General features: G+C 64.3%; 193 protein-coding genes, 2 pseudogenes and 1 riboswitch (1 of these 196 cut by a window edge). Of the genes and pseudogenes, 85 read left to right on the forward strand and 110 right to left on the reverse strand.

What is annotated here, in order from left to right; all coding sequences use genetic code 11:
• The 15 genes from C7401_RS46245 to C7401_RS00070 form a co-directional block, all read right to left on the reverse strand.
• On the reverse strand, positions 1–140 hold a 140-nt coding region (locus C7401_RS46245; protein ID WP_181565457.1), incomplete at its 3' end, for a hypothetical protein.
• Between the two features lie 4 nt (positions 141–144).
• Positions 145–774, reverse strand: coding sequence for a HutD/Ves family protein (locus C7401_RS00005; RefSeq protein WP_112169025.1), 630 nt, complete (start codon positions 772–774; stop codon positions 145–147).
• Positions 771–1,538: an amino acid ABC transporter ATP-binding protein gene (locus tag C7401_RS00010; RefSeq protein WP_112169027.1), complete on the reverse strand. Its 768-nt coding sequence runs from the start codon at positions 1,536–1,538 to the stop codon at positions 771–773. Before C7401_RS00010 ends, C7401_RS00005 begins: the two co-directional genes overlap by 4 nt.
• Positions 1,535–2,203, reverse strand: a complete 669-nt coding sequence (locus C7401_RS00015; RefSeq protein ID WP_112169029.1) for an amino acid ABC transporter permease — start codon at positions 2,201–2,203, stop codon at positions 1,535–1,537. Before C7401_RS00015 ends, C7401_RS00010 begins: the two co-directional genes overlap by 4 nt.
• Before the next feature lie 17 nt (positions 2,204–2,220).
• Positions 2,221–2,976: a transporter substrate-binding domain-containing protein gene (locus C7401_RS00020; RefSeq protein ID WP_112169031.1), complete on the reverse strand. Its 756-nt coding sequence runs from the start codon at positions 2,974–2,976 to the stop codon at positions 2,221–2,223.
• A 76-nt stretch (positions 2,977–3,052) separates the two neighbouring features.
• Complete coding sequence (locus tag C7401_RS00025; protein WP_112169033.1) at positions 3,053–3,802, reverse strand: IclR family transcriptional regulator; 750 nt, start codon at positions 3,800–3,802, stop codon at positions 3,053–3,055.
• A gap of 156 nt (positions 3,803–3,958) precedes the next feature.
• Positions 3,959–4,579, reverse strand: coding sequence for a DAK2 domain-containing protein (locus C7401_RS00030; RefSeq protein WP_112169036.1), 621 nt, complete (start codon positions 4,577–4,579; stop codon positions 3,959–3,961).
• Complete coding sequence (locus tag C7401_RS00035; RefSeq protein ID WP_112169757.1) at positions 4,576–5,604, reverse strand: dihydroxyacetone kinase subunit DhaK; 1,029 nt, start codon at positions 5,602–5,604, stop codon at positions 4,576–4,578. The genes C7401_RS00030 and C7401_RS00035 overlap by 4 nt, the downstream gene beginning before the upstream one ends.
• Before the next feature lie 61 nt (positions 5,605–5,665).
• Positions 5,666–6,667, reverse strand: a complete 1,002-nt coding sequence (locus tag C7401_RS00040) for an ABC transporter permease (protein WP_112169038.1) — start codon at positions 6,665–6,667, stop codon at positions 5,666–5,668.
• On the reverse strand, positions 6,664–8,214 hold the full coding sequence (locus C7401_RS00045) for a sugar ABC transporter ATP-binding protein (RefSeq protein WP_112169040.1): 1,551 nt from the start codon (positions 8,212–8,214) through the stop codon (positions 6,664–6,666). Before C7401_RS00045 ends, C7401_RS00040 begins: the two co-directional genes overlap by 4 nt.
• A 60-nt stretch (positions 8,215–8,274) precedes the next feature.
• The gene (locus C7401_RS00050) at positions 8,275–9,399 is read right to left on the reverse strand and encodes a sugar ABC transporter substrate-binding protein (RefSeq protein ID WP_112169042.1); all 1,125 of its coding nucleotides are present in this window, start codon (positions 9,397–9,399) and stop codon (positions 8,275–8,277) included.
• Positions 9,400–9,526: 127 nt separating this feature from the next.
• Positions 9,527–10,189, reverse strand: a complete 663-nt coding sequence (locus C7401_RS00055) for a class II aldolase/adducin family protein (RefSeq protein ID WP_112169044.1) — start codon at positions 10,187–10,189, stop codon at positions 9,527–9,529.
• A complete protein-coding gene (gene mtnA, locus C7401_RS00060) occupies positions 10,186–11,262 on the reverse strand; it encodes an S-methyl-5-thioribose-1-phosphate isomerase (RefSeq protein WP_112169046.1) in 1,077 nt (358 codons plus the stop codon). Before mtnA ends, C7401_RS00055 begins: the two co-directional genes overlap by 4 nt.
• Positions 11,263–11,335: 73 nt before the next feature.
• A complete protein-coding gene (gene mtnK / locus C7401_RS00065; RefSeq protein WP_112169048.1) occupies positions 11,336–12,601 on the reverse strand; it encodes an S-methyl-5-thioribose kinase in 1,266 nt (421 codons plus the stop codon).
• Between the two features lie 38 nt (positions 12,602–12,639).
• On the reverse strand, positions 12,640–13,329 hold the full coding sequence (locus C7401_RS00070; RefSeq protein ID WP_224045167.1) for a GntR family transcriptional regulator: 690 nt from the start codon (positions 13,327–13,329) through the stop codon (positions 12,640–12,642).
• A gap of 334 nt (positions 13,330–13,663) precedes the next feature.
• Here C7401_RS00070 and C7401_RS00075 point away from each other — a divergent pair, with 334 nt between their 5' ends.
• Positions 13,664–14,137 carry a carboxypeptidase regulatory-like domain-containing protein gene (locus C7401_RS00075; RefSeq protein WP_112169052.1) on the forward strand — a complete coding sequence of 158 codons (474 nt, stop codon included), beginning with the start codon at positions 13,664–13,666 and terminating at the stop codon, positions 14,135–14,137.
• Positions 14,138–14,158: 21 nt separating this feature from the next.
• On the opposite strand, the gene C7401_RS00080 is transcribed toward C7401_RS00075, so the two are convergent.
• The 9 genes from C7401_RS00080 to C7401_RS00120 all read right to left on the reverse strand — a co-directional run bounded on the left by C7401_RS00080 (position 14,159) and on the right by C7401_RS00120 (position 23,838).
• Positions 14,159–15,373 (reverse strand): MFS transporter, encoded by a 1,215-nt coding sequence (locus C7401_RS00080; protein WP_224045166.1) that lies wholly within the window; start codon positions 15,371–15,373, stop codon positions 14,159–14,161.
• A gap of 47 nt (positions 15,374–15,420) precedes the next feature.
• Positions 15,421–16,083, reverse strand: coding sequence for an EthD domain-containing protein (locus C7401_RS00085; RefSeq protein ID WP_181565459.1), 663 nt, complete (start codon positions 16,081–16,083; stop codon positions 15,421–15,423).
• Positions 16,084–16,169: 86 nt separating this feature from the next.
• Positions 16,170–16,922, reverse strand: a complete 753-nt coding sequence (locus tag C7401_RS00090) for an SDR family NAD(P)-dependent oxidoreductase (RefSeq protein ID WP_112169056.1) — start codon at positions 16,920–16,922, stop codon at positions 16,170–16,172.
• A gap of 67 nt (positions 16,923–16,989) precedes the next feature.
• Positions 16,990–17,673, reverse strand: coding sequence for a hypothetical protein (locus tag C7401_RS00095; protein WP_112169058.1), 684 nt, complete (start codon positions 17,671–17,673; stop codon positions 16,990–16,992).
• Positions 17,674–17,706: 33 nt separating this feature from the next.
• Positions 17,707–18,381 carry a flavin reductase family protein gene (locus C7401_RS00100; protein ID WP_181565460.1) on the reverse strand — a complete coding sequence of 225 codons (675 nt, stop codon included), beginning with the start codon at positions 18,379–18,381 and terminating at the stop codon, positions 17,707–17,709.
• Positions 18,382–18,473: 92 nt separating this feature from the next.
• The gene (locus C7401_RS00105; RefSeq protein ID WP_112169063.1) at positions 18,474–19,637 is read right to left on the reverse strand and encodes a porin; all 1,164 of its coding nucleotides are present in this window, start codon (positions 19,635–19,637) and stop codon (positions 18,474–18,476) included.
• A gap of 55 nt (positions 19,638–19,692) precedes the next feature.
• Positions 19,693–21,042: an MFS transporter gene (locus tag C7401_RS00110; protein WP_112169065.1), complete on the reverse strand. Its 1,350-nt coding sequence runs from the start codon at positions 21,040–21,042 to the stop codon at positions 19,693–19,695.
• A gap of 187 nt (positions 21,043–21,229) precedes the next feature.
• Entirely contained in the window at positions 21,230–21,991 is a 762-nt protein-coding gene (locus C7401_RS00115) for an SDR family NAD(P)-dependent oxidoreductase (protein ID WP_112169067.1), read from the reverse strand.
• 95 nt (positions 21,992–22,086) lie between these two features.
• Positions 22,087–23,838, reverse strand: a complete 1,752-nt coding sequence (locus C7401_RS00120; protein WP_112169069.1) for an FAD-dependent oxidoreductase — start codon at positions 23,836–23,838, stop codon at positions 22,087–22,089.
• Positions 23,839–23,999: 161 nt separating this feature from the next.
• On the opposite strand from C7401_RS00120, the gene C7401_RS00125 reads away from it, so the two are divergent.
• The 10 genes from C7401_RS00125 (at position 24,000) to C7401_RS00170 (ending at position 34,997) form a co-directional block, all read left to right on the forward strand.
• Positions 24,000–24,800, forward strand: a complete 801-nt coding sequence (locus tag C7401_RS00125) for an IclR family transcriptional regulator (protein WP_112169071.1) — start codon at positions 24,000–24,002, stop codon at positions 24,798–24,800.
• Between the two features lie 340 nt (positions 24,801–25,140).
• The gene (locus tag C7401_RS00130; protein WP_112169073.1) at positions 25,141–27,513 is read left to right on the forward strand and encodes a bifunctional salicylyl-CoA 5-hydroxylase/oxidoreductase; all 2,373 of its coding nucleotides are present in this window, start codon (positions 25,141–25,143) and stop codon (positions 27,511–27,513) included.
• Between the two features lie 2 nt (positions 27,514–27,515).
• Complete coding sequence (locus tag C7401_RS00135; RefSeq protein ID WP_112169075.1) at positions 27,516–28,304, forward strand: SDR family NAD(P)-dependent oxidoreductase; 789 nt, start codon at positions 27,516–27,518, stop codon at positions 28,302–28,304.
• Positions 28,301–28,864, forward strand: coding sequence for a MarR family winged helix-turn-helix transcriptional regulator (locus tag C7401_RS00140; RefSeq protein ID WP_112169078.1), 564 nt, complete (start codon positions 28,301–28,303; stop codon positions 28,862–28,864). The genes C7401_RS00135 and C7401_RS00140 overlap by 4 nt, the downstream gene beginning before the upstream one ends.
• Positions 28,865–28,907: 43 nt before the next feature.
• Positions 28,908–29,762, forward strand: a complete 855-nt coding sequence (locus C7401_RS00145; protein WP_112169080.1) for an enoyl-CoA hydratase family protein — start codon at positions 28,908–28,910, stop codon at positions 29,760–29,762.
• A gap of 1 nt (position 29,763) precedes the next feature.
• Positions 29,764–30,951, forward strand: a complete 1,188-nt coding sequence (locus C7401_RS00150; protein WP_112169082.1) for an acyl-CoA dehydrogenase family protein — start codon at positions 29,764–29,766, stop codon at positions 30,949–30,951.
• Positions 30,952–30,989: 38 nt separating this feature from the next.
• Positions 30,990–31,406, forward strand: coding sequence for a RidA family protein (locus C7401_RS00155; RefSeq protein ID WP_112169084.1), 417 nt, complete (start codon positions 30,990–30,992; stop codon positions 31,404–31,406).
• Between the two features lie 52 nt (positions 31,407–31,458).
• Positions 31,459–33,096: an AMP-binding protein gene (locus tag C7401_RS00160; protein WP_112169086.1), complete on the forward strand. Its 1,638-nt coding sequence runs from the start codon at positions 31,459–31,461 to the stop codon at positions 33,094–33,096.
• Positions 33,097–33,486: 390 nt separating this feature from the next.
• Entirely contained in the window at positions 33,487–33,765 is a 279-nt protein-coding gene (locus tag C7401_RS00165; RefSeq protein WP_112169088.1) for a helix-turn-helix domain-containing protein, read from the forward strand.
• Positions 33,762–34,997, forward strand: coding sequence for a type II toxin-antitoxin system HipA family toxin (locus C7401_RS00170; RefSeq protein WP_112169090.1), 1,236 nt, complete (start codon positions 33,762–33,764; stop codon positions 34,995–34,997). The genes C7401_RS00165 and C7401_RS00170 overlap by 4 nt, the downstream gene beginning before the upstream one ends.
• 38 nt (positions 34,998–35,035) lie before the next feature.
• Here C7401_RS00170 and C7401_RS00175 read toward each other — a convergent pair whose 3' ends face one another.
• Positions 35,036–37,708 carry an ATP-dependent Clp protease ATP-binding subunit gene (locus C7401_RS00175; RefSeq protein ID WP_112169092.1) on the reverse strand — a complete coding sequence of 891 codons (2,673 nt, stop codon included), beginning with the start codon at positions 37,706–37,708 and terminating at the stop codon, positions 35,036–35,038.
• Between the two features lie 198 nt (positions 37,709–37,906).
• Positions 37,907–39,004, reverse strand: a complete 1,098-nt coding sequence (ydiK, locus tag C7401_RS00180; RefSeq protein WP_112169094.1) for an AI-2E family transporter YdiK — start codon at positions 39,002–39,004, stop codon at positions 37,907–37,909.
• Positions 39,005–39,316: 312 nt separating this feature from the next.
• On the opposite strand from ydiK, the gene surE reads away from it, so the two are divergent.
• Positions 39,317–40,105, forward strand: coding sequence for a 5'/3'-nucleotidase SurE (gene surE / locus C7401_RS00185; protein ID WP_112169096.1), 789 nt, complete (start codon positions 39,317–39,319; stop codon positions 40,103–40,105).
• A 3-nt stretch (positions 40,106–40,108) separates the two neighbouring features.
• Here surE and C7401_RS00190 read toward each other — a convergent pair whose 3' ends face one another.
• Both C7401_RS00190 and C7401_RS00195 read right to left on the reverse strand, forming a co-directional pair.
• Positions 40,109–40,561, reverse strand: a complete 453-nt coding sequence (locus tag C7401_RS00190; protein ID WP_208948896.1) for an acyl-CoA thioesterase — start codon at positions 40,559–40,561, stop codon at positions 40,109–40,111.
• A 17-nt stretch (positions 40,562–40,578) separates the two neighbouring features.
• Positions 40,579–41,169, reverse strand: coding sequence for a BPSL1445 family SYLF domain-containing lipoprotein (locus tag C7401_RS00195; protein ID WP_112169100.1), 591 nt, complete (start codon positions 41,167–41,169; stop codon positions 40,579–40,581).
• Between the two features lie 407 nt (positions 41,170–41,576).
• On the opposite strand from C7401_RS00195, the gene C7401_RS00200 reads away from it, so the two are divergent.
• The 3 genes from C7401_RS00200 (at position 41,577) to C7401_RS00210 (ending at position 46,155) form a co-directional block, all read left to right on the forward strand.
• Positions 41,577–42,053: a hypothetical protein gene (locus C7401_RS00200; protein WP_112169102.1), complete on the forward strand. Its 477-nt coding sequence runs from the start codon at positions 41,577–41,579 to the stop codon at positions 42,051–42,053.
• A 110-nt stretch (positions 42,054–42,163) separates the two neighbouring features.
• Complete coding sequence (locus tag C7401_RS00205) at positions 42,164–42,826, forward strand: response regulator (protein WP_112169104.1); 663 nt, start codon at positions 42,164–42,166, stop codon at positions 42,824–42,826.
• Positions 42,826–46,155: an ATP-binding protein gene (locus C7401_RS00210; RefSeq protein ID WP_112169106.1), complete on the forward strand. Its 3,330-nt coding sequence runs from the start codon at positions 42,826–42,828 to the stop codon at positions 46,153–46,155. Before C7401_RS00205 ends, C7401_RS00210 begins: the two co-directional genes overlap by 1 nt.
• Positions 46,156–46,170: 15 nt before the next feature.
• Here the strand turns inward: C7401_RS00210 and C7401_RS00215 are convergent, their stop codons facing one another.
• Positions 46,171–46,473, reverse strand: coding sequence for a hypothetical protein (locus C7401_RS00215; protein ID WP_112169108.1), 303 nt, complete (start codon positions 46,471–46,473; stop codon positions 46,171–46,173).
• A 209-nt stretch (positions 46,474–46,682) separates the two neighbouring features.
• Here C7401_RS00215 and C7401_RS00220 point away from each other — a divergent pair, with 209 nt between their 5' ends.
• The 4 genes from C7401_RS00220 to C7401_RS00235 all read left to right on the forward strand — a co-directional run bounded on the left by C7401_RS00220 (position 46,683) and on the right by C7401_RS00235 (position 51,699).
• On the forward strand, positions 46,683–47,048 hold the full coding sequence (locus tag C7401_RS00220; RefSeq protein WP_112169110.1) for a DUF2946 domain-containing protein: 366 nt from the start codon (positions 46,683–46,685) through the stop codon (positions 47,046–47,048).
• A gap of 200 nt (positions 47,049–47,248) precedes the next feature.
• Positions 47,249–49,654 (forward strand): TonB-dependent receptor, encoded by a 2,406-nt coding sequence (locus C7401_RS00225; protein WP_112169112.1) that lies wholly within the window; start codon positions 47,249–47,251, stop codon positions 49,652–49,654.
• An 80-nt stretch (positions 49,655–49,734) separates the two neighbouring features.
• A complete protein-coding gene (locus C7401_RS00230; protein WP_112169759.1) occupies positions 49,735–51,264 on the forward strand; it encodes a PepSY-associated TM helix domain-containing protein in 1,530 nt (509 codons plus the stop codon).
• A 99-nt stretch (positions 51,265–51,363) separates the two neighbouring features.
• A complete protein-coding gene (locus C7401_RS00235; RefSeq protein ID WP_112169114.1) occupies positions 51,364–51,699 on the forward strand; it encodes a hypothetical protein in 336 nt (111 codons plus the stop codon).
• A gap of 78 nt (positions 51,700–51,777) precedes the next feature.
• Here C7401_RS00235 and C7401_RS00240 read toward each other — a convergent pair whose 3' ends face one another.
• Complete coding sequence (locus C7401_RS00240; RefSeq protein WP_112169116.1) at positions 51,778–52,488, reverse strand: SDR family NAD(P)-dependent oxidoreductase; 711 nt, start codon at positions 52,486–52,488, stop codon at positions 51,778–51,780.
• 91 nt (positions 52,489–52,579) lie between these two features.
• Positions 52,580–53,491: a sterol desaturase family protein gene (locus C7401_RS00245; RefSeq protein ID WP_112169118.1), complete on the reverse strand. Its 912-nt coding sequence runs from the start codon at positions 53,489–53,491 to the stop codon at positions 52,580–52,582.
• 344 nt (positions 53,492–53,835) lie between these two features.
• Between C7401_RS00245 and C7401_RS00250 the strand changes: the two genes are divergently transcribed.
• The 5 genes from C7401_RS00250 (at position 53,836) to C7401_RS00270 (ending at position 58,340) form a co-directional block, all read left to right on the forward strand.
• Positions 53,836–54,813, forward strand: coding sequence for a hypothetical protein (locus C7401_RS00250; protein WP_112169120.1), 978 nt, complete (start codon positions 53,836–53,838; stop codon positions 54,811–54,813).
• Between the two features lie 150 nt (positions 54,814–54,963).
• A complete protein-coding gene (locus tag C7401_RS00255; protein WP_112169122.1) occupies positions 54,964–55,272 on the forward strand; it encodes an EF-hand domain-containing protein in 309 nt (102 codons plus the stop codon).
• A 16-nt stretch (positions 55,273–55,288) separates the two neighbouring features.
• Positions 55,289–56,002 carry a response regulator gene (locus C7401_RS00260; RefSeq protein ID WP_112169124.1) on the forward strand — a complete coding sequence of 238 codons (714 nt, stop codon included), beginning with the start codon at positions 55,289–55,291 and terminating at the stop codon, positions 56,000–56,002.
• The gene (locus tag C7401_RS00265) at positions 56,002–57,381 is read left to right on the forward strand and encodes an ATP-binding protein (RefSeq protein ID WP_112169760.1); all 1,380 of its coding nucleotides are present in this window, start codon (positions 56,002–56,004) and stop codon (positions 57,379–57,381) included. The genes C7401_RS00260 and C7401_RS00265 overlap by 1 nt, the downstream gene beginning before the upstream one ends.
• A gap of 188 nt (positions 57,382–57,569) precedes the next feature.
• Complete coding sequence (locus tag C7401_RS00270; protein ID WP_112169126.1) at positions 57,570–58,340, forward strand: DUF4410 domain-containing protein; 771 nt, start codon at positions 57,570–57,572, stop codon at positions 58,338–58,340.
• Between the two features lie 77 nt (positions 58,341–58,417).
• Here the strand turns inward: C7401_RS00270 and dld are convergent, their stop codons facing one another.
• The 5 genes from dld to C7401_RS00295 all read right to left on the reverse strand — a co-directional run bounded on the left by dld (position 58,418) and on the right by C7401_RS00295 (position 65,791).
• Positions 58,418–60,166: a D-lactate dehydrogenase gene (gene dld / locus C7401_RS00275; protein ID WP_112169128.1), complete on the reverse strand. Its 1,749-nt coding sequence runs from the start codon at positions 60,164–60,166 to the stop codon at positions 58,418–58,420.
• Between the two features lie 135 nt (positions 60,167–60,301).
• Complete coding sequence (locus tag C7401_RS00280; protein ID WP_112169130.1) at positions 60,302–61,201, reverse strand: LysR family transcriptional regulator; 900 nt, start codon at positions 61,199–61,201, stop codon at positions 60,302–60,304.
• Between the two features lie 148 nt (positions 61,202–61,349).
• Positions 61,350–62,894, reverse strand: a complete 1,545-nt coding sequence (gene hpnR, locus C7401_RS00285; protein WP_112169132.1) for a hopanoid C-3 methylase HpnR — start codon at positions 62,892–62,894, stop codon at positions 61,350–61,352.
• Between the two features lie 351 nt (positions 62,895–63,245).
• Positions 63,246–64,736, reverse strand: coding sequence for a GntP family permease (locus C7401_RS00290; RefSeq protein ID WP_112169134.1), 1,491 nt, complete (start codon positions 64,734–64,736; stop codon positions 63,246–63,248).
• Complete coding sequence (locus C7401_RS00295) at positions 64,733–65,791, reverse strand: patatin-like phospholipase family protein (RefSeq protein WP_112169761.1); 1,059 nt, start codon at positions 65,789–65,791, stop codon at positions 64,733–64,735. The genes C7401_RS00290 and C7401_RS00295 overlap by 4 nt, the downstream gene beginning before the upstream one ends.
• 148 nt (positions 65,792–65,939) lie before the next feature.
• Between C7401_RS00295 and C7401_RS45430 the strand changes: the two are divergent.
• Positions 65,940–66,623: pseudogene (locus tag C7401_RS45430) on the forward strand (uracil-DNA glycosylase family protein); the annotation flags it as partial.
• Between the two features lie 30 nt (positions 66,624–66,653).
• A complete protein-coding gene (locus tag C7401_RS45435; RefSeq protein WP_258396806.1) occupies positions 66,654–67,022 on the forward strand; it encodes a DUF488 domain-containing protein in 369 nt (122 codons plus the stop codon).
• A 73-nt stretch (positions 67,023–67,095) separates the two neighbouring features.
• Here the strand turns inward: C7401_RS45435 and C7401_RS00305 are convergent, their stop codons facing one another.
• The gene (locus C7401_RS00305) at positions 67,096–68,418 is read right to left on the reverse strand and encodes a TIGR00366 family protein (protein WP_112169139.1); all 1,323 of its coding nucleotides are present in this window, start codon (positions 68,416–68,418) and stop codon (positions 67,096–67,098) included.
• A 365-nt stretch (positions 68,419–68,783) separates the two neighbouring features.
• Between C7401_RS00305 and C7401_RS44770 the strand changes: the two genes are divergently transcribed.
• Positions 68,784–69,479 (forward strand): SH3 domain-containing protein, encoded by a 696-nt coding sequence (locus tag C7401_RS44770; protein ID WP_258396779.1) that lies wholly within the window; start codon positions 68,784–68,786, stop codon positions 69,477–69,479.
• Positions 69,480–69,504: 25 nt separating this feature from the next.
• Here the strand turns inward: C7401_RS44770 and C7401_RS00315 are convergent, their stop codons facing one another.
• The 8 genes from C7401_RS00315 to C7401_RS00345 form a co-directional block, all read right to left on the reverse strand.
• Positions 69,505–70,494 (reverse strand): hypothetical protein, encoded by a 990-nt coding sequence (locus C7401_RS00315; RefSeq protein ID WP_112169762.1) that lies wholly within the window; start codon positions 70,492–70,494, stop codon positions 69,505–69,507.
• A 192-nt stretch (positions 70,495–70,686) separates the two neighbouring features.
• Positions 70,687–70,848 (reverse strand): hypothetical protein, encoded by a 162-nt coding sequence (locus C7401_RS44775; RefSeq protein WP_181565462.1) that lies wholly within the window; start codon positions 70,846–70,848, stop codon positions 70,687–70,689.
• Positions 70,849–71,017: 169 nt separating this feature from the next.
• Positions 71,018–71,230, reverse strand: a complete 213-nt coding sequence (locus C7401_RS00320) for a hypothetical protein (protein WP_112169141.1) — start codon at positions 71,228–71,230, stop codon at positions 71,018–71,020.
• A 151-nt stretch (positions 71,231–71,381) separates the two neighbouring features.
• Complete coding sequence (locus tag C7401_RS00325) at positions 71,382–71,813, reverse strand: Hsp20/alpha crystallin family protein (RefSeq protein WP_112169143.1); 432 nt, start codon at positions 71,811–71,813, stop codon at positions 71,382–71,384.
• Between the two features lie 260 nt (positions 71,814–72,073).
• The gene (gene phbB / locus C7401_RS00330) at positions 72,074–72,820 is read right to left on the reverse strand and encodes an acetoacetyl-CoA reductase (RefSeq protein ID WP_112169145.1); all 747 of its coding nucleotides are present in this window, start codon (positions 72,818–72,820) and stop codon (positions 72,074–72,076) included.
• The gene (locus C7401_RS00335) at positions 72,810–73,346 is read right to left on the reverse strand and encodes a hypothetical protein (RefSeq protein ID WP_112169147.1); all 537 of its coding nucleotides are present in this window, start codon (positions 73,344–73,346) and stop codon (positions 72,810–72,812) included. The genes phbB and C7401_RS00335 overlap by 11 nt, the downstream gene beginning before the upstream one ends.
• 523 nt (positions 73,347–73,869) lie before the next feature.
• Positions 73,870–74,331 carry a universal stress protein gene (locus tag C7401_RS00340; RefSeq protein WP_112169149.1) on the reverse strand — a complete coding sequence of 154 codons (462 nt, stop codon included), beginning with the start codon at positions 74,329–74,331 and terminating at the stop codon, positions 73,870–73,872.
• 243 nt (positions 74,332–74,574) lie between these two features.
• Entirely contained in the window at positions 74,575–75,561 is a 987-nt protein-coding gene (locus C7401_RS00345; protein ID WP_112169151.1) for a zinc-dependent alcohol dehydrogenase family protein, read from the reverse strand.
• A gap of 324 nt (positions 75,562–75,885) precedes the next feature.
• Here C7401_RS00345 and C7401_RS00350 point away from each other — a divergent pair, with 324 nt between their 5' ends.
• A complete protein-coding gene (locus C7401_RS00350; protein WP_112169153.1) occupies positions 75,886–78,321 on the forward strand; it encodes a phosphoketolase family protein in 2,436 nt (811 codons plus the stop codon).
• Between the two features lie 80 nt (positions 78,322–78,401).
• Here the strand turns inward: C7401_RS00350 and C7401_RS00355 are convergent, their stop codons facing one another.
• Positions 78,402–79,373 (reverse strand): acetyltransferase, encoded by a 972-nt coding sequence (locus C7401_RS00355; RefSeq protein ID WP_112169154.1) that lies wholly within the window; start codon positions 79,371–79,373, stop codon positions 78,402–78,404.
• 207 nt (positions 79,374–79,580) lie between these two features.
• Here C7401_RS00355 and C7401_RS00360 point away from each other — a divergent pair, with 207 nt between their 5' ends.
• Positions 79,581–81,239, forward strand: coding sequence for a bifunctional aminoglycoside phosphotransferase/ATP-binding protein (locus tag C7401_RS00360; protein ID WP_112169156.1), 1,659 nt, complete (start codon positions 79,581–79,583; stop codon positions 81,237–81,239).
• Positions 81,240–81,294: 55 nt separating this feature from the next.
• On the opposite strand, the gene C7401_RS00365 is transcribed toward C7401_RS00360, so the two are convergent.
• Positions 81,295–81,711, reverse strand: coding sequence for a transposase (locus C7401_RS00365; RefSeq protein WP_112169158.1), 417 nt, complete (start codon positions 81,709–81,711; stop codon positions 81,295–81,297).
• Positions 81,712–81,888: 177 nt separating this feature from the next.
• Here C7401_RS00365 and C7401_RS00370 point away from each other — a divergent pair, with 177 nt between their 5' ends.
• Together C7401_RS00370 and C7401_RS00375 are read left to right on the forward strand one after the other, a co-directional pair.
• Positions 81,889–82,734 (forward strand): DUF72 domain-containing protein, encoded by an 846-nt coding sequence (locus C7401_RS00370; protein ID WP_112169160.1) that lies wholly within the window; start codon positions 81,889–81,891, stop codon positions 82,732–82,734.
• A 211-nt stretch (positions 82,735–82,945) separates the two neighbouring features.
• Positions 82,946–84,253, forward strand: a complete 1,308-nt coding sequence (locus C7401_RS00375) for a cation:proton antiporter (protein ID WP_112169162.1) — start codon at positions 82,946–82,948, stop codon at positions 84,251–84,253.
• Between the two features lie 15 nt (positions 84,254–84,268).
• Here the strand turns inward: C7401_RS00375 and C7401_RS00380 are convergent, their stop codons facing one another.
• The gene (locus C7401_RS00380; RefSeq protein WP_112169164.1) at positions 84,269–84,910 is read right to left on the reverse strand and encodes a TetR/AcrR family transcriptional regulator; all 642 of its coding nucleotides are present in this window, start codon (positions 84,908–84,910) and stop codon (positions 84,269–84,271) included.
• 149 nt (positions 84,911–85,059) lie between these two features.
• Positions 85,060–86,595, reverse strand: a complete 1,536-nt coding sequence (locus C7401_RS00385) for an RNA polymerase factor sigma-54 (protein ID WP_112169763.1) — start codon at positions 86,593–86,595, stop codon at positions 85,060–85,062.
• A 361-nt stretch (positions 86,596–86,956) separates the two neighbouring features.
• Here C7401_RS00385 and C7401_RS00390 point away from each other — a divergent pair, with 361 nt between their 5' ends.
• Positions 86,957–87,316, forward strand: coding sequence for a BON domain-containing protein (locus C7401_RS00390; RefSeq protein ID WP_112169166.1), 360 nt, complete (start codon positions 86,957–86,959; stop codon positions 87,314–87,316).
• A gap of 17 nt (positions 87,317–87,333) precedes the next feature.
• Here the strand turns inward: C7401_RS00390 and C7401_RS00395 are convergent, their stop codons facing one another.
• On the reverse strand, positions 87,334–88,386 hold the full coding sequence (locus C7401_RS00395) for an aldo/keto reductase (RefSeq protein ID WP_112169168.1): 1,053 nt from the start codon (positions 88,384–88,386) through the stop codon (positions 87,334–87,336).
• A gap of 261 nt (positions 88,387–88,647) precedes the next feature.
• Between C7401_RS00395 and C7401_RS00400 the strand changes: the two genes are divergently transcribed.
• Positions 88,648–93,177 (forward strand): DEAD/DEAH box helicase, encoded by a 4,530-nt coding sequence (locus tag C7401_RS00400; RefSeq protein WP_112169170.1) that lies wholly within the window; start codon positions 88,648–88,650, stop codon positions 93,175–93,177.
• Positions 93,178–93,238: 61 nt separating this feature from the next.
• Here the strand turns inward: C7401_RS00400 and C7401_RS00405 are convergent, their stop codons facing one another.
• The gene (locus C7401_RS00405; protein ID WP_112169172.1) at positions 93,239–95,815 is read right to left on the reverse strand and encodes a heavy metal translocating P-type ATPase; all 2,577 of its coding nucleotides are present in this window, start codon (positions 95,813–95,815) and stop codon (positions 93,239–93,241) included.
• An 82-nt stretch (positions 95,816–95,897) separates the two neighbouring features.
• Here C7401_RS00405 and C7401_RS00410 point away from each other — a divergent pair, with 82 nt between their 5' ends.
• Positions 95,898–96,383, forward strand: coding sequence for a Cd(II)/Pb(II)-responsive transcriptional regulator (locus C7401_RS00410; RefSeq protein WP_112169174.1), 486 nt, complete (start codon positions 95,898–95,900; stop codon positions 96,381–96,383).
• 68 nt (positions 96,384–96,451) lie between these two features.
• On the opposite strand, the gene C7401_RS00415 is transcribed toward C7401_RS00410, so the two are convergent.
• Entirely contained in the window at positions 96,452–97,912 is a 1,461-nt protein-coding gene (locus C7401_RS00415) for a M20 family metallopeptidase (protein ID WP_112169176.1), read from the reverse strand.
• Between the two features lie 167 nt (positions 97,913–98,079).
• Between C7401_RS00415 and C7401_RS00420 the strand changes: the two genes are divergently transcribed.
• Positions 98,080–98,391, forward strand: a complete 312-nt coding sequence (locus C7401_RS00420) for a superinfection immunity protein (RefSeq protein ID WP_112169178.1) — start codon at positions 98,080–98,082, stop codon at positions 98,389–98,391.
• Between the two features lie 181 nt (positions 98,392–98,572).
• Positions 98,573–99,205 carry a LysE family translocator gene (locus C7401_RS00425; RefSeq protein WP_112169180.1) on the forward strand — a complete coding sequence of 211 codons (633 nt, stop codon included), beginning with the start codon at positions 98,573–98,575 and terminating at the stop codon, positions 99,203–99,205.
• A gap of 57 nt (positions 99,206–99,262) precedes the next feature.
• Here C7401_RS00425 and C7401_RS00430 read toward each other — a convergent pair whose 3' ends face one another.
• The 7 genes from C7401_RS00430 to C7401_RS00460 all read right to left on the reverse strand — a co-directional run bounded on the left by C7401_RS00430 (position 99,263) and on the right by C7401_RS00460 (position 106,918).
• The gene (locus tag C7401_RS00430) at positions 99,263–99,550 is read right to left on the reverse strand and encodes a YodC family protein (protein ID WP_112169764.1); all 288 of its coding nucleotides are present in this window, start codon (positions 99,548–99,550) and stop codon (positions 99,263–99,265) included.
• A gap of 612 nt (positions 99,551–100,162) precedes the next feature.
• A complete protein-coding gene (locus C7401_RS00435; protein ID WP_112169182.1) occupies positions 100,163–100,729 on the reverse strand; it encodes a carboxymuconolactone decarboxylase family protein in 567 nt (188 codons plus the stop codon).
• Positions 100,730–100,829: 100 nt separating this feature from the next.
• A complete protein-coding gene (locus C7401_RS00440; RefSeq protein ID WP_112169184.1) occupies positions 100,830–102,206 on the reverse strand; it encodes an aspartate aminotransferase family protein in 1,377 nt (458 codons plus the stop codon).
• Between the two features lie 28 nt (positions 102,207–102,234).
• Entirely contained in the window at positions 102,235–103,299 is a 1,065-nt protein-coding gene (locus C7401_RS00445; protein ID WP_112169186.1) for a C45 family autoproteolytic acyltransferase/hydrolase, read from the reverse strand.
• Between the two features lie 209 nt (positions 103,300–103,508).
• Positions 103,509–104,369, reverse strand: a complete 861-nt coding sequence (locus tag C7401_RS00450; protein ID WP_112169188.1) for a MurR/RpiR family transcriptional regulator — start codon at positions 104,367–104,369, stop codon at positions 103,509–103,511.
• 158 nt (positions 104,370–104,527) lie between these two features.
• Positions 104,528–105,454, reverse strand: a complete 927-nt coding sequence (locus C7401_RS00455; RefSeq protein WP_224045086.1) for a LysR family transcriptional regulator — start codon at positions 105,452–105,454, stop codon at positions 104,528–104,530.
• A gap of 75 nt (positions 105,455–105,529) precedes the next feature.
• On the reverse strand, positions 105,530–106,918 hold the full coding sequence (locus C7401_RS00460; protein ID WP_112169192.1) for an MFS transporter: 1,389 nt from the start codon (positions 106,916–106,918) through the stop codon (positions 105,530–105,532).
• Between the two features lie 353 nt (positions 106,919–107,271).
• On the opposite strand from C7401_RS00460, the gene C7401_RS00465 reads away from it, so the two are divergent.
• Complete coding sequence (locus C7401_RS00465) at positions 107,272–108,228, forward strand: hydroxyacid dehydrogenase (protein WP_181565463.1); 957 nt, start codon at positions 107,272–107,274, stop codon at positions 108,226–108,228.
• A gap of 9 nt (positions 108,229–108,237) precedes the next feature.
• Positions 108,238–108,930 (forward strand): RraA family protein, encoded by a 693-nt coding sequence (locus C7401_RS00470; RefSeq protein WP_112169196.1) that lies wholly within the window; start codon positions 108,238–108,240, stop codon positions 108,928–108,930.
• A gap of 264 nt (positions 108,931–109,194) precedes the next feature.
• Here the strand turns inward: C7401_RS00470 and C7401_RS00475 are convergent, their stop codons facing one another.
• Complete coding sequence (locus C7401_RS00475; protein ID WP_112169198.1) at positions 109,195–109,647, reverse strand: Lrp/AsnC family transcriptional regulator; 453 nt, start codon at positions 109,645–109,647, stop codon at positions 109,195–109,197.
• A 119-nt stretch (positions 109,648–109,766) separates the two neighbouring features.
• Between C7401_RS00475 and C7401_RS00480 the strand changes: the two genes are divergently transcribed.
• On the forward strand, positions 109,767–110,393 hold the full coding sequence (locus C7401_RS00480) for a LysE family translocator (RefSeq protein WP_112169200.1): 627 nt from the start codon (positions 109,767–109,769) through the stop codon (positions 110,391–110,393).
• Positions 110,394–110,449: 56 nt separating this feature from the next.
• Here the strand turns inward: C7401_RS00480 and C7401_RS00485 are convergent, their stop codons facing one another.
• From C7401_RS00485 to C7401_RS00505, 6 genes are all read right to left on the reverse strand, one after another.
• On the reverse strand, positions 110,450–110,629 hold the full coding sequence (locus C7401_RS00485) for a hypothetical protein (protein WP_112169202.1): 180 nt from the start codon (positions 110,627–110,629) through the stop codon (positions 110,450–110,452).
• Between the two features lie 10 nt (positions 110,630–110,639).
• Positions 110,640–110,807 (reverse strand): hypothetical protein, encoded by a 168-nt coding sequence (locus tag C7401_RS44780; protein WP_208948902.1) that lies wholly within the window; start codon positions 110,805–110,807, stop codon positions 110,640–110,642.
• Positions 110,808–110,953: 146 nt separating this feature from the next.
• Positions 110,954–112,129 carry a hybrid sensor histidine kinase/response regulator gene (locus tag C7401_RS00490; protein WP_112169204.1) on the reverse strand — a complete coding sequence of 392 codons (1,176 nt, stop codon included), beginning with the start codon at positions 112,127–112,129 and terminating at the stop codon, positions 110,954–110,956.
• A 5-nt stretch (positions 112,130–112,134) separates the two neighbouring features.
• The gene (locus C7401_RS00495) at positions 112,135–114,792 is read right to left on the reverse strand and encodes a hybrid sensor histidine kinase/response regulator (protein WP_112169206.1); all 2,658 of its coding nucleotides are present in this window, start codon (positions 114,790–114,792) and stop codon (positions 112,135–112,137) included.
• 1 nt (position 114,793) lies between these two features.
• Positions 114,794–119,788, reverse strand: a complete 4,995-nt coding sequence (locus C7401_RS00500) for an AAA family ATPase (RefSeq protein WP_112169208.1) — start codon at positions 119,786–119,788, stop codon at positions 114,794–114,796.
• A gap of 37 nt (positions 119,789–119,825) precedes the next feature.
• Positions 119,826–120,509, reverse strand: coding sequence for a response regulator transcription factor (locus tag C7401_RS00505; RefSeq protein WP_112169211.1), 684 nt, complete (start codon positions 120,507–120,509; stop codon positions 119,826–119,828).
• A 344-nt stretch (positions 120,510–120,853) separates the two neighbouring features.
• On the opposite strand from C7401_RS00505, the gene C7401_RS00510 reads away from it, so the two are divergent.
• Positions 120,854–122,386 carry an ATP-binding protein gene (locus C7401_RS00510; protein ID WP_112169213.1) on the forward strand — a complete coding sequence of 511 codons (1,533 nt, stop codon included), beginning with the start codon at positions 120,854–120,856 and terminating at the stop codon, positions 122,384–122,386.
• Here the strand turns inward: C7401_RS00510 and C7401_RS00515 are convergent.
• The 9 genes from C7401_RS00515 to C7401_RS00555 all read right to left on the reverse strand — a co-directional run bounded on the left by C7401_RS00515 (position 122,359) and on the right by C7401_RS00555 (position 132,115).
• Entirely contained in the window at positions 122,359–123,189 is an 831-nt protein-coding gene (locus C7401_RS00515) for an MBL fold metallo-hydrolase (protein WP_258396781.1), read from the reverse strand. The genes C7401_RS00510 and C7401_RS00515 overlap by 28 nt on opposite strands.
• Before the next feature lie 93 nt (positions 123,190–123,282).
• On the reverse strand, positions 123,283–124,272 hold the full coding sequence (locus C7401_RS00520; RefSeq protein WP_112169217.1) for a zinc-dependent alcohol dehydrogenase family protein: 990 nt from the start codon (positions 124,270–124,272) through the stop codon (positions 123,283–123,285).
• A gap of 176 nt (positions 124,273–124,448) precedes the next feature.
• Complete coding sequence (locus C7401_RS00525; RefSeq protein ID WP_112169219.1) at positions 124,449–125,390, reverse strand: LysR family transcriptional regulator; 942 nt, start codon at positions 125,388–125,390, stop codon at positions 124,449–124,451.
• Positions 125,391–125,461: 71 nt separating this feature from the next.
• Positions 125,462–125,797 (reverse strand): hypothetical protein, encoded by a 336-nt coding sequence (locus C7401_RS44785; RefSeq protein ID WP_181565464.1) that lies wholly within the window; start codon positions 125,795–125,797, stop codon positions 125,462–125,464.
• Positions 125,798–125,839: 42 nt separating this feature from the next.
• A riboswitch (SAM-I-IV-variant riboswitch) is annotated at positions 125,840–125,943 on the reverse strand.
• Between the two features lie 179 nt (positions 125,944–126,122).
• On the reverse strand, positions 126,123–126,452 hold the full coding sequence (locus C7401_RS00535) for a hypothetical protein (protein WP_112169221.1): 330 nt from the start codon (positions 126,450–126,452) through the stop codon (positions 126,123–126,125).
• Positions 126,453–126,585: 133 nt separating this feature from the next.
• Positions 126,586–127,815 carry an aminotransferase-like domain-containing protein gene (locus tag C7401_RS00540; RefSeq protein WP_112169223.1) on the reverse strand — a complete coding sequence of 410 codons (1,230 nt, stop codon included), beginning with the start codon at positions 127,813–127,815 and terminating at the stop codon, positions 126,586–126,588.
• 128 nt (positions 127,816–127,943) lie between these two features.
• Complete coding sequence (locus C7401_RS00545; protein WP_112169225.1) at positions 127,944–129,116, reverse strand: NAD(P)/FAD-dependent oxidoreductase; 1,173 nt, start codon at positions 129,114–129,116, stop codon at positions 127,944–127,946.
• Between the two features lie 126 nt (positions 129,117–129,242).
• On the reverse strand, positions 129,243–130,742 hold the full coding sequence (amaB, locus tag C7401_RS00550; RefSeq protein WP_112169227.1) for an L-piperidine-6-carboxylate dehydrogenase: 1,500 nt from the start codon (positions 130,740–130,742) through the stop codon (positions 129,243–129,245).
• Between the two features lie 275 nt (positions 130,743–131,017).
• Positions 131,018–132,115, reverse strand: a complete 1,098-nt coding sequence (locus tag C7401_RS00555; RefSeq protein WP_258396808.1) for a branched-chain amino acid ABC transporter substrate-binding protein — start codon at positions 132,113–132,115, stop codon at positions 131,018–131,020.
• A 535-nt stretch (positions 132,116–132,650) separates the two neighbouring features.
• Between C7401_RS00555 and C7401_RS00560 the strand changes: the two genes are divergently transcribed.
• Positions 132,651–133,283, forward strand: a complete 633-nt coding sequence (locus C7401_RS00560; protein ID WP_112169231.1) for a helix-turn-helix domain-containing protein — start codon at positions 132,651–132,653, stop codon at positions 133,281–133,283.
• A gap of 10 nt (positions 133,284–133,293) precedes the next feature.
• Here the strand turns inward: C7401_RS00560 and C7401_RS00565 are convergent, their stop codons facing one another.
• Positions 133,294–134,319, reverse strand: coding sequence for a DUF1338 domain-containing protein (locus C7401_RS00565; RefSeq protein WP_112169233.1), 1,026 nt, complete (start codon positions 134,317–134,319; stop codon positions 133,294–133,296).
• A gap of 166 nt (positions 134,320–134,485) precedes the next feature.
• Between C7401_RS00565 and C7401_RS00570 the strand changes: the two genes are divergently transcribed.
• The 3 genes from C7401_RS00570 (at position 134,486) to C7401_RS00580 (ending at position 137,982) form a co-directional block, all read left to right on the forward strand.
• Entirely contained in the window at positions 134,486–135,430 is a 945-nt protein-coding gene (locus C7401_RS00570; protein WP_112169765.1) for a LysR substrate-binding domain-containing protein, read from the forward strand.
• Between the two features lie 71 nt (positions 135,431–135,501).
• A complete protein-coding gene (locus C7401_RS00575; RefSeq protein WP_112169235.1) occupies positions 135,502–136,743 on the forward strand; it encodes an NAD(P)/FAD-dependent oxidoreductase in 1,242 nt (413 codons plus the stop codon).
• 159 nt (positions 136,744–136,902) lie between these two features.
• The gene (locus C7401_RS00580) at positions 136,903–137,982 is read left to right on the forward strand and encodes an asparaginase (RefSeq protein ID WP_112169237.1); all 1,080 of its coding nucleotides are present in this window, start codon (positions 136,903–136,905) and stop codon (positions 137,980–137,982) included.
• A gap of 48 nt (positions 137,983–138,030) precedes the next feature.
• Here the strand turns inward: C7401_RS00580 and C7401_RS00585 are convergent, their stop codons facing one another.
• Together C7401_RS00585 and gltA are read right to left on the reverse strand one after the other, a co-directional pair.
• Positions 138,031–140,310, reverse strand: coding sequence for an amylo-alpha-1,6-glucosidase (locus C7401_RS00585; protein ID WP_112169239.1), 2,280 nt, complete (start codon positions 140,308–140,310; stop codon positions 138,031–138,033).
• Between the two features lie 228 nt (positions 140,311–140,538).
• Complete coding sequence (gene gltA / locus C7401_RS00590; protein ID WP_112169241.1) at positions 140,539–141,840, reverse strand: citrate synthase; 1,302 nt, start codon at positions 141,838–141,840, stop codon at positions 140,539–140,541.
• A gap of 368 nt (positions 141,841–142,208) precedes the next feature.
• On the opposite strand from gltA, the gene C7401_RS00595 reads away from it, so the two are divergent.
• Positions 142,209–142,610, forward strand: coding sequence for a hypothetical protein (locus C7401_RS00595; protein WP_112169243.1), 402 nt, complete (start codon positions 142,209–142,211; stop codon positions 142,608–142,610).
• Between the two features lie 120 nt (positions 142,611–142,730).
• On the opposite strand, the gene C7401_RS00600 is transcribed toward C7401_RS00595, so the two are convergent.
• From C7401_RS00600 to C7401_RS00610, 3 genes are all read right to left on the reverse strand, one after another.
• Positions 142,731–143,516 (reverse strand): alpha/beta fold hydrolase, encoded by a 786-nt coding sequence (locus C7401_RS00600; RefSeq protein WP_112169245.1) that lies wholly within the window; start codon positions 143,514–143,516, stop codon positions 142,731–142,733.
• 222 nt (positions 143,517–143,738) lie between these two features.
• Positions 143,739–144,794 (reverse strand): rod shape-determining protein, encoded by a 1,056-nt coding sequence (locus C7401_RS00605; RefSeq protein ID WP_112169766.1) that lies wholly within the window; start codon positions 144,792–144,794, stop codon positions 143,739–143,741.
• A gap of 366 nt (positions 144,795–145,160) precedes the next feature.
• Positions 145,161–145,820 carry an alpha/beta hydrolase gene (locus C7401_RS00610; protein ID WP_112169247.1) on the reverse strand — a complete coding sequence of 220 codons (660 nt, stop codon included), beginning with the start codon at positions 145,818–145,820 and terminating at the stop codon, positions 145,161–145,163.
• 288 nt (positions 145,821–146,108) lie between these two features.
• Between C7401_RS00610 and C7401_RS00615 the strand changes: the two genes are divergently transcribed.
• A complete protein-coding gene (locus C7401_RS00615; RefSeq protein ID WP_112169250.1) occupies positions 146,109–147,677 on the forward strand; it encodes a DHA2 family efflux MFS transporter permease subunit in 1,569 nt (522 codons plus the stop codon).
• A 12-nt stretch (positions 147,678–147,689) separates the two neighbouring features.
• Here C7401_RS00615 and C7401_RS00620 read toward each other — a convergent pair whose 3' ends face one another.
• Positions 147,690–148,934 carry an NAD(P)/FAD-dependent oxidoreductase gene (locus C7401_RS00620; protein ID WP_112169252.1) on the reverse strand — a complete coding sequence of 415 codons (1,245 nt, stop codon included), beginning with the start codon at positions 148,932–148,934 and terminating at the stop codon, positions 147,690–147,692.
• Between the two features lie 31 nt (positions 148,935–148,965).
• Entirely contained in the window at positions 148,966–149,763 is a 798-nt protein-coding gene (locus C7401_RS00625) for an ABC transporter substrate-binding protein (RefSeq protein WP_112169254.1), read from the reverse strand.
• 159 nt (positions 149,764–149,922) lie between these two features.
• On the opposite strand from C7401_RS00625, the gene C7401_RS00630 reads away from it, so the two are divergent.
• The 4 genes from C7401_RS00630 (at position 149,923) to C7401_RS00645 (ending at position 153,172) form a co-directional block, all read left to right on the forward strand.
• A complete protein-coding gene (locus tag C7401_RS00630; protein WP_112169256.1) occupies positions 149,923–150,894 on the forward strand; it encodes an ornithine cyclodeaminase family protein in 972 nt (323 codons plus the stop codon).
• A 106-nt stretch (positions 150,895–151,000) separates the two neighbouring features.
• Positions 151,001–151,612: a helix-turn-helix transcriptional regulator gene (locus tag C7401_RS00635; RefSeq protein ID WP_220092799.1), complete on the forward strand. Its 612-nt coding sequence runs from the start codon at positions 151,001–151,003 to the stop codon at positions 151,610–151,612.
• A gap of 125 nt (positions 151,613–151,737) precedes the next feature.
• On the forward strand, positions 151,738–152,652 hold the full coding sequence (locus C7401_RS00640) for a glutaminase (RefSeq protein ID WP_112169260.1): 915 nt from the start codon (positions 151,738–151,740) through the stop codon (positions 152,650–152,652).
• Between the two features lie 16 nt (positions 152,653–152,668).
• Positions 152,669–153,172 (forward strand): GNAT family N-acetyltransferase, encoded by a 504-nt coding sequence (locus C7401_RS00645; protein ID WP_112169262.1) that lies wholly within the window; start codon positions 152,669–152,671, stop codon positions 153,170–153,172.
• A gap of 45 nt (positions 153,173–153,217) precedes the next feature.
• On the opposite strand, the gene C7401_RS00650 is transcribed toward C7401_RS00645, so the two are convergent.
• The 4 genes from C7401_RS00650 to C7401_RS00665 form a co-directional block, all read right to left on the reverse strand.
• A complete protein-coding gene (locus C7401_RS00650) occupies positions 153,218–153,637 on the reverse strand; it encodes a type II toxin-antitoxin system HicB family antitoxin (protein ID WP_112169264.1) in 420 nt (139 codons plus the stop codon).
• A gap of 58 nt (positions 153,638–153,695) precedes the next feature.
• On the reverse strand, positions 153,696–153,875 hold the full coding sequence (locus C7401_RS00655; RefSeq protein WP_112169266.1) for a type II toxin-antitoxin system HicA family toxin: 180 nt from the start codon (positions 153,873–153,875) through the stop codon (positions 153,696–153,698).
• A gap of 116 nt (positions 153,876–153,991) precedes the next feature.
• A complete protein-coding gene (yfcF, locus tag C7401_RS00660; protein ID WP_112169268.1) occupies positions 153,992–154,636 on the reverse strand; it encodes a glutathione transferase in 645 nt (214 codons plus the stop codon).
• Between the two features lie 115 nt (positions 154,637–154,751).
• Complete coding sequence (locus tag C7401_RS00665; protein ID WP_112169270.1) at positions 154,752–156,293, reverse strand: amidase; 1,542 nt, start codon at positions 156,291–156,293, stop codon at positions 154,752–154,754.
• Between the two features lie 466 nt (positions 156,294–156,759).
• Between C7401_RS00665 and C7401_RS00670 the strand changes: the two genes are divergently transcribed.
• Complete coding sequence (locus C7401_RS00670) at positions 156,760–157,896, forward strand: esterase/lipase family protein (protein WP_444980873.1); 1,137 nt, start codon at positions 156,760–156,762, stop codon at positions 157,894–157,896.
• An 8-nt stretch (positions 157,897–157,904) separates the two neighbouring features.
• A complete protein-coding gene (locus C7401_RS00675) occupies positions 157,905–158,894 on the forward strand; it encodes a lipase secretion chaperone (RefSeq protein WP_112169272.1) in 990 nt (329 codons plus the stop codon).
• Between the two features lie 9 nt (positions 158,895–158,903).
• Here the strand turns inward: C7401_RS00675 and C7401_RS00680 are convergent, their stop codons facing one another.
• Entirely contained in the window at positions 158,904–161,003 is a 2,100-nt protein-coding gene (locus C7401_RS00680; RefSeq protein ID WP_220092794.1) for an esterase/lipase family protein, read from the reverse strand.
• Between the two features lie 770 nt (positions 161,004–161,773).
• Between C7401_RS00680 and C7401_RS00685 the strand changes: the two genes are divergently transcribed.
• Positions 161,774–163,069, forward strand: a complete 1,296-nt coding sequence (locus tag C7401_RS00685) for an NAD(P)-binding domain-containing protein (RefSeq protein WP_112169274.1) — start codon at positions 161,774–161,776, stop codon at positions 163,067–163,069.
• A gap of 33 nt (positions 163,070–163,102) precedes the next feature.
• On the opposite strand, the gene C7401_RS00690 is transcribed toward C7401_RS00685, so the two are convergent.
• The 5 genes from C7401_RS00690 to C7401_RS00710 form a co-directional block, all read right to left on the reverse strand.
• Positions 163,103–163,798 (reverse strand): dienelactone hydrolase family protein, encoded by a 696-nt coding sequence (locus tag C7401_RS00690; protein ID WP_112169276.1) that lies wholly within the window; start codon positions 163,796–163,798, stop codon positions 163,103–163,105.
• A 74-nt stretch (positions 163,799–163,872) separates the two neighbouring features.
• Positions 163,873–164,295, reverse strand: coding sequence for a DUF3331 domain-containing protein (locus C7401_RS46060; protein WP_112169278.1), 423 nt, complete (start codon positions 164,293–164,295; stop codon positions 163,873–163,875).
• Between the two features lie 330 nt (positions 164,296–164,625).
• On the reverse strand, positions 164,626–165,462 hold the full coding sequence (locus C7401_RS00700) for an alpha/beta fold hydrolase (protein ID WP_112169280.1): 837 nt from the start codon (positions 165,460–165,462) through the stop codon (positions 164,626–164,628).
• A 174-nt stretch (positions 165,463–165,636) separates the two neighbouring features.
• Positions 165,637–166,278, reverse strand: coding sequence for an HD domain-containing protein (locus C7401_RS00705; RefSeq protein ID WP_112169282.1), 642 nt, complete (start codon positions 166,276–166,278; stop codon positions 165,637–165,639).
• Positions 166,279–166,318: 40 nt separating this feature from the next.
• Positions 166,319–167,803, reverse strand: coding sequence for a catalase (locus C7401_RS00710; RefSeq protein WP_112169284.1), 1,485 nt, complete (start codon positions 167,801–167,803; stop codon positions 166,319–166,321).
• 537 nt (positions 167,804–168,340) lie between these two features.
• Between C7401_RS00710 and C7401_RS00715 the strand changes: the two genes are divergently transcribed.
• Positions 168,341–169,738 carry an ATP-binding protein gene (locus C7401_RS00715; RefSeq protein ID WP_112169286.1) on the forward strand — a complete coding sequence of 466 codons (1,398 nt, stop codon included), beginning with the start codon at positions 168,341–168,343 and terminating at the stop codon, positions 169,736–169,738.
• 92 nt (positions 169,739–169,830) lie between these two features.
• Here C7401_RS00715 and C7401_RS00720 read toward each other — a convergent pair whose 3' ends face one another.
• Positions 169,831–170,814 carry an alpha/beta fold hydrolase gene (locus C7401_RS00720; protein WP_258396782.1) on the reverse strand — a complete coding sequence of 328 codons (984 nt, stop codon included), beginning with the start codon at positions 170,812–170,814 and terminating at the stop codon, positions 169,831–169,833.
• 417 nt (positions 170,815–171,231) lie between these two features.
• Between C7401_RS00720 and C7401_RS00725 the strand changes: the two genes are divergently transcribed.
• Positions 171,232–172,932, forward strand: coding sequence for an ATP-binding protein (locus C7401_RS00725; RefSeq protein WP_112169288.1), 1,701 nt, complete (start codon positions 171,232–171,234; stop codon positions 172,930–172,932).
• A gap of 112 nt (positions 172,933–173,044) precedes the next feature.
• Here C7401_RS00725 and C7401_RS00730 read toward each other — a convergent pair whose 3' ends face one another.
• Positions 173,045–173,653: a TetR/AcrR family transcriptional regulator gene (locus C7401_RS00730; RefSeq protein ID WP_112169290.1), complete on the reverse strand. Its 609-nt coding sequence runs from the start codon at positions 173,651–173,653 to the stop codon at positions 173,045–173,047.
• Between the two features lie 275 nt (positions 173,654–173,928).
• Here C7401_RS00730 and C7401_RS00735 point away from each other — a divergent pair, with 275 nt between their 5' ends.
• The 4 genes from C7401_RS00735 (at position 173,929) to C7401_RS00750 (ending at position 180,749) form a co-directional block, all read left to right on the forward strand.
• The gene (locus C7401_RS00735; RefSeq protein ID WP_112169292.1) at positions 173,929–175,164 is read left to right on the forward strand and encodes an efflux RND transporter periplasmic adaptor subunit; all 1,236 of its coding nucleotides are present in this window, start codon (positions 173,929–173,931) and stop codon (positions 175,162–175,164) included.
• A gap of 14 nt (positions 175,165–175,178) precedes the next feature.
• The gene (locus tag C7401_RS00740; protein ID WP_112169294.1) at positions 175,179–178,358 is read left to right on the forward strand and encodes an efflux RND transporter permease subunit; all 3,180 of its coding nucleotides are present in this window, start codon (positions 175,179–175,181) and stop codon (positions 178,356–178,358) included.
• A complete protein-coding gene (locus tag C7401_RS00745) occupies positions 178,355–179,827 on the forward strand; it encodes an efflux transporter outer membrane subunit (protein ID WP_112169296.1) in 1,473 nt (490 codons plus the stop codon). Before C7401_RS00740 ends, C7401_RS00745 begins: the two co-directional genes overlap by 4 nt.
• 280 nt (positions 179,828–180,107) lie before the next feature.
• On the forward strand, positions 180,108–180,749 hold the full coding sequence (locus tag C7401_RS00750; protein ID WP_112169770.1) for an HD domain-containing protein: 642 nt from the start codon (positions 180,108–180,110) through the stop codon (positions 180,747–180,749).
• Positions 180,750–180,955: 206 nt separating this feature from the next.
• Here C7401_RS00750 and C7401_RS00755 read toward each other — a convergent pair whose 3' ends face one another.
• The 3 genes from C7401_RS00755 to C7401_RS00765 all read right to left on the reverse strand — a co-directional run bounded on the left by C7401_RS00755 (position 180,956) and on the right by C7401_RS00765 (position 182,635).
• Positions 180,956–181,411 (reverse strand): MarR family winged helix-turn-helix transcriptional regulator, encoded by a 456-nt coding sequence (locus tag C7401_RS00755; RefSeq protein ID WP_112169298.1) that lies wholly within the window; start codon positions 181,409–181,411, stop codon positions 180,956–180,958.
• 51 nt (positions 181,412–181,462) lie between these two features.
• Positions 181,463–182,173 carry an SDR family oxidoreductase gene (locus tag C7401_RS00760; RefSeq protein ID WP_112169300.1) on the reverse strand — a complete coding sequence of 237 codons (711 nt, stop codon included), beginning with the start codon at positions 182,171–182,173 and terminating at the stop codon, positions 181,463–181,465.
• Between the two features lie 75 nt (positions 182,174–182,248).
• Positions 182,249–182,635 (reverse strand): hypothetical protein, encoded by a 387-nt coding sequence (locus C7401_RS00765; RefSeq protein ID WP_112169771.1) that lies wholly within the window; start codon positions 182,633–182,635, stop codon positions 182,249–182,251.
• 717 nt (positions 182,636–183,352) lie between these two features.
• Between C7401_RS00765 and C7401_RS00775 the strand changes: the two genes are divergently transcribed.
• Positions 183,353–184,234 carry an NmrA family NAD(P)-binding protein gene (locus C7401_RS00775; protein ID WP_112169304.1) on the forward strand — a complete coding sequence of 294 codons (882 nt, stop codon included), beginning with the start codon at positions 183,353–183,355 and terminating at the stop codon, positions 184,232–184,234.
• 65 nt (positions 184,235–184,299) lie between these two features.
• A pseudogene (locus C7401_RS00780) lies at positions 184,300–185,066 on the forward strand (SDR family oxidoreductase).
• Between the two features lie 94 nt (positions 185,067–185,160).
• Here C7401_RS00780 and C7401_RS00785 read toward each other — a convergent pair.
• Positions 185,161–185,790 carry a cysteine hydrolase family protein gene (locus C7401_RS00785; protein WP_112169306.1) on the reverse strand — a complete coding sequence of 210 codons (630 nt, stop codon included), beginning with the start codon at positions 185,788–185,790 and terminating at the stop codon, positions 185,161–185,163.
• A gap of 228 nt (positions 185,791–186,018) precedes the next feature.
• Here C7401_RS00785 and C7401_RS00790 point away from each other — a divergent pair, with 228 nt between their 5' ends.
• From C7401_RS00790 to C7401_RS00810, 5 genes are all read left to right on the forward strand, one after another.
• Positions 186,019–186,933 carry a LysR family transcriptional regulator gene (locus C7401_RS00790; RefSeq protein ID WP_258396783.1) on the forward strand — a complete coding sequence of 305 codons (915 nt, stop codon included), beginning with the start codon at positions 186,019–186,021 and terminating at the stop codon, positions 186,931–186,933.
• Between the two features lie 659 nt (positions 186,934–187,592).
• Positions 187,593–190,412, forward strand: coding sequence for an ATP-binding protein (locus C7401_RS00795; RefSeq protein ID WP_112169308.1), 2,820 nt, complete (start codon positions 187,593–187,595; stop codon positions 190,410–190,412).
• Positions 190,413–190,884: 472 nt separating this feature from the next.
• Positions 190,885–191,619, forward strand: a complete 735-nt coding sequence (locus C7401_RS00800; protein ID WP_112169310.1) for a PadR family transcriptional regulator — start codon at positions 190,885–190,887, stop codon at positions 191,617–191,619.
• A 67-nt stretch (positions 191,620–191,686) separates the two neighbouring features.
• A complete protein-coding gene (locus tag C7401_RS00805) occupies positions 191,687–192,496 on the forward strand; it encodes a siderophore-interacting protein (protein ID WP_112169312.1) in 810 nt (269 codons plus the stop codon).
• Between the two features lie 74 nt (positions 192,497–192,570).
• The gene (locus C7401_RS00810; protein WP_112169773.1) at positions 192,571–193,836 is read left to right on the forward strand and encodes an MFS transporter; all 1,266 of its coding nucleotides are present in this window, start codon (positions 192,571–192,573) and stop codon (positions 193,834–193,836) included.
• A gap of 223 nt (positions 193,837–194,059) precedes the next feature.
• On the opposite strand, the gene C7401_RS00815 is transcribed toward C7401_RS00810, so the two are convergent.
• On the reverse strand, positions 194,060–195,214 hold the full coding sequence (locus C7401_RS00815; RefSeq protein WP_112169314.1) for a porin: 1,155 nt from the start codon (positions 195,212–195,214) through the stop codon (positions 194,060–194,062).
• Between the two features lie 649 nt (positions 195,215–195,863).
• Between C7401_RS00815 and dbpA the strand changes: the two genes are divergently transcribed.
• The 6 genes from dbpA to C7401_RS00845 all read left to right on the forward strand — a co-directional run bounded on the left by dbpA (position 195,864) and on the right by C7401_RS00845 (position 203,409).
• Positions 195,864–197,270 (forward strand): ATP-dependent RNA helicase DbpA, encoded by a 1,407-nt coding sequence (gene dbpA / locus C7401_RS00820; protein WP_112169316.1) that lies wholly within the window; start codon positions 195,864–195,866, stop codon positions 197,268–197,270.
• A gap of 81 nt (positions 197,271–197,351) precedes the next feature.
• On the forward strand, positions 197,352–197,993 hold the full coding sequence (locus C7401_RS00825; RefSeq protein ID WP_112169318.1) for a DsbA family oxidoreductase: 642 nt from the start codon (positions 197,352–197,354) through the stop codon (positions 197,991–197,993).
• Positions 197,994–198,173: 180 nt separating this feature from the next.
• On the forward strand, positions 198,174–198,956 hold the full coding sequence (locus C7401_RS00830; protein ID WP_112169320.1) for a DUF3348 domain-containing protein: 783 nt from the start codon (positions 198,174–198,176) through the stop codon (positions 198,954–198,956).
• 22 nt (positions 198,957–198,978) lie between these two features.
• Complete coding sequence (locus C7401_RS00835) at positions 198,979–202,119, forward strand: DUF802 domain-containing protein (protein WP_112169322.1); 3,141 nt, start codon at positions 198,979–198,981, stop codon at positions 202,117–202,119.
• Positions 202,116–202,763 (forward strand): OmpA family protein, encoded by a 648-nt coding sequence (locus C7401_RS00840; protein WP_112169324.1) that lies wholly within the window; start codon positions 202,116–202,118, stop codon positions 202,761–202,763. The genes C7401_RS00835 and C7401_RS00840 overlap by 4 nt, the downstream gene beginning before the upstream one ends.
• Complete coding sequence (locus tag C7401_RS00845; RefSeq protein ID WP_112169326.1) at positions 202,753–203,409, forward strand: DUF2894 domain-containing protein; 657 nt, start codon at positions 202,753–202,755, stop codon at positions 203,407–203,409. The genes C7401_RS00840 and C7401_RS00845 overlap by 11 nt, the downstream gene beginning before the upstream one ends.
• Positions 203,410–203,468: 59 nt before the next feature.
• Here the strand turns inward: C7401_RS00845 and C7401_RS00850 are convergent, their stop codons facing one another.
• The 3 genes from C7401_RS00850 to C7401_RS00860 form a co-directional block, all read right to left on the reverse strand.
• Positions 203,469–204,590, reverse strand: coding sequence for a 3-deoxy-7-phosphoheptulonate synthase (locus C7401_RS00850; protein WP_112169774.1), 1,122 nt, complete (start codon positions 204,588–204,590; stop codon positions 203,469–203,471).
• 163 nt (positions 204,591–204,753) lie between these two features.
• Positions 204,754–205,761 carry a sterol desaturase family protein gene (locus C7401_RS00855; protein ID WP_112169328.1) on the reverse strand — a complete coding sequence of 336 codons (1,008 nt, stop codon included), beginning with the start codon at positions 205,759–205,761 and terminating at the stop codon, positions 204,754–204,756.
• A 13-nt stretch (positions 205,762–205,774) separates the two neighbouring features.
• Complete coding sequence (locus C7401_RS00860; protein WP_112169330.1) at positions 205,775–206,761, reverse strand: YVTN family beta-propeller repeat protein; 987 nt, start codon at positions 206,759–206,761, stop codon at positions 205,775–205,777.
• Positions 206,762–206,998: 237 nt separating this feature from the next.
• Between C7401_RS00860 and C7401_RS00865 the strand changes: the two genes are divergently transcribed.
• A complete protein-coding gene (locus C7401_RS00865) occupies positions 206,999–208,324 on the forward strand; it encodes an Nramp family divalent metal transporter (protein ID WP_112169332.1) in 1,326 nt (441 codons plus the stop codon).
• A 268-nt stretch (positions 208,325–208,592) separates the two neighbouring features.
• Positions 208,593–210,068 carry a glucose-6-phosphate dehydrogenase gene (zwf, locus tag C7401_RS00870; RefSeq protein WP_112169334.1) on the forward strand — a complete coding sequence of 492 codons (1,476 nt, stop codon included), beginning with the start codon at positions 208,593–208,595 and terminating at the stop codon, positions 210,066–210,068.
• A gap of 98 nt (positions 210,069–210,166) precedes the next feature.
• Here zwf and C7401_RS44790 read toward each other — a convergent pair whose 3' ends face one another.
• Entirely contained in the window at positions 210,167–210,313 is a 147-nt protein-coding gene (locus C7401_RS44790; RefSeq protein WP_181565467.1) for a hypothetical protein, read from the reverse strand.
• 65 nt (positions 210,314–210,378) lie between these two features.
• Entirely contained in the window at positions 210,379–210,795 is a 417-nt protein-coding gene (locus C7401_RS00875; protein WP_112169336.1) for a MarR family winged helix-turn-helix transcriptional regulator, read from the reverse strand.
• A gap of 164 nt (positions 210,796–210,959) precedes the next feature.
• On the opposite strand from C7401_RS00875, the gene C7401_RS00880 reads away from it, so the two are divergent.
• A complete protein-coding gene (locus C7401_RS00880; protein ID WP_112169775.1) occupies positions 210,960–212,024 on the forward strand; it encodes an alcohol dehydrogenase in 1,065 nt (354 codons plus the stop codon).
• A gap of 68 nt (positions 212,025–212,092) precedes the next feature.
• Here the strand turns inward: C7401_RS00880 and C7401_RS00885 are convergent, their stop codons facing one another.
• Together C7401_RS00885 and C7401_RS00890 are read right to left on the reverse strand one after the other, a co-directional pair.
• Positions 212,093–214,087 (reverse strand): tetratricopeptide repeat protein, encoded by a 1,995-nt coding sequence (locus C7401_RS00885; protein ID WP_181565468.1) that lies wholly within the window; start codon positions 214,085–214,087, stop codon positions 212,093–212,095.
• A gap of 161 nt (positions 214,088–214,248) precedes the next feature.
• Positions 214,249–215,625 carry an LLM class flavin-dependent oxidoreductase gene (locus C7401_RS00890; RefSeq protein WP_112169340.1) on the reverse strand — a complete coding sequence of 459 codons (1,377 nt, stop codon included), beginning with the start codon at positions 215,623–215,625 and terminating at the stop codon, positions 214,249–214,251.
• A gap of 301 nt (positions 215,626–215,926) precedes the next feature.
• Here C7401_RS00890 and C7401_RS00895 point away from each other — a divergent pair, with 301 nt between their 5' ends.
• Positions 215,927–218,059, forward strand: coding sequence for a tetratricopeptide repeat protein (locus tag C7401_RS00895; RefSeq protein WP_258396784.1), 2,133 nt, complete (start codon positions 215,927–215,929; stop codon positions 218,057–218,059).
• Between the two features lie 31 nt (positions 218,060–218,090).
• Here the strand turns inward: C7401_RS00895 and C7401_RS00900 are convergent, their stop codons facing one another.
• Positions 218,091–218,309 carry a hypothetical protein gene (locus C7401_RS00900; protein ID WP_112169344.1) on the reverse strand — a complete coding sequence of 73 codons (219 nt, stop codon included), beginning with the start codon at positions 218,307–218,309 and terminating at the stop codon, positions 218,091–218,093.
• 171 nt (positions 218,310–218,480) lie between these two features.
• On the opposite strand from C7401_RS00900, the gene C7401_RS00905 reads away from it, so the two are divergent.
• From C7401_RS00905 to C7401_RS00925, 5 genes are all read left to right on the forward strand, one after another.
• Positions 218,481–218,834 carry a DUF1330 domain-containing protein gene (locus C7401_RS00905; RefSeq protein ID WP_112169347.1) on the forward strand — a complete coding sequence of 118 codons (354 nt, stop codon included), beginning with the start codon at positions 218,481–218,483 and terminating at the stop codon, positions 218,832–218,834.
• A gap of 169 nt (positions 218,835–219,003) precedes the next feature.
• On the forward strand, positions 219,004–219,423 hold the full coding sequence (locus C7401_RS00910; protein ID WP_112169349.1) for a hypothetical protein: 420 nt from the start codon (positions 219,004–219,006) through the stop codon (positions 219,421–219,423).
• Between the two features lie 78 nt (positions 219,424–219,501).
• Positions 219,502–221,631, forward strand: a complete 2,130-nt coding sequence (locus C7401_RS00915) for a phosphocholine-specific phospholipase C (protein ID WP_112169351.1) — start codon at positions 219,502–219,504, stop codon at positions 221,629–221,631.
• A 422-nt stretch (positions 221,632–222,053) separates the two neighbouring features.
• Positions 222,054–224,327: a TonB-dependent siderophore receptor gene (locus C7401_RS00920; protein WP_112169776.1), complete on the forward strand. Its 2,274-nt coding sequence runs from the start codon at positions 222,054–222,056 to the stop codon at positions 224,325–224,327.
• 212 nt (positions 224,328–224,539) lie between these two features.
• Positions 224,540–225,982 (forward strand): NAD-dependent succinate-semialdehyde dehydrogenase, encoded by a 1,443-nt coding sequence (locus C7401_RS00925; protein WP_112169353.1) that lies wholly within the window; start codon positions 224,540–224,542, stop codon positions 225,980–225,982.
• A gap of 35 nt (positions 225,983–226,017) precedes the next feature.
• Here C7401_RS00925 and C7401_RS00930 read toward each other — a convergent pair whose 3' ends face one another.
• Positions 226,018–226,416 (reverse strand): GFA family protein, encoded by a 399-nt coding sequence (locus tag C7401_RS00930; RefSeq protein ID WP_112169355.1) that lies wholly within the window; start codon positions 226,414–226,416, stop codon positions 226,018–226,020.
• A 239-nt stretch (positions 226,417–226,655) separates the two neighbouring features.
• Here C7401_RS00930 and C7401_RS00935 point away from each other — a divergent pair, with 239 nt between their 5' ends.
• Both C7401_RS00935 and C7401_RS00940 read left to right on the forward strand, forming a co-directional pair.
• Positions 226,656–227,723, forward strand: a complete 1,068-nt coding sequence (locus C7401_RS00935; RefSeq protein WP_112169357.1) for a catalase family peroxidase — start codon at positions 226,656–226,658, stop codon at positions 227,721–227,723.
• Entirely contained in the window at positions 227,720–228,265 is a 546-nt protein-coding gene (locus tag C7401_RS00940) for a cytochrome b (RefSeq protein WP_112169359.1), read from the forward strand. The genes C7401_RS00935 and C7401_RS00940 overlap by 4 nt, the downstream gene beginning before the upstream one ends.
• A gap of 78 nt (positions 228,266–228,343) precedes the next feature.
• Here the strand turns inward: C7401_RS00940 and kdgT are convergent, their stop codons facing one another.
• Entirely contained in the window at positions 228,344–229,360 is a 1,017-nt protein-coding gene (gene kdgT / locus C7401_RS00945; RefSeq protein ID WP_112169361.1) for a 2-keto-3-deoxygluconate transporter, read from the reverse strand.
• 285 nt (positions 229,361–229,645) lie between these two features.
• Between kdgT and kduI the strand changes: the two genes are divergently transcribed.
• The gene (kduI, locus tag C7401_RS00950; protein WP_112169363.1) at positions 229,646–230,482 is read left to right on the forward strand and encodes a 5-dehydro-4-deoxy-D-glucuronate isomerase; all 837 of its coding nucleotides are present in this window, start codon (positions 229,646–229,648) and stop codon (positions 230,480–230,482) included.
• A gap of 103 nt (positions 230,483–230,585) precedes the next feature.
• Positions 230,586–230,686, forward strand: the 5' portion of a protein-coding gene (gene kduD / locus C7401_RS00955; RefSeq protein WP_112169365.1) for a 2-dehydro-3-deoxy-D-gluconate 5-dehydrogenase KduD. The gene runs 670 nt beyond the window's last position; only the first 101 of its 771 coding nucleotides appear in the window; it begins with the start codon at positions 230,586–230,588; the stop codon falls past the right edge of the window.

Raw genomic sequence — 230,686 nt, forward strand, 5'->3', positions numbered from 1 at the left:
GGCAGATCGGGCGTCACGCTGCGCAGCGTGCCCGTTGCGTCCCATTCGAGCAGCACGTTGCGACGCCAGCCGTCGGGGAGGTAGGCGTGCCCGGCGAATAGTGCGTTTGTGGCGGAAGACAAATGTGTGAAGGTATTCATGAAATCAGGCTTGCACGAGATCGAGTGTAGCGACGAGCAGCGCGCCATCGCCGCGCGATGCGATGTCGACAGCCTGCCGCGCCTCGACCTGCAACGTGTCGCCGGGCGCAAGCGCGATGGCGTCACCACCGTCCACGCTCACGTCAACCGGTCCTTGCACCGCGTGGACCAGCACGGTCCGCGCGCACGCGCTGCGTTGGCCGCCCCGCGGCCACACGTCGAGCGCGCCTCGCGCCGCGCCCGTGCGCACCATCAGGTTGAACACGCGCACCGGCCCGGCAATGAGCCGCGCATCGACCGAGGATTCGCCCGCAAAGCGCGCCACATCGAGCACGCGTTCGAGCGCGTGCGTCAAGCGGGGCTCACGCCTTTCGGCGTTGGTTTCGTCCAGCAGCAGACCGGCGCCGTTGATCAGCACAAGCGTACGCTCGATGCCTTCGAAGCGCGAAAACGGCCCCGCGCGTTCGATGTCGGCGAGACTCACGCGCCAGGCGAAGCCATCGGGCGACGCGCCGGCGGCGGCCCGCGCCGCAATCTCGCGCGTGACGCCACCGCCATTCTTCCAGGCCGAGGGCGCCAGGTCCGCGCCGCGCAGCAGCGTGAGCGTTGCGCCAGTGTCGGGCAACGGGCTCATGCGCGCGACAGCACCGCTTGCAGGAAGCTGCGCGTGCGCGGCTGCGCGGGCGACGTGAAGATCTTCGAAGGCGGTCCCGCCTCGACGATCTCGCCGCCGTCCATCACCACCACCACGTCGGCCACTTCCTTCGCGAAGCCCATTTCGTGCGTGACGACCACCATCGTCATGCCTTCGGAAGCGAGCAGCTTCATCACCTGCAACACCTCGCCCACCAGTTCCGGGTCGAGCGCCGAGGTCGGCTCGTCGAACAGCATCACGCGCGGCTGCATGGCAAGCGCGCGCGCGATCGCGACGCGCTGCTTCTGGCCGCCCGAAAGGCTCGCGGGCATGACATGCGCCTTGTGCGCGAGCCCGACTTTCTCGAGCAGCGCGAGCGCGGCCGCTTCGGCCTGCGCTTTCGATGCACCGCGCAGCATGCGCGGTCCGACCGTGATGTTATGCAGTACGGACAGATGCGGAAACAGGTTGAACGACTGGAACACCATGCCGACTTCGGTGCGCAGCGCATTCAGCGCCCGCTCCTTGAGCATTGCGCCGTTTTCCACGAGCCGGTGGCCGCAGATGTCGATGGTGCCGCCCTCGGGCTGTTCGAGCCCGTTGCAGCAACGCAGGAACGTGCTCTTGCCCGAGCCGCTCGGGCCAATCACCACGACGACCTGCTGTGGCTGGATATCGAAGTCGATGCCGTTGAGCACGAGATGCGAGCCGAACGACTTGGTCAGCCCGCGAATGCGGACGATCGGATCAGGATTCGTGCTCATTGCACCATCCCTCCCGCGCGCAGGCGGCGCTCCACGCGATGCAGCACATAGTTGGTCGTTTGCGTGAGCACGAGATAGACGAGCGCGATCACGAGATAGACCTCCAGAGAACGGTATGACACGCTGATGATTTTCTGGCCTTCATGCATCAGATCGTCGATCGTCAGCAGCGAGACCAGCGCGGAATTCTTGATGAGCGCGATGAACTCATTGCCCAGCGGCGGAATCATGCGCACGATAGCCTGCGGCAGAATAATTGCGCGCATGGCCTGGCCCGACGACATGCCGATAGAACGCGCGGCTTCCATCTGCCCGCGATCGACCGACTGGATCGCGCCGCGCACGATTTCCGAAACGTAGGCTGCCGAATAAAGCCCGAGCCCCAGCATGCCGCACACGAACGCGGGCAGCAGGATGTTGAACTGCGGCAGGCCGAAAAACAGCAAGAACAGTTGCACGAGCAACGGTGTGCCGCGAAAGAAAATGAGGTAGCCGGTGCACAAGCCGTAAATCACGCGGCGTTGCGGCGCGAGGCGGCCGATGCCGATCAGCAGGCCGAGCAGGCAGCTCAGCACAAGCGCGGCGGCGGTCACTTCCACCGTGACCAGCGCGCCGTGTGCGATGTCGGCCCAACCGGCGAAGGCCGGAGAGAAGTCGAGTTGCATGGGTCAGATCCGCGGGGTTACTTCGCGCTCGTGCCGAACCACTTGTTCACGATCTGGGCGTAGGTGCCGTCCGCCTTGATCTTCGCAAGCGCCGCGTTCAGCGCATCGCGCAGTTGCGGCTCGTCCTTGCGCACGGCGATGCCATACGATTCCTTCGTCAGCTCGGTGTCGAGCACGCGGAAGCCGCCACGTGTGCGCGCGAACTGATAGGCGGCGGGCTTGCCGGTGACGGCGGCGTCCGCGCGGCCAATGCCCACGAGATCGAACATCTCCTGATTCTTTTCCACTTCGACGCGCGTGACCTTCGGGTAGTTGTCGCGCAGGAAGCTCACCGACTTCGTGCCCACCTGCACCGACACTTTCTTGCCGTCGAGATCGGCGAGCGTCTTGATGGGCGAATCGGCCTTCACGAGCGCGACGAGGCCGCCCGCGAAATACGGCTGCGTGAAGTCCACCACCTGGCTGCGCTCGGGCGTGATGTAGATGCCCGAGATCGCGGCGTCGAAGCGATGCGCGATCAGCCCCGGAACAAGGCCCTTGAAGTCGATGTCGGTCCACTGCACCTGCTTGCCCATGGCCTTCGCGAGCGCGTTCATGAGATCGACGTCGAAGCCGGTGCGCTGGCCGTTCTCGGTGAATTCCATCGGCGGGAACGTCGCGTCGGTCGCGACCTGGAGCACGTTCTGGGCTTGCGCGCTGGCCGTGCCGGGAACGGCGGCGGCGAACATCGCGACAGTGAGGCACGTGGCCGACAGCAGTTTATGCAGTTTCATGGTTGGACTCCGGTGTGGTTTGTCTGGGCGTTTGAGGCACTGGCGTGGGCCGCCGCCATTCAGGTGATGGGTTCGGTTATTCGGATTGCAGGCGGGCGGAAATGGCGTGCGCGGTGCGCAAGGTCCAGTCGGCAAGCTGCGGCTCGCGGCCCGCGACGCGCGACGAAGGCGCCATCAAGGTGATCGAGGCGTTCGCGAGCGCGCCGCGCGCCACGCGCCGAAAAACCGGTGCGCTCACGCCCCACACGCCGGGGTCGACCTCGCTGTCGCTCACTGCGTAGCCGCGCGCGCGAATCTGTTCGAGTTCCGCTTCCATCGCGGCACGGCCTGGCGCATCGCCCGCGAATACGCGATCGAGCGTTTCGCCGCGCGTTTTCTCGGGCTGGAACGCGAGCAACGATTTGGCCGACGCGCCCGCCTTGAGCGCAACCGCGCGTCCCTTCTCGAACGAGCAGCGCAGCGAATGCGTGCTTTCGATCATTTCCAGGCAGACCACCTGGTCGTTGACCGCGACGACCAGGCCCACGCTCTCCTGCGACGCGCGCGCGAGTTGAAGCATGCCTTCGCGGCTCGCTTCGACGAGCAGCGAGTTGACGTCGAAGCCGAGCGCGAGTTGCAGGCTGATGGGCCCCGGCGCGTAATAGCCGGCGTCCTCGGTCACGAAGCCCCAGCGCTTGAGCACCGCGACCTGACGGTAGAGCGTGCTCTGCGCGAGACCCGTGACGGCGAGCATGTCCTTCACGGACATGGCCTTGCCACGGCTTGCGAGAGCGGAAAGCACCAGCAGCAGGCGTTCTGCGCCGGTGACACCGGATTCCTGTTTCACTTGGAGGACGAGAGCTGAATCGATGCGGTCAGCATGCCACGTCACTCCCGGAAATCAAAAATACGATTCCCAGCGAATGGGAAAGAAGCGAGAGGGTTTTCCCTGGGTCATTGCGGACGCGCTATGCGTGCCGAGCGCGGGGATGCGTGGCGCCCTTCAGCCCCGCCAGGCTTCGAGAAATCGCAGCCACGCGGTCGCACCGGGATCGGGATGACCGATGCTGCGCTCCTGCACCCACGCCGCGCGTCCCTTCTTCGACTGTAGCGCCGCCGTCTCGCTCACCTGGCGTTGCGCCGTGGCGATCATGGCGTCGAGGAGCGCGCGCTCGTCGCCTTGCGCCTCGAACGCTTCGAGCGTGTCGAGGCTCGGCACGAGCGCGTCGAGCACCGTCTTGTCGCCGAGTTGCGACTTGCCCCGCTCGGCGATGCGTGCGGCAACGGCTCGCCCCATGGCGAGCGCCTCGGCCCTCCCCGCTTCCTGCCGCCCCGCCACGGTTTTAGCGGCGGCGAGCAACCCGCCGCCCACGAGTGCCCCAAATGTCGAGGGATTCGCCGTTGAAAATGCCTTGCCCGTGGCCACCAGCACGTCGTTGAGCGCCGCGTCGGGCGGCAGCTTGCCGATGGCCTCGGCCGACGCGAGCGAACCCGCCTTGACGGTCAGGCCCAGGTCGCCGTCGCCCAGTGCGGCATCGAGCTCGCGCAACTCCTCCGCGCAGGCGGGCATCGCATTGAGCACATCGATGAGCCGCGCACGTATTTCGTTGACCGAAAGACTCATCGCGCGCCTCCTTCGTCCACTCGCCAGCCTTCGCGCCAGAACGGCGAGCGCACGGGGGCGTCGAGCAACGTATCGAGTTCTTCGTCGAGTTGCATCACCGAAATCGAGGCGCCCGCCATTTCCAGGCTCGTCACGTACTCGCCCACATAGGCGCGCGCCACGCGCAGTCCAGCGGCTGTGACCGCTTGCGCGGCGCGCCGGTACAGGAGATAGAGTTCTTCGAGCGGCGTGGCGCCGAGGCCGTTCACGAGCAGCGCGACGCTCGATCCCGCCGGCGCACGCAGATCGCGCAGGATTTCGCCTGAGAGCCGTTCGGCGATCGCGTCGGCGCTCTCCAGCTTGCCGCGATGCGTGCCAGGCTCGCCGTGTATGCCAATGCCGATCTCCATCTCGGCATCGGGCAGCGTGAAGGTAGGCTTGCCGGCCGCCGGCAGGATCGTGGGCGAGAGCCCCACGCCCATGGTGCGCGTCGCGCCGTTCGCCTTGGCGGCGATGCGCGCGACTTCGTCGAGCGTGTCGCCGCGCTCGGCCGCCGCCCCCGCGCACTTGAAGCCGAACACCATGCCCGCCACGCCGCGGCGGTCGGAGGCCCGTTCGGAGGGTGCGGAAGCGACGTCGTCCGCCACGAGCACGGTGCGCGTTTCAATGCCGTCGGCGTCGGCGAGGTCGGCGGCGAGATCGAAGTTGAAGACATCGCCGCCATAATTGCCGTACAGATAGAGCACGCCCGCGCCACCGTGCACCGCTTTGGTGGCTTCGTAGATCTGCTCCGAAGAAGGCGAGGAAAACACGTTGCCCACGGCCACGCCGCTCGCCAGCCCCTTGCCCACGTAGCCGAGAAATGCGGGTAGATGGCCGGAGCCGCCGCCGGTCACGATGCCGACCTTGCCTGCGTTCGGCGCGTCCGCGCGCACCAGCGCGCGGCGGTCGGCGGTGACCGGTTTGAGCCAGCCCGGATGGGCGAGCAGCAAGGCATCGATCATTTCATCGACAAATTGATCAGGATTATTGATGATCTTTTTCACGTGTCGCGTCTCCGGTTGCGGTGGCGCACGCGCCACCCTGAATGTCCACTCCTTCCTTGATTTAGTGCTTGCGCCTCTGGCTGAGCGCATCGAGCAAAACAGCCGCAAGAATCACGCCGCCCTGGATGAACTGCGTCCAGAACGGATTGACGCCGAGCAGCGAGAGCCCGACATTGATCACGCCGATCAGCACGACGCCGATGAACGTGCCGACGATCGAGCCGCGCCCGCCCGCGAGCGACGTGCCGCCAATCACGATGCCCGCGATCACCTGCAATTCGAGGCCATTCGCCGCCGAAGGCAGCGCCGAATTGAGGCGTCCGGCCAGCACGATGCCCGCAATCGCGGCGGTCACGCCCGCGAGCATGTAGGTGAAAAAGATCACACGGTTGACGGGAATGCCCGCGAGCCGCGCGGCTTCCTTGTTGCCGCCCACGGCGAACACCTGGTGGCCGAATTCGGTCTTGCGCAACAGCACGTGGCCGATCACGAAGACGGCGAGCATCACGAGCATCGGCGCGGGTAGTCCCGCAACCGTCTTCGCGCCGAACGCGGTGAATACCGTGGGAAAGTCGAACTTCGTGCGCCCGTCCGAGATCGCGAGCGTGAGGCCCCGCCCCATCGCCATCATCGCGAGCGTGACGATGAACGGCACGAGACGCAGCCAGGCAATGCCGAAGCCGTTGAGCGCCCCCACGGCCGCGCCCGTGGCGAGCGCGAAGAACAGCCCGGCCACGCCCAGCCCGATCGCGTCCGGGCTGGCACCGGCCATCACGGTCGCGGCCACCATGCCGCTCAGCGCAACGAGCGAGCCCACGGAAAGATCGATGCCCGACGTGATGATGACGAACGTGCCGCCCACCGCCGCGACCCCGACCACGGACACCTGCACCATGATGTTGGTGAGCGTGCTGGTGGTGAGAAATTCGGGCGAGGCGAGTGAGAGCGCGATGCAGATCAGCGCGAGCGCCGCGATGAGCGGCCCGAGGCCGCTGCGCATCTGGCGCAGCACGCGCTGTTGCAGGGTTTGCGCTTCCTGCGGCTGAACGGTCGTGGACGTCATGCTGCAACTCCGGTGGTGGCCCATTGAATGATCGTCTCCGAGTCCGCGCGCTCGCGCGCCACCTCGCCAACGATGCTGCCGCGATACATCACGAGCACGCGATCCGACATGCCGAGCAGTTCGGGCAACTCCGAACTCACGAGCACCACGGCCGCGCCCGCGCGCGCCATCTGCACGATGTGCGCATAGATTTCCGTTTTCGCGCCCACGTCGATGCCGCGCGTGGGTTCGTCGAGCAGGATCACGGCGGGCGACGTGGCGCTCGCGCGTCCGAGAATCACCTTCTGCTGATTGCCGCCCGAGAGATTGCCGGTGAGCGTCGTGACCGAGGGCGCGCGCACAGCGAAGCGCTCGCTCGCCTCGCGGGCGAGCCGGCGCTTTCTGGCCGCGCTCACGAAGCCGCCGCGCACAAGCGCACGCAAGCTTGACAGCGCAACGTTCTCTTCGATGCTCGCGTCGAGCACGAGCCCTTCCAGCTTGCGGTCTTCGGCGGTATAGACGATGCCCGCGCGCATGCCCTGCGCGGGCGAGCGCAACGTGAGCCTGCGCCCGCGCAGCCGCAACTCGCCGCCTGTGAGCGGCAGCGCGCCGCATAGCGTCTTGAGAAGCTCCGTGCGCCCTGCTCCCGCAATCCCGCCTATGCCGACGATCTCGCCCGCGCGAATGCTGAAGCTCGCGTCGCGCAGCACGGGCGCGCTCGCCACGTTGCGAGCCTCCAGCACCACTTCGCCATAGGGCCGCGCCTCCCACGGATAAAACGAGTCGAGGTTGCGCGCCACCATGGCCTGCACGAGCGCCGGCTCATTCCACTCGGACATGGGCCGCGCGCCGACCGTTGCGCCGTCACGCATCACCACGGCCGAGTCGGCGAGTTCGAACACCTCTTCCAGATGGTGCGAAATGAAGATGATGCCCATGCCCGCCGCGCGCAGGCGGCGCACGACCGCATAGAGATGCTCGATGTCGTGATGCTGAAGCGCGGCGGTGGGCTCGTCCATCACGAGGATGCGCGCCTCGCGCGCGAGCGCCTTCGCCACCTCCACGAGCTGACGTTTGTTGAGTGGCAGATCGCCCGCACGCATGGCGGGCGACACGTTTTCCAGTCCGACCTGCGCGAGCGCCTCGCGCGCCATCGCTTCGGCGCGCCGATGATCGACGAGACCGTAGCGCCTCGGCATGCGGCCCAGAAAGAGATTCTCGGCCACGCTCATGTCGTTGACGAGCGATAGCTCCTGATAGATCACGGCCACGCCCGCGTCGATCGCGGCCTGGGTGCCGCGCGCAAGCCGCCGGCCATCGATCTCGATCGTGCCTTCGTCCGGCTCGTAAGCGCCGGAGAGCGTCTTGATCAGCGAAGACTTGCCCGCCCCGTTCTCGCCGACGATCGCCATCACATGCCCCGCGTGCAGTTCGAGGCTCACGCCGCGCAGCGCCTTCACGCCGGGAAAACTCTTCACGATGCCGCTCATGCGCAAAAGCGGCGGCGCGAGCGCGTCGTCGGGCGCGCGCTGCGGTGCGTGCAATGCAGAACCTGATTCGCGTATCATCCGTTCATCCCTGGCGCCGGCGCACGCCTCGCGCGCGCCGGGCACATTGACCGCTGCGCGTTACTGCTTGACTTCGAGCGCCCACAGACCGTACTGCTTCACCGCGTCCGAATCGATGTTCGACTTGTCGATCAGATAGGTCGGCCACGCATAGTTTGCGGGCACGTCCTTCTTCGTCTCATAGTCGGTAATGAACGTCATCGCCTTCGCGGACATGCCGATCGGATTCTGCGAAATCGTCGCGTCCTGCTTGCCTGCACGGATCGCGGAGAGCGCCTGCGCCGTGCCGTCCGCACCGATCACCATGATGTGGCCGGGGTCGCCAAGCGGCTTGTAGCGGCCCGCGTTGTCGATCGCCTTCTCGGCGCCCACGGTGTTGTCGTCGTTCGCGCCGAATACCGCGTCGATCTGCGGATACTTCTGGAGAATGTTCGTCATCGCGTTGAGCGACTTCTCCTGGTCGAAGCCGCCTTCCTGGCGCGCGACCACCTTGATGTCCGGATACTTCGCGATCTCCTCGGAGAAACCTTTCTCGCGATCGGTCGCAGCCGTCGTGCCGATAAGCCCGATCAGGTCGACCACGTTGCCCTTGGCCGAGCCATAGCGCTTCGTGAGTTGATCGGCGATCCACTTCGCGCCGGTCGCGCCAAGCGCTACGTTATCCGAAGCAACGAACGAAGTGACCTTGCCGCCGTCCGAGCCGCGGTCGAGCATGAAGACCGGCACATTCATCGAATTGGCCTTTTCCACGGCCGGAATGATCGCCTTCGAGTCGATCGGGTTGAGCACCAGTGCGCTTACGCCCTGACTCAGCAGATTGAGCGCGTCGTTGACCTGCTGCTGCGCGTCGCCGTTCGCGTTCGTCTGCACGAGGTCGAAGCCCTGCTTTTCGGCACCCCGCTCCACGCCGCTCTTGAGCCCCACGAAGAACGCGTTATTGAGCGTGGCGATCGAAAAGCCCACTTTCATCTTGACCACGCCGGGTGCGGCGGCGGCCTGTGCGGGCGCACTCGCCGCCGCCGGCTCCGAGGCAGCCGTGCTGGCCTCAGGCGACTCGCTCTTCGAACACCCCGCGAGCATCGCGGCGGCGGCAAATACCGCCACGCCCGCCGTCTTGCCCGCCGACGCTCCCACGCGCGCGCCGCGCGCCACCCAACTGTCGAAACCTGCTGAACTCCACGCCATCACTGTCTCCTGTCTTTGATCTGCTGGTTATGGACTCGATGTTGACCGACCTGCGAACCGCCAACCGACTGCGTTACCGTGTGTACCGCCAATGCCAGGACTGCCTGGGCGCGCGAGTTCCCGCGCCTCACTTGCGCGGGCCGTAGCCCTTGAACTTTTCGATGACTTCCTCCATGGCTGCGTCGCTGAGCAGCGGCGGCTCGCCAAGCTGGCACGCGAGCAGATATTGCTTCGCCAGCACCTCGACTTCATTCGCGAGCCACAAGGCTCGCGCAAGATCGCGCCCGAGCGCGATCACGCCGTGATGCGCAAGCAGGCACGCAAGCCGCTCGCGCAGGGCTTCGAGCGCGTGATCCGAGAGCGCCTGGCTGCCGAATGTCGCATACGGCGCGCAGCGAATCGAATTGCCGCCCGCTGCCGCCACCATGTAGTGATGCGCGGGAATCCCACGGCCGTGGATGGCCAGCGCCGTGGCCGCCTGCGAATGCGTGTGGACCACGGCGTTCACATCGGCCCGTTCGCGCAGAATGTCACGATGAAAACGCCATTCCGAGGAAGGCCGTTGCGCTTCGAAAAGCGCATCGTCGTCGCGTACGTCGAGTGGCATCCACACGATGCGCTCGCGCGTGAGCGCGGCGCACGGCACGCCGCTCGGCGTGATGAAGAGTCCGTCGCGCCAGCGCGCGCTCACATTGCCCGACGTGCCCTGATTGATGCCGAGACGCTCCATCTCGCGCATGGTGTGGACGATCTGCTCGCGCAGCCCCGCTTCGGCGCGTGCGTCGCTCATGCAGGCGCTCCCGTCTTGAAGAGCGCCGCGAGGTTGGTGTCGAACGGCGCGCGCACGATCCCCAGCTCCGTGACGATGCCGGTGACGAGCGCGTGCGGCGTGACGTCGAAGGCCGGGTTGCGTACCTTCATGCCCTCGGGCGCAACGCGTCGGCCCGCGAGTTGCGCGACCTCTTCCGCACCGCGCTCTTCAATCACGATGTCCGCGCCGCTCGGGGTACGCAAGTCCAGCGTGGATGAAGGGCACGCCACATAAAACGGGATGCCGAAGTGTTTGGCCGCGATCGCCACGCCGAGTGTGCCGATCTTGTTCGCGACGTCGCCGTTCGCCGCCACGCGGTCGGTGCCGACGATCACGAGATCGATGAGCCCTTGCGACATCAGCGCGGGCGCCATGCTATCGGTGATGAGCGTGACGTCGAGTCCGGCTTGCTGCAATTCGTAGGCGGTGAGGCGCGCGCCTTGCAGGAGCGGCCGCGTCTCGTCCGCGTACACACGAAACGCCGCGCCGTCACGGTGAGCGCAATACAAGGGTGCGGTCGCGGTGCCGATACCGGTGGTCGCAAGCGCGCCGGCGTTGCAATGCGTGAGCACGCCGCTGCCGGGTTCGATCAGCGCGCGTCCCGCCTCTCCAATACGCGCGCATAGTTCGATATCCTCATGATGAATGCGCTTGGCCTCGTCAACCAGCGCTTCGTAGAGCGCTGCACCCGTTTGCGCCGCGTCGCCGCGCGCATGGGCGAGCATACGTTCGAGCGCCCAGCGCAGATTCACCGCCGTGGGTCGCGCGCTATCGAGATACGCCGCGCGCTGCTCGAGGCGCGTGAGAAACGCATCGCGCGCGGCAGGCTGATCGCGCTGCATCGCCACGCACAGGCCGTACGCCGCGGCGACGCCGATCGCGGGCGCCCCGCGCACGCGCAACTCGTGTATTGCGCGCCATACGGCTTCGACGCTGTCCGCCGCCTCGACGACGCATACCTGTGGCAGGCGCGTCTGGTCGAGCAGATAAAGGGTGTCGTCGCGCCACTCGATGGTGGGCGGAAGACTCGAATGGTTCGGCTGCAACGCCATACGTTCTCCGTCGATGCCGGTTGGTCAGACTTTGCCGCGTGAGCGGCGCAGGGGGTGCTTCAGGATTACGTGTTCAGGTGTTCGCGGGCTCCGCTAGCACCTGGGCGGCCAGCGCAGTGGCCGCTTCGATCGAGGCCAGTTCGCGCCGCTGCACGAGCAGCGCCTCGGCGAGCTTCAGGCAGCGCACTTCCACCTGCGCGCGCACCGCTTCGTCCTCAATGCTGGTGATCTCCGCAACTTTCGCCACGCCGACGATGCGCCGGATCATCTTGCAGCCCGCGAAGCCGAGGGTATCCGCAAGAAGCCGCCGCATGAAGTCTTCGCGAAAGGCCTCGGCCGCGCGCGTATCGGCAGCGCCGCCAATCCATGCGCGGCCCGTCTCGTGCTCGTGCGCGCGCCAGAGTTGCGCGAACTTCTGCGCGAAGCCGTTCCACACGGCTTCGGTCTGATCGAGCAACCAGCGCTGATACGCCTGCGGTTCGCGCCCCGCCGCGCGGTCGTGCCATTCGCGCGCGTAGCAGGCGAGCAGCAGGTTCGCAATGAATGCGCCCGTGTCAAAGCCCATTGGACCGTAGAACGCGAACTCCGGATCGATCACATAGGTCTCGTGCTCGTTCGCCATGATCGAGCCGGTATGCAGGTCGCCATGCACGAGCGTTTCCGCATGATTCATGAACGCCCACTTCATCTCGCCCGCCGCGCGGCGCAGCGGTTCGTGCGCGCGCAGGCGCTCGACGGCCGCCGCAGGTAGCGCCGGGCTGTACACATTCGACGGATTGTCCTCGAATGGAAACGTGAACACGAGGTCCTCGGTAATCCGGCACAACTCCGCGTTGATGTCGCCACTCACGGCTGTCTTCTTCTCATTGGGTGCGAGATAGAGGTCGGAGCCGTGAAAGAGCGTGCGCGCGAGAAACGTGGAAATGTGACCGGCCAGGCGCGGGTACACGATGCCTTCGGTCAGGGCCTGACGCAGCACGCGATGCGAGTCGAGCCGCTGCATGACCATGAGGTACTTTTCGCTGTCGGCGTGATAGACGCTCGGCACATGCTCCGGGCATAGCGCGCCGAAGCGGCGCAACGCGGCCACTTCGCGCTCCATGCGCTCGCGCGGCAAGGGCCAGCTCTCGCCCACCAGCCGCAGGAAAGGCGGCGCCTGCTTGACCACCACACTGCGGCGCGGGTCGCGCGCGCTGCTCACGAAGTAGACGTAGTTCAGATTGCCGTCGCCCACTTCCATGACATCTAGTTCGCTATCCTCACCAAGTCGCGCACTGACGGCAGGAATACCCTTCAGGTATGCCGCCAGTTCGGAAGCGCTGAAAGCCTCGAAGTGCATGGGTTTTCCTGTCCGAAAGTTAGGCCCGCGGGCCGCGTCTAACGTCGTTTGCGTACGAGATCGAACTTGAAAATACTGGCGTTGTAGTAGTCGTTGCTGTAGCAGACCGCCCGGCCGGTTTCGTCGAAGTCCACTTCGTCGATCAGCAGAAAGAGGCCAAGGCTCTCCTGCAATTCCGGCAAGTCGCGCGGCGTGAGTACCGTGGGCTGGATCGAGCTGTGCGTGTGCGAAAGCCGGATGCCCGCGCGCTCGAACGTGCCGAACAACGACTCGCCCAGTTCCTCCCCTTCGAGCACCGACTTCGGCACGATGTCGATGCAGTAGGCGGCGATCGCGTCGTCGGCGCGGCGTACGCGCTCCAGCCGCACACAGGGCTCGCCCTCCGCGAGACCAAGCTTCTGCGCAAGACTGGCCGACGCCGCCATCGTCTTCACCTGAATACGGCTCGTGGAGGGCACCGCGCCCACACTGCGGATCATGTCCGTCACAGACATCAGATCATCCAGCCCGCCTTGCAGCTTAAGCGCAATCTGTCTGACGAAAGTCCCTTTGCCGTGCACACGCGTGAGCAAACCGTGGGAAATCATCTGCGCCACCGCTTCACGCAGGCTCGAACGGCCCACGCCCAGCAGTTCGCAAAGCTCGGGTTCCGTGGGAATCTGGTCGCCGGGCTTGAGCGAGCGCTCGCGGATCATTGCCAGCAGTGAATCCTGGATCCGGTCGCTCATCGACTGATCGACGCTCAGGCGCATGGTTGCCTTCGGTAGCCACGTTACGCGCCAATTTACATCAGACGTCTGATGTCATCGACCCGTGGTTTTCCCTTGCTTGCAATGCAACATTGCCCCGGGAGGCCGGTATGGGAAACGACGTTATCAAACATGAAATCGCGCCGTGCTCGCGGTTCGCCTCGCTGTACACGTGGTGAATCGAAAAACGCTAACCTGTCGCCAGGCCGCCGCGTCATGCGCTGCCGGACCTTTGCAAGCGTTTTTTGTCAGGCTGCCCGAACCGCGAGCTTGCTCGCGCCCGCAGTCGGTAACTCTCTCTGGAGTGACCATCATGAACACGCAACGCCATGCTCCCCGTATCGCCTCGCCCCTTCTTGCCGCGATTTGCGCACTCGCGATGGCAAGCGGCGCAGTGGCGCAGACGGCCGCGCCCACGAACGCCGGCGAAGCCCCCAGTGCCGGCATGCCGCAAACGGAGCAGCAAGGCGACGTATCGTTCGTGTCCGGCGGAGTTGGCCGCGACGAATCCACCGCGCTACGCCAGGCACGCAGTCAATGGCCGCTGTCGCTACTGCTCACCGGTCCGGGGTCGTCTTATGTCTCCGATGTCCGTGTGCAGATTGCCAATGCCGGAGGCACGACGGTGCTCGACACGAGTGCGCATGGACCGTACATGCTCGTGCGCCTGCCCGCGGGCAGCTATACGATCAACGCCACCTACGGCAGCGTAACGAGGCGGCAGACCGTGAACGTGCATGGCAATGGCAGCGCGCGCGCGACCTTCGCGTTCCCGGCGAATCATTGAACGTGATTTGTGCGGCGTCGTTCAGGCCTGTGCGCGCCGGTGCGTGATCAGGCGGGAAAAGGTCAGCGCAAGCGCCAGCAACCCCAGTGCGGCGAATGCCAGCCAACTGCGTGTGGACCACTGTTCGACCACCATCGCCGCAATCAATATCCCGCACGATTGGCCAAGAAACAGGACGCACGAGAATAGTGAAACTGCCGTTCCCCTGGCGCGGGGCGCCATTTGCGTGGCGTTCATTTGCAGAACGTTGTGCAACGAATAAAAGCCAAACCCCGCAAAAAAACATGCGGGCAAGGCAACGGACACGGACGGCGCCACAGCCAGGATGACGAGAGACGCAAACAGAAAGAGCCCTCCCATGATGGCGAAGCCTCTTTCGCTCAAGCGCGCGAGCAGCAGGCCTGCGCATCGGCTGTAGGTCAAGCCGCCCAGGCCGTAGAGCGCCACCGTCAACGCCGCGCTGGACATCGACAAGCCCATTGCAGCGTGCAGATGCGTTGGCATGAATGCAAGAACGCTGTATGCGAAGCCGCCCTCAAGGAAAGTAACGAGCAGGACGACTCTTGCCCATGGCTCGGCGAGAACGAGCTTCACGCGATCAAAAAAGTTGCCGTCCTTCTGCAACGCAAATGCCTGTGAATGGCGTGCCTCGAGAATCGCGAGTATCGCGCCCACGAAAAATACAACGGCCATGGGAAGAAACGCGCCGCGCCAGCCAAAATGCGCCGACATTACACCGCCCGCCCATTGGCCGGCGATCATGCCAAAGACAGTCGCGCCCAGCAGTTTTGCGAGAACGGCCTGCCTGCGTTCATAGGCAACGTTGTCGCCTATCCACGCCATGGTCAGCGGCACGATGCCCGCGGCAGCCGCGCCCGAGAGAAAGCGCGCTGCAATCAATTGATCGAATGAGTGCGCGAAAAAAGCGGCGGCGTTGCCAAAAGCACAAAGCGCCGTAGCAACAGCAATGACGCGAATCTTGCCGAATTTGTCGCCGGCCGGTCCGAAGAAGAGTTGAATGACACCGTATGCCAACGCAAAGACGGAAATGCTCTTTGACGCGGCCTCCGTTGTCACCGAGAACGACTCGGACAGTGCGGGCAACATGGCGTCGCAGACCCGCATCGAAGCCAGGCTTGCAAAACAGCAGACGTAGAGCGTGAGAACAAGGCGGCGATGCAACCCGTGTTCTGCGTTCCCCTTGAAATCACCCAACGCCGCGTCCGCTTTATTCACCACGCCTTCCTCGACTCAACCATTTTTCCCAGCCATTTTCCCTCGCGTCAACCGACGATCTTCAAGGGATCTATTTGCCACGCCGTGGCTCGCCTGACCGCGCTTTCCAGCGCCTTGAGCCAGTTACCCGAAGCGAACGCACGCGAAGCGTCGCCCTCCCCGGCAAACCACAGCGACGCGAAAACCGACGGCGGATCGCCCTCGAATCCGAGCGATTCGCGATGCGCTGTCGTCTCGACCCTTTCCGTCGACCATTCAACGCAGCCCGCCAGGCCCAAACTCTCCTGCAAGCGCCGGATAGCGCTTTCGGACTCGTCCAGGAGCTTTGCCGCGATCATGACTTTCAGCAGGCCGGGACGGATCTGCCGCGCACCATCTTCAACCCGGCAGAGGGTGATTCCATCGAGGAACTTCAATTCATCTGCCGGCAGCCATTCCCTCACGACTGCCGTTTCACCCGCTGCCGCCATTGCGGCCTCGTGTTCAAACTCCAGTTCAACGATTCCGTCACATTCGTAAGCCGCTTCGCTCGGGTAACTCCATAGCCTGGCGTCAACACGATTCTGCGTATAGGCCGCGATGCCCGGCATGGCGGTAGCTATTTTCGCATGTGGCCCCGCCCAGTGAGTTCGAAATTCCTCGCTGGTGAGATCGGCGCGCCGGCGAAGGAGCGACGAGCGCTTCGCCGTCGAAGGTATTAATTTGCTCACTTTGGTACGCACTCCATGACGTGGCCCGCAATGCGAACCAGGGAATATCGATGTCTACGGTCACTGCGAGGATTGCGGCGCACGCGCTAGCGCGCCGTGTAACCGCCGTCCACAAACCACGTTTGCCCAGTGGTAAAGCTCGCTTTATCGGACAAGAGAAACAGGATCGCCTCCATGATCTCGTTTGAACGGGCGAGGCGGCCCATCGGGTGGAGTGCGGCGATCTTCTCTTTCTCGTCGTCGCCTCGGCCCGACAGTAGCGGCGTATCGACGTAGCCGGGAGCCACGGCATTGACCCGCACGCCTTGTTCGACATAGTCCAGCGCCGCCGCCTTCGTGATCCCCACGACACCGTGCTTCGCGGCGACATACGGAGCGCGCCCGGCCAAAGCCACGCCGCCCAGAATCGACGAAAGATTGACAACGGCGCCGCCGCCGCTGGCGATCAGTGCGGGTATCTCGTACTTCAAGGCGAGGAACACGCCCGTCAAATTGACCGCGATGTTTCTCGACCAGGTCTCGACGGAAACCTCGTGAAGCGCTGAAAACGGCACTGCAATGCCCGCATTGTTGACCGCCAGATGGAGTGCGCCAAAGGCATCGACCGATTTGCCGACGGCTGCTTCCATGTCGCCCGGATTGGACACGTCGGCCTGTATGGCTATTGCGCGACCTTGTTGCGCTTCGATACGCTCAACGGTCTGCAACGCGTTTTCCAGATTGAAGTCCACCACTGCGACCACGGCCCCTCTGGTTGCGAGCGCCACGCACGTTTGCGCGCCAATTCCCGATCCACCGCCTGTTACAAACGCAGACTTGCCTGCGAATTCAGAACTCATCTCAATCTCCTTGATTCATCGAAACCCGCACACTTCGGTTGAACTTTGCCTCTAGCCACGATTTGCTTCACTTCAACACGTACTCCGTTCCGTAAAAGCGTTGCGTTCCTCCGGCGATGAAATGACCAAGGTCGTGCATGATTTCGTCGCGACCTCGCGGCGAATCAAAATAACGCTCGCGCATCGAGGCTTCGTCCGGGAAGTGCAAATCGGAGAGCCCGCGAATCTTCGGCGAGCCCTCTGTCAACACGGCGTCCACCCAGTGGCGCGCATATCGGGCAAGACCAACGTGAACCTTCGTAGCCAGCCCGGAGTGGTGTTCCCAGATTCGGCGGGCAGCGGAGTCTGGCAGATCCTCGAAAATAAAAAGGCCTCGCATCAGCTTGATGCCGGGAGTGGGCACTCCGCGGCTGAGCATTGGTCTGTGAAAAACTTCCGACTCGGTCACCTGGTAGACGTGATGTACGCCGCACCGGCCTCGCAGCCGCTCCAGCGCGGGCTTGACAATGCGTTCGTAGTCGCTGTGATCGCTAAGAGACACTTGAATAATGACGTCGAATGCATCGCCGGCTAACGATTCGGCACTTCCGTAGGGTTGTGCGGTCCGAATCGCCGTCGCCAGATTTACGATCAAACGTTCGACTCTGTCTCCGTGGTCGACAAGCGTGGGCGCCCACTCCCGCAAACACCACGATTTGAATTCGGCGGCTTTCTCTTGCGATTTTGCGCAGGCCTGAATCATCACTTCCATATCGCTTCCTCCCATTGTTGACAGGCTTGCGGATCAGTCGGCTGACACGGGTGGCAGCATCTGGAAATGGTCGGTGATGCGCGAGTACATACCGGGATTCGACAGGCGCCCGACGGGGTTCATTGCCAGCATGTCCACGTGCAGGCGTTGATTCACGATCCCGCTACGATAGTGGGCGTAGACGATTTCGCCGACAACCATGTGATACGGCGTCTTGCCCAGCGTGTGAATGTCGGTCACCACGCATTCGAACTGCACGGGACAGTCGATAATGCGCGGCGCCTTGACCCGAACCGAAGGGGCCGTCGTGAAGCCCGCCCTTTCCATCTCGTCGACGTCGGCACCATACTCGGGCGCGCAAAGATTCATACGCTCCTTGTTCGCGTCGTCCACGAGTTGAACCACGAATTCGCCGGTTTCGCGCACGTTGCGAAGGGTATCTTTTTCCTGGCCCAATTTTTCCAACTTTGTCGGACCGATACAGAACATGACCATCGGCGGTCCGATCGAGACGGCATTAAAGAAGCTGAACGGCGCCGCGTTGCGTCCAGCCGGGCCGTCGGTCGACACGAGCGCAATGGGTCTGGGAATGACCGTGCTCGAAATCAACTTGTACTGCTCGTCCCAGGACAGGTCGCGTGTGTCGACGCCGGTAACACTACCGGCTTCGTCGAGCGTGAGCGCCGCCTGCGCGCTTTCGATCTCCATCATGGCGCGCTTGGGTTCCGCGCCGGGATATGTCGCATTTTTCATCGACAATTCTCCTAAAATCCAGTTATGGTCAGAAAATTCGACTGCCGTTAGAACTTGTGCCGGATGCCAATGCGAACCAGCGTTTGCTGATTGGTGGACGAATCGCCGAGGTTGTCGATATCGGCCACCGCTGCGGTTCCCAGCGACGACGTACCGGAAGCGCGTTGCCACCCGGCTCCGAAATACACGTCCGTTCGCTTGGACAGGAAGTAGTCAACGACGAGTGATACCTGGTTGTAGTGCTGATTTCCCACCGTCGTTCCGCGGTCGGTCGTCACGCTGTTTGCCTTCAGATATTCATACGACACCGCTGCACTCAGGTAAGGCGTGATCTGATAGGCGGCACCGATATCGAAGTTATTGAATATCGCGGTGCCATTGAGGAATCCGGGTCCCAGATTCGCGTACTGGACATTCGAGAACGACGCCGCGAGCGTCGCAGCACCGATCAGGTAGTTGGCGGCGACAATGGCAACCTGGTAGGCCTGAGCCGTGCTGTATGCCTTGTTCAACGACTGGGACAACGGTGACGCCCCGTTGGCGTACGCCGTAAAGAATCCGTTCCCCGCGGTAGCGGTTGGATTCTTGAAATACTCGAATGCGGCGCCAACTTTCAGCGAGCCGCCCGTATACCCGGCGCCGAGAGAATATCCGCTGTTGGCCGTGAAGTTAGCCGCGACACCGCCCAGACTGTACTCGCCGCCGAACGAAAAACCACGGTACGACGGGCTCATATAGCGAACCGAGTTGTTCAGACGGACCGTATTGGCGGCGTTGTCGATGTCGCCCGGGTGCATCCCGACAGGGCCGCCTACCAGACTTCCGGCGGTGAGCGGTTCGGGAAAGTAGAACACCATGTCATACTGGCGGCCAAACGCCAGCATGCCAAGCTGATCGCTCTTCAGCCCGACGAAGGCTTGCCTGCCAAATTCCGTCCCGCCTTGCCCGAACTGGCCGTTATTCAGATTGACACCTGATTCAAGGGTGAAAATCGCTTTGAGATTGCCGCCAAGATCCTCGATTCCGGTCATCCCGAACCGGCTTCCAAACAAGCCTGATAAGGAATCGAGAGCCACCTTCGTGCCGCCATTGACATTGCTGGTGTACATCAAACCTTCATCCAGAATCCCGTAGATCGTCACGCTGCTTTGTGCGAGAGCAAGCATCGGCATGGCACATAGCGCGCCGCCTAGAAGTAATGCCTTTTTCATTGATTCTCCAAACCGTATTTTTCGATATTTGTATTTTTAATAATTTTTATTTTCGTTACGACTGAGTCTCCAGCTCAACCAGCTTGTTCTGATTGATCGAAAATATCGATGCGGCGGAAATGAGTGCCGGCACGGCCAGCAGCGTAAACACGTCCCCCAGGTGCCAACCCAGCCCCAGCAGCGCTGCGCCGGCAAAAGAACCCGCTACGCCGCCGAATCGCCCCACGCCCTGCATCCACGCCACGCCGGTCGAGCGCCCTTCGGTCGGGTAGATCTGCGCGGCATACGCCGACAAAGAAGTCGATGCGCTCGTAGCAAGCGCCCCGCACAGGAAAATCAGCACGCCCAGCGCAAGTTCATTGCCAACGCTCTGGCCAATCAGCACCACCAGCACCGCAACCAGCACATAGGCGTAGACGATGGTCCGGTTTGCATTGACGCGGTCCATCAACCAGCCGGTAACTGGATTGCCGATCAATCCGCCCAGCGGGAACAGCGAGGCGATCAACATACTGTGTTCGGTACTGAAGCCGAGGTCGCGGAACAGCGTGGGCATCCAGTTCGTCAGCAGGTAGTAGACAATCAGGCTCGTGAAATACGCCGTCCAGAGCAAGAACGTGCGCGCCCGATAATCCCTGGACAGTATCAACGCGAGCGCGGCCCTGCCCGTCGCCTTCGACGCCGAAGCGCTTGAGGCGACGAAATGGCAATTTTCCAGCGAGGCATGCGGCGCGATCCGCTTGAGAATGCGCTCGATCTTTTCACGTGTGCCGTGGCGAACCGCGAGAAACTGGACCGACTCGGGCAAGAACACCAGAAGAACGAAGGAAAGAAAAATCGGTACGGCGCCGCCGATCACCAGAATGCTTTGCCAGCCCACGTGCGGAATCAACCACGCCGACGCCGCGCCGCCCGCAATCAGGCCAACGGAAAAGCCGCAATACATGACGTTGACCGTCATCGACCGCAAGCGCTCCGGCGCGTATTCGGACATGAGCGCGACCGTGTTCGGCATTGCCGCTCCGAGGCCCAGACCGGTCAACAAGCGAAAGACCGTAAGCGAGAAAACCGTATGGGAATTCGCGGCAATCAATGTCCACACGCCAAAGCAGGCAACCGACACGACCAGCACGCTCTTGCGGCCGATCCGGTCGGCAATGGGGCCGCCCAGCACCGACCCGAGCCCCAGACCGACAAGGGCAGCGCTCATCACCACGCCGAGTTCCGTTCGCGGGATACCCCAATCCTGAGTCAGCGCCGGTGCAATGAAGCCAATTGCCGCGGCGTCGTAACCGTCGGCAGTCACGATACAAAAGCAGAGGATGAGAATCACCCATTGGCTTAGCGAGAATCGCTGGGCGTCGATGAATGCCTTGACGTCGACTGTGCGCGTCGCGTTTGTCATCATGTGTCTCCTGAATGCGTGGGCCTGCGGCCTGAACGCATTCGTAGATAATTTCTTTATATAAAGGAACGATCGTCAAACGTTGGTCATGCGACGACTACAACCGGCCTCCAAACCGGGTTGCGCACAATATTGATTCGGCATACTAATTAATATGGATAAAAATCCATCTTCTTCGGCGCCCGCCTTACATGGCGAGATATCCTCCGTCGACAGGCAGCGTGACACCGGTGACGTACGTCGACATCGACGAAGCGAGGAACAATACGGCGCCGACGAGTTCATCCGGCTTCCCCACGCGGTGCATTGGAATACGCGACAAAAAGCGCTCCAGCTTTTCCGGGTTATCTCGCGTGGAAACGGTCATCGGCGTTTCGATCACACCGGGCGCGATGGCATTGACGCGAATGCCGTCCTTGGCGAGATCGACGGCGAGCGACTGGGTCAGCATCTTCACCGCGCCTTTGGAGGCCGAATAGCCTAGCGTGTTGGGCTGGCCTGAGAACGATGCAATGGACGCGACGTTCACGACATTGCCCGAGGTCTTGCGGAGCGCGGCAAGAAACGCATACGTCACGTTGAAGGTTCCTTCATGATTCACCTTCATGACCTGTTGCAGGTTGTGCGGTGCGTTCGGGCTATCAATGCCTTCTCGAACGATGATGCCCGCGTTGTTCACCAGGATGTCGATGGCTCCCGCCTCCGCCTCGACCTTGGCCGCCGTGGCATGACATTGCGGGAGGTCGGTAACGTCGAGTTCGTACCACGCGGCCTGGCCGCCCTTCTCCTGGATCAGCCCGGCGGTCTCGCGCGCGTTGTGGCTATTCATGTCGGTCACGATCACCCGCGCGCCGGCTTGTGCCAGCCCCAAGGCGATGGCCCGGCCGTTGCCCTGGCCTGCGCCGGTGATAAAGGCTTTCTTGTTGCTCAGGAGGTTCGGAATAGTCATGAAAAATCTCTTGTAGTGGTATTGGAACGAAAACGTCGATCGCCCCCTGTGCCAGGGCGTGCATGCGCGACGCCGCGCATGCACGCTTGCCCGGCTCACGCAGGCAACGAGGTCGAATAGCAGCGAGACTGACCGGCCGATCCGCGTGCCGCCGTATCGGCCATATGATTGGCCGCCACGTAACCGAACGTGAGGCCGGGTCCAAGCGTAATGCCCGCACCGTTGTATTCGCCGCCCATGATGCTCGCGGCATCGTTGCCAGCGGCGTACAAGCCGGAAATCGGCGCCCCCTGCGACGTGAGCACCTGCGAATGCTCGTTCGTCTTGACACCCATGAACGAACCCAGGTCGCCCGGCACCAGCTTGATTGCGTAGAACGGGCCGGTCTGCAAGGGCTCCACGCACGGATTCGGTGCGTGCAGCGCGTCGCCTTGATAGCGGTTGTAGGCTTTGCTGCCGCGCCCGAATAACGGATCGCGGCCGATTTTCGCTGATTCGTTATACTGACGAATCGTGCTTTCCAGCACGGCGGCATTCACACCGATCTGCGCGGCCAGATCGGCGACGGTCCTGCCCTTCTTCAGGTAGCCGTTGCGCAGATGGTTGCCAAGCGGCATCGGGAAAGGCTTGACGAAGCCAAGACCATAGCGCCGCAGCGCGCGGTGATCCGCGAGCAGCCAGCACGCGGCCTCGGGCTTTCCTTCAGAGGCGGCGATCATCGCTTGCACCACGTCGTGATACGAGTTCGCCTCATTGGTGAACCGTCGACCTTCCTGATCGACCGCGATCACACCGGGTTTGGCGCGGTCGATGAAGTGCGGCATGATGCCGGTCGAACCGTCCTTGCGCGGCACGAGCGACATCGGCGTCCAGGCAGCGGCATTCGAGAGGGTGTCGTCGAACATGCCGCCGACCTTCTCCGCCATGGCGGCGCCGTCGCCCGTATTGGTTGGCGGCGTCGGCGAAAAGTGACGCTGGCCCGCCTTGATATGCGGATAGGTGTGTTTCTGACGTTCGACGTCATGCGGGAAACCGCCGCTTGCGAGCACCACGCCGTGGCGCGCCTTGACCGTCACCCGTTGGCCGTTGCGATCGATCACCGCCCCGCTCACGCGCTCGCCGTTCCGCGTCAACTCGACGGCAGGCGCGGACAGCCACAGGGTCACGCCCAGATCGCTCGCGGATTTCGCGAGACGCGCGGCAAGCGCGTTGCCGTTGGTCAGCGTCATGCCCCGGCCATAACGCATGACTTCGGCGAAGTGTTTGCTCAGGCGCTTCGCCACGTACCACGCCGATTGAATCGACCGCGTGACGCGCATGAAATGAATGATGTCTTTGCCCGAGCCTATCGTGACGCCGAAAACCGTCAGCTCGGGCAGCACCGGGCCCAGCGTCTTGAGAAGCGGCCCGAGCTCACGCGCGTCGTACGGACGCGTCACCATCGAGCGGCCGCCCTGCACCGCGCCGGGCGCTTCCGCGTGATAGTCGGGGAACGTCAGCGGCATGTCGAACTGCACGGCAGTCTTCGACATGAAAAATTCGATCGCCTTCGGCCCATTAGCCAGGAACGCGCGCACACGCGCCTCATCGAAGCTCGCGCCTGCCTGATCGCGGATATAGGTCAGCGCCTGGTCCGGCGCTTCGTCGTGCCCGTATGCCTTCGCAAGGTGCGATCCGGGCACCCACAGCCAGCCGCCCGAGCGAGCCGTGGTCCCGCCGTAGTAACCGGCCTTCTCCGTCACGATCACCTTCAGCCCGCGACTCGCGGCGGTAATCGCCGCGGACATTCCCGCAACTCCCGAGCCGACCACGAGCACGTCGCACTCTTGCACGTCTCCTGCTGACATAAATCTCTCCATTCATCACTTAGCCGGCGAACGCCTCGCCGCAGTGATTGCTAGATTACTACTAGCACGCTAAATTAAAACTAAGCGTTAACCATAGCCAAGCCCGTTAGTCATTCACTATTGATATACTGGAGATCATTTCCCAATCGCAGGAACCTGACGTGGAACAATCCGCACCGCCGCCGGACCGCGAACGCCGTGGCATCCAATCCATTGAAGTGGGCGGCGAAATCCTCAAGGTGTTCGCCTCCGAGCCACGCCCGATGGCGCTGCGCGACCTCGTGAAGGCCGTCAACATGCCGTCCGGGAAGATTCACCCCTACCTGGTCAGCTTCGGCAAAGTGGGGCTCGTATCGCAGGACCCGGTCACGGGGCGCTATCAGTTGGGGCCGATGGCCATCCAGCTCGGTCTGACCAGCCTGCAAACGCTCAATCCGGTGCGCGAGGCGTCGCCGTTCGCGGACACGCTGGCCGAGGAGACCACGCACAGCGTCGCGCTCGCGGTGTGGGGCAACATGGGGCCGGTCATCGTGCGACTGGTCGATTCGGCTTACCCGGTGCATACGAACATCCGCACCGGCACCGTGATGTCGCTCGTCGATACTGCAACGGGCCGCGTGTTCTCGGCCTTCTTGCCGCGCCCGTTCGTGGACAAGCTGCTGCTCGACGAACGCAAGCGCCTGGGTCCCGATATCGCGCATCCGCTCGATGCGGCCGTGGTCGAGCAGATGATCGAGGAAACGCGAGCACGCAAGCTCTCGCGCGGCATCAACCATCCGACGCCGGGTGTCGTGGCCTTTTCCGCACCCGTGTTCGACTACTCCGGCAACATCGTGCTTGCCATTACGATCATGGGCCCCACCGGCACCATGGACGCAGAGTGGGAAAGCCCAGCCGCGCAGGCCGTGAGAGCGTGCGCGGAAACCATCTCCAGACGTCTGGGCTTTCAGCACGCCTATTGAGCCATTCCATCGCCAACCAGTCAGGAATGCCAGGTAATGACGCGCCGGCGATCACGCGCTTTGGCGCAACCGGGTTAGCCGCGCGCCTGGGGTTGGCGATGCGCTGATCCGCGTCAGTTTCGCGCCCGGACGCATAAGCGTCGAGCCACTTCTCCGGTGCTTCGCTCGCAGGCACCACGCCCCGGATTGTCATCCCGGCTACGCCTCCCAAAAAATCGGGGCGCGTTCAAACACGCGCCTGCGCCCGGCCCCAGGGTCATCCCTCTCCTTCCGTCGATTTACTTGACACCTAAAGTAAATCGACCTACTCTGCCCTTGCAGACTGAACGAAGGAGCGAGCATGCGCATTGTTTGTATCGGTGGCGGGCCGGCCGGCCTCTATTTCGGGCTTTTGATGAAGCGCCGTCACCCCGACTACGACATCACCGTGATCGAACGCAACCGCCCGTACGACACATTCGGCTGGGGCGTGGTGTTCTCGGACCAGACGCTGGGCAACCTGCGCGCGGCCGACCCCGAAAGCGCGAGCGAAATACTCGACGCGTTCAATCACTGGGACGACATCGAAATCCATTTCCGCGGGCGCTCGATCCGCTCGTCGGGCCACGGCTTCTGCGGCATCGGCCGCAAGCGTCTGCTCAATATCTTGCAGGCGCGTTGCGAAGCACTGGGCGTGAAGCTCGTGTTCGAATCGCAGATCACGGACGACGACGTGACCAACGCCGACCTGATCATCGCGAGCGACGGACTCAACAGCGCCACGCGCCAGAAGTACGCCGCCACCTATCAGCCCGACATCGACCTGCGCGATTGCCGCTTCGTGTGGCTCGGCACCTCGAAGCTCTTCGATGCGTTCACGTTCGCGTTCGAAGAAACCGAATGGGGCTGGTTCCAGGCGCACGCGTACCGCTTCGACGACAACACCTCGACATTCATTGTCGAAACGCCCGATCACGTGTGGCGCGCCGCCGGTCTCGACACCATGAGCAAGGAAGACAGCATCGCGTTCTGCGAAAAGCTGTTTGCGCGCTATCTCGACGGTCATGCGCTGCGCTCAAACGCGTCGCATCTGCGCGGCTCGTCGCAGTGGATCCGCTTTCCGCGCGTGGTCAATCGCGAGTGGGTTCACTGGAAAACCGCGGCCGACGGCAAGCAAACGCCGGTCGTGCTGATGGGCGACGCCGCGCACACCGCGCACTTCTCGATTGGCTCCGGCACCAAGCTCGCGCTCGAAGACGCGATCGAACTCGCCAACAGCATGGAAGCGCACCCAGGCGACCCGCGCGCGGCGCTCACGCACTATACGAACGTGCGCAGCGTGGACGTGCTGCGTATTCAGAACGCGGCGCGCAACTCCACGGAGTGGTTCGAACACGTGGACCGCTATACGCAGTTCGAGCCCGAGCAGTTCGCCTATTCGCTGCTCACGCGCTCGCAGCGCATCTCGCATGAGAATCTGCGCGAACGCGATGCGGGTTATCTGTCCGGCTTCGAAACGTGGCTCGCGCAGCGCGCGGGTGGCAAAGCCGACAACAACGCGCGCGCCGTGCCGCCCATGTTCACGCCTTTTACGGTGCGCGGCGTAACGTTAAAGAATCGCGTAGTGGTCTCGCCGATGGCGCAGTATTCCGCGCACGACGGCGTGGCGGGCGACTATCACCTCATGCATCTCGGCGCGCGCGCCATGGGCGGCGCCGCGCTCGTGATGACCGAGATGACCTGCGTCTCGCCCGAGGCGCGCATCACGCCCGCGTGCCCCGGCATGTATGCGCCCGAGCATCGGCAGGCGTGGCAGCGCATCGTCGATTTCGTGCACGCGAATTCGGACGCGAAAATCGGCATGCAGCTTGGCCACTCCGGTGCCAAGGGCTCGACGCGCGTGGCCTGGGAAGGCATCGACCAGCCGCTCGACGATGGCAACTGGCCGCTCGTTTCCGCTTCGCCGCAACAGTATTTGCGCGGCGTGAGCCAGTGCTCGCATGAGGCAAGCATCGAGGAACTGCGCGAAATCGAAGCCCAATTCGTGCGCGCCACGCAAATGGCCGCTGAAGCCGGCTTCGACTGGCTCGAACTGCACTGCGCGCACGGCTATCTGCTTTCGAGCTTCCTCTCTCCGCTCACGAATCAACGCACGGATCAATACGGCGGTTCGCTCGAAAACCGGCTGCGTTATCCGCTCGAAGTTTTCAAGGCGATTCGCGCGGTGTGGCCGGAAGACAAGCCGATTTCCGTGCGCATCTCCGCCCACGACTGGGTCGAAGGCGGCAACACGCCCGACGACGCCATCGAGATCGCCCGCGCGTTCAAGGCCGCGGGCGCGGACATGATCGACGTCTCCTCGGGCCAGGTGAGCAAAGACGAAAAGCCCGTGTATGGCCGCATGTTCCAGACGCCGTTTGCCGATCGCGTGCGCAACGAGGCGGGCATCGCCACGATCGCCGTGGGCGCGATATCCGAAGCGGACCACGTGAACGGCATCATTGCGGCCGGGCGCGCGGACCTGTGCGCCGTGGCGCGGCCGCATCTGGCCAATCCTTCGTGGACGCTCACCGAAGCCGCCCGCATTGGCTACCTCGACATCAAGTGGCCGAACCAGTACACCGCGGCCAAGACGCAACTCGAACGCAACATCGAACGCGAACGCGCGGCAGCCGCAGCCGCCGCGGGATTGTCGCCAATCGAACGCGCCCAACGTGCGGAAGGAACCGTGTGAGCATGAACCAGGCTGACCAGGCAATCCTCGGCGATCGTCACGCCGTCGTCACAGGCGGCGGCAGCGGCATCGGCGCGGCCACCGCCGCCGCGCTGCTCCAGGCCGGCGCGCGCGTCACACTGATGGGCCGCGACGCCGCGCGCCTCGACGCGCAGCGCTCGGCGCTCGGCGGCGGCGAGCGTGTGGCTTGCGTGAGTGTCGACATCACCGACGAAGAAGGCGTGAGCGCTGCGTTCGCGCGCGCGGCCGGCGCACTCGGCGACGTCGATATCCTCATGAATAACGCAGGCCAGGCGCAGGCCGCGCCCTTCGCGCAAACCGATCTCGCGCTGTGGAAACGCATGCTCGACGTGAATCTGACGGGCGCGTTTCTCTGCACGCGCGCGGTGCTTCCCGCGATGCTCGCGCGCAAGGCCGGGCGCATCGTCAATGTCGCGAGCACGGCGGGCCAGGTCGGCTATCCCTACGTCGCCGCCTATTGCGCCTCGAAACACGGCGTGATCGGCATGACGCGCGCGCTCGCGCTGGAAGTCGCCACGCAAGGCGTGACCGTGAACGCCGTGTGCCCCGGCTACACGGAAACGGAACTGCTGCACGCGTCCCTCGAACAAATCACACGCAAAACCTCGCGCAGCGAAGCCGAGGCGCGCAGCATCCTCGTGCGCCACAACCCGCAGCAACGCTTCGTCACGCCCGAGGAAGTCGCCAACGCGGTGCTGTGGCTTTGCTCGCCCGGATCGTCGGCGATCACCGGGCAATCCCTTTCCGTTTCCGGTGGAGAAATCACATGACATCGCCCACATCCACTCGCAAGCCCGCTGCCACAAAAGCCACGGCGAAAGCGCCGCGCAAAGGCGTGGAGAAGCCGGCCGGGAATGTCGTCGACATGGAGATGAGCACCGGCGCCGACAGCCACATGGGCCTGCGCCTGTGGTTGCGTCTGCTCACCACGACGAACCTCGTGCAAGCGGAGCTACGCCGCCGTCTGCGCGCCGAATTCGACACCACGCTGCCGCGTTTCGACCTGATGGCGCAACTCGAGCGCCAGCCCGAAGGACTGCGCATGACCGAGCTCTCGCGCCGCCTCATGGTGACGGGCGGCAACGTCACGGGCATTACCGATCAGCTCGAAAAAGAAGGCCTCGTCGTGCGCGACGTGGCGCCCGAGGACCGGCGCTCCTTCGCGGTGCGCCTCACGCCCGAGGGCCGCGCCCTCTTCGACCGCATGGCGAGCGCGCACGAACAATGGGTCGTGGAACTGCTCGGCGGCCTCTCGCTCGACGAGAAGTCGAAGATGCACGAGCGCCTTGGCAAGCTCAAACAACATCTGCGCAACGGCATCGAAGGCTGAAGCCGTATTGCACGAACAACCGAGAACACCCGGGAGACATATCTTGACGACACCTTCCAGCGCCGAGGCGCTTTTCGCGGGCAACCGCGTGACGCTCGCCGGCTATCGCGCGCAGCACTTCGGCTGGTCGGTCGACGGCCGCGTCGCGACCATCACGCTCAACCGCCCCGAACGCAAGAATCCGCTCACGTTCGAATCGTACGCAGAACTACGCGATCTGTTCCGCCAACTCGCCTACGCCACCGACGTGAAAGCCGTCGTGCTGCACGGTTCGGGCGAAAACTTCTGCTCGGGTGGCGACGTGCACGACATCATCGCGCCGCTCATCGACCTGCCCATGCCCGAACTCCTGATGTTCACGCGCATGACGGGCGATCTCGTGAAGGCCATGCGCCACTGCCCGCAGCCGATCATCGCCGCCGTGGACGGCGTGTGCGCCGGCGCGGGCGCGATTCTCGCCATGGCCTCCGACATGCGCTACGCCACGGCGCGCAGCAAGCTCGCCTTCCTCTTCACGCGCGTGGGTCTCGCGGGCTGCGACATGGGCGCGTGCGCGATCCTGCCGCGCATCATCGGCCAGGGCCGCGCCGCCGAACTGCTCTACACGGGCCGCTCCGCCACGGGCGATGAAGGCCACGCATGGGGTTTCTATAACCGCATTTGCGACCCCGAAACGCTGCTCGCCGACGCCCGAAAGCTCGCCGCCGATCTCGCGGCCGGGCCGACCTTCGCGCACGGCATCACCAAGACGATGCTGCATCAGGAATGGACCATGAGCATCGACGAGGCCATCGAATCCGAAGCGCAGGCGCAGGCGATCTGCATGGCCACACGCGATTTCGGCCGCGCCTACGAAGCGTTCGCGGCGAAAACGCGTCCGGTTTTTCAGGGGGACTGAATTGAACGCTGCCACTAACACCCCTCTCCACGACGCGCTTGCATGGCCGTTCTTCGAAGATCGCCATCGCGCGCTCGCCACAGGAATCGAGACGTGGGCACGCGAGCATCTCGCGCACGTTCCGCACGACGATGTCGACGCCACCTGCCGCGCGCTCGTGCGCAAGCTGGGCGCGGCCGGCTGGCTGCGCTACGGCGTGGGCGGCGCCGCTTACGGCGGCCACGGCGACACCATCGACACGCGCGCCGTTTGCCTGCTGCGCGAAACGCTCGCGAAACACTCGGGCCTTGCCGACTTCGCGCTTGCCATGCAGGGCCTGGGCTCCGGCGCCATCTCGCTGGCCGGCAACGACGCGCAAAAATCGCGCTATCTGCCGCGCGTGGCGCAGGGCGAAGCGATCGCCGCATTCGCGCTGTCCGAGCCGCAAGCTGGCTCCGATGTCGCCGCGATGGCGCTCGCCGCGCGCGCCGACGGCGACGACTACGTGCTCGACGGCGAAAAGACGTGGATCTCGAACGGCGGCATCGCCGACTTCTATGTGGTGTTCGCGCGCACCGGCGAAGCGCCGGGCTCGCGCGGCATCAGTGCATTCATCGTCGACGCCGACACGCCGGGGCTGGAAATCGCCGAGCGCATCGACGTGATCGCACCGCACCCGCTCGCGCGCCTGCGCTTCACCGGCGCGCGCGTGAAGCGTGCCCAGATGCTCGGCGCGCCCGGCGAAGGCTTCAAGATCGCCATGCGTACGCTCGATATTTTCCGCACCTCGGTAGCCGCGGCGTCGCTTGGCTTCGCGCGCCGCGCCATGGCCGAAGGGCTCGCCCGCGCGGCTTCGCGCAAGATGTTCGGCCAGGCGCTCGGCGACTTTCAGTTGACCCAAGCAAAACTCGCGCAAATGGCGCTCACCATCGACAGCAGCGCCCTGCTCGTTTATCGCGCGGCGTGGCTGCGCGACCAGGGCGAAAGCGTGACGCGCGAAGCGGCCATGGCCAAGTGGCATGCGAGCGAAGGCGCGCAACAGGTGATCGATGCGGCCGTGCAGTTGTGGGGCGGCATGGGCGTGCAAAGCGGCAACGTCGTCGAGTCGCTTTATCGCGAGATCCGCTCGCTGCGCATTTACGAAGGCGCGACCGAAGTGCAGCAACTCATCGTCGGGCGCGACTTGCTCAAGGAATACAACGCCGCGTAAGCACGCGCTTCGCGACGCCTCTACGGAATCGGACGAACATGAAACAAGCCCTTCTTCCCGCAGGCTGGGTCAAGCCGCGCGGCTATGCCAACGGCGTCGCCGCCACGGGCACCCAGGTCTATATCGCCGGCCAGATCGGCTGGGACGAGAACGCGCGCTTCACGAGCCGCGAATTCGGCGCGCAGGCCGTGCAGGCGCTGCGCAATATCGTGGCCGTGCTCGCGGCCGCGGGCGGCAAACCCGAGCATCTCGTGCGCCTGACCTGGTACGTGACCGACAAGAAGGAGTACCTGGCATCGCTGAAAGAAATCGGCGCGGCGTTTCGCGAGCTGATCGGCGACTACGACATCGCGATGAGCGCCGTGCAGGTGGTCGCGCTCGTGGAAGACGAAGCCAAGGTGGAGATCGAGGCCACCGCCGTGATTCCCGACGACGCGCGCCTCACGCGCAAGTAGACCGCCGCCCACGCAACAGAACGATCTGCTCACGCAGACAGCCGGAGACGCCATGCAACCCACCGCCCATGTCGACACCTTCGCACGCGACCACCTGCCGCCCGAGACGCAGTGGCCCGTCATGCTGCTCGACAATCCCGACGTCGCCTACCCCGCGCGCATGAATTGCGCGGTCGAGTTGCTGGACCGCGCAATCGAGGCCGGGCACGGCGATCGCCCGGCCATCTGGTCGGACATCGAAGGCAAGCCGCACGCAACGACTTACGCCGAGCTGCTCGCTCTGGTCAACCGCAGCGCGCACGTGCTCGTGCAGGACATGGGTTTGCGGCCCGGCAATCGCGTGCTGCTGCGCGGGCCCAACACGCTGCAAATGGCGGTGGCGTTCCTCGCGTCGCTCAAGGCGGGACTCGTGGTGATTCCCACCATGCCGCTGCTGCGCGCGAAGGAGCTCAAGCAGATCGTCGACAAAGCGCGGATTCACGCGGCGTTGTGCGACGTGCGGCTCAGCGATGAACTCGCGCGCTGCATGGACCCGGCCGACGAGTTCTTTTGTGAAACGTTGCAACAGGTGCGCTTTTTCCACGACGATGCGGCGGGCACGCTCGAATACCTTGCAAAGGACAAGCCCGCGGACTTCACAGCCTGTGACACGGCCAGCGACGACGTTTGCCTCATCGCCTTCACGAGCGGCACGACGGGCACGCCCAAGGGCTGCATGCACTTCCACCGCGACGTGATCGCCATGTGCGACCTGTTCCCGCGCCACATCCTGAAACCCACGGCCGACGACGTGTTCTGCGGCACGCCTCCGCTCGCGTTCACGTTCGGGCTGGGCGGCCTCCTGTGCTTTCCCATGCGCGTCGGCGCTTCGACGGTGCTGATCGAAAAGCTCACGCCGGCGCTACTGCTCGAGACGATCCAGCGCTTTCGCGCAACGATCGTCTTCACCGCGCCCACCTTCTACCGGCAGATGGCGCCGCTCGTCACGCAATACGATCTTGCCAGCCTGCGCAAGACAGTCTCCGCGGGCGAGGCGCTGCCACAAGCCACGCGCGACCTGTGGCGCGAGGCGTCGGGCATCGAGATGATTGATGGCATTGGCGGCACCGAGCTGATTCATATCTTCGTATCGTCGGCGGGCGCCGATGTGCGGCCCGGCTCGATCGGGCGCGCCGTGCCCGGCTATGTCGTGCAGGCGCTCGACGACAACCTGGAACCCGTCGCGCCCGGCGTGACCGGCAATCTTGCCGTACGGGGCCCGACCGGCTGCCGTTATCTCGCCGACGACCGCCAGGCGAAGTTCGTACGCGGCGGCTGGAACCTGCCGGGCGACGCCGTTTCCATCGACGCCGACGGCTATGTGTTCTACCAGGCGCGCTCCGACGACATGATCGTTTCGTCGGGCTACAACATCGCGGGGCCCGAAATCGAGACCGTGCTCATGCAGCACCCCGCCGTGGCCGAGTGCGGCGTGACGGGCGTGCCCGACGAGTTGCGCGGCCAGGTGGTGAAGGCGTTCGTCGTCTTGCGCCCCGGTTTCAGCGCCGGGGACGCGATGGTCGCCGAATTGCAGCGCTTCGTGAAGAGCGCCGTGGCGGCTTACAAGTATCCGCGACTGATTGCGTTTATCGACGCGCTTCCGCGCACCGAAACCGGCAAGCTCAAGCGCTCGGCGTTGCGGCTGCTGTGAGGCGAGACGGGCTGGTGGACTGAGATTAGCGTTGGGCGTTTGCGGATTTGTTGTGCGCGAGCGCCCGATTTTTATCATGTATTACTACGTAAACCGTTAATTTTCTACTATCAACGCTAACATTTTTGACATTATTCCTATAATGTTCGAATTAAAGGGTATACACGCCCATGAAACGCGCGCGGACGCCTCACGCCCTGCCCGTGAAAGCGAGCATGGCACCACATCTGGAAGGCCACCTCATTCTGCGCAGTATCTTGCGCAATTTCCCATTCATTCACTCATTTGCGCACAATAGCGCGCATTTGGTTGCGTGTATGCCAGCGATCCGGCAGGAGATTTGCGCACAATAGCGCGCAATTTGACAGAAACCGACCTATAATGCGCACTATGATGCGCAAAAAAGCTGCCCAATCACCGATCTCCAACGTGGAGCGCCTCGCTGCGAGCCTGCGTGCGACCCGACGCGAGCGCAAGCTGACCCAGCAGACCCTGGCAGAGCGGTCAGGCATTGCCCGCCGCACCATCACGAACGCCGAGCACGCAGGTAACGTCGGCATCCGTGAACTCTGCCGGCTCGCGAACGCGCTCGGCTATGAAGTCGTCCTGCGTCCCATGGACACCGTGATCCTCGAAGACCTGAACGACATCTTCAGGGACGACGAATGAGCACCAGCGCGCCCTTCGATCTCGAGCGGCTCCTGCGGGAGATCCGCAAGCTCGAAGTCCACACGCCCCAAGGCCCAAGTGGTCTGCTGGCGCGCGAAAGCCGCTTCGTTTTCAACTATGGCGAGGTGCCCGATGTCGCAGGCGTGTCGCTCACCATGCCCGTGCGCCGCCAGAGCTACGCGAGCGGCGACCTGATGGGCGTCTTCGCAATGAACCGCCCGGAGGGCTACCTGCGCTTCGTGATCGAGGAGCGGCTCGCACGCTATGGCGCGCCGAGCGACATGTTTCTGCTGTTTCTCGCGGGGCGCAACCAGATCGGCCGCCTCACCTATTCCGTGCCGGGCGAACGTGTGCCGGAAAGCGAAGGCGAGCGCCTCGACGAATTGCTCTCCTCGCCGTCGGGCCGGCTGTTCGAGCGCCTGATCGACCGCTATGCGCTCGGCTCCGGCATCTCCGGCGTCCAACCGAAGGCCGTCGTCCCGCTTGCCGGGGACGCTGTCGCGCGCCCGGCGGAGCACACGGCGCTGCCGCTGCGCACGGTGATCGTGAAAGCCGAAGGCGAGGATTTTCCCGGACTCGCGCGCAACGAGTTCTTCTGCATGTCGGTGGCAAAAGAAGCGGCGCTCGAAGTCCCCGACTTCTGGCTATCCGACGACGGCCAGCTTTTCGTGATGTCCCGCTTCGACCGCGGGGCGAACGGCTCCCCCCTCGGTTTCGAGGACATGAGCGTGCTCACGGGCAAGGGCAAATACGAGGGCAGCTACGAGATGATCGCCAAGGCCGTGGACATCTACACGCGCTCCGACCCGGCGCAAAAGCGGCGTCTCTTCGAACGCATCGCCCTTTCGTGCCTGTTGCGCGACGGCGACGCCCACATGAAGAACCTGGGAATCCTCTATATCGATCCGACGGGTCCACGCCGGCTGGCTCCCGTGTTCGACGTGGTCTGCACGGACATCTACCCGGATCTGGACGGCCGCATGGCGCTCAGCCTCAACCGCAGCAAGACGTTTCCGCTGCCCGCCGAACTCCTTGCGTTCGCGCGCCGCCTCGACCTCGGAGCGGCCGAGAGCGAGGCGATCATGGCGCGTCTGCGCGACGCCTATCACACGGTCGCCGCGCGCCTCGCCCATGACCCGCGCTTTGGCACGGACGATCTGCTCGCAAGGATCCGGCATGCCGTCGAACGCACCGACATCAAACCGGTGTCGCGCCCCAAGGTGGTTCGCTAGGGGCGCGCCAGCGTTTCAGGTTTTGCGCCGCGGTCGTATCAGCCGTTGCCGGCGTCCTGCAACGCAAACGCCATGCGCCGCTGCGCCGCGTCGTAGCGACAGAGGACTTTCGCCCCCTCCTTCACGTCGCCCTTGAGCATCTCCTTCGCCAGCTCGTTTTCCACCGCCTGCTGGATCTGCCGCTTGAGCTCGCGAGCGCCGAATTCCGGCCGGTATCCCTCGGCGGCGAGATGGTCGATCACGCTCTCGTCGAAGGTCAGGTCGATATCCTGGCTGCGCGCCATCCGCTGGACCTGTTCTAGCTGTAGCCGCACGATCGAGCGAAGCTCGTCGCTGCTGAGCGGCTGGAACATGATGATTTCGTCGATGCGGTTCAGGAACTCGGGCCGGAAATGCTGGCGCAACTCGCCCATCACGGCGTTCTGCATCGATCCTTCGGCGCTGGAAAGGAACCCCGGCCCCGAGCGCTTCTGGCCCGAGACGACGTCCGAGCCAAGGTTGCTCGTCGCGATCACGATCGTATTGCTGAAGTCGACCACGCGCCCCTTGCCGTCGGTAAGGCGCCCGTCGTCGAACACCTGCAACAGCACGTTGTAGACGTCGGAGTGCGCCTTTTCGATTTCGTCGAGCAGGATCACGCAATAAGGACGGCGGCGCACCTTCTCGGTCAACTGCCCGCCCTCGTCGTAGCCGACGTAGCCCGGCGGCGAGCCGATGAGCCGCGACACCGCGTGCCGCTCCATGTACTCGCTCATGTCGATGCGCACGATGGCGTCCTCGTCGCCGAACACCACTTCGGCCAGCGCCTTCGCGAGTTCGGTCTTGCCCACGCCGGTCGGCCCGAGGAACAGGAACACGGCCGTGGGCCGGCGCCCGCGCCGCAGCCCGGCGCGCGAGCGGCGCACCGCGTCGCTCACCGCGACGATTGCCTGCTCCTGGCCGATCACACGCTCGTGCAGGCGCACTTCCATTTCGAGCAAGCGCGTGCGCTCCTCGGCGGTCAGTTGCGTGACCGGCACGCCCGTGAGCTTCGACACGATCTCGGCCACGTCCTCGTTCGTCACGTCGGACGTGACCGAGCCGAGCTGGCCTTTCCATTCGCTCGTGGCCTGCGTGAGCGACTTCTCCTTGTCGGCGATCGGCTCGTCGAGCGTGTGGGCGCGCTCGAAGTTCTTGCGCGTGGCCGCGTAGTCCTGTTCGCGGCGCAACTGCGCCAGCTCCGCTTCGAGTTCGAGGATCGCGGCAGGCCGCGAGGTGGCCGAAAGATGCACGCGCGCCGCAGCCTGGTCGACGAGGTCGATCGCCTTGTCGGGCAGGAAGCGGCCCATCACGTAGCGGTCCGATAGTTCGGCGGCCGCGACGAGCGCGTCGTCGCGAATCGTGACGTGGTGATGAACCTCGAGCTTGTCGCGCAAGCCGCGCAGGATGTTGATCGTCTGATCGACGCTCGGCTCCGACACGAACACGGGCTGGAAGCGCCGCTCGAGCGCCGCGTCCTTCTCGATGTACTTCTGGTACTCCGAGAGCGTCGTCGCCCCGATCAGGTTCAGCTCGCCGCGCGCCATGGCCGGCTTGAACACGTTGGCGATATCGAGGCCGCCTTCGTTGCCGCCCTGGCCCGCGCCCACGATCATGTGGACTTCGTCGATGAAGAGCACGAGGCTCTCGCGCTGCGCCGAGATTTCCTCCATCACGCCCTTCACGCGCTCTTCGAATTCGCCGCGATACTTCGCGCCCGCGATCAACCCGTTGACGTTGAGCTCGACGAGCCGCCGCCCGCGCAGCGACTCCGGCACGTCGCCGTTGAGCATGCGCTGCGCGAGCCCTTCGGCAATGGCCGTCTTGCCCACGCCCGGCTCGCCGATCAGCACCGGGTTGTTCTTGCGCCGCCGCGCGAGCACTTCCACCACCGTCTCGATCTCGCTGGAGCGGCCGATCACGGGGTCGAGCTTGCCCTCGCTCGCAAGGGCGGTGAGGTCGCGGCTGTACTGGTCGAGTTGCGGCGTCGCGCTCGGACCTTTCGCGGCGGGCCGCTCGCGCTTGTCGCCCTGGGCCTCCACGAGCCCCTGGAGCACCTTCTGGGGCGTGACGCCGTAGCGGCCGAGCAGATGCCCCGCGAAGCTCTCCGGCACCTGCGTAAGCCCGAACAGCAGATGCTCGGGCGCCACGTAGCTGTGGCCCAGTTCGCGCGAAACGAGAAACGCGCGGTCGAGTGCGCCCTTCAGGCGCGGCGAGACGCCGATGCGGCCGTCTTCGGGCGTGCCCGTGCCTTCGCGCTTTTGCGCATTGGCGTCGATGAACGCGCGCACGTCGTCGGGCTGAATGCCCAGGCGCTTGAGGATGGCCGCGCCGGCATCATTGCCCGCGAGTTCGTAAAGCAGATGTTCGGTGTCCACCTCGCGGCGCCCGAACTGCACCGCGCGCTCGGCCGCGCGTTGCAGCAATTCGCGCGCCACGTCGCTGAAGTAGCGCTCGACGATCGCGCCGTCGCCCGCCTCCATGGCCTGCGCGACGGGTTCCTGCGGCGCGCCGCCGCCCTGCTGCGAAGCGCGGAACAGCGACTCCAGCGGGCTCAACGTGCGTTGATGCCGGGTGAGCTGCGCATAGTGATAATCGCAGACATCGAGAAAGCGCCGTCTGCCGTCCTGCAACACGGCGACCCGCACCGTCGCGGGGCGCACGCCGCAGATATCGCAGTTGAACTGAGCCATTTCCTCTCCTTGGAAGCGGTGCGCGGCGCACGTGAGGCCGCCGCCCGCGACCGGAGCCGGGACGAAGCGTGCCGCCACGAGCGCCGCTGAATGCTCTAACGAATGCCGTCGCGAAATTCAGACGTCATCGTAACGTCGAATCGAACGGCGCGTCGTCAAGGAGACGTTTTGCGTCTGGATCGGATTGGCTTTGCCCGGTCAAACGTCTTGACGGGTAGCCGGCTCGCCCGCGTCGCGCACGCCGGCCGCCGGGTCGCGTATCCACGCCGTCAGCAAGGTGGAAGACACCGCGAGAATCACCGGCCCGATAAAGAGCCCGACGATGCCGAAGGCGAACAAGCCGCCGAGCACGCCGGAGAGTATCAGCAGCATCGAAAGATTGACGCCGCGCCGGATCAGCACGGGGCGCACCAGGTTGTCGAGCATGGCGACCATCACGGACCACACCGCGAGCAGGATGGCCACGACGTGCGCGTCGTGCATGAACAGCCAGATCACGCCGCCGAGCAGCGGCAGCGTGGGACCGATCTGCGCGAGGCAGAGCATGAGCATCACGGCCGTGAGCACGCCCGCGCCCGGCACCCCGGCCACGGCGAGGCCGATGCCGCCCAGCGCCGACTGGAGGATCGCCGTGACGACGATGCCGAGCGCCACGGCGCGAATCGAAGCGCCCGCGAGCTTCACGGCCTGCTCGCCATAGGCCGGAGCGACGCGGATCGCGAAGCGCGTGACATAGGCGGCGGCGTGCTCGCCCTGGCTGTACAGGATGCCCGTGATGATGATCGTAATGAACATGTGCATGACGAACACGCCCACCGAGGCGGCATGGCCGATCAACCAGTGGGCGGCGATGGTCGCGTAGGGCTCCAGTTGCGCGAGCAGGCCGCCGGGGCCCGCATCGGAGAACTCCTGCCATTTGCCCGCAATGCGCTCGCCCACCACGGGAATCTCGCGAATCCACTCCGGCGGCGACGTCAACGCATAGTCGGGCAGCTTGCGGATCACGTCCATGATTTCGCCGCCGTGCACAGCGAGCGTCGACACGGCTTCATAGAGCGGCAGGACGATCACCACGAGGAGGATCACCAGCATCACGAGCGTGGCGAGCCAGCGGCGGTTGCCGCAGCGCCGCTCTATGCCGATCATGGCGGGCCACGTCGCGACGACGATGGTCGTGGCCCAGATCAGCCCTGGGAGGAACGGGCGCATCACATAGAGGCTGCCGATCGTCAGCGCGCAAAGTATCGCGACGATGAACAGAATGCGGGCAAGGTCCGGCGTGGCTTGCGGCTTCACTTACATCTCCTGGCTGCGGGGCGCGCGTCACGGCGCCGACGCGCTAGTCTATCCCGGATACGTGACACAACCTACCCAGATGGGACGCGCCCGAGGCGCGCGGCCCGGCCGTACCCCGCATCAGGCCACGCCGCCCCACTGACCGGCGCGCCCCGGAAACGCATGCGAGCGCCGGGCAAACGCCAGCAAACGCCCGATTCATTCGCATTCTTAACTGAATGCGCGGCGGCGAGCGCGGGGCGCGCATGCAGCCTGCGGCGCACTCTGGAATAATGCCTGTTTCCCCGACCCTGCACCCGACCAGAGCGCTCCATGTCCGCAACCGATACGAAACTCCCCTGCGTGCTCCTGACCAACGACGACGGCATCGACGCCCCCGGCCTCGCCGTGCTCGAAGCCGTGGCCGCCGAGCTGGCGCACGAAGTCTGGGTCGTCGCGCCCGAGCACGACCAGAGCGGCACCTCGCACTCCATCAGCCTGCACACGCCGCTGCGCGTGAGCCGCCGCGGCGAGCGGCGCTTCGGCGTGCTCGGCACACCCGGCGATTGCGTGGTGATGGCGGTGCGCCAGTTGATGGGCGACGTGCGGCCCTCGCTCGTGCTTTCGGGCATCAACCGCGGCGGCAACCTCGGCGTGGAAACGATGTTCTCCGGCACGGTGGGCGCGGCCATGACGGGCCTGTTGCTCGGCCTGCCGTCGATCGCGCTGAGCCAGACCTTCCGCGACCGCGACCACGTGCGCTGGGACACGGCCCGCGCGCTCGCGCCGGACGTGATCCGCCGCCTCGCCGCGGTCGCGCACGACGCACCCGTCTGCCTGAACGTGAACTTCCCCGATATCGACGCGAGCGCGGCCGGCCCGCTCACGGTCACGCGCCAGGGCGTGGGGCTCGTGCAGGGCATCGACGTCGTGCCGCAGATCGACCCGCGCGGCATGGACTACCACTGGCTGCGCTTTAACCGCGGCCCGCGCGAAAACAGTCCCGACAGCGAAACGGCCGTGGTGAACGCCGGGCGCGTTTCGGTCACGCCGCTGCACTTCGAGCGCACCGACGAAAAGACCTTCGCCACGTTGCAGGCGGCGCTGGCCGGCGCCGCCTGAGCCTCACTCGCGAGCGGCCGCCATGGCCGTTTCGATCGCTCGGCGAATGTCATCAGGAATGCCGATCGATCGATGGGTGTCGAGCGAGGTCGTGACGATGGTCTGGCGCGCCGCCATGCGCAGCACGCCGTCCACGCCCGTGCAGGCCCACGCGAGCGTGAGCGAAGCCTCGCCGAGCCGCACGACCTCGAGCGACAACCAGACCTCGTCGCCCATCTTGCTGATGGCCTTGAAGTCCACTTCGAGCCGCACGGTCGGCATGCCCACACGGCGCACGCCCAGCACGCCGTGATAGCCCTCCTGCGGCAGCATTTCGTCGAACCACGACTCGACGAGGTCGTTGAACAGGACGAAATACTGCGGATAGAAGACGATGCCGGCCGGATCGCACTCCGAGAAGTGGATCTTGTGCTTGCGGCGGAAGGTGGGCATCCCCACGCGGGTATCTGCGCTCATTGCCGTACTCGCGCCGCTCAGATCACGAGGCGCGAGACCTTCACGCCTTCGAGCGACACCCCCGCCATGAGGCCGCCGTTGGTCAGCACGAACGCTTCGACGGGGCTCATGGCGGTCGAGGTATCGACATTGCCGTTCGCCCCCACGGTGACCACCGCGACCGTGGCGTCCGCGCCGGCCGACCATCCCTGGCTGCTGGTGAAGTCGTCGAGCGCAACCGGATTCATGAACGCGAAGATGATGGCCTTGGACTGGGCCCCGATCTGCAAGCCGAACGAGCCCGCCACCGTGCTGTAGTAGCCCGTGGTGCGGCCCTGCACGCGCAGCGCGCCGGTGCCGTACTGACCGCCGATCCAGAAGCCTGCCGCCAACACCTGCGGAAAGACGAGCACGCCGCTCGCCTTCGAAATCAACTCCTGCGAGCCGCTCACCGTGCTGTAGAGCCGCGTGAGCGTGCTGTCCACGCCCGCGTCGATGGCGTTGCGCTTGGCCGCGTTCTGCGCGGCGCTGTCCTGCGAACCCAGCGGGGTCGTCGTGCAGCCGGCAAGCGCAAAGCCGCTTGCGGCGAGCGCGGCGCTGGAATTGAGTATGAATTGACGTCGGCGCATTGCGGTGTTCCTGTGGATAGGTGACTTCGATTGCCCGCGCCGGCCGCGCTATTGCCTGGCCGTGCGCAAAGCCCTACAGGATAGCGCGCAGGGGCGCGGGCCTGGAAAATTCGCGGGCCGATACGCCACGGCAGTCGCGCGCGAAGGGGCGCGCCGCCGCGTGGCCGGCCGGCACTCGCGCCCGTGACCGCCATCCTTGGGGGTATAGGACCATGCGCCGCGCATGGAGTTCGCTCCCCGGCATCAGGGTGTTCCCGCCCTTCGGTGCGATGCAGCATGGCTCCACTTCTCGAAATCCTTCTATGTCGACGCGGCACCCCGCTCGCTACATTGGGGTCATGTCTCGACGAGGTCTGCCGCAACGGCCGCCGCCCTCGCCCCGAGCCCGACATCCGAGGAGAACCGCCATGCCCAACAGCACGCCAGACCGTACGCCGCAACCGCGCAGCCAGGCGCTGTCGCGTGCCTGCGAATACCTGAGCGGCGCGGGCATCTATCTGCTGCCGGTCTTCTACGTCAGCTTCGTCGCCATGCTGTTCCTGCTGTGGCGCTCGCCCGCCGGCGCCTTCTGGCTGCCGGCCGCCGCCGGCGCGCTGGGCGGTTCGATGGGCGTCTGGGCGCTGGTATTCCACGTGGCGAGCGCGAAATGGGCGAACTCGCGAGAACCTGCGGCCACTCGCCCTGCGGCGCCGCTTGCCGCGACGCGCTCCGTCCCGCTGCGCTTCGTCCAGATGACCACGCGCACGTGCAGCCACGCCTGCACCTCGTCCAGCGGCGCGCGCTCGCAGTTCACGGTGTCGTGCTTCCACGCCCACTGCCCGGCCGCCACGCCGGCGAAAAAGGCCGCCCGGCCGCCCTACGCCAACTCAGACAAACATCAGTAAGGCCTGACATATAATCAGTGACACGATGGCAGAGCGGCGCAATCGCTGAAGCCTGACTCTGCTGGCATGGCCCTTGGGGTTTTCCGACTTCAGGCGACTCTCTCACGCCCATGACGAATGCGACGCAAGACGTGCGGGTCGTGGTGGCCGACGACCATCCAGTCGTGCTGACAGCGATCAGCGACTACCTCAACGGCATGCCGGGCTTCAAGGTGATCGCTACAGCCAGCACCGGCGCTGCCCTCATCGACACCTTGCGCGAGAGCGCGTGCGATCTCATCGTCACGGACTTCTCGATGCAAGGCGAAGTCGAAGACGAAGACGGGCTGCGGCTCATCAGCAGGCTGCGCCGGCTCCACCCCGACACGCCAGTCGTCGTATTCACGATGCTCACCAACGGCGGCATCCTGCACGAACTCGCGCAACTCGGCGTGTCCGGGCTGATCGGCAAGGACGAGCCGATTCCCGCACTCGGCGAAGTCTGCCGTCGCGCGCTCGCGCAGGCGGGCACCGCGCTTTCCGCCCGCATTGCCGAGCGCCTCGCGAAAGAAGGTTCGAACTCCGACGAATTCCAGCGCAATCAACCGCTCTCGCCGCGCGAGCTGGAAGTGGTGCGCCTCTTCGCGCTCGGCCTGAGCGTGACCGAAATCTCAAAGCGGCTGAACCGCTCGGTGACCACCGTCGCCACGCAAAAGCGCGCGGCCATGCGCAAACTCCACCTCGAATCGAATGCCGACCTGATCAGGTACGCCAGCGAAAACGGATTCGCGTAATGCCGCGCTCCGCGTATCGGAACGGCTTCGCTCATACCTCGCCCTATGAAGCGCTCGGCGCGCTCGAGCGCAACCTGAAACGCGAACGGCGCGTGTTCGCGATGCTCACGGGCCTTCTGATTTTCGCGGCGCTGTGCATGGCGGCCATCGCGATCGCCAGCGTCACGTTCGCCTCGCTGCGCACGCAGGCCTTACGCGCCCGCACCACCAGCGCGCAAGTCGACGCGCTGATCGAGCGTCAGCACACCCTGGTCATCGGCACACAAGTCGTCCTTTCACTCGAAAGCGCATCCCCACGCGCAGGGCCGCCGGACGACAACGCGCCGGCGCCGTGCGCGCCGACCTTCGCGGGCCTGAACGGCGCGCCCGAATTGCGCGCGGCCTGCAATCGCACCGTGCGGCTCGCGAGCGCGGTCTCTCCCGACGCGCCCCTGCTGTTGCTGGCGGCGGACGGCAGCGCCGCGTACGGCTACCGGCTCGGCCCGGCCGCCCACGAGCCGACGCAATCGCTGGAGGACGCCGCAGCGCACGCGCGCCTGCTCGCCGACGCGGTGCTTCTGCGCATGACGGCGCGCGCAACGGACCCGGTTAGGGCCGCACGCGAACTGAAAGTCATCTGGTTCCGGCCTCCCGCGGCACTCGGCTTCCCGGATTCGCTCGTGCTCGGCGCGCTGAGCGTGCTCAAGGACGGCAAGCCCTATGCGTTCGTGCTGACGAGCGTCGATCTCGCCGCGTTCGATCGCATTGCACGCGACAACGACTCGCGCGTCATGCCCACGCTGTTCGACGCCGAGGGCGCCATGCTCGCCGGCCCGCTCTCGGCGCCCGCCGCGCAATTGCTCGACAGGCGCATCGCGAACCTCCCGACCGGCTCGTTCCATGCGCTCGCGCGCTTTGGCTGGGTGCTGCGCGAACAACCTCTCGCGTACGGCTTCGGCCGCTACATCGTGACGCTCTCGTGGGGCCAGCAGTTCGCGCTGATTCGCTTGCCGCTCCTCATCATCCTCGCGCTCACGGCCGCGCTCGTGGCAATGCTCATCACGCTCTCGCACTACTGGAACCGCCGCGTGCTCACGCGCACTTATGACGAGGCGAGCCGAGCGCTCGAAGGCGAGCTGCTCAACCATCTGCTCGTTCACGCCACGCCGGTCGGCCTGTGCATCGTGAGGCGCAGCAACTTCGAGATCGTCGTGGCGAACCAGATCGTGCGCAACGTGCTCGGGCTCGACGCGAACGCCACGCGCCTGCCGAACACGTTGTGCGCCGAATTCGAAAAGCACCTGCCCTGGCCCACGCCCGCGCACAGCGACGACGAAACGCCGGTGTACGAACTGCCGTACTCGCTCGAGCGCCCCGGCGAAGAGGGCCTGCATCTCGCCATCACTTATGCGCCCGCCACGATGAACCGCGAAGACGTGATGTTCTGCGCGGTCGCCGACATGTCGAAGCACTACGAGGTCGAGCGGCTGCTGCGCGAGGCCAAGCGCATGAGCGACGAAGCCGCCCGCGCGAAAGTGAGCTTCTTCGCCGCGATGAGCCACGAAATCCGCACGCCGCTCGCTTCGCTCGTCGGCAATATCGAACTCGTCGCGCGTGGGCCGCTCGCGCCCGAACAGGGTGCGCGCGTGCAGGCCATGCAGATTTCCGCGGCCGAGTTGCTACAGATCGTGAGCGACGTGCTGGACTTTTCGAAGATCGACGTGGGGCAGATGAAGCTCACGGAGGCGCCCGGTTCGATCGCGGGACTGCTCGGCCGCATCGCGCTCGCGCATGCTCCGCTCGCCGTGCGTCAGCGCCTGCCGTTCTTCCTCGTGATGGACCGCGCGATCCCCGCGCAACTTCACTTCGACGCCGTGCGGCTTGCGCAGATCGTCAACAACCTGCTGAGCAACGCCTTCAAGTTCACCCGCTCGGGCAAGATCGTGCTGCGCGCGAGCTGGCGCGAAGGCGCGCTGGAGATCGGCGTGAGCGACTCCGGCGGCGGCATTTCCGACGACCTCAAGCAGCATCTCTTCAAGCCCTTCACGCAAGGCGACGGCCAGCGCCTCACGCAGGCGCGCGGCACCGGCCTCGGGCTTTCGATCTGCGCGCGCCTCGCCCAGCTGATGCACGGGCGCATCGCACTCGACAGCACGCTTGGCGTGGGCACGCGCGTGACGGTCACGCTGCCGCTAAGGGCCGAGGGCGAGACCACCGCGGGCGAGGAATGGACGCTGCACGACGCGCACCCCGCCATCCTGTGCCGCGCGCCCGAAAACCGCGAATGGCTCGCCAACCTGTTCGACGCCCGCGCGAGCGCGCCGACCTTCCTGAGCCTCGATGAACCGCCGCGCGAGGGCACGTTCGACTATCTGCTCGTGACCGACGAGTTCGCCCGCGACGACGTCGCGCCGCTCTGGGGTGAGAGCGCGAAGATCGTGTGGCTGCGCCAGGACGGACCGCTCGTGCCGCTGGAGCTGGGAGGCGGCGCGGTCGAGGTGAGCCTCTACAGCCTCGCGGGCATCCGCGCCGCCACGCAGATGATCGTGCGCGGCGGGGGCGCCTCGACGGCCGGCACGCCCCAACCGGAAACCAGTGTGCAACTGGAAGGCGGACAGTTCGCATCCCTGAATGTCCTCATCGCCGAAGACAATCTGCTGAACCGCGGGCTGCTGCGCGACCAGTTGCGCACGCTGGGTGCGAACGTGATCGAAACGAAGGACGGCGAGGAAGCGCTCGCGCGGCTCGGCGAGCGCGAGGTGGATCTCGTGCTCACCGACCTGAACATGCCGGGCATGAACGGCAACGCGCTGCTCGAAGCAACGCGGGCAAAGTTCCCCGATCTTCCTGTTTATGCATTGAGTTCCAACGCCTTGCCCGAGCAGATCGCGCAAGGACGCGCACTGGGCTTCACCGACTACCTCACCAAGCCGCTCGCCCTCGCCGAGCTTGCGCGTGTGCTGTCGGACGTATCGGCACGCACACCGGCTTCGCAAGATACAGCGACCGCGCAGGACTCCGAAACAGACACGGCGCAAGAACTGCCGCGCTTTCCGGCGCTCACCGCCCCGCTTGCCGGACTCTTCATCGAGCAGGCCGAACGCGACATCGCCGATTACGCGCAAATCGCGCAGCAGCGCGACTTCAAGCGCTTGCGCGACTGGGCACACCGCGTCTCGGGCGGCCTCGCGGTTCTCGGCCCTTCGATGCTCAACGAAGCCTGCCTCGAACTGCGCGCGACGACGCGAGAAGCCGGGCAGTGGACCGATGACGTCGGCGATCTCGCGGCCGCCGTGGCGGCCGAACTCAACGCCATGCGCGTTCAAGCGGCGTCTCGCGACGCCGCTTGAACGCATGTTTCTCGCTCAGCGCGAACGCTTGAGAAACATCGGCGCTTCGAGGGACGCTTCGTTCGGGCAATCGTCGTTCTGCAAACGCACGCACCACTGGCGCAATGCGGTTTCATCGAGCGGACAGCGCACAGGACTGCTCGGCGTCACGGGGTGATGCACGGCAAGCCGCAGCGCGAAGCTCTTCGGCAGCACGAGGTCGCAGGGCGAGGTCTTGCTCGTGCGAGGCATCTCGCCGCCATCGTGTTCGCCACGATGCTCGGGCAGACGTGGAGTCCAGCGCACACCGGGCGCGCGGCGCAGAAAAAAGACGGACATGGACGTTCCCGCCCTTGGCGGACGGCTCCTGGGTCGTATCGGATAGCTCGATAGTCGCCCTCGCCGGGCGCTGCGACCATCGAAACCCTTCGAAAACGCGCGCGGGCGCGACATAGCGCCGCGCTTATGGCACGCCTCAACGCGGCCCGTGAGCGTGCGCAAACGCGGTGCGCCGTGTTAGACTGCGCCGCGCATTCATTCTCATTCTCATGAATCCACGCAAGCATTCACTGCTGACCGCATGGCTTGGCCTCGTCGCCATGTGGCTCATCGTGCTTGCGCCGCTCGTGAGCCAGCTCGCCGCCGCGCACCGCGCGCACGAGCCGGACGCCCCGCTCTGCTCGGCCTTGCAGCCGGCACAAAGCGCACCGCATCTTTCGCACGACGATGCATTCGGCGCCTGCGGCTACTGCCACCTGCTCGAACACCACGTGGCGATGCCTTCGGTCGCCGCGCCCGAGCCGCTTTTCTCCATCGCCGTCGCGCTCGATACCATCGCGCCGCCGGTCACGCACGACCTCCCGCTCGGCGCATTCCCTTCGGGGCGGCCACGCGCCCCACCGCTCCTTTCCTGAGATTTGCCGATACCGGCCGCGTGATCGCGACTTGCTCGTGACCCGCTCGTCATTCGTCTGCGCAACGCTCGTGATCTGTTCGTGAACAACACACGAAACAGGCACAAGCAGCAGTCGCAAGCAGCGCGCGACTGGCTTGCGCGCGCAACGAGCACGCATGGCGCGCTGCCGTTCGCCCTTCGTCTACAGGAAAGGATTTCATGTCCACGCTCGCCACGCGTGGCGCTGCCGTTCGCCCACGCGAACGCGCAACGCCGCGCGCGCAGCGGCATGCCGTGCGCCTCGCGCTCGGTGTGCTGCCGCGCGTTTTTCCGCCCCTTTTGCCGCTCGCCCTGGTCGCCCCCGTTGCGACGCATGCCGCCGAAAACCAAGCCCCCGACACCGCCACGCTGCCCACAGTCACGGTGAGCGCGAGCACCGCAAGCAGCGGCTCGGGCGGCGCCGCCACGCCCGCCGTCGATCCGAACCTGCCCGCGACGGTGGAAACCGTCACGCCCGCGCAGTTCGACAACTGGAACGTCGTCAACACCGAGGACGTGCTCAAGTATCTGCCCAACCTCGCGGTGCGCAAGCGCTTCGTGGGCGACCTGAACTCGATCATCGCCGTGCGCGGCACGAGCAACACGCAGAGCGCGCGCGGCCTCGTCTACGCGGACGGCCTGCTGCTCTCGAATCTCCTCGGCAACAGTTACACGTTTCCGCCGCGCTGGTCGATGGTGTTTCCCGACCAGATCCAGCAGGTCGACGTGATCTACGGGCCGTTCTCCGCGCTCTATCCCGGCAACTCGCTCGGCGCGACCGTGCTCATCACCACGCGCATGCCAAAGCAGTTCGAAGCGAACGCGGACGTGAAGGCGTTCACGCAGCACTTCAGCCTTTATGGCGTGAACCAGAACTTCAACGGCAGCGAGATGAGCGCGTCGATCGGCGACCGCATCGGCAAGTTCTCGTACCTGCTCGGCGTGAACCATCTGGAGAACACGAGCCAGCCGTTGCAGTTCGCCACGCTCGCACAGTCGACGAAACCCGCGCAGCCCGGCGACATTCCGGTGCATGGCGCGTACGTCTACAACAACCAGACGAACACGCCGACCGTCGTGCTCGGCGTGAACGGCGAAGGCATCGAGCACACGGTGCAGGACCAGTTCAAGCTGCGCATGCAGTACGACTTCACGCCTACCGTGCAAGGCGGCGTGACGCTCGGCTACTGGCACCAGACCTACGACAGCGCGACTTCGACCTTCCTGTACGACGCGAACGGCAATCCCGTGTACAGCGGCCGGGTCTCGATCAACGGCTACGAGTACACCATTCCCGCCGCGGCGCTCGCACCGAGCCGCGGCTGGAGCGAAAACTGGCTTTACGGCGCAACGCTGCGCACACACCAGGCGAGCGGCTGGAACGCGGAGGCTATCGCTTCGTACTACGACGTAAGCAACAGCGTCGCGCGCACGGCGAATGCAGGCGGCCCCGGCAACGGTCCCGGCGTGATGACACTAGGCGACGGCACGGGCTGGAAGACGCTCGACCTCAAGACGACGTGGACACCCCACACGCCCGATGCGGGCCTCATGGCCCACTGGCTCACCTTCGGCTATCACTACGACAACTACACGCTCGACAACCGCACGTACAACACGCTCGCGTGGCGCGATGGCGGCGCGGCCGGCTTCGCCAACGCCTTCGCGGGCAAGACCGAAACCCAGGCGTTCTACGCGCAGGACGCGTGGCGCTTCCTGCCGCGCTGGAAACTCGTGTACGGCGTGCGCTACGAGGACTGGCGCGCCTACGACGGCTATCAGGCACTGGGCGGCGTGAACCTGCCCTATGCGAACGTGGGCGACCGGCACCTTTCTCCCAAGGCGTCGCTCTCGTTCGACGTGACCGACGACCTGACGCTGCGCGCGTCGATCGCGCGCGCCTATCGCTTCCCCACCGTGAGCGAACTTTTCCAGGGCCAGGTGAACGGCTCGTCGATCGTCAACAACAATCCGAACCTGCGCCCCGAGGACGATCTCTCGAAGGAACTCAGCGCGGAATGGGCGCACTGGAACGGCCTCTTTCGCCTGACGCTCTTTCAGGACGACGTGAAGAACACCATCTTCAGCCAGACCGATACGACCGTCATCCCCAACGTCACCAACTTCCAGAACATCGGCAAGGTGCGCTCGCGCGGCGTGGAAACGAGCTATCAGGGCGAGGACGTCATGCTGCATGGCCTCGATCTCGCGGCGAGCGTCGCCTATACGCAGTCGAAGATCCTGGAGAACGCGCAAAACCCCGCGACCGTCGGTAAGTACTTCTACCGGATTCCGTTGTGGCGCGCGAACCTGGTCGCGACCTACCGCTTCGACGCGCACTCGGCGCTCACGCTGGCCGCGCGCTACTCGGGCCGCCAGTACAACACGCTGACGAACACCGACACGAACCCGAACGTGTTCGGCGGCACGAGCACCTATGCGGTCGTCGACATGAAGTTCACCTACCGGCCGACGAAGAAAAGCCAGATAGGCGTGGGCGTCGACAACCTCTTCGACACGCGCTACTTCGTCTATCACCCGTACCCCGGCCGCACGTTCTACCTCGAAGCGAAGCTCGGAATTTGAGCGGCTCGCCCGCAACCGTGTTCGCAACCGACCGAATCGCCAATGCAACCGAGCCGTCATGGCTCAACAAGGAGCATTCCATGTCAACGACATCCGGCCACACGAGCGCCGCCCCGGCCACCCGCAGCGCGCCCGCCGCCAACGCGGCCCAGCCCGGCTACCGCACGCTATGGCGCTGGCATTTTTATGCGGGCCTGTTCGTCATGCCCTTGCTGATCGTGCTCGCCGTCACGGGCACGATCTACTGCTTCCAGCCGCAAATCGAGCCGCTGCTGTACCCGCACCGGCTCGTCGTCGCACCGGCGGCCACGCCGCGCCTGCCCACCGACGCGCTGCTCGCCCGCGCCCAGGCCGCCTTGCCCGAGGGCGCGCGCGCGCTGCGCGCGCATGTCGAGGCGAATCCCGCACGCAGCGCGGAATTCGTGTTCGCACTGCCGGGCGGCAGCAAGGAGAGCGTCTACGTGAATCCCTACGATGGCGAGGTGCTCGGCACGCTCGACGTCGATCGCCGCTTCATGCAGGTGGACCGCATGCTGCATCGCAAGCTGCTGCTCGGCAAGCCGGGCGAATTGCTGATGGAGTTGGCCGCCTGCTGGACGCTCGTGATGATCGGCACGGGCATCGCCCTCTGGTGGCCGCGCGCGGGCGCGTCGTGGCGAGCCGCGCTGCTGCCGCGCCTCGGTGCGCGCGGGCGGCCGTTCTGGAAGAGCGTGCATGCGAGCGTCGGCATCTGGCTCGCCGTGGGCGCGCTCGCGTTCGTGGTGAGCGGCTTGCCGTGGACCGGCTCGTGGGGCAAGCAGTTCAAGGCGCTCGCCACGCGCGCGAATCTGGGCGCGCCCGCGGGCGCGTGGGGTGGCGGACTCGCGCTGAAATCGGCGCTGCCTGGCGCGCCGGCCGCAGCCGCCCCGGCCCCCAGCGCCGCCACGACGGATGCGCACGCGGGCCACGACATGTCCTCGATGCCGGGCATGGTGATGGACGACCTGCCGCTGCCGAACGTGCCCTGGGCCGTGGGCGCAGTGGGCGTGCCGCGCTCGCCCGATACCGCCCATGCGCCGGGCGGCGGCACCGTACCGCACCGCTGGACGCTCGATCAGGTGGTCGCGCAGATGCGCGATCTCGGCATCGACGCCGGTTACGACATCGTGCTGCCGGGCAAGCCCGACGGCGTCTACACCGTCTCGTACTTTCCGGCCGATCCGAAGGCTGAGCGCACGCTCTATATCGACCAGTACAACGGCAGCGTGCTCAAGGACATCCGCTACGCGGATTACGGCGCGGTTTCGCAGGCGATTTCGTATGGCACGTCGCTGCACATGGGCCGCTATTTCGGGCTCGCGAACCAGTTGATCTGCGCGGCGATTTCGCTGGGCCTCGCCGCGCTCGCGGTCACGGGCTTCGTGATGTGGTGGCTGCGACGGCCCGCGCGCACGGCCACCGGCGCGCTGGGTGCGCCCGCACGCGAGCGCGCCGCGCCGCCGCTGCGCGCCTGGAAAACCGGCCTCGTGCTGCTCGGCATCGTGTTCCCGCTGATGGGCGCGACGCTCGTGGCCGTCTGGCTGCTCGACCGTCTCGCCTTCGGCCGCGCCACGCGGTTGACCGCTTCATGAAATCTGCGCGCGCAGCCGCGCTGCGGTAATCTGCGGACACAAATCTGTCTGAACCTGGCGGCGCCATCCGGTTTCAAACGGATATCTCCGGAGATTATCGTGTTGCGGTTCATATCGACACTGGGGGCGGCGGCGGTCCTCGCCGGCTGCGCCGTCGCGCCGTACGGCTATCCGTACTATGACGGGAGCGGCTACCCGTATTACTACAGTTACCCCTACTACGGCTACCCATACGCCTATGGCTATGGCTACTACCCCGGCTATTTCGGCTTCGGGTATGGCGGCGTGGCCATCTGGGGCGGCGGCGGTTGCTGCTACCACGGCTGGCATGGCGGTGGCTGGCACGGCGGCCACGGCGGCGGCTGGCATGGCGGCGGCGGAACGTGGCAAGGCGGCGGTGGCGGCATGGGCCACGGCGGCGGGCACAGCCACTAGCCGCTGTTAGCGATTGCCGGCCGCTACCGGAAGCTACCCACAGCCACCCGCGCGGCGTCGCCGCCAACGCCGCCGCGCTTACACGCGCCCGTTCACCGGAATCGAAGCGCCCGTGACCGCCTGCGCCTGCGCGCCGAGCAGGAATGCGATCACCTCGGCGATCTCACGCGGCTGCACCCAGCGCGTGAAATCGGCGTCGGGCATGTCGGCGCGGTTCTGCGGCGTGTCGATGATGCTTGGCAAGATCGCGTTCACGGTCACGCCCTTGTCCTTCACTTCCTCAGCGAGCGCCTCCGTCAAGCGCGCCACGCCCGCCTTCGAAGCCGAATACGCCCCCATGCCGAGCCCCGCCTTCTGCCCGGCCCCCGCGCCGATGTTGACGACGCGCCCGGCGCCGCTCGCCACCAGCCAGGGCAGCGCGGCCTTCGAGGCATTGAGCGCCGTCTTCACGTTCAAATCGAACATCAGGTCCCAGGTGCGCGCATCGCCGTCGCCGATGGTCTCCCAGCGGAACGCGCCCGCCACGTTCACCAGCGCGTCGAGTCCGCCCAGCCGCTCGTGCAGCGTGTCGAACGCGGCCTGCGCAGCCGCCGCATCGACGAGATCGACGCCGCCCAGGCACAGCGCGCCGGCGAGCGCGGCGGGCAGCGTCGCCGCCGCGGGCACCGCGCCCCGCCCGATCAGCGCCAGGCGCGCGCCGCGCTCGGCCAGCAATTGCGCCGTGGCCATGCCGAGGCTGCCAAAGCCGCCCGTCACGGCGACCACCTTGCCGTTCAATCCGTTTTCCATGCTCATCTTCCTTCACTGATCCTGTTGCAATGCGGGCGCGGCACGCGCGCCGCTGGCGCCACGTTACGCGAGCGAGCACTATCCATCAACCTCACGCGTCCGTGCGCACCGCTGCGAGCGCGCGCTGCTTGCGCAAATTCTCGGTCGTTTCGCCCTGGCCGTCCGCGCGCCATCCCGGCGGCAGAAAGACGTAGCGCACGGCGGTCCAGACGTCTCTCGCAGTCAGGACATCGCGAACCAGCGTCGCCCAGTGCTCCAGTTCGACTACGAACGGATTGCGCGAGCGCACCGGCGTGACGAGGCCGAAGCGGCATGGTTCGTCGGCGCGCTCTTCGACCCAGGTGCCGAACAGGCGATCGAAAACGATCAGGACTCCGCCATAGTTCGCATCGAGGTAATCGACGTTCGACGCATGATGCACGCGATGATTCGACGGCGTGTTGAACACGTACTCCAGCCAGCCGAGCTTCGGAATCCACGTGTTGTGCAGCCAGAACTGATAGAGCAGATTGAACGAAAGGATGGCGAGCACGACCTCGGGGCGCACGCCGAGCCACACGAGCGGTGCGAAGAACATGGCGGGGCCGGTGAGCTTGCCGGTCCAGCCGAGCCGGTACGCCGAGGAAAGCGTCAACTGGTTCGGCGAATGATGGACCGCGTGCGTTGCCCAGAAGAAGCGCATGCGGTGCGACGCGCGGTGGTACCAGTAATAGCAGAACTCCTGCCCTATGAAGATCAGGAGCGCCAACGCAATGTTATCGATCTTCAGCGTGAAAAGCCGGTGCTCCCAGGCAAAGTCGAAGATGGGCGTAGCGAGCGAGAGCGGCAGCAACGCGAAGAGCTTGCGCCCCGCGAGGTCCACGAGCGACAGCCAAACTTCAGACCAATCGAAAGCCGCCTGTTGTTTCCGGTGCTTTCCGAACGTCAACACGCACGCTTCGATCAGCGAAACGGCGACGACGAACAGCGTGACATAAAGCGCGATTTTTCCTGTGGTGAGCATGATGGACCGTGTGCGAATTCGCGCGTCGGGCGCGGTGAGAAAAGACGCGTATGGCACGGGAACGAACCGGCGGCGCGTCGGATGAGACGCACTGTAGTGGCGCCGCGCGGGAAGCACCACGCGCAAAGTATGTCGAGGTATGTCACGCGGCCCGGCGTGCAAAACGTCGCGAAACGCCACGACACGCCCGCAGCGCCGCGTGCGCGGGGCTGTGGCGGCGCGGGCCGCGCGCCGTGTAACACCGCGACATCTTTCATGACGCGACTTGGGCGAAAGAGAACCCTATAGTTCGTTCCGCTGACACGCCACAGCGTGCCCCCCGAAACGAACCGCAAGGACCTCTGATGAAAACGCTCCCCCTCGTCGCCGCCGCGCTCATCGGCTTCGCCAGCGCCCCCGCCTTCGCCGGCTGGTCCGGCCACGGCACGGCCTACACGTCGCACGGTACGTACAACGGCGCGCACTACGGTTCCTGCGGCGGCGGTACCTGCTCGCATGCGGGCGGCGTGGCGGGCCCCTGGGGCGGCGTCGCCACCAACAGCGGTTCGGTCACGCGCACCGCGCCGGGCCAGTTCAGCAACAGCGGCACGGCCTACGGCCCGAACGGCCGCTCGGTCCAGCACTCGGGCGACACGAACTGCGCGAACGGCACCTGCTCGCACACCGGCTCGCTCGACGGCTCCGACGGCCGCAGCGCAAGCACCTCGGGCAGCGTGACGCGCACCGCGCCGGGCCAGTATTCGTCGACGGGCACGGTCACCACGGGCAACGGCAACACCTACGGCCACTCGGCTTCCACGGCCTGCGCGGGCAACACCTGCAATCGCTCGGGCACCGTGACCGGCTCGCAAGGCGGCAGCGTCTATCACTCGGGCAGCGCCACGGGTGTCGGCACCGGCGTCGTGACCACGGGCGGCGGCACGACCGTTGTCCACGGCGGCACGGTGTCGACCGGCGGCACGACGGTGGTGCACGGCAGCACCGTCACCACGACGGGCGCGGGCGCGACCGTGGCCGTCGTCGCCGCCCCGGCCCCCGCGCCCGCTCCGGTTGTCGTGGCGCCGCCGCCGGCCGGCACCACCGTGTATGTCGCCCCGCCGCCGCCCGCGCCGAAGGCCGTGGTCGTCGCCCCCGCTCCGGCGCCGAAGACGGTTTATGTCGCGCCGCCCGCACCGAAGGTCGTGTACGTGGCCGCACCGGCGCCGAAGGTCGTCTACGTGGCCCGGCCGCTGCCGCGCGCCGTGTATATCGCGCCGCGTCCCACCGTGTGGGTGCCCGGCCACTGGGTCGGCCGCGTGTGGGTGCCCGCGCACTGGGCCTGAACCGCACGATCCATCACGCGGCGGCTGCGCATGCGGGCGACACATTCGCCTGACATGAAGCCCGCCGCGTTACCGAACACCCGCTTGACCTGTATTACCCGCTCTACTCACCGGCCGCCGCACTACGTCGGCCACCTCACGGAGAACACCATGAAGAAGATGATCGCAGCCCTCGTTTTGTGTATCGTTTCAGCAGCGGTTTGCGTGCCGGCTTCGGCCCAGGCGCTGCCCGGCGCCGGAAGCTCGGGCGGCGCGCGCGTCGAGCGCATGATGGCGCAGATGCAGGAGCGTTTCGCCGCCGCGAACACCACGCACGACGGCAAGCTCACGCGCGAACAGGCCCAGGCGGGCATGCCGCGCGTGGCCCAGCACTTCGACGAAATCGACACGCAAAAGGCCGGTTTTGTCACCCTCGCGCAGATCGAGGACTTCATGCGAGCGCGCGCAGCAGCCCGATGAACGCCGGAGGCGTCACATGGAGCAGGCAAACAGGATCATCGTGCTCGACGACGAAGCGGAACTGCGCAACATGCTGCAACGCTTTCTCACGGGCCAGGGTTTCGAGGTGCGCGCGGTGGCCGACGGCAAGCGGCTCGACCGCCTGCTCCAGCGCGAGCCCTACGACCTGCTCGTGCTCGACCTGATGATGGAGCCCGAGGACGGCCTCACGGTGTGCCGCCGCCTGCGCGCCGAAGGCCAGACGCTGCCGATCCTCATGCTCACCGCGAAGGGCGACGCCGCCGACAAGGTGATCGGCCTCGAAACCGGCGCGGACGACTATCTCGCCAAGCCCTTTCTTCCCGACGAACTCGTCGCGCGCATCCGCGCGCTGCTGCGCCGCCAGAAGATGGCTTCGGGCGAAGCCACGGTCACCTCGCAGATGCTGCGCTTCGGCGACTTCCAGTTCGACGTTGGCAAACAAACGCTCTACCGCGACGGCACGCCCGTCGAAGTCCACTCCGCGCAAATGCTGTTGCTCCACGCGCTTGGCTCCTCGCCCAATCGCGCCGTGAGCCGCGAAAACCTGCTCGCCCGCGCGCGCGGACGCGACCACAACGCGCTCGACCGCAGCGTGGACGTACAGATTCTGCGACTGCGCCAGATCGTCGAGGACGACCCCGCGAAACCGCGCTTCATCAAGACCGTCTGGGGCATCGGCTACATGCTGGTGGCCGGCGTCGAAGCATGATGCGGCTCGGGCTGCCGCGCTCGCTGCTCTCGCGCAACATCGCGCTGCTGGTCGCGCTGGTCGCGCTCTCGCAAATCTGCTCGCTCGCCGTGCTGCTGCACTTCGTGCAGCGCCCGCGCATCGAGCGCGCGTCGATCATCTTCGCCGATTACGTGAAGCTGCTCGACGGCACGCTCGCCTCCATGCCGCCCGCAGAGGGTCGCGCTGCGGCCGCGCGGCTCGACGCGCGCAACGAAGCGCCGCCGGAGTCTCCTGGCGACAACCACCCGAGCCTCGTGCGCTTTTTCCGCACCTGGCAGCGCGACGTATTCGTGGAAGCGCTGCAACGCCATCTTCCGCCCGACCTGCTGGTGCAATGGGACGCCAGCCACGACGCGATCGCCCCGACGCAGGAACGCCTCTGGATCCGCGTGCACGCGGCGGGCGAGCCGGTATGGATCGCACTGCCAATGACCGCCGACGCGCGCGCAAGCGGCATCACGACCGCGTTGATCCTCAGCGCCGCGCTCGCGCTGCTCGCGGCATTCACCGGCTATCTGTTGCAGCGCCACATCAACCAGCCGCTGCGCAAGCTCGCGCGCGCGGCGCGGCGAGTGAGCGCGGGCGAAAAGCCGCCGCCGCTGCCCACCGACGGCCCGACCGAAATCGCACAGGTGAGCCACGCGTTCAACCAGATGACCGAGGCGCTGCAACAGGCCGAGGCCACGCGTGCGCTGATGCTGGCGGGCGTCTCGCACGACATCCGCACGCCGCTCACGAAGCTGCGCCTCGCGATCGCGATGGCCCTGCCGCGCGGCAGCAACGACGCGCTCGTGGCTTCTTCCGAGAGCTATCTTGACCAGATCGACACGATCCTCCAGCAGTTCATGGACTACGCGGGCAGCGGCGAACGCGAAGCGCCGCAGCCGGGCGACCTCAACGCGCTCGCTGGCCAGCTCGTCGCCGACTTCGCCGGGCTCGGGCACGAATTCGAGCTCGAGGAAGGCGAGTTGCCGATGTTCGAATTCCGTCCCATCGCCGTTATGCGTCTGCTGATGAATCTCATGCAAAACGCCGTGAACTACGGCCGCACGGGTCTCGCGATTCGCACCTGGCGCGACGGCGACGTGGCGTGCGTGATCGTTGCCGACCGTGGCACCGGCATCCGCGCCGAGGAACTGGAGCGCCTGAAGTCCCCGTTCAGCCGCGGCGCGAACGCCCGTACGCATTCGGGCGGCTCGGGGCTTGGCCTCGCCATCGTCGATCGCATCGCGCGCCTGCACGGCGGCTCACTCGTCTTTCACGACCGCGAAGGCGGCGGCCTCGAAGCCGTCGTGCGCCTGCCGCTGCACCGGCCCGCCACGGGCCAGAACGGCGCGCAACCGGCCACGCGCGCGTGACATGACTCGACATAATTCGCGCGTGGATTTCACGCGCCCTTCCCCGCATACTTGCGCCTGAGCCTGAGCAACGGAACGAAGTCAACCGAAGCCCAGTCGCTGAAGCACCATCGTCGATAGTTCGCCATCCTGAATGATTTGCGAGTATCGGCAGACACGAGACACTCTTTCAGGCAAAGGACATCGACATGCAAACGCTCATCCACTTCCTCGCCAACAAGGCCAAGCGCATCGCAGGCACGGCGCTGCTCGCGGGCTCGCTCTTCGCAAGCGGTTGCGCATCGGCCGCGCCGGTCGTGCAGACGAACGGGCCGCTGCCGCAACTGCATGCCGACGTGATCTACGTCTACGCGTTCGACGCCAGCGCCGACCAGGTGCAGCTCGACAACACCGGCATGATGCACAAGCTCAAGGCCATGGCGAGCGGCGAATCGTCGGCGCAGCAGCAACAGCAAGCCGCGCAGCAAACGCGCGAGCATCTCGCCGACCAGCTCGTGAGCGAACTCCGGAAAATGGGCCTGCCCGCCGTGCGCATGGACGGTCCCGCGCCCGCCGGCCGCAGCGCGCTGATCGTGGAAGGCCGCATCGACACGATGGACGCGGGCAGCAGCCGCCGCCGCACGCTGATCGGTCTGGGCGCGGGCAAGAGCGAAGTGGGCGCGACGGTCGCCGTGCTGTATCAGCCGGCCAACGGCGGCGCGCCGCAACCGGTCATGAGCTTCGAGGCGAACGCCAACAGCGGCCATATGCCGGGCGTGGCGGAAACGGCGGGCGTGGGCGCGGCGGCGGGCCATGTGGCGACCGCGGTGGCCGTGGGCGGCGGTCTGCACGGCGCCTCCGAGGCGAAGCGCGACACGCTCTCATCCGACGCAGGCAAGCTTGCCAAGTCGATTGCGAAGGCACTCGCACAGGTCAGCACGGAGAACGGCTGGACGTCGACGACAACGACAAAAAGCTGAAACGGGGAAGCGCGCCTGACGTAGTTCGGCGGCGATTCGGCGGCGGTTCGACACCGCCGCCGTTTTTTTGCTTGTGACTAGGCCGACTGCTCGCGATAGTTCGCGAACTTCGACGTGTGGCCGATGCCCGGATTGAAGCAGTTGCAAGGGTCGAGGCCCTCGTAGAACGACTTCAGCGCGGGCTTGGCGTAATAGAGATGACCGACGTTGTGCTCGGCGGGATACTCGGCGCCGCGCGCGTCGAGCAGTTTCCACATCTCGTGCTCGAGCGCGAGACAATCGTTCCCCTTGCGCACGATGTAGTCCTGATGAAACACGTGGCAAAGAAAATGCCCGTAATAGAGCTTGATCGCAATGGGCTTTTCCACGGCTTCGGGCAAATGCTCGAACCATTCGCGATCGTTGCGACGAAGCGCAATATCGAGCGCGACGATATCCTCCACTTCGTCGCCGTGCACCGCGCGGTAGCGCACCGCCGCCCCCGCCGCCGCGAAGCGATGCAGGAACGCCTTGCTGCCCTCTTCGTCGGTGCATTCGAAGAAGTCGCCGCTCGCCTCGCCGAAATACGCCTTCAAATAAGCGCGCGTTTCGTCCACGCAATCGGCCGATACCTTGAGCATCAGATGATGCTCGTAGCGCTGCCGGTAATCCTTGAGCCTTGCCGGCAAATGGCTCGGAAAGCAGTGGCTCACGGCCTGCATCACGCGGTCGGTGAAATGCGCGGGCAGGAACGGCAGGCGTTCGAACAAGGCATCGCAGCGGCTCTTGAGCGCGAACAGCGCGGGCAGGCGCTGCGTGCCGAGATGCTGGATCAAAAGGAACATGTCCTTGCCATAGCGCTCGGCAATATCGAAAGCGTCTCGATGCAGATACTCGCCCGCGATCGGCAGCTTCGAGAACTTGCCGAGAATGTCGCGGCGCAAGTCCGTCAACTCCGCGGTCTCGTTCGTGCCGATGTAGAACACCTTCGCGCCGCGTTCGATCGGGAACGTGTCGAGCCGCACCGCGAACACCATGACCTTGCCTGCCGACCCCGCCGATTCGTGCAGCCGCAACGGGTCGGCGTTGTAGCGCGCCGGTGTGGCAGCGTCGATGTCGCGCACGTGTTCGGCGTAGCCATGGTCCGAAGCCGCGCCCGCATCGTGCTGAATATCCGCTTCGGGCAGCTCGCCGCGATCGAGACGGCCGAGCACCTCTTCGGGCGTTTCGCCAAGCCGGATGCCGAGATGATTCACGAGATGCAGACGGCCCGCCTCATCGACCTGCGCGAACACCGTCATTTCCGTATAGGCCGGGCCGCGCCGCACGAGTGAGCCGCCCGAGTTGTTGCACACGCCGCCGACCACCGAAGCGCCGATGCACGACGAGCCGATCACCGAATGCGGCTCGCGCCCGAGCGGCTTGAGCGTCTGCTCCAGTTGATCGAGCGTCGAGCCCGGCAGGCAGACCACCTGCTTGCCGCCGTCGATCACATAGACCTTGCGCATGCGCGTCATGCTCACGATCACGACGTCGCGGTCGTAGTCGTCGCCGTCCGGTGTGGAACCGCCGGTCAGTCCCGTGTTCGAGGCCTGCGAAATCACAATCGCATTCGCGGCCACGCAGGCTTGCAGCACCCGCCATTGCTCCACGAGCGTGCCGGGGCGCACAACCGCCGCCACCTTGCCCTCGCCGAAACGAAAGCCCTTGCGGTAACGCCGCGTGGCTTCGTCGCCGGTCAGCACATACGGGCCGCCGACGGCGGCACGCAACGACGCGATCAGCGGCTCGCGCCCTGCGCTACGGTTCGTGGTGGACGAGGCGACGCGCCCGGGGACGGTGGACATGCGAACGGCTCCTGCGAAATATGGGAATTTTGTAAGAATAAAACCCACAAATCATTACGTCCAATATCGTTCGGGCGCTCGATCAAGACGAAAAAGATATGAATTGCCTTCGGAGTCGCACGGATTCACGCAGATTCACGCATGCGGTGCATGGCGCGCCGCGTCGCGCACGATACGCACAAAATTCTGTACCGTCGGCGCCCTTTCGCGCGGACGATGCACGAGCGCAATCGTCGTGTGCAGCGTGCCGCCCTTGAGGTCGTGATACGTCACGCCCTTTGCCTGAATCTGCCGCAGCGACGAAGGAATGAGCGTGGCGCCAAAACCGGCGGCGGCCATGTTGACCGTCGAGGAAATCTGCGGCGACTCCATGCTGATCACCGGATTGAAGCCCGCCGCATGGCAGGCGCTGATGATCGAATCGTAGAGGTCGGGACCGATGGCGCGCGGAAACAGGATGAGCGGGTCGCCCGCCAGATCGCCGAGGTCGAGGCTGCGGCGGCGCGCGAGGCGATGACGCGGCGGCAGCACGGCCAGCACGTCCTCCTCCACGAGCGGCTGGGTGGCGAGCCCGCGGCAGTCCAGCGGCAAGCGCACGAACGCGGCATCCACTTTCGCCTCGCTCACGCGTTCGAGCAGCACCGAGCTATTGCTTTCCTCGCAGCCGATCACGACACCCGGATAGGCGCTGCGATAGCGTTGCAGCACCGTCGCGACAAGTGGATGGAACACGGTGGAGCCCGCGAAGCCGAGCACGAGTCGACCGGTTTCACCGCGCCCGGCGTTTTGCGCCTCCGCGAGCGCGAGATCCGCGTCATCGACAATGCGTTGCGCGCGCTCGCGAAAGAGCCGCCCGGCCTCGGTCAGTTCGACGCGCCGCGAATGGCGAATGAAAAGCCGCGTGCCGATTTCCTTTTCGAGCTTGAGGATCTGCTGGCTCAGCGGCGGCTGTGCGATGCCGAGAAAGCGCGCGGCCTCGCTGAAATGCAGATACTGCGCGACGGCCAGAAAGTAGCGTAGTTGCCGGAATTCCATATTTTTTTCGTCTTGATGCGACCGGTGGATTGTGAACCTGCCGCGCGCGCGCGTCCAACCCGCGTATTCAACCCGCGGGCGGAACGTGCGATCCGGTACACATCATGACGGCACGGCTTGCCGCCGGAAGCCCCTCAACCGAGACCCTTCAACCGAGACCCATGCGCGTCTCGTCGACGAACTTCTCCGTGGCGTCGTCGATCTTGCGGCCCTTGCGGCCGGTCGGGCCATGGATATAGACGGTCTTCATATCGACCTGCGGCGCGCCGCTCATGCCAGGCGGCGGCGACATCTCGTAGTGCACTTCGCGTGCGTGATCGGCCAGTTGCAGGCGCGGGTCGAACACCGAGTTGAAGCGCCACAGCATGCGCACGAAATTGGTCTGTCCGCGCAGCAACAGGTGCGTGGCCTGCCCGGCCGCCCCGCGCAACGCGGTCCAGCCCAAGTGCTTGCGGTTGAGCACCTGCTGCGTGCGCACGAGCTCCGCATAGAACTCGGGCAGCGGCAGCTTCGTCGGCACCACGGCGTGCTGGATGTCGTAGAGACGGTAATCGAGGCTCGTGAGGCGGCGCCCCTCGCGTTGCCAGTTTTCCGTGCCTGGATACGGCGTATTCACACTGATGTTGACGATCTCCGGAATGTCCAGGCACCACTGGCGAATCGTCTCGAAGCGCTCACGGTCCCAGTCCGGGTCCGCGATCAGGTTGATGGCGACCGTGATGCCGAGCGAGCGGGCGAATTCCAGCGCCTCGAAATTGCGGTCGAGGCTGATGCGCTTGCGAAACGCCTTGAGGCCCTCCTCGTCGATCGCCTCCAGCCCGAGGAACATGTACTTGAGCCCGATGGTCTGCCACAGGCGGAACACTTCCTTGTTGCGCAGGAGCACGTCGCCGCGCGTTTCCAGGTAGTAACGCTTGTCGATGCCGCGCCGCTTGATCGCCTCGCCAATCGCCATGCCGTGCTCGGCGTGCACGAACGCCACGTCGTCGACGATGAAGATGCCCGGCTCGCGCAGCGCGGCCAGTTCCTCCACCACGACCTCGGGACTGCGCGTGCGATAGCTGCGGCCATAGAAAGTCCAGGCGCTGCAAAACGTGCAGTCCCACGGGCAGCCGCGTGCGAATTCGATGGAAGCGCAGGGATCGAGCGTGCCGATGAAATACTTGCGCCGGTGGCGCAGCAGGTCGCGCGCGGGACGCACGGGATCGAGGTTCTCGACGAAACGTGGCGGCGGCCCCGAGCCCTGAGTCGTCACGACGCCGGGCACGTCGAGCAGGTTGCCGCCGTTTGCCGCCGCTTCGAGCAGCGTGTTGATCGAGGCCTCGCCCTCGCCGCGCAGCACGCAGTCGATCGCGCCTTCGGCATGACGCAGCAGATCCTGCGCCGTGAACGACACGCTATGGCCGCCCACGAACACGAAGCACGACGGCAGCGCCGCCTTCACGGCCTTCGAAAGGTCGATGATCTCGGGAATATTCGCCAGATAATTGCCCGAAAAACAGAGCGCTTCGGGCTGCCAGTCGCGCACCATGCGCATGAGGTCGCGGTGCGTTTCGACCTGCAAATCGAGGAGCCGTACGTCGTGGCCCGCATCGCGCGCCGTGCCGGCGACCGATTCGAGACCCAGTGGCTCGAGCCGCAGGAAAACGCGCGTGTACATCAGTCCGCTCGGGTGCACAGCAAGCAATCTCATGAAGCCTCCTTGCGAGACGCCAGCCCGACGCGCTGCAAGCCCTGGCCGTCCGCACACGCAAGAGCACGGCGCATGCCGCTGTCTCCTCGCCGGCCGGCCGGCGCGGTAGGCCGGACGTTCACGGTCATTCACGGTTGTTGCCGCGTGTGCGCGTGCCGGCAAAGGCGCTTCGAACCTGATGACGCCATTGCCGCGGCGCGCCGCACGCGCCAAACTGCCGGGCGCCATTAGCGCCCGCCGGGGCGGCGCAAGCGTCAAGCGTTGCGCCTCGACGCTGTTGCTTCGTGCGAGTCTACGCGCGTTCGCGCATTGGTGCTGTGCCATCTGCGCGGCAGAAGCGCGCCACGCGCGTCAGAAACTGCCGAACAGCGTGCCGAGCCCAATCACCACGGCCAATGCGATGAGCGCGCCGACGATGCTGACCACCACGAGGTCGCGATAGCTTTCGCGGTGCGTCGAGCCGCACACGGCAAGCAGCGTGACGACCGCGCCGTTGTGCGGCAGGCTGTCGAGCGTGCCCGACGACATCACGGCGACGCGGTGCAGCAACGCGGGATCGATGCCGTGCTGGGCCGCGAGTTGCATGTAGGTGCCGCCCAGCGCGTCGAGGGCGATGGTCAGGCCGCCCGAAGCCGAGCCGGTGAGCCCGGCGAGCAGGTTCGTGGCCACCGCGAGCGAAACGAGCGGCCCGCCGCCGATGCCGAGCACCCAGTCCCGCACGGCCTCGAACGCGGGCAGCGCCGCAATCACGGCGCCATAGCCCACGAGGCTGCCCACGCTCAGCACCGGTAAAACCGACGCGTTCGCGCCCGCATCCACGCTCTCGCGCAGCGCGCCGAGCCGCCCGCGGTTCAGCGCCACGAGCACGATAATGCCGAGCGCGAGCGCGACCGAAACGCCCCACACGCCCGCCACCGCCGAGAGCGTGGTCGCGCCCCAGCGCGGCTCGGCCAGATACGAGGCGTCGATACGCGGAAACACGACGACGTTCATCACGAAGTTCATCGCCACCACGACCACGAGCGGCGCGAGCGCGACAAACGGCGTTGGCGGCCCGGCGTAGTCCGAAGCCGCCGCGCCGTTGCCGATCTCGGCGGGGTCGAACGCTTGCGCGAGGCTCGCGCGCTCGCGCACGAGCGGGGACTGGCCGCGCGCGTCGTCGTCGGCGCCGCCGTCGTCCGGTTCGACGAAGCCTTCGCCATTGCGCCGCGCCGCCGCCGCCGCGCGCCCGAGCCACCAGAGGCCGAAGCCCGCCATCACGAGGCTCGCGACCACGCCGAGGCCGGGCGCCGCGAACGGCGTCGTGCCGAAGAACGGCATCGGAATCGCGTTTTGCAGCGCGGGGGTGCCCGGCAGCGCCGACATCGTGAAGGTCGCCGTGCCGAGCATGATCGCGGCGGGCATCAGGCGGCGCGGAATGTCAGCGGAACGAAAGAGCGCCTGCGCCATCGGTGCGAGCACGAAGAACGCCACGAAAAGGCTCACGCCCCCGTAAGTGACGAGCGCGCCGCCCAGCACCACGGCCACGAGCGCGTGGCGCGTGCCGAGCTTGTCGATCATGAGGCGCGCGACGGCGTCCACCGAGCCGCTGTCCTCCATCAGCTTGCCGAACAGCGAGCCGAGCAGGAACAGCGGGAAGAACTGCGCGAGAAAGCGGCCCGTGCTCGACATGAACGTTTGCGTCCAATGCGCGAGCACCGGCTCGCCGGAGACGAGCGTGGCCAGCATCGCGCATAGCGGCGCGAGCAGCAGCACGCTCCAGCCGCGATACGCAAGCCAGATCAGCAAGGCGAGACTCGCGAGCATGCCCCCCAGTCCGACGATCAGCGTGCCCGCGCTCATTTCAGCACACCTTCGAGCAGCGCTTCGAAATCGAACGACGAGGACACGCCGAGCTGCGCGCCGTGCTGCGCGAGAAACGCATCGGCATTGCTGCGGCCTTCGTCGCGCAGCATCGTGAGGAAGGGCCACTCGGCGTTGAGTTTCGACGACGAACCGAGCGTGACGAGCTTCCCGCTATGCACGCGATGCAGACGCATATGCGCCCAGCGGCGGCCCTCCTCACTGCCCCCGTTGGCCACCTTGTGCAGCAACGCCATCATGCGAAGCTCCTTGATGAGCGGCGAATTGAACGCGATCTCGTTCACGCGGTTGATGATCTCGCGCGCCGAACGCGGCGTGCCCGGCCGCTCGACAGGGTTGACCTGCACGAGGATCGTGTCGATCGAATCGGTTTCGCGCACGAGCGGCGAAATCGTCGGGTTGCCCGCGTAGCCGCCGTCCCAATAGGCCTCGCCGTCGATCTCGACGGCCTGGAACAAGGTGGGCAGACAGGCCGAGGCGAGCAGCGCGTCGGGTGTCAGGTCGGCGTTGCGGAACACGCGCGCCTGGCCGTTGGTCACGCGCGTGGCCGTGACGAAGAGCTTGATGCGCGAGTTGCGCAGCGCGTCGAAGTCGATGGTGTCGGCGAGAATCGTGCGCAGCGGGTTCACGCTCGCCGGGTTCAGATCGTAGGGCGAGACCACGCGCGCCATCATGTCGAGCGCGACGAAGATCGGCGAATGATCGAGCGTCCAGCGGCCGAGCAGCATGTCGACGGGACCGCGCCGGAACGGGCTGAAGCGCGCGGCGTCGGCCACGCGGCGCCAGAAGCGTTCGAGCGCCTCGCGCGCGCCGGCCGCACCGTTTTGCGCGTGGCCGCTCGCGAGCACGGCCGCGTTCATCGCGCCCGCCGAGGTCCCGGAAATACCTTCGATCTGGAGCCACGGCTCTTCGAGCAGGCGGTCCAGCACGCCCCACGTGTAGGCGCCATGCGAGCCGCCGCCTTGCAGTGCAAGATCGATGAGCAGGGGCTCGGTGCGGACCGTGCGGGTTGACGTCTCGGATTCGGCGGGCATTGCGGCTCCGTTCCAGATCGACCAGTGGCGAGGGTACAGGAAAAGCGCAAACGGGCGCTCGAGAATGACGCAGCGCGCCATTTCCGTTTCGGGCCTGAGCCTGGGCGCGCCGATACCGGCTGGCATCCCGGCAGGTACTCCTGCCGGGATGCCGTTTGATAGACTGGTCCTCCCGCCCGCTTTCCTTCGTCGTACCGTGCCGAACGCTCGACCGCTTCGCCAGATTCGTCCGCTCCAGTCGCTCCCCGCGCTGCTCGAAGAAATTCGCGCTTGCCATGCCTGCGCCGACGCTCTGCCGCTCGGGCCGCGCCCGGTGCTACAGGCAAGCGCCACGTCGCGCCTGCTCATCGTCGGTCAGGCGCCGGGCGCGAAGGTGCATGCATCGGGCATCCCGTGGGACGACGCGAGCGGCGAGCGCCTGCGCGCATGGCTCGGCATCGACAGCGCAACGTTCTACGACGCCTCGCGCGTGGCGCTCGTGCCGATGGGGTTCTGCTATCCGGGCCGCGGCGGCGGCGGCGATAACCCGCCGCGCCCCGAATGCGCGCCGCTGTGGCACGAAAAGCTCATCGGGCAGCTCACAAATGTGCGTCTCACGCTGCTGGTCGGCCAGTACGCGCAGCGCCACTTTCTTGGCAACCGGCGCAAGGCGTCGCTCACCGAAACCGTCGCGGCCTGGCGCGAGTACGCGCCCGACTTTGTACCGCTGCCGCACCCCTCGCCGCGCAACCAGCCCTGGCTCAAGCGCCATCCGTGGTTCGGGCACGACGTGCTGCCGGCTTTGCAGGAACGCGTGGGCGCGCTCCTTGCGTCCACGCAACCCAGGGCGCGGGACGCGCAATCCGCAAGAAAGGACTCGATGATGACGAAACCGGCAATCGATATCCAGCGTGTCTACGAGCCGCTGCCCGAAGGCGGGCATCACTGCTTTCTCGTCGACCGGCTGTGGCCGCGCGGGCTAAGCAAGGAAAAACTCGCGAATGTGGAATGGCTGAAGGAGGTGGCGCCGAGCACGGCGCTGCGCCAGTGGTTCCACAAGGACCCGGAGCAATGGACCGAATTCAGGAAGCGCTATCTGGCCGAGTTGAACGCCAATCCGGATGGCTGGCAGCCGCTCGCCGAAGCGGCCGCCGCAGGGCACGTCACCCTGCTCTACGGCTCGCACGACACGCAGCGCAATCACGCGATCGTGCTGCGCGACTATCTGGAGAAGAAGTTGCAGCACAAATAAGCATCAGGCGGGCGACGCGCGGCCGGCGGGTCGGCCAGGCGCGTCGTCCTGCTTTTATCGCCTGGTGCGCCGCTTAGAACAGATACATCCCCGCGACGAACACCACGCCCGAGAACAGCAGCGTTGTCACGCAATAGCCCATGATGTCGCGCACGCCGAGGCCCGCGATGGCGAGCGCGGGCAGCGCCCAGAACGGCTGCGCCATGTTGGTCCAGGCTTCGCCGTAAGCGATCGCCATGGCCGACTTGCCGAGATCCGCACCCAGCGCCTGCGCCGCCGGCATCACGAACGGCCCCTGCACCACCCAGTGGCCGCCGCCCGAAGGCACCGCGAAGTTGATCACCGCCGAGCTCAGGAACACGAGCAGCGGGAACGTGTGCACGTTCGCAATATCGACGAACCACTTGGTGATGACGCCCGCAAGCCCCGAGTGGTCCATCAGCGCCTGGATGCCTGCATAGAACGGGAACTGGATCATGATGCCCGAGGCGCCCTTCGCGGCGCCGGCCACGGCGCGCGCGTAGGCCATCGGCGTCTTGTGCAGCACGAGACCCGCCGCGAGGAACACCAGGTTCACGGTGTCGATGTCGAGCGCGAAGCCCTTCGCGTGGAAGCGGAAACCGAGGAACACAAAACACAGCGCCGCCACCAGCAGCGAGAGCGCGCGGCTTTCCTCGATGCGCTCGGCGAAGGTCGCGTCGGGGCCGAGCTTGCGCTCGACGCTGGGCGGATCTTCGAGCAGCGCGGGATCGACCGAGACGACATCTTCGGGCTTGGGCATCATGAGGCGCACGAGAATCGGCAGCAGCACGATCAGGCCGATCGTGATGAACGCGTTATAGCCCGTGAAAATGGTCTGCGAAACCGGGATCAGGCCAACGGCCTTTTCCATCGGGTTGCCCTTCGTGGCCGCCACGAGCGGCACCGAGCCGGAGAGCCCGCCGTGCCACGTGAGAAAGCCCATGTACGCGGCCGCGACCAGCAGCCGGTAGTCCGTGCCGCGCACGCGGCGCGCCACTTCGCGCGAGAACATCGCGCCGAGCACGAGGCCGAAGCCCCAGTTGATCGCGCAGGCGATCGCCCCCACGAACGCCACGAGCATCACGCCCTGGCCCGGCGTGCGCGCGCAGCTTGCGAGCGCGACCAGCATGCGCTTGACCGGCGCGGAACTGGCGAGCGCGTGGCCCGTCACGAGAATCAGGACCATCTGCATCGCGAAGGCGAGCAGATTCCAGAAGCCCGAGCCCCACATCAGGACGAGCGCTTCGGGTGACTGCGGCGTGAGCGCGAACGCCAGCACGAAGGTCACGACGGTCAGGAGAATGGCGAAGATGAGCGGATCGGGCAAGATCCGATGCACTACGCCGGTGAAGAAATGGGAAATACGCTGAATCACGGTGGTCTGCTCCTCGTCTGCTGATACGGATTCGGCCGCTTGTTTTCATCGTTGCGAACCGAGGCCGCGATTCTTGCACAAGGCTGCACAATGCGTGCGTAACACGGGCAGGCTCGCAACGATTACATCTTGCTTTCGCCACTTTCGCCTGGCTGCGAAATAAGCCGTTACATGCACAGACGCGCCCAAAAAGGCTTATCTGCTACCGTTACGACTGCTATCTCAATAAATGTCCGGGTGATTGCACCCAGCGGGAGGCAGCAATGCGCAAGCAGTTTCTCGGTGTCGTGTTCGCCGGCCTGGCCTGCCTGTTCGCGGCTTCGCCGCCGGCCCACGCCCAGTCTCAGGGCTTCACCAATCAAACCGTGAATCTCTACGCCGGCCCCGCCGCCGATTTTCCGATCGTCGCCCAGGTGCCGGGCGGCGTGGGGATTACGGTGTGGGGCTGCGTCGCCGGCTTCAGCTGGTGCGACGTGGGGATGCCCGGCCTGCGCGGCTGGGTCTATGGCAGTTTCATCAGCTACCCGTGGCAAGGACAGCGCGTACCGGTGATGGCCTATGGCCCGCGCATCGGCCTGCCTGTCGTCACGTTCTCGCTCGGCGCGTATTGGGGTCTCCATTATCGCGACCGGCCGTGGTTCTCCAATCAGTCTCGCTGGGCACGCCATCCCGGCCCGCGGCCCGTGCCGCCGCCGCCCATCCGGCCGCGCCCGCCTTCACACGGCGCGGGGCGCCCGCCCGGCGGCGCACGACCGCCCTCGCAAGGCGGCGGCAATCGTCCGCCCAACAACGCCGGGCCGGGTAACCGGCCACCCGGCGCGGGCTCCGGCAATAACAACGCGCGTCCGCCGGGTCAAGGCAATGCGCGTCCGCCGAACCAGGGCAGCGGCAGGCCGAGCGGACAAGGCGGCGGGCGGCCGCAGGGTGGCGGCAACAGTCGTCCGCAGGGTGGTGGTGGCGGAGGCGGAGGCGGAGGCGCCGGTGGTGGTGGCGGTCCTGGCGGTCCTGGCGGTGGCGGTGGCGGTGGCGGTGGCGGCGGTCGTCCGCCGCCTGGCAACTGACCTGCCGGTCAGGCTGCGCCGCAGTCTAGAAACGGTAGCCAATCCCGCCCAGTATCACGTCCGTATCGCGGCTATAGCGCGTGACCACGCGATTCCACGTCACGCGCGCGGCCCAGTGCGGCGTGAAGCGATACGAAGCCGAGACGGAGACGAGCCCCGAGAGAATGCCGTCGCCGGTATCGCGCTGATCGGGGTGCTCACCGTGATGGATCGCCGCATAAAGCCCCGCGCCGAAACCCAGCGTGAGATGGTCGTCAAGGAACGCGCGCGTGAGCCAGAGTTGCGCCGTCGCGCCATCGCGCCGCGCCGAGATGCCGTTGCCTTCGTGCAGATAGCCTACGGTCGCGTCGATAAAGGAACTAAGGCCGCGGCGGTATTCGATCGCCTCGGCCGCCGATGTCTGTGACTGGAGGCTGTTGAGGATCGTCTCGCCCGCCATCAGCGTAATTTCGTTGTTCGTCACCTTCTGCGTGCGCGGCAGCGCGAAATCGCGCGGGCCTGGCGTGTCCGGCGCGTCGAGCTGGTAGCCGACGCCGAGCATGAGCGCCGTAGTGGAAGGCCCATGTGCGATCTGCACGCGATTGAGTTGCAGGTTCGCCGTCCAGCGCTGCGTGGCATACCACGTGGCGCGCGCGCTGTAGAGCATGCCCCAGCCGTGCGTATCGGAATAGCCAGCGCCCTGCGAGGCGGCCTCCGTGTCGAAGTAGCGATACGGCCCGACGCCCAGCGCGAACACGAAACGCCGTTGCGCGAGCGGCAGCCGCGCCCACGCCTGAATAGCCTGACCGTCGCGGTGATGGTCGGGAATATGCCCTTCGTTGAGCCACGAAATGCTGCCGGCGAAATACTCGCCGAAGCCTTCCGTGTAATCCATTTGCCAGGAATAGGAATGGTCGGCGCCGCTTTTGAGCGGCCCAGTGTAAAGCGTGAACTCCTGCGCGCACGCCGACCCCGAAGCCAGGACGAGTGCCGTGGCGCTCACGCTGAACGCAGCTAGCGACGTGGTTGACTTCATGATGAGCGTTGTTGCGTAGAAGTCGCCGAGCTTAGTGCATGGCAATATGACTTGTGTAATGCGCTTCTTTCAGTCCATTACAAGGGCGGAATGCGGAAGATATTGCCCTCTTCATTCGTATTCCTGATTAACATCCAAAAATAAAACGCCGCATCGAAGTGCGGCGTCATTCATTCAACACAACGTCGCGCGTCAGCGCACGTGGTGGCACACGCGCTGCGCGTGATGATGAACGTGCTCGACGTGGCACACCTCGTGATGATACGGCGCGGCAACGGCGGCGAGCGGCGCGAACATCGCAGCGCAGGAAATGAGGGCCAACAGGCGGGCAGCAGGCTTGAAAACGGCGTTCATAGGTCGACTCTTGCGTAAAACAGCGTGGGATGAAACGAAAAGCCAGCACTGTACCGCAGAGTGCAACGTGCCGTATTACACGGATGTAACGGGCGTAGCGCGCGATGAAACGCTCTTGACATCGTTGGAGGCGCAACAGTCTGGCCTCTTTCGCGTTGAGCTTGCGCGCTCATTCGCTCCGGTCGTCGCCTTCGTCGTTCGTGAGACGGCGCAACAACTCACGGCCGCGCATGGTCAGCCGCAAGGTGGGGTCGCCTCCTCCTTCGTCCATCTCTACCAGGCGATAGCGCTTTAGTGCCAGAAAGTCGGAATCGAACGACTGAATGGGCGCGTTCGCGTCACGGATCAGTAGCAAGGTCGCCAGTTCGTGGTGGCTGAGCATCGGGTCTCTCCAGTCCTGAACTCACATTGCTCCACAGCATAGCGATCCAATCGTACAGTTTCGCTACAGTCTTGTTTCCCCGTGTTACGAGCCCGCCGACGACGGCGCGAGGAGCCACCCGCGCGCCGTCGCCCGATCCCTCAATCGATACTTAGTTGATTTCGAGTCGCTTACGGGCGCTCGCGATCTTTCTCGGCAGCACGAGCGTCAGCACGCCGTCCTTGTACTGCGCGCCCGCCTTTTCATCGTCGATTTCCGCGCCTAGCGTGAACGCGCGGCTCACGCTGCCCGTATAGCGCTCGCGACGCACCACGCGCTCGCCTTCCTTCAGTTCGGCGCCGCGCTCGACCTTCGCCGCGATCGACACGAGATTGCCGTCGATCTTCACGTCGATCGCGTCTTTCTCGACGCCGGGCATTTCGGCCTTCACCGTGTAACCCGCCTCGTCTTCGGTCACGTCGATGCGAATGCCGGCCGCCTGACCTTCCACGCCGCCCGTCGTGCGCAACGGCCGAAACAGCCCTTGAAACAGATCGGGCACACCTTCCAGCGAAAACGGATCGTGACGCGAGATATTGCTCATTGATGCCTCCATGGACTGAACGATTGCCGTGTCCGCGCATTGAACAAATGCAACGGACTCCTGAATAAACCATCAGCTATTCCCAGCTATTGCCGCGCATACTTACGCGGCCGGGTCAGCCGATAGCGAATCGTCGGCAACGAAGCGCACCGCTCGCGCGGCGCGGCCGATGCCGCTCACCGTTCCAACATGTAGGCGTCCGGCACGTTTGCAAGGCCCTTTTTCGCCATGTGTGAAAAAATTCGCGTGCGGGCGTTGCGTCACTGCATATGCATCCCGCCGTTGATCGCGATGTCGGCGCCGGTGATGAACGCCGCCTCATCCGAGCAGAGGAACGCCACGAGCGCCGCCACCTCGTCGGGCTGCCCGAGGCGGCCCATGGGAATCTGCGGCAGGATGCGCGTTTCCAGCACGTCCTTCGGCACGGCCTCCACCATCTGCGTAGCGAGATAGCCGGGCGACACCGTGTTCACCGTCACGCCCTTCTTCGCCACTTCCAGTGCGAGCGCCTTCGTGAAACCATGCATGCCGGCTATTGCCGCCGCATAGTTGGTTTGTCCATACGCGCCGCGCGAGCCGTTCACCGAGCCGATATTGATGACGCGCCCGAAGCCGCGCTCGAGCATGCCGGGCAGAAACGGTTTCGTGACATTGAAAAGCGCGTCGAGGTCGGTGCGCATCACGGTGTCCCAGTCGGCCTTCGCCATCTTCACGAAGCTGCGGTCGCAGGTGATGCCCGCGTTGTTGATGAGCACGTCCACCTGGCCCAATTCATGAAGCGCTTGCTGCGCCGCGCGCGTGCATGCCTCGAAATCGGCGACGTTCATCTCATGGCATTCGAAGTGGCGGCCTGCCGCGCGCTCACCGGCAAGCCAGGCGTCGGCGCGGGCGCTCGCCGACGAGCACGAAACCGCGACGGTCATGCCCGCGTCATGCAACCGCCGGCTGATCGCCTCGCCCAGCCCGCCCATGCCGCCCGTCACGAAGGCAACCCGTTTAGTGGCCATGCGAGCCTCCGCTTTCGCTCGCGCCCTGGGCACGGCTCGTGCGTGCGCCCGGCGCGTTGGCAGAAGCGGCAGCCGGACCGGCCGCGCCGTTCGTGGCGCTGGTCATCGCGCGCTCGAACGCGTTCATCCACTCGCGCATCGGCAGCGCGCCGGCCGCGCTCGACGCCCCCGCCTGCGCGCCCGTGCAGGCGTCCTGCCACTGCTGCGCGAAACCGCGCGCCGTTTCGGACCACGTGCCCGCGTCCTGCAACGCGCCTGCGACACTCTCCTGCCAGAGCGCCGTGCTCGCGGCGAAATAGTCGCGCCAGACCGATTGCGTGGCGAGCGCGAAATCGCTCCAGTCGTGCGCGGTGCGCAACGATTCAAGCACGCCCTCCAGCGCCTCGCGGTCGCGTTCGAGGCGGCGTTGCTCCAGCTTCAACAGGCGTTCGCGCCATTGCTGTTGCCCGGCAACCAGGCGCAGCGAGGCCGACGTGTTGGCGCGCCAGGCATCGAACGGCGCTTTGGGTTGGGATGCGGTAACCATGGTCAATCTCCTCCATGTGATGGCGGGAGCCCGGCGCGCAGCCGGGTGCGCTTTGCAAGCAGTGCAGCGAGTGCGGCAATCGTGGCGGTTGCGGCAGCCGGGGGCCGCGACGGACGCAGGCAGTGGCGCGCGAAAGAAACGAACGCTGCGCTTCAGGCGCGGCGATGGTGGATGGATTGCTTCGGAGTGCGGCGCGTCCGCAAGACAGTCGGCTCAAGCCAACATCATAGGCAGGAAGAAGGACTCTCGCGTGACGAATCGCGAGGCCACCGCTTGATCAACGTCACAAATCAAGATAGTTGATGCGCGGTGGCTCACTATTGGCGGGAATTTTGCGAGTATTTCGCGACGGAACGCCGCGCAGGCAGGGACCGGCGGAAAAAACGCAGGGAAATGTGACGGCGCAGCGCGGCGCGCAGGCTGGCGCACCCGCGCACTGCCCACGATGCGAACCACCACGCTGCGCGCACTGCGGCCGAGCGCGAGCTCAAGGCCGCCCGGCCGGTGAAACCGGCGGCCCGGATCAGGCCGCCGGCACCTCTTCTTCGCGCACCAGCATGACCGGACGGTCCGCCACGCGAAGGAACGACTCCGCCACGCTGCCGAGCAGCAGCCGCTTCATGCCCGAGTGGCCGCGCGTGCCCATCACAACGAGATCCGCACCTTCCTCGGCGGCGATGCGCGAAATGACGGAGGCAATTTCCTCTCCGTTCGCGTCGGCGGCGCGCGTGGAGCCTGTCACCTGAGCCTGCGCGAACACCGTTCTGGCTTCTTCCAGCGCCGCGGTCGCGGCGTCGTTTTCCGCCGAGTGGCGCGCCTGTTCCTCGGCGAAACCCGTGCTCACGTCCACGAGCCGCGCCGGATGCCGCACGACGCACAGCGCCTCGACCGCGGCCCCGGTCGCCTTCGCAATCTTCACGGCCTCGTCTAGCGCGCGGCGGCCGCTGCGGCTGCCATCCACCGCTACCAGAATCTGCTTGTACATCGTGGACCTCCCGGGCGTCGCCCATGGTGCGCGGCACGGCCTGCGCGCACCGGGCCTTGTGAGCGTGGCGCGCGTCGGCCTGCCGGCCGTTGCGTGTCGTGCACCGCGTTTCCGGCGGCGCACGTAGTGTCAAAATCCTTGTATCGCATTTGGGTACGGATGCGCACCTTCGCGAGTGCGACCCGTTGTCACCGCCGCGCCATCATCAACGCCATCGACGTCATCGTCGGAACACGGGCGCGCTCAACGCATCGTCAACACCGCCGCGCCCGTGAGCCGCCCTTCGCGCAGATCGGCGAGCGCCTCGTTCGCGCGCGCAAGCGGATACGGTGTGGTCTCGATTTCCAGCTTGTGGCGCGCGGCGATCGCCATGAACGTCGCACCGTCCTCGCGCGTGAGGTTTGCCACGGAAACAATGCGCCGCTCCTCCCACAGCCAGGCATACGGAAACGACGGAATATCGCTCATGTGGATGCCGCCGCACACGACGATGCCGCCCTTGGTCAGCGCACGCAGCGCCGCGGGCACGAGCGCGCCGACCGGCGCGAACAGGAGTGCGGCGTCGAGTTCCTCGGGTGCGCGCTCGTCGCTGCCACCGGCCCATTCCGCGCCCAGGCGCCGCGCAAATTGCTGCGCCGCCGTATCGCCGGGTCGCGTGAACGCGTAGACCGTGCGCCCTTCGTGCCGCGCGACCTGCGCGACGATATGCGCGGCCGCGCCGAAGCCGTAAATACCGATGCGCTTCGCATCGCCTGCCATCGCAAGCGACCGATAGCCGATGAGCCCCGCGCAGAGCAGCGGCGCGGCCTCGACATCGCTGTACTGGCGCGGCAGATGAAAGCAATAGTGCGCGTCGGCGACGGTGCGCGTGGCGTAGCCGCCGTCGATCGTATAGCCGGTGAAGCCGGGCGTGTCGCAGAGATTCTCGCGCCCGTTCGCGCAGAAGCGGCAGTGGCCGCATGTGTGACCGAGCCAGGGCACGCCCACGCGGTCGCCCGGTGCGAAACCAGTCACGCCCGCGCCGAGCGCCGCAACCGTGCCGACGATCTCGTGCCCTGGAATCACGGGCTTCTTCGGGTGCGTGAGATCGCCATCGACTACGTGGAGGTCGGTTCGGCAGACGCCGCAGGCATGGACGTCGATCAGCAACTCGCCCGCGCCCGGCTGCGGATCGGGCAACTCGACTTCACGCAGCCGTGGATTTTCGCCGTCGAACACCATCGCCCGCATCGCTTCGCTCCTCGCATGAATGCAGCCCACACGCCGCGTCGGCTGTCATTAATCATGTTACGCGGTCGGCCGCTGCGTCGCCCGCTGAATTGCCGGCGCGCACCCTGCGACGCGCCGCCGCGGGACATCCTCGCGTGGCGCGCCGCGCGATCGTGGCAACATAAGACGATTCCCTCTGGACCACGAGGCCCCGCCGCGAGGCGCTTCGCGCGCTTGTCCGCGCCACGCTCGCCTCGTTCGGCGCGCACGCCAGGTGCGCCCTGCCGCACCCCGCGCATCTGCGCCTCGGTCCGCCTTCCGCCGCCGCGCAACCGGAGCCCCTGCATGAATGCAACCGACACCCCCGCCCACCCGCCGCTCTCCGACGACCTGCTGCGCCGCATGGACGCCTGGTGGCGCGCGGCGAACTACGTCTCGGTGGGCCAGATCTACCTGCTCGCCAATCCGCTGCTGCGCGAACCGCTCCAGCTCACGCACGTCAAGCCGCGCCTGCTCGGCCATTGGGGCACCACGCCGGGCCTCAATTTCCTCTACACGCACCTGAACCGCATCATCAACGAGCGCGATCTCGACGTGCTGTTTCTCGCCGGGCCAGGTCACGGCGGGCCGGCCGTGGTCGCGAACACATGGCTCGAAGGCACCTACAGCGAGACCTGGCCCAACGTGCCGCAAGACGAAGAAGGCATGGCCGCGCTCTTCAAGCAATTCAGCTTTCCGGGCGGGATTCCAAGCCACGTCGCGCCGCAAACGCCGGGCTCGATTCACGAAGGCGGCGAGCTTGGGTACTCGCTCTCGCACTCCTATGGCGCGGTGTTCGACAACCCGGACCTGATCGTCGCCTGCGTGGTCGGCGACGGCGAGGCCGAAACCGGCCCGCTCGCCACGGCCTGGCACTCCAACAAGTTTCTCAATCCGGCCACCGACGGCGCCGTGCTGCCCATCCTCCATCTGAACGGCTTCAAGATCGCGGGGCCGACGGTGCTCGCGCGCATCGGCGACGACGAGCTCGCCTCGCTCATGAAGGGTTACGGCCACGAGCCCATCTTCGTGGAAGCGGAAGCACCCGAAGTGGCGCATCGGCTGATGGCCGCCGCATTCGACACGGCGTTCGACGAAATCGCGCGCATCCAGAAGGCCGCGCGCGAACTCGCCGACGAGCAGGGCAACCTGCCGCCCGGTTACCCGCGCCCGCGCTGGCCAATGATCGTGATGCGCACGCCGAAGGGCTGGACCGGCCCGAAGACGGTCGATGGCCAGAAGACCGAAGGTTCGTGGCGCTCGCACCAGGTGCCGCTCGCCAATATCGCCAAACCGGGCCATCTGGCGCAGCTCGAAAGCTGGATGCGCAGCTACAAGCCCGAGGAGCTATTCGACGCGCAGGGCCGCCTCCTTCCCGACATCGCCGCGCTCGCGCCGCAAGGCGAAAAGCGCATGAGCGCCAACCCTCGCTCGAACGGCGGCGGGCGCGTGCGCGAGCTGCGCGTGCCCGCGTTCGAGCGCCACGCCGTGGACGTGCCCGCACCAGGCCAGGTGGACGCCGAAGCCACGCGCGTAATGGGCGCGTTTCTGCGTGAGGTGATGCGCGTGAACGAGCCCACGCGCAACTTCCGCATCTTCGGACCGGACGAAACGGCCTCGAACCGCTGGAGCGACGTGTTCGACGTGACGTCGCGCACCTGGCTCGCGGAGGTGACGCCCGACGACATCCAGCTCGCCACCAACGGCCGTGTGATGGAAATCCTTTCCGAGCACACCTGCCAGGGCTGGCTGGAAGGCTATCTGCTCACGGGCCGGCACGGCTTCATGTCGTGCTACGAAGCGTTCATCCATATCATCGACTCGATGTTCAACCAGCACGCGAAGTGGCTGAAGGTGATTCGCGAGATTCCGTGGCGGCGCCCGCTCCCCTCGCTCAACTACCTGCTCACCTCGCACGTGTGGCGTCAGGACCATAACGGCTTCAGCCACCAGGACCCGGGCTTCATCGACTATGCGGTGAACAAGAAGTCGGACACCGTGCGCGTGTACCTGCCGCCCGACGCCAACACGCTGCTGGCCGTCACCGACCACGTGATGCGCACATGGAACCGCATCAACATCATCGTGGCGGGCAAGCAGCCGCAGGCGCAATGGCTCGACATGGACGCGGCTATCCGCCATTGCGCGGACGGCATCGGCATCTGGCAATGGGCGAGCAACGACGACGGCGGCGAGCCCGACGTGGTGATGGCCTGCGCCGGCGACGTGCCGACGCTGGAAACGCTCGCGGCCGTGGACCTGCTGCGCACCTGCCTGCCCGACCTGAAGGTGCGCGTGGTGAACGTGGTGGACCTGATGACGCTGGAGCCTGCCGACCGCCATCCGCACGGCCTGCCGGACGCCGACTTCAACGCACTCTTCACGACCGACAAGCCGGTGATCTTCGCGCACCACAGCTACCCGTCGCTGATCCACCGGCTCACCTACCGGCGCGCGAACCACGCGAACATCCATGTGCACGGCTTCATCGAGGAAGGCACGACGACCACGCCGTTCGACATGACGGTGGTGAACCGGCTCGATCGCTTTCACCTGTGCGAGGCCGTGATCGACCGCGTGGAAGGGCTCGCGCAACGGGCGGCGCACCTGCGCCAGACGCTGCACGACAAGCTGGCCGCGCACCGCCGCTACGTGGACGAGCACGGCGACGACATGCCGGAGATCCGCAACTGGCGCTGGCCCGGCGCGCACAGCGCGCAAGGCGGCAGCGGGGTCGCTTGACCTGGCCTCACTTGACCTGGCTTAACTCGCTTGACCGGCTTGACGCGACTTTGGGCCGCCCGGCGACCGCGTGCCGCGGATCAGGCCGGCTTGGAGCGTCCGAACACGCGCGCGAACGCCGTAACGAACGCGTCGAGCCGCTTCGAGTCGAGGCAGTCGATGCCCGCCGCGCCCACGCGGCCGTTACCGCCGGGAAAAGCGCGGCAGACTTCGTCGGCGCCGCGCGGCTGCGCGAGCGGCGCGCGCACGCTCACGGCGTAGTTGCCGTCGGCGTTCACGCTCAGCACGGCGTGCGCGCGCGAAGGCTCCTCGTTGGCAAGCACATTGGCGAACACGCCGCGCACGCGGCGCGCCCACGGCTCGTCGGGCAGCACGCACACGCTGCCGTACTGCAAGGCGATGAGCGGCGCGATGGCCTGGGCCAGTTCGAGGTCTTCGTGACGGCAGCGGGCAAGCTGCGCGACGATGGGCTCCGAGGCGATAAAGTCGAACGGGCTCTCATAGGGTTTCATCGTCGCGTACAGGTCGAGCGGCGCGATCACGAGGTCTTCGACGCAGTCGCCATAAGCGTTGTAGTTGATCGACTCGCCCAGTTCGCGAAGCGGGTCGGCCTGCGCCGCGTCGAGCCCGGCCTGCTGCGCGAGCGCGAGCGCCGTATCGGGCAGGTTGTCGCCCCAGGCGGCGGCGATCGCCCAAGGCCGGTAGCGGCCGGCCAGGTGCCGGTCGACGAGCACGCTCGTGCAGACCTGCGCCGTGGTGTCGATATGCGCAATGAGATTCGTGCACACAGGCAGGTCGCCCGCGTGATGATGGTCGAAATATTCGACCGCGACGCCCTTGGCGAGCAGCGCGGCGAGCGCCGTGCGATTCACCTCGAACGAGATGTCGAGCACCGTGAGGGAGTCGCCGGGTTCGGCCGGCACGCGCGCGACCAGCGCGATATCGCGCTTGGCCCCGGTGATGAGCGTCGCTTCGCGCGGCCTTGCGAGCCGCAGTTGGTGGAGCGCGCAGATGCCGTCCGCGTCGCCATTGAATACGTCGAAATGCGCCATGTCTCCGAATTTCCATTGGGTTGAGCTTGACAGTATCGCGCAGCCTCGCCGGATTGCACAAAAGGTGCAATATGCCGATGGCGGCGCAGGCCGTTTCGATCAACCCGGCCCCATGCCGCACAACCGCTCGTGTGCGCCCACCCGCGCGTGGGTTCGCACACGACGCCGCTGCCCCACCGTCCCAGGACTCCCACGCCTTCGACACCGATGTCCGATACCCCACTCTCTCGTCATGTTCTCAACCGTCGGCGCGCCGCGCGCCGCCATGTCCGCCTCGTGGACGCCGCACTCACTCGCGCCTCGACCTACGCTCATCCGGCCGGGCATGTCGTGCGCATCGAGACGCACATTTCCGTGGTGTATCTCGCCGGGAGGTACGCCTACAAGATCATGAAGCCCGTGGATTTCGGCTTCGTCGATTTCGTGCGGCTCGACGCGCGACGTCGTTGCTGCGAAGCTGAGATTCGTCTGAATGCGCCGTTCGCGGGTGCGATTTATCGCAACGTGTGTGCACTGTTTATAGACGGGAGGCGGTGCCGGCTCGGGCGCGGCAACGCAAAGGCGATTGACTACGCGGTGCGCATGCGGCGCTTCGACCAGTGCATGTTGTTCTCCAACTTGCTCGCGCAAGGTGAATTGAGCGCGGGCGATATCGATGCGGCCGCATCGAAGCTTGCCGAAAGCCATCGGCATGCGCGCCGCGCCGGGCGCGGAGCGCGGGCGGCCGCCGCACGCCTCGGTTCGGCGGCGCTGCTGCGCGAACAGGTGCTCGCGGCCCTCGCGCCGCTCGAAACAGACCCACGCACGGCACGCGTCGTGCGCGACGCCGGGTTGCGCGCCACCTGCGAAAGCGAACTCGCAAGACTTGCGGCGCACCTCGACGCGCGCCGTGCGAACGGCTTCGTGCGCGCCTGCCACGGCGACCTGCATCTCGACAACATCGTCCGCCACGGGCGGCATGCGCTGATGTTCGACTGCATCGAGTTCAGCGACGAACTGCGATGGATCGACGTGACCTGCGATCTCGCCTTCCTGCTGATGGACCTGCGCGCGCACGATCACACGGCGCACGCGCACCGGCTGCTCAACCGCTACCTCGAATCGACAGGCGATTTTGCGGGGCTCGCGGCGCTGCGGATCGATATCGTTTATCGCGCACTGGTGAGGGCCCTGGTGGCACTGCTCAAGGCGGGCCGGCCAGAACGCGAGGAAGAGAACAGGCGCGAAGGCAAATACTCGCGCTACCTGGCGCTGGCGGCCAACGAGGCGCGCGCCATACGCGAACACACGCCGTGGCTGCTGCTGTGTCACGGGTTTTCAGGTTCGGGAAAGTCCGTCGCGAGCCGCTCGTTAGCCGAGCGATGCGAAGTCGTGCGCGTTTCGAGCGATCTCGAACGCAAGCGCCCGGGACCGTTCGCCGCGCCCATGCTCGACGCCCTGCCTGCAAGCGCCTACACGAAGGCCTCGGTCGATGCCCACTACGACCGCCTGGTCGCGCATGTGCGAGACGTATTGAATGCGGGCTATACCACGCTGGTCGATGCGACGTTTTTGAAGGCCGCGCATCGTGCGCGCTTCGCGGCGCTTGCGCGCGAGTTGAACCGGCCCATGCTGATCCTGAATTTCCACGCGCCGCAGGCACGCCTGGCCGAACGAGTGGATGCCCGCGCGCGCGGACCGCGCGACGCCTCCGACGCGGGCGCCGACGTGCTGGCCGCACAAGTCTCCCAAGCCGACGCGCTCGATGCGCAAGAGCGCCTGCATGCCGTCGACCTCGACACCGACGTTCCGATCGAGGCCTTCTCTCGCGCGCAATGGTGGGCGCCGCTATTCGAGCGCATGCGCGCGGAGGATGGTGAGATTTGACGTGGCAGCGGACTCATAATCCGCCGCCCGCGCCGAGTTCGCACACCCGGCGGGCTCACCGCTCCGCGAACGGCCGCACGAGCGGCCAGCGCAGCGTGGACGCCACCGGAAAGCGCGGCTTGCGGCCGGCCGGCGCGCGCCAGGGCTGCATGCGCGAGGCCATTGCCGTGCACAGCGCGATCCCGTCCTCGCCATACAGGCGCTCCATGGCGTGATGGACAAGACCGGCGTCGAACCACAGCTTGAAGCGGCGGTGACACGTCCGGAAATCAGGATAGGACTCGGGCAACTTCGACCAGACCGAGCCGGTCGCCAGCACCCAAAGAATGCCGGCGAAAACGAGGCGGGGATTATGCGCGGGGCGCCCGCGGCGGCGACCATCGACGCGGACTTCGTGAAACATTGGCTCGATGCTGCGCCACTGCGCATCGGTCAGCTCCGGAGATATGCGGGAAGACATCTGATGATCCATGTGAGGTTATCTGACACAACATGACTAAATTAGCCTCACAACCCGCAAGAAAATATCGGACTATGCCTAAAATGGCCCGGCGGTCGCGACACGCGCGCGCCGGCCGGGTGAGCCGAACTCGTGCACGCGGAACGTTGCGCTACACTGCGCCATCCCGGCAACGATGACGGATTCCCGATGACGGCCACTCCCAGATCGAAAGCCCGGCGCGGGCGAATTCGCGTCGGCGTAGGCGGCTGGATCTATGCGCCCTGGCGCGGCGGCGCGTTCTACCCCGAAGGGCTCGCGCAACGCCGCGAACTGGAATACGCGAGCCGCCATCTCTCCACACTCGAAATCAACAGTACGTACTACGGCGCGCAGCGCCCCGAGAGCTTCACGCGCTGGCACGACGAAACCCCCGACGATTTCGTGTTCTCGCTGAAGGCTCCGCGCTTTGCGATGAACCGGCGCGTGCTGGCCGAAGCCGGTGCCACGATCGCGCGCTTTCTGGGCGGCGGCGTGCTGAACCTGCGCGACAAGCTCGGCCCCATCAACTGGCAACTCACGCCGGGCAAGCGCTTCGATCCGGAGGACTACGCACGATTCCTCGACCTGCTCCCCGATCAAGCCGAAGGCCGCCCGCTGCGCCACGCGCTCGAAGTGCGCGACGAGAGCTTCTGTACGCCGGATTTCGTGGCGCTCGCGCGCGAGCGAAAAGCCGCCATCGTCGTCTCCGGCGATTCCGCCTACCCGCAGATCGCCGATGCGAGCGCGCCGTTCGTCTACGCGCGCATCATGGGGACGGAGCAGGATCACCCGCAGGGCTACACTTCCGCCGAGCTGGAGCGATGGGTCACCCGGGCACTCGCCTGGGCACACGGCGACACGCCCGACGACCTCGACACCTACGCAAAACCGCTCGCCACGAAAACGGGACGCGACGTTTTTCTCTACGTCATCAGCGGTTTCAAGGAGCGCAATCCCGCTGCGGCGATGGCGCTGATCGAACGCCTCGACGCGGCTTCGCAAGCGAGCCGATAGCGGCCGCGCGCATTCGATCATCGCGCCCCCGAAAAACGCGCTCGCGCCCCGCGCGAATGCCGTTTCGGGGTCGGTTCCGCCGCTCATCCGGTACGTAAAAGGCGGTAATGACGTGGTCTTTGCACCATCAGCCAAACCTTGATGTACATCAATTGGAAATGGTGCAACGCAGCGAGATACTCACAGCGCCGCACCACGGAGTTTCCAGTCTTTGCAAACCGCAATCGAGTTCACCATCCGAGCCGGCGTCTTGCTGCTCGTCATTTCGCTCTGCCACGCGCTCACACAGCGATTCCGCCTCTCCGATTCGTTCGGCCTGACCGGCGCGGGCGTGTTATGCGGCTTCGGCTATCTCGCTTTACAGCACTTCGCGCCGGGCTTCACCACCACGACCGTCGTGCCGTTTCTGACGCCCTCGCTGCCGCCGGAGGCCTATCTCTGGATCTTCCTGCCGCCCATTCTTTTCGACGCGGCCTTGCAGGTCGACACGCGCGGCTTTCTCGCCGATCTCGCGCCCATCCTCGTGCTCGCGATCGGCGCGGTCGTGGCCGCCGCGGCGGGCGTCGGGTTCGCCACGTGGGTGAGCAGCGGCGAAAGCCTGATCGTCTGCCTGCTGCTTGGCGCCATCGTCAGTACGACGGATCCTTCCACCGTCATCGCGCTCTTTCGCAGCAGCGGCGCGCCCGAGCGGCTGATCCGCCTGATCGAGGGCGAAAGCCTTCTGAACGACGCCGCCGCCATCGCCATCTCCACGCTGCTCACCGGCGCGCTCGTGCTCGCGCCGTCCAGCGCACCCGCGCACGGTCATCCGCTTGCGGCCTTCCTCGTTTCGCTCGTCGGCGGCTGCGCGTTCGGCGCGCTCGCGGGTGCGTTGTTCGTCGCCGTGTCCAGCGCGCTGCGCAGCCTGCCGTTTTCCGAGTACGCGCTCTCGCTCGCGCTGCCTACCCTGCTCTATCCCTGTGCGGAACAGGGCTTGCATGTTTCCGGCGTCGCCGCCGTGGTGTGCGCGGGCCTCGCCGCCAACCGGCTGATGCGAACGCGGCGTGCCGCCGCGAGCCTCGACCTGTTTCGCCAGCTATGGTCCTACCAGGCCGGCATTGCCTCGGCCGCCGTTTTTCTGCTGGCCTCCGCCCGCGTACCGAGCCTGCTCGACAACCTCCACGCGCGCGAAATCCTTCCGCTCGCCCTGGCGCTGGTGGCCGCGATATTGAGCCGATTCGGCATCCTTACTATCTGCCTGCCGCTTCTGAGCCGCTTCAGGATATGCGAGCCGCTGCCACGCGCGCATCAATGGTTGATTGCATGGGGCGGCGTGCGCGGCCCCGTCACCCTCACGCTCGCGATCTGCGTTGCGCGCAACGAAGCGCTTTCCGCCGATACGCGCGCATTCGCCGCCACCATGGCCGCCGCCTTCGTGCTGCTGAACCTGCTCTGCAACGGCCTCACGCTGGGGCGCGTCTCGCGCTGGCTCGGCATCGCGCGCCGGCCCGAGGAAGAGGCGCTGCACCCCGAACGATGAAGCCAGGCTCGGGCGCTATCCGGTGTGCTCGGTCCACAATAGATAACCGATCACCGCACGCGTGACGCGCGCCTCCAGCGCGTCGGCGTCGGTCTCACCGCGTTCGCCGGCCGCATCGACCATGCCGCGCACGATGGCGATCACGTCATAGGCCGCGGTCGGCCGGTCGCTCAGTCGCGGCGCGTCGGCAAGGCCGAACACCTGAACGAGCGTGGCATGAATCCGCTCGCTCACGCGTGCGTCGCGCTCGCCCAGCGGCAGGCGGCGTTCCTCGAAATCGAGCAGACGCGCCAGTTCCGGGCGCTGCATCTGATGCGCCACCGCCGCGCGAATCAGCATGCGCAGCCCCGCCTCGCAACTCGAAGCGGCGGCGGCCGCCTCGACCTCGGCGAGCAGCGGTGCGCTTTCGCGCTCGATCAGCGCGGCGGTGAGCGCGTCGCGGTTCGGGAAGTATTGATAGAGGGAGCCGACGCTCACGCCCGCGCGAGCCGCGATGGCGTTCGTGGTGTAACCGCCAAGGCCCGCGCTTTCAAGAATGCGGGCGGCGGCTTCGAGGATCGCCTCGACGGTGGCGGCGGAGCGGCGCTGCACAGGCTGCTTGCGCGCGTCGAGCGCGGCCGGGCGGCGGGCTGCGCGTGTCGTTCGGGATGGAGGCATGGCGGGCAATCGGGCGTCGAATATGAGCAATGGCTCGTATTCTAGCGGCGCCAGGGCGGCGCGCGTTACGTGACGCACTGCCCGCACGTCACGTAACGCCGGTCAACGCGCCGCACACCTCCCCCCGCCTTCCGGCACACAGCAGCACTTCAAATCTGGCGGCGCATCTCCGCGGCCGGCAGCTTCATCATCTGCCGATACTTCGTGACTGTGCGGCGCGCCACCTGCACACCCTGCTTTTCGAGCTCCTGCGTGAGGATGACGTCCGAAAGCGGGTCGCGCGGATCTTCGGCGTCGATCATCTCCTTGATGAGCGCGCGCACCGCCGCCGCCGAGCAGGTGCCGCCCGTGCGCGTTTCCAGCTCGCGCGGGAAGAAGCGCTTGAACTCGAAAATGCCGCGCGGCGTGGCCATGTACTTGTTGCCGGTCGCGCGCGAAACGGTGGATTCGTGCAGGCCCAGTTCGTCGGCCACGTCGCGCAGCAGCATGGGCCGTAACGCGATTTCGCCGTACTGGAAGAACGCCTTCTGGCGCGCGACGATGCACTCGCCCACGCGCAGGATGGTTTCGCAGCGCTTGTGAGCGTTGCGGATCAGCCAGCGCGCTTCCTGGAGTTGCTGCGCGAGCGGCGAGCGGCTCGTCTGGTCCGAGCGCGCAAACATCTCGGCATAAAGCTTGTGGATGCGCGCGCGCGGCTCGATCGCCGGATTCACGCTCACGACCCACTTGCCGCGCACCTGGCGCACGATCACGTCCGGGACAACGTAACCGCCGTCCGCGCGGCCGTAGTGGTTGCCGGGCTTCGGATCGAGGCGGCGCACGAGGGCGATGGCGGCCTGTAGCGAGGCCGCGTCGCAGCCGAGCTGGCGCTGAAGCTCGCCGTGCTCGCGGCGCGCGAGGCGTTCGAGATGCTGCGAAACGATCTGCATGGCCAGTTCGCGATGCGGCGTGCCCGAAGGCATCGCGTCCAGTTGCAGCGAGAGACATTCTGCGAGCGAACGCGCGCCGATGCCCGGGCGATCGAGCGTCTGCACCACGCGCAAGGCCACGCGCAGACGGTCTTCGTCGAGCCCTTCGCCCGCGCCATCGACTTCGGCAAGATCGGCAAAGTCCTGACGCAGATAGCCGTCGTCGTCGAGCGCCTCGATCACCACCTGCGTCGCGATCCGGTCCAGGTCGTCGAGCGGCGAGAGGCGCAGCGTCTCGTGCAACTGCTCGCGCAGCGTGAGCGGTACGCGCACCCAGTCGGAGGCGTCGGAGTCGCCGTCCTCGCCACGATAGCTCGTCGAGCGCAGCGCGGCCGGTGACGGCAGTTCAGCCGTATAGCCGGAGCCTTCGTCGCTATAGGGCGCATCGCTGTAGTTCGCGTCGCTTTCGGCGTAGGGGCCGGCGTCCTGCGGCATGCCGCTTTCCAGGCCGCCATCGACCGCGCCCTCCGTCGCCATGGCGGGCACTTCGGGCGTGCCCGCAGCCGCGGCGCCAATGCCGGCCGCGCCTTCCGCGGCTTCGGCCGCCTCGCCGGTTTCCGAGGCGGGCGGAACGTACTCAAGGAACGGATTCGTATCGAGCGCCTCGCGCAACTCCTGCTGGAATTCCAGCGACGACAGTTGCAGCAGCCGCACGGCCTGCTGAAGGCGTGGCGTGAGCGCCAGATGCTGGCGCGCGTGTAACGCGATGGAAGGCATGGCGATCCCGTTTGTGTTGATTGAAGTGATGGGCCCCTTCATGCAACACCCATGCCAGTTTTTCCAACACCCTGTTTTGAAACGGGATCGGCATTTGCAACGCATGCCAGGCGGGTGTCTTTTCCGACCCCGAACGGGCGCTTTTTACAAACGTGCGGAAAAATTGTGTCACGTCCCGGCGTGGCGAACGGCGGCCCCGCACCGTGCCTGCGATCCCGCATTGTGGGCAGCGTCCGCGCCTGCCGGCCGGCTTTCAGCGGGCCGCGCGGGAAGCCGCAACGCTGGCGAAGGCCGCCGCGGGCATGCCGCGGCACGCACCTTGCGGAAGAAGGGGCCGACCACAACCAGAAAGGGAGTCGCCATGAAGCGCATCCACATCCTCAAGACCGCGGCGGGCGCCGCCTGCATGACCTTCGCACTCGTCGCCGGTGCGCAGACCACGACGAACGGCGCGACGAACAGCGCGGCGCCTGCGGGCAGCTCGGAATCCGTGGGCCAGCACGTTGACGACGCAACCATCACCACCAAGGTCAAGGCCGAGTTGCTCGGCGCGAAGAACGTCAAGTCCGAGCACATCCACGTGAAGACCCGCAAGGGCGTGGTCTCCCTCACGGGCACGGTGCCGAGCGCCGAGGACCGCGACAACGCCAAACAGGTCGTGGAGGGCGTCTCGGGCGTGTCCTCGGTGAAGAACCACCTGAAGGTCTCGGCGGCGAGCTGATGCGCGCCCCGCCCGCCTCAATCCTCGTCGCGCTGTGATTGCCTGAGCTGCGCGCGCCGGGCTTCGCCCTGGCGCGCCAGCATCCAGCCCGGATACTCCGCGGGCAAGCCGCTCACGTCGTCGAGCACGCCGAGTTCCTCGACGCTGAGCTTCACCTTCGTCGCGGCGATGTTGTCGTCGAGCTGGTCGGTGCGCTTCGCGCCGACGATCACCGAGGTGACCACGCGCTGATGCAGCAACCAGGACAGCGCGATCTGCGCGACGGACACGCCCTTGTTCTGCGCGATCTGCCGCATGGCGTCCACGCAATCCCACGCGCGCTCGCGATTCACGGGCGGGAAATCGAAAGTCGTGCGGCGGCTGCCCGCTTCGCCTTGCTGCTCGCGTCCGTATTTGCCGCTCAACAAGCCGCCCGCAAGCGGACTCCAGACCATCAGCCCGAGCCCTTCGCTCTCCAGCATGGGCGCGAGTTCGCGCTCCAGATCGCGCCCGGCGATCGTGTAATAAGCCTGGAGCGACTCGAAGCGCGCAAGCCCTTCGCGCTGCGCAATGCCGAGCGCCTTGACGATCTGCCACGCGGCCCAGTTCGAGACACCCGCATAGCGCACGTGCCCCTGGCGCACGAGCGTGTCGAGCGCGCGCACGGTTTCCTCGATCGGCGTGGCGGGATCGAACGCATGAATCTGGTACAGGTCGATGTGATCGAGTTGCAGACGCTTCAGGCTCGCCTTCACGCCGTCCATGATGTGATAGCGTGTGGCGCCGCGCTCGTTGGGCGAGGTGCCCATTTCGCCGAACACCTTGGTCGCGATCACCACCTGCTCGCGCGGGACCTTGAGATTCTTGAGCGCCTGGCCGGTGATCTGCTCGGAAACGCCTTGCGAGTAGACATCGGCCGTGTCGATGAAATTGATGCCCGCGTCGAGCGCGCGGCCGACCAGGCGCTCGGCGTCGGCCTGCTGGAGGTCGCCGATCTGGCTCCAGATGCCGGCGCCGCCGCCGAACGTCATCGTGCCGAGGCAAAGTTCCGAAACGAACAGGCCGGTGCGGCCCAGTGGGTTGTAACGCATGGTGTGACTCCGTCGTGGGTCGAAGGAAAGTCCAACGCGGCGAGCATACTGCGTTCGCGCCGCGCCTGCCGCACGGCCGCCGCGCCTTGAAAACCGCGCCGGGCGACCGGACATCGTAGCCATGCACGTTGCAACGCCCACGCCTGGCACGCGCGCACGAAAGCTGCGAGACTGGCAGGCGTGCATGAACCCCTGCGCCGCACGGCCCGCGCCGGGTGCGCGAGCGTCTCGCAACGCCCCGGCTTGCCGCCTTCCACCCGGATGACCATGTCCACGCCCGTTACCGATCCGCAAGCGCCAGCGCCCGCTGCCCATGACGACGGCGACGTGCTCGCGCGCTTTCACCCGGCCGTCGCGGGCTGGTTTCGCCGCAGCTTCGACGCGCCCACGGCCGCGCAGCGCGCCGCATGGCCGCTCATCGCCAGCCGGCGCGCGACGCTCGTGGCCGCGCCCACGGGCTCGGGCAAGACGCTCACGGCCTTTCTCGCCGCGCTCGACGAGCTGGTGCGCGAAGGCCTCGCAAACGGCGGCGCGCTGCCCGACGCGACGCTCGTCGTCTACGTCTCGCCGCTCAAGGCCCTTTCCAACGACATCCGGCTGAATCTCGAACGGCCGCTCGAAGGAATCGGCGCGGAACTCGCGCGGCTCGGGTTGCCGCCCGTTGAAATCCGCACGGCGGTGCGCACCGGCGACACGCCGCAACCCGAGCGCGCCGCGCTCAGAAAACGCGCGCCGCACATTCTCGTGACGACGCCCGAATCGCTCTATGTGCTGCTCGGCTCCGAATCGGGCCGCCGCATGCTGGCGAGCACGCGCAGCGTGATCGTCGACGAAATTCACGCGCTCGCGGGCAACAAGCGCGGCTGCCATCTCGCGCTGAGCCTGGAGCGGCTGGACGCGCTGTGCGGCGCCCGCCTCCTGCGCATCGGTCTTTCGGCCACGCAAAAGCCGATCGAGACCGTCGCGCGCTTTCTGGTGGGCATGGGCGACGCGGCGCTAACGCCGACCGCGAAGGCGCCCGCCTGCGAGATCGTCGACGTGGGCCACACGCGCACGCGCGACCTCGCCATCGACATGCCGCCCGTGCCGCTCGAAGCCGTGATGGCCAACGATGTGTGGGAGCGCGTGTACGACCGCATGGCCGAACTCGTCGCCCTGCATCGCACGACGCTCGTGTTCGTCAACACGCGCCGCATGGCCGAGCGCGTGGCGCGCCATCTCACCGACCGGCTCGGCGCCGAAGCCGTGGCCGCGCACCACGGCAGCCTCGCGCGCGAGCATCGCTTTCTCGCCGAGCAGCGCCTGAAGCGCGGCGAACTGCGCGTGCTGGTGGCGACGGCGTCGCTCGAATTGGGCATCGACATCGGCGACGTCGATCTCGTATGCCAGATCGGCTCGCCGCGCTCGATCGCCGCCTTCCTGCAACGCGTGGGGCGTTCGGGGCACCAGGTGGGCGGCGTGCCCAAGGGCCGGCTTTTTCCCACTTCGCGCGACGACCTGATCGAATGCGCGGCGCTGCTCGACAGCGTGCGGCGCGGCGAACTGGATCGCCTCGCGCCGCCGCATGCGCCGCTCGACGTGCTCGCGCAGCAGATCGTCGCCGAGGTGGCCTGCGAAGCGTGGGAAGAAGACGCGCTCTATGCGCTCGCGCGGCGCGCCATGCCGTGGGCGACGCTCGAACGTGCGCAATTCGACGCCGTGCTGCGCATGCTCGCCGAAGGCTACACGAGCCGTCACGGGCCGCGCGCGGCCTATCTGCATCGCGATGTGGTGAGCCACACGTTGCGCGCGCGGCGCGGTGCGCGGCTCGTCGCCCTCACCTCGGGCGGCACGATTCCCGACAATGCCGACTACTCGGTGCTGCTGGAGCCGCAAGGCGTGCAGATCGGCACCGTGAACGAGGACTTCGCCGTCGAAAGCCTGGCCGGCGACGTGTTCCAGCTCGGCAACGCTTCGTACCGGATCCTGCGCATCGAAGCGGGCCGCGTGCGCGTGGAGGACGCGCAGGGTCAGCCGCCCAATATCCCGTTCTGGCTCGGCGAAGCGCCGGGGCGCAGCGACGAGCTTTCGTTCGCGATTTCGCGGCTGCGCAAGCAGGTGGAGGACGCGCTGATCGAGGCGAACGCGAGCCCCGTGGAAAACGCCCCGTCGCCCGCACTCGTCGATGGCGCCACGCACTCGCTTGCCGCCTCGCTCGACATCGACGATGCAGCCGCGCGCCAGATCGTCGAATATCTCGCCCGCGCGCGCGCCGCGCTCACCGTGCTGCCGACGCAGGACACGCTCGTGATGGAGCGCTTCTTCGACGAAGCGGGCGGCACGCAACTGGTGATCCACGCGCCGTTCGGCAGCCGCGTGAACCGCGCGTGGGGGCTCGCGCTGCGCAAACGGTTTTGCCGCCAGTTCAACTTCGAGTTGCAGGCGGCCGCGACCGAGGACGCCATCATCCTTTCGCTCACGGGCGCGCATAGCTTCGCGCTGGACGAAGTGTGGCGCTATCTGCATTCGAACAGCGCCGAACATCTGCTGGTGCAGGCCTTGCTCGACGCCCCGCTTTTCGGCGTGCGCTGGCGCTGGAACGCCACCACGGCGCTCGCGCTGCCGCGCCACACCGGCGGACGCAAGACGCCGCCGCAAATCCAGCGCATGCGCAGCGAGGATCTGCTCGCGGCCGTGTTCCCCGACCAGGTGGCGTGCGTCGAGAACATTGCGGGCGAGCGCGAAGTACCGCGCCATCCACTCGTCGACCAGACGCTCGACGACTGTCTGCACGACGCTATGGATACCGAAGCATGGATCGCGCTCCTGCGCCGTATCGAGGCGCGCGAGGTGCGGCTCGTGGTGCGCGAATTGCCCACGCCCTCGCCGCTTGCGGCCGAGATCCTCACGGCGCGGCCCTACGCGTTTCTCGACGACGCCCCGATCGAAGAGCGCCGCACCCAGGCCGTGCTGTCGCGCCGCTGGAGCGACCCCGAATCCACCGACGATCTCGGCGCGCTTGACCCCGAAGCGATTGCGAGCGTGCGCGAGGAAGCCTGGCCGCAGGCGCGCGACGCCGACGAAATGCACGACGCCCTCACGAGCCTCGGCGCGATCGCCGAAAGCGAGGCCGGGCGCGAGCCGCAATGGCCGGCGTGGCTCGCCGGACTGGCGGCGGCGGGCCGCGCGGCGCGGCTGCCGATCGCGGAACACGACGCCCTGTGGGTGAGCATCGAGCGGCTCGCGTGCGTGCGGGCCATTTATCCGCAGGCGCGGTGCGAGCCGCCGCTCACGCCGCCGCCCGACTATGCGGACGCCTGGACCGAAGACGCGGCGCTCGTCGAGATCGTGCGTGCGCGCCTTTCGGGCTTCGGGCCGCTCACAGTCGCCCAGGTGGCGCGGCCGCTTGCGCTGGAGGCGAGCGTGGCGGCGCTCGCGCTCACGCGCCTCGAAGCCGAAGGCACCGTCATGCGCGGGCGCTTCACGCCGCAAGCGCCAGGCGGCGGTGACGAGGAGTGGTGCGAACGCCATCTGCTCGCGCGCATTCACCGCTACACCGTGCGCAAGCTACGGCGCGAGATCGAGCCCGTGGAGCGCCACGACTTCATGCGCTTCCTCTTCGAGTGGCAACGCGTGGCTCCCGGCACGCGTGGCTCGGGCCGCGACGCCCTTGCCGCCGTGCTCGATCAGCTCGAAGGCTGGGAAGCCTCGGCGCTGGCCTGGGAGGACGAGATCCTGCCCGCGCGCATCGACGACTACACGCCGATGCTGCTCGACGAGCTATGCCGCTCGGGGCGTCTCGCGTGGGCGCGGCTGCCCGCACGCGCGGCGGCCGCCTCGACGGTACGCAGCACGCCGGTCGTGCTGCTCTCGCGGCGCGAACTCCCGCGCTGGATGGCGCTGGTCGACGCGCCCGACACCTCCGGGCTTTCGGCGCGCGCACGGCGCGTGTACGACGCGCTGCTGCGGCATGGCGCGATGTTCTTCGACGAACTGGCCGCCGACGCGCATCTGCTCGGCGTCGAACTCGAAAACGCCCTCGGCGAACTGGTGGCGGCCGGACTCGTGAATGCGGACAGCTTCGCCGGGCTGAGGGCGCTCGTGAAACCGGCGGCGCAGCGCGGCGCGCACCACGGCCGGCGCAGACCGCGCGGCTTCGCACCGCTCGCGGGCGGCATGGCCGACGCGGGACGGTGGGCGACGGTGCGGCGCGTCGAGCTGGCCGATCCGCCAGCCGTTGCCGACGATACGGCGCTCGCCGAAACACCATCACGCCCGCCAGCGCTCGCTCAAGCGCAGGCGCGCACGAAACAAACCGCCATCACGCGCCGCCCGCCCGCCGATTCTGACCTGCTGGAGCACGTGGCCAATGTCATGCTGCGCCGCTATGGCGTGATCGGTTGGCATCTGCTCGCGCGCGAAGCGCCGTGGTTGCCGCCCTGGCGCGACCTGTTGCGCGTGCTGCATCGCATGGAGGCGCGTGGCGAAGTACGCGGAGGCCGCTTCGTGACGGGGATTTCGGGCGAGCAGTTCGCGCTGCCGGAGGCCGTGGCGCTGCTGCGCGAAGTGCGGCGTCGCGGGCCGACGGAAGGCGAAGGCGGCGCGCTCGTTTGCGTGCCGGCCGCCGATCCCCTCAATCTCGTCGGCACGCTGCTGCCCGGCGACAAGGTGCCGGCGCTCGCCGGCAACCGCATCGTATTTCGCGACGGCGTCCCTGTCGCGACGCTGATTGCCGGCCGCTTTGCGTTTCTCGGCGAGTTCGACGAAAGCACGCGCGCCGAACTGCGCGTGCGCCTCGCCAAGCCTTGGTGAGGCGCGCTCGTCTTGCGTTGGCGGGCCTGGCTGTTAGTTGCGATACTGTGACGCGCAGCCGTCAGCCCTGTTTGAACGTGTTGCGCGCGGCACCGAAGTGCCGGCGCACGCGCAGGCCGTTCGCCACGACGAGCAAGCTCGCGCCCACGTCCGCGAACACGGCCATCCAGAGCGTTGCCTCGCCCGCCATCGCGAGCACGAGGAACACGGCCTTGATGCCGAGCGCGAGCGTGATGTTCTGCTTGAGCACGGCCGCCGTCTTGCGCGAAAGCCCGATGAACGCGGCGATCTTGCGCGGATCGTCGTCCATGATCGCGACGTCGGCGGTTTCGAGCGCGGTGGCCGTGCCCGCCGCCCCCATCGCGAAGCCGATGTCGGCGCGCGCGAGCGCGGGCGCGTCGTTCACGCCGTCGCCCACCATCGCGGCCATGCCGTACTGCTGCGAGAGCGCGGCGATCGCGTCCTGCTTGTCCTGCGGCAGCAGATTGCCGCGCGCGTCGTCGATGCCGAGTTGATCCGCAATCGCGCGCGCCGTCGATGCGTTGTCGCCGGTCAGCATGACGGGCGTGACGCCGAACGAGCGCAGCGCGCGCACCGCAGGCGCACTTTCGGTGCGCAACGCGTCGGCCACGGCGAACACGGCCACCGCCGCTTGCGGCGAGCACAGCACGATCGCCGTCTTGCCGACACCCTCCAGACTCGCCAGTTGCGCTTCCATCTCCGGCGAGCACAGGCCAAATTCCTCCACCAGCCGATGGTTGCCGAGGCTCCAGAGCATGCCGTCGATGCGTCCCTGCACGCCGCGCCCGTTGAGCACCGCGAACTCCTCGACGCCGAGCAGTCGCGCCTCGGGTTGACGCGCCCGCCAGCCCGCGACGATGGCGCGCGCAACCGGGTGCGTGCTTGCATCGTCGAGACTCGCGGCGATGCGCAACGCGTCGTCGGGTGAAAGTGCGGGGACGTCTTCGGACGCGAAGCCTGCTGCCTGTGCCGAGGCGCGGGCAAGCACCGGCGCCGCGAGCGCGTCGGTCAGCACCGGTTCGCCACGCGTGAGCGTGCCGGTCTTGTCCAGCGCGACGACCTTGAGCAGGCGGCCGCGTTCGAGCCACACACCGCCCTTTACGAGCATGCCGTGGCGCGCGGCGGCGGCGAGACCGCTCACGACCGTCACCGGCGTCGAGACGACGAGCGCGCACGGGCAGGCAATCACGAGCAGCACGAGCGCCTTGTAGAGCCAGGCGCTCCATGCGCCGCCGAGCGCAAGCGGCCCGATCAGCGCGACGCCCAGGGCGAGTGCGACCACAGCGGGCGTGTAGTAGCGCGCGAACTGGTCGACGAAGCGCTGCGTGGGCGCGCGTTGCGCCTGCGCCTCCTGCACCGCCGCGGCGATACGCGCGAGCGTGCTGTCCTGCGCCGTGGCGGTGACGACCGCCTCGACCACGCCGTCGACGACGATACTGCCTGCGTAAAGCGCGGCGCCTGCTTCCTTGTCGACTGGCAGGCTTTCGCCCGTGATCGGCGCCTGGTCGAGCGCAGCGCGCCCCACAATCACGTTCGCGTCGAGCGGCACGCGCTGGCCGGTGCGCACGCGGATGCGGCTGCCGATGGCCACCGCGTCCACCGCGCATTCACGCCACTGGCCCTGCGCCGATTCACCCTCGCCGCCCTCCCAGACCTCGGCGGTTTCGGGCGCGACCGCGGTGAGTGAGCGAATCGCCTGACGCGCGCGTTCGAGCGAGAGCGCCTCGATTTCCTCAGCGAGCGCGAACAGGAAGACAACCATGGCGGCTTCGGGCCATTTGCCGATGACCACCGCGCCCACCAACGCGAGCGACATCAAGAAATAGATATTGATCGTGAAATTGCTGAGCGCGATCCAGCCCTTGCGCAGCGTGGGCAAGCCCGCGCACAGCAGCGAGACGACCGCGCAGATCAGCACCGGCAGGCCGGTTTCGTGGCCCGTGGTCCACGCGAGGATTTCGGCGCCCGCGGCCGCGAAGCCGCTCACGGCGAGCAAGAGCTTCTGGCGCAACGCGAGTCCCGGTGTGGCGGGCGGCGTACCCTGCGCGGAAGCTGCGTCGTCCAGCGCGCGCGGCGCCATGTTCAGCGCCCGCAGCGCCTTGACGACGGGCTGCGTGTCATCCAGCCGGTGATGTACGGTCAGCTCGCGCGCGAGCAGGTCGAAGTCTAGTCGCACCACACCCGCCATCGGTTCGAGCCGGTTGCGGATCAGGCGCTCCTCGGTCGGGCAATCCATGTTGTCGATGCGCCAGCGCGCGCGGCGCGTGCCTTCGGGCGCACTGGCGGCGCGGCGCGGGCTTTGCATCGGCGCGCCGGCGTGGGCCTCGCCGTGACAGCAGGCCCCGCCATGATCGTGGTGCTCGTGATCCTCGTGATGCTTCTTGCCCTCGTGGCCGGTGATTGCCGTTTCGGGCCGCGCTTGCGTGGCGTGCCCGCTGGCGCCGCAGGAGGCGTGATCGTGCTGCCCGTGGTCGTGCGTCTGGTCGTGCCCGTGATCGTGCGCATGGCCGTGGTCGTGGCTGCACGTGCCGGAGCAGGCGCCGCCCGCCGCCGATTCCTGCTCACGCGCTCGCAAACGCTGCGCACCGTCCAGCCGCGACAAGAAGCCCTGGTTCATCGCCGATCTCTCCCAAAAGTGACACAATCATTGAACAGCCTGTAGCCACTACAGGGTCAAGTCATTTGGGAGGGCCGTGACTATGCGTATCGGCGAACTGGCGCGTCTTGCGCACTGCGATGTCGAAACCGTGCGTTTTTACGAGCGCGAAGGGCTGCTGGACGAGCCCGCGCGAGAGACCAACGGATACCGCAGCTATACGGCCGTGCACGCCACGCAGCTCAACTTCATCCGCCATTGCCGCTCGCTAGGCATCGGGCTCGCGGATATCCGCATGCTGCGTCGCTTCCAGGCCGACCCCAGCCAGCCCTGCGACGAAGTCAACGAATTGATCGACGATCAGATCGCACGCATTCATCAGCAGATCGAATCGATGCGCGTGCTCGAACAACAGTTGCGCACGCTGCGCGAGAGCTGCCACGCCCATCAAAGCAGCAGCGCCGAATGCGGGATCATGAAGAGCCTGGAACAGCCCATCGACGACGAGCGCTGTTCATGCCACGGCGAGGGAAATGCCGCCGGGGAATTGCCGGAGCCGGAAGCGGCGCCCTCGGCACACCACCACTAGACGCCGCCAGAGGCGGCACATTTCACGCGGACGAGCGCACTCGCCCGCGTGAACGCCTGCGCCACGCATCAAGGCGCGGTGGCAATCACCTCGGCCACCGTGGCCGTGAGCTTCTTCGCGTAGGGCACGTGCAGGAACTCGTTCGGGCCGTGCGCGTTCGACTTCGGCCCAAGCACGCCGCACACCATGAACTGCGACTTGGGAAAGCCCGCTTGCAGCACGTTCATGAGCGGAATCGTGCCGCCCTGCCCGAGATAGGCGCAGTCCGCGCCGAAATGCGTGCGCGAGGCCGCGTTGAGCGCGTCGGTAAGCCATGGGGCCAGTTCGGGCGCGTTCCAGCCATTGGCCGCGCCCGCGTCGGGCTTGAACGTGACCTTTGCGTTGTAGGGCGGATCGAGTTCGAGCAACGCCTTCAGATCCGCCACGGCCTTCGACGCCTCGACGAGCGGCGGCAGACGCAGTGAGAGCTTGAACGCGGTGCGCGGGCGCAGCACGTTGCCGGCGTCGGCAAGCGCGGGAAGGCCCGCCGCGCCGGTGACCGAAAGCGAGGGCCGCCACGTCGAATCGAGCAGCGCCTGTTGCGGATCGGTCGTGGTGGGCAGCACGCGCCGGCCGTCCTGCCCGCACGCCCAAGGCATGGTCTTCCAGACGCTCTCGCCAAGAATTTTCGCCGTGGCCTCCACTTCGCTCAGGCGCTGCGACGGGACCGCACAATGGAAGCCCTTGGGCAGCAGCGTGCCGCTCGCGGCGTCTTCCAGCCGCTCGAAAAGCTGGCGCATCACGCGGAAGCTCGATGGCGCGATGCCGCCGTACGAGCCCGAGTGAATGCCCTCCTCCAGCACCTCGACTTCGAGATCGCCCGCCACGAGCCCGCGCAGCGAGGTGGTGAGCCAAAGCTGGTCGTAATTGCCCGCGCCCGAATCGAGACAAACAACGAGACCCACGTTGCCAAGACGCTCGCGCAGCGCATCGACATAGGGCAGCAGGTCGTAGCTGCCCGATTCCTCGCAGGTTTCGATGAGTCCCACGCAGCGCGGCCGCTCGACGCCTTGTGCATCGAGCGCGGCCAATGCGGTGATGCTCGCGTAGATCGCATAGCCGTCGTCGGCGCCGCCTCGGCCGTACAGGCGGCCGTCTTCGAGCTTGGGCGTCCAGGGGCCGAGATCGTTGCGCCAGCCCGCGAATTCCGGCTGCTTGTCGAGGTGACCGTAGAGCACGACCGTCTCGGTGCTGCCCGAGCGCGTGGCGGGCACCTCGAAGAAAATCACCGGCGTGCGGTTGGGCAAACGCACGATCTCCAGCTTCAGGCCGCGCACCGGCTGCTGCTCGGCCCATTTCGCCGCCTCCTGGACGACGCGCTCCAGATAGCCATGCTGCGCCCACTGCGGATCGAACGCCGGACTTTTGGCCGGCACGGCGATGTAGTCGGTCAACGCGGGCACGATCTCGTCATGCCATTTACGTTCGACGAAGGCGCGCAGTTCGTCGTGATCGAGTTGGCGGGTGGCCTCGGACGGGTCGGAGATCATGGTGTCGGTTCCATGCGATGAAAACCCTGATGATAGACCCGAACCCCTGCGCGCCGACACCCCTCGCGCCCCGCGTTGGCCGTCCGGACAAGGCGCGGCGTGCGCGCTGCGCCGATCCGCGCGACAATTGGACATCTGGCATATTTCATTTTTCTGGAGATTCGATCATGGTGAGCCGTTCCGTCTTCGAGATGCTGGTTCTCGCAGCGGTGGTCGCGCTCTATTTTCTCCCCGCGTTGATCGCCGACCGGCGCGGCCGTCACGACCTGCTGATCCTCGCGCTCTTCAACGCCGTGCTCGGCTGGACCGTGCTGGGCTGGCTGCTGGCGCTCGTCTGGTCGCTTCAGCCGAATCCGCCGAAGGATCTAGGGGGCCAGACCAGGGACCGTAGCCGCAGGCTCGGCATGCTGCTGTTTTCGCGTCGTCTGGATGATCGCGTCCAGGCACGCGCAACGCGCACTGCGGAGCGCGAGCGCTAGCCGCATCCAGGCCGTAGCGCCTTATCCTTGTGGCCAACGCCGCAAGCGGGAGTGCGCACGCACTGCCCGCGCATGAAATAATCAGCAGGAATTCAGCCGCTCTGGCCACGCGCCGCGATGCTCACGGCCGCGCGCCCAGCACTCACGCAAGCACCACGCTTTTCCTGAACGGAGCCTCGTCATGCCGCACGCCGCCCCGCTGCTCGCCTTTGCCGCCGTCGCACTCGGCATGGCGCTCACGCCCGGACCCAACATGGTCTACCTGATCTCGCGCTCGATTTGCCAGGGTCGCAAAGCGGGCCTGATCTCGCTAGGCGGAGTCGCGCTCGGCTTCGTGTTCTATATGCTGAGCGCGGCATTCGGCATTACCGCCTTGCTCATGGCCGTGCCGTTCGCCTATGACGCGCTGCGCCTGGGCGGCGCACTGTATCTGTTCTGGCTCGCCTGGCAGGCGCTCAAACCCGGCGGCCGCTCGCCCTTTCAGGTTCGCGAACTGCCGGTCGACCGGCCGCGCAAGCTTTTTCTGATGGGTTTCGTCACGAACCTGCTGAACCCGAAAATCGCCATTCTGTATTTGTCGCTGCTGCCGCAGTTCATCGATCCGCATCAGGGCAGCGTGCTGACGCAATCGGTGGTGCTGGGCAGCATCCAGATCGCGCTTTCGATTACCGTGAACGCCGCCGTTGCGATGACCGCTGGCACGATCGCGGGTTTTCTCGCCGGGCGCCCCGCGTGGCTCACGCTTCAGCGCTGGCTGATGGGTACGGTGCTGGCAGGCCTCGCCGTGCGCATCGCGGCCGAGGGGCAGCGCTAACGAGCGGCGTGCCGGGTCGTTACAGTCAATGGCCCGGCCGCCAAGCTGGATGAAAACTCAAAAGCCGCTGGCTGCGCGCTCGGCGGCAACACTGCGCATCTTGACGGACGCTGCCGAAATCGAGCGGGGCTCGAGTTTCACCATGTCCTGCGCGAACATGTCCTGACGCAGTTCGCCTTGCTCGTCGAACCACTGGCAAATGAGCCAGTGGCCGCTCGCGAAACCTACCGGACCGGCGTACATGACGGTCATGCGCGGGCCGCCGGACTTCAGGGTGACGACGTCGCCAATTCCGGCCATGATGGCGCGCTGCGTTTCGGCAACGTCGATGGTCGTATCAAGCATGAGGTTCCCCGGATAAAAAGACACACAGAGAAAAACCTGAGCGGGCATTGCGCCCCGCTTCCAGGCCGCCCTTTCGATAATGGGAATGCGGCGGTGATTAATAAGTTTCGCAAGATTAACAACCCGATTTAAAGCACGCAAGCAATTTCCATAAACCATGTGGAAAACCCTGTTATTGAATCGCGCTCGCAGCCATTGCGGAATGCCCTCACGCATAAATTGCGGTCGGCGCCGTGCATGCGCAGCAAAAGCTACCGGACGGGCTTCCAGCCAAACAGTCTTATTATTTGAACCATCCTGACAAAATGCCACACCGCTTTTTTCGCTAAATCCATCGGTGCGCTGGCACATTAACCGCATGGTTCAAAAATCCGAAGCCGATGCAGCCTGGGTGAAAACGTTTCCCGCTGCGATAAACCGCCCGTTCGTTTTATTTTTTTGACTAATGGGGAGTCAGGGCGCGAGCGTTCGACATCAGCCGATTAACCGAACGATTTCAAAAGCAGCTCGCATGAAATATGGTTGTCACGTTAATGATATTTGCAGCGCAAAAAAAAGCCCCACCCGGCAAAACCAGGTGGGGCGTCGCGAGCGAGGCGCGCCGTGCAGCGCTTATTCGGCGAACGGCAGCGTCGTCTGGCCCTGCGCGCGCATGCCGAAGACGTTCAGCGTCATCGCGACGAGCGCGTAATAACCCAGCAGCCCGACCAGGTTGATCGTGGTTTCGTGACCGAAACGTTCGATGGCGCGCGCGTAGGTGGCGTCGGACACGCGCTTCGCGTCGTATAGCTCGGTCGTGAACGCGTAGATCAGCGCGTCGTCAGGTTCGTCAAAATGCGGGGTCGCACCGGTGCGGATCTGCTCCGCCAGCGCCTCGGGCACGCCCGCCTTCAGCGCGATGGGATAGTGGATGTACCACTCGGCCTGGGCTTGCCAGCGTGCGGCCGTGACAAGAATCGCGAGTTCGGAGAGGCGCAGCGACAGGCCGGTCTGATAGCGGCAGAACGCGCCGAGGCGCTGCGCGTGTTGCGCCAGCTCCGGGCTGTGGATCCAGCCCAGGAACGGCCCGTTGAGGTTGCCGCGCGGACCGGAAAGGATTTCGTCCAGCACGGCCTTCTGCTCGGGCGACGCCTCTGCTGCGTCGAAGGCGGGAAGCCGCGAGGTCGCGTTTTGTGTCATCGATGGACTCCGTTGGTGATCATGGCCGGTCGCCCGCGACCGGTTGCGGTCGGCGAGCGCGGCGGACAGTTAGTTGCACATCAATCTCACGCGCCAAAGCTCATGCCGGGCGCGCCACGCCCGTCGCGTCGAGCGCACCGTCGATCGCTGCGGCAAGCCGCTCGACGATGGTCTCGATGTTCTGCGCCGTGCAGATGAACGGCGGCGCGAGCAGCACATGATCGCCGTTTTTGCCGTCCACGGTGCCGCCCATCGGGTAGACCATCAGGCCGCGCGCGAACGCCTCGCGCTTGATCGCCGCGTGGAGCCTGAGCGCCGGGTCGAAACTCGCTTTCGTGGCGCGGTCCTTCACCAGTTCGACGCCCACGAAAAGGCCTCGCCCGCGCACGTCGCCCACGTAGGGATGCGCCGCATAGCGCTCGCGCAGGCTCGCGCGCAGTTGCTCGCCACGCGCGAGCACGTTGTCGAGCAGTTTCTCTTCGGCAATCACGCGCTGCACTTCGAGCGCCGCCGCGCACGCCGTGGCGTGCCCGATATAGGTGTGGCCGTGCTGGAAGTAGCCGCTGCCGCCCACGATCGTCTCGTAGATGCGCTGGCTCACGAGCGTCGCGCCGATCGGCTGGTAGCCCGCGCCCAGACCCTTCGCGATCGTGAGCAGATCGGGCGACACCCCGTCCTCCTCGCAGGCGAAGAGATAGCCGGTGCGCCCCATGCCCGACATGATCTCGTCGAGGATCAGCAGCACGCCGTAGCGGTCGCACACCGCGCGGATCTTGCGGAAGTATTCGCGCACGGGCGGCACCGCGCCGGCCGTTGCGCCCACCACGGTTTCCGCGACGAAGGCCGCAACCGTGTCGGGCCCGAGTTCGAGGATCTTCTGTTCGAGTTCGTCGGCGAGACGCTGTGCGTAGGCCTCGTCGGTTTCGCCCTCGTGACGCTCGCGGTACGCGTAGCACGCGCTCACGTGATGCGACTCGATCAGGATGGGCAGGAACGGCTCGCGGCGCCAGGCGTTGCCGCCAATCGCGAGCGCGCCGAGCGTGTTGCCGTGGTAGCTCTGGCGGCGCGCGATGAAGTGGCGGCGCGCCAGTTCCCCCTTCTCCACGAAATACTGGCGCACGAGCTTGAGCGCCGCCTCGATCGCCTCCGAGCCGCCCGACACGAAGTACACGTGGTCGAGCCCCTTGGGCGCGGCGGCGATCAGATGATCGGCCAGTTGCTCCGACGCCTCGGTCGTGAAGAACGAGCTGTGCGCGTACGGGAGTTGCTGCGCCTGGCATTTGATTGCGTCGATCACACGCTGGTTGCTGTGGCCGAGGCACGACACGGCAGCGCCGCCGCTGGCGTCGAGGTAGCGCTTGCCGGTGGAGTCGATGATCTCGATGCCTTCACCCGCCACCGCGACGGGCAAGGTTTGCTTCGGCATCCGATGGAACACTTTGGTTGGGGACGCCGGAGTCTGGGACGCGTTGCTCATGAGTTTCCTCGCTGAAATCGGTGAATGTTTAGCGGGCCGCGCCATCCGCGCGCCGCGTGTTCGAGTCGACAAGCAGGCCGAGCACCCGCGCGCCGCCCTGCCAGACGTCGAATGCGACGCTGCCGGGCGCGAGGCGCATGCAGGCCGTGGCGAGCGTGTTCTCGTCGTCGGGGTCGTGCGGGTCGTCGCGGAAGATCGGCAGGCCGCGGCCCGCACGGTCCTGAAGCGTCCGCACGAAAGCCGCGCCGTCGGGCTGCGCGCCGAGCGCGGGCAGCAGTTCGGCGAGCCGCGCCTGGCGGTCGCGCGACGAATCGGTGACGATTTGCGCCTCATCCTCCGAGCCCGCGTGAATCAGGTGATTCGCGTGGCCCGAGGGCGCCGTGACCTCGATCGCCGAGCAGCGCGGCGCGGTCGCCTCGACGCTGAAAATGCGCACCTCGCCAGCCGCGTCCGTGCCCCCAATCGTGTGATGAAAGCCGCTCGCGCGCGGCGTGTCGCGCAGCACGGCGAGCGCCTCGTCGAGCGACGCGCAATCGAGCACGGCGCGCGACAGGATCATGCGGGGCACGCCCGCGCGGGGCTCGCGAATGCGCACGTTGTTGATCGCCTGCGCGAGCCCGGCGCGATTGGCCGCGAAGGTATGCCCCGGCAGCGAGCCCGGATAGTAGAAGCTCACGAAACCGGGCTTTCCCTCCGGTTCGACCTCCACCACGCAGCATTGGCCGAGCAGCCAGGGGTCGCCGTCCTCGTTGTGTGCGATCAGGCCGCCTTGCGGCGTACGCGCCGCGAGCGTCGTACAACCGTCCGGCGCGTTGTGAATCAGCTCGCCGCGACAGTTCCAGAGGAACAGGTCGTCGGCGGGCCAGTCGAGCGCCTGCGCCATGGCGTCGATTTCGGCGACGTGGGCGGGAAAGTGTTGCTCCGCGGCAGCGCGCAACTGCCGGGCGAACGCGCTGCCGCGCCAGCGGCTCACCGCCTGCCAGGCGCCGCTTTGCGCCATGTAGTCAGCGAAAACCGGCTTCACGAGCGCGCCGAGCTGCCCCCCGATCGACTCGGGCGAACCGGCCACGCGGAATGTCTTGAGTTCCTGCATCGATTTTCTCGCTTCGTTCGAGCTATTCGTGTTCCTATGCTCCGCTTTATACGCCTCAACAACATATGTTGTCAATTTAATCGATATCAGCAACAAATATGACAGAAACAGCCGACGCGAAGCCGGGCGCCGTCTTGCAACGGCGCCCGGCAACGTAGAAACGTGGAAGCACCGGAAGGGGAAACGGCGCGCCCCGCCCTCAGGGAGCCTCAGGGAACATAAGCGCCGCGCGCGTTGAGCGAGCGCTCGGCCTGTTCGAGCTGCGCGATCGCGCCCGACCCTTCGAGCGCAAGCAGATGCGCGACGAGCGATTCCGCCAGCGCCGTTGCGGCCACGAGCGAGGGGAAAAACGAGGGGCTTTCGTGCGTGAAGATCAGCGCCTTGTCGGCGTTCAGCGCGATCGGGGCGACGGCGCTGTCGGTGATCGCGATCAAGCGGCTGCCTCTCGCCAGCGCGGCCTCTGCCACGCGCACCGCCTCGACCGAGTACGGCGCGAAGCTGACAACAATCGTTGCGCTATCGCGCTCGATGCCGAGCAACTGCATTTCGAGCGTGCCCGCCTCCCCGCCCAGCAAGGAAACCGAAGGCCGGAACAGACGATAGCCATACACGAGACCGAACGCCACCGCGTAGCACGAGCGGAAACCGGCCACGTGCACGTGCTTCGCGCGGCGCAACACGCGCGCCGCCTCGACCATCGAGCGCGTATTGTGGGCGGCGCTCGCCTCCAGGTTGTGCTGCTGCGCGGCGAGCAGATCGCGCGCGAGGCCGTCTTTCGCGCTACCCGCCACGAGCGAGCGGGCGCGGCTGGAGAGCGGCTCCGGCCGGGTGCGCACGCGCGCGACAAACAGGTCGCGCAACTCGTTCCAGCCCGGAAAGCCGAGTTGCTGCGAGAGCCTCACGAGCGAGGCGGGCTGCACGCGGGCGCGCTCGGCCACCTTGCGCATGGACGAAACGGCGACTTCGTCGGGATGATCGAGCAGGAAGGCAGCGCCGGTCTGGAACTGCGGGCTCAAATCGGAAAAACGCGCGCGGATCAGCGCGGCGAGCTGGTCGAAACTGTCTGGCATGCTTCGCTCGGGCAGTGGGTGACAACAAATGTTATCACTCGTGTTGCCGGATGTTGCAAGTCGGGACAGATGCGGGCCTGCCTCATTGCTTGCAAAGGACGCTGTCCCGAAGAATCGTTATTCCGGAAAGACATCCGGCGAACGCTGCGGCGCCAAGGTCAGGGCGCAAATCCCAGTGAGAGCGTGTAATCGGCTTCTTCCTTCGCGAACTGCGCCAAGGCAGATATAAACGCGCGGGTATCGTCCGTTCGCCACTTGAAGCAATACTCAATACTCGGCAGTTCGGGGACCGTTTTGAAGGCATTGAGCTTCCCGGACTCGACGAAGTTTCGCATGAACAGGCGCGGCAGAAAACTGATGCCAACGTCAGCCAGCGTCAGCCCAACAATCGCGCTCAGGCTGTTGCACGCGAGAACGCGCCGGCCATGCACCTTGTTGGATGCGGCCCATGACTCGTATGCAGCCGTCAAACGGGATTCTGCCGTCTGCGTCAGTATCGGGTATTGCGCAATGTTCTCCGACTTCAAAACCGTGCCAAGCGGAATCCGCCTTGGCGACGACATCCACGCGAAGTCCAGCATCGCCAAGGGCACTGAGCTGAGTGTCGGATTGTCTTCACTGCTTTGCGGAAGAATTGCAAAATCGATCTCGCCTCGCACCAGACGTCGCTCAAGGCCGGCCGCGAGGTCGACATAGGGCTCCAGCGCAAGGTCGGGGTGTTCGTTCGTGATTCGAGCGACGAACTTGGGAAACCAGGTCAGTGCAGTCAGTTCGCTCACACCGAATCGGCAAAGACCGGAGAGTCGCTGCGGCGTGCCGAGAAGATGATGGATTTCGCCCTCGAACTGAAGAATCTTGTGGGCATGTCCGAGTATCCGGGTGCCATGCTCTGTTAGCACAGACCGCTGCGCCGAACGGTCGAACAGCGACGCGTTCAATGCCGCTTCGAGTTCTGCGATTCGTTTGGAGAGCGTCGATTGCGTGACGTGGAGGCGCGTGGCGGCGACCGAAAAGCTGCCAAGGGTCGCCGCCCAATAAAAGGCCTCAAGCTGTTTCAAAGTCATATGGCGTTGGGTTAGCTGCAAGGGAGCGCGTGTTTCCGGCGTCCCATTATAGGAGCCCCCGAATCGGCTCCGGTGCCCAACCCCGCGCATGTGACGTTACGCGCTTCGCTCGACAAGTCGCTTGCTTTCAACGTTCGAGCTTGCGCGCGCAATGTTTTTGTCGCCGGACGCGGCGCTTCGCGGTTCGATGATGCTGAGGAGCAACAGAAACGTCGCGGCCGAACACGCAGCGAGGAACGCAAAGACCCACTGCCAACCGGACTTGTCAAGGATGAGGCCGACAATGAAAGGCGCAAACGCGCCACCCAAAGATCCGCCCGTGTTCACGATAGATGCGGCCAATGGCACCTTGTCGCGCGTGGCAATACCCATCGGATAGACGAGGAACGTCGAGTAACCGAGGTTCAGAAGGACGCCGGCGGCGAAGAAAAGCAGCGCCAGCAGGTACGGGTTGTTGGGTGCGAACAGGAGCGCGTACATCATGCCGATAGTGGCAACCGATGTAATCATCATGACCGGCTTGCGACGCCGCGCGAATACCGTATCCGAGAGCCAGCCGCCCACGACATTACCCACAATGGCGCCCACCCACGGTGCCGACGCCACCGCCCCCATCTTCATCACCGAGAAGTGCTTGACGCTCACAAGATAGGTCGGCACCCAGGTCATGATGGAGTACGTGATGCCGACCAGGAAGAAGTAGCCAAGCGCGCACCCCCAGATGTTCCACGAACCAAAAATTGACCGACTGGTGGACAGCAAGGTGACCTGTCTCGTGCGAACGATGCGGTCGACCCACGAATGCTCGGCGGTCGGTCCGATTGCTCTAGCGCTACTTGCTTCGCGATCGGGTTCCGTCGCCTTGATGTAGTCGACCTCACTCTGCGAAACACGCGCTGACGCCTTCGGCTCGTCACGAACCAGCCAGAGCCAGAGCACCGAAGTGATGAGCCCGGGGATGGCGAAGAGATAGAACACCTCCCGCCAGCCAAACTTCAACAACAACACTGCGCAAAGCGGTGGCACGAATGCGGGGGAGAATTTGATCGACGCCATGAAGACGCCTGCGGCCAGGCCCTTTTCCTGGGGCGGAAACCAACGGTTAATAGTCGAAACAATGCCGATGTTAATGGGCCCCTCCGCGAAACCGAGCACGGCTCTCGCAGCCTTCAGCTGAAAGACGCTCCCTGCGACGCCCATGAAAAGAGTCGACAGAGACGTCAAGACCATTGAGCCCACCATGAGGCCCCTCACGCCCAGCTTGCCGAAAAGATATCCCGCGGGAATCTGGACGATGGCGTAGGCGAAATAGAAAAGACTTGCCATTGCGCCTACGTCGGTGTTGGTGAGGTGGTACTCGCCACGGATGGTCGGAATGACCACGCCGAGATTAGCCCGGTCCGCGCCAGCAATCGTGTACGTAGCGAAAATCATCGCGAGCACAATCCATCGGTAGCCCGTTCGGGCGTCGTTACTACGCTTCATTCTGTGTCTCCTTCTGGGCCGTTTCATCGCGCTCAACTGTCCGGTTCTTCCGACCGTGACGCATCCTAAGGCCTTTGTAAGACCACATGAAAGCGACATTTGTCGATGTTCGGGCATGCATTTTTCGACTTACGTAAATCACCTGATTGACTTTTACAGACTGAAATCGAGCAAAGATGAACGGGGCAATCATGTGCCAGTTCAACGCCCATGTTAGGAGCAGGTGGATTCAATCAGGGTTAGCCCGGACAGTCGTGAACGGAATGCTCCGGAGTCGAAAAATGTCGCTACATCGAGCCCTGTCGGAGCTCGTATTCTTGGTTCCACCACCTGGTCAACAGCGGAACTCGCACATGAACGTTTTCATCATGGACCCCATCGCCCCGAGCGCAGTTGAACGGCTGTCGGGCGTCCACACGGTCGTCGACTACCCCGCCTCTCGTAGCCAGGACTGGCACGCCAACGCCGATGCCGTCATCGTCAGAACATTCGAAGTCCGGGCTGCCGATCTTCAGAAGTCGAAAAAACTCAAGATAGTCGCGAAGCACGGAACGGGTGTCGACAACATCGACATCGAGGCTGCGTCGGAAGCGAACGTCCTCGTGACCAACACCCCTGGCGCGAACGCGAACGCGGTTGCCGAATACGCGCTCGCCATCACGCTTGCGCTGGCCCGCAAAATTTCTGTGGCTGACAGGGCATTGCGCACGCCGAAGCAGGTCAAGCTGCAAAGCGGGATTGAGCTCAGTGGAAAAGCCGTGGGCTTGCTGGGATTCGGCGACATCGGTCGCCGGACAGCACGCCTTTTCAGGGCTGCTTTCAGTGCCGAGCTCCTGGCCTATGACCCGTTCGCTCCGGATTCAGCTTTTGAAGAACTGGGCGCGACTCGTGTCGCGACAATCGAAGAACTGCTTCCCCGATGCGACGTCGTCAGCCTGCATCTCCCGCTTCTGGCCACCACACGAAATCTGATTGGCAGTGCTCAATTCCAGCAGATGCGCAACTCAGCGCTATTCATCAATGTCGCGCGTGGCGGCATTGTAGATGAAGCCGCGTTGTATCAAGCATTGGTCAACGGGCAAATCGCCGGCGCTGCCAGCGATGTCTTCGAAACAGAACCCGTTCCGGTGTCTCACCCACTGCTCGGGCTCGACAACTTCATCGCCTCTCCGCATATCGCGGCCAGTAGCAGGGAATCCCTCGAACGAATGGGGAATGCAGCCGCGAACGCCGTTATTGAAACACTGGATGGCCACATGCCCTCCCACCGTGTCTTTCCCAAAACCCAAATCCTCAACACTCCTGCTTGATTTCATTCAATGAAGACGAACCGCTTCAACGACGTTGCATCTTTCGAACGTGTCACTCCTGAGCAAATCGAGCGTGCCCGTGAATTCCAGTCCGCCGTCCTTTGCGACGTAGCGGGCCGACGCGGTGCCTTGCACGGCGACATCCAGCCACTCGTGCCGAGCATGGTCGTCGCGGGGCCGGCGTTCCCGGTCGAAGTTCGCCCCGGCGACAATCTCATGTTCCACGTGGCGCTCGCGCTGGCCAAACCCGGTGACGTCATCGTCGTGGACGGCAAGGGTTACCAGTCGAGCGCGCTCTTTGGCGAGTTGATGGTGTCACAGGCAGTCGCTGCAAAGCTGGGTGGTTTGGTCGTAGATGGTGCTGCCCGCGATATCGCAACGCTGCGCGAAAGCCCAATGCCGATTTTCGCGAATGGTCGCAATCCGGCTGGCCCGACGAAGGGTCTCGATGGCCGTATCGGCATGCCGGTCTCGATTGGTGGCGTATCGGTAGAGCCGGGTGACCTGGTCATCGGCGATTGTGACGGTGTCGTTGTGATTCCACGCGCTGATGTGGACCAGGTTCTGAAGGCGGCTGAAAAGAAGCTGGCCGCTGAAGCGCAGCGCCTCGACGAAATCCGCGACGGAATTCTCGTGTCGCCGTGGCTGGACGCCGCATTGCGTGCGGCTGGCGTCATTGGCGCCGACGAAACGCTCGAATAAGCGCTCCGCATCACAACCTGAATGCACGGACGCCTTGCTGCATCCTGTCTTGAACGACTCCAATCCCGGCTTGTGGCATTTGCGCGAGTCGGCCCCGGACAACTTTGATGGCAAAGCGAGGACAGATTTCGTTTGCGAGCCACCAATGCTGGTGGGTGGAGGCCGAGGCCGGCCTGCCCCACGGACGGCGGCTTCGCTCTGTGTGGATGTCAGGTTCGACATTCGTCGCCCGAGCACGCGCCGCTTCCGCGCGGCCTCCCGCTTTCACAACGGAAGCGGCCGGTCCTGAAAAATGCTCTTCATCACGAGCGTCGACGTCAGCTTCAACACGGAAGGCAGCGCCGTCAAGCGGCGGTCGTAAAGCGCCTGAAACGCCTTCAGGTCGCGCGTGACGACATGCAGCATGTAGTCCGGCTCGCCGAAGAGGCGCTCGGCCCGTGTGATCTCCGGAATGCCGACGAGCGCGTCCTCAAACGACCGGATGCCTTCGCTACTGCTTTCACTCAAGGTCACGAAGACGATTGCGGAAAAATTCAGACCGACGGTCGCGGGGTCGATGGTGGCACGGTAGCCGTTGATGACCTGGGCACTCTCGAGCGCCCGCAGCCGTCGCTGGCACGGAGACAGGCTCAAACCCACGCGCTCGCTGAGCTCCGTGATTGAAAGTCGTCCATCTTGCTGAATCTCAGCAAGAATCTTGCGATCAAATGCGTCCATACACGAAATACTAGCGCCAACCCGCCCCTACAGGCAAGAAATAGGGAGCACCTTCCAGGGCCAAAACCGTAACATCTCTCGCCTTGGGCGTGGACGCCCGCATAACCGGAAGTGGCGCAGTGGAAGCTAGTTTGTTGACGGCGTTTTGGGTCGTCTCGTTCTCGTTGGTCATGGTCCCAGGCGCGGACTGGGCTTACGCCATCTCGGCAGGTCTGCGCGGTCGCATGGTCGCGCCCGCAGTCGGCGGCATGTTGCTCGGCTACCTTGCGATCACGATAGTCGTAGCGGCAGGCATTGGAAAACTCGTCACGCGGGTTCCGTCCGTGCTGACGATTTTGACGGTCGTCGGTGGCGCCTATCTGCTCTGGCTGGGCATCAGGACGCTCATGCGCCCGCCCGAACTCTCCGCCGGTCAGGATGAAGCGCAGAAAAGCCCGTGGGGCTGGTCGATGCGCGGCTTTGCAATCAGCGGGCTGAACCCCAAGGCGCTCCTGCTGTTCGTCGCCCTCTTGCCACAGTTCGTGAGATCTCAAGCCGGATGGTCAGCCGCCGGTCAGATCGTGGCGCTGGGCTGTGTGCACATGGTCAACGTCGGCTCGGTCTATTCGGTCGTCGGCCTGGGCTCGAAGATTGTCCTGAGCACCCGCCCCAAAGCGGCGCGCAGGGTGAGTCAGCTCTCGGGGGCGGCCATGATTCTGGTTGCCATCCTCCTGTTTGCCGAACAGGTTTACGCCTTCACACGATAGCCCGCTCGCGGACGCTGATTCATTGCATTTCCCGGCGGCAAGACAAGTGAACCGGGTCACTGCGGGTCGGGATGCACCAGACCCGCCTCCGCGAAAATCAATTCGTACTGCTCAACACCGACGACGTTGCGATACTCGCGCCTCATCAGGATGAGCGCCTGCGCCGTCCGGGAAATGACGCCGTAGGCTTCCAGCAGCTCTGCATGTTCCAGAGCCTCTCCCAAAGTCATGGCCACGTCCGTCTCCTTACTGCATTTGTACCGCGATCAAGTCATTGGCGAACGTGGGCCGCGCGCAGGCAAACTCCATCAGGTCGAGGAAGCCGTTGCTTACCGCAAACGCTTCCAGCGCATCCTTGCCGCTATCAGCCTTGATGCGGCCGTAGCTTTCAACCATTTTCAGGTCGGTAATCAAGTACACCATCTCAACCTCTTTCCGTCTGGGAATGCCTGCCGTGTTTGTCCTCTGAAGGATTGATTCGAAGCGTACGTAGCGTCGCTTAAATCCAGCTTAAGCAGCGCAACCAGAACGAAAGCTTTGTTGCGGACCGCGGGAGTGCCTCAATGAGCGCCACGCAGGCGGCCATCGAATCGACGAGAGACCGTCAATTTCACCGAGAGCCCCGGATTGTTGTCCGCCAGGGTGAGCGTGCCCCGATGCAAGGTGGCTACACCCTTTACGAGCGCGAGCCCCAGACCTACACCAGGCGTCCCCCTGCTCGCATCGCCACGATAGAAGCGCTCGGTGACTTTCGCCTTTTCGGCCACGGGTACGCCCGGCCCGTCGTCCGCGACCTCGATCTCGATCAGTCCCTCGCGCTCGTTCACCGACACATGCACACGCGAATTTGCGTACTTCAGCCCGTTATCGATCAAGTTACCGATGGCTTGCGCAATCAGAAGCGGGTCCACAACGGCTTCGAGTTCGAGCGGACACGTTTGCGAGAGAACGATCGATCTAAGGTCTGCCAGCGGTTGGTAGAACTCCACGGCCTCCGCCGCGATTTCCGCCACATTGCTGGCGACAAAGCCTGACCTTCGCACCCCTGCATCGATTTCAGCGAGCCTCAGCAGCGCATTGAAGATGCCGATCACCCGGTCGATATCGGAAAGCGAGCTTTCCAGTCGCTCGAGGTTATCCGGATCGAGCTTGTTCTTCAGGTCGAAAACCATCACCTCCATCCGTGTGCGGAGTTCGGTGAGGGGCGTACGCAGATCATGAGCAATGGCGTTCGATGTGTTGCGAACGCTGTTTATCATTTCGACCAGCGCCTCCTGGGCTTCCTGCCGCCGCTCCACTTCCTCGTGCAAACGCGCATTGCGTTCCTGGAGCGCCTTTTGTAGTCGTCGCAATTTAACGTGCGTTCGCACGCGGGCGACGAGTTCCTCCATCTGCAACGGCTTGGTGACATAGTCGACCGCGCCGACCTGGAAGCCCACGGTCTTGTCCTCGGTACGCGACAGCGAGGTCATGAAAATGACCGGAATATCCGATGTTTCGGGCCGTGCCTTCAAACGGCGGCAAACCTCGAACCCGTCCATGCCCGGCATCATCACGTCGAGCAGTATCAGGTCCGGACGGACGAGCGCCGCACGGTTCAAGGCTTCTTCGCCATCCCGGGCAATCGAAACTTGCAGGCCACTGCCCTCGAGGAAGTCGACTACGAGGCCCAGGTTGGGCGCCGTATCGTCGACCACCAGAACGACGGGCGGATTGCGTTCAAACTCATCCGACATATGCACTAACATCCGTTCAAATGTTTCTCGATGAGCGACAGCAGTTCTCGAGACTCAAAGTTTTCCGCCAGGCGGCATACCGTGTCCGCCAGATCCTCATAGCGGGCGTCGCTTGCGCGCAGGGATTCCGTATGCCGGATGACCTCCCGCATCGACCCTCTCAGCGCGAGGTTGTGCAGCACCTCCATGCTCGCCCGTGGCGGCAGGACGAACGGCACTAACGCTTCCGCATGGGAAGGGCTTGAGCCGACCCGGAGCGGGCAAGCGGAATCATGTGCCCCAACGGCATACACGCCGTCACAACGGACAAGGGCGAGACCCTCTTCGCGCGAAACTCGCCAATGACCGGCGTCATCCCTGGCTGACGGTTCCCGGAGCGGCTGCTCAACCAGCAAGTCAAACCAGAACCGGCTTCCTCGCGCATATTCGCTTTCGGCGCGAATCGCGCTACCCATCAGGCACGCCAGGTGCTGGCTGATCGAGAGCCCCAGGCCTATACCTGCGCTTCGCCGCTCGCTGTCGCCCGCCTGTTCAAATGGCTGGAAGATGCGCTCAAGATGGTCAGGCTTGATGCCAAGCCCAGTATCGGCGACTTCAAATCTCAACACATTGCCTTTACGCATCTCGACCGAGAATTTCACTTCTCCGGCGTCGGTAAACTTCACGGCATTGGACAGCAGATTGAGCAGCACCTGTCGCAATCGCTTCTCGTCAATGCGAACGACCGCCGGAAGATCCGACGCAACGGCGCAATGCAGCGCGAGTCCTTTTTCGCGGGCCCGCACGCTCACCATGTCCGTCAGCATTTCGAGGAAGGGGGCAAGCAATACGTCGTTGGGTTCGAGGTCAAATCGACCGGCGCCGATGCGCGCGAAATCCAGCAAATCGTTAATCAAGGTAAGCAGATGCGAACCGCTTTGCTCAATCAGCGAGACTTGCGACTTCTGACGAATGGTCAGGTCGTCGTCACGCCGAAGAAGTTGGGCATAACCGAGAATGCAATTCAGCGGCGTGCGGAGTTCGTGGCTGATATTGGCCAAAAACTGGTCCTTCGCCCTGTTCGCGGATTCCGCCTCGTCGCGCGCGATGAGCACCGTTTCCTCTAGCGCCTTGCGCTCGGAAATATCCTGGAGAATGGCGATTGAGTGCTGCACCTGCTGGTTCGCGTCACGCTGCATGGAGACGCAAACATTGACCCACACGCGCGACCCATCCTTGCGTACGAGGATTTTCTCCTCCGTGTAGTGGGAAAACGCGTTATCGAGCAATTTCTTGAACTGCGCAACGCTCCCCGAAACACTGCTTTTCTCCGTGACATCCATGAATGTCATCGAGAGCAGTTCATCGCGACTGTAGCCAACGATGTCGCAATAGCGCTGGTTGACGATGAGAAACCGGCCATGTCTGTCGCAGTGGGTAATGCCGACCGCCGCGTTTTCAAAGGTGCCCCGGAAACGCTCCTCGCTGGCCCGCAGTGCAACTTCCGCGAACTTCAGGTCGGTAATGTCGACCATGGTGCCGCAGACGCGCGCCAACCGCCCATTGGCAATCTGCTTCGACGCGCCACGGGTCAAGACCCATCGATAGGTTCCGTCGCGGTGCCGCACGCGGTGTTCAATGCCAAAGGGCGCGCAAACGGCCGGTTCGCTCGTACACTGCCAAAGCGCAGCGCGAAGTCGCTCTCTGTCTTCCGGATGCACGCCCTCCATGGCGCGATCCAGACCAGGCGCAACCGGCCCTTCGGTGTATCCCAGCCACGCCAGGATGTTCCAGCACTTCAGCGACAGTTCGTGCCCGTCGTCGCCCGAAAGATCAATCGCCCACACGCCGACGTTCGAGCCGCGCATCGCGCCACCGAGCCGCTCATTTGTCTCTCGCAGGATCTCGGCTTGTGCCGCGCGCCGCGATTCGGTAGCGTCGCGAATCACGAACACCATGCCGATGACCTCGCCAGCGTCGTTGACGATCGGCGTTCCGCGATTCTCAACCGGCACCATACGCCCGGCTCGGCCTACGAGTGCCGTGCGCGGAGGAAACTTGATGACACCACCTTCACGCAAGACGGCGGCAACGTCAAAGCCCAGTGGCGCTGCCGCATCCTCGTCGAATAGCCTGAGAACCGCTTCGAGCGGCTTGCCTGCCGCGTCGCTGCGCGACCATTCTGTCAACGATTCGGCAACGGGATTCATCAGCGTGATTTCGCCCTTGAAGTCCGTCGCGATGACACCGTCACCGATGCTATCCAGCGTCACCGCGTAACGCTGTTCGCTTTCGCGCAAGCGGCGTTCTGCGTCGTGCTTGTATAGCGCCATCTCGACGACGGTTCGCAATTGCAGGTCGTCGAAGGGCTTCAATACGTAGCCGAACGGTTCCGTCACCGTGGCTCGCTGTACCGTTTCCTCGTCCGCATAGGCCGTTAGAAACACGACGGGCAAATTCAGCGATTCGTGCAAATGCCGCGCCGTGTCAATCCCGTCGAGTTCGCCCTCGAGGCGCACATCCATCAAGACGAGATCAGGCCTTTCCCTGGCCGCGAGGGTGATCGCTTCTTCACCGGTGGCAACACTGCCTATGACAACGTGCCCACATCGACTCATTTGCTGGGCAATGTCACGAGCGACGACCCGGTCGTCTTCAACAATCAGTATGCGCGCTGATGACATGTTACTGGCCTTCCGCTTGTTGAAGTCCGAAGTGAATATCGAATGTCGTGCCGCCCCCGCGGCTCACCTCCACCGAGCCGTGCAGTTGCCTGGAGAGGTCAAACACAAGTTGCAGTCCGAGCGTTTCCGCACGTTCGAGCGAGAACGCCGGCGACAGACCCACACCGTCATCGGCGACACCAAGCCGGCACCGATTCTCTCCGACGGCGATCAATTCGACACGCAGCCGCCCGTTTCGACCGCTCGGGAAAGCATGCTTGAGCGCATTCGAAACCAGTTCGTTGACGATCATCCCGCATGCGATCGCGCGATTCATATCGAGCTGGACGTCGTCGACGACCACATCCAGACTGACGCTCGATTGACTCAGCTTGTAAATACGCGAGAGGTGGGCGCAAAGATTCCTGATGTGAGGCGCCATGTCGATTCTCGCGAAGTTGCCTGCGCGATACAGATTCTCATGAACCATCGCCATCGAACGAACACGGTTTCGGCTCTCCTGAAACAGCTCGGCAACGACCTTGTCCTCGACGCGCGATGCCTGGAGGCTCAAGAGACTGCTAATCAGTTGCAGATTGTTTTTCACTCGATGGTGCACCTCGTGCAGCAGCGCGTCTTTCTCTTCGAGAAGCGCTTCGACCTGCTCCAGACTCGCATTCTCAATCGAAATCGCGGCCTGCGATGCCAGCAACTTCAGCACGGCCATTCGCGAAGGCGTGAACGCTCCGGGTGCGAGCTCGTTCTCCAGATACAGCGCCCCCACCAGCCTCGTTTGCTTGACGAGTGGCAGGCAGAGCACCGAACGCGATTCCTTTGCGCTGAAATACTCGTCGGGCGCGAATGCATTTTCCGCAGTCGCATCGTCGACAAGCAACGTCTCGTGGGTGCGGAGACAGTAGTGAAGCATCGATAGCGGCACGGTTCGGGGCGAGGCGGTGCGCCGCTCCACGCGAACGTCACTTCCCTCAGTGGCCTCGGCTTCGATGTAGAGCTTCTCTTCATGCGGGAGGATGAGCAACGCGCGCCTCGCGCCCGTATGCTCGAGAACGATGGTCATGAGCGTGTTCATCAGGCGCTCGAGCACTCGCTCGCTCGATATTGCCTGCGAGGCTTTGACGACAGTTTCCATCTCCAGCTGATTTTCCAACGCCCCCACCACCGGAGTTCCTGGCTCCGTGACTCTGAGGTCAGGAAACTCTGCGTCCAGCATTTCGACCTTGCCAAGCGCGCCCCAGTTGAGATAGGCAGACCGTGCACTGCGCAGGTAGACCGTTGCGATCGTCGCAAAGCCACGCTTCGCGTAGAACCGGCCGGCCATGTCGTTGGCGAGTCCTTCGAGATGGAGCAATCGGCTGTTTCGCGCACATTCGATCGCTCGCTCGTATTGCCGCATCGCTTCGAATGCATTGCCGCTTACGCGCGCAATTTCCGCGTCGACCAGCGCTTCGCGCGCGCCGAAGCTGGCCGGATTGGACTGTGCCCATCCGCGGACCTTGCTCACGTGCCCGGCCAGTTCCGCGTCCATCAGGACGTCAGATTGTGAGGAAACCGCATCTTTTTCGCGGAGGCAGGTTAGCGCCGAAAAGAAGTGGTACACGGCGATTTCCTGATGCCCCCATGTGGTCCACAACAGCGGAGCAGCCTTCCTGCCAGCCTCCAATGCGCCCGCTGTGTCGCCCGCAAGATATCGCGCTTCCTGCTTGCGAATCCAGTGCCAGCATGCGGCAATATCAAGCGAACGATTGCCCTCGAAATGCTGCTCCAAAGCCTGCGCGCTCGGATAGTCCGCATCGGGCGAGCCAAACCAGGGCGCGCCGCCCCGCGCTTCGCGAATCAGTGCGAGCTGCGAATTGATGATGTCGACAATGAGCCCGAACCCCGCGGCTCGCACGATGCGCAAACGCTCGACAGCCTGCGATTCGATTTCGGCCAGCGGCGCGGACGCAGCAAGAAGCGTCGTGACCAGGCAGCAACTGGAGAATCCGATATAGGTGATGTCGCCGCATTGCGTTGCCACCTCGAATGCGCGGCGTAGCAGCGGTATGCCGGCCTGAATCGGCTGCGTCCATGGCATGACGTGATACGCGAAACACATGTAGACGCGTGCGCGGAATCGATCAAGCCCCTTTTCGTCGACGAGCGCCATCCCGAGTTTGCCGAACTCGTAGGCGGCCACGTAGTCGCCGAAGAATGGGCCGACCGCCATGCCGAGATACGCAAACCCCAATGAAGAGGCGTCGGCATTGCCGTGCGCGATGCTCAGGTTGCCCATGCGCGTCAATATCAGGCACACCAGATTCTCGTCGGTGAAAAACGCGGGAGGCAAGGTCGCTGTGAATACGTTCAGCGTGGCTTCCACGGTTTCGTCATCGAGCAGCCGGTTATCGCGCAAAGCGGCAATCGAGCCGCCTTTCACCTTGCCAGCCAGATTCTGGTACTCCCTGTCGACCGCATCACGGTCCGGGTGAGCCACCCAATCAATGTCGACTTCGCGAAGATAGCGCAGGCAAATATCCACCGCCGCAGCCATCTGGTCCAAAGCGGTGTGCAACGTTATCCGGAGAAAGGCCACTGCGGCCTTGTCCGGTACGCTGCCGGCGAAGCTTTCGAGCCTGCGCAGGCGCTCGTCGGCGAGCAATGGATTGCCGGAAAGAAACGTGCACTCGGCAAGCAGAAGTTCGAGGCCGAACTTCTCGGCGTAATGGGTCGTCCACGCCTCTTCGCCAAGAATCCCGCTTCCCACGTCGAGATAATTCAGCGCCGTGCCGTACGCCGCGGCGGCTCTCGCGCGACGGCCCGCGCGCAGGTTCAGCAGCGCGACGCGCGTCCTCATCTGCGCATCGCCGATGGCGTGGAGCGCCCGGTTGTACTGGCTAACGACCTCGAAAATGTTGCGTTCGAGATTCGGGTCGCCATCTCCGGTATCGAGGCGTTCACCGATGCGCAGATGGGATGGCGCGCGCTCTGCGTCGGTCAGCAACGCGTACGCGGCCTCCTGGATCCGGTCGTGGACGAAGGCATACCCATCCGAATGACGGTAAACGAGACCTTGGGCAATGGCTTCGGCCAGTGCGGAGTCAACGTCGTCGTTTGAGAGGCCGCCCACTTGCGCCAATACCGACGTCGCCACGGTCGCCCCCAGGCAAGCAAAATCGACGAGCTGCCGTCGCGCGCGCTCCGGCAACCGCCCAATCCGGCTCACCATCAAGTCGACGACGCTAACGGGGAAAGCGCCCTGCGCAATCTGGTCGACATTCCACACCCATTGACGCGAGGCGCGGTCAAACGTCAGGTGGCCTTCGTCTGCAAGGACGCGCAGAAACTGGACTGCAAAGAAAGGGTTCCCCCCGGTCTTCTCGAACATCAATTGCGCGAGTCGTCCGGTCTCGGGCGTATCGCTGCGGGTCGCGTCACGAACGAGTCGCTCCACGTCGCCAACCACCAGCGGGGCCAACAGCAGGTCACGCACTTGCACCGCACCGGTTCGAACGTCACCCACTACGCGCGCCAAAGGATGGCTGGGACCCACCTCGTTGTCGCGGAACGCCCCAATGAGCAGGAAGTGGGCAATCCCGGGGCCCCGCCCTAGCGCCTCCAGGATCGAAATGGTTCCAGCGTCCAGCCATTGCAGGTCGTCAAGAAACAGCACCAGCGGCTGTTCTGGCGTCGCGAACGCCTCGATGAGCCGGGTCAACGCCGCGACGAAGCGCTTGTGCGCGTCTTCCGGGGGCATCTCCGCAATCTCCGATTGCGGACCAACGACATGCTCGAGCGCGGGAATGTGGTCGGTCAGCAAGCGGCCATGCGGCCCAAGTGCATGCTCGATGCGCTTTCGCCACTTTGCCAGCTCCCGCTTGTCTTCCTTGAGAATCTGTTTGGCAACCGACTCCAGGCACTGCGCAATCGTCGCGTACGGGATATCTCGCTTGAACTGGTCGAACTTGCCCGAGGCAAATCGCCCACGCCCCATCGAATGCTGGAATTCCTCGACGAGCGCCGACTTCCCGATTCCTGAGTAACCGGACACCAGCACGAACTCGGCCGTGCCGTCATGCGCGACCCGGTTGAAGGCATCGGTCAGCGCACCCAGCTCGGCTTCCCGACCGTAAAGCCGCTCAGGTATCAACAGGCGGTCGTCCGAGTCCGCGGCTCCGGGCACAAATGACGAAAAGCGCTCGCCGGTGCGCCATTGCTCTTCGCACAAGCGCAGGTCGTGTTCGACGCCACGCGCCGTCTGGTAACGGTCCTCGGCAGCCTTGGCGAGCAACTTGTCGACGATGGCCGCCAGCGATTCAGGGACATGTGGAACATACTCGCGCAGCGGCACAGGCTTGCGCGCCGTATGGCAATAAAGCCATTCGCCCGGGGAATTCGCGGTGTACGGATATTTCCCCGTGAGTGTCCAGTAAATAAGGATACCTAGCGAATACAAATCGGAACGTGTGTCGACCGGGCGATTGACAAGCCCGGTACGCTCAGGCGCGAGATACGGGTACGCAGGCGCGGCCGTAAGCGACAGGACCGATTCGTCGCCAGCGGCGCCAACCCGCTTCGCCACGCCAAAACCCGTCAGCGCTACCGCCCAGGTGGCCGGATTTACTAGCAGATGCGCCGGCCGGACGCCTTTGTGTATGACGTCCCGACGATGGAGGGTATCGAGGGCGGACGCCGCATTGGCTGCGATCGACAAGATCTGACCGAGCGAAAGCCGCGACGTGTCCATGATGGACAAGGGAATGCCGCCCGGGTCTTCGAGCAGCAGGGAGACGGAGGAACTGTCCTGGACGAGTTCGACGGGCCGCGCGAAGCGAGGACCATCCAGATGCGCACGCAACGAATAGGCGTTTTCGAGCAACGCCAGCGTTTGAGCAGAAGGCTGATGGGTCGTTGCCCGCACAACCAGTCGCGTCGCCCCGCCGTCGCCGGCCTCGACGCGCGACAGCGCGAGGACGCCGTCGTCCCATAGCAATTCGGTCGTCGATTCTTCAATATCCATGACTCTCCGTCGCTGCTATCCGCTCCGACGCCAGCTTTTATCCGTTCGCCGAGAGCATGTACCCGGCGTTGCGGACGGTTCTTAAGAGTGATACGTCAAACCCAGCGTCAATCTTCTGCCGAAGCTTGCTCACGTGCACGTCGACTACGTTCGTTTGCGGATCGAAGTGATAGTCCCAGATGTTCTCCAGGAGCATGGTCCGCGTGACGACCTGCTCGGCGTGCCGCATCAAATACTCGAGCAGCTTGAATTCGCGCGGCTTGAGCGCAATGACCTTTCCGGCACGCGAAACCTTCCGGGAAAACAGGTCGATGCACAGGTCGCCACACTTGAGCGTCGATTCGACCGCATCATTCTGTGACCGACGCAGGAGCACCTCCAGTCGCGCCAGCACCTCCCCAAAGGCGAAAGGCTTGACGACGTAGTCGTCACCGCCCGCCTTGAGGCCCCGAATTCGCTCATCGACCGCATCCATGGCGCTCAAGATGAGCACCGGGACCTTGTTCCCGGTTGCCCGCATTGCCGCGACAATGCTGAGCCCGTCAACTCCTCCCGGCAGCATGCGGTCGAGGATGACGGCATCGTAAGCCCCCCCGCCCATGGCCAGGAACATGCCATCGCGCCCGTTATCGGCGGAATCGACGACATGGCCGGCTTCCGTCAAGCCCTTTACCAGGAAGCCGGCTACCTGCATGTTGTCTTCCACTAACAAGATTTTCATCCGCGTCACTCGTAATTGCCAGGATGCCTCGCTTTTCAGCACGACAACCGATCCAGGATTATCCGCTCTGCCTGAAAACTAAGCCTTTCGCCGACTCATTAAATTTAGTTAATGTTTTGTCCATGTTCCGATCATGTCGGCGTCGTACGCTTGCCGGCCGGCACGTCAGAAAATGAATTTGATGAACCTGATAGAAAGCGTTAACGAAATTTAATGCATCGGTAATGAGGAGGAAAAATCGCCTCGGTTAATATCCATTCGACACCGACCGTGCGTGGCACGACAACTCATCAATCAATCACCTGCCCGCCGGGACTTCCCGATTACCATCGGATGCAACCGCCATGACCCAAGCGATACCTCATCTCCCAATGCTCGCTTCCGGCTGCCAGATCATCCGGATTGGCGAATGCGAGGTCGACCTCGGAATACGGATATTGCGCCGTCGCGGTGACGTACAGGAACTCGGGGCTCGTGCGTTCGACATTCTCGCGGTACTCGCCCGGGCAGCGGGCCGCGTGGTGACGAAAACCGAACTGATGGACGCAGTCTGGCCAGACACGATTGTCGAGGAAAACAACCTGCATGTGCACCTCTGCTCCATCCGCAAGGCACTCGGGGCGGACGGCAAGCTCATTGTAACGGTGCCGCGCCGCGGCTACCACCTGATCCCTCCCCGAACCGAGCCCGCCACGCTCGCCCCTCTCACTCGCGGCAACGCAGATGCCATAACCGGAAAAGAGGGGCTGCTCGGCCGGGAGCGCACGATCGCCGAGATACGGTCAAAACTGTCGTCTACGCACGTCCTGACGCTGGTGGGTGCCGGGGGAATCGGCAAGACATCGATTGTCCGCGAGATTGCGCACCGGCTTGCGCAAGAGCGGGTTTCAGACGTGCACTTCGTGGAACTGGCTGTCCACAGCACCCGTCGAGATGTGATCGACGCCGTTGCGACCCAGTGCGGCTTCAGCTTCGAAGGGCGGGACCCCGACCTTCAGTTCGCGGCGCACATGCTCGCGAAAATGAAGGGCGTGCTCATCATCGACAACGCGGAACACGTTGTGGAGCACGTCGCACCACTCATCGAGTTTGCTTGCCGTCGCCCGTCCGAACTCCTGGTGCTCGTGACCAGCAGGTTGCCGCTTCGCGTACCTTGCGAAGTTGTCTATCGCGTCGGCCCGCTCGCCCTGCCCAAGGCAAACGAGAATGCCGAGTCCCGACTCGACTGCCCTGCCGTGCGTTTGTTCCTGCGGCGGCTGTCCTCCAATGGACAGAGCATCGACGTGGACCAGAATCGTCTACAGGTGGTCGAGGAGATTTGCCGACGCCTGGACGGCGTTCCGCTTGCCATTGAACTGGCGGCCGGACGCGCTGCGGTTCTCGGGCTGGAGCGCATCCGGGATGGACTCGAAGAACCGTTGCTCTACCTTGGCGGGGGATATAGAACGGCGGAGGTCAGGCACAAGAGCCTGCGTGGTTCCCTGGACTGGAGCTTCGAGATGTTGAGTGACAGCGAGCAAACCGTGTTCCGGCGCCTTTGCGTGTTCGACCGCCGCTTCGACTCGGACGCAGCGTGCCAGGTCGCCCACGACGACACGCTTTCGCCGCTGGACGTGATGGACTGCGTTTGCGAGCTGGTCGACAAATCGCTGGTCGAACTGTATATCGACGGCACCGAGCCCACGTATCAAGTGCTGGCCCCCGCGCGTTCCTATGGAAGGGAGAAACTCGCCGAGGCCGGGGAACTGAGCGCGGTTGTGGAAAAACACGCCCTGTACGCAGGCGGTAAAGGCGCCGACGTATCGTTCCCCCGGCTGAAGGTGGCGACTTTTGGCCCGGGAAGACGTGCTCAAATCACCGGCGACCACAGATCGTAGTTGAGCACGTACGCGCCCCCGTCACGCTGAACAGAGCCGGTAGTGGGCGAATTGAAGTGCATGCCGGTAATGGTCAGCTTGTCGGTTGCCACCCGGTCGAGCAGTTGCCCGCGAATGCGCGCAGCCTGCGCCGGGTCGCTATCAAAAGCAATGGTGACCTCCGGTTGCGCCATCTGGATGTGCGGGAAATGAACAATGTCCCCCCAGATCAATAGGGAGTCCGATCCGTTACCACTCCCGTTACCCAGCAGGTAGCCGGTATGGCCCGGCGTATGGCCAAACAACGGGACCGTCTGAATGCCCGGCAAAATCGACTCCTGCCGGAACGGAACCAGCTTTTCACCGTAGGCGTTGAACGCATTTCTCGCCACGTCGAAAAACGGGCGGAAGCCGTCGGGCGCATTCGAATAGATTGCGTCGTCGCGCCAGAATGCGAGCTCCTTCTCATGCACGAACAACTGCTGCACATTCCTGAATATCGGTGTTTGCAGCGGACCGGCGAGCCCGCCAATGTGGTCGGGATGCGCGTGCGTGAGCAGAATCGTATCGATTTCGAGCGGGTCGATGCCCGCAGCGGCCAACGCCACCTGAAGGCGGCCGCCCCAACCATTGATGCCGCCCGCGCCGCTGTCGATCAGGATGGTCCGGTCCGCGGTCTGAACGACGTAGGCATTGATATTCATCCGGGGCAACGGCGGCGCGCCGCGCTTTTCGAGCAGCGCTTCGGCCCGGGCGGCGTCGATGCCGTCGAGCAACTCGAAGGAGACGTCGAGATACCCGTCACTCAGCATGGTGACGGTCATGTCACCCACCTTCCTTCTGTTAATGGCCGGCGCCTGGAACACAAATCGGGAACCCATGATGACCTCGCATTGACGGTGTGAGCGTGGTGATATTCAAAGCGCGACGACGATCTTGCCGATCTGGTTGCCGGCTTCCATGTAACGATGCGCCTCGGCAATGTCGTCGAATCGAAATACCCGGTCGATAACCGGTCGCAACGCTTTCGAAGCCAGCCCTTCCGAAATGAACGCCTTGGCCTGCTCGAGCTTGTTCGGGTCCGTCGTGATTTCGAATAGTTCGTAGCCTTGAATAACGATGTGCTTCGTCAGGATTTCCATGACGGGCACGGGAATATCCCGCGAATCGAGCGCGCCATATTGGTAGTAGATACCGTCATGGGACATCGCCCGGATGATGTTTCGCGCGTTCGGGCCGCCGACCGGGTCGAACACCACGCGCGCGCCGCTGGAATCCGTCGCTCGCAGGATTGCGTCGGTGAGGTTCGGATCGTCGCCGAGCAACACGTGGTCGGCACCGACTTCTCGCAAGGTGCGCTCCTTCTCCTTGCTTCGCGTGAGGGCGATGGTCCGGGCTCCCACCATTTTCGCGACCTGGATTGCCGCCATCCCCACACTGCTGGTCGCAGCGCCAATGACCACGGTGTCCCCGCTATTCAACTTGCCGTAGTTGATCAGCGCGCCGTACGCCGTGACGAACATCATCCAGGTGGCAGCGGCCTCTTCGTGGGTGACGCCGGCCGGATTCCTTGCGACGGCATGAACCGGGGCGTTCACCACTTCGCCGTACATGCCGTACTCGGCGAATGAGAACGCCGGAATGACGCTGACCGCGTCACCGACGGAAAACGCATTGGCGCCCGCGCCGACCGCGATGACTTCGCCGGAAGCCTCATAGCCGAGCTTCGCAGGAAACACGGGGTCGATCACGTATTGGCCGGTGCGGTACATGACCTCGGCGCGGTTGATACCCAGAGCCTTGACCCGGATCTGAACTTCTCCCGCCTGGGGCGCGGCCACTTCGACGTCGTCGAACTGGAGCACCTCGGGGCCGCCGATTTGATGAAAGCGAACTACCTTGGACATGTCTGGACCTCAAGTGCGTCGTGAACTTCGCTGCCGGTGCGTCGGCAACGGGCTGGTGACTGGCACTTTAGGCCTGCGACAGGCGCGGATAAATGAATTCACGAGCAACTGACTGTTTCCTCGCAGGGCAACAATTCCCCTGACGGGCACGCCACCGCACATTCGTCTCGTCGCGCCTATTCCGGTTTCCCGGCCGCGCGGTGCCAGGGCACGAACCACGTCTCGTCTAGCGAGACGAGTTCATCGATGAGCCATTGGGAGAAAAGCCTCACGCGAGGCGAGACATACTGGCGGCTGGGATACAGCAGCGAAACGGGCCACGGCGTTGGCCGGTAAGGCGCCAGCACCTCCACCAGCGCGCCCTCTGCGAGTTGCCGCTCCACCAGAATTCCCGGCACCTGGATCAGCCCGAATCCGGCGACGCCGCAACGCACGTAGGCGTTCGACTCGTTCACGCTGATGCTCACGCTACAGGCGGCGGTCTGCTCCTGGCCGTCTTCGAGAAAGCGCCAGGCGAGCGGCCGGTTGTCGTGGCCCGAAAGAAAATGGATGCCCTTGTGTGCCGCGAGATCCGACAAGGACGCCGGCGTACCGTGTTCGGCCAGATACGACGGGGAAGCGCACATCACCATGACCGCCGCGCCTACCCGCCTGCCGACCAGACTCGAATCCGGCAGGTCGCCGATTCTCAGGACGCAATCGACACCTTCGGCCACCAGATCGACCGTGCGGTCGGTCACCCCGAGTACGAGATCGAGGCCGGGATATTGATGACTGAACGCGTGCAGGCGGTCGAGGAATTTCTGCTGGGACAGCGCAGCAGGCAGATCGACGCGCAACCGCCCGCGCATTGCCTCGCTCGATTGGCTGAACATCGTGGTTGCATCGTCGATACCGGCGAGAATTTCCTCGGTGCGCGCGTAGAACTGCTCGCCCTCCGCCGTGAGCTTCACGCTGCGAGTCGTCCGCTGAAAGAGCCTCACGCCAAGCGCGGCCTCGAGCTCCTGGACGTAACGCGTGACGTGCGGGCGCCCAACCTGAAGCACTTCCGCCGCGTTCGTGAAGCTTCCCAGCTTCGCCACCGCGCTGAAAACCTTCATTGCTTGCAGCAGTTCCATGCGTTCTCCAGGAGCGGAATCAGGTGAACATGATATCGCTCCATTGTTGAACGTCGCTGCAACAATCCCCGTTAAGCCAGGTTTGCCGAACCGGCTCGCACGAAATGATGTTCCATCCTCGTGCGCAACACGCCGTCGAGTGCGGCTAGCTGTTCGCGCAGGCGAACCGCCTGGCCTTCCGTCATGTCGCTGAGCACGATTTTCTGTTCGAGCACGTCGCCGCAGCGGGTGACGGCCCAACGGTCGACGGCGGCGGTTTCGCTTTCGAGTACAGCGGCGGCTGTCGAGACGACACCCAGATTCAATCCCGATACCAGGTGAACCGTATGCGTCAACGTGAAGCCAGGGAGGACGTGCGACCAGTCTTCGCAGACTGCGGGGGAAGTGGCAGAGGTATCTTGGCGCATAGTCGCTCCGGATGAATGTTTTTCGAACCGGTGCCAGCTATGCCGCTCCCGTTTCGTTGCCGTCAATCGGCCGCATCGCCTCAAAGGCGTCCACCTTGCCCGGGCGGGCAGGTTGGCGTCGGACAGTCCGACTCTGGATGCATGACTTCTGATACTTCGTTCGACATCTCGAACTTCGGTCCATTATACCGAAATTTCGCGATCGAACAAGAAGCCCGGCGAGCCTGGCTTCAACTGGTTTGAACCCAACAACGGAGCCAAAGAACCAGCCGGGCCTCCAAAGGCCGGCATCACCCGATATGGCCCCTACTCGAACCCCACAGACCTACGAAGCCGAAATGACGACGGCCCCGTGGTTCTCCACCTGTGTGAACGTTCGAACGAAGCGGTAGGTCTGGCCGCCGATATCCAGTTCGTTGTGCCCCGAGCGCGTGGCTTCCAGAATCGCGCTCACCACGGCGTTCCGAACCACGCCGCACCGTTGCCAGTCCGCCTGGGGCTCGCCGGCGTCGCCAAGGTAGACCTCGCTCTTGTCGCTTTGCGAGCGCACGAGGATCAGGCTCTTGCCGCTGTCGAGCGAGCGCTCCAGATATTCGGCCAGCGTCGAGAGCGCCTCGGTGGCGGCATCCAGCGGGTCGTGAGTGGACCAGTTCATGAGTGACCTCGGCGGTCGTGTGCGTGGTGCACTCATCCTACCTGAGTGGACGCATCTTGCGCGCCCATTCTGACCAATTGCGCGTCGGCGGCCACGTGCGGCTCGCGTAGCGGACCGGCCCCGCCCCAACCGTTCAGGCGCTGACCGAGGCGGCGCTCGCCTTGCTCGTCGTACGCGTGGCATGCGTCGCATGCTGCAAGCGCGCGACGCCTTCGCGTATCTCGTCCACGTTCGGCGCGGCAAACGAAAGACGCAGCGACGCGGGGTCCGCATTGTCGGCGAAAAACGCCTTGCCGGGCACGAAGATCACCTTGCTCGTGATCGCGTTCGGCAACAGCGCGTCAATCGCCACACCGGGAATGCGCGCCCACACGAACATGCCGCCTTCGGGCTGATGAAACGCGATAGCGTCGCCGAATTGCGCGCGCAAGCCGTCGCACAACGCCTCGCACTTGCCGCGATACGCCTGCGCAATGCGCGGAAGATGCCGCTCCAGCGAGCCCGCCGCCAGATAGTGCGCCGCGATGGCCTGCGTCCACGGCGTGCTGCACAAATCGACGGTCTGCTTGGCAATCACGCAACGCCGCGCGATTTCGGGCGGCGCAATCGTCCAGCCCACGCGCAGGCCGGGCGCAACGACCTTCGACAGACTCGAAAAATGCACGACCCAGTCGCGCGCCCCTTCCACTTCGCTCGCCAGCGCGAGCATGGACGGCACCGCGGCGCCCGCGAAACGCAGATCGCCGTACGGGTCGTCTTCCACGATCACGAAGCGGTATTGCACGGCGAGGCGCAACAACGCGAGACGCCGCTCGCGCGTGAACGTGGCGCCGGTGGGATTCGCGAAGGTCGGCACGGTGTAGAGCAGTTTCGGCCGCGCGATGGCGCCCGAGTCGAGACGCGCCGCGAGCACGCCGACGTCGATGCCGTCGCCGTCCACCGGCACCGTGACGATATTCGCCTGCTGGAGCCGGAGCGCTTGCAGCGTAGCCGGATAAGCGGGCTGCTCCGTCACAGCCGTGTCGCCCGGCGCAAGCAGGATGCGCAGCAACAGGTCGAGACCTTGCTGCGACCCGGTCGTGACGAGCATTTCCTCGGCCGTGCAGGTCACGCCACGGCGCGCCATCAGCGCGAGCAACTGCGTCTTGAGTTCGGGCAAGCCGTCGGTCGGGCCGTATTGCAGGCAGCGCGTGGACACCTGCCATGCCTGCGCCGCGGCCGCCTGCAACCCGTCGGTGTCGAACAGGTCGCTGGCCGGATAGCCGCCCGCGAACGAAATCATGCCTGGTTCTCCCAGGTACTTGAAAAGCTCGCGAATCGGAGAACCGGCAGGATGCCGAAAGGGTTCAGTGAAATCGTACATGTCGTGAATGGCCCGTAGCGGATCAGCAGTCAAGCCTCGATTGTGGTCAGCCGGCGCGCGCGCATCAAACGAAATCTAATCACGACATCATGCGGATTGCTCATCAAGCCCCGCGCGCGCGGGCGGCTTCACACCACGTTCTTCTCGACGATAGGACGATTTTCGAGCACGCGCGACCAGTCGAGCGAGGAAAGGTCGAGCGTGGTGTAACGGCCATGCAGGATCAACTCGCTCACACCCCGCCCCGTCGCCGGTCCCTGCTGCAAACCGTGGCCGCTGAAGCCATTGGCGAACACGCAATTGTCGATGGAGGGGTGATAACCGATGATGGCGTTCTGGTCCAGCACGTTGTACTCGTAATAACCGGACCAGCAGTTCTCCACGCGCAACGCCTCGAAACCCGGCACGCGGTTTGCCAGCGTGGGCCAGATCACCTCGTCGAAAATGGCGTGATCCACTTCGTCGAGCGGCAGATCGTCGGGATCGTTCTCGGGGCCCGGCGACGTTCCGGTGATATAGGTATTGCCCTCCGGGCGAAAGTACACGCCCGAGGGATCGATCAATAGCGGACAGTGGCTCAGCCGCGCGGGCGAAGACACATTGAAGATGCTGCGGCGGCGCGCACGGACGGGTATGTCGATGTCCATCATTTCTGCAAGCTTGCGCGCCCACGCGCCGGCGGCATTCACGAGCGTGTCGCATGCATGGCGTTCGCCGTCGCTCGCGATCACGTGCGTGACCTTGCGGCCGTTGCGCACCACGCCCGTGACGTCGGCGGCGACATAGCGCACGCCGAGCGACTGGGCCTTCTTGCGCAACGCCTGCACGAGGCCATAGCCGTCGAACCAGCCTTCGCCGCTGCGTCCGTAGGCGCCGCTCGCGAGGTCGTCGACGTTGAGCCAGGGAAACTTCGCGCGCAGCGCGTCGCTCGACATCAGTTCGATGTCCGCGCCAAGACTCGTCTGCAACGCGTGGTTCTCGCGCAGCGTCGCCTCACCCGCTGCCGTGGCGAGAAACAGATAGCCGCCTTCATGCAGATCGATCGACGGCCGGTTGCCGTCCACCTGAAGCCGCTCGCCGATCGAGCGCAGAAACTCGATGCCGAAGAGCGACATCTGGATCGAGAGCGGCGTGGAAAATTGCTGCCGGATCGACGCCGCGGAGAGCGCCGACGATGAGCGCGCGTAGCTCGGATCACGCTCGAAAACGGTGACGGCAACGGTTGGATCCGCGGCGCGCAGAAAGTAGGCGATAGAACTCCCGATTGCCCCGCCGCCAACGATAACGACTTGAGAACTCACGACTGGCTCCAGATTGCAGATCACTGCGACGCGCTTTCATAGCGCGAATCGATCCACGACCGGGCGCGCAGTGCGCCCGGCCGCCCCGCCTTCACAGGCGTTCCTTCGCGTGCTGTTCGAGCGCGCTTACTCGACGTTGAAGTCGATGCCCTGCGCGAGCGGCAGCGCCGACGAGTAGTTGACCGTGTTGGTCGCGCGGCGCATATAAGCCTTCCATGCGTCGGAGCCCGATTCGCGCCCGCCGCCGGTCTCCTTCTCGCCGCCGAACGCACCGCCGATCTCCGCGCCGCTCGGCCCGATGTTCACGTTGGCAATGCCGCAGTCGCTGCCCGAGGCCGAAAGGAAACGCTCGCTCTCGCGCAGGTCGGTCGTGAACACGCACGAGGAAAGACCGTGATGCGCGGCGTTGTTCGCCTCGATGGCGTCGTTGAAGTCGCTGTACTTGAGCACGTAAAGAATGGGCGCGAACGTTTCCTTCAGGACAACTTCGGTTTGCGACGGCATCTCGACGATTGCCGGGCACACGTAAAAGCCCTTTTCGTTGCCGGCCACCGCGTGGCGCTCGCCGCCGAACACCTTGCCGCCTTCGCGCTTCGCCTGCTCAAGCGCCGATTGCATGCGCGCGAACGACTGCTCGTCGATGAGCGGCCCCATCAGCGTGCCCTGTTCGAGCGGGTTGCCGATCGCCACCTTGCCGTAGAGCGTCTTGAGGCGTTCGACGGCTTTGTCGTACACGCTTTCGTGCACGAACAGGCGGCGCAGCGACGTGCAGCGCTGCCCCGCCGTGCCCACGGCCGAGAACAGAATGCCGCGCAGCGCGAGTTCGAGATCGGCGGTCGCCGAAACAATGCCCGCATTGTTGCCGCCCAGTTCGAGGAGCGAGCGGCCAAAGCGGCGCGCGACTTCCACACCCACCGTGCGGCCCATTTCCGTGCTGCCCGTTGCGCTCACGATGCTCGAGCGCGGGTCCGCCACCAGCTTCGCACCCACTTCGCGGCCGCCGATCACGAGACTCGTGAGACCTTCCGGCGCGTCGCCGAACTCCTTGAGCACATCTTGCAGGAGCTTGTTGACGGCGAGTGCGGTGAGCGGTGTCTTTTCCGAGGGCTTCCAGACGACGGCGTTGCCGCACACGAGCGCGAGCGCGGCGTTCCACGACCACACGGCCACCGGAAAATTGAAGGCGGAAATGACGGTGCACACGCCCATCGGATGCCACGTTTCGGCCATGCGGTGGCCGGGGCGCTCCGAAGCGATCGTGAGACCGTAGAGCTGACGCGAAAGACCCACGGCAAAGTCACAGATGTCGATCATTTCCTGCACTTCGCCCAGGCCTTCCTGGAAAATCTTGCCGGTTTCCAGCGTGACGAGGCTGCCGAGCGCGCGCTTCTGTTCGCGCAGCTTGTTGCCGAGCAGACGCACGAGTTCACCGCGGCGCGGCGCAGGCACGTTGCGCCACGTCTTGAACGCCTCCTGGGCCTTCGCGAGCGCGGCGTCGACGTCGGCCGCCGACTGGCTCGCGACGCGGCCGATCAGTTCGCCGTTGATCGGCGAATGCACGGCGATGTCGCCCGCTTCCGCGAGCTGGGAAATACCGAGATCCGAGAGGATGGTGGAGGCTTTCATAGGTACAATCCCTTAAAAATTTCCGATACGAAACATTGCTACTTTAGGAAACTATACACGCGCAAATTTGTGGCGACAACACGAAAATCCACGGGAATTTCGACATGCCGCATGGATCGTTCCACGGCCGCTTTCCGCTACGGCGCAGGCACGAATCCGCCTCATCCGGCGGCCGTTCATTTCCTATTGGAAACAAAGCATCGGGCGCCGCAAGATGCGGCGCCCTCGAAGGTCACTGCGGCGTGACTGCGCGATGGCGGTCGATCAGGCTGCTCTCAATCGGCGGTACGCGTGGTCACGGGCACCCATGCCACCTTCTTGACCTGGTACAGCGTCGAACTGGGGCTCTTGAGGTCGCCTGCCGCGTTGAACGCGATCTTGCCCGTGATGCCGTCGTAGTCCGTGCCCTTGAGCGCGGCGTTGAACTGGGCCGGATTGGCCGAGCCCGCCTTTTGCATCGCCGTGATGGCGACCCAGGTGGCGTCATAGGCGAACGGCGCGTAGGCGAGCATGTCGATGCCGAACTTCTGCTTGAACTTCGCCTCGAAATCGCGGCCCTTGGGGAGCGTGGCGAGCGGCTGGCCGTACTCCCACACCGAGGCGCCATCGGCCGAGTCGCCGGCGAGCTTGATGAAGTTCGCGTCCATCACGCCGCCGCCCGCGAGAAATTGCGCCTTCAGGCCGAGCTGGCGCATGCGCTTGACGAGCATGGCCGCCTGCGCGTCGAGGCCGCCGAAGAACACGAGGTCGGGACTCGTGCGCTTGATGCTCGTAAGCTGCGCGCTGAAATCCACCGCCTTGTCATTCGTGAACTCGCGCGCGACGATCGTGCCGCCCGCCGCCTTCACCGCCTTTTCGAACTCGTCGGCCTCGCCCTGCCCGAAGGCCGTGCGGTCGTCGATGATCGCGATGCGCTTCGCCTTCGTCACGGTCGCCGCATAGTGGCCCGCGTTGCCGGCGTTTTGCGAGTCGGTTGCAATCACGCGATAGATCGTCGGGAAGCCGCCCTGCGTGATGGCCGGATTGGTCGCGGCCGGCGTGATCATCGGAATGCCCGCCTTCGCGTAGATCTTCGAGGCCGGCAGCGTGGTGCCCGAATTGAAGTGGCCGATCACAACCGCCACATGGTCGTCCGCGAGTTGCTGCGCGACCTGCACGCCGATGCGCGGGTCGCTCTGGTCGTCCTGCGAGTCGATCACGAACTTGACCGGCTTGCCGCCAATGACGGGATGCGTGGCGTTGGCCTCGTCGACGGCCAGGCGCACGCCGTTCTCGATGTCCTTGCCATAGGCCGCGCCGCCGCCCGTGAGCGGACTGGCCACGCCGATCTTCACGACCACTTCCTGCGCGCTCGCGGCGCCGGCAACCAACATCAACGACGCTGCGATGGCGCAGCCATGACGAGAAGCGAGGAAACGGGGACGCATGCGATATTCCTTCGGTAACTGAAGTCGGCACGTGATGCGCGCGAACGGTCGCGCGGACCTTCGGCACACAGGATTCGTCTCGCGCCACGCCCTGCAAGGCAGCGCAAGGGCAAAACGTGAGCCGATTGTCAGCAGCCGATCGCCCCGCATCAAACGAAATCTAATCACCACGTGATGCGCTTTTCTCATCAAGCCCGCCTGCGTGGGGGATGCACACGAAGGATCGCGCCGCCCCGCCAGCATTGGGGGATACCCGATTGCGCCGGAATATGCGCTATGCCTCGACCTGATGAGTGTCCCGGTACGCACGTGGTGAGCGCCTTGTTCCGCCTGGATTCGCGCAAGAAATCATCAATTTCCCGGCTGGAAATTTATTTAGTCATGCTATGCAAATTCAACGAAAAAACCAGGAGCGCCGCTCGACACTGAAATGTTATGATCGGAAACACAGAGTACGATACGAACATTCCCGAGTCCCCGAATGGAAACCCCATCCCTGAAGCCTGCGGAGAACGCCTCGGCGGAGCTGGGCAAGCGCGTGAAGGCGGCCCGGCTGAAGCTCGACTACACGCTGGAGGCCGCCAGCCGCGTGTGCGGCGTGTCGCGCTCCACGCTCTCGAAGGTGGAAAACGGCGTCATGTCGCCCACGTTCGACGTGCTGCAAAAAATCGTCCACGGTCTGAAGATCGACCTTGGCGAACTGTTCGGCTCGGCGCCCCGGCCGCGCGCAAGCGGACGCCGCGCGCTCACCCGCAAGGGCGGCGGACAGCGGCATTCGGCAGGCTGCTATCAGATGGAGCTGCTGGCAACGGAGCTCGCGCACAAGTCGATGTATCCGTTTCGCATTCGCGTCACGGCGCACTCGCTGGACGAGTTCACCGAATGGGGCCGGCATGAAGGCGAAGAATTTCTCTTCGTGCTGAGCGGCTCGGTCTGTCTCTACTCCGAGCTTTACGCGCCCACCCAGCTCGAAGCGGGCGACAGCCTCTATTTCGACAGCCGCACCGGTCACGCAGCCGTGTCGACGAGCGAAGAGGACGCGGAAGTCCTCTGGCTCATCAACGAACCCCACCCGGCCGCGCACGACAGCGACACCGGCGCGCCCGGCATCTGATCGCGCGCGATCAGGCGGCGTTGGCCGTCATTTTGAAAATGCCCGTGGCATTGCCCGCGTCGAAGCGCAGATCGGTCTGCCAGCGGCGCGAAGCCTGATCGAACTCGCGCTTGCGCGTAATGAACTCGTAGAACGATCCCGGCACCTGGCGCGTCACGCGCTCGCCGTCGGCCGTGCGGAACTCGCGCTCCACGGTGTCCGCGCGGTAGGCGGTCTGAAACACGCGGCCCGAGCGCGAGCGTTCGACCTCGGGCTTCATCGGGCGGCCCTTTTCCTTCTCCTCGTCGGAAAGCTTGAACACGTCGTCCACGCGGTCGGTCGCGTGATTGAACGCGTTGCCTTCCGTCGAGATCCATGCCATCTCCGCCGACTCACGCAACAACGTCTCGTAGTCCGAAACAGAGGGCGCGTCGTGCTGGCGTGCGAACGCACCAACGATCACCGGCAGCAGCGCAAGCGCCGCGTCGAGAGGCAGCGAACCGTCGCGTTCGAGTTCGGAGAGTTGTGCAATCGCGAGCGGCGTGAGCGGATCTTTCGAAGCGCCCACCACGTTGGTCACCGCCTGCTGGAACGCGGCCGAGAAACGCTCCGGGTGTAGCTCGCTCACGAAGAACTGTGCGATCTCGTCGGGTGCGTCTTCGTGGGCGTAGGCGCGGCCCGTCATGCCCAGCTTGTCCAGCGGATAGCGGCCGTTCAGGCGAAAGCCGAGCGGACGCAGGATGCGCGTGAACGCCGCCTCGCCGGGCGGCAGCGCGCCGTTATGCGGCCATCGCACCGTGCGCAGCGCGCCGTGATCGAAGTAGACCGCACCGCCGCGCGCGAGCGCGTCGTTCGTGTAGATGCGCCCGTTGGGCGAGCGCTCCAGCAGGTCTTCGAACAACGCCATGTTCATCGCCTGCGCGAGTTCGGCGCGCGTGACCGTGCCGTCCTCCCAGTCTTCAAGGATCGACGGGAAGTTGAGCGTCGAAAAAAGGGCTTCGGTTTTCTCAGGGCCGAGCAGCGCCGACAACAGGCGTTCTACGTTCGAATTGCGCATCACCAGATCTCATGGGCACAGCCGCCATCAGGCGGCCAACAGTGGGGACGCCGACCTTCCTGTTCGGGCCGGCCGTACGTAAACATACGTGAAACGCATTATTCGGACGGTTGCATGCCGCGTAAAGCGAGATTAAATTGTTACTTGATGAGTTTATGGAATGATCATGCGCAAATTCAAGATCCCGAACATCGGTGCGCTTACTGCCTTCGAAGCCGCCGCGCGCCACGAGAGCTTCACGCACGCTGCGAAAGAACTGTTCCTCACCGAAAGCGCGGTGTCGCGCCAGATCGCCACGCTCGAATCGAATCTCGGCGTGCGCCTGTTCGTGCGCGCCAAACAACGGGTCGTGCTCACGCGCGCGGGGCGGCTGTACAGCACGCAGGTCCGGCGCGCGCTGGAAAATCTCGATCGCGACACGCTCTCCATCATTGCGCACGGCAGCGGCGGCGGGTATCTCGAACTCGCCGTGCTCCCGACCTTCGCCTCCGAGTGGCTGATCCCGCGCCTCAAGGACTTCTACGACCGCACGCCCGACGTGCGCGTGAACATGGGCGTGCGCACCGACACCTTCTCGTTCGAGGAATCGCACTTCGAAGCCGCGATCCACTACGGCAAGCCCACCTGGCCCGGCACCTCGGCCGACTACCTGTTCGGCGAGGAAGTCGTGCCAGTCTGCGCGCCTTCGCTGCTCACGCGCCCCATCAAGAAGGCGCATGAACTGCTCGCCTACCCGCTCCTGCACTCCACCACGCGCCCGGACGCCTGGACACGCTGGTTCGACGATCTCGGCGTGGCGGACAACGCCACCATGCACGGCGTGCGCTACGAACTTCACACCATGCTGATCGCGGCGGCGGCAGCGGGCCTCGGCGTGGCGCTCGTGCCAAAGTTCTTTGTCGAAGGCCAGCTCGAACGGCTCGGCATCGTCATTGCGTTCGATACGGCGTCGGTTGCGGACGGCGGCTACTACTTCGTCTACCCCACGGAGCTCAGTCACGGCAAACCGCTGGAGCAGTTCCGCGCGTGGCTGCTCGACCAGGCCAGCGCCTACAGTACGCAGCGCACCCAGCACGACGCGCACGGCTCACACCGCAAGAATACACGATAAGAAAAAAGTTTCTTATAGGAAATATTTCGGTTAGCATCGGACGAAACAACCTCTTTCGTCGCGAGACTGACATGGAAGACGTGGTCGTCATAGGCGCGGGCATCATCGGCACTGCGTCCGCGCTTGAACTCACGCAACGCGGCATGCGCGTGCGTATCGTCGACAGCGCGCCGCCCGGCACAGGATGTTCGTTCGGCAACGCGGGACTGATCGCCGTCGACCATGTCGCGCCCCTCGCGAGCCCGGAAACGCTCGCCGGCCTGCCCCGCATGCTGCTGCGCGCGGACAGCCCGCTGCGCCTGCACAAGCGCAGCCTGCCGCGCATGGCGCCGTGGCTGCTGGAGTTCGTCGCGCAAGCGCAAGAACCGCGCTTTCGGCGCAACACGCGCGCACTCGCGAGCCTCGTCACCGTCGCGGCGCAAGCCTGGCGGCGTCTGCTGGACGGCCATATCGGCGCCGGGCTCTTTCGCGATATCGGTTCGCTCTACGTGTTCGAGCAACCCGTTGCGCCCGCAACGGAACGCGCGCAGCTCGAATTGCTCGACCGGCACGACGTGCGCTATGAGACGCTCACGGCCGCTCAGGTGCGCCGCGACTATCTGCCGGCGCTCACGCCGCATATGAGCCACGCACGCTATTTTCCGGGCATGGCGTCCGTCACGAATCCGCAACGGGTGGTCGAGCGCATTTTCGACGCCGCGCTTGCGGCGGGTGCGAGTTTCACGAGCGGCGCGGTGCAGGCGCTGCGCCCCCTGCCCGACGGCCGGATTACCGTGACGCTCGACGGGCAAACCCACATCGCGGACAAGGTGCTGATCGCAGCGGGCTCACGCAGCGACGAACTGGCGCAGCAACTCGGCGCCAGCATTCCGCTCACGAACGAGCGTGGCTACCACGTGCAGCTAGCCGCGCCGTCACGCGATCACTTGCGCGTGCCCGTGAGCTTCGTCGAGCGCGGCTTCACCTGCAACCCGATGGAGCAAGGCATTCGTCTTGCGGGGACCGTCGAACTCGGCGCGCGCGGCGCGCCGGACTGGCGTCGCGCCGACCTGCTCGCCACACAATTTCAGACGCTCTTTCCTGGCGAGCCCGCACCGCGCATCGCGAAGCGCTGGTACGGCGAGCGCCCGACGCTGCCCGACTACCTGCCGATGATCGGCGAGATGCGTGGCGCGCGTAACGTTTTCGTGGCCACGGGCCATCAGCACCTGGGACTCACGCTCGGCCCGCTCACCGGCGAACTCGTCGCGCAATTGATCGCTCGCCAGCAGCCCGCCGTCGATCTCACGCCGTTTCGCATCGACCGGTTTTGAGGCGCAGGCCAACGTCCGGTCAAAACCGCACCCGCCACGGCGCGCTTGACATCCCGCATTGACAGCCCGCCGCGCGGATTAGAATCGCTCATCGGCCGTGCAACGCACACATAGCAGCGAGGCAATGCGGCCCAACCAACGCGAAGAGGCACACCCACGATGACGACGAACGCCACCCAACCCGCCGTAAACGTGCTGCGCGGCGGCGCAATCGAAACCACACATGCCGCCCATATCGCCGTGGTCGACGCTCAGGGCCGACTGCTCTACGCGCTCGGCAACCCGCAGCGCATGACGCTCGTGCGCTCGGCCGCCAAGCCCGCGCAGGCGCTCGCCGTGGTCGAGACGGGCGCGCTCGAACGCTTCGGCTTCGACGAGGCCGATCTCGCGCTCATGTGCGCCTCGCACAGCAGCGAGGATCGCCATATCGAGCGCACGCGCGCGATGCTCGCCAAGGTATCCGCGACCGAAGCGGACCTGCGCTGCGGCGGACACGCGCCACTCTCCGACGCCGTGTACAAGGCGTGGATCAAGCGCGACTTCACGCCGGGCGCGGTGTGCAGCAACTGCTCGGGCAAGCACGCGGGCATGCTGGCCGGCGCGCGTTCCATCGGCGCGGCGCTGGCCGATTACCATCTGCCGTCGCATCCCTTGCAGCAGCATGTGAAGCGCATCGTGGCGCAAGCCTGCGACCTCGCCGAAACGGATGTCGAATGGGCCGTCGACGGTTGCAATCTGCCCACGCCCGCCTTCGCGCTCGAACGGCTTGCGCGACTCTTCGTCAAGCTCGCCGCCGCGCAGGATCACGCAGGCACTTCCGCCGACGCCCGCACGCAGGCACTCGCCCGCATCTATCGCGCGATGACGTCGTATCCGGAACTGGTGGCGGGAGAAGGCCGTTTTTGCACGATGCTCATGCGCGCGTTCGAAGGTGCGCTCGTCGGCAAGGTGGGCGCGGCGGGCAGCTATGCGATCGGCGTCCGCGCGAGCAGCGCGACTGCCGCGCATACGGGCGGGCCCGCGCTAGGTATCGCGGTGAAAGTCGAGGACGGCGATCAGACCGTGCTCTACGCGATCGTCGTGGAAGTGCTCAGGCAACTGGGCATCGGCACGGCGCAACAGCTTGCACAACTAAGCAAATTCGACGCCCCGCGCATCGTCAATACGATGGGTGTCGAAACGGGCTTTGTCTCGCCGCAGTTTGCACTCAAACGCGTCGATCACCCGACGCGCCAATGAGCATGGCGGTGGCGGCGCGGGCCGCGAAAGCCCGCGCCAACACAACGCTCACAGCAACGCCACCACCTTCACGTCGCTGCGATCGGCTGATGCCACGACCTTGCCGTCCACGCGGCGGAACATGAGCGTCACCGTATTCTTGCCCACGCGCAGATCGCCCACCTCCAGCCAGTCGATGCCTTCGGGCAACATGGGCTGCTCGACACGCACCTCGTTGCGCGCCGCGTCGATCGTCACGCCAAGACACGCTTCGAGCATCATGAACGGCGAGCCCGCGGCCCAGGCTTGCGGCAGACAGGCCACCGGGTACGCGGTCGGCGGCTCGCCGCGCCGGCGCGGAAAGCCGCAGAAGAGTTCGGGCAGACGCATGTCGAACGTCACGGCGGCCTCGAACAGCGCCTGCAAGAGCCGCACCGCCGCCGCCTTGCGGCCATAGCGTGCAAGACCGCGCGCGCACAGCGCGTTGTCGTGCGGCCAGACCGAGCCGTTGTGGTACGCCATGGGGTTGAAACGCGCCTGACCCGCCGCGAGCGTGCGCACGCCCCAGCCCGTGTGGAAGAGCGCCGATTCGAGCACTTCCGCCACGGCGCGGCCGCGTTCCTCCTGAGGCAGCCCGAACGCGAGCAGATGCCCCGCATTCGACGCCAGCACGCGGCACAACTCGCCGTGGCCGTCGAGCGCAATGCCGTAGAACTCCGACTCCGGCATCCAGAACTTCTCCTCCACGCAACGGCGGATCTTCGAGGCGCGCGCGGCATAGCGCGCCGCGTCTTCGACGAGACCGCGATGCGTGGCGAAGCGCGACATCGTCTCGAACGCGGCGCTCGCATACGCCTGCACTTCGACAAGCGCGATCGGGCCGTCGGGGAAGCGGCCGTCCGCATGGAACACCGAGTCGTGGCTGTCTTTCCAGCCCTGGTTCGCGAGGCCGCCTTCCGATTCGCGCCGGTAGTCGAGCAAACCGAGTTGGTTGCGGTCGCACACACCCGCGACCCAGGCCGCCGCGCGCTCGAGCGCCGGCCACAACTCGTCGATCAGCGAAACATCGCCCGTGCGTTCCACATAGGCGCCCGCCAGCACGACGAAGAGCGGCGTGGTGTCCACCCCGCCGTAGTAGAGCGCGAACGGTACCTCGCCCGTGGCCGCCATTTCGCTCTTGCGCATTTCGTGCATGATCTTGCCGACCGCCGCGTCGCGAAACGCCGAGTCCTCGCGCGCCTGATGCTCGGCGAGAAAACGCAGCACGCCGCGCGCGAGCGCGGGCGTGAGCCACAGCGTTTGCAGCGAGGTAATCACCGCGTCGCGGCCAAACGGCGTGGAGAACCACGGAATGCCCGCGTACGGGTACGGGCCGGTCGGCAAGTCAGTGGTGAGCAGGCCCAGGTCGGCGATCGAGCGGTTGATCCACGCGTTGAAGAGCGGATTGCTCGAACGCAGGCGCGCGGCCGCACGGCGGCGTTCGCGCATCACGATGTGCGAGTCGACCAGCGCGGCGCGCACGGCCGCGCGGCCCACGCGCTGTTCCGCCGAGTTCGCGAGGCAATGAGGCGGCTGGAAGATGCCCGCGCTTTGCGTGCCGGGCGCGGCGCCGGGCAGCGCCTCGACTTCGATCGCCACCGTGAGGTAGATCGAGACGCAGGCCTGCGCGGGCAGGTCCACGGTGAAGTCGGCGCGATCGGCGAGCAGCTTGCTCGGCGTGGGCGAGAATTCGATCCGCACGCGCCGCGCGACCTTGTCGAGGCCGATGTATTCGAGCCGCACCTCGCCGTCTTCCACGCGCGGCGGCATGAGCGTGCCGCGCTTTTCGCGCTTCAGGCCGCGCACTTCGAACATGTCGCGGAAGTCGCTCGCGAACGAAATGGAAAGCGGCACCACGGCGTCTTCGGTGCCATAGTTCGTGAGTTCGATGGCCTCGGTCATCATCGTGCCCGAGAGCACGCGCTCGCGCTGCACGTGAATCACGCCTTCGGGCGTGGTGGTGCCGCCGAGCGGCGGCAGCGGACGATTGGTGAGGTGGGCCGTGAACACGGCGTTGTCGCTGCTCACGCTGCCCGAGAGCAGCGAGGGCACGCGCCCGCCGAAGGTCAAACGCAGCGACGAGAGCACGCGCGTGTCGTTGACGAAGAGACCGTCGTCGACGCCGGTGATGTCGCCGAGCGGATCGTTGACGATAAAGGTGCCGCCCGACTTCAGCACATGCTGGTCGGCGCTTGCGACTTCGGGGGTTTCGGGCGCGATGAACGCACCGTCGGTTTCTCGTGCGTCTTGAACAGGATGATCCACGCCGCTTGAGCGCGTGACGCCACCGAGTGTTTCAGGATCCTGCATTGCGTGCCTCCAATGCCGTGCAACGGGTTACGGTACGGTTCGCTTCCGCTTGATTGTAGTGGCTTCGGCGCGCATGGAGGGAATCAATGCGCGGCTTTCTGCGGCCGCATGCAAGGAACGTGCGCGGAAAAAATTGCGGGCGCCGGCACGGTAAAACGTGCGGGCGCCCGTGAAGGCAAGGCATGCGATGCGCTTACGGCGCGCGCCTGACGGCGCGCCGCGAGAGCATTAGCGCTGCGCGATCGGCTTGGCCACGCGCGGCGCTTCGCCGATGAAGAGCTGACGCGGACGGCCGATCTTCTGCTCGGGGTCGGCGATCATCTCGTTCCATTGCGCGATCCAGCCCACCGTACGCGCCATCGCGAAGATACAGGTGAACATCGCGGTCGGGATGCCCAGCGCGCGCTGCACGATGCCCGAGTAGAAGTCGACGTTCGGGTAGAGCTTGCGCGACACGAAGTATTCGTCTTCCAGCGCGATCTTTTCGAGCTGCATGGCGAGCTTGAAGAGCGGATCGTCGTGCAGGCCGAGTTCGTTGAGCACTTCGTAACACGTCTCGCGCATGAGCTTCGCGCGCGGGTCGTAGTTCTTGTACACGCGGTGGCCGAAGCCCATCAGCTTCACGCCCGAGTTCTTGTCCTTCACCTGCTTGATGAACTCGGGAATGTTATCCACCGAGCCGATTTCTTCGAGCATGTTCAGCGCGGCTTCGTTCGCGCCGCCGTGCGCCGGACCCCACAGACATGCGATGCCGGCCGCGATACACGCGAACGGGTTCGCGCCTGACGAGCCAGCCAGACGAACCGTCGAGGTCGAAGCGTTCTGCTCGTGGTCGGCGTGCAGGATGAGGATGCGGTCGAGTGCGCGCACGAGCACGTCGTTGACCTTGTACTCTTCGCTGGGCGTCGAGAACATCATGCGCATGAAGTTCGCGCTGTACGAGAGGTCGTTCTGCGGATACACGAACGGCTGGCCGACCGTGTATTTGTACGCCATGGCGACGAGCGTCGGCAGCTTCGCGATCATGCGGATCGCCGACACTTCACGATGCTTCGGATCGTTGATGTCGAGCGAGTCGTGGTAGAACGCGGACAGCGCGCCGACCGCCGCCACCAGAATCGCCATCGGATGCGCGTCACGGCGGAACCCCCGGAAAAAGAAGTGCATCTGCTCGTGAACCATCGTGTGGTTCTTCACCGAGGCCACGAATTCGTCCTTCTGCTGCTGCGTGGGCAGTTCGCCCTTGAGCAGCAGGTAGCAGCTTTCGAGGAAGTCGGCGTTTTGCGCGAGGTTGTCGATCGGGTAGCCGCGGTACAGCAGCTCGCCCTTGTCGCCGTCGATATAGGTGATCGCCGAGTTGCACGCCGCCGTGGACATGAAGCCCGGGTCGTACGTGAACATGCCGGTCTGGCCGTACAGCTTGCGGATATCGATCACGTCCGGGCCCGTGGTGCCCTGGTAGACCGGCAGTTCAACGCCTTCAGCGTGGCCGGGGATCGTGAGCGTGGCGTGTGTCTTCGAATCGATCATTGTGTGTCCTTGGATTGCTGTCACTTCGCGACAGGAGGCAGCCACGCCAGGGGCCCATTCGTCCGGGCAGGCATTGCTGCGACCGCTCGTCGCATTCTACGTCGCAGCGCAGCATCGATTGATAGCGCAGGCAGCAACAATCCCTCTTCGAGCCAGCAACACTCAAAGCTTGCGGCTTCCTTAACATCGATTCCTGCAACAATATTTTGCTTTTGCAGCGCAACATGTCGCAGTCCAGCTCTGCGATACTGCTTGACATGCGATGACTTCCCCTAATTGTCCTTGCATGCTGTAGTTCGACCCGCCATCATCGGCGGGTCTTTTTTCTTGGCCACACGCGCTTAAAGCAAAACGTAAGGAAGCAACGGATGAACATCTCGATTGACACCCTGTTCGCAGAAGACGAGCTCGCAGAGGGCGCCGTCGTCACAGCACTCAATCATCAGGACATCGTGGTCGCGCTCTCTGCGGCGCTCGCGAGCGAACGCGTCGCTGTGCTGCACATGCTGTATCCGCGCACCGACGCGCGCACGCACCGCAGCCTCGACGCCCTCGTGGACGCACTGCACGGTCATGGTCTGCATCAGGTAGCGCGGCTCGTTTCGCAGGAAGCGCACTACCTCGTGTTCAAGGACCCCGTGAAGGCATGGAAGGCCTTCCACGAAATCCGCAACGATTCGCTCGCGATCGGCGTGCATCTCTACTATGCGGGCCTCGTGGGCGAAGCCGCGGAGCACAAGCTCGACGCGCACGCGCACGGCCGCGAATAAGCGCCAATCGTTCGGGATACGAAACATCCCGCAGCCAAAGCAACGGCGGCCGCGTGACTCGATGCACGCGGCCGCCGTTGGCGTTTCTGCACTTTTTTTGTGCCCTTTTTCAGCGCTTTCTTAGCGCCCGTGCCAGCTCACGAACCGGTCGATCAACTCGTTGAACGCGGCGGGCCGCGCGAGATTCATGCCGTGCGACGCGCCCTCCACGCTCGCGCGCCGTGCGTCGGGCAGCCACGCTTCGAGCGCCGCCACCGCACGGTGGAACATCTCCGGGCTCAACGCCCCGTCGATCAGCAGCACGGGGCAAGTCACTTCGGCCGCGTCCTCACGCGTGTACGCGGGCAACGTGTCCTGAAACTGCGGGCCGAGGGTGTGCGCGTTGTCGGTCGCCATGCGGCGGAACGCGTGCGTGCTCTTCGCCCAGAAGCCGGGTCGGCTCACCGAATCGACGAATAATTCCAGCCCCGCATCCACCTCGCCGGATTCGATCAGCGCCACGGCGCGGGCGCGCAGCGCATTGACGGTCTCCGGCAGGGTGGCGAGCGTTTGACCGGGTTGCTGCACGGGCCCGCCGGGATCGGCGAGCGTGAGCGTGCGCACGTGGCCCGGATGCCGCCGCGCGAACTGGAACGAGACAAGGCCGCCGCGCGAATGGCCGATCACGTGCGCCGGACCCGCGCCGAAGCCGTCGATGAACGCGGCCAGTTCGTCGGCGTGACGCCGCCAGCTAAAGGGCTGGCCGCGCGCGGCGTCGCCAGCGGGCCAGTAGTGCGTGAGGCTCACGGAAACGCAGCGGTAGTGCTGCGCGAGACCCGCGAGCTGTGGCTGCCAGTAACGGTAGTCGCACAGCGACCCGTGCACGAAGAGAAGGAGTTCGCCCTCGCCCCGTTCGACATAGGGCATGGGCAGGCCGCCGGGCAGTTCGACGAACGTTCCGGGGGCGGGAAATGCGGCTGGATTCACGGCTGGATGATGTGGAGGCAACGAACGGGCGGCGCGCTGCGGCGGCGGGAAGCCCCTGCCACGGCGGCGCACGCCGGCAAAGTGGCGTATTGTCCCACGGCGGCGCGCAAGGCACAGGGCGAACAAGCGGGCGAACCCGCGCCGTCACCGCCCGCCCGCGCCTTATTCGACCGTTTCGAACGCGTGCTCGCTAATGAGCGAAGACGCCGCGCCCGCGCCGCGCACCGCGCAGGTGAGCGGCTCGTCGGCCACGCGCACGTTCACGCCCAGTTCGGCCGCGAGGCATTGGTCAAGGCGGCTGAGCAGCGAACCGCCGCCCGTCAGCACGATGCCGGTATCGGCGATATCGGTGACGAGTTCGGGCGGCGCCGTTTCGAGCACGTGGCGCACCACGCCGATCACCTCGCGCAACGGCGCGGCCAGCGCGTCGGCCACGTCGTGGCTCGTGATCTCGATGGTGCGCGGCAGGCCGTCCTCCATGCTGCGCCCGGTGGCGCGCATGCGTTCGACAGGCTCGCCGTACAGCGCGCAACCTATCGTCTTCTTCACGTGCTCGGCGGTCTGCTCGCCGAGCACGACGCCGTAGAGCGCACGCACGTGATCGACGATGGCGCGGTCGAACTGCTCGCCGCCCACGCGCACCGAGCCGCTGCACGCCACGCCGCCCAGGGCGACGATGCCCACTTCCGTCGTGCCGCCGCCAATGTCCACGACCATCGAGCCCGTTGCCGAATTCACGGCCAGGCCCGCGCCGAGCGCCGAGGCGAGCGACTCGCCGATCAGGTTCACGCTTGCCGCCCCGGCCGCGAAGGCCGCCTCGCGAATCGCCCGGCGTTCGACCCGGGTCGCGGCCGCCGGCACGCACACCGTGAACGCCGCGCGCCGCCCGAGCAAACGGCGCGGCTGCGCCATCGCCACGAAGCGGCGCATCATGTGCTCGGCGGCGGAGAAGTTGGCGATCACGCCGTGCGAAAGCGGACGCACGGTTTCCAGATTGACGGGCGTGCGGCCGAGCAGATCCTTCGCCTCGCGGCCCACGGCGGCCACCGTCGTCTCACCCGCGCCGGCGCGGCGCTCGAAACAGACCACGGAGGGCTGATTGAGCACGATGCCTTCGTCGGCGGTATAGATCAGCGTGTTGGCCGTGCCAAGATCGAGCGCCATGTCCTGGCGGAACAGCCTTTTGGAAAAAATGGAATGCGGCTTGGCTCGGGCCATATTGGTCTGGTGTGCGGTTTTGAGCTGCCCGGCTGGCGAAGCGCCGCCGGAGGGCATTCCCGATGGCGGCCTCGTCCAGGCTGCGCGAACTGACCGCGCGCCGGGCGGAACGGGCCAACGCGGCCCGCAAAGCAAAGGGTCGCGACGACTCCCCGTGTTAACGGCCGCGACCGGCGCGAACTTTAGCCGCGCCAAAAATAACTGCATAGGATAATCGGCAAAAATGGCCGAAATAAGACAGTTTCGAACCCGGCGATGTGTCGCTTATACCGATTTATATGAATTTGAATGGGCGCACATAACGGGGTCGGAAACTTGTATTGAATCGCCGGGCCAGTGGCGGCCCGGCGTTCGCACCAGCGTGCGTTAGCCGTTGGATTCGCGCGCGAGCGCGCGCACCAGGGCGTCGCGCCCGAGCATGACACCCTGCGGCGTGATCGTGTGACCCACGCCCGGCAACGCGAAGGCGGTGACGGCAAAGCCGGCGTCGCTGAACGCGGCGGCGGCGCGCTCGAGTTCGCTCGCCGCAATCACCTCGTCGTCCTCGCCGTGCACGAGCGTGAGCACCGTGTGGCTCTTCGCAACCACGGGCGTCACGAGACGGCCCGCGTACGCCACCACGGCCGCCGCACCCGACGCCTGTGTGGCCGCGTGGTAAAGCGACATGATGGAGCCCTGCGAAAAGCCGACGAGCGCGAGCGCGTCGTGGCCGAGTCCCCAGTGCGCAAGTTCGGCTTCGAGCCGTCGCTCGAAAACCTGCGAGGCCGCCACCACGCGCGCCTCGCGGTTCGTCTCGCTAATATCGCGCAGACTGAACCATTGGCGGCCGCCAAAGCCGCCATCGAACGGCTCGCTGCCGTCGAGCGACGCGAACGCGACGCCCGGCAGCGCATCGCGCCACACGTCGGCGAGCGGCGTCAGGTCCTGGGCGTTGCTGCCCACGCCGTGCAGCAGCACGACCAGCGCGCGCGCCGCGCCATCTGCGGGCGCCAGGCGCCAGCCTCCATCAAATGCTTCCCAGCTCATGGTCGGGCCTCCCCTGTGGGTGTAACCGGATTGTGTGTTGAGCGCGCGCATTTTGCGCGGCGCGAGACAGGCGCAAGGATACGCTCGCCGCGCGCGATGTGAATGAAAGAGTCAATTTCCCGCTGTTAGGTAAAGCGTCAAAGTGACAAACCGGGCGGCGAACCGGGCTGCGAAAGCCGATCGCAAGCCCCGATGACCCTGTGTCCCATGGGGATGCTTCGCGGGTGGCGATGACGTGCGGCGATTGCGGGTATCCTGTGCCGCAAACCGAATCAGCGGAGAAGACGCTTGAATCAACCCGCCGCATCAGCCGCGCCGCCCGCGCCACCGCCTCCGCTCCAGGGAGGCAGTCTGCTCCTCGGGACCATCGCGGTCTCGCTCGCGACCTTCATGAACGTGCTCGACACGTCGATCGCCAACGTCGCCATTCCGACCATCTCCGGCGACCTCGGCGTTTCCGTGGACGAAGGCACGTGGGTCATCACCGTGTTCGCGGCGGCCAACGCCGTTTCCATTCCGCTCACCGGCTGGCTCACGCAGCGCTTCGGGCAGGTGCGCCTGTTCATCACCTCGATCCTCTCGTTCGTGCTGGCCTCCTGGCTGTGCGGCATCGCACCCAGCCTGCCCTTCCTGCTGATCGCGCGGGTGCTCCAGGGCGCCGTGGCCGGCCCGCTGATCCCGCTCTCGCAGGCCATCCTGCTCGGCTCCTGGCCCAAGGACAAATCGGCCAGCGCGCTCGCCTTCTGGGCAATGACCACGACCGTCGGGCCGATTGCGGGACCGGCGCTCGGCGGCTGGATCACCGACAGCTACAACTGGGCGTGGATCTTCTACATCAACATACCGGTGGGTTTCTTCGCGGCGTTCGTGACGTGGTCGATCTATCGCAAACGCGAATCGGCCACGCGCAAACCGCCCATCGACGTGGTGGGCCTCGCTCTGCTGATCACCTGGGTCGCCTCGCTCCAGATCCTGCTCGACAAGGGCAAGGACCTCGACTGGTTCAACTCGCCCGTGATCGTCACGCTTGGCATCGTCGCGCTCATCAGCTTTGCGTTTTTCCTCGTGTGGGAGTTGACCGAGGCGCATCCGATCGTCGATTTACGCTTGTTCGGACAACGTAACTTTCTCGGCGGGACGATCGCGATTTCCGTGGCGTATGCGGTGTTCTTCGGCAATCTCGTGCTGTTGCCGCAATGGATGCAGGAGTATCTGAACTACCGCTCGGTGGATGCGGGCTTCGTGACCGCGCCGCTCGGCATTTTCGCGCTGCTGCTCTCGCCCGTGGTGGGGAAGCTGCTGCCCCGCTCGGACGCGCGCATCATCGCGACGATCGCCTTCGTGCTGTTCGCGGGGGTGTTCTACATGCGCTCGATGTATGTGGTCGAAATCGACACCTTCCATCTCGTGCTGCCCACGCTGCTGCAAGGCATCCCGATGGCGCTTTTCTTCGTGCCGCTCACGGCCATCATTCTTGCGGGGCAGCCGCCGAGCCGCGTGCCGGCGGCGGCGGGCCTCTCCAACTTCGTGCGCGTGTTCTGCGGCGCGGTGGGCACCTCGATCGCCACGAACGCCTGGAACAACCGTACGATCCTGCATCACGCGCGGCTCACCGAGCAGGCCTCGATCAACAACCCGACTTTCGTCCAGGCGATCGACCAGACGCAGAAAACGCTGCATTTGAGCGAGCCGTCCGCGCGCGCGCTGTTCGACTTTCAGCTCACGACGCAGGCCGCCATGATGGGGCTGAACGACATTTTCTATATCTCGGCCATCATCTTTCTCGTGATCATTCCGCTTATCTGGATCACGAAGTCGACACGGGGCGGCGGAGGCGGCGCGGCCGGCGCGCATTAGCCCGACCGCGCATTAACCGAAGCGCGCGGGCAAATACGGTGTGGGATCGATAAACGGCGTTTCGCCGACGATCTGCTCGGCGACGAGACGCGCCGTGACCGGCCCGAGCGTGAGCCCATGATGGTTGTGGCCGAATGCGAACCATAACCCCGCGTGGCGCGGCGCGGGGCCGAGCAGCGGGCGCATGTCGGGCGTGCAGGGGCGCAGACCCATCCACGGCGTTGCATCGAGTCGCGCGCCAAGGCCGAACACGGGCCGCGCCTCGCGCTCCGCCGCGTCGAGTTGCGCGTAATTGGGCGGACGCTCGCGCGTGGCAAGCTCCACGCCCGTGGTGAGCCGCAGGCCGCGCCGCATCGGCGCGATCACGTAGCCGCCCTCGATATCCACCACCGGCCGTTCGAGCGGCGCGCGCGCCTCGCTCGCGTAGTGCATGTGATAGCCGCGCTTGACCATGAGCGGCACGCGGTAGCCAAGCGGGCGCGTGACCAGATCCGACCACGGGCCGAGCGCCACGACCGCAAGCTCGGCGCTCACCGGGCCATCGTCGGTCTGCACGCGCCAGCCCTTGCCTTGTGGTGCGATCGTGCACGCGTCGCCGCGCACGATCACGCCGCCTTCGCGCACGAACAGTTGCGCATAGCCTTTCGTGAGCCCGCCCGGGTCCGCCACGCTCGCGGGGTCGATCCAGTGAATCGCGCCCGCGTAGCCTTCGCCAAGCGAAGGTTCGAGCGCACGCAAGCCTGGCGCGTCGAACATGCGCACATGCAGACCATGCGCGTCGGCCACGCCTTGCGCCGTGCGCATTTCCCGCTCGAACGGCCCGGGCGCACGCCACGCTTCGAGCCAGCCCGAGGGCCGCACCAGTTCGCGCAAACCCGCGCGCGCAATCAGCGCGTCGTGCTCGGCCACGCTGCGCTCGATGAGCGGCAGCATGTCGCGCGCGGCGAGCGCGAGCCGCGCCGGCGACGACTCGCGCCAGAACGACGCGAGCCAACGCGCGTAGGCGGGCAGCGAGCGCACGTCGTAGCGCAGCACGGTCGAGTCGTTGCGCACGAGGCGCAGCAGCGTGCGCCAGTCACGCGGAAAGCCATACGGCACCACCGACGACGACTCGATCAACCCGGCGTTGCCGTGGCTCGTTTCCTCGCCTGGCCCGCGCCGGTCGACGAGCGTGACCTGCACGCCGCGCGCCTGCAAATGCAGCGCGACGCTCACGCCCACGATGCCCGCGCCGAGAACGATCGCGCTCTTGCTCATGAATTGACTCTGCCGTCCGAAATTACCGCAATCACTTCGCGACGATATCGCGCCCGAAATACTTCATCGAGAGCTTCGTGAGCGTACCGTCCTGGCGCAGCGAATCGATCGCCGCGACGACCTTGGCCTTGAGCGCCGCGTCGTCCTTGCGCATGCCGAAGCCGGTGCCTTCGCCGAGCGTGGCGGGGTCCTTGAGCGGCGCGCCCGCGAACTCGAAGCCCTTGCCCTGCGGCTTCGAGAGGAAGCCGTCGGTGGCGGTCTGCACTTCCTGCACCGCGCCGTCCAGACGACCGGCCGCGAGGTCCGCGAAAATCTGGTCCTGGTTTTCATAGGTGACGACGTTCACGCCCTGCGTGCCCCAGTGCTTGCGCACGTAGTCCTCCTGGGTCGAGCCTTGCAACACGCCAACCGACTTGCCCTTCAGGCTCTCGGGCGTGGGCTGGAGACCCGAGCCGCGCTTCGCGACCATCTGGATCGGCATCACGTAGATGGCGGGCGTGAAGGCGATCTGCTGACGCCGCTTCTCGGTGATGTTCATCGCCGAATTGATGACGTCGAACTTGCGCGCCTCGAGCGCGGCAATCAGCCCGTCGAAGCTGTTCTCGACCCACACGCACTTCATCTGCAACTTCTGGCACACGGCATTGCCGATGTCGATATCGAAGCCCTGCAATGCCCCCGAAGGCGTCTTGCTCTCGAACGGAGGATAGGACGCCTCCACGCCAAAGCGCAGCGTTTTCGGATCCTGCGCGTGCGCCGCGCCCGCCGTCATACCCGCGAAGCCAGCAAGGCTGGCCGCTGCCGCGAAGCGAATCATCTTCCTGTTCATCGTCGTCACCCAATTCGTAATCAGTGTCAGTTCAAGCGCGATGCGCCCCGTGCGACGCCCTTTCCCGAGCGCCGCGGCCGCAGGAGGAATATAGACGAAAAATAAAAAGAAAGTCTAGAATGGACAAAAATGTCTACATCGCCACTCTGGAGTCCCCGCATGAACGAGACGTCCCAATCCACCGCCGCGCCGCTCGTCGTCGACGCCGCTCAGGTGCGCGCCGCCCTGCCCGGCCTCGACGTGCGCGGCGAACTCGCGCGCCTGTTCGCCTCGCTCGGCCGCGGCGAAGCCGTGCAGCCGCCGCAAACGCTCACGCTGTTTCCCGGCCAGGCCGGCGACTTCATCACCTATCTCGGCGTGCTCGCCGAAGCGGGCGTGTTCGGCGCGAAGCTCTCGCCGTACATCGTGGGCGCCGAAGGCCGGCCGCCCGTCATCACCGCCTGGACCGCGCTGATGTCGATGAAAACGGGCCAGCCGCTCATGTGGTGCGACTCGGCGCTGCTCACCACCGAGCGCACGGCGGGCACGACGGCGCTCGCCGTCGACCAGCTCGCGCCGCGCGAGGCAAAACGCCTCGCCGTAATCGGCTCGGGCGCGGTCGCCCTCGCGCACATTCGCCATGTTGCGCCGCTGCGCGCGTGGGCGAGCATTCAGGTGTATTCACCGAAACTCGCGGACGACGCCAGTCGCCAGGCCGAGCTGCGCGCGCTCGACGCACGCGCCAGCGTGGCGGCAACGACCGAAGCGTGCGTGCGCGACGCCGACGTGGTGATGCTCTGCACCTCCTCGGGCAAGCCCGTGCTCGAGCTCGACGCCCTCACGAAGCCCGCGCTCATCACGTCGATCAGCACGAATGTCGCGCAGGCGCACGAGATCGACCCCGCCGCGCTGCCCTCGCTCGACGTGTACTGCGACTATCGCCACACCACGCCGCAAAGCGCGGGCGAAATGGTGCTGGCCGCGCGCGAGCATGGCTGGTCGCCGGAATCGATCGCGGGCGACCTCGCGGAACTCGCGAACGACGCCTGCCCGCGGCCGTCTTACGCCCGCCATGCGTTCTTCCGCTCGATCGGCCTCGGCCTCGAAGATATGGCCATCGCCCACGCGCTCTATACGCATCTGCGCGCGTGATCGCAGTATCATCGACGTCCTTCGCGCCGCCCAGCCAACGCGCGCGCTACGTCAACCTGAGATCGAAACCGTGAAAAAGCCCGCCAGCCCGAAAACGTCACGCGACATGCTGCTCGCGCGCTACGCACACGTGGCCGACAGCATCACGACGCTGTTCTTCCCGTTCGCGGAAGTCGTGATTCACGATCTCGCCGACCAGACCGTGGCGTATCTCTCGAACAATCTCTCGAAGCGCGAGATCGGCGACGACTCGGCGCTCGAAGACGTCGAGGAAACCACGCGCGAGAAGCTGCTCGGCCCCTACGAGAAGGTGAACTGGGACGGGCGGCGCATGCGCTGCGTGAGCACGGCGCTGTTCGACGACGAGGGGCGCGCGGCGGGCGTCATGTGCGTCAACTTCAACATCGCGGCGTTCGACGACATGCAGGCCACGCTCAACCTGTTCCTGCGCGGCGCGGGCGTGATCGCGCAGCCCGAGGAGCTGTTCAAGGACGACTGGCAGGAGCGCATCAACACCTTCCTGCACGGCTGGCTGCGCGAACGGCAGATCGCGCTCAACTCGCTCACGCGCGAGCACCGGCGCGCACTGGTCGAGGCGCTCCATGCCGAAGGCGCGTTCAAGGGCAAAAGCTCGGCGAACTACGTGGCGAAAGTGCTGGGGATGGGGCGCGCGACCGTGTACAAGCATCTGCGCGAGATGAAGGCGGACGCGCAATAACGCGCAATATCACGGGCCAACGCACAATCGCACAATCGCGCACGGCTGCGCCGCGTCGAGGGGCGCAGCCGCTACAATCGCGGGGACCGCGGCGGGCGCCCCGCCGCGGCTTCCCTGCGCCGCCCATGAACTATTCGCCCATCCTCGAAACCATCCATCGCGACTTGCAGCCGTACATCGGGCAAGGCCGCGTCGCTGACTACATTCCCGAGCTTGCGAAGGTGCGCGCCGATCATTTCGGCATGGCCATCGTGACGGTGGACGGCCAGGTGCACCGCACCGGCGACGCCGACGTGCGCTTCTCGATTCAGAGCATTTCGAAGCTGTTCGCCTGCACGCTCGCGTTCCAGTTGCTCGGCGACACGCTCTGGCAACGCGTGGGCCGCGAGCCGTCCGGCACGGCGTTCAACTCGCTCGTGCAACTCGAATTCGAAGCGGGCAAGCCGCGCAACCCGTTCATCAACGCAGGGGCGCTCGTCGTCACCGACGTGCTGTGCCGCCGCTTCGTGCAGGCGGAAACCGCGCTCGTCGATTTCGTGCGGCGGCTCTCGGGCGAGCCCGGCATCGGCTACGACCTGCGCGTCGCGCAGTCGGAGATCGCGCACGCCGAGCGCAACCGCGCGATGGCGCATTTCATTGCGAGCTTCGGCAATCTGGAAATGCCCGCCAATGCGGTGATCGACGCCTATTGCCGCCAGTGCGCCATCTCCATGAGCTGTGTGGAGCTGGCGCGCGCGGCACTCTTTCTGGCAAATGGCGGCGTGTCGCCCGCAAACGGCGAGCACGTGCTCGACGCGAGTTCGGCAAAGCGGCTTTCGGCGCTCATGCTGACCTGCGGCACGTATGACGCGGCGGGCGACTTCGTCTACCGCGTCGGCTTGCCGGCCAAGAGCGGCGTGGGCGGCGGCATCGTCGCGGTGCTGCCGGGCGAGTTCGCGGTGTGCGTGTGGTCGCCGGGGCTCGACGCCACGGGCAACTCGCAGGTGGGCTCGCTGGCACTGGAGTGGCTGACCACGCGCACCGGCCGCTCGATTTTCTGAGGCCGTGAAGCACGCCATGACTTTACACATCCGTAGCGAAACGCCGGCCGATCACGCAGCGATCCACGCCCTGACCGAGGCTGCGTTTTTGCACGCCCCGCATACGAGCCACACGGAGCAGTCAATCGTCGACGCGCTACGCGCTGCCGGTGCATTGACGGTATCGCTCGTTGCCGAGGATAAAGGCGAGATCGTGGGGCACGTGGCGGTTTCGCCGGTCGCGCTTTCCGATGGCTCGAAGGACTGGTTCGGGCTCGGGCCGATTTCGGTGGCGCCCGCGCGGCAAATGCAGGGCATTGGCGCCATGCTGATGCAACACGCGCTGGATGCGCTGCGCGCGCGAGACGCGGCGGGCTGCGTGCTGCTCGGCGATCCGGCGTTCTACGCGCGCTTCGGGTTTGCCGCACAACCCGCGCTCGTGCTGCTGGGCGTGCCGCCCGAATACTTCCAGGCGATTGCGTTGCGCGGCGGCGTGCCCGCCGCGACGGTGCAATACCACGCCGCCTTCGAGGTGAATTGAACGCGCTTCACGCATGACGAATGCGCGGCAAGTCAGACAGCACAATCAGACGATCGATATTTCGAGGCGCCTGCCCAGCTTGTTGAACGCCGCTTCCATGGCATCGATCCGGGAAGCATGGCGTGGATCGAGCAGCCGGTCGATTTGCGGCATATGCACGTCGAGCCGCCGCGCCAGTTCGGCCTTGCGCACGCCCTGGTGAATCATTTCATTGGCGAGCAACACTTTCGCCACGACGAGCGTTGGCAACACGACACACGGCTGCCCCTTGCGCGGCTTCGAGGGAAAGGGCACCTTGCGCTTTTCGTCGAAGTAGATCTCGATGGCGCTCTCCAGTGCGTCGAGCCCGTTGAGCAGCGCTTCATCAGCGTCGTCGCCCACGGATGCCGCTTCGGGAATGTCCGGAAACGTCACCAGATAGGTGCCGTTGGTGTCCAGTTCGAGATTGGCGGGATAGGACCACATGGCGGCCAGTTTCTCCTTGCTATGACTTGGCAGTGAGGTCTACGCGCGCGCTCACCGCTCACTTGAGGCCGAGATCGCGCTTGATCTTCTCGACCAGACCCTTGCCGATTTCCTTCTTGCCGTGATCGGGAAAGATAGTCGATCGACCGTTCAGCGTCACACGGAAATGGCTGCCTTTGGCGGGCAGGAACTCGGCGCCCAGATGCCTCAGCCATCTTCTGAATTCGCTGTAACTCATGGGCTTCGCACGGAAAGTCGTCTGAGCCATGAGTACAACATATATGTTGTATTAAAAAACGTAGAGATGCAACATATTTGTTGCATCTCAATGCCGACCTCGCCGCCTTCCAGGGATCAGAGCGGCGGCCGCTCCAGCCCCACCCAAGGTTGAACGGACGGCCGCCGCCACTGACGCCGCGCATACCCGGCCAACCGCCCGGGCACCGCATCGCCGTTCAGGACGAGGCGATTCAGCATCAGCGCAAGATCCACGTCGGCGATGCACCATTCGCCGAAGAGATGTTCTGCATCTGGCGCGAGCAGCGCTTCGGCCATCGAAAAGAGCTTTAGCGCAGCGGTGCGCGCCGCATCGGAAAGCGGTGCAGTCGTCGGGCCGTAGAACACGACTTCGGTCGATCGCTCCTGCCGGAGCGCCATGAGGTCGCTGCGCAGCCACGCCTGAACCTGGCGCGCCCGAGCGCGCATCTGACGATCCGCCGGATACAGCGGCGCGCCCGGGAACGCTTCGTCCAGATACTCCGTGATCGCTGAAGATTCCGAGAGGGCGAAACCGTCGTGGATCAGGGTCGGCACGCGCCGCGTCAGCGACTTCGCCGCGAAGTCTGCGCTGTGGTTCTCGTTTTTACCGAGATCGACGGTCGAAAGCTCGAACGCCAGGGACTTCTCGTGCAATGCCACGAAGACCGACATTGCGTAAGGGCTGGCGTATTGGGCGTCGCAGCAGAGATGCAGGGCTGGATTGGGCAAGGAAGGCTCCATTAGTTCGCCGTTCGTTCATCAGGTGAGCGCAGAGATGGTAACGAACCGGGTCGCCGTGCCGCTTGTTCGCCGACAAACCAATCGGCGCAAGCAGGCCCCTGCGCGCCCTGACCGGCTACGCCTTCTGATTGCGGAAGTCGGGAAACTGGTTGCCGGTGTAAAGCGGCGGCGCCACCCTGGAATATGCCGATGCCAGTTGAAACGCATCCAGATCGTCGTAGGTATTGCCGACAATCTGCATGCCCATTGGCATGCCTTCGGCGTCGATCCCGATGGGGGCTGCGACTACGGGATACGCGCCGAGAAGATTCCAGACCCAGGTAAAGACGAACTTTAAGCCGGTGACCCGCCTGCCCTGAATCATGACGCTGTCAGTTTCAGGATTCAGACCATGCTCCGCCGGAATAAGCGGTGTGGCGACCGTTGGCGTCAGGAGCGCGCGATATCCGCGGGTGAAGACGGTTTCCTGCACCTGGCGCTGATATTTGTTCAGCAATTCTTCCGTGGCGACGAGGGCGTCTGGACCGATCTGCCCGTGCAGGCGCGTAAACGACGCGCGCGTATAGGGCATCAACTGGTCCAGGTGTTTGAGCCCTTCCGTTCGCATGCCTCCCATGCTGGTAGAAAAGAGCCCCGCCCAGAACGTATCGAGATCATCGGCCTTGAAGCCGAGATCCACGGTTTCCACCGTGGCACCGAGACCCTTCACGCGTTCGATCGCGCGATTCATCGCTTCGCGCACCGGCGGGTCAAGCGGCGAAATCCCCGGCATAGGATCGTAGGCGATTTTCCAGCCCTTAACGGAATCGTAGTGTTCCGGGTAAATCAACCTGGGACGCAACGACGAAAGAACGAGCGGATGCGGGCCCACCATCGCGTTGGTGAAGAGATTCAGGTCGTCGAACGTACGCGCGAGCGGTCCCTCGGTCTCGTAGGGAACTTCGCTGGTAGGCACCCGTCCGAAGGGGGGCTTGAAGCCGTACAGCCCGCATTGCGACGCCGGAACCCGGATCGAGCCGCCCATGTCGGAGCCGAGTGCGAGCGTCGTGAAGCCCGCAGCGAGTGCCGCACCGGCACCCCCCGACGATCCGCCAGGCGTGTATGCCAGGTTCCACGGGTTACGCGTCACCCCCCACAATTTCGTCGCCGTGGTGAGCCACGTGTAAAACTCCGGCACTGTCGTCTGGACATGGAACACAGCACCGGCTGCGCGCAGACGTTCGATTACGGGGTTGTCCGCCTTCTCGGGCGGTGCGTCTTTCAGCAGCATCGACCCCATGGTCGTCGTCCATCCCTTGACCGCAAACTCGTCTTTTACCGCCACGGTAATGCCTTCCAGCGGCCGTGGATTGCCTGCCTTGTAGCGTGCTGCCGATTCGTTCGCCGCCGCGCGCGCCTCGTCGAAGTGTTTGACGGTGATGCAGCCAACCCGCCCCTCATCAATGCCAATGCGCTTGATCTGGGCCTCGAGCACATCCACGGGCGACAACTGGTGAGTCCGGAAACGGGTGAGCAGTTCTGTGGCAGATAACCAGGCCGGATCATCGGGCGATGGGACGGAAGCACTGGCCGCGTGCGTGCGCGTCGCCGTTGCGGCAAGCAATGCGGCGCTGGCAGCCTTGCCAGAAAGCTTCAGAAAGTGGCGTCTGTCGATCATCCGGCATTCTCCCGCTTCGCATCGGCTCCGCTCCACATCCTTCGAAGCTCGGAGAGGAATCCTCATTGAATGAACCGCAACCCGAATCGTGGCCGGAATAATCAGCCAGCATCAGTGCGCATGCAGTAAGCATTACCGCGATCGTCGATATGGCGATATGCCGTGGCCGCGCGTTACGCGTTTTCCGCGTCGCATGGCCTTCGGTCGACGAATCGGTGCGTGAACGCTCTATGGGTGTGGCAACGGATATTGCTTAACGTCCCACGTTTCCTGCCATTTTCGTCGGGACACCATAATGGGTCTGCACCCGCGAAAGTCTATACTGACGCAACGCTTGACGTCGTCTATATGGCCAGATGCGCATCGACTGCGCCTCGGCCCAATGCCACTGCACTGCCTGATCTTTTCAGCCTCCATGCAGTTCAGCGAGGCTGTGGGTAACGCGTCATGACATGGAGGACCCATCGTGGCTGAATCGCTGGAATTGAAGTCGCCGCGGTCGGGCTGCCGTACGTTCGAGCGGCTCTCAATCATTGCCGCGCTTGTTGCGGGCGCAATCGCCCCGGTGCTCGCGCATGCACAACAAACCGCGGCGCTCTCCGCGAACGTGGACCCCATGACGATAGCGTCTGCGGTCCACGTCGACGACTACGCCGCGACACGCTACCCGATCATCCTCGTTCACGGATTGTCCGGCTCGGACAAGCTGCTGGGCGTACTCGACTACTGGTATGGCATCCGGTCCGACCTCGAGCGCCACGGCGCGAGGGTTTTTGTCGCCGATGTCACGGCATTTCAGGCCGACGACGGACCACTTGGGCGGGGCGAACAACTCGTTGCCTATATCAAGCGCGTGCTCGCTGTCACAGGCGCTGCCAAAGTCAACCTGATCGGCCATAGCCAGGGCGGCTTGACTGTCCGTTACGCGGCTGCGGTCGTACCACAGTACGTCGCTTCCGTGACGACCGTCGGCACCCCGCATCGCGGCTCCGAGTTCGCCGATCTGGTGCAGGGCATGCTCACGCTCGACCCGAGCGGCTTTTCGCTGGCACTGGCGGCGCAGTTTGCCAACATCATGGGTTATGCCATGGGAAGCGGGCGTCATCCGAACCAGGACGCGGTCATCGCACTGAGGGAACTCACGACGGACGAGGCGAGCCGCTTCAACCTCAAGTACCCGAGCGCGGGCCTGGGCGCACCCGGCACCTGCACGTCCGGCGCGGCCGAGGAGACAGTGGGCGGCTACCGGCATCTTCTCTATTCGTGGAGCGGCTCCGCCATCCAGCCGTACACGAAAATCGCGGGTGTTGTCGTTGGCCGCGACATGAGCATCGTCCCGGTCGTCGATCCCGCGATCTACGTCGATCCCTCCACGCTCGACATGCTTGAAATCGGCACGGTGATGCTGAACCTGGACTCCGGCGTCAACGATGGCCTCGTTTCCGTGTGCAGCTCGCTCTTCGGCGACGTCATCAGCACACGCTACCGCTGGAATCATCTCGACGAGGTCAATCAGTTCATGGGCATTCTGGGCGCCTATGCCGAAGATCCGGTAGCCGTTTTCCGCGCCCACGCCAACCGCCTCAAGCTCAAAGGCGTTTGAGACAGACGATGCGCACGCCCACTCCCCTCGTTCTCCGGTGCATGCGTCCCGCCTCGCGTGCGCTCCGCCAGGCGTTCGCCGCATTCGGCGTTGCGTTGCTGGTGGCGGCTTGCGGCGCGCCGACACCGCGTAGCGAAGCCCCATCGTCATTGCCGGCCGGCGCGATTGCATTACCCGCATCGCTCGCGGGCACCGACGTGCCGTCCTTGCCCGTCGACGCCAGCGGCAATCTGATGCATGTGCGCGCCGTGCGCGATTTTTTCGACTATTGCCTGATCGCCGAGGTGGACCTCGGGCCCGATGGCGTCGACGCGTTCGTCACGCGCCAGATCGCCGCGCAGGTGAACGGGTTGCCGGCGCAGGCCCAGGCGCTCGACGTGTGGACTCGTTATCGCGCCTGGTTCGCCGCTGTCCGGCAGCTAAAGGAAAGCGGTGCTCCAGCGCAGACGATGGAGCCAGCGCGTCTCGCCGATGCATTGGGGCAACGCGAGGCCGTCGCGACGCAAACACTCGGCGAATGGCGGGACGTATTTTTTGCCGACGAATTCGCGCGCGAGCGAAACGATATCGACCGGCTCAAGCTCAGCGTGAATCCGCGATTGAGCGACGCGCAGAGGCAGGCACGCCTCACGGCGCTCGAGCGCGATCTGCCTGCCGACGACCGGGCGCAGCAGCAAGCGCGTCAGCGGGAAACCGTTGTGCTTGCCCACATCGAACGCCTCCAGAAAACGAATGCCTCGCCCGAACAGATGCGCCGTGAGTTGACGCCCGTGATCGGCCCGGCCGCGACCGATCGCCTGATCGCGATGAAGCGCGACGACGACGCGTGGCGCGCGCGTTATGCAGCCTATGTCGTGCAGCGCAAGCAGATCGAAGCATCCGGGCAGTCCGGCAGCGATATCGCGGATCAGGTGCGCCGCCTGCGCGAGCAGACGTTCACCGCACCGGGCGAGACATTGCGCGCGCTGTCGTTCGATGAAGGCGAGGCGCGTCAGTAGCGCTCGCGCCTAGTTGCGCTCGCCCGTTTCATTGAGGTCTTGATGCAGGATCCGCCGCAGTTCGAGTATCGCCTGCGGCGAGTCGGTAATCGAATGCCAGCCCCGGATGACGAATTCGGAATCCGCGCCTTCGAGGTGCGCGCTGCGATAAGGCACGACGCCGTCGTCGGTGTTTTCCAGAGGGCCGCCTGCCTGTCTGCGCGCGATGATCGAGTTGTAGCGCACGTTCGGCGCAATCGGCAGCGTGGCGAGAGCACGGATCATCGGGTCGTCGTCGCTGAGCTGGTCGACGCTGTTCGGAACGCGCCTGGAGTGATTCGCCGACTGCGCGCCGTACGTGCCCATCATCGCGTCCGTGGCGTCCTCCACGTCGTCGAGCAGCGTGAGCGGCAGTTCGATGAGATTCGCCGCCCAGCGTCCGAGAGGATTGCGCGCAAACGAGGTGCCGCGATGCGGCGCCGCGATGAAGACCACACGTTCGACGCCAGGCAGCGGCGTGAAGCGCAGATACGGATCGAGCTGCGCGTGCGCGCGCTCCACCTGCGCGCCTTCCGGTGTGTATTGGTCCGCGAAGACATGCCAGAGCGCGTCTCCCGATGACGACACAAGGGCCTTGCTCAGCACGCCGCCCATGCTGTGGCCGATCAGCACGATGTCACGTGAAGCGCTCGTCTGTCCATTGGGATCGAAATGGCGCAAGGTGCTCAGCAACACCTGGCGGATATCGGCGAGGTTCACAATAATTGGCACATTGGTCGGGTAATAGACCTGCCAAAGCTGAAATTTCCTGCGCAGGGTCGGGTCGCCCTGAATCTCGTTGGCGACGTTGACCCATGCTTCAGGACTCGACGCGAGACCATGCAGGGTAACGATGATGCGGCGGTTCGGATCGAACGGCTGCATGAGAAAGATATGCGGCTCGCTGATGCCGTACTTCGGCAGGAGCAGCGAGGCCATCGACTCCGCGCCGAAATCAGAGCGCGCGAGCCACATGCCGTAACCCGCCGAGAAGTTAGCGCCAAGAGGCACGACCTGGGCGTTGACGTCGACCGAATCCGTCCGGTACGGGTCGTACACCACCAGGGTCGCGTCGCGCCGCGCAAAGACCTCGTCCAACGTAGCGCCGGGGAACTTGAGCAGGACGGTCAGGACGGGATAAGGCATCTCGCTGAACCACGAGCCGCCCGCAAGGCGCTCCTGGCGCGAACGGCGGTGCGGCGTGGCGCTCGATCCGGGCGTGTCGGGCAGGGACGCGACGGCATCGGAAGCGGGGAGCGGCGTGGAGACGGGCGTGGAAAGCGCCGATGCATTCGCGGGGCGCGGCGCCTTCGGCGGGGTCGGTCTGATGTCGGCGTCCGCGACGAACTGCGCGCCAAGGCCGTCGCGGCGGTAGATGCTGCGCAGTCCAGAGAATCTGAGCGATGTCGCCGGGATTAGCGCGCGAGGCGTTTCCACGCCCGCTGGCAGATGCAATCCGTCCAGATCGAACTGCAACTGCCAGTCGGCGATGTGTTTAATCAGCTCCGGCTCGCTGTCGCTGGCCGTCGCATTGATGAGCATGCGCTGGAAAAGTGCCGACGCGGTGCGCTGAACCGCGTAGTTGTAGAAGTCGCGCACCTGGGTCTGCCGGTCTTCGAAAGCGCGCTCGGCCGCCGGCCGCGTGCTGAAGAATAGCCAGGCATAGGCGAAACGGGCCGCACGCAGCCACAGGCCAAACTGCGCGTCGCTCCAGGGCAAGTCGCGCGCGGCCGTGGCCGCAAGCGCCTCCTTGAGCGACAACTCCGCCAGCGCGGAAAGGCGCTGGTCGTTATCGATCATTGATGCGTTCATGAGCCCGTTGGCGCAGGGTTGCGTCGGGCTGCGGCAAATATCTTCGAGGCCGCTCACCGCGAGGGTTTGCTGTGTGGCTTCGCTCAGTGCTCCGGTCGTCAGGATGTCGCCGCGGTTATGCGCGATGTATTGCTCAGGACTGGTGGAACGCACGTGCACGGCTGCGCAGCCGGTGCATAGCAGGCACACGAGCGCCACGACGAGCCATGCCGTTCGCCGCAGCGCGCGATCGGCGACGATGCGCGGGGGCGGCGCTCGCTGGACGGTCCGGCGCGGCATCGGATCTTGCCACCACGGCACAGAGGGTGCGTTGCTCACATGCCGTTACCGGGCGGCGTCGCGGCAGCGTGACCAAGGGCATAACGGCGCGTTGGCCGGTGTGATTGACGGGGCGTGAGGCGAGCCATGAACGCTCCTGGCGGCGACGAATCGTGGGATCGGGGAAGGTCTTGAGAAACTTGCAAGCGCAACACAGTTGGCCGGGAGTCCACTCCTGACCTACGCGCGCGAAGCCTGCTAGCGCCCCGCGCTCGCGATCTGCGCTCGGCGGGCTACAACGGAATGTATCTCGTTGGTAAGACACCTGCTCTGTGAGCGCGCGCCATGTTCATTGAACATTTCCGGCAGTCCGTAGCGACGAAATTTTAGTCATCGTCCGATTCGGATGCTTCAATGCCAGGATACGCGACGGTGGACTCCGGATTACTCCGGCCGAGCAAGCGTTGAACGGCGCTGACGTTCCTTGTGCGTGTGTCCATGAACGTTGCTCTGGTGCGGCGCAACGGATGGATGCCGTCGACGGTTGGGTCATTACGGCGCTCACACCGTCGCCCCGTGATCCCTTTGCTTGACGTCGGGCAGTCGATTCGCCAGGAACGTCGTGAATATCGCCGCAGTACCTCAAATTCAGCATTCGCGACCTATACTTTTCAGGACGATTTCGTTTGCGTCCCTCTTGGGCCCCATGACGTTCCTGTATGAGAAACACATTGTGATCTGCGAGTCGTTCCGGGATCCAGCGTGAGGGACATTCTGCACATTCCACATCCATGTCCACAGGTTCGGATCTCGATCTGGTTATCGTCGGCGGTGGCATCGGCGGTGTCATCTGCCTGAAGTACGCCAAAGACGCGGGACTCAAGACTTTCGTCCTGGAGCGCCGGGAACGTGTCGGCGGGCTGTGGCGCGATCTTCCCTCGTGGCAGGACATCCAGTTTCGCAAGGAAGACTGGACGCTCGGCGACGTCCCGCTGTCCGAAGAAAGGCAGCCGGGTATATTGCGCAATATCGAAGCATGGGTTGAGCGGTTCGATCTCGCGCCTCAAATCGTCCTCAATGCACCGGTCACGAGCGCACAGTTCAGCGCAGACCGCTGGCAAGTGACGACAGAGGGAGCCCGATATCAATCAAGGTGGCTTATCGCTGCCACAGGCGGACACAATCGCCCCGTCGTACCGCAGGTCAAGCGCGATGATTCGTCGATCGCCGAGTATCACTCGTTCGAACTGCGCAATCCGCAAGCGTTGAGAGGCAAACGCGTCACTGTCGTGGGTGGCGGCGCATCGGCGTACGACCTGCTCGACTTATGCTTCACATACGAGGCGAGCAGCATTGCGTGGATCTATCGTTCTACGAAATGGATGCGCCCGACGCGACAGGTCAAATATCTCGGGATCGACGTACGCCTGTTAGCGAAATACCAGATGCTTGGTCTTTCCACGCACGCGATGAACCACCGCATCAATGAAGACTTGCGGGCAAGGTACAAGAAGGCCGGAATCACGGAGATCATGCCGGAGAGCGACTTCGACATCCGTCGCGATCAACTCATTCCGGGCCGGCCGCGCATGATCCAGGGTTTCCGCAGCATAGAGCGCCATCGCGGTGAAGTCCAGTCCGTCCACGGCAAGACGATTCGCCTCTCGAACGGTGAAGAGATCGGGACGGACCTGTTGCTGTGGGGCACCGGCTACGCCATGGACCTCGGCTATCTGGGGCTGGATTCGCTTACCCAGGCAAGCGGGATGAATGAGCTCTCCGCGCGCTGCTACTCCGTCTTTCGCTCGATCGACGCCCCCAACCTCTTTCTTTTGGCACCCGGCGTGCTGGAGACAAATACCTCGACGCCTTGGGCCTACGCCCATGTGGCAAGGTCGATCATGTCCCACATCACAGGGAGTGCCGTCTTCGTGGACCCACCGGTTCAGGCTCTCACGAATCACTATGACCTTCTCAAGATGCTGGCACCACACGACCGGCGGAACTACGCGTTCGGGCTTTGGTACCTCAAGTATCTTCGGCTTGCCATGTTCCATCCAAAGGCACGGCCGATGCCCATCCCTTGAACGACACCGCTGATTTGCTGAATGCGCGCTGGACTATGCCAATTCGCGGCGAAATAAGTCGTAGGTCCGCTTGTTGGCAAGTGCTGCGGCCGTAGCGTCGTAATGATGGCCCGTGTGTCGGGCGAAAGCATGGCTACAGCCGGGGTAGGAATAGACCGTCGCGTTTGACTTCGGAGACATGGCTGCGGTAATCGCGGACTGCGCCTCCACCGAGATAAATTCGTCTTCGGTGCCGAGATGCATGATGATTGGGATGTCGAGCGTGTTCGCCTCAGCAAGGTATTGATCGGTCTCACCGCCGTAGTAAGCCGAAGCAGCGTCGACATCTGTTCGCGCGGCCGTTAGAAAAGTCATCAAGCCGCCCAGGCAGAATCCCATCACGCCTACTTTCCCATTACACTCTGGCAGCGCACGTGCCGCGCTGATAGCCGCACCCGTGTCCTCCACCCCTAAGTCGCGGTTGAAGTTTTGATACAGCGACAAGCCCTTCTTCCACTCGGCCTCCGACCAACTGTTGAGCGCAACGCCTGGCTCCTGCCTCCAGAACAGGTCCGGGCAGAGCGCGACAAAGCCCTGATTCGCCAACTCTCGACAAGTCTCGCGCATGTCGTCGTTGATGCCAAAAATTTCCTGCAACACGACCACGGCGGGAGCCGGGGTTTTCTTCGGCATTTCAAGGTAGACCGCAAATGCACCGTCGTCGGTGGGAACCTGCCGATACTCGCCCATCGCATATCTCCTCGTTAGCGGTCCTGTGAAGACCGGTCTGCACGGTTACCGCGGGAATTGCCAGCCGCGAGTTGCTAATAGCCCATAGCCTGCATTCTGTCCGCGCACGGGAAAATGGCGTCGACGTGCCGGGCAAGCAACATTCCGCCTACGCTACAGGCACTGCTGACGGAACGGGAAATTTTGTAAATCGGTTCACCGCGTCTCACCTGCTCCCCGGTCAACGAACAGACTCCGTGCTTTCTAGCCTTGCTCCGGCGCCAGGTTTGACAGCCCACGTATCCGGAGCACGGATGAGCCCATGCCACCGAGACAGCCTGCGCGGACAAACGCTCGAGGATTTGAATTTTCACACCCTCGGGCCAACGCGGGTCGAAACTGCCGCGTATGTCGCGCCCGTACTCTGCGATCGAGGCCTGCTGTCTTCGCGGACCGTTCTGCGACAAGACGGCAACAATGTGCTCCCACGGAGAGTTTCTGTTGAGCTCATCCACCATTACCTCCCTCCTTCAAGAGCATCGTGGATACAAACCATCTCTCAACGCATCGGATTTCCCGCCGCCCGAATAGGCAGCCCGGATTTCCACGTACATCGCCGCTATAACTCAACAATCCTCATCAAATATCCCTGTCGACGAACTGTTCTCGCGTCGCGCATAAATTCATCAATATCGAGGGCTTTATACCGCTCCGAGAGGTGCTGCTCGCGACTGCACGGCGAATGCCACGCCCAACGCCGGAAACCTGCCGACAAGCATTCCCATTGCGGGAAGCCGCACTTGAGGAGACGAGCCTGGACTCCTCTTCGGCACGCCTCCCCGCCACAATCAAGACTGGACGAATGCGAGCAGGTCCGCGTTAAGCACGTCTGCGTTGACTGTCAACATTCCGTGCGAAAAGCCCGGATACGTCTTCAGCTTGCCGTTCTTCAGAAGCTTGATGGACTTCAGCGCGGCGTCGCCGATAGGAACAATCTGGTCGTCTTCGCCATGAAGAACGAGCGTCGGCACCGTAATCGCCTTCAGATCCTCGCTCTGGTCAGTCTCCGAGAAAGCTTTGATGCCTTCATAGTGCGCCTTCGCACTGCCCATCATGCCTTGGCGCCACCAATTCTGGATAACGCCTTGGTGCACTGTCGCACCTTCCCGGTTAAATCCATAAAAGGGCCCGGCGGGCAAATCGACGAAGAACTGTGCGCGGTTTGCCGCCAGTGCGGCACGCAGACCGTCGAATACGTCGATAGGCAAGCCTTCCGGATTCGACTCAGTTTTCAGCATCAAGGGCGGCACGGCACTGACCAGCGCAGCCTTTGCGACACGTCCGGCCGGTTCGCCGTGCTTCGCCACGTACCGGGCGACTTCGCCACCGCCCGTCGAATGTCCGATATGAACGGCGTTCCGCAAATTGAGTGCTTCCACGACCGCAAACGCGTCAGCAGCGTAATGGTCCATATCGTGGCCGTCCGAGACTTGCGATGAGCGTCCGTGACCACGGCGGTCATGCGCTACAACGCGATACCCCTTCTGGACAAAAAATAGCAGCTGCGCATCCCAGTCGTCCGAGGACAGAGGCCAGCCGTGGTGAAACACGATGGGCTGCGCGTCCTTTGGACCCCAATCTTTGTAGAAGATCTCTACCTTGTCTTTGGTTGTGACGAACGGCATGTTAAACCCTCACTCAATTGAACGGTTTGAAGTTTCGTCCGCATCCTGCGGTCTTGCCCGCCCGGCGTCAAAACTCGAGTCGAGCGATGTGAGATTACAGGCAACAATATGACGTATAGCTGGACACGTGCGGCAAAGCCAATTCCGCGACCGACCGGGCAACGCTCACCGCGGTCAAGCAGACCACGTCGAATTACGGATTACGCTGCAAAAGTTGCCCGGGCAGAAGTTCGGGTCCTTGTCTGCCAGGACATCTGCTTTAACATTCCCAAACGTCGTATCCGGCTTGTGTTTGATGCCGTCATAAAACGCCTGGATGATGTCTTCCTTGAAATTCGCGGTGCGCGGATGTTGATGCACGACCGACTCGCGCTCTTCGTTACTGTACTCCGGATACGTCAGTCCGAGCACATCCATTTCGACGCCCGCGGTCACAAGCGCAACGACCGGGTGCATATGCTGAGGAATACCCGGTGTGGTGTGGAGCGCAATGGCGGTCCACACAGTGTCGATATCGGACTGAGCGATACCGTTGCGCTTCAGGAAGTCCCTCGCTGCATTCGCCCCATCGACTTCGAAGCGTTCAGTTTTGCTGCTGTGTTTTTTCGTCAGCCCCATGTCGTGGAACATGCAACCACAATAGAGAAGCTCCGGGTCGTATTTGAGTCCGCGATGCTTCCCCGCAAGCGCGCCGAAGTAGAAGACCCGGCTCGAGTGGTGGAACAAGAGCGGCGGAGCCGTTTCGCGGACGATTTCGGTTATCTCGCGAGCCAGCTGGCTATCGGGAATAGCGACATCATTGACGGTGAAGGTCATTTGAGTATCTCCAGTTATTCTCTTTGCAATCGACGTAGTCTCACCTGGAAACTTCGGGCTCCGACCTGACGGCGCCAGAGCCCTTTGCGTCGTGGGATTCCAGTGCCGCTGCTACACCAGCCCCATATGCTGGGTCTGCCTTCGTGCAGTGCTCAATGTGAAGGTCACGAACGGGCTTCGACACTCCGTGCATTGCACGCGCGGTGTTATCAAACAGAACCTGTTGTTGGGCCTTCGTCATCAGGCGGAAAAGGTCACCAGGCTGCGAATAATAGTCTTCGTCGACCCGGTGATTCCAGTGGTCAGCCGCGCCCTCGATCGAGAGCGGAGGTTCGCTGAAATCAGGTTGGTCAAGCCACGCACCCTTTGTATTTGGATTGTATGGAGTCGTACCGCCCTGATTGCCATCGACTCGGCAAAGACCATCGCGGTGATAGCTGTTGGTGTGCGCCGCTGCGCGAGGAGCATTAACCGGAATCTGAAAATGATTTACTGTCAGCCGATATCGCTGCGCATCCCCGTAGGAGAACAGCCGGCCTTGAAGCATCTTGTCCGGAGAGAAGCTGATTCCCGGGACGACATTCGCGGGGTTGAACGCGGCTTGTTCGACGTCCGCGAACCAGTTTTCCGCGTTCTGGTTCAGTTCGAAGTACCCGACCTCGATGAGAGGGTAATCCTTCTTCGACCATACTTTCGTCAGGTCGAAAGGGTTCACCTTGTATGTCGACGCCTCTTTCTCAGGCATTATCTGGAAATACACCTTCCAACGCGGAAACTGGCCGCTCTCGATGCTTTCGTAGAGGTCACGGTGATGAGTCTCCCGGTCGGAACTCACAAGCTCTCCCGCTTCCTCGTCAGTAAGGTTTTGGATACCCTGCTCGCTTCGCATATGGAACTTCACCCAGAACCGCTCGTTGCTGGCATTGATGAGGCTGAATGTATGACTTCCAAAGCCATGCATATGCCGGAAAGTGCGAGGTATGCCCCGGTCGCTCATTACGATGGTGACCTGATGCAGTGCTTCCGGCAGTTGCGTCCAGAAGTCCCAGTTGCTTTCGGCGCTTCTTAAACCCGTCCTTGGGTCGCGCTTGATAGCGTGGTTGAGGTCAGGAAACTTCAGCGGGTCTCGGAGGAAAAAAACCGGCGTGTTATTTCCGACGAGATCCCAGTTACCTTCTTCGGTGTAGAACTTCAGCGCGAACCCGCGAATGTCCCGTTCCGCGTCCGCTGCACCTCGTTCACCCGCGACGGTCGAGAAGCGAGCAAACATCTCGGTTGTCTTTCCGATGTTCGCGAATATCTTCGCGCGAGTGTACTTCGTCACGTCGTGCGTGACGGTGAAAGTGCCAAAGGCACCGGAGCCCTTCGCATGCATGCGACGTTCCGGAATGACTTCACGGTCGAAATGAGCGAGTTTTTCGAGAAACCAGACGTCCTGAAGAAGTACTGGACCACGCGGGCCGGCGGTTTGAGTGTTCTGGTTGTCAGGAACCGGTGCACCAAAAGCGGTAGTGAGCTTGCTCATATCTGGCCTCGTCAGGGTGTTGCCATTGAGTTTTCGCGCCGAATGCCACTTGCCCGTGAGAACCTGGACAAAATGGCTTGACCTGGCGAGCTTGCCAGTGACGCGGATTTCAGCGGACAAGAATCGGTGGAATTCGAATGCGGAAGCTTTCTCAATCGCAATCACGATATCGAAAACCCCTACGCCGGTCCTATACGCGACCTGACGCGTCCTGAAAAAAATCAGCCAATCCCTTCAGGTGATGCGCAGGATTGACGTTCGACTTCATCAGATTCCGATGTCGCTCAAATATTGGCAAATCGAAACTTCCGAAACATCTATTGAAAGGATTGTTAATCCGTATATTTATGAATTAGCAAAATTTAACACCTTAGAACTGGAAATTTCAGTTTTTAAGTTCAACAATCAATTAATTCTTGCTGCACAGCAGAGCCCTTCCTTACAGCCATCGACACCGTCGCTAGCTCCGGTGTTCCCTGCTCTCCGAGCAATCCCCGAGACACATCCGTGCATACGCACACGCTGCGGAGCTTTGTCATGGTCACACACGCTAACAATCATTTTGAATTTGGCAGAACCGTCGTCTCAGGCCATCGTCGCGAAATCATGCACGGCGGCAAGAGAGTCGAGATAGGCAATCGAGCGTTTGACCTGTTGCTGTTACTACTTGAAGAGCGTGGTACAGCGGTTAGCAAAAACAGAATCATGGAGATGGTGTGGCGCGGGCGTATCGTCGGGGAGAACGCATTGGAAGCCCAGGTATCGGCGCTGCGCCGTGCGCTATCCGAGGACCGGAAATCCATTCTCACCGTAGCGGGGCGAGGATATCAATTTGTAGGACGTTTGCGCACGCAATCAGAACCAACGAGGCCTTTACACTTCGCAGACACGAAGTCTTACCGCGATAGTCGCAAGCCTCAAATCCCTGGCTACGCTTCACGCTCGTTCGGACGCGAAGCTGACAGTCAAGAGGTTGAACGAAGGCTGGAAACGGCACGTGTGGTAACGCTTGTTGGCGCGGGAGGGGTCGGAAAGACGCGGCTTGCGGTTGAAACCGCACACCGGATCGCGCATCGATTTCCGGACGGCGTATGTATCGTACAAGCTGGCTCGATTCGCGCTCGCGACGAACTGCCTTCCCTCATTGCTTCGGCGCTCGTGCCGTTTTTGCCGGATGGGCCTGCGCATCTGCTTTTTGAGCGTATCGAAGGCAAGCGCATCCTGGTCCTTCTCGACAACTGCGAACATCTCCTCGATGCGATTTCGGGCATTTGCGAAACGCTCCTGGAAGCGACTTCCTCAGTTCGCCTGCTCGCCACAAGCCGCGAGGCGCTGCGCATACGGGATGAATCCGTATTTCATGTGTCGCCTCTTGACGTCCCGCCGGACTCAGAGGGCGATGATATCGACCGCTATCCGTCCGTTGCCTTGCTCCTTGACCGGGTGGGCAAACCATTTGACCCATCCGACCGTCAAGCCATGAGAGCGGCAGCCGAAATTTGCAAAGGCGTCGATGGCGTCCCTCTCGCTATCGAACTATCCGCGGAATGCATCCCGGCGCTGGGATTTGATGGCGCTGCGGAACAATTACAGCGTCGCTTCGAGCTCCTGACACGCGGTTTCCGTACCGCACCCGCCCGGCACAAGACGCTGCGAGCGTCAATCGACTGGAGCTATGAGCCTCTCTCGCAAGCCAGCAAAGCCGTTTTGAACGGCTTGAGTGCGTTCGATGGGCCTTTTACGCTGAATGCTGCGCATCGCAAGGTGGGCTCCCATCACCTCTCCGAAATAAAGGTCACATCTACGATAATCGAGCTAGTCGAGAAGTCATTGGTAACACGGCTTCCCCAGTCCAATCCCGTTATGTACAAACTGTCGAACACCATGCGCGCCTATGCAAGCGAGAAGCTGCAAGAGAGCGGCGCCGGACAATAGAACACGCCGTATGCGCGCTTCAGGTCACGCCCACCTTCCCGGCATCACCGCCCGCCCAACGCCGCTTCGGGAAGGCGGTGATGGATTTGCCGTCAGCTTTTGATGAATTGGAGCAAGTCCGCGTTGATTCGGTCGGGATGGGTAGATGCCATCCCATGCGGCAGACCTTGATATACCTTTAGCGTCGCGTGCGGAAGCAGCTTCGCCGAGAGCAACGCGGAATCGGCGATTGGCACGACCTGGTCATCGTCACCGTGCATCACCAGTGTCGGAACCTCAATGCTCTTGAGGTCGGCAGTAAAGTCGGTCTCCGAGAACGCCTTGATGCAGTCGTATTGTGCCTTCGCGCCCCCCATCATTCCCTGTCTGAACCAGTTGTCGATTAGACCCTGAGAGACCTTTGCGCCAGTGCGATTGAATCCGTAGAAGGGACCGGAAGGTACGTCTCGATACAGTTGGGGGCGATTGGTCAGAAGCGCCTGCCTGAAGGAATCGAAGACCTCGATTGGCGTTCCGTTCGGGTTCGACTCACTTTTCACCATGATGGGAGGCACGGCCCCGATAAGCACAGCCTTGGCGACTCTCCCTTTACCGTGCTGGGCAACGTAACGCGTAACTTCCCCACCGCCCGTCGAATGCCCGACGTGAATCGCATTTCGCAGATTCAGTGCAGTAGTCAACTCGGCGACGTCGGCCGCGTACGTATCCATCTCGTTGCCACGCAACGTTTGGGTGGAGCGCCCGTGCCCTCGCCGGTCATGAGCAATTACCCGGTATCCCTGGGCGAGAAAAAACAGCATTTGCGCATCCCAGTCGTCAGCCGAGAGTGGCCATCCGTGATGAAAGACTATTGGTTGACCCGTGCCCCAGTCTTTGTAGAAGATTGTTGTACCGTCTTTCGTCTTGATACTCTTCCAGGCGCCTCCCGGGTACGAGGGTGCGAGAGTATCGGCTGCTCTTACGGCTGACACAGGCAGCACACTGGCGGCGACGGCTGTCCCAATTGTTTTCAGAAATCCACGCCGACGCAAAGAACTGGAAGTCCGGGTATCCGCAGCAGAGTTTTCCATTTTCATCACCTGTTGTTGCTTCGAGAGGATGAGTGCGAGCTACTGATAGACGCCCATTGAATAGGTGCTACGCGAGCGACCGGGTGAACTGCTCTCAAATGCTTGACGATACTGAGTCTCGTCGTCGCTGTCCTTCGCCCGCCCTGACCTGACCTGAAATCACCAGAGATGGGTGCGAAACCTACCCCATGCGTCTCGATAGCTTGCTCTGCTCGTTAATGCAGTAGTGGGATAACGAATGTGAGCCGGTGCTATGAAATTCAGGCGACAACGGTATTAAATCAGGCAAATTTCCCCCGCTGTGAGCTACGATGCAAGAACGGTTGATAGCACGCGAGACAACGACGGAAGACACCCTATTGGCAATCGTTCTCGAGCCAAAGCGCAGCCTCCTTTCACGCACGAGCCGAAAAAAAACACACTATGACCGGACCATCTGACCTTCCCGAGGTGTTCTCCTTCGGCCAGACTGTCGTAGTGCTTTCACGTCGCGAGCTGACACACGCCGGAATGCGTGTTGAGATTGGCGGACGAGCCTTCGACCTGTTGCTCGCGCTGATCGGAGCGCGGGGAACGCCTGTGAGCCGGGACTCGTTGCGTTCGAAGGTGTGGGCAGGCCGAGTCATCGAGGAAAACACCGTGGAAGCGCGGATTTCGATTATCCGTAGAGCGCTGGGTGACGATAGGGATGCAATCACAACGATTGAAGGACGTGGTTATCAATTCGTCGCAGAAATTACGCCGCTAGAGCCAGACTTTCTCGGGCTGGACCGACCTTCGTCGCTTCGTACGGCGCCTGCTGCCCGGCACTCAGCCACTCTTGCGTCGTCCCCGCTTGTTGGCCGAGAGTGTGAGTTGTCCGCCCTTACCGAGCTAGTCGGCAATCACCGCCTCGTAACCTTGACAGGTCCAGGTGGCGTGGGGAAAACGAGGCTTGCTTTCGAGGCCGCTCGGGTCTTGACTCCAAGGTTCACCGGCGGCGTCCTCTATTCGGAATTAGGCTCGATAGTCGTAGCAACGGCAGCGCTATTCGACGGCATTGAGGATGACTTCAGCTCCGGCCCTCAGCTTCTCATCCTCGACAACTGTGAACATCTTGTCGACAGTGTCGCGAATGCGATTGAACGCTTTCTGAATAACGCCCCCCACCTCACCATCATTGCGACCAGCCGGGAAGCCCTTCGCATTAGCGGTGAGTCCATGTTCAAGGTTGAGCCGCTGGAGATCCCGACGCACCACAATCTGGCCGACGCGCGAACTTTTTCTGCTTTCCAGATGCTTGAGCATCTTATTCCGTCAGGAATCCAGGACGCCGAGATTTCCGCCGCTGTCGAACTATGCCGCCGCCTGGACGGCATTCCTCTAGCACTTGAACTGGCATCGGCATGCATTCCGGCCCTCGGCCTTGCGGGCGTCGCTGCACAACTCGACGACAGGTTCACGCTGCTTACGCGTGGAGCGCGCACTGCGGTACCGCGTCACCAAACGCTGCTGGCTACGCTGGACTGGAGCTACGCACTGCTCGACGCGAAACAGCGAAGTATCCTTGAACGCGTGAGTCTTTTCGCCGGACATTTCACTCTCGCTGGAGCGCAGTACATTGCCACGGACGACAGCATCACCGCGCAAGACGTATTGACCGGAATAGTGGACTTGGAAAAACGCTCCCTGATTTGCACCAGCACCAGCACTACCGGCAAAAACTTCAGGCTTCTCGAAACGACGCGTGCTTATGCGCAAATGAGGTTTCGCGAGCGCGACGACTTTTGCACATACGCTCGGGCGCATGCACGGTATGTGCTCGCCACGCTCACTGAGCCACCGTCCGACACGGCTACCCTACTACCGGTTAGTTCAAAGAATGAGGCCGTTGCTATTCTCAACGATTTGAAAGCCGCGGTAGCGCGGGAACTGGGTTCTTGCGCCGACGCAAATCTTGCCGTCGATCTGGTCATTGCGAGCGTAGGCGTTCTAATGCGTGCTTCGATGTTCGATGAGTGCATCGAGCTGATCGAACGAACACGGGGAGCGGTAGAGATGCAAACGGGCGGCCAAGCCGGCCTGGCGTCGAAACTAAGCGCGGCCCGGGGCATCTGCCTGTCCCGCAAGGCAGGTGGCTCGTAGCCCGATGGCCGCAGCGTGCCTCGTGGCTGAGTAGCCTGACGGCTGTGTCTTGCAACCCCGCTTAACACAGCATCCAACATCGACTTCATTTCGCCGAGCTTCAGGCCTGCCCTCAGGCTGCGCGTCGACGAGAACCGTTCTTCGCAGGTCCGTCCTGGACGCTGGCAAGATGCGTTTTCGCTATCTCTACGATTTGATTCGACAGTTCCGGATCGTCCACTATCCGTGACATCGTGACCGCACCAATCATGGTGGTAAGCGTGTAAATCGAGGCGATTCGTGCAGATTTTGCATCCAGATGCGAGTAACGCGTCGCGATGAGGTCAACGAGATTAACAAATCCCACGGTTGCGGCACGACGTGTTTCGGCGTCCGCGCGCGCAAGTTCACTGCCCATTGCTACAAACGGGCAACCGGCCAAACCACCCTCATTGCATTCGGACGAAAGAAAGCTCTCGAGGTGAGACAAAAAGCGTCCCTGTTCCTGACCGGCAACAGACTCAGCCGAGCCCACAAGCGACTCCAGAGTAAGCGCACACGCCTCGGCTACGAGTTGTTCCTTCGATTCGAAGTGGCGATAAAACGCGCCGTGAGTCAGTCCCGCCGCCGCCATTATTTCCGCCACACCGGTTGCACGGATTCCGTTTCGTGCAAACGTCTGCGCCGCCACCTCGACTACGCGTGCCCGCGTTGCCGCTGTATCTGCCTTCGACCGCTTCATTTGCCCTTCCCTCCCTTATTTCGCATCGCCGCCACCCTTCCGGCCCGGCGGCTCACTATCTACATCATAGCAAAATAGATGATGAGTATTATCTAAACTTGACTTTTTAGATGATGACAATTATCTTTACAGCCAGATAGTGTCAACTCATCAGCTAAATCTGCTCGAGCGCCAGCTCGGCCGGGGCAGCTGACAGATTGTGTCGACGCGTCGAACGCAGCGCTGTGTCTCTCATCCAGCGGTGCAACCGTCCCGCAGCTTGATTGAGGAATACGATGAACGAGAACGCTGACCAGTCAGAGCCTGATTCCACCACCGCTCCGAATCGCTCGACGAGACGACGAACCCGAATCCGATTCGGTGCAGCCGCAGCCTTTTTTGCCTTCCTCGCGGTCGGGGCGACAGTGATGCACGCGAGCGAACAACCCATCCAGGAGAAAGTCGCTGCACCGTCCGGGCCCTCCGTTTTGGTGAGCGCGCCCCTGCAACGTGACGTCGAGACGCGCCTCGGTTTTCTCGGACAGTTCTCGGCCATCGAGCGTGTCGAACTTCGTGCGCAGGTTGGAGGCACGTTGACCGGCATTCACTTCGCGGACGGCGCAATCGTTCATAAGGGCGACCTGCTTTTTGAAATTGACCCGGTCCCTTACCAGATCAAACTGAGCGAAGCAACGGCTCAACTCGACAGCGCCAAAGCGCGGCTCGAGTTGGCAACGCGGGAGTTAGCTCGCGCGCAAACGCTTAAGAGCACCGACGCGGGAACCGCGGAGAACGTCGAACAGCGAAATGCCGAAAGGCAGGCCGCTGCCGCTGGGGTAGACAATGCGACTGCACAAGTTCGAGACGCGAAGTTCGACTTGGACCATTGCCGAATTACTGCCCCGTTCACCGGACGAATTGGTAACCACCAGGTCTCGGTCGGAAACCTCGTCGCTGGGAGCCGTGCTGGCAGCAGCCCGACGACGTTGCTCGCAACGTTAGTCTCCCTCGACCCGATGTACCTCGATTTCGACATGAGTGAAGGCGACTACATGGCCTTCATGCGGGAACGGGCGAAACAGCGCAACAACGCTGCGGACAGCGTCGATATCTCGCTGAGCGATGAAGTGAAATACACACGGCAAGGCACGCTCAACTTCGTCGACAACGCGCTCGACCGCTCAAGCGGAACGATTCACGCCCGCGCGATTGTGTCGAACAGCGACCTGCTCCTCACGCCCGGCGGCTTCGCGCGTGCACGCCTCGCCATTTCCACCCCGCACGCAGCCTTGCTCGTGCCGGACGCCGCTGTGCTGCAAGACCAGTCCGAACACATTGTCTTGACCGTGGGATCCGACAATGTGGTGACACCCAAGCCGGTTCAGCTCGGCGACCTCCGTGATGGCTTGCGCGTCATTCGCTCGGGCCTCGCACCGACCGACAAGGTGATCATCGATGGACTGGCGGCGGCTCGCCCGGGGTCCAAAGTGACGCCCCATGCGGGCACGATTGCCATCGCGGACCAAGGCTGAGGACGGCGCCAATCATGAAACTCGCTCACTTTTTCATCGACCATCCCCGGTTCGCGGCCGTACTCAGCATTTTCATCACGCTCTTTGGGTTGGTAACGCTCACCTTCCTCCCGGTCGCCCAATATCCGAACATCGTGCCGCCGACAGTACAGGTGACAACCGCCTACCCCGGTGCTTCGGCGGACACGATTGCCCGCACGGTTGCCACGCCACTTGAGCAGGCTATTAACGGCGTGGAAAACATGGACTACATCAGTAGTCAGTCGACCAGCAACGGCGCACTGAGCGTGACGGTGACGTTCAAGATCGGCACCGACATGAACGTCGCGCAAATGCTCACGGAGAATCGCGTACAGGACACGCTGTCGCGACTGCCAGAGGAAGTGCAACGGCAAGGGGTCTCCGTCAAGAAGACTATCCCCGCCGTGTTACTTGGCATCCATCCGTATTCGCCTGACGGGTCGCGCGACGCGCAATACATATCCAACTACATGATTCTCCATGTGAAGGATGAGATTGCGCGCCTCCCTGGAGTTTCGGACATCACGACGACGGGAGAACGTCAATTTGCCATGCGCATCTGGATTGACCCAGACAAAGCTGCGGTCCATGACATCAGCGCTGCGCAAATCCTCGCGGCGTTGCGCGCGCAAAATGCCCAGGTCTCAGCAGGCACGGTCAACGACCCGACCGTGCATGGCAGCGGTGCGTACCAGATCAGCATCGAAGCGCTTGGTCGACTCACTACTCCTCAGCAGTTCGAAGACATCATCGTCAAATCAGACAATGAAGGGCACGTGACGCGTATCCGTGACATCGGTCGTGCTGAATTGGGTTCGACCGATTATGGAACGCTGGCGTACGCAGACAAAAGCCCTTCTGCCTCTTCCTGGGTCTATGCCATTCCGGGGTCCAACGTCGTCACCGTCGAACACGAGGTGCTCGACAAGATGAAGGAACTCAGAAAGAGCTTTCCAGCGGGCCTGGATTACAAAATTGTCTATGACCCGACGACGTTCGTGAGCCAGTCGATTGATGAGGTAATCAAGACGATTTTCATCGCAATTGTCCTCGTGGTCGGTGTCGTTTTCGTATTCCTTCAGAGCTGGCGCGCGACCATCATTCCGGTGGTGGCCATTCCGGTTTCCTTGATGGGTACGTTCACGATTCTTGCCGCGTGCGGCATTTCAATCAACAACCTTTCCTTGTTCGGCCTCGTCCTTGCCGTCGGCATCGTGGTCGATGACGCGATTGTCGTGGTGGAAAATGTCGAGCGAAATATGCGACTGGGAATGTCTCCGCTTGAGGCTGCCCATCGGACGATGGATGAAGTGTCGGAAGCCTTGATTGCTATCGCGCTTACGCTGTGCGCTGTCTTCGTGCCCGCAGCGTTCATCAACGGAATCTCGGGGCTGTTCTTCAAGCAGTTCGCCACGACAATCGCCGCGTCGACCATCATTTCGTGCTTCGTGTCGCTTACATTGAGCCCCGCCCTGTGCGCAATTCTGCTGAGACCGCACACAGGACATGTCGGACACACTGAATCACGAGGAATCAAACGCGTCGTGCAGGGTGGCTTCGCCAAGTTCAATACGGCGTTTGAGTGGCTGTCATCGAACTACGGAAGGATGACGGGACGCTTTGTACGGGCCACGTCCGTCGTGCTCGTCGTGTATGCCGTGCTGATTGCGCTCACGGGCTTCCAGTTTTCCAGAATGAGCACGGGGTTCATACCGGAACAGGACCAGGGTACCCTCGCGGCGCTCGTTCAGTTGCCGCCTGGTTCCAGCCTCGAGCGCACCGACAAGGCCGTTAAGGAAGTCAACGACATCATCCTCTCAACACCCGGAATTGAGCACACGTCGCCGCTTAGCGGGTTCGACGTCACCACGGGAACCAACGCGCCCAATACCGGAACGGTATACCTCGGTCTGCCGTCGCTCTATGGTCATCACATCCCCGGCGTCAACGCAGCAGAGATGATTAAACGTCTGCGCGAGCGTCTGAAAGTCGTCAACGACGCTTTCGTTCTCGTCGTTCAGCCGCCGCCGGTCCAGGGCCTCGGGAGCCCAGGCGGATTCAAGCTGATGCTGGAAGATCGCGGCGGGGTCGGTCCGGAAGCTTTGGTCCAGGCAGCGAAGGCGCTTGTCGATGCGGCCAACAACGACCCGGCTTTTGCAGGCGCGTTCACCTTGTTCAACGTCGGTTCTCCCTCCCTCTACGCTGACATCGACCGCGTGAAAGCCGAGAAGGTTGGTCTCGCGCCAACGGACGTCTTCTCCACGTTGCAGCTCTATATGGGTTCGCAATACGTGAACGACTTCAATTATTTGGGGCGGACTTTCCAGGTCTTCGCGCAAGGCGACTCAGCGTTCCGTCAATCGCCCGAAGATATCTTGCGCCTCAAGGTTCGCAACGCCTCTGGCGAGATGGTACCCGTAGGCACCGTTGCTACGCTGCGCGAGAAGACGACGCCTTATCGTGTGCCTCGTTACAACCTCTATCCTGCGGCAGAAGTACAGGGTATCGCAGCACCGGGCGTCGCTTCGGGCGTTGCCCTCAAGCGCATGGAGGAACTCGCCCGGCAAGTTCTTCCTCCGGGCATTGCGTTCGAATGGACTGACCTCGCGCACCAGCAGCAACTGCCACATACGCCGACGTTGGCGATATTCGCGGCGGCTGCACTCTGTGTTTTTCTTGTGCTCGCGGCCCAGTATGAGAGTTGGAAGATGCCGCTCGCCATCGTGCTCATCGTTCCGATGTGCCTGTTGGCGTCGTCGACGGGGCTTCATGTACGAGGCATGCCAATCGATATCCTCGCTCAAATCGGCTTCGTCGTATTGGTCGGGCTCGCGGTGAAGAACGCCATTCTGATTGTCGAGTTTGCGCGTCAACGCGAACACCACGGTGACGAACCGGAAGATGCAGCGGTCAGTGCCGCGAAGACTCGCCTGCGCCCCATTCTGATGACGTCTTTCGCGTTCATTCTCGGAGTCGCGCCGCTGGCCGTCGCGACGGGCGCCGGCGCGGAGATGCGTCAATCGTTGGGAACAGCGGTTCTGTTCGGCATGATGGGCGTGACTGTTTTCGGGCTGCTTTTCACGCCGGCAATCTATACGTTCATTCGCAATTTCAACGGTCGCGGGGCGAAAAGGACTTTCAGCCGGGAGCTTTCCAGCGGGAGCGCAAAATGAGGCGCATCACATTCTCGACGGCGAGAACGTACATCGCAAGTGCATTGCTTGGGTTGGCGATAACGGGTTGTGCAGTCGGCCCCGACTACGTTGCGCCGAAACCAGAGCTTGCCGCTTTTCACAATATCGACGCAGCGTCCAGATCGCAAAGCAAGCCAGCGCCGTCGCTCGACCAGTGGTGGAACGGCTTCGACGACCCAATGCTCGTTGAAGTCGTGCAGCGCGCGCTCGCCCAGAACCTCGATTTGGCGGCGTCTCTCGCCAGGGTACAACAAGCGCGTGCCGCTGCTGCTGGCGCCGGTGCTGACCTGCTGCCCACGGTTGATTTCGAAGGGACAGCAACAGCCGAACACCAAAGTGCGCAAAGCCCGTTAGGTAAGCTCGCGTCCAACTTTCCAGGCTACTCCCGTACTAGCCACGAGTACACCTTGGGGCCGGCCGCCAGCTGGGAGATCGACCTGTTCGGAGGGCTGCGGCGTGAGGCCACCGCAGCGCGAGAGGAAGCGCAAGCGGCAGAAGCCGACCAGGCAGGCACCCGCATCACCGTCGCTGCGGACGCCGCCGACGCGTACCTTCAAATCCGCGGCTATCAAACTCGAATCGGCGTGGCCCAAGACCAGATTGAAACGGACAAGCGTTTGCTGCAACTCGTCCGCGATCGGTACAACGCCGGTTCTGCAACGGGAAGAGAGGTCGCACAAGCGGACGCATTGCTCAAGCAGGCTATTACCACCGTTCCCCCGTTGCGCATCGGGCTTGAAAAGCAGTTGAATCGCCTCGACGTCCTGATGGGGGTACAGCCGGGCACCTATGCGAGCGAGCTCGGGACACCGCAGGACGTTCCCTCCGTGCCACCCATTCCCGGCGATAACTCGCCTACCGACATGCTTCGTCGTCGGCCTGACGTCATCGCGGCGGAACGCAGGCTCGCTGCTTCTAACGAACACATTGGCGCGGCGATATCGGACTACTATCCGAAAATCTCGCTGTCCGGCGCGCTCGGTCTTGATAGCCTGGGCACGAATCATATGTTCAGCGCCGCGGCCTTCCAGGCAGTGGGCGGCGGTGCCTTGCGCTGGCGACTGTTCGACTTCGGCAAAGTCGATGCGGAAGTGAAGCAGACCAAGGGAGCCAATGCTGAAGCACTGGCGGTCTATCGCCAGTCCGTGCTGCATGCTGCGGAGGACGTTGAGAATGCACTGATTACCCTCTCTCAGACTCAGGTGCGTTTGGCCGAAATCCAGGACCAGATTGAAGCGCTGACGAAATCTCGTGACTTGTCTGAGCAGGCGTATCGCGCAGGGTCAATTACGCTCACAGACGTCCTCGACGCCGACAGCCAATTGCTCTCGGCAAAAGACGAGCTTGACTCCAATCGCGCAGGCGCGGCGCGCGCCGCTGTGGGGGTCTACCGGGCATTGGGCGGTGGTTGGGAACCAGACGCCCATAACCTGACGGCGAGCCGATAGAGAAGCCGCCAGGGGCGCATGTCGCTTTGCCGACCTGCGCTCAGATTGCCTCGCGTATATCTGATAGCCAAGCGCTGGAGGTACTCCGCAAGTCACTTTGGTTTTTTTCAGGTTTCATGCAGGTGCGCAACAGGACGTCTCTGCCAAAACCCATTAGGGTTACGGGATAGCCGTCCTGGCCAGAGACGTCCGCTTAACGAACCGCTTCAGATGTCCGCATGCGCTTGTGCTGACAATTGCCTGCCCTGAAACCGTACAACTTCATCATATGGAGAATAAATTGACCGCACCTGTCACCATCGGAGGAATAGTTGCACCGGACTCGGCATTGACGCGCAGCGCGGCCTCACTCGTCGAACGAGTTCATTCAAAGCCCATTCTGAATCACGTGCATCGCACATGGTGGTTCGCGGAATTTCTCGGTACGAAGCGTGGGCTCAAGTACGACCGCGAACTTGTCTATCTGGCAACCTTGCTTCACGACTTGGGGTTGACCGAGGAATTCAGTGCTGACCAACGCTTCGAGGTTGACGGCGCCGATGCTGCCAGCAGATTTCTCCTCGCGAACGGTTACGCCGACGCGAAGGCCCAGCTGGTTTGGGACGGAATCGCTTTGCACTCCAGTGCCGGCATTGCCGAGCGCAAACAGGCGGAAGTTGCGCTCGTCTTTCTCGGCGCTCATGTCGACGTTCTTGGCTTGAATTTTCAGGAGATTACCCCGGCCTTCGTCGACGATGTTCTCTCGATATATCCCCGCGAGGGCATGAAGGCGGCATTTACGCAGGCGCTAGCGGAGGTTGTTCGCAAAAAACCTTACACCGCAGTTGGGACTGGGCTTGCCGATATCGGTCGTCGGCATATTCACGGCTTCGACTGCCCGAATGTTTGCGACCTTATCGACAATGCGCCTTTTGACAGCTGAAGATATTGTTCGATAGCAGGTTGGGGACTGGAAGCATGGCGTCCGAGGCAAGCCACCGACCAGACGCCACGCTATGCTGCGTGTTCTGAGTCGTCGTCGAGTCTGCCCTATGTGGCTCGTGGCACGCTCCTTTTGATTCGAAGGCTCGCCTGCATTGCACAAACCAGGGGGCGATCAGGGTAAAACTGCTATGCCCCTGCTGTATGTCAGTCGCGATGGGAAACCGCTGCCAACGCCATTTCCCGGAAAAGGGCAGCTTCGGCTTTCCCCACCCTGTCCTCGAATGCCTTTTGGGCCGCTTCCCAATACGGCTTCGCCTGGGCAAGCTTTCTCAAACCCGCCTTCGACGCCATCAGCGTCACCGCACGGCCTAGTTTCTCCTCTCCATCGCACACATAGCTCGCCTCGCGCATCGGCTTCAGCGCACGTACGAGTGTCGTGCGCTCCATCTCCATCTTTCGCGCCAACTCCGCGACAGTGATTCCAGGCGCAAATTGGAGCAGAGACAAAATCGAGAACTCCGAGGAAGTAATATCAGCGGGTTCGAGATAGCTTTCGTAAATACGGGTCACGAAGCGGGCACTCCGCCGGCCGGCTAGCGCGTAACAGACATCGGGACTGTCGAGGTCCACTGATGTTGACGTTTTTCCCACCTTCTTCATCACGTGTTCATCCAATTGAGGCACGTAATGGTAGCAGAATGCCAGCGGAGCTTATGCGACTGTTGGGTCGATATAAGCCGAATTCTTCGCGGACAGCGTATGCTTCAAAGCGCGTGTTGACTCGTCAGCCAGAACCTCACTTTCGCCGGCCTCCAGCGCATCGTACGTTTGCCTGGCCACATCCGCAGGGTCACTTTTCGGCACATCGAAGCCTCTTGTGAGGTCCGTATCCATCACACCAACGTGAAGCCCCAGCACCTGAATGCGCTTCTCCGCCAGGACTGCACGGATGTTATTTGTATAGCTCCAGGCCGCGGCTTTCGACGCTGAATACGGAGCGAGAAATGGAACCACTCGCCACGTAGCATCTGACAGCACGTTGATGATGGCGCCAGTACCGTCTTTGGGCAGCGACGATTGGAATGCGCTGGTTACTCGCATTACGCCATAGTAGTTTGTCTCGAAAACCCGACGAGCCTGCTCAGCAACGTCTTCATCGAACAAGGCGCTCGTGACTTCGGCAATTCCAGCGTTGTTGACCAACACGGTGGTGTCGGCCGCAATCCTCGCTGCCTCGGCAACCGAACGAGAATCCGTTACGTCAAGTTTAACCGGCGTAATGTCAGGTTCACTAAAGTTATCCGGATTACGCACGCCCGCGTAAACCTTGGCAGCCCCTCGAGCCACAGCCTCCCGCGCAAACGCAAGACCAAGTCCACGGCTGGCTCCGGTCACAAACACAACTGCCCCTTTGATACTCATAGTTGGCTCCCAAACTGGTTAGACGAAGTCCATGCCCAACGACTCAATTAGTCCTGCGAATCCTCTGGTGCGCGCCTACTTCTGCTCGGAAAGAAAAAAACCATCCCCAATATCTTCCCGCAAGAGCGTTCCCAGTTTTTTAGACAGATGCATGGCTGCGTCGAGTGGTTCGAACGTCACGCTGACACGCGGCACGTTGCCATCGTCATCACGTTCGATTACCGCAACGCCTCGGATAGAAATTCCATCGACCAAAACCGCGTCGTATTGCAGTAAAGTTCGATTCTCAATTGCCCCCAGGAACCTCGGCGTCTGGGTTTGATACAGCGCACCGACGGCCGCAATGACATTCTTGATACGCTCACGCCCTGATACTGGCTGGCGCAACAAAGTGCTCGAGAGGACTGCGTCCTCGGTAAGGTCGTCGAGGAACGGATGACGACCACTGTTGTTAGCTGACATGGTTGTGCCCCTATCAATACGCATTAGAACGGTGTCGGGTGCTTGAAACGCGACACACTTCGTATCGCCCTCAGCCCACGAGCGGAATGCAATGTGCAATTGCACACTCGTCAATGCTACCGGAACGAACTGACTTATTTGATTTCGACAGCCATTGAACGAATGCGAGGAAAGATATGTAACAGCTCTGCCCACGTGCCGATCGAGACGACGTGCCGCTTACGCCTCTGCCCTCTGGGCGGCTGTTTGCGTGACGCGCCTACCGGCTTACGCCTGCCCGTAAGCCACTGCAACTTCGCGGCATCACAGTATTGACGCCACCTATGGTAGTCCTATCTGGCTGCTTTTTTTGCAGGTTTTCTCGTAATTTCAGTTTCGCTCAGCCGTTTTCAGGGTTCGCGTCCATATCTGAAGTAATCTGGAAGCAGGTCGGAAGCGACCAGGCAAAAGATGACACTTCGGACGCGATGTTCGCCTTGTCCGCAATAGTCGGGGCGATAACGCTAACGAGGATTCTCTCGGGCTCGAAGAGATCCGACGCGGTCCTGCAAACGGTGAATCGCCACCTGGCTGAGCTGTGAGGACAAATGCAGTGCCGTCATCTGGAAGTACCGTCGCTGTTCAAGAGAATACGCACTGCGCGGAGATGACCGCCAGTTTGAGCACTGGCTCGCCATCCTTGCTAATTGACGCCCTCACCGACTGGAGTATGAACTCATGGAAAAAGGCAAGTACCTGGTGACCGCCGCGGCGGGAAAGACCGGGGTCTTCACCGTCAACTACCTGCTGCGCGCCGGTCACACGGTTCGTGCTTTCGTTCGGCGCAGTGACGAACGCGCCGAAGCGCTGCGCAAAGCTGGCGCTGAAGTGATGGTCGGCGACCTTCTCAACCATGACGATGCAATCCGCGCGACGCAAGGAATGACAGGGGCATATCTTTGCTATCCCGTGAGCCCAGGCTTCATTCAGGCAACCGCCTACTTTGCCGACGCATCACGCCGCGCGAATCTCAAAGTCGTCGTCAACATGTCTCAAATCTCCGCGCGCGAGGACGCCAGGAGCCATGCTGCTCGCGACCACTGGATTGCTGAGCGCGTGCTCGATTGGTCGGGCGTCCCGTCGGTCCACATCCGGCCGACGTTCTTTTCTGACTGGCTGACCTTTCCGTGGGTAAGGAACCCTATCGTCAACGAAGGAAAGATTACGCTCCCCTACGGGAATGGAAGACATGCTCCTATCGCGTCTGAAGACCAGGCCCGTGTCATAGCCAAACTTCTTGAAGACCCTGCCGAACATGTGGGCAAGGTGTATCCGCTCTACGGCCCCGTGGAACTAAATCATCACCAGATTGCGGACATTGTCTCAAGAGTCACCGGGCGCAACGTCGTCTACGCGCCTTCCACGCTAGCGGAATATCGCGAGCTTCTCAAGACGTACAACCTCGATGCGTTCATGATTCAACATTTTGAGGAAGTTGCCATCGACTACCAGAACGGCGTCTTCGCTGGGACAAACGACGTCATCGCTCGAATGACTGGCCAACCTCCGCAAACTATTGACGAATTCGTTACAACGCATCGCCATGCTTTTGATGCTTGACACGCCCCCTTGTCAAGGGATGGCGCAACGACCGAACATCGAATACACGTTAGATGGAGTTCAGAATGAGGCTCACTGGAAACACTGTTTTCATTACAGGTGGCGCGTCCGGCATTGGGCGCGGTATCGCAGAAGCGCTTCACCAAAAAGGCAACAAAGTCATCATAAGCGGCCGGCGCAAGGAGCTGCTCGACGAGGTGGTCAAAGCCAATCCTGGCATGGATGCAGTACAGCTTGACGTCACGAGTCCGGTCCAGATTGCAAAAGTGGCGAAGGAGCTTATTGCAGAATACCCCGCCTTGAATGTCGTATTCAACAACGCTGGCATTATGCCCTTCGACGACGTGACTGGGCCTCTTGACGACTCGCAGGCGGTGCACCTCGTCAATACAAACATCCTCGGCCCTGTTCGGGTCAGTGCCGCGTTCGTCGAGCATCTGAAGAAGCAACCCGACGCGGTGATTATCAACACAAGCTCGACCGTCGCCTTTATCCCGATGGTGATGTTCGCGCTCTATTCCGCGACGAAGGCGGCGATTCACTCGTACACGATGTCGCAACGGTTCGCACTTTGCGATACGTCGGTGCAAGTGCTGGAACTGGCTCCTCCGTGGGTGGACACAGAGCTTGTGCAAAAAGTGGCGACCCGCGGGCAATGCAGGTGAGGCCATTCGTCGAAGAAACCTTAACGCTTCTTGAGACCGCGACTAATGAGGTGGTCGTTGAAGCGGCGCAATCGTTCCGAAACGCAGCTGGACCGAACGAACACGGCGTCGTTGAGCAGTTCAATCAGTTCATTATCGACAATCCCCTGCCGCTTCCGACGCCGTAAGGGATAGGCACGCGCTGAGACGGACCTTATGTTCCCGTGATTCTCGTTTTCCCCGGCACCTGACCGGGGAAAACCGTAACCTGCTCGGCAACCGTTACATGTGGCCGATAGCGCGTTGATTTGACGCGTAGATGTTGTCGGACGAGAAGCGACCTCCTCGCTCCAGGCCGGTAAGCCAGTCATCGGTGGACATCACGGCCGCATAGGCTGACTCCATTACGACCAAGGTGACGCGATGAATCTCAGCAGCCGTCGCAGAGCCAGCATTGTTCTTGTAGGGAAGTGAGCCTGTCGCGTCATGCAATGTTTCCACATGGTAGCCACGATGCATTGCTTCCCTGATCGTCGAATCGTTACAGTTGTGCGTCATATACCCGACGACCGTCAATGTATCGATGTCATTCTCTTCGAGCCATTGACCAAAGCCGGTCTTCGTGAATACGCTGGGTAAGGTTTTTGTCACAAGGTAGCTATGGCGTCTTTCGGCAACTGCCGGATACAGCTTTGCGCCGTCCGAGCCTTCCGCAAAGATCGGTGCATCATGGGGAAGGACGTGCTGCACTACCACGACCGGAATGTTGTGCTTCGTTGCGGCGTCCATGACTCGTTCGATATTCGGCAACGAAATATCCACGGGAGGATATTCGATACGAAACTTTCCGTTGATGTATTCGTTTTGGACGTCGATGACGACAAGGGCGCGGCGCGGAGATTGGGAAGTCATTTCGATACCTTCTTTTTGCGAAATAGTTTAGAGAGCCGCCGTGTAGGGATGCGCGTTGATGGCAAACGATTACGTTGCTTCCATACGGCCAATTACGGTAGTTCGCGTTAAGCAACGCTCTCATAGCGGCCATGCCACATACGCGCTCATCGTTCTCACACTCTATAACGCTTCGGCAGTCATACGAATACGCATTCCTGCAAAGCCAGTTTGCAGAAAAGAGGCACAGTGAAAACCTTTTCGGTGACGAACGCCTTCAATCTTAACGATATATTTTTGCTCTTGTCGCTATCGGCGACTGGCAACATGAGCGCAACGGCGCGCGAACTCGGAATCGATGTTTCCACCGTTAGCCGTCGCGTCAGCGCCGCCGAAAAATCGCTTGACGTTCGACTTTTTACTCGAAACAATCTCCAATACGAATTGACAGATGCTGGAAAGGTATTCGTCGCTCAAGCCGAGTCGATTTACGACCAAATCGTCACAATGATGCTGACGTGCGCAGACCGATCGACAGATATCGCCGGGTCGGTGAGAATCACCGCCGTCGAATTTCTCTTCGACTATTGGCTGCTCGACCACCTTCCGGCGTTGCAAAAGAGATATCCGAGCCTACAGATTGAACTGGTCGTGTCGAGCGCCAACCTTTCTTTCACACGGCGAGAAGTCGATTTCGCGCTTCGTCTGTCACGCCCAACCGCCGATGCCGCACTCGTCATGCGCAAGCTTGGAGAGGTCGGATTTGCCGTGTATGGCGCCTCGCGCTTCGCAGCATTGCCACGCAAGGAATGGGCGAATCAGCCTTGGATAAGCTACAGCGAATCACTATCGGGCACACCCGAGACCCACTGGATGGACCAGTTCGCTCCAAACATTCGTAAAAACCTTCGGGTCAGCACGCTTGGCACGATGGTTCGTGCCTGCCTCGCCGAAAACGGTCTGGCTCTTTTGCCGTGTGTGCTGGGCTCTCACGCCGGTTTGGTGAAGCTGAGTGAGTCGACCGAGACGACACGCGAGCTATGGCTTTTGAGTCACAAGGACGCCGGTTCAGTCGCGCGTTTCAAAATCGTTTCGGCGTGGCTCAGCGCGATCTTTCAAGCCTCCCATGCAAAGCTCCTGGGCGCAGACAGCCACATCGCATAGTGAGGAGAAGCCAGGTGTCGCTTTTGTCCAGCTTTATGACATCGCGAACCTGCGGCGCCCGCAGATGCACTTGTACACACAGAAGATGCGCGTGCAGAGGCGCTCCGGCAACTGGGTGCTGAGGTACTTGTCGGCGACCCGCAGCACGATTACCCGAGGTAACGCTTGGGGACCATCCAAGGTAGGCCGAACTCACCCGTGATGCTTCCGAGAAAATTACAGCCGTCACCCTCGATAGCAAACTTGTGTAGCGTCGGCAGACAAATCTCGTCCTCGCGAACGAGCAAGCCTCATCAGATATCCGCGATTACCTGGCTAGAATCGGGCCGAACGAGACGAGCGGTACGACAGCATTGCTGGATTTTTCGCAAAGCCACGTTAGAAGGGATGCTGGCCGAACTGCTCGTGAATGCTAGCAGACCTTCGCCGTCCAAACTTTCATTTAACCAACATCCGAATTGCATATGATCCACCGGTTGCCCGGACGTATTAAACTGCTGCCAAATAGGGAATTACACAGTTCACTTCCCAGACGTTCGCTATAGCCAAGATTCATGCACTTTTTCGGGGCAGAACTCGTGCCAGTGGAAGAAATAAAGACGCCCGCAGTCCAATCTCCCACATTTTGGGCAAACTGACTCATTACCTGAGAGTAACTGATGGAAGCGGTGTCGTGCACATGTATTTCCTTTGGCAGTTTCCGCCTCTACCCGGATAAGCGTCGTTTGGAACGCGGGGAAGAAGTCGTAGAAGTCGGCAGTCGCGCATTCGATATATTGTCTTTACTCGTGCACCGACCTGGTGAGGTTGTTTCCCAGAAGGAGTTTCGAGAGAAAGTTTGGCCTCGAGCGGTTGTCGGGGACGTCAATTTACGCGTGCAGATTACGGCGCTGCGCAAACTTTTATCACAGGATTCGGCCACCTCACATGGCATTCGCAGTATCACGGGGCGCGGATATTGCTTCGTTGGACCCGTGACGCACGCATTTCCGAATAGCAGAACCGCGTCAACGGCCCCGGGCGCGCCAAGTCACGATATTAGCAATCTAGTCGGCCGACGGAGCGCGATCGACGATATTTGCCGCCTGTTGTCCAGGAACGGATTCGTCTCTATCGTCGGACCCGGCGGCATCGGGAAGTCTGCTGCCGCGCTAGTGGCTGCGCGTGCCTTCGGCGAGGCAAACTCGGTTAACACCAGCATCGTTGAGCTTTCATCGGTCGGTCACGATGACCATGTAGCCAGCACAGTCGCATCTGTCCTCGGGCTGCTGGTTGACAACCGTTCTCCCGTTGATGTCATCACTGAATATCTTGCAGAGTCAGATCAACTCTTGCTACTTGACTGTTGCGAACATGTCATCGACGCGGCTGCTCGTTTGGCACTCACCCTCCGCCAATCGTGTGAGCGCGTCACAATTCTCACGACGAGTCGCGAACCTTTGCGAGTTCCGAATGAATATGTCTACCGAATCCAGCCGCTCGACGCGCCCGAGCACGCCGCAGGGGTTACCGCCGAAGAAGCTCTGACACATTCCGGTGTGAGATTGTTCTGCGAGCGCGCTACCTCGCTGCATCCTGACACGTTTTCGGTGCTCACTGAGAACATTGAGACCATCTGCAAGCTTTGCGCTTCTCTCGACGGCCTACCACTTGCAATTGAACTCGCAGCAGCGCAAGTCCATGTTTTTGGTGCGGAGGGTCTATTGAAGGCGTTGGATAACCGGCTAGACGTACTGACGCGTGGTCACAGAACTGCTCTGCCCCGCCACAGGACCTTACGGTCGACTATCGACTGGAGCTACGATACGCTGTCGGAACACGAGCGCAAGGTATTGCGACATGCGGCACTCTTCAAGGGAGATTTTTCGCTTGCGCAGATTAGCGCCGTTTTAAATGATAGTTCAGCATTCTCCGCAGAAGTAGTCTCGTCTATAGCGAATCTGGTTGATAAGTCATTATTGACGTCAATTCGCGCGACTACCCCTCCCTCGTTCCGGATGCTGGATAGTACGAGAGCGTACGGTCTGGAAAAACTTAAGGACTGCCGCGAATACGAGGATGCAACGCGACAGCATGCTAAATATTTTCTATCCCTCTTCACCGAACCTGCGATTTGGTCTTCGACGGAACCGGCGCTCGACGAGCTCGTTGGTGACGCTGGCATCCTGGACGATGTACGTGCCGCTCTCGACTGGTCGCTAGCGAGCACGACAGACAGAAAATTCGGCGTATCACTAACCTGGGCAAGTGGCCCGCTCTTTTATCAGCTTTCGCTGTGCGATGAGTATCGCCAACGGGTCATAAAAGCGCTTCGGTGCATTGAAAGCGGCGCTGACGGCGAACCCGAGTCAGCGTTTCGACTCCAACTCGCACTGGCTCAAGCAGATTTCCTGACGCAATCGCTCAAACGCGGAATTTCCACACGCGCGTTTCACGCTGCGCTGGAACTCGCTACGCGTCATCACCATGAATCTCGCCAGGTTCAGGTTCTGTATGGGACCATTGTGATGATGACAATGGCCGGTGAATATAGCGAAGCCGACGGATTTTGTGAGCAGCTCTATGAGCTCTCTCGTTCGCGCGCTTCTGACGTGCCAATGTATCACCGGATGCAGGCCTTGGTGAACACGCAACTTGGCAAGGTGGAAAGCGGAATGCAGCATGCGGAACTGGCCTTATCGATCTATGGGCCGAGGACCGCCAAGGGAAAAGTACAAGACCCGACTCAATACGATGCGCGTATCGCGCTCACGTCTCTTCAATCTCGCATACTCTGGCTAGTCGGACTGGCAGATGACGCTGTTAGTGTCGCCGCAGAAAGCGTCAAGGAAGCACTAACGCTCGACCATGACTTGTCGGTTTGTTGTTCGCTGGCGTCAGGAGCGTGTCCTGTTGCCTGCTGGCGCGGCGACTATGACGATCTGGAGAAGTATTTATCATTGCTCGACACGCTATCGAACGAGTATCTCCTGACTAACTGGCGCGACCAGGCAAAATGCTATGCGTTCGGGCGGCAGAAATCCACGCGACCGGAAGGTAAAGGATGGTGGCGGTCGTTTGAGCATTTAGCGCCAAGCGCACATGAAACACTCGCCACCGTCAATCAACAACTAATAACGCCATCGGCTATCGAACGGGCAACCTCCGCCAAAGCAGGTTGGGCAACACCCGAGATATGGCGCGCGCTAGGTGAACAACACCTTCAGGACGGGAGCCGGCCCTTGGAAGATGTCGAGTCATTGTTTCGGGCTGCGATTTCGCTTTCGAAGCAACAAGGCACGCTTTCGTGGGAGTTGCGTGCGGCTACCAGCCTGGCAAGACTTATTTCGCACAGAGGCGACCGCCACGAAGCTGAGGATGTTCTCGCGGCGACACTCTCCCGAATCACACAAGGTGCGTCAACAAAGGACGTGCTCGCCGCTCACGCTGTTCTTAGCGAAGTCACGGCCGACCGGGAAGACGGTCAGTGCCAGGATTAGCCGTATCTGAGCCCCCCACCAGCCTACTATGGCGTCGCGAGCGCCGGGTGCGCGCTGGCTTGCCGCCGTTCGTCACTCCGCTGCGGGTAAGTCGGCGACGTCTTGGGTGCTCCGGCACTTAATGAGCGCCTTGTTCACGTAGACGGTGCCAATGCCGTCACACGCCTGGCCGCCAGCGAACCCAAACGCCGCAAGCCAGCGCGTCGGTCTTCCGCAATGCGCTCAATCTATGTGTCATTGCAGCGCACGTCAGCGCCATCAAAATCATCGCTCGATAGAAAAACTAACTAAAAATTGTGTACAAAACACAGAATTTCGTATTTATCACACATTTTTTGTGTATCGAAACACAACTTTTGCATGCCCGCACACTCCGTTGTGCATCCATCCCTCCAAAAATCTCTTTGACAAACACTCTTAAGATATATATCTTAAGACATGTTTTAAGACACTCACGTGATAAGGAGGCCCCATGAGCCACCATCCCCATTTTTGTCATACCGGCCGTCAAGGCCATGCACCGCGCGACGCGCGCGCCTTCTTCAACGGCCCGCACGCCGCCATGCACGCCTGGCGCGCCATGCGTCACGCCATGGGCCGCCATCGCGGCGGCGAAGGCCCCGGCGACTTCGGCGATCGCTTCGGCGAAGGTTTTGGCCGCGGCTTCGGCGGTTTCGGCGACGGCGACGGTTTCGGCCGTGGCCGCAAGTTCACGTCCGAAGACCTGCAACTCATGCTGCTCGTGCTGCTCGCCGAGCGCCCGAGCCACGGCTACGAACTCATCAAGGCGCTCGACGCGCGCTCGAACGGTTTCTACAGCCCGAGCCCCGGCATGGTCTATCCGGCCCTCACGTACCTGGAAGAGCTCGGCTATGTGAGCGTGGCGCTGGAAGGCAACCGCAAGCGCTACGAACTGTCGTCCGAAGGCCGCGCGCACCTCGAAGCCAATCGCGAACGCGCCGACCTGATCCTCGCCAAGCTCACGCACTTCGGCCGCAAGATGGAAGTCATGCGCCGCGCGATGGCCGGCGAAGACCCCGCCGAAGGCACAGGTTGGGTGCGCGAGCTGATCGAGGCGCGCCGCGCGCTCAAGCGCGCGCTCCTGCGCCGCACCGACGTTGCGCCCGAGGAGCAGCGCCGCATCGCCGCGATCCTCGCGCGCGCCACCCAGGAAATCGAAAACGGCAGCGAGAACGGCGACGCGTAAATCCGCCTCTCTTCCTCGCGAGCCTCGCGGCGGCCCACGCCGCGCCACCCCAACACCGGAGCCATCCATGCAGAATCCGTCCCAACTCGAAGTTGTCCGTGTCCGTCACCCGTTGAAGTTCCGGCTGTTGCGCGTGGCGCGCGTCGAGGCGCTCTCGCCCGCGCTCGTGCGCGTGACGCTCACGGGCGATCTCGGCGATTTCGTCTCGGGTTCGTTCGACGATCACGTCAAGGTGTTCTTCCCGGCCGCCGGCGAAGAAAAGCCAGTACTGCCAAGCTTTGGGCCTGACGGCATCGTGTTCCCGGAAGGCGTGGAGCGCCCCGCGGCACGCGACTACACGCCGCGCCGCTTCGACACGCAGGCCAACGAACTCGACATCGAATTCGCGCTGCACGAAGCCGGCCCGGCCACCGCGTGGGCGGCGCAGGCGCAGCCCGGCCAGTATCTCGGCGTGGGCGGCCCGCGCGGCTCGATGGTGATTCCCACGGGCTACGACTGGCATTTGCTGATCGGCGACGAAACGGCGCTGCCGGCCATCCAGCGGCGCCTCGGCGAACTGCCGGCCGGCGCGCGCGTGGCCGTGGTCGTCGAAGTGGCGAACCGCGACGCACGCATCGAATTGCCGACCGAAGCCGATCTGTACGCCACCTGGTGCTATCGCGAGGAAAGCGAATCGGCGCAGCCGCTCGTGGACGCCGTGTCCGAAGTCTGGCTGCCGCCCGGCGACGGCTACGTCTGGGCCGCGGGCGAAGCCTCGGCGATACGCGCGGTGCGCGCTCACCTGTGCAACGAGCGCGGCGTGGACAAGAAGCGTATTCGCGCCTCCGCTTACTGGCGGCGCGGAACCCAGGCGGCCCACGAAACGATTGACGACTGATCGAACACGAATCGCCCCTTCCTGGGCGCGGCATGACTGCCGCGCCCTTTAACGTTTGGCGCTACGCCTTTTACATGACCACGACTCTCACACCGCTGCGCGAACGCACCCTGCTCTGGCTGCTCGCGCTCACACAGTTCACCGTCATCATGGACTTCATGGTGATGATGCCGCTCGGCCCGCAGATCATGCACGCGTTTGCGATCACGCCCGCGGCATTCGCCACGGCCGTCTCGGCATATTCGCTCTGCTCGGGTTTATCAGGACTCCTTGCGGCGACGTATATCGACCGCTTCGACCGCCGCCGCCTGCTACAGGTCGCCTATGCGCTCTTCGCGCTGTCGAATCTTGCCTGCGCGCTCGCCACGAACTTTCATCTGCTGCTCGCCGCGCGCGCGTTCGCGGGTCTCACCGGCGGCGTGCTCGGCTCGATCGTGATGGCCATCGTGAGCGACGTGATTCCCGCCGCACGGCGCGGCGCGGCCACGGGCATCATCATGACCGCGTTCTCGATCGCGGCCATCGCGGGCGTGCCGGCCGGCGTGCTGCTCGGCGCGCATTTCAGCTGGAGCGCGCCTTTCCTGCTCCTCGTCGTGCTCTCCGTGGCGATCTGGCTCGCAGGCTCGCGCGTCGTGCCGTCGCTCACGGAGCATCTCGGCCAGCGCACGCCGCTCGGCGAAGTGCTGCCGAGCCTCTGGCGGCTGCTCACGCTGCCGCGCCATCTGAAGGCCTTCGCACTGACCTTTACGATGATGGCCGGGCACATGCTCGTGATTCCGTTCATCGCGCCGATGCTGGTCGGCAATCACGGCATCGCGCCGCAACAGCTTTCGTGGCTCTACATGGCCGGGGGCGCGGCGACGTTCATGACCTCGCGCGCGGTGGGCCGCCTCGCGGACCGCTACGGCAAGCGCCGCGTGTTCCGCGTGATGGCGCTCGTCTCGCTCGCACCGGTGCTGTTCGTCACGCACCTGCCCGCGCTGCCTTTCGTTGCGCTCGTGGCGTTCTTCGCCGTATTCATGATCGCGATGTCGGGCCGCATGGTGCCGATGCAGGCGCTGCTCACCACGATTCCCGAGCCCGCGCGGCGCGGCGCGTTTCTGAGCGCCAACAGCGCGGTGCAGGCGCTCGGCACGGGCATTGGCGCGTGGCTGGGCGGCCAGTGGCTCACGAATGGGCCGAATGGCGCGATCCTGGGCTTTGGGCACAATGGCTGGATTGCCGCGGCGCTCACGTGCGCGGCGGTGCTGTGGGTCTCGCGAGTGCGAGGCGCTTCGGAAGAGGCGTCGATTGACGCTGCCACACCTGCGGGCACGGCGCCGGTGGCCGTGAAACCCTGAGCGGCGTGTTGAGGGTCGCGCATTGGCGCGCCATAAAAGAAAACCGGTTCGCAGGCGCCGCGCGCCTCATGAGCGCGCCACGCACCGCGAACCGGTCGTGCTTCAGGTAGAAAGCGGATGAAACCGCGGGGCTCGCCCCGCGTGAAGCGCGGGACCCGACCGGCCGATCGGGTCTTCGCGCTTCGTCGCTCGATCGCTCCACGAGGGAGCGACCAGGCAATGCTTAGAAGCGGTGACGCAGACCCACCGTAGCGGCGACCTGGTTCTGCGAGGTCGACGGCGACAGCGTGTTGATCATGGCAACGTTCGCGCCGGCATCGCCGAGTTCGCCCGAAGCGTGCTGGTACACAGCGCCGGCGTAGACGTCGGTGCGCTTCGACAGCGAGTAGTCAGCCGTCAGCGAAACCGTGTGCCACTTCGGATCACCCGAACCGTTCGAACCCGTGACCTTGCCGTCCGTGAACGTGTACGACGCGTTCAGGGCGAGAGCCGGGGTCAGTGCGTATGCGCCGTTCAGCTCGAAGTTGTCCAGGTGCAGGTTCGTGCCCGACGGGATCGAGAACGTCGTGCCGCCCTGGCCGCCAGCGATCAGGTTTTCGTACTGCGTGTGCGTCCACACGAAGCCGACCGTTGCCGGGCCGTAGTTGTAGTTCACGCCTGCGCCGAACGTGCGTTGCGTTTCAGCCGACAGGTTGAAGTTGTTGCCGTTCGATGCCGAGTTCGCGCCGTTGCTGTTGCCGCTGCGCGTGTTGTTCATTTGCAGGTAGGCAGCCGCGAAGTTCAGCGGGCCGTTGCCGTACGAAGCGCCTGCGCTCCATGCACGGTTGTTGGCGAACTGGCCAGCGTCGTTGCTGAAGCCGTACATGCCGCCGAACTTGAAGCCCTGATAGTTGACGCTCTGGTACTTCACCGCGTTCTTGATCGAGAACGAGTGGTCGAGGTTGTCGTTGTCGAACGGGTGAGCGGCGAGGTTGTTGCCGTAGCCCGAGCCGGCTTCCGAGATCGGGCCGAGGTAGTCGACCATCGAGTCATACTGGCGGCCGAGCGTCAGCGTACCGAAGCGGTCGCTTTGCAGACCGACGAACGCTTGACGGTTGAACATCGTGCCGCTTTCGGTGTCCTTGCCGTTGTTCAGGTTGAAGCCGTTTTCCAACGTGAAGATCGCGTGCAGACCGCCGCCCAAGTCTTCGCTGCCCTTCAGGCCGAAGTACGTGTCGCCGACAGCGCCGCTACCCTGGTTCCATGCGGCGTGACCGCCTGCATTGTTCGCGTAGACGATACCCGCATCCAGCGCGCCGTAGAGAGTAACGCTGCTTTGTGCGTGAGCCGAGGCTGCGAATGCGCCGAGGACGCCCGCGATAATCAAAGTATTCTTCATGACTTTCCTTAATGACATTCAGACCGCGCAGAAGCGGCGCCGGGTATTGGCACCACCCCGCAATCTCGGCCGAAGTCTACGTGGCAAAGGCATTAAAGCGCCGTGCCAGCGGCTGTAACAGATATTTGCGAAATCTGGAAATATCGGGATTAAATCGCGTAAGTGTTTGTCGCGTAGGGGAAATACGGGGTAACACGCCGTTCCTTCCGAATACGACGTGTGGCAATCATGCGACGCCCGGATAGCGCATCGAATCGATTATTGTGAAAAGTGGGATTAATTGCGGGAGATTTCCCGCATTAAGTCGCTGCAAATCGATGAAACTTTTCTGCAACTGCTCCGGTCGAAACGCGGCCTGCCGCGAAAATCGCCCGTAAATCGGGCAATCGCCGGTGGACGCATTATTGATTTACCCTGCGATTATGCTCGTATTGCAGCCAGTTTCTTATTGCGGTTACTACCAGCAAAGCGGTTACGCCCGAACCGCCAGCGCCTGGCGGCGACCTCGCCCGGCGCGCCTGAGGGGCCTGGCGCGCGCATCCGTTAAAATCACGGAACGCGCGCTTTCGCAGCGCCAGAAATACCCGCATCGACGCCACTTCTACCGAACGGCCGCGTCGCCCTCACCCGTCCGGCGCGAGACCCCGTCATGACAAACAAAGCCACTCCTACGCAAGCCCAGCCCTTCAGCGCACTGCCGCTCGCGCCCGCCATGCTCGAGAACCTCACGCGCCTCGGCTACGTCGAGATGACGCCGATCCAGGCGGCGAGCCTGCCCATCGCTTTCGCGGGGCACGACCTGATCGCCCAGGCCAAGACCGGCAGCGGCAAGACCGCCGCGTTCTCGCTCGCGCTGCTCTCGCGCCTCGACGCGCGCCGCCAGGACGTGCAGGCCATGATCCTCTGCCCCACGCGCGAACTGGCCGACCAGGTCACGCAGGAAATCCGCCGCCTCGCGCGCGCCGAAGAAAACATCAAGGTGCTCACGCTGTGCGGCGGCACGCCCATGCGTCCGCAGGCCGCGAGCCTCGAACACGGCGCGCACATCGTGGTGGGCACACCGGGCCGCATCATGGATCACCTGGAGCGCGGCAATCTCGCGCTCGGCGCGCTCAACACGCTCGTGCTCGACGAAGCCGACCGCATGCTCGACATGGGCTTCTTCGACGACATCGCAACCGTGGTGCGCCAGTGCCCCAAGGAACGCCAGACGCTGCTCTTTTCGGCGACCTACCCCGAAGGCATTACGAAGCTGAGCCAGCAGTTCCTTCGCAATCCGAAGGAAGTCAAGCTCGAAGAGCATCACGACGACAGCAAGATCCGCCAGCGCTTCTATGAAGTGACGGAAGACGAGCGCCTGCACGCCGTGGGCATGCTGCTCAACCACTACCGCCCCGTGAGCACGCTTGCGTTCTGCAACACCAAGCAGCAATGCCGCGACCTGCTCGACGTGCTGCGCGCGCAAGGCTTTCACGCGCTCGCGCTGCATGGCGAGCTCGACCAGCGCGAGCGCGACCAGGTGCTGATCCAGTTCGCCAACCGCAGTTGCTCGGTGCTCGTGGCGACCGACGTGGCCGCGCGCGGCCTCGACATCGCGCAGCTTGAAGCCGTGATCAACGTGGACGTCACGCCCGACCCCGAGGTGTACGTGCACCGCATCGGCCGCACGGGCCGCGCCGACCAGGACGGCTGGGCGCTCAGCCTCGCGAGCATGGACGAAATGGGGCGCGTGGGCGGCATCGAGCAGGCGCTCAAGCGCGAAGTCGAATGGAGCCCGCTCGCCGGGCTCAAGCCCGCCAGCAACGAACCGCTGCTGCCGCCCATGGAAACCGTGCAGATCCTGGGCGGGCGCAAGGAAAAGATCCGCCCCGGCGACGTGCTGGGGGCGCTCACCGGCGAAGCGGGCTTCAGCGGCTCGCAGATCGGCAAGATCAACGTGACCGACTTCTCGACCTATGTGGCCGTGGAGCGCAGCGTCGCACGCGACGCGCTGCGCAAGCTCAACGCGGGCAAGGTCAAGGGCAAGAAGGTCAAGGCCCGCTTGATGGACGAATGATGGACGAATAAGCCGTCCGGCGCGCACGCCGCTTGCGCATCATGCCGTGCCGCGCCACCGCTCAACCGAATCAGGAAAGCCATGAAACAACCGCTCAGAATCGATTTCGTCTCCGATATTGCGTGCCCGTGGTGCGCAATCGGCCTCTCGTCGCTCAATCTCGCGCTCGAACGACTGCGCGACGAGGTCGACGTGCAACTCGTCGTGCATCCCTTCGAACTCAATCCGCAAATGGGTCCGGGCGGCGAGTCCGTGGTCGACTATCTCGGCAAGAAATACGGCCGCACGCCCGAGCAGATCGCCGAGACGCAGGCGATGATCCGCGAGCGCGGCGCGAGCGTCGGCTTCACGTTCGGCGCGCGCGAGCGCGTCTACAACACCTTCGACGCCCATCGCCTGCTGCACTGGGCCGGCATCGAGGGCAAGCAGGTGCCGCTCAAGCTCGCGTTGCTGCGCGCCTATCACGGCGAGGGCAAGGACACGAGCGACCACGCGGTGCTCGTGGCGGCGGCGCAGTCCGTGGGGCTCGACGCGGCGCAGGCGCGCGAGGTGCTGGAAAGCGGCCGCTACGCCGACGAGGTGCGCGCCGAGGAGCAGCAATACCAGGCGGCCGGCATCCAGTCGGTCCCGGCGATCATCTTCAAAGAGCAGTATCTGGTGAGCGGCGGCCAGCCCGTCGAAACCTTCGAAAACGCCATCCGCCAGATCCTGGCCGAAGCCTGAGCGCTGCGGGCAGGATCGCGCTGTGGCCCGCTTCATTCACGGCTTCAGAGGCGACTTCCGAGGCGGCTTCATGGCCGCATTCACAACCTGACATGCGCCCCGATCGGGCGCCCGGCGCATCAAGTATGCCGGGCGCCCCCTCGCGGGCGTGTAAACTAGCGGGTTTTTTCAGGTGAAAAAGTGCTAGCCCCGCAACGCCTGGCGTTGAGCGGCCCGACGCTCGTTCGCTTACTCGCCGGCCTTGGCGGCGCCGAGGTGCCCGAATCCCGGCTGTCGATCGCGGACCAGTTGAGCCAGTGGCTCGGCTGGACGGACGCGATCGCGCTTTCGACTGCGCTCAGCGCGCAGGCGCCGGCCGCGCGCGCCGCTGCCGCGCCGCTGGGCGCGAGCGCCGAGCAAAGCCAGAGCGAGCGCGTGCGCGCGGCGCTAACGAAGGCCATCACCGGCGACGGCGCGTCCGCCCGGCGCGATGGCCGGCGCGCGCCGATCGCGCACGCTGCCGCCGCGCAGACGCCGACTGATGTGGAGCCCGATTTCGCGGATTTCCGCCAGCGCTACCTCGCGCTACAGCAGGCGATGGAGACGGATATCGGCGCGCTGCGCATACGCTTGCGCGCGGCGCTGGCCGCCCGCACGCCCGCGCTCGCGCGCCTCGCGACGGTGGACGCCGTCATGGAGCAGGCGCTGGGCGCGCGCGAGCGCAGCCTGCTCGCAGGCGTGCCCGCGCTGCTCGGCGCGCACTTCGCGCGACTGCGCGCGGCGGCCACGGCCCAGGCCGCGCAAGCCGCCGGAGCAGCCGAAGGCGCAGAACGAGCCGAGGCGACCGCTGAAAACGCCGCGCCTTCCGCGCCGCACACGTGGCTTCCGAGCTTTCGCAAGGATATGCAGAGCGTGCTGCTCGCCGAACTTGAGATCCGGTTTCAACCGGTGGAGGGGCTGCTTGCCGCCCTTCGCACCCGCTAACCCCAATGCTATGTCCCGCGCTATGTCCCGTTTTCGCATTGAACCTGTAATTTTCGTCGTGGGTCTCGCGGCCGTGTGCTGGATCGGCGCCGGTTATCTGGGCTCGAATCTGCTTGCGCTCGCCGTCACGCTGCTGATCGGCGCGTGTTATGTGACGGGCGTGTGGGAGCTCTATCGCTTCCGGCAGGCCACCAGCACGCTCGCCCAGGCCGTCGCAAAACTCGACGCGCCGCCGGGGCGCCTCGGCGTCTGGCTCGACACGCTGCATCCCGGCCTGCGCAACCCCGTGCGTGCGCGCGTGGAAGGCGAGCGCGTCGGCCTGCCCGGCCCCGCGCTCGCGCCCTACCTCACCGGCCTGCTCGTGCTGCTCGGCATGCTCGGCACGCTGCTCGGCATGGTCGTCACGCTCAAGGGCACGGGTGCGGCACTGGAAAGCGCCACCGACCTCGACGCGATCCGCGCCTCGCTCGCCGCGCCGGTGAACGGCCTGGGCTTCGCGTTCGGCACCTCGATCGCGGGCGTGGCCACGTCCGCGATGCTCGGCCTGCTCTCCGCGCTGTGCCGCCGCGAACGCATCGAAGCGGCGCAGCAACTCGACGTGAAGATCGCTACGACGCTGCGCGGCTTCTCGCTGGCCCATCAGCGCGACGAATCGTTCAAGCTGCTGCAACGCCAGGCCGAGGCCATGCCCGCGCTGGTGGACAAACTCGGCGCGCTGATGACGCTGATCGAGCGCCAGGGCCTCGCGCAGCACGAGCAGCAGCTCGCGAGCCAGCAGGCGTTCGCTGCCAACGCCGAAGCCGCGTGGAGCCGCCTCGCGGCTTCCGTCGGCCAGTCGCTCAGGGAAAGCGCCGCCGAAAGCGCGCGCGCCGCGGGCGCGGCGTTGCAGCCGGTCGTCGAAACGACGATGGCGGGCCTCGCGCGCGAATCGGCCTCGATGCAAGGCACGCTCACGCAGGCGGTGCAGCGTCAGCTCGACGGGCTCACGAGCGGGTTCGAGGCGTCGACCGCCAGCGTGGCCGAGATCTGGGGCCGCGCGCTCGCACAGCACAAGCAGACCAACGAAGCGCTCGCGGCCGACCTGGGCGGCGCACTGGAGCGCTTCAACGCAAGTTTCGAGCAACGATCGTCGGGACTGCTGGATGGCGTGTCGGCGCGCTTCGAGACGGCTTCGGGCGCGATGTCGCAAGCATGGCAAGCGGCGCTCACGCAACAGGAACACACAGGCGAAAAGCTCTCGGCCGACAACCGGCAGGCGCTCGCCGCGGCGGCCGCTACGTTCGAGCAGCATTCGGCTTCGCTGCTGCGCGCCGTGGATGCGTCGCATACGGACTTGCAGAAGGAACTGGGCGCGCGAGACGAAGCGCGGCTCGCGAACTGGGCCGAGGCGCTCGCCGCGATGGCGGCCGGGTTGCGCACCGAGTGGGAAGCAAGCAGCGCGAATACGGCGCAGCGACAGCAGGAAATCTGCGCGACGCTTGCACAAACCGCGAGCGATATCGCCGCTCAGTCGCAGCAACACTCGAGCAAGACGATTGCCGAAATCGATCGCCTGGTCGATGCCGCCTCGGAAGCCCCGAAGGCCGCCGCCAACCTGCATTCGGAAATCGCTGCGCGCGACGAGCAACGCCTCGAAACGTGGACCGCATCGCTTGCGACCCTGGCCTCCGGGCTGCGTAAAGAGTGGGAAGAAACGAGCGCAGGCACGGCGCAACGTCAGCAGGAAATCTGCGCGACGCTCGCACAAACCGCGAACGATATCGCTGCGCAATCGCAGCAACACTCGAGCAAGACGATTGCCGAAATCGATCGTCTGGTCGAAGCCGCCTCGGAAGCCCCGAAGGCCGCCGCCAACCTGCATTCGGAAATCGCCGCGCGCGACGAGCAACGCCTCGAAACGTGGACCGCGTCGCTTGCGACCCTGGCCACTGGGCTGCGTAAAGAGTGGGAAGAAACGAGCGCAGCCACGGCGCAACGTCAGCAGGAAATCTGCGCGACGCTCGCACAAACCGCGAACGATATCGCCGCTCAATCGCAGCAACACTCGAGCAAGACGATTGCCGAAATCGATCGCCTGGTCGAAGCCGCCTCGGAAGCCCCGAAGGCCGCCGCGAACCTGCATTCGGAAATCGCCGCGCGCGACGAACAGCGCCTCGAATCGTGGACCGCATCGCTTGCGACCCTGGCCTCCGGGCTACGTAAAGAGTGGGAAGAAACGAGCGCAGCCACGGCGCAACGTCAGCAGGAAATCTGCGCGACGCTCGCACAAACCGCGAACGATATCGCCGCTCAGTCGCAGCAGCATGCAACGAACACGATCGCAGAAATCGATCGCCTCGTAGAAGCCGCTTCGGAAGCGCCGAAAGCCGCCGCCAATCTGCACTCGGAGATCGCCGCACGCGACGAACAGCGCCTCGAAACGTGGACCGCATCGCTTGCCGCGATGTCCGCGGCGCTGCGCAAAGAGTGGGAAGAGACGAGCGCCGCCGCCGCGCAACGCCAGCGGGAAATCTGCGAAACCCTCTCGCAGACGGCCAGCGACATCACCACGCAATCGCAGGCCCACAACGCCAGCACTATCGCCGAAATCGCCCGCCTCGTGCAGGCCGCGTCGGTGGCGCCGCAAGCCGCGGCCGAAGTCATCGCCGAGTTGCGCCAGAAGCTCTCGGACAGCATGGTCCGCGACACCGCGATGCTCGACGAGCGCAACCGCCTGCTCGGCACGCTCGAAACCCTGCTCGACGCCGTGAACCGCGCCTCCACCGAGCAGCGCTCGGCGATCGACGCGCTCGTTTCCACGTCGTCGGATCTGCTTGTGCGCGTGGGCGGCCAGTTCAGCGCGAACGTCGAAGCCGAAACGGGCAAGCTCGGCGCGCTCGCCGCGCAGGTGAGCAGCAGCGCCGTGGAAGTGGCGAGCCTTGGCGACGCGTTCGGCGCGGCCGTCACCGTGTTCGGCGAATCGAACGACAAGCTCGTGGCGCATCTGGAGCGTATCGAGAGCGCGCTCGACAAGTCGCTCGCGCGCAGCGACGACCAGCTCGCCTACTACGTGGCGCAGGCGCGCGAGGTCATCGACCTGAGCATGCTGTCGCAGAAGCAGATCGTCGAGAACCTGCAACAGCTCGCCGGCCAGCGCGCCGCTGCCGGAGTCGACGCGGCATGAACGACGAAATCGACGGCGGCGCGGCCCCCGCCGCGCCCGTGTGGCCCGCGTTCGCCGACCTGATGTCGGTCCTGCTGGGCGCGTTCCTGCTGATTCTCGTCGGCGTGGTCGGCATGCAGCTCGAACTGTCGAGCCGGCTCGCGAACGAGGTCAAGCAGCGCAAGGCCGAAACGGAACGCCGCAAGACGCTTGAAGAAGCGCTCGCGGGCCCGCTCGCGGCGGGGCGCGTGACGCTCGTGAACGGGCGCATCGGCATTAGCGGCAGCGTGCTGTTCGCGCTGAATTCGGACCAGTTGACGCCGCAGGGCCGCGAACTGCTCAAGAGCCTGGCCGGACCGCTCACGGCGTATCTGAAAAGCCGCGACGAAATCCTCATGGTGAGCGGATTCGCCGACGATCAGCAGGTGCATGCGGGCAACCGCCGCTTCGCGGACAACTGGGAACTGTCGGCCGAGCGCGCGCTCACGGTCACGCGCTCGTTCATCGACGCGGGCGTACCGGCGAAGTCGGTATTCGCGGCCGCGTTCGGCTCCGAGCAGCCGGTGAGCGCGAACAGCGACGAAGCGGGCCGCGCGAAGAACCGCCGCGTGGAGATCGCGCCGGTGCCGCGCCCGACCGTTGGCGAGAGCAAGCATGGCGAATGACGCCGGCCCGCGTCTCGCGCCGGCCGAGCGCGAGGCACCCGACGCTGCGGACGTGAGCGCCCTGCTCGACGCCTGGCGCGCACGCGGCGCCGACCGGCTCGATCCGGTGCGTTTCCACTTGATCGAGGCGCTGGAGCGCCGCCGTGCCGCGCATGCGGGCGAAGCGCGGCGCCTCATCGATGCGCGTCTCGCGCAACGGCTCGACGCGTTTGCCCGCGACCTTGCGCGCGATGTGACGCCGGTATTCGGCGACGAAGCGCGTCGCAGCGCGCTTGGCAGCCTTGTCGATTCGATCCCGCGCGCGGAGCCTGTGCACACCCCGTCACGCGTGAGGCATGAACCGGACCCGGAGCTGGTCGACTATTTCCGGAAAACCTGGTCGCGCGTGCGCACCGAAAAGCAATTGCGCCAGTCGCTGGACCAGGTGCCCAGAAACGCCGGGCCGCTCAATTCGAGCAGCCTCGTGCATCGCGCGCTTTCGCTCATGCGCGAGGTGTCGCCGGGGTATCTCCAGCACTTCCTCGCGTATGCCGATGCGCTTTCGTGGGTCGAGCAGTTGAATGCGAGCGTTGGAACGACGGCGCCGGTGAAGGAAGCGCCGAAGGCGGCGGGCGGGAAGAAAGGGACGCGCGGAAAGGGGCGATAGGCGCTGCGGGGCCTTGATCGACGACCACGAACGCGCGGTCGCCGACGAACCCCCGCCCCTCACCCCGCCTGACGCCTTTCCCGCACCGCCTGCGCCAGAGCGTCGAGCACCGGCTCCGTCTGCGCCCAGCTAATGCACGCGTCGGTAATCGACACGCCGCGCTTGAGCGGCACGCCGGGCTTCAGGTCCTGGCGGCCTTCTTCGAGATGGCTCTCGATCATCACGCCCACAATGCGCTTGTCGCCGCCCGCCAGTTGCTCGCCGATATCGCGCGCCACGTCGATCTGGCGCTGATGCGCCTTGTTCGAATTCGCATGCGAGCAGTCGATCATGACCTGCTCGCGCAGCCCGGCCTTTGCCAGCGACGCGCAGCACGCCGCCACGGAAGCCGCGTCGTAGTTCGGCCCGCTCTTGCCGCCGCGCAGGATCACGTGGCAGTCGTCGTTGCCGCGCGTTTCGAAAATCGCGGCCATGCCCATCTTCGTCATGCCCATGAACGCGTGGCTCGCGCGCGCCGCGACAATGGCGTCGGCGGCCACCTGCACGCCGCCGTCGGTGCCGTTCTTGAAGCCGATCGGGCACGACAGGCCCGAAGCGAGTTGCCGATGGCTCTGGCTTTCGGTCGTGCGCGCGCCGATCGCGCCCCACGCCACGAGGTCGGCGATGTATTGCGGGCTCAGCAAGTCGAGGAATTCGGTGCCCGTGGGCAGGCCGAGCGCGTTGATGTCGAGCAGCAACTGACGCGCCGCGCGCAAGCCTTCGTTGATACGGAAGCTGCCGTCCAGACGCGGGTCGTTGATATAGCCCTTCCAGCCCACCGTCGTGCGCGGCTTCTCGAAGTACACGCGCATGACGATCAGCAGATCGTCCCTGATTGTGTCGGCCTTCGCCTTGAGGAGCTTCGCGTATTCGATCGCCTGATCGTGGTCGTGAATCGAGCACGGGCCCACCACCACCACCAGCCGGTCGTCGCGCTGTGCGAGCACCTCGGCAATCTCGCCGCGGCTCGATTCGACGAGCGATTGCGTTTCCTGCGGCGTCGGCAGTTCGTCGAGCAGCAGCGCGGGCGAGATGAGCGGTCGCACGGCGCCAATGCGCACGTCGTCGATGCGGGTCGTGTCCTGGGTGGCGTCGGCCACGCCGACTTCCTGGTCGTGCTGCGGATTGTCGATACGGCTCAAGATGTTCTCCGTCTGCGCATTTGACACGCGCACCATGCATGTGTGGGGGATGAATGCGCGATTATCGCATCCGGCGGCGGCGCGCCAAACAAAACGAGGCGGCCCGAAGACCGCCTCGCTCAAGGGCCTGCAACGTGCGCCATGAAGATCGGCGCCGTGAAGATCAGCGCGCAGCGCCCCCCATCGGATAGCCCTTGCCCGCCAGCCGCCGCGCAATGCGCACGAGCGCGAGCCACTGTTGCGCGAGCAGGCCTTCGCCGTAGTTCACGCCCCGGCCGTGCGGCGCGGGCAACTGGTCGCGAATGCCGGTGGGCTCGTGTTCCTTGTTCCACGAAGCCGTGCGGAACATCATGTCCCACCACGGGAACAGCACGCCGAAGTTGCAACCGTAGCGCGTGCCTTCGTGGCCATAACCGATCGCATGATGGCGGCGATGAAACGCCGGGCTCACCGCAATGCGTTCGAGCAGCCAGCCGAACTCCAGCCGCGCGTTCACGTGCTGCACGCTCTGCATGAAGTTGCTCACGGCCACGAGCACGACGAACTGCGCGGGCTGCACGCCGATGAAAAGCGAAATGGCGGCAAAAAACGCGGCCTGCAAGATGTCGTCGAGAAAATGATTGCGATCGTCGCACCACAGCGACATCTGCTGCTGGCTGTGATGCACGGCGTGCAATTCCCACCACACGCCGAAGCGATGCTGCCAGCGGTGATACCAGTAGCCCGCGAAGTCGAGCGCGATCAGATAGATCAGGAACGACACGAGCGGCCTGTCGGTCACGCCGGGCCAAAGGCTGTCGACCTCGATGTTCGGGATGTTGTGGATCGCCATCAGGCTCTGCCAGTGATTGAACAATGGCGTGAGCAGGAAGAAGAACGCGATGTTGATGATGCCGAGCTTCGCGATCCACGTGTACCAGATGTCGGCGCGCAGCGCCTTGCGATCGCCCCATTGCTCAGCGGGGCGCAGCGCTTCGAGCGGACGCAGGATCACATACATCGCGACGATCTCCAGCACGCCCACGATCACCCAGTAGAGCGCGTCGTAGGTGTCTTCGTCGTAGCCCATCAGGCCGACCTTGTAGAAGATCGGCTGCACCACGTCCACGTAGACCAGCGTCTGGAGCCACGAAACGAGGTTGTCGGCCTGCGAAATCAACGTATCGATCATCGGGACTCCTGGATCAATCCGGGTTCGGCGCGTACACGGGCGCGCGATTCGCGAAGTAGATGCCGTGCGGCGAGCGGCCCACCGCGATGGTGTCGATCAACTGGCGCGTGTTCAGGTCGATGATGCCCACGTGCTTCGCGAAGCGGAACGTGACCCACAGGTAGCGCTTGTCGGCGGAAAGCTCCATGTCGTCGGGGCCCGGACGCAGGCCCGTGATGTCGCCGACCTTGGTAAGCGTCGTGTAATCGATGATGCTGATCGTGCTCTCCACGCGGTTCGAGACGACCACATGTTTGCCATCGTCCAGATTGCGGAAGTTATGCGCGCCGCGGCCGGTCTGGATCTTTTTCACGAGCGTGCGGTTGTGCCAGTCCACCACGGCCACATTGTCCTCGCCCGTCATGCCGATCAGCAGGTATTTGTCGCCGGGCGTCATCCACAGGCCCGCGGGCGTGCTGCCCACGTGGAGCTTCCAGAGCACTGTTTGCGTGGGTAGATCGATCGCGGCCACTTCGCCCGTGTCCTGGAGCGTCACGAACGCGGTCTTGTTGTCCGAGGCGAACGTGATGTGGCTCGGCGTTTTTGCCAGCGGAATACGCTTGGCGATCGTGAGGTTCTGGCCGTCGTAGCGATAGATGTCCACGCGGTCGAGCCGCAGGCCCGCCGTCACGAACCATTGATGGTCGGGCGAGAAGCCGAGCTGATACGGGTCTTCGATGCCTTCCAGGCGATGCTGGATCTGTCCCGTATGCGGATCGAGGAACAGCAGGTCGTTCGACACCGAATCGGCGACGATGAGCGACTTGCCGTCGGGCGTGATCATCAGATGGTGCGGTTCCTTGCCGGTGGGCTCGGTGCCGACCACGGTGCGGCTCGCTTCGTCGATGAGCGAGAGCTTCGCCTCGCCCGAGTCGAGCACGATGACCTTGTCGTCGGCGTGGGCGAGCGCGCCCCATGCGAGGCCGCCCATCAGCAGCGCGGCTGCGAGCGGTTTTTTCATGTGAACCGGTGTAAACGAAAAGATCGGGAATTCAGGCATTTCGTAAGGGAATGAGAGCAGCGAAGGCGCGCCGCGCCGGTTTGTGCTGAGATAGCGCCAAGGCAGGCGCGCGGATTGCCTGCTTAACGCATGAGGGCCCGATTTCGATGACGCCTATCCACCGTATTTGCGAAGGCTCGATGCGCGCATCATCGCTGCGGGCTGCGCGTACAGACCCTGAGTCGCGAGAGAAGTTGCATGGATCGTCGCGCCCGCGATGACCGCGCCGATCGCGCGCCCGACGGCCTCACGCGCAGTACGGCCGCCGCAGTGCGCGAAGCGCTCGAAGGACGCCGCCGCGGCATCGCCCTTCTGCTGCCGCTCGCCGGCCCGGCCGTGGTCGTCTCCGTCGCCTATATCGATCCCGGCAACTTCGCGACCAACATTCAGGCCGGCGCGCGTTACGGCTATGCGCTCCTGTGGGTCGTGCTGCTCGCCAACGTGATCGCCATGCTGTTTCAGGGGCTTTCCGCGAAGCTCGGCATCGCCACGGGCCGCAATCTCGCGGAGCTGTGCCGCGACAACCTGCCCGCGCCGCTCGTGTGGCTCATGTGGATCGTAAGCGAGATCGCGGCGATGGCCACCGATCTCGCCGAATTCCTCGGCGGCGCCATCGGCCTCGCGCTGCTCTTTCATTTGCCGCTGCTCGCGGGCATGGCCGTCACGGCCGTCGTGACGTATGCGCTGCTATTTCTGGAGCGCGCGGGCTTTCGTCCGCTCGAACTTGTGATCGGCGCGCTCGTGGGCGTGATCGGCATCTGCTACGTGCTGGAGCTTTTCATCGCGCCCGTCGAGTGGCCGAGCCTCTTGCGCCATCTCGCCACGCCGCGCCTGCCCGATGCGCAGGCCGTGACGATCGCGGTGGGCATCATCGGCGCAACCGTCATGCCGCATGCGCTCTTCCTGCACTCGGGGCTCACCCAGGCGCGCGTGCTCGCGCGCAACGCCACCGAACGCGCGCGTCTCGTCAGGTTTTCAAACATCGAAGTCGTGGTTGCGCTCTCCCTTGCCGGGCTCATCAACATGGCGATGGTGATCACGGCCTCGGGCGCGTTCCACCAGGGCTATGCCGACGTGGCCGAGATCGAGACCGCCTATCGCACGCTCGCGCCGCTGCTGGGCGCGGCGGCGGCCAGCATCTTTCTCGTGTCGCTGATCGCGTCGGGCATTTCGAGCTCGGTGGTCGGCACGCTCGCGAGTCAGATGATCATGCAGGGCTTCGTGAATTTTCGCGTGCCGTTGTGGCTGCGCCGCGCCATCACAATGGTGCCGAGCTTCGTCGTGGTGGCGCTGGGCGTGAACGCCACCGAGGCGCTCGTCATGAGCCAGGTCGTGTTGAGCCTGGCGCTGCCGTTCCCGATGGCGGCGCTCGTCTGGTTCACCTGCCGCGCCGACGTGATGGGGCAACATCGCAACCGCGCGATCACGGCGATCGGCGCCGTGGCGGGCGCGGCCGCGGTGCTCGCGCTCAATGTCGTGCTGCTGCTGGAGACCTTCGGCGTGGCGGTGCCGGGGCTCGCTTGAAGCCGATTAAACGTCAGGCGAATGTGGCAGGCGAATAAAGGACAAAGTCTGCATGAACGGCCGGTCGGTTTATCGCGGCGTGAGTCTCGCGCGACGCCCCCTTCTCGCCACGCGTGCAAACTCGCGCGAAACCATGCACCATTAGCGTTTTCGCCGCGCCCCGTTCAACGCCGGGGGCGCGGGTTTTGCAACCGCGCGCGCGAGCACGCGAGGTCCTGCCCCAAAGCTGACCGAGTGTGACCCGAGCGCGCGCCATCTCCGACCTGCCATGACGAATCAGCCTGCCCAAGCCTTGCCCGAACAGCCCGTCGACATGATCATTTTCGGCGGCGGAGGCGACCTGGCCGCGCGCAAACTGCTGCCCGCGCTCTACATGGCGCACCTGCACGGCAACCTGCCGCCCGAAACGCGCATCATCGCCGTGGGCCGCAAGAACTGGACGATCGACGACTATCGCAAGTTCATGGAGGAGCAGTCGCGTCCGTTCATCGACGCGAAAGCTTTCGACGCGCAAGCCTGGGACCGCTATCTGAACCTGTTCCAGTACGTGATCATCGACGTCAACGATTCCGCCAGTTACGCGAACCTGAAGGCGGCGTCGCGCGAGCATGCGCTGCGCGTGTTCTATCTCTCCACGTCGCCGGAACTGTTCACGACGATTTGCGACAACCTCACGGCAGGCGGCCTGATCGACAGCAGCTCGCGCGTGGTGCTCGAAAAGCCGCTCGGCCACGATCTCGCCTCGGCGCAGGAGATCAACGAGTCGGTGGGCCGCCATTTCGCGGAATCGCAGATCTACCGCATCGACCACTATCTGGGCAAGGAAACGGTGCAGAACCTGATGGTGCTGCGCTTCGGCAACCCGATCTTCGGGCCGCTGTGGCAGGCGCCGTACATCCGCAGCGTGCAGATCACGGTCGCGGAAACGGTGGGCGTGGGCAGCCGCGCGGGCTTCTACGACCACACGGGCGCGCTGCGCGACATGGTGCAGAACCACCTGCTGCAACTGCTGTGCATCGTGGCGATGGAGCCGCCCGTCTCGCTCGACCCCGACGCCGTGCGCGACGAAAAGCTCAAGGTCCTGCGCTCGCTGCGCCCCATGTCGCTCGCCGACATCGCACGCGACACCGTGCGCGGCCAGTATGCGGCGGGCGCGGTGGACGGCCAGCCGGTGAAGGGCTATCTGGAAGAAGACAACGTACCGCCCGACAGCAAGGCGGAAACGTTCGTGGCGCTGCGCGCGCACATCAACAACTGGCGCTGGGCCAATGTGCCGTTCTTCCTGCGCACGGGCAAGCGCCTGCAAAAGCGCCAGTCGGAAATCGTGATCGAATTCGCGGACCTGCCGTTCTCGATCTTCCCGAGCGGGCCGCGCCATTACGGCAACCGTCTCGTGATCCAGCTTCAGCCGGAAGAGTCGATCCAGTTGCAGATGCTCGCGAAGGAACCGGGCAGCGGCATGAACATGCTGCCCGTGAGCCTGAACCTCGACTTGCAGCAGGCCATTCCCGAGCGCCGCGCGGAAGCCTACGAGCGCTTGCTGATCGACGTGATTCGCGGCCGCCTCACGCACTTCATGCGCCGCGACGAACTGGAAGCCGCATGGACGTGGGTCGAACCGATCCTGAACGGCTGGAAGGAGCTGAACGACCGCCCGCGCAATTACACGGCGGGCACGTTCGGGCCGGCGGCGTCTTCGGCGCTGCTCGCGCGCGAAAACATGTCGTGGGCCGAGGAGATGTGACGTGAAAAACCGGTGAGAGCCGGTGAGAACCCGGTGAATGACCGCGAGCGCCGCGCATCGTGCGTGGCGCTCGCAGAACTATGCCAGGCGCAGCGTAGCTAATCGCCCGAACCGGGACGAAAGAGATCGAAACCGGCGAATACGATCACACCGCTTAGCGCCATCAACGGCACCGAATGGCGCCCGAGAACCAGAACAACGGCCGCAAGCCACGTCGAAATACAAAAAGCGCCGATGCGCCGCATGATGAAACTCCCTACTCTTTAATGCCCTTCTGATGCGTTGCCGCGCATACCGCGTGCCGCACCTTTCAGCCCAACGTCGCGCGCGCGGTGCGCAGCCGCGAGACGGTATCGACGAATGCCTCGCCGCCCAGCGTGCGCTTGATGCGGCTCGTCACGGTCGCACTCGCGGCGTCGAGCGCCACGCGAATGGCAACAGCCCGCGCCGTGGGCACGATCGCCACCTCGCGCCCGTCGTCTTCGGTGCGGCGGCGCTCGACATAGCCGCGCGCCTCCAGACCGTCGAGCACGCGCGTGGCCGTGGGCCGTGCGATGGCAAGCAGTTCCGCCAGCTCGCGTTGCAACGAACCGGGCCGCTCCAGCACGGCGCGCAGCATGAAACCCTGTGGCGGCGTGAGCTCGAAGCCCTCGAACGCTTCGGTCCATTCACGCTCCAGGCGCCGCGCGAGCGCCGTGGTGTTGAAGTAAAGGCAATGGTCGAACATGCCTGAAGCATATACGGATATCGTTAGCTATGCACCGATCTCCACAACCGGCACGCGGGGCAAAAATCGAACGATCGGCCGAATTTAGGTCGCATCCGTTATGATGCGAAAGGATCGTCATCGCCTGGCCGTCGTCCATCACATTCACGGAGACATCGATGCAAATGCGCTGTTACTGCGTTATCCATCACGGCAAACCGCTCGAACTCGTCGAGCGCGACGTGCCCGAGCCCAAGGGGACGGAAGTGCTGCTACGCGTGAAAGCCGCGGGCCTGTGCCACTCCGACCTGCACATCTGGGAGGGCTATTACGATCTGGGCGGCGGCAAGAAGCTCTCGCTCGCCGACCGCGGCATCAAGTTGCCGCTCACGCCGAGCCATGAAATCTGCGGCGAAGTCGTGGCACTGGGGCCCGACGCGCAGACCGCCGCCGAAGCGCTCGCGGCCGGCACGTCAGCGGTCGTGCATCCGTGGATTGGTTGCGGCGAATGCGCGGCCTGCAAGCGCGGCGAGGAAAACATCTGCGCGAAGCCGCAGTCGCTCGGCGTGCTGCGCGACGGCGGCTTCGCCGACTATGTGATCGTGCCGCACCCGCGCTATCTCGTGGATCTCGCGGGCCTCGACCCCGTGAAGGCCGCGCCGCTCGCGTGCGCGGGCGTGACGACTTATTCGGCAGTCAAGAAGTTCGGCGAGCGCATTCACGAAGGTCCGGTGGTCGTGATCGGCGCGGGCGGCCTTGGCATGATGGCGCTCGAAGTGCTCAAGGCGCTCGGCGCGCAAGGCGCGATCGTGGTGGACGTGGACCCCGCCAAGCGCGCAGCGGCGCTCGCGGCCGGCGCGCTCGCGGCCATCGACGCGCGCGCGGACGACGCCGTCCAGCAGATCATCGCGGCAACGGGCGGCGGCGCGCGCGCCGTGCTCGACCTCGTGGGCGCGACGCCCACCGTCAAGCTCGCGCTCGATGCGTGCGCGCGCGGCGGCCATGTGGTGATCGTCGGCCTGATGGGCGGCGACCTCACGGTCTCGCTGCCGATCATCCCCATGCGTCCGCTGAAGATCGAGGGGAGCTACGTGGGCACGCTGCCCGAGTTGCGCGAGCTCGTGACCTTGATGCGCGAAGGCAGGATGCAGCCCTCGCCCGTCTCGACGCGGCCGCTCACGGAAATCAACGAGGCGTTCGAAGCGCTTGTGCAGGGCAAGGTGGTCGGACGCCAGGTGCTCGTGCCCTGAGAGCGGCCGGGGTCCGTTGCGTGCGGTTCGGGCCGCACGCGCGAACTTGATCAGGAACGCAAACTGTTTTATTGCCTGAGCTTGCGTGCCATGCTCAGGCCTCGCGCCTTATCGCCCTTCCCCGCCACGCACGCCTGCAATGCGCGCGTCACGCGCGCGATCACCTCATTCCAGTCGCCGGGACGGACTTGCCGAAACAGACGCGCGTGCGGATACCAGGGCGTATCGTCCCGCTCGTCCAGCCAACGCCAGCAACCGTCGAAGCGCGACAGAATCCAGACCGGCTTGCCGAGCGCGCCCGCCAGATGCGCAACCGACGTATCGACCGTAATAACGAGGTCGAGACGATCGACGATAGCGGCCGTATCCGCAAAGTCCTGGACGTCGTCCATCACATCGTGCAGCCGCCACTGCGGCGCGAGCTTCTCGATCTGGCCGCGTGTCGTTTCGCCTTTTTGCAGGCTCACGAACGTGACGCCTTCGGTCTGGAGCAAGGGCAGCAAGGCCGTCGCGTCGAGCGAGCGGCGGCGATCCACGGTGGTCGCGCGCGTGCCGGTTTGCCAGAGCCGCGGATCCCCGGCCCACACGAGGCCAACCTTGAACGCGCCCGCGGGCACACGCGCATGCCAGGCATCGGCGCACGGCGCGGGCACCCGCACATACGGCACCGCTGCGGGAATGGTGCGCAATGTCGTGCCGAAGCGCCCAGGCAGGCTCATCATGAAGCACCAGTAATCGTGCTTGCGCATCGTGTGGTCCCCGGCGAGGGGAACGCAGGCGTCCACACCCTCCACCGTTTCCAGCAGCCGCTTCAGCGCGGGCGGGCACGCCACGCTCAGGTGAGCCACGCCGCGCTCCCTGAGCATGGGCAGGTAACGCGCAAACTGGAGGCTGTCGCCGTGCCCTTGCTCATGCAGGACGAGGAGCGACTTGCCGTCGAGCGGCTCGCCCTCCCATTGCGGAAATGGCAGATCCGGCACGACGGTATTGCGGCTTTTGAGGCCCGGGTCGTAGCGCGCCTCCCACAGCGGCCAGCCCTCCTCAAAGCGGCCCATGGCCAGCAGGCAGAGCGCGAGATTCATGCTGATCTGCGCCGATCCGGGCGCCCACTCCAGCGCGCGGCGATAGCACGATTGCGCCTCATGCATGCGCCTGAGTTCATAGAGCACGAAGCCAAGATCATTGAGCGTCGCGTGATTCTCGTGAAGCACGACCGCGCGCCGGTAGAACGCCTCGGCCTCTTCATGCCGGCCGGTTTCGACGAGGATAAAACCGAGCGAGGAGCAGAGATCGGCGTCATCCGGATGGATCGCCAGGGCGCGCCGGTACGCATCCTCGGATTGCGCCAGATCGCCCGATTCGAAGCAGGCCGCGCCAAGACCGCGATGCGCGTTCGCATCGCCGGGGCGCAACACCAGCGTCTGCTGGAAGGCGGCTTGCGCCTCGACCCATCGTCCGAGGCCAAAGAGCGCGCAACCCAGCGTGTGCTGGATGTCGGCGCTCGCGGGATCGATGTGGCTGGCCCGCCGGGCGCACGTTTCGGCCTGCGCGTGCCGATCGAGCTTGTTGAGAAGGCAGGCAAGATCGTTGAGGATCACGGCATCGTCGTCACGCAGGGCCAGCGCGCGGCGATAGCAGGCTTCGGCCTCGTCATATCGCTCGCGCATGTGCAGGAGCCACCCCAGGTTGCGGTGTCCGTCTGCACTTTGCGGATCGATGGCAATCGCCCGGTTGAACGAGGCTTGCGCCTCGCACAAGTCGCCCAGTTCGTACTGCACGTTGCCGAGGTTGTTGTGCGCCTGCGCGTCTTGCGGGTCCGCTTCGACCGCTCGCCGCCAATACGCCGCCGCCTCGGGCTTGCGGTTCAGGGTGACGAGACAAATCGCGGCGAGATTCAACGCCTGCACGTTGGACGGCTGCGCGAGGATCAGGCTATCCAGCTGCGCCAGTGCCTGCGCGCTGCGTCCGCCGGAGAAGAGTGCAAACGCGGCTTCGTAGGGGTCCGCCGCATCCGGCGCGGGGTCGTGTGCGGATCGTGTCGTGTCTTCGGTCGATGCATTCAAGGTGGCGCTCCTCGCGCCGCAGTCGGCAAGATACCTGCCCCTGCGGCCAAACCGGGAGTTTCGGCGCACCGGCCGGATCACGCCGGATTGGCGACACCTTCAATGATTTGCATCAAGCTTCACATCGTGGAGATTCGCATTCGACGTCGCCCCGTGCAACGTCACGCGCCCGACTCGACCGCTTCCTCGCGCACGTGACGCGACTCCGGCCGCTTCAAGCCGAGATGCTCGCGCAGGGTGCGCCCCTCGTACTCGCTGCGAAAGAGCCCGCGACGCCGCAGCTCGGGCAACACCAGTTCGACGAAGTCGGTCAGCGAATCGGGCAGCAGCGCGGGCATGACGTTGTAGCCGTCCGCGCCGTAATTCACGAAGCGCTCCTCCAGCGCGTCGGCAATCTGCTCCGGAGTCCCAACCAGTTGCCAGTGCCCGCGCGCGCCCGCCACGCGCAGAAACAGCTCGCGGATCGTGAGGTTTTCGCGGCGCGCGAGCGTCAGCGTGAGCGCCTGTCGGCTCTTGCTCGCATTGGTTTCCGGCAGCTCGGGAATCGGCCCGTCGAGCGGGTAGCCGGAAAGATCGAAGCCGCCCGTCAAGCCGGAGACCATCGCGAGCCCCACCGCCGGATCGATCAACGCCTGCAACGCCTCGAACTTCTCGCGCGCTTCGGCCTCGGTGCGCCCGACGACCGGCATCACGCCCGGCATGATCTTCAGGTCGCCCGGATCGCGCCCGTACTGCGCCATGCGGCCTTTCACGTCGGCGTAGAACGCCACGGCGTCCGCCAGCGTCTGCTGCGCCGTGAAGATCACCTCGGCCGTGCGCGCGGCGAGCGCCTTGCCCGCCTCGGACGAGCCCGCCTGCACGACCACGGGCCGCCCCTGCGGCGCGCGCGCCACATTCAGCGGCCCGCGCACCTTGAAGAACTCGCCGCGATGCCCGAGCACGTGGCGCTTCGCCGGATCGAAAAAGCGGCCGGCGGCCTTGTCGTGCAGGAAAGCGTCCTCGTCCCAGCTATCCCACAGTCCTTCCACGACTTCGGCGAACTCGGCCGCGCGCTCGTAGCGCGTCGCATGCGCGAGATGCTCGTCGAAACCGAAATTGCGCGCCTCGTGCTCGTTCGACGACGTGACGAGATTCCAGCCCGCGCGCCCGCCGCTGATGTGATCGAGCGAAGCGAACTTGCGCGCGATGTGATACGGCTCGTTGAAGGTCGTGGACGCCGTGCCAACGAGCCCGATGTGCTGCGTCACGGCCGCGAGCGCCGAGAGCAGCGTGATCGGCTCGAACTGCGCGACATAGCTGTGCGCGGTGCGGCTCAGGAAGTCGGCGTTGTCGCCGCGCGTGCCAGAGCCGTCCGCGAGAAAAACCAGATCGAATTTCGCGGCCTCTGCGGTGCGCGCCAGTTCGGCGTAGTGACGGAAATCGCTGCCCGCGTTGGCGTTCGCATGCGGGTGCCGCCATGCGGCGATATGGTGACCGGTGGGATAGAGAAAAGCGCCGAGGCGCAGTTGACCGCGCCGTGCTCCAGCAGGTTGGCTCATGGTGAAAAACGCTGCGCGTGAGGGAAAGGATCGCCCCATTCTCGTGCGTGCGCCTGCACCCCGCCACGAAGAAATCGGCACATCGATATGCCCGCGCGCGCAAAACGGCTTGCGGGCTTCGCTGCAAGGCAATCGCAAGCCTCGGCCGGCCGGGCGCTTCAGTGAAGGCGCTTCATCCGTCGAATAAGCGCGACGTATGCGCTCAGTTCCGCCCGCTGCCCGAGCGGGAGCTGTCGTAAGCTCACCGTGCCCCATTGTTCCTGCCTGCGACGCACGCGTGGCGCCCACTACGACTTTGACCGTGACCACTACGACGCCCCTCGCGCCCGCCCTCGACGACCTCCTGCGCGAAGCCAATGCGCTGTGCGACGCACACCGCTTCGCCGACGCGCTCGCGCTGCTCGCCCCTGTGACCGGCGAGCACGCGGGCGACGACGACGCGGCGCTCGCCCCGGCGCTCAGTCTCGCCGCGCTCGGCGCGATGGGCACGGGCGACGCGGCGCGCGCCCAGGCGCTCTGGGAGCGCTGCCTTGCGGCGCAGCCGGACTTCGCGCCGGCGTATAGCGGCTTTGCCGCGCTGCTCGCGACGCTCGGCAGCCTCACGAAAGCCCAGGCGCTCTACGAGCGCCTCCTGAGCCTGACGCCCGACGACATCGACGCACGCAGCAACCTCGGCGTCGTGCTCCAGCGCCAGGGCCAGCACGCGCAGGCGGAAGCCACGTTTCGCGCCGTGCTCGCGCAACGCCCCGATCACGCCGATGCCCACTACAACCTCGGTCTCCTGCTCCAGACGCAAGCCCGCCACGAGGAGGCCGAAAGCGCGTTGCGCGCCGCCATCGCCGCGCACGCGCGCCACGCCCACGCGTACAACGCACTGGGCACGCTGCTGCGCGATCAGGGCCGCGCCGAAGAGGCCGCCGAGGCGTATCGCCAGGCACTCCTGATCCAGCCGCAGTATCCGGAGGCGCTCAACAATCTCGCCATGCTGCTCAAGTCGGCCGGACGGCTGGCCGAAGCGGAACTCGCGGCGCGCCTCGCGCTGGAGATGCGGCCCAATTTCGTCGATGCCCTCAACAACCTCGGTTGCGTGCTCACCGGTCTCAAGCGCCTGCCCGAAGCGGAGGCCGCGTTCCGCCAGACGCTCGCGCTCGCGCCGAACCACACCGAGGCGCTGTACAACCTCGGCGTCGTGCTCCACGCGCTCGAGCGGCTGCCCGAAGCGGAAGCCGCCTACCGCGAGACGCTGCGCCGCTTGCCGGGCCGCACCGAAGCGCACAACAACCTCGCTTGCGTGCTGCTGGCGCTCGGGCGCCGCGGCGAAGCGCTCGACGTGCTTCACGAAGCCGTGGCCGCGCGGCCCGATTTCGCCGAGGCGCACTTCAATATCGCGAGCCTGCACAAGGAATATGGCAGGCTCGACGAAGCGGAAGCCGGCTACCGCCGCGCGCTCGCCGCGAACCCCGAATACGGCGACGCAAAATTCCGCCTCGCCACCCTGCTCATCAGCATGGGGCGTTTCGAGGAAGGCTTTGCGCGCTACGAGTGCCGCTACACGATGCCGGGCTTCGTGCACAACGCTTCACAACGTCTGCTGAAGTGCCACGCCTGGCAGGGTGAGCCGCTCGCCGGCAAATCGCTGCTGCTGTGGCAGGAAGACGGCCTCGGCGACATGCTCCAGTTCGGCCGCTACGCGCGCGTGCTCAAGGCGCAGGGCGCGGCGCACGTGGCGTTTGCCTGCCAGCCGCCGCTGCATCGGCTCCTTGGCGGCGTCGAAGGCGTCGACGCCGTGCTCGACCACAATGCGGCCGCAGCCGCTTCCGGCGAGTTCGACTGCTGGGTGAGCCCCATCAGCGTGCCGCATCGCCTCGGCACGACGCTCGACACGATCCCCGCGCCGCTCGCCATCGAACCCGAACCCGCGCTCGTCGAGCACTGGGGCGCGCGCCTCGCCACGCTCGCGCCGGGCCCGCGCATCGGGCTCGTCTGGAAGGGCAACCCGAAGCACTCCAACGACGCGCACCGCTCGCTACCTTCGCTCGCCGCGCTCGCCCCGCTCTGGAACGTGCCGGGGCTGCGGTTCGTGAGCCTGCAAAAAGGTCAGGGCGAAGACGAGGCGATCAACGCGCCGGCGTGGCTGCCGATGCTGCACCTGGGTTCGGACGTGCGCGATTTCGTCGATACGGCGGCCATCGTCGCGCAGCTCGATCTGGTGATTTGCGTGGACACGTCCACCGCGCATCTGGCGGCCTCGCTCGGCAAGCCGTGCTGGGTGTTGCTGCCGCAGTACGACCCGGACTGGCGCTGGATGCACGAGCGCGAGGATTCGCCGTGGTATCCGGGCACGATGCGCCTGTTCCGCCAGCGCATGGACGAGCCATGGCCGGCGGTCGTGGAACGCGCGCGCGTGGCCTGCCAGGCATGGTTCGGGATGTGATGGCGGGCGCGTGCCAACGCGCCGCCGCGCCTCAGTCCCACATGTTGCGAAACGCCACGGCGACGATCACCGGCACGCACATCACGAGCGGAATGGCGAAGTACGGCACCTCGAGGTCGACGACCGCTTTGTAGATCACCCAGCCAACGCCAAGCGCGAGCGTGAGCACGCCCACGAGCGCCGTGAGAGTGTTCAGCAGCCATTTGGGCGGCTGTTTGCGCGCGGGTTCCTTCGTGGGCGATGGTTTCATGGTGGTGGCGATAGCGAAAACGTCTCGATGCGGACTTCGGATGTTTCGTATTTTACTCCGCGCGTCGCACCCGGCGCGGCGGCAACATGACTTCCGAGGTAATCGATTCGCGGCCCGGCGCGGCCTACTCTCATGAGCATCAACCACCGCTGCACGCTCACGAGGACTGCCATGACCGCCTATGCCATCGCCCATCTGCGCGACGTCGAACCCTGCCCCGCCATCGTCGAGTATCTGGAGAAGATCGACGGCACGCTCGCCCCTTACGGCGGCCGCTTCATCATTCACGGCGGCCGTGTCGAACGACTCGAAGGCCGGTTTTCGGGCGACCTCATCATGATCGAATTCGCGAGCCGCGAACGGGCGCGCGAGTGGTATCGATCGAGCGCGTACCAGGCCATCCTGCCGCTGCGCGCGGCGCACTCGCGCGGCGAAGTGTTCCTGATCGATCAGGTCGACATGCCCCACCGCGCCACCGACGTGCTGCGCCGAGCGCACGACAACGACGAGCCCTCCGCTGTCTGAGCGAAAAGCGAAAGCATTTCGTTAGAAAGCAATCGGCAGTGCAAGACTTCCACCAGGCACGTTTGCAAAGCAATTTTCCTCGCTCGCAAACGTTTTCGCGCATTTCACAATTCTTTCTTCATCAGCGACGAAACTGTGCGCGACTCATCCCCACAGAACGGATGCGCACATGAGATTACGCCTGCTTGCCCGCGCGTCGACGCCCCTGTCGACCGCGACAGTCGTTGCGCTCGCAACAATCATGCTCACGGCATGTGGTCCCGGCGCCGGTGCGCCGGCGGCTTCGGACTCGTCTGCCGCGCCGCAAAGCCAGAGCGCCGCCGCGCCCTCGCCGTTCGCGCGTAGCGCGGCGGCGACGCCTTTGCCGGACGCGAGTTCTCCCGCCAGCGCCGCGGCAACGCCCGCCTGGGGCGCGAATGCGTCGAATGCGGCGAACGCCGCGAGCGACCCCGTGCAAAGCGCGCAAGCGAGCCTCGCCGCCGACAGCGATCAGGTCACGCCGGTCATGAGCTACGCGCCCGGAGACGGCGCGCAGACCGAGGCCAGCAACGGCAACGACGCCAGCAGCCCCGTCACGTCCAGCCATTGAAACACCGCACCTGTGTGCACTTGCGCCGGTACCTCGCCCGGCATGACACTCCAACCTCAAGCAGAAGGGTGAACAACAATGACGTCAACCAGCCGTCGCCGTTTCCTGCAAACCGTTGCGCAGTCGGGCGCCGCAGCCGCCGCGATGACCGTGCTGCCCGAGTCGATCCGCAATGCGCTCGCCATACCGGCCAACTCGCGCACGGGCACGATCCGCGATGTCGAGCACATCGTCGTGTTCATGCAGGAGAACCGCTCGTTCGACCACTACCTCGGCCATATGCGCGGCGTGCGCGGTTATAACGACCGCCTGCCGGTTCCGCTGCCCGGCGGCCTGCCCGTGTGGTATCAGCCCTCGAAGGAGGACGCCACGAAGCCCGTGCTGCCGTTCCACCTCGACACGTTCAAGACGAGCGCGCAGTGCGTGGGCGACCTCGACCACTCGTGGTACCCCACCCACTACGCGATCAACAACGGTCTTTACAACCAGTGGCCGCAGTACAAGACCGACATGACGATGGGCTATTACCTGCGCGCGGACATTCCGTTCCACTACGCGCTGGCCGACGCCTTCACCGTGTGCGACAACTACTTCTGCTCGCTGCCCGGCCCGACGCACCCGAACCGCGCCTACCTCATGACCGGCATGGTCGACCCGAGCGGGACGATGGGCGGCCCGCTGCTCGACAACAACGACTACGTGGACAACGACGTGCCGCCCACGTACCAGTTGCTTTCGTGGACGACCTACCCCGAGCGCCTGCAAGCCGCCGGCGTTTCCTGGCAGATCTACCAGCAGGGCACGAACGGCAGCGACCCGCTGAACGGCAACTACGGCACCAACATCCTGCAAAACTTCGCGAACTTCATCAACGCGCAGCCGGGCTCCGCGCTTTACCAGCGCGCGCAAACCGTGCGCACGATCGCCGACCTGAAAAACGACGTACTCCAGAATAATCTGCCACAGGTCTCGTGGCTGCTGCCGCCCGCGGCGTTCTCGGAGCACCCGAAGTACACGCCGGCCTACGGCGCGGAATACACCTCGCAGATTCTCGATGCCCTGACTTCGAACCCCGAGGTCTGGAGCAAGACCGTGCTCTTCATCATGTACGACGAGAACGACGGCTTTTTCGACCATATCGTGCCGCCGCAGCCGCCCACGACGTCCACGCAGGGCAAGTCGACGGTAAGCGTGGAAGGCGAGATTCACAACGTGGTCAACCCGCTGCGCGGCGGCAAGTACACCGCCGACGGCCTGCCCTATGGTCTCGGCCCGCGCGTGCCGATGACGGTCGTCTCGCCGTGGACCAAGGGCGGCTTCGTCTGCTCGCAGGTGTTCGACCACACCTCGGTGATCCGCTTCATCGAGGAGCGCTTCGGCGTGCAGGAGCCCAACATCACGGCATGGCGCCGCGCGGTGTGCGGCGACCTCACGACGTGCTTCGACTTCCGCACGCCCGACGCCTCGATGCCCTCGCTGCCCGACACGAGCAGCTACATGACGCTCGCGGACAACCAGTGCTCGGCCAACTCGGCGCCCACGGTGCCGGCCACGCCGCTGCCGGTCGACGCCCAGGAACCCGGCGTGCGTTATGCGCGTGCGCTGCCGTACGAACTGCACGTAAACGCCAGGCCCGATGCGAAGGCCAACACGCTACAGATCACGTTCGCGAACACGGGACGCCAGGGCGCGCACTTTCACGTGTACGGCACGAACCGCACCGACGGCCCGTGGCGCTATACCGTGGAAGCGGGCAAATCGCTCGACGACACGTGGGACCTGAGCGCGACCAACGGCGTCTACGCATTTGAGATTCACGGCCCGAACGGTTTCGTGCGGCGCTTCGCGGGCACCGCCGCGCAAGCGGGTCCGGGCAACTCCGGCCGCGCACCGGCGCCCGCCGTGACGGCGCACTACGACGTGGCCAACGGCAACCTTTTCCTCAAGTTCTCGAACCCGGGCAGCAGCGTCGCGCACCTCAACGTGATCGACAACGCCTACGGCGCGCACGAGCGCAACGTGGTCGTGCAGCCCGGCGCGCGCATCGAGCAGGCCTGGATCCTCGCGTCGAGCCATCACTGGTACGACCTCACGGTCACGAGCCGCGACGATGCCGCGTTCGCCTGGCGCTTTGCCGGTCACATCGAGAACGGCAGGCCGAGCATCAGCGACCCGGCGGCGGTCGCGCCCGTCACGCACCTGGGCTGACAGCGCCCGGTCAGACACGTCCTTCAGTTCCTGTTCGCTTTCCCTTCTCGCGGCGCCTTCGGGCGCCGTTTTTTTTGCGCGGCTGAATGCGCAAATGAGGGGCAAATGAGGGGCAAATGCGGGGCAAATGCGGGGCAAATTCGCATCGGATGCCCGGCCGCCCGGCGGCTGGCCGGCACCGCGGCAGTCAAGACGCATAAATGTGCCTCTTGCGCAAGCTCCGACCCACCCGCTGCGGCGAATTTGCAACCTTACCGGCAGCTTGACGCTTTCGATTGTGGATGCGAATCATTTGCATTAACATTTGCCGCGCTTTCAAGGCACTTTCGATGCAGCTTCGATCTCCTTCGATCCGCTTCGATCCTGTTGCGCATCGGAAGCGCCTTTCGCCGGATATCTCGCGCTTAATTCATCACAAGAACATGCACATTCCTGCCGCCGCCCGCCGCTCCCGCCTCGACACCGTTCCTTCCCGCTCACGCTCGGCGCTTGCGCGCCCTCCGGCGCGCCGCGCGCAGCTCAGCGCCGCGCTGCTCGTGAGCGTGGGCGTCACGCTCACCACGCTTTCCGCATCGGGCTGGGCGCAGGACAATGCGCAACTGGCGCAAGCCGACGCACAGACCAAAGCACAAACCGGCACCGCAACCGAAAACACCCAGGCGCTGCCGACCGTCAAGGTCAACGCCGCGCGCGACAGCCAGGCCGCCTCGCCCGATCGCGTGAGCGCGGGCGCGCTCGGCAACCGCAGGCAGGTGGACACGCCGTTCTCGACCAACGTGGTGACGACGGAAGAAGGCAAGGACCGCCTCGCCTCCACGGCCAACGACCTGTTCAAGTACGACCCGGCCGTGACCGATGTCGGCAACAACATGACCGGCGAGAACTCGGCCTTCAGCATTCGCGGCCTGCCGGTCGACATGCTCAACGGCGTGAAGGTGGACGGCCAGAACTTCCCCTCGTGGGACACCGAGCTTTCGCTCGAACAGTTCGAGCAGGTGGAGATGCTCAAGGGGCTTTCGGGCTTCATGTACGGCTTCAGCAACCCGGGCGGCATCGTCAACTATGTGCTCAAGCGCCCGACCGACGACCCGTACCGCAGCTTCTCGATCGGCTATCAGTCGGCGGGGGTGTTCAGCCAGAAGATCGACCTGGGCGGGCGCTTCGGTCCCGACAAGCAATTCGGCTATCGCCTCAATCTCGTCAACGAAGACGGCAACACCGCCGAGGCGAACGGCCACGTGCGCCGCCAGGTGGCCTCGATCGCGCTCGACTACCGCATCACGCCGGACCTCACGTGGACCGTCGACGCGTTCTACCAGAAGCGCAAGACCAACGGCACGCTGTTCGGCCTCTACTTCGGCTCGGACGAGAACGGCAATCCGCTCGGCATTCCCGATGCGAGCAAGGTCACGCATCAGCTCACGCAGCCGCAAAACTGGTACGAAACCGAGATCGCCTCGTTCGGCACCGGGCTCGACTACCGCATCTCGGAGAACTGGCACGCGAACGTGAAGTATCGATTCGCCAAGGAAAACCGCTACAACTCGGACAGCCTGCTCTACGTCTTCAACACGCAAGGCGACTACTCCAACACGCTCTATGCGGCGCTCACGCGCTACTTCTATCAGAACGTGGACGCCAACGTGCAGGGCAAATTCAATACGGGCCCGTTCAAGCATGATGTCGTATTCGGCGCGAGCTACCAGTCGCAGCAGAACGAATACGACAACAGTGAAGGCTGGAACGAGGGCTATCCGCTCGGCATCGGCAACATCTACGGCAGCACGTTGCTCACGAACGACGCCGTGCATATCGGCGAGAACCTGTACCGCCACGAGGTCACCACGCAAACCGCGCTCTACGCGAGCGACACCGTGCAGTTCACCTCGCGGCTCTCTGCGCTGCTCGGCCTGCGCTACACGCAGTTCCGCGACACGACCTACAACCCCGATCAGTCGCAGGCATCGAGCTATAGCGCGAACCCGGTCACGCCCACCGCCGCGCTCATGTTCAAGCTCGACCCGGACTCCACGCTCTACGCGAGCTATGTGGAAGGCCTCCAGCAAGGCGGCGCGGCGAGCAACCTGAACGTCAACTATCCGCAGACCTTCGGTCCGCTCAAGAGCAAGCAGTATGAAGTGGGCTTCAAGGCCGACCATCGCGGCTGGGGCGCCAACCTCGCGCTGTTCCGTGTCGACCAGGGCTACGAGTACACCAACTCGGCCAATGTCTTCGTGCAGAGCGGCACGAAGCGCTACGAAGGCGTGGACGCAAGCGGCTGGCTGCAACTCGCCCAGGACTGGCGCGTGATGGGCGGCGTGATGTGGCTGGACGCGAAGGCGGTGGACGTGGACGACCCGAGCGTGGAAGGCAAGCGCGTGTACGCCACGCCGCGCTTCACGCTCACGGGCCGCGTGGAGTACAACCCGTCGTACCTGCGCGCGCTGACCGTGGCCTTCGGCGGCAAATATGTGGGCAATATGGCCGTGGATGCCGCGAACACCCAGTTCGTCTCCGCCTATACGACCTGGGACCTGAGCGCGAAATACGAAACCCAGGTGGCCGGCAAGGACGTCACACTGCGCGCGGGCGTGAACAATCTGTTCAACCGGCGCTACTGGACGGCGGCATGGGGCTATTACGTGATGCCCTCGGCCACGCGCACCTTCGTTGCCAACGCAACGCTCGAATTCTGAGCGTTTTTTAGCCGACCGATGCGCCGGTTCTCATAGTGTGGGTTAAAAAGGGCCAATGTCTGCGGACATCGGCCCTTTCCGTTTGCCCCTCCTGCATCATCTGCGATCCGGTGGCACAATGGGCGCTCCGCATTTTCCGGCTCTGGCCTGTACGCGTTGCCGTGCGCGCGGCGAGAGCCTGTCGTTGAACCGTTGAAAAGGATCGTCCCATCATGAGTTCCAGCGTGAAGCCCTACCCCGACACCCAGATCTACATCGACGGCGCATGGCGCGCCGGCGCGAAGACGATTGCCGTGATCGACCCCGCGACCGAAGCGGAAATCGGCCGCCTGAGCCTCGCGAGCGAGCAGGACCTTTCCGATGCGGCCACCGCTGCCGAGCGCGCCTTCCGCGAATGGCGCAAGGTCTCGCCGCTCGAACGCAGCAAGCTCATGCGCCGCGCGGCGCAACTGCTGCGCGATCGCGCGGACGACATCGCCGCGATCATGACGCGCGAACAGGGCAAGCCGTTTGGCGAAGCGAAGCTCGAAACGCTCGCGGGCGGCGACACGATCGACTGGTTCGCCGAAGAAGGCCGCCGCACCTATGGCCGCGTGATTCCGTCGCGCTCGGACGCCGTTCGCCAGATCGTTACGCGCGAGCCGGTGGGCCCCGTCGCCGCATTCACGCCGTGGAACTTCCCGCTCAACCAGGCTGTGCGCAAGGTGTCGGCCGCGCTTGCCTCGGGCTGTACCGTCGTGCTCAAGGGACCGGAAGAAACGCCGGCAAGCTGCGCCGAACTCGTGAAGGTGTTCGTCGACGCGGGCCTGCCCGCGGGCGTGCTGAACCTCGTGTTCGGCGTGCCGGCCGAAGTCTCGTCGTACCTGATCGCGCACCCCGCTATCCGCAAGATCTCGTTCACGGGCTCGACGCCGGTGGGCAAGCTGCTCGCCTCGAAGGCCGGCGAGCACATGAAGCGCGCCACGATGGAACTGGGCGGCCACGCCCCGGCCATCGTGTTCGCCGACGCCGATGTGCCGCGCGCCGCCAAGCTGCTCGCAAGCGCCAAGTTCCGCAACGCGGGCCAGGTGTGCATCTCGCCCACGCGCTTCATGGTGGAAGACGCCGCATACGACGAGTTCGTCAAGCATTTCGTCGCGACCACGCGCGCGATCAAGGTGGGCAACGGTCTGGAAGACGGCGTGCAAATGGGCCCGCTCGCCAACGACCGCCGCCTCGCGGCAATGGAACGCCTCGTGGCCGACGCGCGCGAACAAGGCGCGAAGGTGCTCACGGGTGGCGAGCGCGTGGGCCGCGAAGGCTACTTCTTCGCGCCGACCGTGCTGACCGACGTGCCGCTCTCCGCGCGCATCATGAACGAAGAGCCGTTCGGCCCGCTCGCGCCGATCTCGCGTTTCTCCAGCTACAAGGACGCGATCGTCGAAGCGAACCGCCTGCCCTACGGCCTCGCCGCTTATGCGTACACGAGTTCGAGCGCGACCTCGGCCGCACTCTCCGACGACGTGGAAACCGGCATGCTGTCGATCAACCATCACGGCCTGGCCCTGCCGGAAACGCCGTTTGGCGGCGTGAAGGATTCGGGCTATGGCTCGGAAGGCGGCAGCGAAGCGATGGAAGCGTATCTCGTCACGAAGTTCGTTTCCGAGCATCGTTGATCGCTTCACGTTGAAAACGCGCGCGTTTCCCCGGCTCACGGCTCGGGAAGCGCGCGCGGATAGTGCGGCAAGCCGTCCGCGAGTTGCACCCAGGCGAGCTTTTGCGAAGTCCAGGTGTGATGCTCGGGCGGTGCGTCGTCGGGACGATCGAGCGTGCCCGTGGCCACGTCGATCTCGCCCGCGAACGCCGCATGCCGGTACGTGAGCGGCGTGCCGCACGCGGGGCAGAAGGCCCGCTCCACACCGGGACTCGACGCATGCGTCTTCGTTGCACCCGCAACGATCTGGAACGCATGCCACGGCACGCTGATCCAGCCGACGAACGGCGCCCCGGACGCGCGCCGGCAATCCACGCAATGACACACCGTGCTGCCGATCGGCGCAGCCGAAATCCGGTAGCGGACTTTTCCGCATAAACAGCCGCCAGTGAGCATCGCTCCCTCCATTGCGCAAGCGGACGTGCATTCATCGTATTCAAGGCTTTCAGCACTGTAAACCCAGACGATTTCACGCACTCGCGCAACGCGCATGGAATAGAACGCACTGAAGCGCTGTTGACGCCAGTAACGGCCCTCGGGCCATCGACTGGATCGATCATGCGTACCCTTGCACATCTTGCGCCGAGACTGGCTCCTGCGTCGCACCGCGCGCCGCCCCCGGCGGGAGCACGACCATGAGCCGCGCCGCCCTCTGCGTGCCATGCCGGCTCGCGGCCATTGCGGCCGTGGTGGGCTGCGCGGGCGCCGCGTTCGCCTGGACCGCCGGCTGGCTCACGCCGAAGCGCCTGAGCGCGCCCCATATCATCAATACGTTCGAGTCGAACTACGGCGTGCACGCGGGCTACCGCCGCAATCACGCCAAAGGCCTGTGCGTGGAGGGCTGGTTCGAGAGCAACGGCAACGGCGCGAGCGTTTCGCGCGCTGCCGTGTTCGCGCCGGGACGCACGCCCGTGATCGGACGCTTCGCGATTCCCGGCAGCAACCCCGCCGCGCCCGACGCGAGCACGCCCGTCCGCAGCATGGCGCTGCTATTCCAGTTGCAGGACGGCGAGCAATGGCGCACGGGTATGAATTCCGCGCCGATCTTTGTCGTTCGCACCCCGAAGCAGTTCTATAACCAGCTCCTCGCCTCGAAGCCCAACCCGGCCACGGGCAAGCCCGACCCCGCGAAGCTCGACGCCTTCTTCCAGGCGAACCCGGAAACACTGCCGTTTCGCAACTGGGTCAAGGCGCACCCGCCCGCCTCCAGCCTCGCGAACACGGGGTTCTACAGCATCAACGCATTCCTTGCGACCGATGCCGCCGGGCAGACCCGCGCCGTGCGCTGGCAGACCGTGCCGGAGGTCGCCTATGCGCCGCAAACGGCAGGGCAAAAAGCCGACCCGAACTTTCTCGCCGACGACCTCAATGCACGCCTCGCGGCGGGCCCGTTGCGCTGGCGTCTCGTGCTCACGGTCGCCGCGCCCGGCGACCCCACGAACGACGCCACCCAGCAATGGCCGGCCGAGCGCCAGCAGATCGACGCGGGCACGCTCGTGCTGCACCACGCCGAACCGCAAAGCAACGGCATGTGCCGCGACGTGAACTACGACCCGACGATCTTGCCCGAAGGCCTCAAGCCTTCCGACGATCCGTTGCTCGCCGCACGTTCCGCAGCCTATTCCGTATCGTTCAATCGACGCACGCGCGAAGAAGCCGCTCAGCCGGGACTCGCGCAAACGCATGGAGGCGCCCAGCCATGAAGCAACAAGGTCAACACTTCAGCGCGCTCCAGCGCCTCCTGCACTGGTCGATGGCAGTCCTGATCGTCACGATGCTGTTCGTGGGCGTGGGAATGGTATCGACGGTTTCGCGGCTCCACGAAAGCCTGATCGCGCTGCACCGGCCGCTGGGCATCGCGTTGCTCTCGCTCGTGATCGTGCGCCTGGTCGTGCGGCTCACGCGCGGCGCGCCGCCCTTGCCCGCCGATCTGCCCGTGTGGCAACGCCTCGGTGCGCATGCCTCGCACCTCGCGCTCTATGCATTGATGATCGCGATGCCGTTGATCGGCTGGTCGATGCTGTCCGCCGGCGGCTATCCTGTCGTGATGTTCGGCGGCGTGCATCTGCCGCCCATCGTGCCGCGCGACGTCGCGCTCTATGCGTGGCTGCGCGCCGCGCACACGTGGCTCGCCATGGCGCTTTATGCGACCGTGCTGCTGCACCTGGCGGCCGCGCTCTTTCACGCGCTCATCCGGCGTGACGGTGTGCTCGCCAGCATGGCGCGCGGCGAGGCGCGCGGTTGAAACGAAGTTAAAGCGGGCCGACTGCGCACAGCGTGCGCGGTCGGCCCCTTCAAGAATCAAGCGTGACTCAGACGTGACTCAGACGTGAGCGTCGCGCCCCGCAACGGGCGGCACGGGCGGCTCCATGAGTTCCTGGAGCAGCGCATCGCGCGCGCTTCTCCTGCGCACCCACAGCGCCGTGAGAATCGGCACGAGAATCGCGGTCACGAGGCAGGCGGTGGCGACCATGGCCGTCGCTGCGGGCACGAGCGGCTTGAAGCTCGGAATCATCTCGCCGATGATGGCCGGATTCGCAACCGCGGCGCCCGCCGTGGACGACGCCGCGAGCCCCGCCGCGCCATTGCCGCCCGCGATCCAGCGGTCCGCGAGAATCAGCGGAATGCCGGTGACGACGATCACGCCGAGCCCGAGCACCACGCCCGAGAAGCCGCTCGCCACGATCACATTGAGGTCGATGCCGTTGCCAAGCGCGAAGCCGAAAAACGGAATCAGCGGGTGCACGCAGCGCCCGAACAACTCGCGCAGATCGTGGTCGAGATTGCCCAGCACAAACCCCACGAGAAACGGCAGCACCGCGCCGACGAACAGTCGCGGCTCGAAGAAGGCCACGCCCGTCGCACCGAGAATGATCATGCTGACAAGCGGCCCCGATTCGACTGACATCAGCACAAACGCGCCCGCCTCTTCTTTCGTGCCGTACTGCTGCATCACGGCTGCGTAGAGACCGCCGTTGGTCATGTCCATCGAGGTCGTGATGGCGAGCACCGAGAGCCCGGCGAAGAGGCCGGTCTTGATGCCGTCCACGGGAATGAAACGCGCGGCGATCAGGGTGGCGATCCACGCCACGATCATCTTCGTGACGAGCAGCGTGCCGGACTTGCGCAGCACCGTGCCGGTCGCGCGCAGGTCGATGGTCGCGCCCATGCAGAAGAACCACACCGCGAGAATCGGCACGGTGCCGGCGATCAATCCATTGGTGAACGAACCAAAGTACTTGCCGGCGCCCGGCGCGAACGTATGAACGCACGCGCCCAGCAGCAGCGGCACCAGCATCAGGCCGCCTGGTATGCGGTCTATCGCCTTCTTCAGCTTCATGCCTCCTCCTTGGACTACGCATCCGGTGGCCGGATCGGCACGCTGGTGCGTCCGGCTTTTTCTCGGGTCTCCCTTTTCGGAACAGAATAGCAGCGTGAAAGGAACGTCGTTCCGATTTTTAAGTGCGAAATCGTCAACGTTTACCCGCGAGCGATCCACTATGTGGGCAGATCCCTTGCCAAGCTGACTTGGGCGGCGCAACATTTCCGGACCGATGTTCCGAAAACGACAATCTGCACTATAGTCCACGAGAAACGGTGCGCCGCCCATCCGACGGAGACATGCATGGAAGTCAGACAAAGCGTCAACAGCGAATACGCGAAGTCACTCGACACTGCGGGCCTGCGCCGCGAATTCCTGATCGAGCAGGTGTTCGAACCCGACGCGCTCACGCTCACTTACAGTCACGTGGATCGCATCATCGTGGGCGGCGCGTTCCCGGCCACGCGCACGGTCGAAGTGCCCGCCGCGCTCGGCAAGTCGATCGGCGTGGGCTATCTGCTAGAGCGGCGCGAACTGGGCGCGATCAATATCGGCGGCGACGGCTGGGTGGACGTGGACGGCGTGCGCCATACGGTGCGCAACGAGGAGGCGATCTATATCGGCAAAGGCGCGCAGGCCGTAGCGTTCGGCAGCGACGACGCGGCGCGCCCCGCCAGGTTCTATCTCAACTGCGCGCCCGCGCACACCACGTATCCCACGCGCACCATTTCGCTCTCCGAAGCATCGCCACAAACGCTCGGCGACGCCGCCACCAGCAATCGCCGCACGATCCACAAGTTCATCGTGCCCGAGGTCCTGCCCACCTGCCAGCTTTCGATGGGTATGACGAAGCTGGAACCCGGCAGCCTCTGGAACACCATGCCGTGCCACACGCACGAACGGCGCATGGAGGTGTACTTCTACTTCAACGTGGCCGAAGACGCCGCGGTCTTCCACATGATGGGCGAGCCGCATGAAACGCGGCACATTCTCGTGCATAACGAGCAGGCCGTGATCTCGCCGAGCTGGTCGATCCATTCGGGTGTCGGCACGCGCGCCTATACGTTCATCTGGGGCATGGTCGGCGAAAACCAGGTATTCGGCGACATGGACCATCTCGCCGTGCGCGAGCTGCGCTGAGCGCGCATTCCGGTCGCGAAGGTTCGTATCGGAAACCAGGAAACATTTCATATCGGCACAAGCCGGCACACACCGGCACGCATCGACAGGGGGCCGCCCGCTCATGGCATTCAGCACGTTCAATCCGTTCGATCTCAGCGGCAAGGTCGCGATCGTCACCGGCAGCAATACGGGCCTGGGGGCGGGCATGGCGCTCGCGCTCGC

This window comes from Paraburkholderia unamae (genome assembly GCF_003268775.1).
Classification (GTDB): domain Bacteria; phylum Pseudomonadota; class Gammaproteobacteria; order Burkholderiales; family Burkholderiaceae; genus Paraburkholderia; species Paraburkholderia unamae.

Excerpts from the sequence above, each read along its gene's own strand:
- C7401_RS00005 (WP_112169025.1), bottom strand. The coding sequence starts at position 774 with ATGAGCCCGTTGCCCGACACTGGCGCAACGCTCACGCTGCTGCGCGGC.
- C7401_RS00010 (WP_112169027.1), bottom strand. The coding sequence starts at position 1,538 with ATGAGCACGAATCCTGATCCGATCGTCCGCATTCGCGGGCTGACCAAG.
- C7401_RS00015 (WP_112169029.1), bottom strand. The coding sequence starts at position 2,203 with ATGCAACTCGACTTCTCTCCGGCCTTCGCCGGTTGGGCCGACATCGCA.
- C7401_RS00020 (WP_112169031.1), bottom strand. The coding sequence starts at position 2,976 with ATGAAACTGCATAAACTGCTGTCGGCCACGTGCCTCACTGTCGCGATG.
- C7401_RS00030 (WP_112169036.1), bottom strand. The coding sequence starts at position 4,579 with ATGAGTCTTTCGGTCAACGAAATACGTGCGCGGCTCATCGATGTGCTC.
- C7401_RS00040 (WP_112169038.1), bottom strand. The coding sequence starts at position 6,667 with ATGACGTCCACGACCGTTCAGCCGCAGGAAGCGCAAACCCTGCAACAG.
- C7401_RS00045 (WP_112169040.1), bottom strand. The coding sequence starts at position 8,214 with ATGATACGCGAATCAGGTTCTGCATTGCACGCACCGCAGCGCGCGCCC.
- C7401_RS00050 (WP_112169042.1), bottom strand. The coding sequence starts at position 9,399 with ATGGCGTGGAGTTCAGCAGGTTTCGACAGTTGGGTGGCGCGCGGCGCG.
- C7401_RS00055 (WP_112169044.1), bottom strand. The coding sequence starts at position 10,189 with ATGAGCGACGCACGCGCCGAAGCGGGGCTGCGCGAGCAGATCGTCCAC.
- mtnA (WP_112169046.1), bottom strand. The coding sequence starts at position 11,262 with ATGGCGTTGCAGCCGAACCATTCGAGTCTTCCGCCCACCATCGAGTGG.
- mtnK (WP_112169048.1), bottom strand. The coding sequence starts at position 12,601 with ATGCACTTCGAGGCTTTCAGCGCTTCCGAACTGGCGGCATACCTGAAG.
- C7401_RS00070 (WP_224045167.1), bottom strand. The coding sequence starts at position 13,329 with ATGAGCGACCGGATCCAGGATTCACTGCTGGCAATGATCCGCGAGCGC.
- C7401_RS00075 (WP_112169052.1), top strand. The coding sequence starts at position 13,664 with ATGAACACGCAACGCCATGCTCCCCGTATCGCCTCGCCCCTTCTTGCC.
- C7401_RS00090 (WP_112169056.1), bottom strand. The coding sequence starts at position 16,922 with ATGAGTTCTGAATTCGCAGGCAAGTCTGCGTTTGTAACAGGCGGTGGA.
- C7401_RS00095 (WP_112169058.1), bottom strand. The coding sequence starts at position 17,673 with ATGGAAGTGATGATTCAGGCCTGCGCAAAATCGCAAGAGAAAGCCGCC.
- C7401_RS00100 (WP_181565460.1), bottom strand. The coding sequence starts at position 18,381 with ATGGAGATCGAAAGCGCGCAGGCGGCGCTCACGCTCGACGAAGCCGGT.
- C7401_RS00105 (WP_112169063.1), bottom strand. The coding sequence starts at position 19,637 with ATGAAAAAGGCATTACTTCTAGGCGGCGCGCTATGTGCCATGCCGATG.
- C7401_RS00110 (WP_112169065.1), bottom strand. The coding sequence starts at position 21,042 with ATGACAAACGCGACGCGCACAGTCGACGTCAAGGCATTCATCGACGCC.
- C7401_RS00115 (WP_112169067.1), bottom strand. The coding sequence starts at position 21,991 with ATGACTATTCCGAACCTCCTGAGCAACAAGAAAGCCTTTATCACCGGC.
- C7401_RS00120 (WP_112169069.1), bottom strand. The coding sequence starts at position 23,838 with ATGTCAGCAGGAGACGTGCAAGAGTGCGACGTGCTCGTGGTCGGCTCG.
- C7401_RS00130 (WP_112169073.1), top strand. The coding sequence starts at position 25,141 with ATGCGCATTGTTTGTATCGGTGGCGGGCCGGCCGGCCTCTATTTCGGG.
- C7401_RS00135 (WP_112169075.1), top strand. The coding sequence starts at position 27,516 with ATGAACCAGGCTGACCAGGCAATCCTCGGCGATCGTCACGCCGTCGTC.
- C7401_RS00140 (WP_112169078.1), top strand. The coding sequence starts at position 28,301 with ATGACATCGCCCACATCCACTCGCAAGCCCGCTGCCACAAAAGCCACG.
- C7401_RS00155 (WP_112169084.1), top strand. The coding sequence starts at position 30,990 with ATGAAACAAGCCCTTCTTCCCGCAGGCTGGGTCAAGCCGCGCGGCTAT.
- C7401_RS00160 (WP_112169086.1), top strand. The coding sequence starts at position 31,459 with ATGCAACCCACCGCCCATGTCGACACCTTCGCACGCGACCACCTGCCG.
- C7401_RS00165 (WP_112169088.1), top strand. The coding sequence starts at position 33,487 with ATGATGCGCAAAAAAGCTGCCCAATCACCGATCTCCAACGTGGAGCGC.
- C7401_RS00170 (WP_112169090.1), top strand. The coding sequence starts at position 33,762 with ATGAGCACCAGCGCGCCCTTCGATCTCGAGCGGCTCCTGCGGGAGATC.
- C7401_RS00175 (WP_112169092.1), bottom strand. The coding sequence starts at position 37,708 with ATGGCTCAGTTCAACTGCGATATCTGCGGCGTGCGCCCCGCGACGGTG.
- surE (WP_112169096.1), top strand. The coding sequence starts at position 39,317 with ATGTCCGCAACCGATACGAAACTCCCCTGCGTGCTCCTGACCAACGAC.
- C7401_RS00190 (WP_208948896.1), bottom strand. The coding sequence starts at position 40,561 with ATGAGCGCAGATACCCGCGTGGGGATGCCCACCTTCCGCCGCAAGCAC.
- C7401_RS00195 (WP_112169100.1), bottom strand. The coding sequence starts at position 41,169 with ATGCGCCGACGTCAATTCATACTCAATTCCAGCGCCGCGCTCGCCGCA.
- C7401_RS00200 (WP_112169102.1), top strand. The coding sequence starts at position 41,577 with ATGCCCAACAGCACGCCAGACCGTACGCCGCAACCGCGCAGCCAGGCG.
- C7401_RS00205 (WP_112169104.1), top strand. The coding sequence starts at position 42,164 with ATGACGAATGCGACGCAAGACGTGCGGGTCGTGGTGGCCGACGACCAT.
- C7401_RS00210 (WP_112169106.1), top strand. The coding sequence starts at position 42,826 with ATGCCGCGCTCCGCGTATCGGAACGGCTTCGCTCATACCTCGCCCTAT.
- C7401_RS00215 (WP_112169108.1), bottom strand. The coding sequence starts at position 46,473 with ATGTCCGTCTTTTTTCTGCGCCGCGCGCCCGGTGTGCGCTGGACTCCA.
- C7401_RS00220 (WP_112169110.1), top strand. The coding sequence starts at position 46,683 with ATGAATCCACGCAAGCATTCACTGCTGACCGCATGGCTTGGCCTCGTC.
- C7401_RS00225 (WP_112169112.1), top strand. The coding sequence starts at position 47,249 with ATGTCCACGCTCGCCACGCGTGGCGCTGCCGTTCGCCCACGCGAACGC.
- C7401_RS00230 (WP_112169759.1), top strand. The coding sequence starts at position 49,735 with ATGTCAACGACATCCGGCCACACGAGCGCCGCCCCGGCCACCCGCAGC.
- C7401_RS00240 (WP_112169116.1), bottom strand. The coding sequence starts at position 52,488 with ATGGAAAACGGATTGAACGGCAAGGTGGTCGCCGTGACGGGCGGCTTT.
- C7401_RS00245 (WP_112169118.1), bottom strand. The coding sequence starts at position 53,491 with ATGCTCACCACAGGAAAAATCGCGCTTTATGTCACGCTGTTCGTCGTC.
- C7401_RS00250 (WP_112169120.1), top strand. The coding sequence starts at position 53,836 with ATGAAAACGCTCCCCCTCGTCGCCGCCGCGCTCATCGGCTTCGCCAGC.
- C7401_RS00255 (WP_112169122.1), top strand. The coding sequence starts at position 54,964 with ATGAAGAAGATGATCGCAGCCCTCGTTTTGTGTATCGTTTCAGCAGCG.
- C7401_RS00260 (WP_112169124.1), top strand. The coding sequence starts at position 55,289 with ATGGAGCAGGCAAACAGGATCATCGTGCTCGACGACGAAGCGGAACTG.
- C7401_RS00265 (WP_112169760.1), top strand. The coding sequence starts at position 56,002 with ATGCGGCTCGGGCTGCCGCGCTCGCTGCTCTCGCGCAACATCGCGCTG.
- C7401_RS00270 (WP_112169126.1), top strand. The coding sequence starts at position 57,570 with ATGCAAACGCTCATCCACTTCCTCGCCAACAAGGCCAAGCGCATCGCA.
- dld (WP_112169128.1), bottom strand. The coding sequence starts at position 60,166 with ATGTCCACCGTCCCCGGGCGCGTCGCCTCGTCCACCACGAACCGTAGC.
- C7401_RS00280 (WP_112169130.1), bottom strand. The coding sequence starts at position 61,201 with ATGGAATTCCGGCAACTACGCTACTTTCTGGCCGTCGCGCAGTATCTG.
- hpnR (WP_112169132.1), bottom strand. The coding sequence starts at position 62,894 with ATGAGATTGCTTGCTGTGCACCCGAGCGGACTGATGTACACGCGCGTT.
- C7401_RS00290 (WP_112169134.1), bottom strand. The coding sequence starts at position 64,736 with ATGAGCGCGGGCACGCTGATCGTCGGACTGGGGGGCATGCTCGCGAGT.
- C7401_RS00295 (WP_112169761.1), bottom strand. The coding sequence starts at position 65,791 with ATGCCCGCCGAATCCGAGACGTCAACCCGCACGGTCCGCACCGAGCCC.
- C7401_RS45435 (WP_258396806.1), top strand. The coding sequence starts at position 66,654 with ATGACGAAACCGGCAATCGATATCCAGCGTGTCTACGAGCCGCTGCCC.
- C7401_RS00315 (WP_112169762.1), bottom strand. The coding sequence starts at position 70,494 with ATGAAGTCAACCACGTCGCTAGCTGCGTTCAGCGTGAGCGCCACGGCA.
- C7401_RS44775 (WP_181565462.1), bottom strand. The coding sequence starts at position 70,848 with ATGAACGCCGTTTTCAAGCCTGCTGCCCGCCTGTTGGCCCTCATTTCC.
- C7401_RS00320 (WP_112169141.1), bottom strand. The coding sequence starts at position 71,230 with ATGCTCAGCCACCACGAACTGGCGACCTTGCTACTGATCCGTGACGCG.
- C7401_RS00325 (WP_112169143.1), bottom strand. The coding sequence starts at position 71,813 with ATGAGCAATATCTCGCGTCACGATCCGTTTTCGCTGGAAGGTGTGCCC.
- phbB (WP_112169145.1), bottom strand. The coding sequence starts at position 72,820 with ATGGCCACTAAACGGGTTGCCTTCGTGACGGGCGGCATGGGCGGGCTG.
- C7401_RS00335 (WP_112169147.1), bottom strand. The coding sequence starts at position 73,346 with ATGGTTACCGCATCCCAACCCAAAGCGCCGTTCGATGCCTGGCGCGCC.
- C7401_RS00340 (WP_112169149.1), bottom strand. The coding sequence starts at position 74,331 with ATGTACAAGCAGATTCTGGTAGCGGTGGATGGCAGCCGCAGCGGCCGC.
- C7401_RS00345 (WP_112169151.1), bottom strand. The coding sequence starts at position 75,561 with ATGCGGGCGATGGTGTTCGACGGCGAAAATCCACGGCTGCGTGAAGTC.
- C7401_RS00350 (WP_112169153.1), top strand. The coding sequence starts at position 75,886 with ATGAATGCAACCGACACCCCCGCCCACCCGCCGCTCTCCGACGACCTG.
- C7401_RS00355 (WP_112169154.1), bottom strand. The coding sequence starts at position 79,373 with ATGGCGCATTTCGACGTATTCAATGGCGACGCGGACGGCATCTGCGCG.
- C7401_RS00360 (WP_112169156.1), top strand. The coding sequence starts at position 79,581 with ATGTCCGATACCCCACTCTCTCGTCATGTTCTCAACCGTCGGCGCGCC.
- C7401_RS00365 (WP_112169158.1), bottom strand. The coding sequence starts at position 81,711 with ATGGATCATCAGATGTCTTCCCGCATATCTCCGGAGCTGACCGATGCG.
- C7401_RS00370 (WP_112169160.1), top strand. The coding sequence starts at position 81,889 with ATGACGGCCACTCCCAGATCGAAAGCCCGGCGCGGGCGAATTCGCGTC.
- C7401_RS00380 (WP_112169164.1), bottom strand. The coding sequence starts at position 84,910 with ATGCCTCCATCCCGAACGACACGCGCAGCCCGCCGCCCGGCCGCGCTC.
- C7401_RS00385 (WP_112169763.1), bottom strand. The coding sequence starts at position 86,595 with ATGCCTTCCATCGCGTTACACGCGCGCCAGCATCTGGCGCTCACGCCA.
- C7401_RS00390 (WP_112169166.1), top strand. The coding sequence starts at position 86,957 with ATGAAGCGCATCCACATCCTCAAGACCGCGGCGGGCGCCGCCTGCATG.
- C7401_RS00395 (WP_112169168.1), bottom strand. The coding sequence starts at position 88,386 with ATGCGTTACAACCCACTGGGCCGCACCGGCCTGTTCGTTTCGGAACTT.
- C7401_RS00400 (WP_112169170.1), top strand. The coding sequence starts at position 88,648 with ATGACCATGTCCACGCCCGTTACCGATCCGCAAGCGCCAGCGCCCGCT.
- C7401_RS00405 (WP_112169172.1), bottom strand. The coding sequence starts at position 95,815 with ATGAACCAGGGCTTCTTGTCGCGGCTGGACGGTGCGCAGCGTTTGCGA.
- C7401_RS00410 (WP_112169174.1), top strand. The coding sequence starts at position 95,898 with ATGCGTATCGGCGAACTGGCGCGTCTTGCGCACTGCGATGTCGAAACC.
- C7401_RS00415 (WP_112169176.1), bottom strand. The coding sequence starts at position 97,912 with ATGATCTCCGACCCGTCCGAGGCCACCCGCCAACTCGATCACGACGAA.
- C7401_RS00420 (WP_112169178.1), top strand. The coding sequence starts at position 98,080 with ATGGTGAGCCGTTCCGTCTTCGAGATGCTGGTTCTCGCAGCGGTGGTC.
- C7401_RS00425 (WP_112169180.1), top strand. The coding sequence starts at position 98,573 with ATGCCGCACGCCGCCCCGCTGCTCGCCTTTGCCGCCGTCGCACTCGGC.
- C7401_RS00430 (WP_112169764.1), bottom strand. The coding sequence starts at position 99,550 with ATGCTTGATACGACCATCGACGTTGCCGAAACGCAGCGCGCCATCATG.
- C7401_RS00435 (WP_112169182.1), bottom strand. The coding sequence starts at position 100,729 with ATGACACAAAACGCGACCTCGCGGCTTCCCGCCTTCGACGCAGCAGAG.
- C7401_RS00440 (WP_112169184.1), bottom strand. The coding sequence starts at position 102,206 with ATGAGCAACGCGTCCCAGACTCCGGCGTCCCCAACCAAAGTGTTCCAT.
- C7401_RS00445 (WP_112169186.1), bottom strand. The coding sequence starts at position 103,299 with ATGCAGGAACTCAAGACATTCCGCGTGGCCGGTTCGCCCGAGTCGATC.
- C7401_RS00450 (WP_112169188.1), bottom strand. The coding sequence starts at position 104,369 with ATGCCAGACAGTTTCGACCAGCTCGCCGCGCTGATCCGCGCGCGTTTT.
- C7401_RS00460 (WP_112169192.1), bottom strand. The coding sequence starts at position 106,918 with ATGAAGCGTAGTAACGACGCCCGAACGGGCTACCGATGGATTGTGCTC.
- C7401_RS00465 (WP_181565463.1), top strand. The coding sequence starts at position 107,272 with ATGAACGTTTTCATCATGGACCCCATCGCCCCGAGCGCAGTTGAACGG.
- C7401_RS00470 (WP_112169196.1), top strand. The coding sequence starts at position 108,238 with ATGAAGACGAACCGCTTCAACGACGTTGCATCTTTCGAACGTGTCACT.
- C7401_RS00475 (WP_112169198.1), bottom strand. The coding sequence starts at position 109,647 with ATGGACGCATTTGATCGCAAGATTCTTGCTGAGATTCAGCAAGATGGA.
- C7401_RS00490 (WP_112169204.1), bottom strand. The coding sequence starts at position 112,129 with ATGTCGGATGAGTTTGAACGCAATCCGCCCGTCGTTCTGGTGGTCGAC.
- C7401_RS00495 (WP_112169206.1), bottom strand. The coding sequence starts at position 114,792 with ATGTCATCAGCGCGCATACTGATTGTTGAAGACGACCGGGTCGTCGCT.
- C7401_RS00500 (WP_112169208.1), bottom strand. The coding sequence starts at position 119,788 with ATGGATATTGAAGAATCGACGACCGAATTGCTATGGGACGACGGCGTC.
- C7401_RS00505 (WP_112169211.1), bottom strand. The coding sequence starts at position 120,509 with ATGAAAATCTTGTTAGTGGAAGACAACATGCAGGTAGCCGGCTTCCTG.
- C7401_RS00510 (WP_112169213.1), top strand. The coding sequence starts at position 120,854 with ATGACCCAAGCGATACCTCATCTCCCAATGCTCGCTTCCGGCTGCCAG.
- C7401_RS00515 (WP_258396781.1), bottom strand. The coding sequence starts at position 123,189 with ATGACCGTCACCATGCTGAGTGACGGGTATCTCGACGTCTCCTTCGAG.
- C7401_RS00520 (WP_112169217.1), bottom strand. The coding sequence starts at position 124,272 with ATGTCCAAGGTAGTTCGCTTTCATCAAATCGGCGGCCCCGAGGTGCTC.
- C7401_RS00525 (WP_112169219.1), bottom strand. The coding sequence starts at position 125,390 with ATGGAACTGCTGCAAGCAATGAAGGTTTTCAGCGCGGTGGCGAAGCTG.
- C7401_RS44785 (WP_181565464.1), bottom strand. The coding sequence starts at position 125,797 with ATGCGCCAAGATACCTCTGCCACTTCCCCCGCAGTCTGCGAAGACTGG.
- C7401_RS00535 (WP_112169221.1), bottom strand. The coding sequence starts at position 126,452 with ATGAACTGGTCCACTCACGACCCGCTGGATGCCGCCACCGAGGCGCTC.
- C7401_RS00540 (WP_112169223.1), bottom strand. The coding sequence starts at position 127,815 with ATGTACGATTTCACTGAACCCTTTCGGCATCCTGCCGGTTCTCCGATT.
- amaB (WP_112169227.1), bottom strand. The coding sequence starts at position 130,742 with ATGAAAGCCTCCACCATCCTCTCGGATCTCGGTATTTCCCAGCTCGCG.
- C7401_RS00555 (WP_258396808.1), bottom strand. The coding sequence starts at position 132,115 with ATGTTGGTTGCCGGCGCCGCGAGCGCGCAGGAAGTGGTCGTGAAGATC.
- C7401_RS00560 (WP_112169231.1), top strand. The coding sequence starts at position 132,651 with ATGGAAACCCCATCCCTGAAGCCTGCGGAGAACGCCTCGGCGGAGCTG.
- C7401_RS00565 (WP_112169233.1), bottom strand. The coding sequence starts at position 134,319 with ATGCGCAATTCGAACGTAGAACGCCTGTTGTCGGCGCTGCTCGGCCCT.
- C7401_RS00570 (WP_112169765.1), top strand. The coding sequence starts at position 134,486 with ATGCGCAAATTCAAGATCCCGAACATCGGTGCGCTTACTGCCTTCGAA.
- C7401_RS00575 (WP_112169235.1), top strand. The coding sequence starts at position 135,502 with ATGGAAGACGTGGTCGTCATAGGCGCGGGCATCATCGGCACTGCGTCC.
- C7401_RS00580 (WP_112169237.1), top strand. The coding sequence starts at position 136,903 with ATGACGACGAACGCCACCCAACCCGCCGTAAACGTGCTGCGCGGCGGC.
- C7401_RS00585 (WP_112169239.1), bottom strand. The coding sequence starts at position 140,310 with ATGCAGGATCCTGAAACACTCGGTGGCGTCACGCGCTCAAGCGGCGTG.
- gltA (WP_112169241.1), bottom strand. The coding sequence starts at position 141,840 with ATGATCGATTCGAAGACACACGCCACGCTCACGATCCCCGGCCACGCT.
- C7401_RS00595 (WP_112169243.1), top strand. The coding sequence starts at position 142,209 with ATGAACATCTCGATTGACACCCTGTTCGCAGAAGACGAGCTCGCAGAG.
- C7401_RS00600 (WP_112169245.1), bottom strand. The coding sequence starts at position 143,516 with ATGCCCTATGTCGAACGGGGCGAGGGCGAACTCCTTCTCTTCGTGCAC.
- C7401_RS00605 (WP_112169766.1), bottom strand. The coding sequence starts at position 144,794 with ATGGCCCGAGCCAAGCCGCATTCCATTTTTTCCAAAAGGCTGTTCCGC.
- C7401_RS00610 (WP_112169247.1), bottom strand. The coding sequence starts at position 145,820 with ATGAGCTGGGAAGCATTTGATGGAGGCTGGCGCCTGGCGCCCGCAGAT.
- C7401_RS00620 (WP_112169252.1), bottom strand. The coding sequence starts at position 148,934 with ATGAGCAAGAGCGCGATCGTTCTCGGCGCGGGCATCGTGGGCGTGAGC.
- C7401_RS00625 (WP_112169254.1), bottom strand. The coding sequence starts at position 149,763 with ATGAACAGGAAGATGATTCGCTTCGCGGCAGCGGCCAGCCTTGCTGGC.
- C7401_RS00630 (WP_112169256.1), top strand. The coding sequence starts at position 149,923 with ATGAACGAGACGTCCCAATCCACCGCCGCGCCGCTCGTCGTCGACGCC.
- C7401_RS00635 (WP_220092799.1), top strand. The coding sequence starts at position 151,001 with ATGCTGCTCGCGCGCTACGCACACGTGGCCGACAGCATCACGACGCTG.
- C7401_RS00640 (WP_112169260.1), top strand. The coding sequence starts at position 151,738 with ATGAACTATTCGCCCATCCTCGAAACCATCCATCGCGACTTGCAGCCG.
- C7401_RS00645 (WP_112169262.1), top strand. The coding sequence starts at position 152,669 with ATGACTTTACACATCCGTAGCGAAACGCCGGCCGATCACGCAGCGATC.
- C7401_RS00650 (WP_112169264.1), bottom strand. The coding sequence starts at position 153,637 with ATGTGGTCCTATCCCGCCAATCTCGAACTGGACACCAACGGCACCTAT.
- C7401_RS00655 (WP_112169266.1), bottom strand. The coding sequence starts at position 153,875 with ATGAGTTACAGCGAATTCAGAAGATGGCTGAGGCATCTGGGCGCCGAG.
- yfcF (WP_112169268.1), bottom strand. The coding sequence starts at position 154,636 with ATGGAGCCTTCCTTGCCCAATCCAGCCCTGCATCTCTGCTGCGACGCC.
- C7401_RS00665 (WP_112169270.1), bottom strand. The coding sequence starts at position 156,293 with ATGATCGACAGACGCCACTTTCTGAAGCTTTCTGGCAAGGCTGCCAGC.
- C7401_RS00675 (WP_112169272.1), top strand. The coding sequence starts at position 157,905 with ATGCGCACGCCCACTCCCCTCGTTCTCCGGTGCATGCGTCCCGCCTCG.
- C7401_RS00680 (WP_220092794.1), bottom strand. The coding sequence starts at position 161,003 with ATGCCGCGCCGGACCGTCCAGCGAGCGCCGCCCCCGCGCATCGTCGCC.
- C7401_RS00685 (WP_112169274.1), top strand. The coding sequence starts at position 161,774 with ATGTCCACAGGTTCGGATCTCGATCTGGTTATCGTCGGCGGTGGCATC.
- C7401_RS00690 (WP_112169276.1), bottom strand. The coding sequence starts at position 163,798 with ATGGGCGAGTATCGGCAGGTTCCCACCGACGACGGTGCATTTGCGGTC.
- C7401_RS46060 (WP_112169278.1), bottom strand. The coding sequence starts at position 164,295 with ATGGTGGATGAGCTCAACAGAAACTCTCCGTGGGAGCACATTGTTGCC.
- C7401_RS00700 (WP_112169280.1), bottom strand. The coding sequence starts at position 165,462 with ATGCCGTTCGTCACAACCAAAGACAAGGTAGAGATCTTCTACAAAGAT.
- C7401_RS00705 (WP_112169282.1), bottom strand. The coding sequence starts at position 166,278 with ATGACCTTCACCGTCAATGATGTCGCTATTCCCGATAGCCAGCTGGCT.
- C7401_RS00710 (WP_112169284.1), bottom strand. The coding sequence starts at position 167,803 with ATGAGCAAGCTCACTACCGCTTTTGGTGCACCGGTTCCTGACAACCAG.
- C7401_RS00715 (WP_112169286.1), top strand. The coding sequence starts at position 168,341 with ATGGTCACACACGCTAACAATCATTTTGAATTTGGCAGAACCGTCGTC.
- C7401_RS00720 (WP_258396782.1), bottom strand. The coding sequence starts at position 170,814 with ATGAAAATGGAAAACTCTGCTGCGGATACCCGGACTTCCAGTTCTTTG.
- C7401_RS00725 (WP_112169288.1), top strand. The coding sequence starts at position 171,232 with ATGACCGGACCATCTGACCTTCCCGAGGTGTTCTCCTTCGGCCAGACT.
- C7401_RS00730 (WP_112169290.1), bottom strand. The coding sequence starts at position 173,653 with ATGAAGCGGTCGAAGGCAGATACAGCGGCAACGCGGGCACGCGTAGTC.
- C7401_RS00735 (WP_112169292.1), top strand. The coding sequence starts at position 173,929 with ATGAACGAGAACGCTGACCAGTCAGAGCCTGATTCCACCACCGCTCCG.
- C7401_RS00740 (WP_112169294.1), top strand. The coding sequence starts at position 175,179 with ATGAAACTCGCTCACTTTTTCATCGACCATCCCCGGTTCGCGGCCGTA.
- C7401_RS00745 (WP_112169296.1), top strand. The coding sequence starts at position 178,355 with ATGAGGCGCATCACATTCTCGACGGCGAGAACGTACATCGCAAGTGCA.
- C7401_RS00755 (WP_112169298.1), bottom strand. The coding sequence starts at position 181,411 with ATGAAGAAGGTGGGAAAAACGTCAACATCAGTGGACCTCGACAGTCCC.
- C7401_RS00760 (WP_112169300.1), bottom strand. The coding sequence starts at position 182,173 with ATGAGTATCAAAGGGGCAGTTGTGTTTGTGACCGGAGCCAGCCGTGGA.
- C7401_RS00765 (WP_112169771.1), bottom strand. The coding sequence starts at position 182,635 with ATGTCAGCTAACAACAGTGGTCGTCATCCGTTCCTCGACGACCTTACC.
- C7401_RS00775 (WP_112169304.1), top strand. The coding sequence starts at position 183,353 with ATGGAAAAAGGCAAGTACCTGGTGACCGCCGCGGCGGGAAAGACCGGG.
- C7401_RS00785 (WP_112169306.1), bottom strand. The coding sequence starts at position 185,790 with ATGACTTCCCAATCTCCGCGCCGCGCCCTTGTCGTCATCGACGTCCAA.
- C7401_RS00795 (WP_112169308.1), top strand. The coding sequence starts at position 187,593 with ATGGAAGCGGTGTCGTGCACATGTATTTCCTTTGGCAGTTTCCGCCTC.
- C7401_RS00800 (WP_112169310.1), top strand. The coding sequence starts at position 190,885 with ATGAGCCACCATCCCCATTTTTGTCATACCGGCCGTCAAGGCCATGCA.
- C7401_RS00805 (WP_112169312.1), top strand. The coding sequence starts at position 191,687 with ATGCAGAATCCGTCCCAACTCGAAGTTGTCCGTGTCCGTCACCCGTTG.
- C7401_RS00810 (WP_112169773.1), top strand. The coding sequence starts at position 192,571 with ATGACCACGACTCTCACACCGCTGCGCGAACGCACCCTGCTCTGGCTG.
- C7401_RS00815 (WP_112169314.1), bottom strand. The coding sequence starts at position 195,214 with ATGAAGAATACTTTGATTATCGCGGGCGTCCTCGGCGCATTCGCAGCC.
- dbpA (WP_112169316.1), top strand. The coding sequence starts at position 195,864 with ATGACAAACAAAGCCACTCCTACGCAAGCCCAGCCCTTCAGCGCACTG.
- C7401_RS00825 (WP_112169318.1), top strand. The coding sequence starts at position 197,352 with ATGAAACAACCGCTCAGAATCGATTTCGTCTCCGATATTGCGTGCCCG.
- C7401_RS00835 (WP_112169322.1), top strand. The coding sequence starts at position 198,979 with ATGTCCCGTTTTCGCATTGAACCTGTAATTTTCGTCGTGGGTCTCGCG.
- C7401_RS00840 (WP_112169324.1), top strand. The coding sequence starts at position 202,116 with ATGAACGACGAAATCGACGGCGGCGCGGCCCCCGCCGCGCCCGTGTGG.
- C7401_RS00845 (WP_112169326.1), top strand. The coding sequence starts at position 202,753 with ATGGCGAATGACGCCGGCCCGCGTCTCGCGCCGGCCGAGCGCGAGGCA.
- C7401_RS00855 (WP_112169328.1), bottom strand. The coding sequence starts at position 205,761 with ATGATCGATACGTTGATTTCGCAGGCCGACAACCTCGTTTCGTGGCTC.
- C7401_RS00860 (WP_112169330.1), bottom strand. The coding sequence starts at position 206,761 with ATGAAAAAACCGCTCGCAGCCGCGCTGCTGATGGGCGGCCTCGCATGG.
- C7401_RS00865 (WP_112169332.1), top strand. The coding sequence starts at position 206,999 with ATGGATCGTCGCGCCCGCGATGACCGCGCCGATCGCGCGCCCGACGGC.
- zwf (WP_112169334.1), top strand. The coding sequence starts at position 208,593 with ATGACGAATCAGCCTGCCCAAGCCTTGCCCGAACAGCCCGTCGACATG.
- C7401_RS44790 (WP_181565467.1), bottom strand. The coding sequence starts at position 210,313 with ATGCGGCGCATCGGCGCTTTTTGTATTTCGACGTGGCTTGCGGCCGTT.
- C7401_RS00875 (WP_112169336.1), bottom strand. The coding sequence starts at position 210,795 with ATGTTCGACCATTGCCTTTACTTCAACACCACGGCGCTCGCGCGGCGC.
- C7401_RS00880 (WP_112169775.1), top strand. The coding sequence starts at position 210,960 with ATGCGCTGTTACTGCGTTATCCATCACGGCAAACCGCTCGAACTCGTC.
- C7401_RS00890 (WP_112169340.1), bottom strand. The coding sequence starts at position 215,625 with ATGAGCCAACCTGCTGGAGCACGGCGCGGTCAACTGCGCCTCGGCGCT.
- C7401_RS00900 (WP_112169344.1), bottom strand. The coding sequence starts at position 218,309 with ATGAAACCATCGCCCACGAAGGAACCCGCGCGCAAACAGCCGCCCAAA.
- C7401_RS00905 (WP_112169347.1), top strand. The coding sequence starts at position 218,481 with ATGACCGCCTATGCCATCGCCCATCTGCGCGACGTCGAACCCTGCCCC.
- C7401_RS00910 (WP_112169349.1), top strand. The coding sequence starts at position 219,004 with ATGAGATTACGCCTGCTTGCCCGCGCGTCGACGCCCCTGTCGACCGCG.
- C7401_RS00915 (WP_112169351.1), top strand. The coding sequence starts at position 219,502 with ATGACGTCAACCAGCCGTCGCCGTTTCCTGCAAACCGTTGCGCAGTCG.
- C7401_RS00920 (WP_112169776.1), top strand. The coding sequence starts at position 222,054 with ATGCACATTCCTGCCGCCGCCCGCCGCTCCCGCCTCGACACCGTTCCT.
- C7401_RS00925 (WP_112169353.1), top strand. The coding sequence starts at position 224,540 with ATGAGTTCCAGCGTGAAGCCCTACCCCGACACCCAGATCTACATCGAC.
- C7401_RS00930 (WP_112169355.1), bottom strand. The coding sequence starts at position 226,416 with ATGCTCACTGGCGGCTGTTTATGCGGAAAAGTCCGCTACCGGATTTCG.
- C7401_RS00935 (WP_112169357.1), top strand. The coding sequence starts at position 226,656 with ATGAGCCGCGCCGCCCTCTGCGTGCCATGCCGGCTCGCGGCCATTGCG.
- C7401_RS00940 (WP_112169359.1), top strand. The coding sequence starts at position 227,720 with ATGAAGCAACAAGGTCAACACTTCAGCGCGCTCCAGCGCCTCCTGCAC.
- kdgT (WP_112169361.1), bottom strand. The coding sequence starts at position 229,360 with ATGAAGCTGAAGAAGGCGATAGACCGCATACCAGGCGGCCTGATGCTG.
- kduI (WP_112169363.1), top strand. The coding sequence starts at position 229,646 with ATGGAAGTCAGACAAAGCGTCAACAGCGAATACGCGAAGTCACTCGAC.